Here is a 230,686-nt window from a genome sequence, read left to right as displayed (position 1 = left end):
AAAATCCCGCCAAACCCTTACTTTTCCGGCGCATCAGAGGGATTTTTTCGCTTCAGAAGCCATCCCCCTCATTGAACAGCTGGGTTCTGTTTCTATCGAACCCAAACTGGCGGAAAAATTTGTACGGGAAGAGCTGCAAGCCAGGATCTATTTCGATAGGATGGGTGAATACGGCATCCGGGCCCGCCTGGAATTCCATTACGGGGATTATCTCATCAATCCTTTCACCTCTCAAGGAGGGGCAAATCGCCAGGACCCGGCCGATTCGCAAATTCTTATCCGCAATATTGATAAAGAAAGAAGAATCCTTACGATCTTCGAGCAAGCTGAATTTATCGTTTCCCAAGGGACTATTAGCCTGGAAGATGATGAAAAGATCTTCGATTTTATTACGACCTGGCTTCCTCAGTTGCAAGAATATGCAGAAACCTTCTATTCCGACGACTTCAAACTGACAGTTCGCACCTCCACCAGTTTCTCCGGCCGGGTACGTTTGGATGAGTCCTTGGACCTGCTGGAAATATCCTTTCAGTATAGTGATATTGACCAGGATGAACTGGCCAATATCTTTCATTCCTTACAAGTGAAAAGAAAATATTATCGGCTGCGGGACGGCTCTTTTCTCGATCTGAAGCAGCCTGAACTGGAATCCATGGCTATTTTTCTTGAACATTTAAATCTTAAAGGGGAGGATTTGAGCAATCAGACTCTCCTGCTGCCCAAGTTCAGAGCCATGTATATTGACAGCTTTTTGCGTCAAGCCAACTTACCCGGAATTCAGCGCAATAAAGCCTTTAAACAATTAGTCCAAAGCATTCTTGAGCCCCAGGACGGAGAATATGATCCCCCTTCCTCTCTTAAGCATGTGCTCCGGGATTATCAGAAGACGGGGTTCCGCTGGCTCAAGACTCTGGCCGCTTATGGTCTCGGGGGCATTCTGGCCGATGATATGGGTCTGGGAAAAACCCTGCAGGCTCTGGCCTTTATCTTATCTGAAGAACTTGCCTCCCCTGCCCTGGTCATTGCCCCCACTTCTCTGATCTATAACTGGCAGGCGGAAGGGGAAAAATTCGCGCCGGACCTGAATATCCTGGTGGTCGATGGCACACCTCAGGAACGCCAGGAGCAATTAAAAGCCCTCAGCCAAGCGGATTTGGTCGTCACCTCTTATGCCTTGTTAAGACGGGATATTGAAACCTTTGCACAGGTTGATTTTTCCTACTGCTTCCTGGATGAGGCTCAGAACATTAAGAACCCACAGACCCTGAACGCCAAATCTGTCCAGAGAATTAAAGCGAAGAGTTATTTTGCCCTGACCGGTACACCGATTGAGAATTCCCTTTCCGAGCTCTGGTCCCTCTTTAACTTTTGTATACCAGGCTATTTGCTCTCTTTCCAGGAATTTCAGAAGAAATATTCCGCTCCTATTCTCAAAGGGGAGAATCCCCAGGCCCTTCTGGAGTTGAGCCGTCACATCAAACCTTTTATCCTGCGCAGGCTTAAAAAAGAGGTTCTGAAAGAACTTCCCCCCAAGATTGAGACGGAAATCAAAGCGACTTTGACCGAGGAACAGCGAAAAATCTATCTGGCCTACCTTCAGCAAACCAAGAGTCAGATCGCTCAGGACCTCGCCACCCATGGTTTCGCCAAAAGCCAGATCCAGATTCTCGCGGCTTTAACCAGACTACGGCAGATCTGTTCCCATCCAGGGATGTTTATCGACAATTATACGGGGGAAAGCGGGAAAATGCTCCTCTTCCAGGAGCTTCTTGGGGATATCCTGGACAGCGGCCACCGGGTACTGGTCTTTTCCCAGTTTACCTCCATGCTGGATATTATCCGGGATTATTTGCTCTCCGAAAACATTGATTATTTTTATCTCAGCGGGTCCACGAAAGCCTCGGAACGCTCTCAAATGGCTGCTTCTTTTAACAAAGGCCAAGGCCGGGTTTTTCTGATCTCCTTAAAAGCCGGTGGGACAGGATTAAACCTGATCGGTGCCGACACGGTGATCCATTTCGATCCCTGGTGGAATCCGGCAGTTGAGGATCAGGCCACCGACCGGGCCCATCGCATAGGACAAAAGAATTCCGTCCAAGTGATTAAGCTCCTCACTCAAGGAACCATTGAAGAAAAAGTCAACGCTCTCCAAGCTAAAAAGAAAAAACTCATTGATTCGGTCATCCAACCCGGTGAAACCATGCTCACTAAATTAACCGAGCAGGAGCTGAGAGAACTTTTCGAGTTGACCTAAATGAGCCGAAAAGGAAGCAGGGATTCGATTGGATTTAGTTCAAGTGAATATCAAGTCCGGCGGATACGAAAAGAAAGACCCCATCCTCAAAGATATTTCCTTCGGGGTAAAACCCGGTGAGCTTGTCGGATTAATTGGCCCCAACGGTGCCGGAAAAAGCACGATCCTCAAAGCCATGATGGGACAACTGCCGTATATGGATGGTAAGATTGATTTTCAGGATGCTCACACCCATTATGCCTACATTCCGGAACAACCTGTCCTCTATGATAACCTCACCTTGTGGGAGCATTTAGAATTCGCCGCAGCAGTGGGAAAAATGAAGGAAGACACCTTTTTACCTAGAGCCGAAGAACTGCTGAAGCTTTTTCGTCTCCATAAAGAGAAGCACAAACTCCCTGTCACTTTTTCTAAAGGGATGCAGCAAAAAGTTATGCTCATCCTCGGTTTTTTGATGCGCCCTGCTTTGTATATTATTGACGAGCCTTTCATTGGCCTGGACCCCCACGGAATGCGGGATCTTCTTCATCTTGTGGACCAAGCACGCAAGGATGGTGCCGGCATACTTATGTCCACTCACTCTCTGGATACCGCCGAGAAAATCTGCACTTCCTTTATCCTTATTCATGAAGGAACAGCCCTAAGTCAGGGAAATCTGGAGGATATTCGCCGACAAAGTCAGTTGCCGGAAGGCTCTCTCTTTGACTGCTTTATCAGCCTTTTGGAGATACAGCCATGAACAATGTACACCGTCTTTTCGGACATCGACTCCTCGCCGACTGGAAATTTCAATATTCCATTTGGAAGCTGGTGGTGGATTGGATCGTAGCCCTTTATATCGTCATCCCCGGATTGGCTCTCTTCCTTGATACCTATGTGGGCTGGTGGCAGGAACCACCTTCCCTCTTTTTCGTTTTGCCTTTAACACTCCTCTTACCTGTTGCTGTGATTTTTTCCTGGTCAGGCACTTTAAGGATCTTTGTGGAGGAAGCGGATCAAATCTTCCTCTTTCAACATCAGTCCTGGCTCAAGGGGATCGCGGCCTACAGTATCTTGTTGCAGATCTGTTTTAGTCTTTTCGCAACCGCCTTACTGGCCTTTCTAGCCGCTCCTTTTTTACTGATGATCCATCAGGTTGACCTGCCCGGCTTCCTCTGGTTCTTCCTCCTCGTCTTTATCTGCCGCGTCGATGCCGGTCTCTTAAAGCAATGCCTCCAGCACAGATTTGAAGGTTGGCGATATAGTCTGGCCCAGGTCCCCATTATAGGTTTTTTTGCTGCCATCCTCTGGGCTGCTGTCGGCTCTATAGGAAGCCGACAATTTTATCCCTGGCTTACTTTCATTCTCCTTCTTATGCTGATCCTGCTGTTTGTTTACAGATTATCTATGAAGGCTACGTTACTCAAAGATATTTCCTTAGCCCAAACTGAAAAAATGAAGTTCGCCAATGTGTTGTTGAAATATACAGGGACTTATACCAAAAAGCAAATACGCTTAAATAAGCATCCCTGGCTGTTCAGAAACTCGGGCCGGCTCTTTAAAACGCGAACCGCGGATAGAATCTTAACCGAAATTGGCCTTAAGGGATTTTTGCGGCATCGTTCCAATATGCTTTTTTATCTGCAGGTCGTGGGCATGTATGGAGCCTTTCTCACGATCTTACCTCCTCTTTGGCAGTGGATCTTTTGGGGTGGGGCCATCTTCTTTCTTGCTTCCCTTGGAAAATTGCATTGGCTTGAGTGGGTCAATTCCCCTTTCGTCTCCTTATTTGTCTTGGATGGGGAACTCAAACAGAAAGCCCGCGGGAGGTTTCTCTTTTTCTTCATTTGTCCCGGGCTTATCTTCCTGGGTCTGGTGGTCACCTTCCTGACGCAACAATGGCTTCTGGGAATAGTGTTACTGCCTGTGGGCATCTTTCTCAGTAAATTCACTGTGAATAGCTTGATTTTCAAAGTCAATAATTCAAAGCTTCATCCATAGTATAAATCTTATATTTTTCTGAAGATCCGGTTGCCTCAGGCAATGGGATCTTTTTTTGCAAAAAATGAAGAGAATAATCGACACGTCATTATGTAATATATAGTTGACATTTTAGTTATTTTGATTTACTATATGTACTGTAAGGAGGAGGAAAGACTATTGAAAAACCTTAGATTAAAGGCGGCACGGGCTGGCTTAGATATGTCCCAGGAGCAATTGGCCGAAACCGTGGGAGTAACACGCCAGACCATCGGTATGATCGAGGCCGGTAAATTCAACCCTTCTTTGCAGTTATGCATAGCCATTTGCAAAGCCCTTGGCAAAACTTTAAATGATCTTTTTTGGGAGGATGATAAGCATGAAAGATGAAAGAATTGAACAAGTCCAGCAGAAGGTTCGCAGTGAAATAGCCGTGATCATTCTTATTGGTGTAGCACTGTCCTTTATCGTCAAAACATTTATCTACAATATGGGACTTAAAGAGTGCATGACGGAATACCTGATCCTGATCTTCTTCCCCCTCTATCAGTTCATTCGCCTGCATACCTTAAAGGTTGGTATCTACAGTCAGCGGGGAAGCAAAGAATCACGTAATAACCTGGTTATGGTCTCGGCCATGCTTTTTGTTACTTTCGCCCTGTCCATCTACGGATTGTTCCAACGCTCCCCGATAGGTGACTGGCAAGGGCCCCTGACTTTCTTAGCTTTGTTTATGGTTTTATTCCTGGCTGTTTACTTTATCACCAACCGATACAATCAGCACAAGGCCCATAAATATGAAATGGAATTTGATGATGACCGTTAACTTTATGCAGCACCTCCCCAATCCGCTTTAGGCCGGGAGGTGCTTTTTTTATTGACTCCAATCCATAAAATTTGCTACTTTAATATAAGTGTTAAACAGAAGGAGCAATCGAGATGAATAAAAACGATGTAGCAAGCATACGCAAAGAATTTAAAATGGATAATACGAAACTAAAGCTTGCCGAGGTAGTAAGCATTTATGTCAAAGGAGATTTAAAACAAATCATCGGTACAGAAAAAGAGTATTTCGAAAGAATGGATGCCCAAAAGCAGGATCTCTATCTTAAGAATTTTAAAAAGCTGCTCACAGGGCCTCTCGATTCCAAAGTTTTTGAACTGGAGTTTTCGGATAATAAATTAGGGCAAAACCCCACCCAAAGAGCACTCATTGAAACATTACAACCTCATCATTTCGCTGAAGGAACTGAAAAGGTTGCTCATAGGGTCATTGAGAGTTGTCACTATGAAGGGGATTATATGATTACTTTTTTGCGGGGTGAGGTCTATAAGCCCTCAAAGAAGGACTATACCGAGGATGAATCAGGGCTGGATGACGTGGTATTTTCCTTTGAATTTTTAATGGGGAGTATTAATCCTGTCATGCTTCCCAAAACTGCTCTAAAATTCGATTTTGAGGATCGATTGTTCAAGGCCGATATACCTATAGATGTCACCATCAATCTGTCTGCTCCCTTAGATGGGTTTATGTTCCCTGCCTGGAGTGATGATTCAGCCGATGTGAATAAAGTAGTCTATTACTCTAATAAGGCCAATGTCCCCAACCCGGAGTTTTTAGCCAAGGTCTTGGGATGCGATTTTCAAAGGACGGCTCAAACCGAAAAGGAGCAATTTCTTGAAATCGTTCAAGAAGTCGCGGGAAAGGAAATCGAACCGGAGAAGATCGCCAGTATCTATGAAAGCCTAAACACGATGATCACGAGGAATGAAGAAGAAGAAAGCTCAGATATCCCCAGTGTTGGATTAAGGGATATGGAAAAAATTCTTCAGGTCAGCGGGGTTGAAAACACTCAGGGATTAGAAACCGCTTTCATGAAAGTCACGGGAACGGAGAACTATGAATTTAAGGCTTCCAACATCGTACCTAACTTTAAGGGAAAGTCTCTAAAAATCGAGAATAACACGGTGAGTATTTCCGTAAACCCTCAGGACTTACGGAATATCAAACAAGTCAAGAGAGACGGAAAACGGTATTTGCTTATTGAAATTGATGAGACTGTCAATCTTGAAGGCTTTGAGTTAAGCACCGAGGCTTTTTAAAAGCTTTCAGGTTGAATGCTATCACAACTAACCCAAGCTGCAAAAGAACTGAAATATCACAATCAACAAAACAAAACCCTTCCTCATATCTATTCAATAATAGAGCGAGGAGGGTTTTTATTTTTCATATAAAGCAACCATAATGGTTCAACCGTTTCATAAAGGTATTATGAAGAGCACGCAATGATCTACCTTGCACCAAGTGAGATAACTTATTACCTAGACATAATCTTGCGACTATGGCTAAGCAGAATCGCCACCTCAATTGATGGTTCGTTCGACCATACTGGATATCTACCCGACCTTGTTTAACCTTACGGCTAAACAAGACCGAAAAATTTATATATAGCTATGCACCTTTGGAGTGTATCTCTATATACAAAAAGTCTTCCAAAACCCAGCACAATCTTAGCTCGACCCTTGAAGATAAGTTGGAACCCTTAGATAATCAAGATTAGTCGACTAACTAAGAGCTTTTCCCTACCCACAAGAATCTTCTCTCCGACAATTTATAAACGGACGCCTATAAATCATCTTTGACCGACCTATATACACCCCTATTATGAAGCACATATAAATCTTGGCTCAACCATTACGTACCCTTCGACATTATCATGTGTTTTTGCCGGGTTAAATATTCATGGTCTCCGAAAAGATTAAATCCGATTAAAGTCGTTGCAGCATTGCCAGGTTCATCTTTAGTATTCCTAAATAGATATTATTCACTCCAGCAACCAAAAAAAACCATAATTAGCAAACCTTCCAATAACTTCTTGACTTTTAAAAAGATGACTATTAAGCTAAAAATACAACATAGTGAATTGAACTTGACACTCCAGATAAAGGGAACTTTGTATTGAAGGAGGGATAGAACGGGTGGATTATTTGGAACTAATTTTTAAGAAGTTAGAAGGCCTTGAAAAAGGCCAGGAGAGAATGGAATCTGATATCAAAGGGCTCAGGAACGGCCAAGTGAAGATGGAATCTGATATCAAAGGACTCAAGAACGGCCAAGTGAAGATGGAATCTGATATCAAAGGACTCAAGAACGGCCAGGAAAAAATGGAGTCGGATATCAAGGCTCTCAGAGCAGACAACAGAGAAATACACAGAAAACTGGATAACCTAAGTACAAAAGTAGATTTAACTTGGCAAGCTGTGGGAGAACTCAACGAAGACCATGCCAGGATCGACTTACTTGAGAAAAGAGTCGACGAGATTGAAAAGAAGCTCAAAATAATCTAAGCCCAAAATACGTTGCCTGCCGAGATTAAACAAAGAAACCTCCATGCCATTCATTAACATGGAGGTTCTTTTGTTAAATAGCTTTTTACTGAAAAAAGGCGCTAAATAAGCCTCACAGCGCGGCCAGCACTGCATCGCCCATTTCCACCGTTCCCACAAGTTTATCCCCTGCCTGAGCCAGGTCTCCGGTCCGATACCCTTGCTCCAAAACCTTCTCTACAGCCTTCTCGATGCGCAGGGCTTCGTCCTCCATACCAAAGGAATACCGAAGCATCAGGGCTACGGAAAGAATAGTAGCCAGTGGATTGGCCAGGTTCTTGCCGGCGATATCGGGCGCGGAACCATGAGCCGGTTCATACATCCCTTGGGTACCGCTCAAGCTTGCAGAAGAGAGCATACCGATGGAGCCCCCCAACATAGAAGCCAGGTCAGTGAGAATATCCCCGAACATGTTCTCCGTGACGATGACATCAAACTGCTTAGGGTTGCGGACCAATTGCATGGCTGCATTATCCACATACATATGAGTTAGTTCCACTTCCGGATAATCCTTAGAAAGTTCATTCGCCATCTCTCTCCAGAGGCGGGAGGTTTCCAGGACATTGGCTTTATCCACGGAGCAGAGCTTTTTATCGCGGAGCATGGCTGTCTCAAAGCCTTGGACCAGGATACGCCTTATCTCTTCCTCCGTATAGCTCATCCGATCATAAGCGGAGCGTGGATTCTCTGAGCGGCCTTTTTCTCCGAAATAAACCCCTCCGGTCAATTCCCGAATGACCACCATATCCACCCCATCCAGCACGTCCTCTTTAAGGGTAGAAGTGGCGAGCAAGCTTGGAATCATACGCACGGGACGGATATTGGCATAGAAGTTCAGTCCTTTGCGCAATCCTAAGAGAGCCGCTGTTTCCGGCCGTTTCGAGGCAGGGAGATGATCCCATTGGGGTCCCCCGACTGCACCTAAAAGAACCGCGTCGGCTTCCTGGCAAGCCTTTAAGGTCTCGTCAGGCAAGGCTTTACCCACCAATTCGATAGCCGCTCCCCCTACGGGATAGTCCTGGAACTCAAAGTCAGCCTCTTTTTCTGCTAGGACCGCTTTCAGTACCCGTACGGCCTGAGGAATAATCTCTTGTCCGATGCCATCTCCGGGCAATACCGCAATTTTAGGCATGTTCACGTCTCCCCTTCACATATGGAATAAGTCCCCCTGCTTTGATCAGATCCTGCATAAAGGGCGGGAAAGGCCGAGCTTCAAATTCAGTATTCCTGGTCAGATTCACAATCTTTCCGGTCTCCAAATCTACAGAGACCTCATCCCCTGCTTCAATCCCTCGAACAGCCTCCGGACATTCCAGAATAGGCATGCCGATGTTCAGAGCGTTCCGATAAAAAATCCGGGCATAGGAGTCGGCGATAACCGCTTTCACCCCTGCCGCCTTAATGGCCGCCGGAGCATGCTCCCGGGAAGAGCCGCAGCCAAAGTTTTTTCCGCCGATGATCACGTCTCCGGGTTTTACCTCTTGGGCAAAATTGGGATCAGCGTCTTCCATGCAATGAGCCGCTAAATGTTCCGGGGTGTTTTGATTCAAGTAACGTGCCGGTATAATGACATCGGTGTCGATATCATCTCCGAATTTCCAGGCCTTGGCCATTATAACACCTCCTCAGGATGTGAGATTTCTCCGGTTACTGCGGATGCTGCCGCTACAGCCGGTCCGGACAGGTAGACCTCACTTTCCGGGTGACCCATCCGTCCTACGAAGTTCCGGTTGGTGGTGGAGAGGGCTCTTTCTCCTTTGGCCAGAATTCCCATATATCCGCCTAAGCAAGGTCCGCAGGTGGGAGTGCTGACCACAGCTCCCGCATCGATAAAGATATCGAGGAGTCCTTCTTTCATGGCTTGCTTATAAATCTCCTGAGTCCCGGGTATGACAATCAAGCGCACATCTCCATGGACTTTTTGGCCCTTAAGGATGTGGGCAGCCACTTGCAGATCTTCCAGACGGCCATTGGTACAGGAACCAATGACCACTTGATCGATTTTAATCCCTTTCCCTTCCCCGACGGGTTTGGAATTCTCGGGCAGATGGGGGAAGGCCACTTGAAGGGGAATATCGGCCACATCCCATTCATAGACTTCCTCATACTGAGCATTTGGATCACTGTGATAGACTTTATAGGGACGTTTTGCCCGTTCATTCACATAGGCCAGGGTCTTTTCATCCGGGGCAATAATGCCATTCTTGGCTCCCGCTTCCACGGCCATATTGCACATAGTTAGGCGGCCGTCCATGGACAAGGCTGCGATACCCTCCCCAGTGAATTCCATGGCCCGATAGCGAGCGCCGTCCACCCCGATTTTGCCGATAGCGTAAAGAATCAAATCCTTACCGCTGACCCAAGGTTGGAAATGTGTTCCTTTGAATATGAACTTTATGGATTCAGGAACTCTGAACCAAGCCTCCCCTGTGGCCATGCCGGCGGCTAGATCCGTGCTTCCCACTCCAGTGGCAAAAGCCCCCAAAGCGCCGTAGGTACAGGTGTGAGAATCTGCCCCGATGATGACATCGCCGGGCAGAGTCACTCCTTGTTCGGGAAGAAGACAGTGTTCGACTCCCACCCGTCCTTGTTCCCAGTAATGAACAATCCCCTGTTTCTTGGCAAACTCTCTTAAGGTTTTGCTTAATTCTGCAGAGGCTATATCTTTGTTAGGGGTGAAATGATCGGGAACCAAGGCCACTTTGGTCTTGTCCCAGACGGTTTCCACGCCGAATTTTTCAAATTCCCGGATCGAGACCGGGCCGGTTATATCATTGGCCAAGGCCAGGTCCAGCTGGGCAGTAACCAATTGACCGGGTACCACCCTGTCCAGACCGGCATGCTCGGCAAGAATTTTCTCAGTGATGGTCATTCCCATACATCTCAATTCCTTTCCTCTTGATAGAACTATGCGCTTTGTTATTACGAACAAAGCGCATTTCATATCGAATCAACAAGTCTGATCTCATAAGCAAATAATTTTTCCAACGATCTCTTGGTTAGGTTGAACCATTTCCGGGAGAAGACTAAAAAGGTGGCAGGGTGGGGGATTTTCGATACTATATGAACTTAGGGGCAAGACTAATCGCGTTTTTTGATGAAGGGCATCATGCCGCGGAGCTCAGCTCCCACTTTTTCGATGGGATGTTCAGCATCTTTACGTTCGATGGCATTAAAGGTGGGACGGTTGATTTGGTTCTCTAAGAGCCAGTTCTTGGCAAAGGTTCCATCCTGGATTTCAGCAAGGACTTTTTTCATTTCCTTGCGGGTTTCATCAGTGATGATGCGTTTGCCGATCATCATATCCCCATATTCAGCGGTATCGGATATGGAATAACGCATCCGGCTTAGACCGCCTTCATAGATGAGGTCAACAATCAGCTTCATTTCATGTAAGCACTCAAAATAAGCGCTTTCCGGTTGGTAGCCGGCTTCCACTAAAGTATCAAAACCGGCTTTAATCAATTCGGATACCCCACCGCAGAGTACAGCTTGCTCTCCAAAGAGATCGGTTTCCGTTTCTTCTTTAAACGTGGTCTCCAGGACTCCTGCCCGGGTACAGCCGATTCCTTTGGCGTAAGCCAAAGCCAGATCATAAGCGCGGCCGCTGGCATCTTGATGAATGGCGATCAATCCAGGGACTCCGGCACCCTCTTCATAGGTTCTGCGCACCAGATGTCCTGGGCTTTTGGGAGCGACCATAAAGACATCCACATCGGCAGGAGGTACGATTTGACCAAAATGGATATTGAAGCCGTGGGAGAATACTAAGCATTTACCCGCTGTAAGATGGGGTTTGATTTCGTTTTCATAGACGGAGGCCTGACGCTCATCGGGGAGAAGGATTTGGATCACATCGGCCTGAGCCGCAGCTTCAGCTACGGTAGCAACTTTCAGGCCGGCTGCTTCCGCTTGTTTCCAGCGGCGGGAATCAGCACGAAGACCGACAACGACATTAAGACCGGAATCTTTTAAGTTCAGGGCTTGAGCATGACCTTGGCTTCCATAACCCATCACTGCAATGGTTTTGCCTTGGAGTAATTCTAAGGTTGCATCGGAATCATAATACATTTTTGCCATGATAAAACGCTCCTTTTTGAATCCCTAGAGGATTAACTTAATATAATTTTTGCCGGCTTGAGATGCATTTCTAAGAAATAGTGAAACGTAAGGATTAAATGTACTGTTTCATAATAGCATAAAGAGCCCTGTTGTACAACAGTAAACGACAATTTTAGTGCTTTTATAACAACTCTGTATATTAGAAATATTTTTACAAAACTGCCGGATCAACTGTCTAAACGGGTTATGGCAATCTTCCCTGTCCGTACCAGTTCCATTAACCCAAAGGGACGTATCGTTCTTACAAAGGCATCGATTTTCTCTTCGTCACCGGTGAGCTCCACGGTCAGGTTGCTTCGTCCCATATCCACCACTCTGCCCCGGAAGACATCCACGATTTGCAGGACTTCCAGACGGGTATCCGCTTTCACCTTGATGCGGATTAAAGCCAGCTCCCGATCCACCACTGTCTCGTTGGTCAAGTCCGTCACTTTATGGACCACCACCAGCTTATGAAGCTGCTTGGAAACCTGCTCAATGACCGTATCATCCCCATCAACCACGATGGTCATCCGGGAAATGGCGGGGTTTTCAGTCTGACACACGGTAAGACTGTTGATATTGTATGCCCGCCGGGCAAATAATCCGGCCACCCTGGTCAATACACCGGGATTATTCTCGACAAGAACTGCTAAAGTATGCAGCATTTCCCTCACCTCCCCAACATTTCTGTGAGTCCCTTCCCTGGGGGAACCATCGGGGAGACCACTTCATCTTCGGATATAACGAAATCCATGAGGACCGGACCGGGATGATTCATAGCTTCCAGGAGAGCGTTACGAACTTCGGAAATTTCAGTAACGCGAATCCCGTGAATGCCGTAGGCTTCGGCAATCTTTATAAAATCAGGATTGGCAGTAAGCTGAATCTGACTATAGCGTTCATCACAAAAGACCATTTGCAGCTGGCGAACCATGCCCAAGACGCCGTTATTCATGAGGATAATCTTCACAGGAAGTTGATATTGGACAGTGGATGCCAGTTCTTGAATGCTCATCTGGAAGGAACCATCCCCTGTAACCAGAAAGACCGTCCTATCGGGAGCAGCCACTTGAGCTCCAATGGCTGCAGGGAGTCCAAAGCCCATGGTGCCTAACCCGCCGCTGGTAATAAAATGCCGGGCGGCTTGAACCGGATAATTCTGAGCAGCCCACATCTGGTGCTGACCCACATCGGTAGTGACGATGGTATCTTCTCCGGCGATTTCACCCAGGGTCTCAATAATCACCTGGGGATTTAGATTGGGGTTATGGACCTTTGTTTTTTCTTCCTGCCACAAGCGGATTTGTTTCCACCAGGTGGCAATTTCCGGTTTGCTGAGCTTAGGCAAAAGCTCTTCCAAAACCAATTTGGCATTGCCCACGATGGGGACATTGGTTCTTACGACTTTACCAATCTCGGCGGGATCAATGTCGATATGAATGATTTTAGCCTTCGTGGCAAAACGGTGGCCCAAACCGCTGGTGACCCGGTCATCAAAACGGACCCCTACGGCAATCAGCAGATCACAATCATCCACGGCATAATTTGCCGTTACTGTTCCGTGCATTCCCACCATACCTAAGACATTGGGATGGCTTGTGGGCAGACTTCCTATCCCCATCAAGGTGGTAACCACCGGGAGATTGGCGGATTCTACGACTTGCTGAAGGACTTCCCCGGCTCCGGCGGTGATGACTCCTCCTCCGGCATAGAGGACCGGACGTTGGGATTGAGCAATGACCCGGGCTGCCTCTTCGATTTGTCCCGCATTCCCTTTGGTAAAGTACTTATAACTTTTTAGATTCAGTTCCGCCGGTGCCGGACGGACCTCTGTTGCTGCCAGAACATTTTTGGGCAAGTCGATTAAGACCGGACCGGGACGTCCTGTACTGGCAATATAAAAGGCTTCCTTAACAATCCGGGGGATCTGCCGCGGATCTTTGACAAGATAAGAATGTTTGGTGATGGGATGGGTAATCCCTGTAATATCCACCTCTTGGAAAGAATCCGTCCCCAAAAGACTGGTGGGAACTTGCCCTGTCAAGATCACAATGGGTATGGAATCCATATAGGCATTGGCAATCCCTGTGACTAAATTCGTTGCTCCCGGTCCGGAAGTGGCCAGGCATACCCCTACTCTGCCGCTGACCCGGGCAAAAGCATCGGCTGCATGAACCGCAGACTGCTCATGCCTAGGCAGAAGATGCCGTATCGGGCTGTTGATCAGAGCGTCATAGATGGGTAAAACGGCTCCGCCGGGATACCCGAAGATGACTTCTACTCCTTCCTGGACCAGGGAATCCAGCAAAAGCGCCGCCCCTGTGGCATAGGTGATACTCTCCTTCTCCTTCTCATTCCCCAAATGATATCACTCCTTTACTCGTCGTAAGGCCGCTCCCTGAGAAGCAGATTGTACGAAATAGGCATACCGTCCCAAGTAGCCTTTACGTAGTTCAGGCTTAAGATGATCGGGTCTGACTGCCATGGCTGCAAATTCTTGTCGGCGCTGTTCTCTTTCTTCTTCCGACACGACCCACTCAAGCCGGCCTTGACCTAAATCAATACGGATTTTATCTCCATCCTTTAAGAGAGCGATATCCCCTCCTAAGGCGGCTTCCGGTGATACATGACCGATGGAGAGACCACGGCTTGCTCCTGAGAACCGTCCGTCGGTGAGCAAGGCCACCTCGGAATCGAGACCCATACCCGCTAAAGTAGCTGTTGGTCCCAGCATTTCCCGCATACCCGGTCCGCCTTTCGGTCCCTCGTAACGAATGACCACCACATCCCCGGCTTTGATTTCAAGGTTGCGAATGGCTTCGGCGGCGAGAACTTCCCCATTGAAGACTTTGGCCGCCCCTTCAAAGATCAAATCCTGGTTGCTTAAAGCTCCTTGCTTAATGACCGCGCCTTCAGGAGCTAAGTTGCCAAAGAGGATGCGCAGTCCCCCTCTCTGCGAGAAAGGCTCAGATTGAGGGCGAATAATCTCCCTATCCACGACTTTGGCATTCTTTAAGCGTTCAGCCATGGTTACGACCGACACAGTCATGGTTGAGCCGTCGATCAGGCCGGCATCCAGGAGCTGTTTGAGAACCGCACTGACTCCGCCTGCCTCATGGAGGGCAGCTAAAGGAGTTTCCGAAGCAGGGGCAAGTTTACAGATTTGGGGGGTTTTTTCACTGACTTCATTTACCTTGCCCAGATCCCAAGGGATATCCCCTTCGTTGGCGATGGCGGGCAGGTGAAGGATGGTATTGGTAGAGCAGCCTAAGGCCATATCGACGGCCACTCCATTTTTCAAAGCACTTTGAGTTACAATATCCCTGGGTCTAAGGTCTTGACGATAAAGCTCCATGACCTGATAGCCGGTTTCTTTGGCAAGAACCAAACGTTCGGAATAAACTGCCGGAATCGTACCATTGCCCGGCAAGGCCATGCCGAGGGCCTCTGTCAGACAGTTCATGGAGTTGGCGGTAAACATGCCGGCACAAGAACCGCAGGTCGGGCAAGCTTTGGCTTCCAGTTCATGAAGCCAGGCTTCATCCTTTTTGCCGGCGTGCACTTGTCCCACCCCTTCGAAAAGTGTACTTAGGGTTACGGGACGGCCTTCGAATCGTCCAGGCAACATGGGACCGCCGCTGACCACAATCGCCGGGATATTTAAGCGCATAGCAGCCATTAACATCCCGGGAACCACCTTGTCACAGCTGGGGATCAAGACCAATGCATCCAATTGGTGTCCCTTGGCCATAACTTCGATGGCATCGGCCACAATTTCACGGCTGGCCAGTGAATAGTGCATCCCTTCATGTCCCATGGCAATTCCATCACAGACCGCTACCGTGGAAAATTCAAAAGGGGTTCCCCCATTTTCCCGGATACCTGCTTTCACGGCCTCCGTGACTTGCCTGAGATGCATATGACCGGGCACCAGCTCGGTAAAGGAATTGACCACACCGATAAAAGGTTTGCTGATCTCACGGTCCGTCAGTCCCAAGGCTTTTAAAAGGGAACGATGAGGTGCCCGGTCTATTCCTGTTTTTATGGTAGTGCTGTTCATAGTTTCGCCTCCGCTTTTGTCTCACAAATTTATCCATGAGTTATTTATTGGCTCTTTTTGAAAATTATCCTTCTTTTATAAGGACCCCGTCTACTAAGGTTAAGGCCCGGAAATCCTCCAGGAGATTCTTAAAAATTTCACCAGGTTGGCCCTCTCCGATCACCCGGCCATCCGCTTTAACCACAGGAATTAATTCGGCTGCTGTCCCTGTGAGGAAGCATTCGTCAGCATTATAGACATCATGGCGGTTAAACAATTCTTCCCGTACTTCAAGCCCTTTCTTTTTGGCCAGTTCAATGACGGCATTGCGGGTAACTCCCTCTAAACAGCCTGCCGATAGAGGCGGTGTAAGCAATGCTCCCCGGCGGAAGATAAAGATGTTATCGGCGGTGCCTTCCACAACATAGCCCTCTTGAGTTAGCATAATGGCCTCCACCACACCGGCTTGGATGGATTCGATTTTAGCCATAATATTATTGAGATAGTTTAGGGATTTGACCCGGGGGCTGAGAGAATCCGGGTTGGTCCGGCGCACGGCGACGGTTTTGACTTCCAGTCCATGTTCGTACATTTCCTGGGGGTAAATTTTAATTTGGTCGGCAATACAGATAATGCTGGCACCGGCGCAGTTATTGGGATCCAGCCCTAAGTCCCCTACCCCCCGGCTCACGACAAGACGGATATAGCCATTATCTAAGTCATTCTTGCGCAGGGTGCTGCACAGGACCTCTTCCATCTCAGCTTTGGAAATGCCGATATTCAGCATGATGGTCTTGGCAGATTCATATAACCGGTCAAGATGCTCCTTACATTTAAAGATCCGGCCATGATAAACCCGAATACCCTCAAAAATTCCATCCCCATATAAAAAACCATGATCAAATACTGAAATCTTGGCCTCCGCTTTGGTTACAAATTCGCCATTGAGATAAACTAGTTTTTCCATCCTAAACTCTCTCCTTTAAAATTAGTAATAAATTTATTTAAGCTGTTTATAATCCACTACTTACAGAATATTATAAGAAAACCGAGCGGTGTTCCTTACCCTCTCGAGGAACTTTCCGCTCGGGTATTTTCCGCCCACGGTGTAAATCCATTCTCTGGATCTTGTACCGCTCGGACCAGACGGAGTATCTCCCGGAACCCTAGGCACACTTCCTGCTGTTATAATACATTCTTTCATTTACAAATAAGTTTATAATACACAGTTGGCAGTGTCAACCCATTTTGAAAAAGTCTTGTCAAAGAAAAAAAACCATATTATAATGTCCACAATGTGGATACATTTGTTTTCATGAAATGGATTGGAGGAGCATTCATGCAGGTCGTTAAGATTGGACTGCTGGGTCTAGGAACCGTCGGCAGTGGCGTCATTCAGATCCTTGAGCAAAACGCTAATGATATACAGAACCGTTCCCAAAGCCAAATAAAGGTCTCCAAGGTCCTCGTGCGGAATCTCAACGCTCCTCGGGCTATCGCAGGCGATTTTACTCTGACTGATCAAGCAGACGATGTTCTTGCCGACCCAGACATCAGTGTCGTGGTCGAAGTGATGGGCGGCATTGAACCGGCGAGAACCTATATATTAGAAGCCTTTAAACATGGGAAGAATGTGGTGACCGCTAATAAGGACCTTTTAGCCCTTCATGGTCATGAACTTTTGGATGCTGCCAAAGAAGCGGGGAAGGACCTTTATTTTGAAGGCAGCGTAGCCGGTGGTATCCCCATTATCGCCGCCCTCAAACAGTCACTGACCGGAAACAAAATCTCCGAGGTGCTGGGAATTATTAATGGAACCACCAACTATATCCTGACCGCCATGACTGAGCAAGGCCGTGACTATCATGAAGTCCTGAAGGAAGCTCAGCAATTGGGTTATGCGGAAGCCGATCCGACCGCGGATGTGGATGGCTTAGATGCAGCCCGAAAACTGGCTATTCTTGCTTCTATCGCCTTCAACTCCCGTGTCACCGTGAATGATGTGTATGTGGAGGGGATCTCCAAAATCACCGCTGAAGATATCTCCTATGCCCGGGAGCTCAATTCCACTGTCAAGCTTCTGGCTGTGGCTAAATTCCAAACGGACGGCATCGAGGTTCGTGTCCATCCTGCTTTCGTCCCCAACAACCATCCCCTGGCTGCCGTCAGCGGAGTCTTTAACGCCATCTATGTAGTGGGAGATGCTGTAGGAGAAACCATGTTCTATGGCCGCGGCGCAGGCTCCCTTCCCACAGGAAGTGCAGTCGTTTCGGATATCATCCAAGTAGCTCGGAATATCAAGTCCAATTCCACCGCCAACATTAATTGTACCTGTTACAATGAGTTAGCCATCAAAAGCGAGCAGGATTTTAAAAGCGCTTTTTATATCCGGCTGCGGGTTAAGGATGAACCCCGGGTTCTTGCTACCTTAGCCTTGCTCTTCGCCGAGGCCGGCGTCAGCTTTGCCTCCATCATTCAAAAGCAGAAAAAACGCCAGGAAGCAGAGATCGTCCTTGTTACCCATCCCTGTGAAGAATCCCAGCTGCGTGAGGCCTTGGATTCAGTCCGCGCCTACAGCAAGGTGCTTTGCATCCACAATGTCATTCGTTTTGAATCCGGAGAGCATAACGACTAAATAGCAAGAAGGATTAAGGAGGATCACCATGGTTCGTGTCAGAATACCTGCCACCTCTGCGAATTTAGGGCCAGGCTTTGATTGTCTGGGTATGGCCCTTTCTTTATACAATGTTGTCCAGATCGAAAGCAGTGATGTTTTTCAGATCACCTTAAAAGGGGATTACACTGCCGGTATCACCGCGGATGAGACCAATCTCGTTTGGCAGAGCATGTGCACTTTATGGGAAACCATTGGGTTTGAGATACCAACGGTTTCCTTGGAATTGGAAAACAATGTCCCACCCACTCGCGGGATGGGAAGCAGCTCGGCTGCCATCGTCGGAGGGTTGGTGGCAGCCAATGAATGGGCTGGCGGGGTCTTAAGCAAGCCGGAGATTCTTCAGATTGCCAATCAGATCGAAGGCCATCCCGATAATGTGGCACCGGCCCTTTTAGGAGGAATTACCCTGGCGGTCACTGCGGAGACTTCCGTCATCGCCAGAACCTTACATTCCAATCCTCAATTCATGGCCTTAGCCATCGTTCCGGACTTCTACCTTTCCACGGAAAAAAGCCGCAATGTCCTGCCCACTTCCATTTCCCGGGCCGATGCAGTCTATAATCTTTCCCGGACAGCTCTGCTGGTGGAAGCTCTTATCCATGAAAATTACGAACTCCTTAAGGAAGGGATGCAGGACCGGCTGCACCAAAACCAGCGGGCAAGCCTTGTACCCGGTCTTGGGGAAACCTTGCAGGTGGCGCTGGATCACGGGGCCTACGGTTCCGCTCTCAGCGGCTCCGGACCTACCATCCTTGCTTTGGTCTCTCCCGATAAGGCTGAGAAAGTTTCCCAAGCCATGGTGGACTCCTTAGCCGGTCATGGCTTGAGTGCTAAGGCCTATCTCCTCTCCGTCGATTCGGAGGGGGCGTCGGTAATTTAAGAGGCTGACATCTTCATGGAACAGAGAACAAAGTGCGTCGTCATTTGATACGTCAAGTAAAAAGGCCGTTGCCAGATGAACTTTACAGTTCGCTGAGCAACGGCCTTTTCTTATCGTTCAAATTCCCAAGCGTTTGGGAATTTATCGTTTTTCGATAAATTAATATTGATTTGCAATATGGTCTTTGACATGCTATAAGCAAATACACATTGAAGGAGGATTAACTATGGGCCCTGCACAATCCATATCAAAGTTCCTCATCGTTCTTCTTAATTTAACTATTTTTTTCTTACTTTTAATAGCTCTCGCTCTTTCTATTTATTCTTTTCAGAATCATCTCTCTGTGGACTCAGATTTGGTGATCGGCACGCTCTTCAGACTCAGCTTTTTTGGTCTATTTATTTTTATGATTTACAAATTAAAAGGTATCATTATAACGGTTAAGACCGGGGAGCCCTTCTGTCCGAATAATATTAAACGGTTTTATAGCATCGCCACCAGCATCTTTGTCCTGGGAGTCATCGATCTGATAGGCAATCTGAATTCCCATCAAGGCTTTGTTCTCATCGATACACCTTATTTCGTGATCAAGGCGACTTCATTTATCTATATCCTATTAGGGTGTCTGGCCTTAGTTTTAGCTGAGGTATTTAAAATGGCGCTTACGATAAAAAACGATCATGATTTAACCATATAAAGAAGATAAAGGAGCAAACCATGCCTATTTTAGTCAATCTCGATGTCATGATGGCTAAACGTAAAATTTCCCTGGCTGAGTTGGCGGAGAGGGTGGATATCACTCAGGCCAATTTATCCATCCTAAAAAACAATAAAGCAAAAGCCATCCGTTTTTCAACTCTTGAGGCCATTTGCCGGGAGCTAAAATGCCAGCCTGCCGACTTACTGGAATACTGCGACGAAGATTAACAGGACAGTCAAATAGACATCCCTTCATTAGCCAGCTTCTCTCTGATTTCCCGGATCTCTTCTTCCAGATCCTCGAGTTGAATGATCAGGCTCGGTTTCAGAGAATGGGCAGGCCAACGGGCTCTTAAATCAGTGAGCTCTGTCTGCAGCTCCATGAGTCTCTGCTTTAATTCCTGCCTCGCCTTACCTGCCTGATCCTCCCCGCGAAATGTGATTGCTCCATGCATGCAGGACTCCATACATTCCTCACATTCTACACATTGATCAGGCTCCACAATCGCTACATGGGCAACCATCTTAATCGCTTCCCTCGGACAGGCACGAAGGCAACGCTGGCAGCCTCGGCAAAGCTTTTCCAATATATAGGCCGGCATTGGACTCCCCTCCTCAAGCCCTTCGGTTTTCATTCCCGGTTTACCGGGGGGGAATTCTATCTTTTTCCCGAAACCTTTTCAAAAGGCCAATGAATAATGCCCCCCATGTTTTTGACATTGGTATATCCTAATTTGAATAGAATTCTGGCCGCAGCGGCACTTCTATTCCCACTCCGGCAATAGACTAAGATCTGAGCATCCTTGTTTTTGATTTTCTGGGGTGCTTCCGTTTTTAAGACAGCTAAAGGAATAAGCTTGCTTTTAGGAATACGAATTTCTTGATACTCCTCTGGGGTGCGCACATCTAAAAGGATAACTCCTTTGGTGGAGTCTAAAAGTTCCTTCCCTTCTTGTGGGCTGATTTTAAATTTATTTTTGCGGATAGTCTGTACCAGTATCCAACCCAGGATTATGACCGCTAATATAATCCAAACTGTGTTTTGATTCACCGGGTCCCCTCCTTTTCATCATACCCCTATGGGGTATGATGAAATTATACGCTTTGAGGAGCAACCTGTCAATGATTCCTGAAGATTTTTCGATCCAGAATAAACCTCTCCATAGTGTAGTAGTCCAAAGCCTCTTGATCAATCGTGACTCCTAAGCCCGGCCCTTGGGGCACTTGGATGAGTCCTTTCCGCACAGCAATCTCCGGCTGAATCACATCTTTGCTGAAATAACGCCTTGTTGAGGATAAATCTCCAGGGATATAGTTATCCATTAAGCTTGCACAATGGACATGGAGGATTTTGGAGATCCCGCTTTCCAGCATGCTCCCTATCCAATACTTGACCTTATGCTTCCTGCAGGCTTTAATCATGTGTTCCATATAGGCCATGCCCCCTACCCGGCCTACCTTGAGATTGACCACCTGACAAGCTCCCAGGCTGATCGCCTCAGTTAAATCAGCCATGGTCTGGATGCTTTCATCCAGGCAGATGGGAGTTGACATCTGCTCCTGCAGGTCTTGATAAGCGGACAAATCTCCGGACTCCAAAGGTTCTTCAAGACAGGCCAGCCCCAACTCATCGATTCTTCTCAGTTGCGGGAGGTCTTCCTTCCTAAAGCTCCTATTGGCATCGGCCAGGAGCATTAGATCCGGGAAATGCTCCCGGATCGATTTCAGTTTGGCAAACCCGTCCTCAGGCTTGATTTTGATTTTAAAGCGTCTATATCCCTCTTGAAGATTCTCTTGAATTTTTTCCAAGAGGATGGGCAGCTCCAAATCCCCCAGCACCATGCCGCCATAGATTTCCTTCCTGGTCTCTTCATTAAACAGCAGCTTCATCATCGACTTATTCTGTCCTTTGGCGAAGCCATCCAAAAGAGCGTTTTCTATTCCGGCCATAGCCATGGGAGAGTTTCCCCGAAAGCCCAGGTGAATCTCAAAAGGATGGTCGATTTCCTTGTTTAGAAGCTGGGGAAGAAGTTCCTCAAGGAGGACTTTTTGGGCAGAGGACAGCGTCTCGGAACTATAAAAGGGCTCATTAAAGGCCACCACTTCGCCGTACCCCAAGTTCCCCAGTTCATCCGTCACTTTGATCACGAGAGTTTCCCGCTGACTGATCGTTCCTTGAGCCGTTCGAAAGGTGAATTTCATCGGCATATTTAAATGTAACACTTCGATTCTTTCAATCCTCATTAACCATCTCACCCAAAGCCTTTTTTAATAGTTTCCCTGTGGAATTTTTGGGGAGCTCCCTAAGGTGAAGGATTTTCTTGGGGTGTTTATACCTGGCGATTCTTGCGGAAAGATAATTCCTAATCTCCTCATCCTCCAACGCAGAGACGATAAATAGGGCCGGCACTTGTCCCCATTTCTTATCCTTCATCGCCACAATTGCACACTCTGATACAGCGGGATGAGCATAGAGGATATTCTCGATCTCCTGAGGGTAGATGTTTTCACCCCCGGAGATAATGATATTGTCACGCCGATCCAGAATGAAAAGATAGCCATCTTCATCCAGATAGCCAATGTCCTGGGTATGAAGAAACTCCTGAATCGGCTCTTCACTCAGATAGCCGTCCATGACCATCGGTCCCCGGAGGATTATTTCACCGACTTCCTCTCTATCGGGGTTATGAATATGGACTTTGATTCCTGGTAAAGGATAGCCTACAGACTTGAGCTTCATGGGGTGCTCAGAGACGCAAAAGGTTGTGGCCTGACTGGCCGTCTCGGTCATGCCATAGGATTTATAAATGGGTATCCCTTTCCTTAAGGATGCTGCCACCAAGGCCTCGGGAATGAATTCCCCACTAACCAGAACAGCTCGCAAGGAATGTCCGCGGATTCGATCCAGAATGCGGTGAAGCATTGTCGGGACAAGGGAAAGGAGATTGACCTTTTCTTCTTCGATCAATTTCAAGGTCTCTTCTTCATCAAACCCTGCCGTCAAAGTAACAGCGGTACCATTATAGAGGCTGCGCAACACGATGGCTAAACCGCCTATATGATAGAGAGGAAGTACCAGCAGCCAGTTATCTTCTTCCCGAACCCCCAAGACTTGCTGAGAAGCCCGGACATGTGCCTCCAAATTCCTCCAGCGCAGTGGAACCGATTTGGCTACACCATGGGTGGCACTGGTATCCATAATGACAGCAATCTGTTCCGGGGCATACCCTCCCCTTCCTTCATCTTGTCTCTCTAAGGGCTGGTTAAGAACATCCTGAAAGGAAATAAAGGTCTGATCCTCGGAAAAAACAACGCCTATCTTTAAGTTCGTTAGTTTTCTCCTGATTTCATCCTCAGTGAGGCGGATATTGATCATGAATACTTCCTTTTGCAATCCTTGCAAGGCCAGAAAAAACAAGACGGTCTCAACGGAGTTGCGGGCATAGAGAGCTACTCTGGTCTCATCCTTGACATAGGGGTACAAGCGGCCTGCCCGCTCTTGGACAAGGTTCTCCACTTCTGCAAAGGAGAGATGGTTTAAGAATCTTTGCTTTCCCTTTTTCCGGGCTTGTTTTGTGAGCCAGTTCACGAATCTCACCTGCTTCTGAGTTTTTACTTTTAGGGGAATTTCGGAAACTGCTGAAAATCAGGCTTGCGCTTTTCCTTGAAGGCATCCCGCCCTTCTTTCGCTTCATCGGTTGTATAGTAGAGCAGGGTCGCATCACCGGCTAATTGCTGTAGGCCGGCCAATCCGTCCGTATCGGCATTAAAGGCCGCTTTGAGAAAACGCAAAGCAGTTGGGGAATGCTGCAAAATTTCTTCGGCCCATCTTACCGTCTCTTCTTCCAGCTCCCCAAAGGGAACCACAGCATTCACCAGTCCCATCGCCAAAGCTTCCTGAGCTGTATATTGACGGCATAGATACCAAATCTCCCGGGCTTTTTTGTGCCCGATGATCCGGGCAAGATAACCGGCACCATACCCCCCGTCAAAGGAACCCACTTGAGGGCCTGTCTGACCAAACCGGGCATTTTCAGAAGCAATCGTTAAATCACAGACGATATGTAAAACATGCCCTCCCCCGATGGCAAAGCCATTGACCATGGCTATGACGGGCTTAGGAGTGACCCGGATCAGACGCTGAAGGTCCAATACATTAAGCCGGGGTATCTGATCCTCTCCTACATACCCCCCATGACCACGAACCCGCTGATCCCCTCCGGAACAAAAGGCTTCCTTCTCTTGACCTTGGCCATGGTTGGCTCCCGTTAGAATAATCACTCCGATGTGGCTGTCATCTCGAGCAGCCATAAAGGCATCCATTAACTCCATAATGGTTCTGGGCCGGAAAGCATTGCGGACTTCCGGCCTGTTGATGGTTATCTTGCCTATTCCCCCCCAGGTCTCGTAAATAATGTCCTCGTAGTTTCTCTTGGTTGGTTCCCAGCAAAATTTTTTCACTCTAACCCCTCCTATCATTCTTTTAGTCGATACAGGTGTACTTCTCATGCAATCTTTTGCTTCCTTGGGGATCGATTTTCACATTTAATACCTTGATCCCTTCTAAGGAAAGAGCCTTCTCAACATCTTCCTCGAAGCTCTTATAATCCAGCGGCTCAAAATAGGTCAGACCGTACAGGGTTTTTAGCCCACCGAAGTCCATGTCATGGGGGGTCTTGAAGAGAAATTCAAAATGTCTGCTCTTGCTGTGAGATAAGTAGTTGAAGATTCCTCCCCCATTATTGTTTAAGAGGATAATGATCAAATTCAATCGGTGGTTTTTCCCGATCTGCAGTCCATTCAAATCATGAAAGAAGGACAAATCACCGGTGAGGAGCACGGTGGGATAGTGATTAGTAGAAACCCCCAAAGCGGTGGATGTAATTCCATCTATGCCGTTGGCTCCTCGGTTGCACAGAATTTTAAGCTTTTGCGGTTGTGACCCCAGGAAATAGTCCACATCCCGAATGGCCATGCTGTTGGCGACAAATAAACGGCTTTCAGCCGGCAGGATATCTTGTAATCTCTGTATTAATCCCCCTTCAAATAGTTCTGTTTCATCATGGGCAAGCTGCAGTTTTTGACGAGCCCTTCCCTGATAATCCTGCCAGAGGTATAAGTAGTCATCATCTTCATTATGAACACTCAGTGCTTGGGCAAAAGCTTTGGGGGAAGCAAGGATATAGCGATTAATGGATAGTGAGGGATCCCGATACTGGAAGGTCTGATTGATCTGAAAATAAAGTCCATCTCTCTCCATGGCGAGAAATTCCTGCAGGTTCTTAGAGACCGGTGTCTGACCAAAGTGGAGAATGAACTCAGGCTTAAGCTCTTGTTTGACGGTGTCCTTTTTCAGGAAAACATCATAGCTGTCCATGATCTGGGGATGCCCATAATTGCGGAAGTTGGAAATGGGATCAGCTAATAGAGGTGCCTTTAAACGTTCTGCCAGCTTAAGGACTTCCTCATGATAGTCTGCATAAGCATCCCCTCCACAGACGATGATCCCCTTTTTCCCCTGAAAAATCTTGCTGTTAAGGGTTAAGCGGCTCTCTCCTCTCTGCCATTGAAAAGGATGTTCCAGGCGGCCCAGGGTGAAATCCAGTTTAGCCAGATCCGGGCTCAAAGGTTCACGCAAGGGGATGTTGATATGGGCTACCCCATAGCCATCGGTCATGGAACTCACGTAAGCCTTGCGCATAACCCCGCGGACATAGGGATACATCTCTTCCCGCTCTTCCGGCAGAGCCAGTTCTTCAAAATATTTCGTATAGTCATGGTAAAACTTAATCTGATCGATGGTTTGGGGGGCCCCTACTTGGCGTAATTCAGGAGGACGATCGGCTGTCAAAATAATTAAGGGAACATTGGAATGTTTGGCTTCAACAACCGCCGGGAAATAATGGGCGACAGCCGAACCTGAAGAGCAGACCAGAACAACGGGTCTTTCTTTTTCCTTGGCAATGCCTAAGGCAAAGAATCCCGCGGACCGTTCGTCAATGCTGACATAAACCTGGAAATCATGCTCACAAAATATGATGGATAATGGAGCTGAGCGTGAACCTGGGCTAATGACCACTTCCCGAACTCCCATCTGATACAGCTCATCAACTAAAGTTCCAATATAATTACTCATCCTCTTCACCTTCATTTTATAGACTCTCTAAGATTGTCCTTGCTTTATTAGCCGTCTCCAGATATTCCGCCTCACACTCCGAGTCGGCAACGATTCCACAGCCTGTATAAGCATAAAGCTTATTCCCTTCAATCAGAGCCGAGCGGATTCCCACCACAAAGATCCCATCTCCTTCTTCATTCATCACACCCAGGGGAGCTCCATATAATCCTCGTTCATGGTTTTCATAACGGGCAATGATCTCCAGCGCTTTTTCCGCGGGATATCCTCCCAAGGCCGGGGTAGGGTGCAAGCGGGACACCCAGTCCCTCAAGGAGCTGTTCTCCTTGACCTTGCCTTGGATAGGAGTTTTCAAATGAAAGAGATTCTTAAGGGCTAAGGTGGTCGTCTCTCCGATGACTACCTCATCACTATGGCTCTCCATAATCTCAGCGATATAATCAACCACCAGCTGATGTTCATGACGGTTCTTGGGATCATTGAGAAGGGCTGCCTGCTGAATGTCATCAGCTTCCTGTTGATTACGTGCTCCTGTCCCAGCTAAGGCATAGCTGCTGATCGTACCTTTATTTTTTTCTACCAGAACCTCCGGGCTTGCACCTAGGAATGTCTTGCCCTGCTTATACCAGGCAAACACAAAGGAGCCGGGGTTGTTCTCCATAAGGTTTTTCAACACACTTTCGATAGCAACTGCCGTCCGACACTGGATCTCCACTTGGCGTGAAATGACCACCTTGTCCACTTTCTTGCTCCGTATTTCTTCCTTAGCCTGATTAAATAGCCCCTGCCATTCCCCATAGTCCTTGGCGGTGAGTTTATAATCATGTCGTCGGGGGATACACTCCTGATCTTGAATCTCAATCTCTTGATCCCTGTAATAAAGCTTCTGTTCCCCCTCTTTTTCCACGAGATAAAACTCAAATGCCGTAGTTTCATCCTCAAAGCCATCCCACTGAGGGCCCTTGAGTGTAGGAAAGAAGGTTTTTCTAGAAAAAACATAAGGATACCCCCGGAAGTTTTCCTCCCCATAAAACTTTTTCAGGGGTATCGTGCCAATAATGAGCTCCTTTTTAAAGGGATGATAAAACAGCATTTTCTCTTCATCTTCAAAATTCCGCCAAAAGGCAAGGGGTTCTTTAAGATTAATTCTCTTCTCCTGATATCTCAAAACTCTTATCTCCCAGTTATTTTTTGAACTCAAGAAATGAACTTAGGTTCATTTTATTAAAATTTTACTTATTTTTATATTTAATGTCAATTCCTTTTTTCAGCCTTTCTTCCCCAGGGATTTTTTGAACAGCAAAAATGCCATGAATTCTGCAGATATTCAACAGAATTCATGGCATTTATTTACGGGAAGCTCCCTTTGAGTTTTGATCCCTACCTACTCTTTTTTCATCTCATCCAAATACTTAATCGCATTGAGAGCCGCTGTTCCTCCTTCCCCTACCGCTTTGTTCAATTGGTAGGGCTGTCCGGAGCAGTCCCCGGCGGCGAAGAGTCCTGGGACACTGGTCTCCAAATCCCGGTTTACCTTGATAGCGCCCTTTTCCATGTCCAAACCCGGAACAATCTGCTCTGCCGGCAGGCTTTCCCGCAGAACGAATACCCCGTCCACCGGGATTTCCTCACTATCCAAAACCAGCTTTTCTACCTGCTGAGTGCCGAAGATTTCTTTAATCCTGGCTTTCTTTTGGATGATTCTGGAGTCAAGCCGACCTACTTCCTTATAGAAGGGCAGGTAATAGACTTCAGAGCAGATCTCAGCCATGAAGTTGGCTTCGGCTTCTCCCTCATGACTATAAGAAATGATCGCTACTTTCTTCCCTTTGTACAAGGGGCCGTCGCAAGTGGCACAATAGCCCACTCCTCTCCCCAGTAGATCTGTTTCTCCGGGAAGAAGTTTGGTGGGGGATACCCCTGTGGCCAAAATCACGGCATCGGCTTCAAAGGATTCATTGTTCCCGACCAGGGTAAAAGGCGGTCCGGGATAAATATTGAGAACTTTCCAGGGAACAATCTCAATACCCATGGCTTTGACATGGTTTAAAAAATTCTGCCGTAAGTCCTCCCCTTTGATTTCATGAAAGCCGAGATAATTATCAATCTGGGGGGCTTTGGCCAATTTAGGACTGCAAAAGTCACTTCCTAAAAGGATAAAGTCTTTATTTCTAATTTTGGCATTTAAGGCAGCGGACATCCCGGCGGGACCGCACCCGACAATGGCCAATTGATAATGAGATTTTAGTTGAAATCCTTCACTCATACTCGATAAACCTCCTTTATGTACCTTTTATATTCTCCGAATAAACCATGAATTCCTTTTTCTTTACTCTTTATATCCACCGCCATGGGTCATTGGGTCGTACCCCTGCAAGATTTGACACTATTAAATCTTGCGAGTATTACATCATTCTTTCATGGTTATATTGTTGAATTTTCCAGTTACAACTCCAAACCATTTTAAACATTACTAAAGATAGTCCTGCGAGTAATACTGTAAATATCCCGAAAACATAAGAACCAATATTAATGGCTGCCATCAATTCTATAAAGAAACACATGACTTCTATAACCAGAACTACCTTGAAAAAATTCTTGATTCTACTGTAATGGGCGATTTTTGACTCTACGTCTGTATACATTTCAAAGGGTCCATCTGATGCTCTTTTTTGTAAGTATACCCATCTCCACCATTGAGCTATTACTTTTACCCCCGTATCCTCCATGAAAGCTGCATAATCATCTTTTTCTCCATTCCAACTATCAAGCAAGTCTATTTGATAATTGTATTCCCCAGGATCACACTTTTCAAAAGTATAAAAACCCAGAAAAAATTTTTTTAATGCCCATCCCTTTAAACACATTTTCTTTAACCAATCTTCTTCTGCATCTTTATCAAAATATAGTTTGAACTTTAACATAGAGTCACTCCCCCTAATTATCCATCTTTTTTGCATTTTTTATAAGCTCATTTAACCTTTTTATTTCATTTTGAAATATTTCTCTCCCTGTATCGGTAATCAGGTATTCCTTTTTCTTTCTGGATTCTTTATCCTCACTATATAAACGAATCCATCTTTTTGTAAGCATGGAATTTATAGCTCCATATAAAGTCCCTGGTCCTAATGTTACCCTTCCGTCCGTCATTTCACTTACATCCTGAATAATACCGTACCCATGGTTTGGTGTACGCACGGTCAATAAGATATAAAATAAAGCTTCTGTCAAAGGTCCATTGGTATCCAAATAGATCACTCTCCAATATATCGCGTGATGATATATTTAGTATACCATTATACGATATATCGGTCAACGATGTATTAATTGTAATGGAAGTATCTTTACGTGAAACAATAGTCTCAATTTCAAAAGCGTCTAAAAAACCACGCTTCATTTGAAGCGTGGTTTTTCACCATAGAGTTTCTGATAATTAGCATAGTTATCTTTAACCCGTTCTACATATTCCCTGGTCTCACGGAAGGGAATATCATCTGTATTTAAATCATCCACCTTTAACTGCTCTGTTCGAATCCATTCATTAACATGACCCCGTCCCCCATTGTAAGCCGCCAGGACGAGGGTGATATCCTCGAACTCCTTTTGCAGACTGGCTATGTACCAGGTGCCGTACTGAATGTTCTTTTCCGGCTCCCTCAGTTTACTTTGATCGAAACTTCTATCTCCTAATGTCTCCGCAATCCAGTCGGCCGTATCCGGCATCAGCTGCATGAGCCCCAAGGCCCCCTTGTGAGATTGGGAATAAGGCAAGAATTTACTCTCGGCGCGAATGACCGAGATAACCAGCAAAGGATCCACATGATATTGCTGTGCATACTCCTCGATAAGGGATTTATAGGGATAAGGATAGAGCACCTTCTTAATGGGCGGGGATTGGAACAAGAGTATCAAAGCAATCACACACAAGACCAGGGTAAAGAAAAAGCCTGATCTCTTTTTCTTGCGTCGCACTGTGAATCCTTTCTTTTTCATGGGTACTCCTTGATTTCATCAGTATTTAAGTCTTAAAGTATCTTAAGTACTCAAGGTTATTATTCTTTCCTCGGATTTTGTCATATAGGACATATTATACTGTGAGAGGCTCATGCTTCGGAATAGAACTAAAGACCCAAGGCAGACCTATGGCGAGGCCCATTCTGGCCTATTGCTTCATTCTATAGCCCCTGCTCCCTTTTTATTCTTTCCATTTCCTTCCTTAATTGTACTACAGTTTCGTCCCATGTTCCAGAATTATCGATAACCACATCCGCTTTTTTTCTCTTTTTCCCTAAAGAGTATTGGGCTTGAATGCGCAGTTCCACCTCTTCCGCACTTAAGGCGTCCCGCTGCATAACCCGTTGTTTTTGAATATATCCCGGGACCCAAACCACCCATAACTCGTCCATCTGGGACCCATACCCTGCTTCGAAAAGCAAAGGAACATCCCAGACACAGAGCCTCTCCCCCGCCCGTTCCAGAGTTTCTTGTTCTTTTACCATGGCCACTCTGACCCGGGGATGAAGAATTTTCTCCAATAGTTTACGGGCTTGGTCGTCGGCGAATACAATTCTGCCTAAAGCTTTGCGATCGATTTTTCCTGTATCCATCAGGATATCATGACCAAACCCAGCCGTAATGGCTGCAATCGTCTCAGGTTCATGATAAAGTTCGTGAACTGTACGATCCGCATCAATAATCGGAATACCTTGTTGGGAGAGCCACCGGGAGACTGTGGATTTTCCGCTCCCGATTCCCCCGGTTAACCCAATGACCCACATAGTATCACACCTCAAATTCATTCATTATAGTAATCAAATCAGTTTTCCCAGGGCGATGAGAATAAGCATGGTTCCCGGCAAAAGGCCCAGCTTCCCTAAATGCTCTTCGGGAAGTTTACCTGCTAAAGCCTGACCCAATTTGATCATAAAAATCTGCGCCAGGGCTACCCAGGCAATAATGGACAAAGAATTAAGAATTCCCACGGCAAGACCTAATACCAAACCGGAGGCAAAAGCATCCAAGGATAACGCCGTCCCCAGCAGCAGACTTTCTTTAACGCTGATAACCCCTGAGCCATCAAGATCAGCCTGTTCCGGAGTCTTGAGAACCTGTACCACAATGCCGAGTATTTTGAATTCCAGCTTAAGGATCGGCTCTCTGACAGCCAGGGTACTGGCAGGCACAGCCTTTGGAGCATCTCCTCGAATCAAATGCTGAATGGCCTTTATCAGTTGATAGCCTCCTAAGGTAAGTAAAATCCCAGCCCCCAAAAGATTCGGCGGGATAATTGTAACAACCCCCATGAGGATATCCCCAAAAAACACCGCTGTTCCCATGGCTACTACTGTACAAAGAGTTATGACCAACATCGAAAGAAGGGGAATTCGGATTCTCCGTATTCCATAAGATAACCCTACGCCAAATCCATCAAAACTTAAGGCTAAAGCGAAGAGTATTGTAGCTCCCATAATCATCCTCCTGTAAGTACTCTTTATCTTGCAGGATAATATATGGGTAAACTCTTCTTATGGTGCCCCTATTCCTCTGTTATTTCTAACCACTCTATCATAGTATTATCCAATAAAGCCTTTTTTTCCTCAAAAAGATGGTGAAGTTCCAGAGCTTTTTCATAATTGGAGGTTACCGCAGACATCTGTTCTTCTAAGGACTGTATTTCTTCTTCCAGTTCAGTAATCTGCGTCTCTAATTGTTGAGCTTTTCTCTGGCGCCGTCTTGCTTCGCGGTCCGCTTCTTTTGAGTTATCATAGGAACGGGTTCCTGCGGCCGTACCGGGGGAAGTGCTCCCACCTGAGGAAGCAGCCTCTTCTTCCTGGACTTGAGCCTTATACATACTATAGTCCCCTTCGTAGACTTTAAGTCCCTCAGGAGTCAAACGGGCGATTTTATTAACCACCCGGTCCAAAAAGTAGCGGTCATGGGAGACTATCAAGAGGGTTCCATCATAATCCTGGAGTGCTTCTTCCAGGACATCCCGCATACGGGTATCCAGGTGGTTGGTGGGCTCGTCCAGGAGGAGCAGGTTCCCTTGGGAGAGGAAGAGTTTGGACAAAGCCAGCCGGCTTTTTTCTCCCCCGCTTAATACGGAAACCGGCTTAAAAACCTCTTCTCCTACAAACCCGAATCGAGCCAGCAGACTGCGAATCTCCGGGTCAAGCAGATCGGTGTCCCCCCGGATTTCATCTATGATGCTGCCCTTGCCCTGCAATTCCTCATGTTCCTGGGAATAATAACCCAGCTTGACATTGGCCCCCAGGCGAATCTCACCTTTATAGGGCAGTGAACCTTTAATGGCTTTGAGCAAACTGGTCTTGCCAATCCCATTTTCTCCGAGAAGGGCCACCCGGTCTCCACGGCGCAGTTCCACATTAACCCCATGGAACAACTTCCGGCCGGGAAACTCGATGGATACCCCCTGGATCATGAGGGTCCGATCCCCGCTGCGCCGTCCCGTCGCCAGGGAAATATGCAAAGACTTAGGATTTTTATTCACCTCGACGGGCTTAATCTTTTGGAGCTGAGATTCCCGGCCACGGGCTTGCTTGGATTTTATTCCCGCTTTGTAACGCCGGATGTATTCCTCCAGGCGGGCAATCTTTTTGCTTACCCGTTCCGCTTCCCTGGCCAGGGTGGTCTCTTCCACCGCCCGTTGCAGCTCATACTCGGAATAGTTGCCGGGATAGCTCTTCAGAGAGCCATTTTCCAAATGAAGAACTTTCTGAACCACATGATCCAGGAAATAACGATCATGGGAAACCACTAAAATCGCACCGTCATAGCCTTTCAAAAATCCTTCAAGCCATTCCAAGGCATCCATGTCTAGGTGGTTGGTCGGCTCATCCAGGACCAGAAATTCCGGAGAACGCAGAAGGAGTTTGCTCAAAGCAAGCCTTGTTTTTTGTCCCCCGCTCAAGTGCTGAATGGGGCGCTCAGCTTCTTTCGAAAGTCCAAGACCGGAAAGGATCTTGCGCACCTGGGCTTCCAGCGCATACCCCCCCATGTTTTCAAAACGCTCAGTGAGGGCACTGTACTGATCAAAAACTTTCCCATCTGTTGCATGAGCCATCCTTTCTTCAAGGACATGAAGCTGTTCCTTCATTTCAATGAGATCAGCCCGTTCTGCCAACATGCTCTCCCAGACGGTTCCCTTATCTTCAACTAAAGGATTCTGAGGAAGGTATCCCCACGTTCCCGTAAGAAATACCTCTCCGCTTTCCAGAGGGTGCTCCCCTAGGCAGGCCCGCAGCAGGGTCGTCTTTCCCGCCCCGTTGGGTCCTACCAGCCCCACCTTCTCTCCCTTCTCTACAGCCAAGGTTACTTGCCGGAAAAGGGCTTCCCCGGAAACATCCACGCCGCAACTCCGACAGTAAAGAATACTCATAGCGATAACTCCTTTGTTACAACTCTATATCGTTTGCTTGGGTCGCCTAGCGTTGTGCATGACGAACCTTCGGGTCGCGTAGCTTTACGCACAACGATCTCTCCATAGCTCCAGGGCCGGTTCACTCGCTTTCTTAACAGCATCTGCGGCGGATAAGCATGCTTTGTGGAATGCCGCCTTGAGCGAAACTGTCCACTGGACACTTTCGTCGCCAAACCCCGCTGTTTTCTGCATGCTAACCGTGGCTCCGCTTCGTTAAGAAAGCCTCGTTAACCTGACCGCCCCTCCGCTTAAAGAAAGCTTGGCTTATGGTGAGTGAAGCGAAACAGAAGCCTTAGCTGCCTTATACACAGTGAAATCCGTTCCCTTTTGTTGCGTAAAGCTACGTCTTGCGGGTTTCTTTAAGTTCTTCTCTGGAGCCCCGAGGATCTGACGCTCTTTGCGAGACATTTCCGGGGTCAGCTCAGGCTTTCTTCAGAGCCTTGCTTAATCGCCGACCTTGCCGCCTCAAGCGGCGTCGGTAAAGACGGAAAAAGCGGCTTGGATAAGATAGCTTGCCCCACAGCTCCCACAACTCACACAACGCCCCGCCCACTCAGACCCGAAAGGCAGCCCAAGGATTTTGATTTACACAAGGGAAGTGAATTTAAGCGAGCGGAAACAAAACTTCGCGAGAAGCACGCAGCGGAGTCGGGTTGGAAACAGGACGTTTCCAACCGCCCATTGAGCAGGAGTGATTTGGGCGGGCACCCGACGGAGCGGTGGGCTTTTCGCGTTAGTTTTGTCCGCGCAGCTTATGGAGCGACCGGTGTAATCAAAATCCTGGAGACTCCGCTTTCAAGTCCTTCTCAGAGCAGCGGAATCAGCTTTACCTCTGACAGCGGGGGCAAAACACAGTTGACCTGCCGGCCAGACGAATTCTTTCCAGAGTATGGCCGCAACATTTACACGCTTCTCCCCCACGACCATAGACATTCAATTCCTTTTGAAAGTCGCCTTTTTCTCCATTAGCATCCTGATAATCCCGGAAAGAGGTGCCATTGGCGGCGATACCCTCCTCAAGAACTTGACAAATGGCAGTATAAAGCTTCTCTGTCTCCTCTTTCGTCAAAGAATTGGCACACCGCTCCGGGGCAATCCCCGCCCGAAATAAGGCCTCATCGGCATAGATATTGCCGACTCCCGCCAGAAGGTTCTGATCCAAGAGGGCTGCCTTAATAGCCAGCTTGCGGGGAGCCAGGCGCCGTGCCAATTCTTCCGCGCTAAAGCCGCCTTCTAAAGGCTCCGGACCCAACCGGGCTAAAGAGGGTTGTTTGAGGCGTTCCTCAGTTCTCACTAACTGCAGCCGGCCGAATTTGCGCGTATCGGTAAAATGAACCTCACCTGAAGATAGCTTAAGAACCACATGGGTATGCTTTTCCGGTTCTTGTCCTTGGGCGTGGTAAACCAAGCGTCCTGTCATGCGCATATGAGCGATGAAGGACCAGCCCTCTTCTAAGGTAAACAAAAGGTATTTCCCACGTCTTTCGATACTTTGAATCCTCAATCCCTTGACAGTATCTGCAAAGGTTTTCCCTTCATATCCCTCTACAGCACCTGGCCAACGAATCAGGATATCCTCAATCCTTAGATTAAGAATGCGCTGGCACAGGCTTCTGCGAATGGTTTCTACTTCTGGTAGTTCCGGCATAATTACACCTTCATGATTAAAAATTATTTGCTCTAGCTCAATCCATGATTAGAGCGTTTTTCACTCAAAAGAATAGGACTCCATATCATACCAGTTCGGACCGGTCTTACACTCTACGGTTAGAGGGACAGAGAGAGGAAAAGCGTTTTCCATCTCGTCACGGACCACTTTAGCCACTTCTTCAACATCCTCAGGAGCTACTTCAATCACCAACTCATCGTGGACCTGCAAGAGGAGATTGGCTCGATAAGGCTTCAAGGCCTCAGCTACGCCCAGCATAGCCAGTTTCATAACATCTGCGGCAGTTCCCTGGATAGGAGTATTCATGGCGATCCGCTCCCCGAATTGACGCTGCACCCGGTTGGGGTGCCGTAATTCAGGAATCCGGCGCAAACGATTGAGCAAGGTGCGAACCTGTGCTTCTTCCTTAGCCTTGACCACGATCTCTTCCAGATAGCGTTTGACTCCTTCATAGCGATGGAAGTATTTCTCGATATAGGTTTTGGCTTCTTTACGGGGTACACCCAAATCCCTGCCTAAGCCAAAATCTGTCAACCCATAGATCAACCCGAAGTTAACAGCCTTGGCTTTGCGGCGCATATCCTTCGTGACATCCTCCATAGGAACCCCGAACACCTCTGAAGCGGTACGGGTATGAACATCCTGATTCAGAGAGAAGGATTCGCAAAGGACTTGGTCTTGAGAATAATGGGCTAAAATCCGCAGCTCAATTTGGGAATAATCCGCTGATAAAAGCACCCAGCCTTCTTGAGTAGGGGTAAAGACCTTCCGCAATAATCGCCCAAGCTCAAGGCGTATCGGAATATTTTGCAGATTAGGCTCCGTACTGGATAAGCGGCCGGTAGCTGTTACCGTCTGCTGGAAGGTAGTATGGACTCTTTCTTCGTGAATCTGAGCCAGCAAGCCGTTGACATAAGTGGACATAAGCTTGCTTAACTGACGATAGTCCAATACCTTATCCACGATAGGATGTTGGGTCCTTAACTCTTCCAATGTATCTGCATCCGTGGAGTAACCGGTTTTGGTCTTTTTCATGGGGGGAAGCCCCAATTTTTCAAAGAGGATATGACCCAACTGCTGGGGAGAGTTAATATTAAAGGTTTCCCCCGCATCGGCATAGATCTCTTGCTCTAAACGCTGAAGCTCCACGGTCAACTCTTGACCGAATTCTTTCAGTCTTTGGACATCCACCGCAATCCCCTGCTTTTCCATCCGTGCCAAGATGGGGCTTAAGGGTTCCTCCATTTCATGAAGAAGAGCGCTCAGGCCAAGTTCCTCAAGGGTTTCCTTATAGGAATCTACCACTTGAGCTAAAGCGGAAGCTTCTTCAGCCAAATTCCCGAATTCCCCCACACCAGGGATATATTCCTTAACCAGTTCCAGGGACTCAAATTTGTTGCGGGTAGGGTTAATTAAGTAAGCCGCCAGACTGATATCTAAAGCTACTCCGCGCAAATTGATCTCTTCATTAAGGAGCAGACTATAAAGCAGTTTGCTGTCTCCTACTTGCTTGGAGACAGCAGGGTCTTCGAGCAAGTGAATGAAAGCCTGCCGAACCTCCGGATCTGCGTCGGTCCAGTTGAGGATAAAGGATTCTCCTTCTGCAGCCATTCCCCAGTCGGTGACCTTTCCCCAATGAGGATTTCCCCCTGTACTGCCATAAGTTAAAATAAGAGGTGTTGTATCAGCCTGCCATTTTGCAAGCTGCACCAGCCACTCTTCTGTACTCAGTTCACGAAGAGGCCAGGGCTTCAAAGCTTCTTCCTGAGCAGTGCCTCTCTCCTCTTCTCCTATCCCATGATGTTCATGCCAGATCCGGGCTACGCTTTTAAGGACATACTTGTCCAAAGCCCCTGCAAAGACTTTTTCATCCGGGCGGCGATAGGCCAATTTATCCAGGTCAATCTCCGTGGGTATGTCATAAAGCATAGTGGCCAGTTTCTTACTTAAGAGAGCCTTATCCGTGTTATTGCGCAAATTCTCCTGGAGCTTCTTTCCAGAGATATTGTCAATGTTCTCAAGAACATTCTCCACACTGCCGTATTCCCACAAAAGCTTCAGGGCTGTTTTTTCCCCTACTCCGGGCACACCGGGAATATTATCGGAAGCATCTCCCATCAGTCCTTTAAGATCGATGATCTGGGCTGGCCGGAGTTGATACTTTTCGTAGAGGGCCGCTTCGTCATAGGCATCCACCTCTGTAATCCCTTTGCGGGTCAGATAAACCGTGGTTCGGGGAGAAATAAGCTGCAGGGCATCCCTGTCCCCCGTATAAATCTGAGTTTCCCATTCCCTTTTCTCAGCCATAGAGGCTACCGTCGCGATGATATCATCGGCTTCATAGCCTGCGCACTCCAGAATAGGCATGGAAAAAGCAGTCAACAGCTCTTTGAGGAAATCAAATTGGGGTTTTAGAGCATCGGGAGTCTCTTTCCGCTGGGCCTTGTAATCCGCATATTGCTCTATTCTTACCGTAGCCTTGGTCTTATCAAAAGCCACAACCCAATAGTCCGGTTTTTGTTCGAGAAGCAATCTCAGCACCATGGTCATAAAGCCATGAAGCACATTGGTCGGCTTTCCATCGGCTGTGGTCATCATCGGTAAAGCATAAAAAGCCCGGTTGGCTAAACTATTTCCATCTAATATAAGGATTTTTGACATGTAAAAAACCCCTTTCTTTCCGACTTTACTATACCATACCGAAGGATACCCTGCCAAACCCTTTACCTCTTTTTCGTCCATGACGCCGGATGAGCAATATTATATAATTTAAAGTACATTGTAACAAAACCCTGTTCATTTGACACTAATTCTATGAAAGGGGGAAAAGTATGGCTGATTCAGTCATTCAAAGGGTCTATGAACAGCATAAAGATGCCGTCTATGCTTATCTATTAAGCCTTACTCATAACAAACCCCTTTCAGAGGATTTGACCTCGGAAGTTTTTCTTAGTGCCATTAAATCCCTGCCTGGGTTTAAGGGGAGATCCGATCTTAAAACCTGGCTGTTCTCTATAGCCCGCTACACATGGTATGGGCATTTAAGAAAAAGCAAAAAAGAGCTTACCTCGGAAGATTTAATGGGAGTCTATTTTTCCGATCCTGCCGGTCTGGAATCAACGATCCTCTCCAAGGAGCTGATGGACAGGATTTATGATTTGCTGAACCGGGAGCCTGACAAAAACAGAGATATTGTTTTGATGCGGATTGAAGGCTATTCCTTTTATGAGATAGCCCGGAAGCATCAGATTTCGGAAAGCTCGGCAAGAGTCCTTGATTTTCGCACCAAGAATAAAATCAGAACGATCCTGTTAAAGGAGGGATATACCTATGAATAAGATTTCCTGCCCTGTCTGCCTGGACTTAATACCTCTGGTCAAGGATGGTATCGCCAGTGAAGACAGCCGCCTACTGGTGCAGGAGCACCTTGCAGGCTGTGAGCACTGTTCGGATAGTTGGGGAGAAAAAACTGAGGCAGATATGGGGGCAGATACTGCTATGGATGACACAGTAGTGTTAGGCAAAATCAAAAAACAAATGATGTTATTTCTGCTTAGCATTATGTTGGCCGGAACGCTGCTGGGAATGGTCATCTCCAACGGTATGCATATGTTCTACAATGGGCTGATCATGCCTGCCATAGGCGGCTTTGGATATATGCTGTTCAAAAGGAAAGCCTATTTTGTTCCTCTGGGCCTGTTTGCCTTCTCCTTTATCTGGGTATTCGTTCGTGGACTCATCGACGGAATCCTGACCTACACCGGCATCATTGACTTAATTTCCATGTCCGCCTGGTGGTCCGCCATTTTTTCCGCTTTCAGTGCAGTTGGGGTTCTGATCGCTTGGCTCTTGCATTATGCATTTAAGAAAGAGGTGTAGAAAATTATGAACATCAAAAAAATACTGGCGGGAATCACCGGAATCGGCTTGATTGTCCTGCTGTTTCTATTTGTCAACGCCTGGGTGGGCAACCCCGTCTCCAATCTATTGGCCAAACAAGCCGCTCAGAAGTATATTGACGCCAACTACAGCGACCTGAATCTGGAAATCCAAAGCTCCGGTTATAACTTTAAGTTCGGTGCCTACCAGGTATTTGTGCAGTCAGCCTTAAGTGAGGATACCGCTTTCAGCATTGATACCGACAGTTTTGGCAAGGTTTTGCGTGATAACTATGAAAACGAAGTCGCCAGTAATTTTACCACCTTCAGGCGGCTGGATGCCCAGATGCGGGAGATCGCCAAAGAGCTAATCGGCAGCAGGCTGGACTATGATTTTGAATATATCTCCTTCCCGTTTACAAAGGATGACCATGATCTCATGAAGCTTGAGCGTGACATGAAGCTGGATATTCATCATCCTCCTCTGCCCCTTATAGCGGACGTTACCCTCTACAGCGATGACCTTTCCTACAATAAAATTGCCGAAGTAGCCAAAGCTTTGGAGATTGTTCTCAAAGAAGAGAATATTCCGGTCAGCCAGTACAGCGTTCGCCTCCTCCCCCTTGCCAATAAGCCCGAAAAGGAAGATCAAGCAACCTCTTGGGTAAACTCCCTTTCCCTTTCTGATTTCCCCGCAGAGCGCATGGATGAAAAAAATCTGCCCCAGGTGATGGAGCAGTTTGAAGCAGACCGGGTGGCGGAGCTCAACGCAATGGATAAAAAATAAAAAGTAGCCGGCCATGCGCAGGCGGCACCAAAAGATGAAAAAGCTACCCGAATCGGGTAGCTTTACTCACAACACATCCTTCTACACTGGGGCGGGTAAAATTCTAAAACCCATAAAACAATAGAGGAGAAGAGCTATCAGGACAATCATCAATAGAGTGCCCAAGACACCTTTCAATAAGGATGTGATCATTCCTTTCCTCCACCGATCCGATAGTTTTTTAACCGCTTCGGCTTCGTTTAAATTCTTCTCTCCATGGCTCATGAGCAGTTCATCATCCATCGTCTGCAATTCTGCTTTGCAGCTATCACAATAAGCAAGATGCTCTTCAACCAGGTTTTTGCTATCGTTACTGCAGACATTATCGTGGTACAAGGGCAGTAAATCCTTAATGATCTCACAAGATATTTTCATTTCATTGCCTCCTGTAATTGCTTTTTTGCTCTATAAAAGATCAGTCTTGCCCAGCTATCGGTTTTTCCGAACAACTCACCGATTTGAGAAAATGGCAGTTCCCCGAATACCCTTAAAGTAAAGACCTCTTTGTACGGATCGCTTAGATTATGAAGCAGACTATGTAATCGTCTGGCCTCATCTTTATCGAGAAAATCTCTTTCTAAATCTGCTGTTAAATCCGGTAAATCCATATCAAGACCCGGAGCCATCCGCCTTTGCTTATTGGAAAGCGAGAAATATGTATTTTTTGCAATCTGACAAAGCCATACATATAATCTGCAACTTCCATTGAACTGATTGATATGCCGCATCGCTTTGAAAAAAGTTTCCTGTGTAACCTCTTCGGCAATGGCCTCGTTCCGACATAGGGTCAGCACATATTTATATACATCAGAAAAGTATTCTGTATATATTTTCCCAAAGTCCGTCACGTTCTCACCTCCCATCTATAAGACTTAGCTTATGTAAAAGCGTTTCAAAGTTTTTTATTTTTGTCTAAGTTGCTGAATGAGGGGCTAACTATGATTTGCTGCATGAGCATCTTTTATTTACTCACAACAAATAGCAAATAAAGAAATACACTCGCATCCGTAAAAAAATGCTGGGCTTCCCTGTGGAGCCCGCGGGCTATCCATTATCGCGCCAATCAGGGATTTGAAGAAAGCGGAGTTGCCCTGGCGGTGATACTTCAGGAAATGGCACCTCACGAGGTATCCGGTGTAGCCTTTACAGTCAATCCTTTGACCGGAGAAGCCAATGAACTAATGATTAATGGAGCTCCTGGCTTAGGGGAGGCCATAGTCCAGGGTGAAATTATCCCCGACCAATGGTTGGCAAGAAAACCGGATGGAGCGGTGCTTCGGTTTACACCTGCACCTAAACCCGGACAAATACCAGCGGTTACTGCGGGGTATAAGCGACCACTGCGAGGGTGTCTAACCTCACTGCAGGTTCGTGAGCTTGCCGGTTATTGTCTTAGTATTGAAAAGCACTTTGGAGGGACACCTCAAGACATTGAATGGAGCTATGGTGATGGAGCCTTTTACTTTCTGCAAAGCCGACCTATCACCACCCTTCAATAGCAAAGAAGATAACCCAAAATAAAGAGAGACACTCTGCCAATCCGTCCTTGGAGAAAGCAAAGTGTCTTTTAACTTTAGAATCCTTATCCCTTTGCTATAGTCCCAACTCTTCCATGACCTGCTTCAGCCGGGCTACATGATAGGGTTTGTTGATTTCATCACCATGAAAATAACAGTCCAAAATATCCGCATCTTTCACGATTTCCTCTAAAGGGCTGCCCACCTTATCCTTTTCGGAGTGGCGGATTACCGCCTGGATGATCCCTTTTTTATTCTCATCCGTTAAAGAGGAACCAGCCAAAAAGCGCCGGACCGGCTCTTCTCCGTGGAGGGCGTGATCCCTCTGCAATCCGGTGTACCAGCGTCCAATATCATGAAGAGAACAGGCCAGCGCCGCCAGCTCCAGATCAACGCCGCGCTTTTGCGCCAGCAAGCGACCCATTTGAGCACAGCTCGTGGCATGGGTCCGCTCCCAGGCTATGGGATAGTCCCGATCCATTTCTTCTTGCTCTAAATTCCCCAGAAGCTCATTGATTTTCTCCATATGATTAATGAATCCCCATTTCATCTTCATCCCTCTTTTCCCTTGCCTGCCTTCTGTCTTCACTATACCATACCAGGAATAACCTGCCAAACCCAGGCCCAAAAAGAAAGATGTCTCAATGACGGATACATAATAACGGGGCCATTAGGTAAAATAAAATCAGAAACTCCCACTAAAAAGTTACAACAGGAGGTCAGGTATGTCTCTTAAAATTTTAAACACCGAGAAAGCCCCTGGGGCCATAGGACCCTACTCACAAGGAACACAAGCCGGTAATCTGGTCTTTACTTCAGGCCAATTGCCCTTGAACCCGGCTACAGGAGAATTAGAAAGCGACATCCGTACAGCAACCAAACAATCTCTGGAAAATATAAAAAACATCCTGGAAAGCGCCGGCTCTTCCATGGACAAGATTGTTAAGACCCTTATTTTCCTCCGGGATATGAATGATTTTGCAGCGATGAATGAAGTCTACGGCTCCTACTTCCCTTCGAACCCACCGGCCCGTTCAGCTGTACAAGTAGCGCGTCTTCCCAAGGATGCTATTATTGAAATCGAAGCGATTGCCTTAGTTTAAGGCTTATGTGGCGTGAAACTTATACAGTGAATACCCAAATAATAAACTCCGTATTGCAAATACGGAGTTTATTATTATTGGTAAGGTTTGCTTGATTTCTAAGGAACCATCGGACTGACATCTTCTCCCTTTTTAGGGTCGAGGCCAATGGGTTTGAGCTTGCAGAGAAAATGACGTAGGACCTTGGGTTCATAAACGAATTCCAGACCTTTAATCTGATCACGGCGTTCCGCGATTTTAGCCAATCCATCCACAATGACATCCATATGCCGATCCGTATACACCCGTCTTGGAATGGTCAGGCGCATGAATTCAGCTCCGGCAACCTTCTGTTTTCCTGTATCCGGATCCCGGCCCAAGAGAAGAGAACCTACTTCGACAGCACGGACACCGGTTTCGATGTACAATTCGTTGGTTAAAGCCTGTGCCGGAAATTGGTCACCCGGGATATGGGGTAAAAACCTCTTAGCATCCACGAATACTGCATGTCCGCCCACAGGCCATTGAATGGGGACACCACGTTTCCTTAGCTCATCGCCTAAATACTCTACTTGACCGATTCGGCTTTCCAGATATTCTTCATCTATACCTTCATAAAGACCAACGGCTAAAGCTTCCATGTCCCGGCCTGATAAGCCGCCATAGGTTACAAACCCTTCCATAGGTACACAAGTGGCACTTGCCGCTTGAAAGAGCTCGGTATTGTTTTTGATGCCAATAATACCGCCCATGTTGACAATGGCATCCTTCTTCGCACTCATCGTAAAGGAATCCCCGCAAGAATACATTTCAGTGACGATATCTTTAATAGTGGCACGCTCATAGCCTTTTTCACGCTGCTTGATGAAATAGGCGTTTTCAGCAAAGCGGGCCGAGTCTATATTAACAAAGATACCGTATTTATCCGCAATCTGCTTTACGGCACGAATATTCTCCATAGAAACCGGCTGCCCCCCGGCAGAGTTACAGGTAACGGTGATGATGATAAAAGCAATCTCTTCTTTGCCTTTTTCCTGAATGAACTTCTCGAGTTTTTCTAAATCAAAATTTCCTTTGAAAGGATGTTCTTTTTGGGTATCAAAGGCATCCTCAATGACTAAGTTTATGGGAACCGCACCGTTGAGTTCAATATGAGCCATAGTCGTATCGAAATGCATGTTTCCCAGTACATATTGTCCTTTATGTTTAATTAAGTGGGGAAAAAGAACTTTCTCAGCGCCACGGCCCTGGTGTGTCGGAATCGTATATTCGTATTTGAAGATATCTGCTACAGCATCTTTAACTTTGTAGAAGGACTTGCTTCCGGCGTAGGCCTCATCCCCAAGTAACATCGCCGACCATTGATGATCACTCATGGCTCCTGTCCCGCTGTCTGTAAGTAAATCAATATAGACATCTTCAGCCTTCAGGGCGAAGGGGTTATATCCCGCTTCCTGCAATGCCCTCTCACGCGCTTCCCTAGGTATTATGCGCATTGTTTCAACCATTTTTATACGATAAGGTTCTGCTTTTCTAACCATAGAAATCCTCCTTTGCTATTATAGGGAATTCAAGGTTATCTTCCCCTTTGAATTTTCTTTTATGACCGTTATATATTTCCACTGGCCAACCTGCCGACTATTCCCTATGGGTCGATTTTGTCTCGGGATTACGTCTTAAGAACTTATACCCGATATAGAGAATAATAATCCAGATGGGTCCAATATACAGGGAATAAACCATATCAGGAATATAAGCCATCAGCACTACGACCATAGCCAAAAACGCCAGGGCAATATAGTTGGAAATAGGAAATAGAGGCATCTTAAAATGTAATTCATCCTCTCTCCCCTTTTCTGCTTCCACTTTCCTGAACTTAAGCTGCGTTACCAAAATCATGGCCCAGTTAAAGATACCGGCAATGGTCGCAATGGAAATGAGATAGAGAAAAACCTTCCCTGGAACAAGGAAATTGAGGATAACCGCTATTAAGGTTACGGCAGAAGAAGCAAATACCCCATTAATCGGTATTCCATTACGGCTTACTTTGGTCAAAAACTTTGGAGCATTCCCTTGCAGGGCTAATCCATGAAGCATACGTCCATTACTGTAAATTCCGCTGTTATACACTGAAAGAGCCGCTGTTAAAACGACAAAGTTTAAGATATGAGCCGCTGCGGGTATTCCAATTGCGGAAAAGATTTCGACGAAGGGACTTCCTGCCGTTCCGATTTGATTCCATGGGTAAAGAATCATGAGGATGGTCAAGGCACCAATATAGAAAATCAGAATCCGCCATACGACCTGGTTGATAGCCTTAGGAATGGAGCGCTTAGGATCGTCTGCTTCTGCTGCCGTAATCCCGATCAGCTCAACCCCACCGAAGGAAAACATCACAATCACCAAGGATAGGAGCAATCCCCATATTCCGTTGGGCAAAAAGCCTCCGTGTGCCCAGAGATTGCTGAATCCTACAGCGCCGTGAGTCCCTATTCCAAAAAAAATCATAACCAAACCAAAGGCAATCATCGCCAGAATGGCTACAACCTTAATCAAAGCGAACCAGAATTCGAATTCCCCGAAAGCCTCAACATTGATGAGGTTGATTAAGGTAATGATCACCAAGAAAGCCAAGGCCGTTACCCACTGAGGAACATTAGGATACCAAAAGTTGATATACACTCCCACAACCGTTAATTCAGCCATACTGACGGCTATGTAGTTAAACCAATAGTTCCACCCTGAAAAAAATCCCGGGAAATCACCCAGATACTTATAAGCAAAGTAGGAAAAGGCTCCAGCTACAGGCTGATCGACACACATCTCTCCTAATGCCCTGACAATAAAAAAGATAGCCGTACCGCCCATGAGGTAGGAGACGATAATCGCCGGACCAACCAATTGAATCGTTGTCGCCGAACCATAAAACAACCCTGTTCCAATCGCGCCACCCAGAGCGATCATCTGAATATGTCTGTTCTTGAGACCGCGGTGCAGTTCTACTCGATCATGATGATCTTTTTCTGAACTCATTTTACATCCCCTTTCTGAGACAGATGGACTTAAATCCAAGCTTAGATTAACCTTAATAGGCCTTTTAAATACACCTAAAGAGATGTAAATTCGGAAAATCGGTGAGGTATAGCAAAGGATAAACTCAGTTTTATAGTTTTTTAAATGAAGGCTCACAATTAAAATAGGCGGGAAGCCGCTTCAGAGCTTTCCCGCCTTAATTACTATGTTTTTTTATCATTTTATCACAAGAGAGGATCATTCCGTATTCTTCAACTACAAATGTTTGTATCTTTTCAAAACCATGCGAGAGATAAAAGCGAATTGCTCGTTTATTAGAAGACAATACTTCAAGGACACATGACTGACACCCCTGTTTAATCATCTCTTTCTCTATATTTTGATAGAATAGATGTCCAATGCCCCTACCAACATATTGCGGAAGTAAATAGAAGGCATGCCATTCTGCACATTTTCCTTCTTCGGTATTAATCGTACCAAAAACTGAACTTCCGATAATTATTTTATTATACGTTGCAATAATGCAAGTATCTCCATTACAAATACTATTTTGCAAAATCGGTGACCAATGATGCTTTGTGATAGAATTCAAATAAGCTGAATCCATCAAACCTTTGTATGCTGATGTATAGCTTATTGTTATCTGCTCACTTACTCTGTCAACTTCTTCTAATGAAAACCTGTGATAGTGTATATCCATTTTTTCCTCCACAAACGATAGAGCGTTTTTGTTCCTGATGTAGGATACGGCTTGGCTGGTTATTATTGACATAAAAAGCACTCTATTCCGAGTGCTTGTGTGTTATACCTGATGATTTCATTCGCGACCTTGATCGTGTTAATACTTTCCTTCCAAAATAGGAAATAGACCGCCCAAGCACAAAGGTTCGGTCTATTCCGTACTTTTTAAGCCGACCGCTCTTCAAGCGGCTGTTGCCGGGAGTCATGCTGCGAACATGGCTCCTGTTTATTTTAGTATACCACATATCGTCTGTAAATTTACGCTTGCTGATTAATTATAGGCAATATTTTGATAAGGTAAGATAAATTGTAAGATGGCAAAAGTGGAAACCTATTTATATTGAATTTCATCGATCTTATGGCTCTGCCTCTTTAAGAATTTGATAAAAGAACTGGTCATTGCTGTGGGAGTACCATCTACTTTTCGCATACATAAATAGATTGGTCTTGTTAACTGAATATTTTTAATCGAAACGACAGCAATTTTTTTTTGATGGAGTAATTCTTCAATAGCAATAGAAGGTGCTAACATTGTACCAAATCCTGCTGCAACTGCTTTTAATGATTCATTTAACCCGCTTAATTGCAGACCGATTGGTGGAAAAGGGCAATCATAAATTTTACAAAAAGCTTCTAACAAAGATCTTGTCGAACTCCCCTTCTCGCGTAAAACTATAGGTTCTTGAACGAATTGATGAATTGTAATTTCTTGGTAGGCAAAAGGATGATTAATAGGTACTATAAAACAATAGGACATGTCTAAAAAATGCTCGTAATGGATGTCGGGATGCCGTTGGCCTTCACTGACGATCACACCTATATCCACTTCGTAGTCTAATATTTGAGAAATGACATATTGTGTATTTCCTGTTTCTAAAGATATCCTGGAGAGTGGGTATTGTATTTTGTATTGAGCTAATAGAGATGGTAATAAATAGTAACTAGGTACATATGTAGCAGCAATTTTAAAGGATTGCATTTTATTATTTTTATGTTCTTTGATCTTATTTTCAATCGATTGCTTAAGTAAAAAAATTCTTCTTCCTTCATTATAAATAAACTCCCCATCCGGTGTTAATTGTACACCACGACCACTTGGCTCCAGTAACTTTAAATCCAATTCTTTTTCTAAATTACGAATTTGTATCGTAACAGCAGGCTGACTGATACACAATTGTTCTGCTGCCTTAGTAACACTTTGCAATGTGGCTACTTTTATAAAGATATTGAGTGCGTGCAAATTCAAAAGATATCCTCCTTTATATAAAATTAATTTATGAGTATCGAATAATTATATATTATACTAATGATTAACCTCTGCCTATTATGTATAGTAAGGAAGAGGTGTCATATGAAAGCGAGTTTAGTTTATAGCATTTTTTCTGTCTTATCATTTATTCTCTTTTACTCGTATGAACCATCTCATGTAATGAGTTTATTATTTATCATCGGTTTTTTAGCTTCCATTGTAGGAACATTATACGGCGGAGGTGGATTGATTACATTACCTGCAATGATGTTGTTAGGAATTCCTGTACAAATGAGTGTTGCTACAAATAAATTTTCTTCAGGATTAGCGGCTTTTGTAAACGTTATGACGCTGCTTTACCAAAGAAAAATTACACTACAGAATATATGGTGGTTATTATGTACTGCGTTCTGTGGTGGAGTATTTGGTGCTTTTGTGACGGTTAAACTTTCAACAGAAGTCATGAATGTTGTAGCATGTATCTTTCTTTTGTTTACTCTAGTCATAACAGTGAAAAGAAAAAAATTAGTAGCGTCTAAAATGCAAAATTCTACTTCCAAACGACAACTAACTATACTGCCATTATTAATAGGCATGTATGATGGTGGATTTGGTCCAGGTTCCTCTACCATGAGTATTCTGTATTTCTTAAAACGAGGGTTTTCATATTTGAAAGCAGCGGAATATACGAGAGTCTTGATATTTTCAAGTTGTAGCGGTGCCTTTATTTGGTTTTATCTGACGGGATTTATTAATTGGGGCTATGTATGGCCAATTACAATCGGATCTATTATTGGTTCTCAGTTGGGATTGAATCTGCTCCCCTATATTTCAGCGAAATATCTTGAACGATTGTTACCTATTATATTAGTTTTATTAATATTTCAAGTTTTGTGGAATAATTGACTCCTTTCGGATTTTGCCTTCCGACAGGTTTTGAAGAGATCGTCAATTACGATCGGATGGAATTTAGGAAATACACCAGAAAATCAGAGATGGATAAGATACTCAATAACCTCATTGGTATCTTAAAAGGAATAACAATAGATGGCATTGTTACTAAAGACGAGTTTAATGAGCTTGTTCATTGGTGTAACTTTTACCGCCAGTACGGGAGATTTCATCCTTTTAATGAGTTATTGCCGATAATCGATTCAGCACTTAACGACGGCATTCTCACACAAGATGAAATAGATGATATTTTTTGGTTGGCTTCCAAGCTGCAATCTTCGAGTGAATACTACGATGATTTAACATGCTCGCTTCAAACACTACACGGTATTTTACACGGCCTCCTAGCCGATAACCAGATAACTGATGCCGAGATTAGAAATCTCCGTGGTTGGATAGATGACCACGATTTTCTAAGCAAGTGCTATCCTTACGACGAAATCGATAGCTTGCTTACTTCTATTCTAGAAGATGGCGTCATTACTGATAACGAAAAGGACATGTTTAAATCTTTCATAGGTAATTTTATAGATACTTTGGTTTCCCTGAACGTTTGCAAAAATGAACTCCAAGAGTTAAGGCAAAAATACGATGTAAAAGGAATATGTGCTGTTTGTCCTGAAATCGTTTTGCCGAACTCAACTTTTTGTTTTACCGGAGTTTCCACAACAGCTTCCCGCAAGGGTTTACAGTCCTTAATTGTACTTGCAGACGGTATTTTCTCCATGAATGTTACTAAGTCCACTGATTATTTGATTATTGGCGCTGAAGGAAATCCCTGTTGGGCCTTTTCCTGTTATGGGAGAAAGGTGGAAGCTGCTGTTAACTTAAGAAAAGAAGGAAGAAAAATTACTATACTTCATGAAAATGATTTTTGGGATGAGTGTTTTCCCTACGCAAAGAATAAAGGGATACACTATGAATTGTATTTAAAATAGACTGACAAGAGAAAAATATAAGGACCAATAAAAAGTAACCCCAGGGACCACATCTCGGGGCGATTTTCTTTTCAACAAAAAATCCCAAACATCATTCTATTAAATTAGGGAAATACTCTTAGTGCTGCTAACTTTATTTAAAGGAGGGGTTTCTTTTGAGCAAAGATAAAGCAAGAAGAGAAGAATTAGCAAATAAATTTCCCGAAATGGATCAGAGATTTCAAGAAATAAAATCGGAGATAAATGAGCCACAAATTGAACGATTAGGGGAAACCCTAGAGGAACAAAGAAAGCGAGCCAAAAATCCTACTTAATTTGCCCCATTAAAAAAGGAGAACTGTGAAGCTCTCCTTTTTTACATCTTATACAAACCATTTGCACGTTTGCAGCTCAAACTTTAGTTCATATCGTGTTATCTGACCTGCTATCTCACTCCGACAGCTGTAGATTTTCATCCTGTTCGCAGCGAGCTTTTCCTCACTCGTCGAAAGAATTTGCTCTACGTCGAAGACCTGGTCCTTACCTGAATCTTGATGGAGTAGGATTTCTGTCCTTAAATTTAGCTATCATTTCGACCGGGGCCATGATGACTTTCAATATAATCACCTAAGATATATGTTCGTACATAGAACCTACGTTCCATAGTACCCTATATGAAACATGTATGCACAGGGAAGTTTTGGAAGAGTAAGATATAGCTTAAAAATGACAGCAGGGTTATATTTTATTTAATGTCAATATCTTCTTGATTACACTAGTCTTATTTGGTACACTACAAATGTTCAAGGGGAGTAGTTTTAAAATAGTGTCAACATTCTGGCTTAAGGCCTGGCACTATTTCGCTAGAAAGCGTAACGAGACTTTTGACGTATTACAATACGTCGAAAGTCTCTATTTTTTTATAAGGAGCATTCCTGTAGTAGTCAAAAATGATCTTTGTCAAAAAGAAGACCTCACGTTACAATTTGAAAGGACTGTTGGCCAACAGAATCCAATCAAAATAACGGAGGTCATCCCAAATGAATTTTACACAAAACGAGAAGCTAAAGCAACTATCCGAAAGAAGTATTGTGATCGGAGTGGACATCGCCAGCGAGCTTCATTACGCCAGGGCTTTCGACTGGCGAGGAGTCGAGCTAGGCAAAGTATTCAAGTTTGAAAACAGTGCTGAAGGATTCAAGGATTTCTACGCATGGATTGAACATTTAAAAAGGCAAGCACAAAAGGACTGTACAGTGGTAGGCGCAGAGCCAACCGGCCATTACTGGTTTGGCCTGGCATCCTACCTAAAAGAGCAAAGCATAAAGTTAGTCCTCGTCAACCCATTCCATGTAAAGCGTAGTAAGGAGCTTGATGACAACCACCCCAGCAAAACGGATGCAAAGGACCCCAAAACCATCGCTAAGCTGGTCATTGAGGGTAGATACAATGAACCCTATATACCGGAAGGGATCTATGCAGAACTGCGAATAGCGATGGTTTGCAGAATGCGCATCCAAAAGGAATTGAACAGTATAAAAAATCGCATTCAGCGGTGGCTGAAGATCTACTTTCCCGAGCATGAAACGGTATTTGGAAAGTTTGATGCCACAAGTAGCATGCTGGTATTGCAAGTTGCTCCGCTACCTAAGGACATTGAAAGGCTGGGAGTAGAAGGAATAAACCGAATTTGGAGAGACAACAAGTTGAGAGCAGTGGGAATGAAAAGGGCTAAGAGCCTGTATGAAGCTGCTCAGAAGAGCATTGGTTGCACCGAAGGAGAGTCTTGTTCCCGAATGGAAATTCAGCTATTACTCCAAGACTATCACACTAAAACGGCACAATATCAGGCAGTCACTGAAACCATTGATGGGTTGTGTTGTCAAATCCCCGAAGTAGCCAAGTTACTTGAAATTAAAGGTGTTGGCCTTGTTACTGTGGCAGGTTTTCTCTCCGAAGTTGGGGATATCAAGCGTTTTAATTCTCCAAAGCAAATTCAAAAACTTGCGGGCTTAGCCTTGCGAGAGAGTAGCTCGGGTAAGCACAAAGGACAGACCACGATCAGCAAGCGCGGCCGCGCACGACTAAGGGCGATTCTATTTCAGGCAGTAATGCCACTCGTCGCAAAAAACGCAGAGTTTGCAGAGATACACAACTACTATACGACCAGGAGTAAGAACCCTCTGAAGAAGAAACAATCGTTAATTGCCTTAAGCTGTAAACTGATTCGGGTGTTCTACGCCATATTAACAAAGGGTACAGACTATGACCCGAAGAAGCTCATTACAGACATACATCGCCCAGCTGAGTATTTAGCTGCGTAAGAGGAATAGTAGCGAAACCATAAGAAACAAACGATCTTTGGGTTAAAGCGTCACCCCAGAAGCGAACAATCTAGGTAACCTAGCAAGACAAAAGAGCTGGTAGTCAGTCGCATAGTTCACCATTAGAGCAAAGACTCGGTTGAGGAGCATAACTGACACCCAATCATGGATAGGTGGAACGAAGGAATTTAGGGCAGGTTTTAACCTTGACCCTGTTAGACATGGGAGGTTTACCACCGTGAGAATAATGGGTTTACAACGGCCAACATATGCCAAAAAAGCAGACGTTTGCTTTGCTATACCCAAATTCTCTGAATTAGGCATTCTATGCGAATTCTATCCGTGGTGAGCTAGTTTGTTTGGTAAGGAATTCTATGAAAAAGCGAGATATTCAAAGAAAATCAAAAAATATTATAGGGAGGATAACAATGGCTTTAATGTTGGCAGCACTGGTGCTTTCAGCAATATTAATCTATTTTAGTTGTGAATTATTCGTAAATGGAATCGAATGGGTGGGGTTAAGATTTAATATCTCAAAAAATGCTGTCGGTACTGTTTTAGCCGCATTTAGTACTGCTCTCCCTGAAAGTGTCGTCACCTTTATTGCAGTAGTTTTTGGAGCTAATGCAAGCCAAAAAGATGTCATAGCCCTATTCAGTTTGACCCAACACCCACTACACTATATGGACATGCCCCAGAATGTGTGACAATTCTAAAACAAGAAACCAGGCTTCGGCACCCCACTATAATTATATGCTATGTCCGAGAAAGTGTTACAAGCACCTGGCGTGGTCGAAACGCTCTCCGGAACGTCGCTTGATCCCGCTTTGAGCTAGTCATGCATGGCCGGCCTTGGACATAGATTTGTTACGGCTATACAAAGGAAGAAATGGATAGCGGTGACAGTGACGATTCATAATTGATTTAGACGATACTAAAAAAACCTCCTCCCCTTTTGTCTCTCTATTTCGTCAAAAAGGAAGGATATTCCTTATACTCCAAATATATTCCCAGATTCTTCCGCATCATCCTATCAGCCCACCCATGCTTCTTCTGTTCACGCGCAAGCAGCTCCGCCTCATCCCTGCACTTCTTTCCCGTCCACCGACTACAGTTAGCGCAATTCCCTTTTGCGCCCACTTCTACAGGCACATATAATCTACATCTGCACATTGCATCACCGCCTTGCATATTCCCATATTGTGGCAATTCCTTTAGATAAATCATAAGCTGTAGTATCTTCGGGTAAAGGAGGAATTCAAATGGCACTTGGTTTTGACGGAGGCTGTGAACGTCGTGAAGAGAGATTCGAAGGTATTGCAATCGTCGTTGTAATCATTCTTTTGCTCATTGCGTTGGGCATCGTATTCTAAGCATAAATAAATAAAATAATTGGAAGGAGGTCATGTCATGTACGGAATGGGTTCTTTCGGAATGGGTGGCGTATGTTGCCCTGGTGGCGGTATGGGCAGTTTTGTCGGCGTTGGGATCATTGCTATTGCAATTCTTATCCTGATTGCGTTAGGCGTAATCTTCTAAATCGATAAAAGAAAGGCCAGGCGAATTGCCCTGGCCTTTTTGTTGTCATATGCGGCTAGTATATATTTCACCTAGCCGCTTTAAATGGAAAAGAGGGAACACTAATACGTTTAGGATTAAGGTTAGCTAAGCGGACCTGATATAATCTATGCATGTTACGAGGACAAGGTGACACTTTTCCATGAAGAGTCTCTCCAAATAGTCTCACGCTATCATGCCGTAATGTACCGCAAACTTTTTTATAATCACCGCTTTTTTCTGGTAATAGATTGGCCTACTCATAAGTAGCTCTAACACGTCGAACAATGCTAAAAAAGGCCAACCCCAAAGGGCTGACCTTTTCTTAAATCAGATGTTCCAGTTTTGTTCCACCTAATTTTTATCATTTCGGATTTTGATAAAATAAAAAATCCCCGCAATGCTTGCAGGGATTGGTTTTTAGGTTGGTGCGAGTGGTCGGAATCGAACCGACACATCCGTAAAGATAACGGTTTTTGAGACCGTCGCGTCTGCCTGTTCCGCCACACTCGCATACTGCTTGAGCAGGTCACCTAGGCAACAGGTGACTTAGATATAATAGCATAAAGATTAAAAATGTGTCAAGCCTTCTCTTCAAATTCTCCATATTTCATAAGTTTTTCGTAGCGCATGGTTCTCAGTTCATCCGGAGAGACTTTGCGAAGGTCCAGGAGGGCTTGGGCAATGACCTTCTTCATTTCCTCGGCGGTCCGCTCCACGCTCCGATGAGCTCCTCCTAAGGGCTCCTTAATAATGCCGTCGGCGATTCCCAACTCAAATAGGTCTTGGGCTGTGAATTTCAGAGCGGATGCCGCTTCCTTGGCTTTGCCCGGATCCTTCCAGAGAATCGAGGCACAGCTTTCCGGGGCGATGACCGAGTAGAAGGAATTCTCCAGCAGCAAGACCGTATTCCCCACCCCTAAAGCCAGGGCTCCGCCGCTGCCTCCCTCTCCGATCACGGTGCAAATAATCGGAACGCTATAACCCGCCATGGCCTGTAAGCAACGGGCAATAGCTTCCCCTTGTCCCCGTTCCTCTGCTTCAAGGTCACAGGCAGCACCGGGAGTATCGATAAAGGTGAGGATCGGTCTGCGAAATTTTTCCGCTTGATCCATCAAGCGGAGAGCCTTCCGATATCCTTCCGGATGGGGCATACCAAAGTTTCTTTGAATATTCTCCTTAGTGCCCCTCCCTTTGATATGGGAAACCACCGTTACGGGAGTCCCCTCAAAGGTAGCGATACCGCCCACGATGGCCTTGTCATCGGCAAAGAGACGATCTCCTTTAAATTCCATGAAATCTTCAAAAAGTAAGGGGGCATAATCGTAGAAATTTGGCCGTTCCATATGACGGGCAATCTGAACCTTTTGCCAAGGTTCCAGGTTGCCGTAAATTTCTTTTCTTAATCGTACCAGTCTGCGCATGAGCTTGGAGATTTCCGGTGAGAGATTAATATCCTTCTCTTTGGAAAATTCCTGAAGCTCAGCGATCTTGTGTTCAAGCTCAAGGATTGGCTTTTCAAAATCAAAGTGTTGAGCCATCAAACTGCCCCTTCCTGATGATAACGCAGCAAACGCCCCAGAACCTTTCTCATCTCTTCCCGTTTTACCACACAATCAATCTGTCCGTGCATCTGATTAAATTCGGCAGTCTGAGCACCTTCCGGAAGTTCCTTACGCATGGTTTGCTTAATGACGCGGGGACCGGTAAAACCAATCAAAGCCCCCGGTTCAGCGATATGAATATCTCCTAAAGAAGCATAACTGGCTGTGACTCCCCCGAAAGTGGGGTCTGTCAGTACGGAAATGTAGAGCAGCCGCTCCTCAGCCAAGCGCCCTAAGGCCGCGCTGGTTTTGGCCATTTGGTATAAGGAGAGGATTCCCTCCTGCATGCGCGCTCCGCCGGAAGTGGAAAAAATAACCACTGGGCAACGCAATGCGATAGCCCGCTCAACTGCACGGGCAATCTTTTCCCCGGTCACAGAGCCCATACTACCCATCATGAAATTCCCCTCATTGAAGGCCAGTACCACCGGGATTCCTTCAATACTGGCTTGGCCAGTGAGTACGGATTCTGAAACATCGGATTTCTTATAAGCTTCCTCCAGCTTATCCTGGTAATCGGGAAACTCCAGAGGATTCGTCGTGTGAAGCTCCTTATCCCATTCTTCAAAGGTCCCGGGATCCACTAAATGTTCAAGTCTCTCCCGCGCCGGGATACGAAAATGATAGCCGCAGGATGTGCAGACCCGTTGGTTCTCCACCAGGTCCTTATTAAACAATACTTCGCCGCATTTTGGACACTTCACCCAGAGACCGTCAGGGAGCTCTTTACGAGGGGATTCATGTTCTATGAGAGGCTCAGCTAAATAAGTCCGCTCCCCTTCCAGCGGATTTTTAGAAGGGAGCGAACCTAGGGTCGCGTATTTTCGTTTTTTACGGAATATATCTTTTAGCATATCTAGCTCCCCATATAGCTAGTAATAATTTCATGAGCTTCTTCCGCCTCTGACTCGGGGACCAGGATCTCTACAGATGCGTGATCTCCCAGATGAGCTGAACCGATCGGTCGAAGCTGCACCAGCATTCCTTCTTCAGAAAGGGCTTTTTTATATTTCTCGGCAATTGCTTTATTAGGTGCAATATAAATAACGGTCCACATGGCAAATCCTCCTTGTTCAAAAAGAGAAACATACCCCTCGTTCTGTATGTCAAATACCATTATTATAGTTTAAAGACCAGATACTATTTTTCATAATAACACAGGAAAAAGCATCTTGCAAGAAAGCCTGTCCGCCTACGTAAGTCCCCGTATTGACGAGCATTTTAATCTCTGGGCAAGATACTGTACTCCATACCTGACCTTCATCATCAAAATTAATTTCTACTCATTTATCTCCATGTGATATTTCTCGTAGATAGCCTGCTCCACATGGGCCGGAACAAATTCACTGATGTTCCCCTTTAAGCTGGCGGCCCATTTGATGGAGCTTGAACTGATAAAAGAGAATTCACTCTGAGTCATAAGAAAAATAGTTTCAATATCTGAGGCAAGCTTTTTATTCATCAGGGCTAATTGGAATTCGTACTCAAAATCCTGCATGGCTCTTAAGCCCCGAATGATGGCATTAGCCCCGCATTGTCTGGCGAACTCCACAGTCAGCCCTTCAAAACCTTTGACTTTGACCTGACACAGCTCTTGAGCAGCAGTCTCCAAAAGCTGAATACGTTCTTCCAGGGAAAAAAGTGTGGTTTTATTGCTGTTCACAGCTACGGCAACGATGACTTCATCGAAAAATTCCGTTGCCCTTTTAAGTATATCCAAATGCCCATTAGTCACAGGATCGAATGTTCCTGGATAAATTGCTACTCGCACTTCCCCTGCTCCTTTTTCTATGGATTTTTACATGGTATGGACTTTCCATACGACATTGCTTTCCCCTAGTATGTTTGACAAGGCCTGAACCAATTCCTCTAAATCATTCACCCAAAGTTCCCGGTTCCCTTGAACCAGCTTTTTATCCTGCTCAAAAAAGAAGAGCACCGGATGGGTTCCCGAATAATGACGTAGTATCGGCAGAGTCTCTTCAAGAAGGGGGGTCCCTTCACAGGGAAATCTTAAGTAAAGTTTCCGGGAAGGCACTCCCTTGGAGTTTAAAGGCTTTTTCCCATATTCCTTATGTCCTGTGGGTTGTGCCCTCTCTGCTGCATTCTCCAAGTCCGTGATCCGCTCCGCAAAAATCTTGCGTTCATCATCCCGGATAGTGTATCTTCCCTCAACCACCACGACCTGATCCTCCGTCAACCGGGCACTTTGAGCAAAAATCCGTGGGAACACCAAAACTTCTATGGTTCCGGTTAAATCCTCCAGTACAAAGCTGGCCATCATTTCCCCCCGTTTGGTCACTGTGGTACGGTAGCCGGTGACGATTCCACCCAGGATGACCTTCTTTTCCTCATCTCCTTCGAGACAGCTCAAAATATCCTCTGAAGTAGCATTTCTCAATTTGGGAAGAAGGCTATCGAGAGGGTGACCGCTGAGATAAAGACCAAGATATTCCTTTTCCATGGTGAGGAGTTCTCGCGGAGAATACTCTTCGACATCAGGGAGGTCAATCCCTTCATCCAGGTCATCCCCAAAATCAAACAGGGAAAACTGGCCGCTTTCCTTGTCCCTCTGGCGCTGTTGAGCCATTTCCAGGACAGAATCCAGGGCTAAAAGCCCTTGAGCTCTTTTACACAGTGAGTTAAAGGCCCCGGCTTTCAGCAAGCTTTCCAGGACCCGCTTATTCAGAACCTTAGCATCCACGCGAATGCAGAAATCATAGAGAGATTCAAAAGGACCCTCCTGGCGGGCCTCAATAATCTTCTCCACCACATTGACACCCACATTGCGGATAGCCCCTAAGCCAAAGCGAATGCCTCGGCCCTCGATGCTGAAGCCCACCAGACTATGCTGAACATCCGGAGGGAGGATCTTGATCCCGCTTTGCCGGGCTTCATGAATATAAAAGGACACCTTGTCCGCCGAATTCATGACGGTGCTGATTAAAGCCGCATTAAATTCCAGAGGATAGTTGGCTTTAAGATAGGCTGTCTGATAAGCAATCACCGCATAGGCCGTGGCATGACCTTTATTAAAGCCATATTCGGCAAACTTAGCCATCAAATCAAAGATCTCCTCGGCTTCCTTTTCCGTAAGACCGAGTTTTAAGGCGCCGGGGATAATCTCTTCCCCGGTGGGGCTTTGCAAACCATAGATAAAGCTTTGCCGCTCTTCTTCCATGATCTCTTTTTTCTTTTTCCCCATCGCCCGCCTGAGCAAATCCGCTCGTCCCAGAGAATAACCTGCTAAATCCCGGGCAATCTGCATAACCTGCTCCTGGTAAACGATAACCCCATAGGTGCTTCTCAGGATGGGCTCCAGCAGGGGATGCAGGAAAGAGACGGCCCCGCCGTGCTTGCGGCGGATAAATTCAGGAATCTGCTCCATGGGGCCGGGACGGAATAAAGCCACCACCGCGATGATATCTTCAAAACAGGAAGGCTTCAGTTCCTTAAGGACATTGCGCATTCCCCCGCTTTCCAGTTGGAAAACCCCGGTGCTGTTGCCCAGGGAAAGCATATCGAAGGTGGCTTTATCATCCAGGGGCAGACTCTGCAGATCCAGGACTTCCCCCCGATTCCCCTGAATTTGCTTCAAAGCCTCCTGGATAATGGTCAGGTTGCGCAGCCCCAGGAAGTCCATTTTGAGAAGGCCCACTTCTTCCACCGTCTTCATGGGGAATTGGGTCATGGTGAAGCCCCCGTCGGAAGTCCTTTGCAAGGGGATATAGGTGTCCAGGGAATCCTTGGCGATCACCACACCTGCCGCATGGGTGGAAGCATGGCGGGGCATTCCCTCGATAGAACGGGCGATTTCATAGAGTTTTTTAATCTCCCCATCCTCTTCGGTGAGCTTCACCAGATCGGGGGAGACGGTCAGGGCTTTTTCCAAGGTCATCCCTAAATCGCTGGGGATGGCTTTAGCCACTTTGTCCACCCGGGCAAGGGGAATTCCCAGCACCCGACCGACATCACGAATCGCCGCTTTGGCTCCCATGGTTCCAAAAGTGATGATCTGGCAGACTTTGTCCGAGCCGTATTTCTCCGTGACATAGCTGATCACCCGCTCCCGGCCTTCCGGGTCAAAGTCTATATCAATATCCGGCATGCTTACCCGCTCCGGATTCAAAAACCGCTCAAAAAGCAAATCATGCTGCATGGGCTCTACAGTGGTAATTTCCATCAGATAAGCGACCATACTGGCGGCCGCCGAACCCCGGCCCGGTCCTACAGCGATACCATTCCCCCGGGCATACTGACAAAAGTCCGCCACGATCAGGAAATAACCGGAGAATCCCGTTTGAGAGATCACGTCCAGCTCATAGTCCAGCCGTTCCTTCTCTTCGGCTTTTTGGTTAGGGTAGAAAAGCGGAAAAGCTTCATAGCATTTTTTCCTCAGATAAGTATCCAGGGTATACCCTTCCGGAACCTCAAAGACCGGCAAATAATGGTCACCAAATTTGAAATCCACCTGACAGCGTTCCGCGATCCGGACCGTGTTCTCCAGAATCTCCGGATGCTCTCCGAAAAGCAGGCTCATCTCCGCTTCCGATTTCAAGAAAAACTCCTCACTGGAAAAGCTCATACGGCTGGAATCGGTGAGGTTCTTCCCGGTCTGAATGCAGATGAGCACATCCTGGATAAAGGCATCCTCTTTCCTGACGTAATGCACGTCGTTGGTGGCAACCATAGGAATTCCTGTTCGCCGCTGAACCTCAAACATTCCCGTATTAACCCGCTGCTGCTCCTCCAGCCCATGGTTTTGAACTTCCAAGTAGAAGTTCCCCTTGCCGAAGATCTCTTCATACTCCAGGGCACTCTGCACCGCTGTTTCCAGCTGATTATTCATGAGATACTCCGAGACTTCCCCCGCTAAACAAGCGCTTAAGGCAATGAGTCCCCGGCTATGCTTTCTTAAGATATCCTTGTCCACCCGGGGCTTATAGTAAAAGCCGTCCACATGAGCCGTGGACACAAGCTTAATGAGGTTTTTGTACCCTTCTTCATTTTCAGCCAGCAGCACCAGATGGCGGTTGTTATCATCCCGGCCCGGCACTCTCTCCGTCCGCCGATGAGGGGCCACATAGACTTCACAGCCGATGATGGGTTTAATACCGGCCTTCTTGCAGGCTTTGTAAAAATCAATAATTCCATACATGACGCCGTGATCGGTAATAGCCACTGCCGGCATCCCCAGCTCGACGGCCTTATTAACCAGTCTTTCAATCCGGGCCGCCCCGTCAAGAAGGCTGTATTCCGTATGGACGTGGAGGTGAACAAATCCCATATTTCAGGCCTCCTTTTCGTACTAGTGTGGTGACACGTTCACTTTCAGTCAAATAACGCAGGATGAATTTTCAGTCTGCAAGGCGGAGGAATGAGGCGCAGTGGTGCTACGCCGATTGACGACAACGCAGCAGATGGAAATTCAGACAAGTTATTTGGCGAAATGTGAGCGGGTCACTACGCTATCCCCATTATGAAAGAAAGGCCTTGATAACTCAAGGCCTTTCCCCATTAAATTAAGAAACCTTTTTATCGCCCATTCTTGCGGTCATCAGTGCTTTAGCCAAGAGCTGGTTATTGGAGTAGAGATCAATCTCAATATTGCAGTGTTTTTTCGCCACCAGCAGTAATTTGACGGTAATGCGAACTTCCGTCCCTACAGGGATGGGCTGCAATTGATAGAAGGTAAAGTTCTCTGTGATCGCATCTAGTCGATATTGCTTTCGCAGAGCGATGTATCCGGCCATATTCATTAAAGTTACCAAAACTCCGGGACTGGCAGAGCCAAATTCGTTGACCATAAACCGGGTGATCTCACCTTCGATAGTCAGATACTCGGGATCCTCCACATAGCGGAAGCCGCTTAAAATCAAATTATCCACGGTTTCCCCGAACTGAGGCTGCTTCTGGATCTGCTGATAAGCTTCCAGAACATCCTGCAAGCTGATGATGCCGATCAGCGCCCCTTGGTCAACCACCGCGGCAATCTCCCACCCTTCCCAAAGCATAATCCGGGAAATATGGGTCACGGAGTCTTCCCTGCCCACCACGTAAGGATTAGGATTCATCACTTCCACCACGGAAGTATTCATCTCTGCCCCGGCTACATCGATGGCTGTAATCATGCCGACCACAATATTCTCCTCGTTGACAACGGGGAAGCGGCTATGGGTTGTTCTTTGGGAAAGATCATGCCAATCTCCCACTGTAGCAAGGGTGGTCAAATAATTAACATCCTTGACCATAATATCCTCAACCAAAATGAGCTCCTTTTCAATCAAACGATCGTAAAGGGCACGGTTGATCATGGTGGTCACAGCAAAGGTATCATAAGGGGACTGAATAATGGTGAGATGTTTTTCTTTGGCCAATTGAAGAATATCTTCTTGAGGTTCAAACCCTCCGGTGATCAAGAGAGGTGAGCCTTTCTCCAAGGCAAGCAATTGGGCATCGTGACGGTTTCCGACGATACACAAAGAGTTGTCTTCTAAGTACCTCTCCATGGCATCCAATTCCATAGCTGCAATCAAAAACTTATTGGGGGAATTGTCCAGACTTTCAAAGCCACAGAGTACAATCCCTTCCGCAATTTGCGAGACTTCACGCAAGGTTAAATCTTCAATACGCCGTTCCTTGGCTCCTTCGATGCGGATCGTCCCCACTTTGGGGATGGAACGAACATACCCTTTATTCTCTGCTTCTTTAATTGCCCGGTAAGCGGTTCCTTCACTGACGTCCAGCTCTTTGGCAATAAAGCGTACAGATACCTTGCTCCCTATAGTAAGGCCTTCAATAAAACTTAAAATTTGTTGATGTTTCGTCTGACTCAATCGTAACGCTCCCTACTTTATAAAGCGATTTTCAGACTCAATTATACCACATCTGGTGGTCTGAAAGGCATATTCCTCGTCATTTTGAAAAATATTTTGTCGAATCTGTTACTGTTATATAATTCAAAACCAGGCTAATCCTGAAGATTCCCGTTTTCCTGTTGACTCCTGCTTTTCATCCGCTGAGTCATTAAGCCGCCGATTTTTCCTGCGTCTTTGGCGGAAAGAGAATGCCATCCCTTGATACGAACCTGATCGATAAGGCCTAATTCCGCAGCAATCTCCATTTTCAACCCTTCCAGAGGATCCGTTCTTTTCAGCTTAACGTTTTTCCCTTTCATCACATCATCCCCCTGCTCATCCCTTGTTCATCAAAATACGGACAGAGATGCCTTTTTTCAATGGGTTGTTGTTTTAAGCGACAGCGACCCTCAACGTAGTAATAACAATTGGCAGTACAAGGTCTTCGTGTCATTGTGAATCAACTCCTTAAAGAGAGTTTCTCCGAAACACCAATAAAAAATACCCACCCTGTATGGTAGGTATTAAACAACAACTTTTTAAATTATAAGCGACTCACCTGGCGCTAAAATCTCCCCTTTGCTGGCAGGGAACTTTCGTTTCAGAAGTTCAATAAACTCTTGAGGGTCCTGTTGAATAAGGGGGAAAGTATTATAATGCATGGGAATCAAATATTTTGGCCTTAAAAGGGTAGCGGCATAGACTGCTTCCTCCTGGCCCATGGTGTAATTATCTCCGATAGGCAGTATGGCCGCTTCCAAGGGGTGTCGTCGTCCGATAAGCTCCATATCCCCAAAAAGCCCCGTATCCCCTGCATGGTAAATCCACTTACCATCCATTCGGATCAAAAATCCGCAGGCAACACCGGCATAAATGAAGGATTCTTCCTCCCCTTGCGGTTCAAACACAGATCCATGTAAAGCTTGAGTCAAACGTACCGTTCCAAAATTAAAGGTATGTTTACCGCCAATATGCATGGCATGGGTATTAGCCCCATACTTGGCGCATAGGCGGGCCAGCTCAAATACACAAATAATGGGAGCTCCAGTCTTTTGAGAAAGCTTGATAGCATCCCCCAAATGATCGGAATGCCCATGGGAAACCAAAATCGCATCAAGGTGAGTGAAATGTTCCGGCCCCACATCCGCTGTAGGGTTCCCGCTCAGGAAAGGATCGATCAGGATTCTTCCCTTCTCTCCAATCACTTCGAAGCAAGCATGGCCATGAAAGCGAATTTCCATTGTTACCACTCCTTAAGGTTAGCTCATCAACACTCATTATTCTATCATTTGCTATGTCTGCGGCTCATGGCAGTGAGTAATGTAGTACGACGCATCAAAATGATAATCAACAAAGCAAAATCGGCAGTCAATAAAGCAGCCGCCCAAATCCAGGATCCCAAGGCTCCTAAAACAGCCGCCATCCCAAAGCACCCGCTCATGGCATAGAGCAATAACACAGCCTGACGCTGACTGAGGCCCGCATCCAACAAGCGGTGATGAAGATGTCCCCGATCCGCCGTGGCGATGGAATGGCCTCGCAATTTTCTGCGGATAATGGCAAAGGTCATATCGGTCAAAGGCATGCCTAACACAAGGAGAGGAAAAACCAATCCCAGGACAGTGGCCGTTTTCAGCAATCCCATAATGGAGATTCCACCGATAATATATCCCAAAAACATACTCCCGGAATCACCCATAAACACCCGGGCAGGGTGAAAATTAAAAAATAAAAATCCTAAGGCCGCCCCCGCCAAAGCCAGGGTAAGATGTGCTTCTGCTACTTCATTGATGCGGATCGCAGACCAGCAAAGCAGAAGTGCTGCTTCAAAGCAAATCCCTGCGGCCAGACCGTCCAAACCATCGGAAATATTCACTGTATTAACCAGTCCCACAATCCAAAAGACCGCTAAGACCAGGCCCAGCCATCCTAAACCAATGGACGCAAAATCCAATTTCACCCCTATTATAGGAAGAGAAATCTGATTCATAGAAAAACCGAAGAAAATCAAAAGAGCTGCCGCAACAACCTGCCATACCAATTTAACCATGGGGCGCAGGTCAAATATATCGTCCACAACTCCTACGATGACAATGATGGTACTGCCAAAAAACAGTCCCCAAATCTGCCGATCCCAAATACCCATAAGAATAACGGCGATCCAGAAAGCCGCGTAGATGGCAATTCCGCCGATACGTGGAACAGGGGTTTTATGAACGCGGCGACCTCCAGGGTAATCGATGGCTCCCCAACGTCTTCCCAGTTTCATGGACAAAGGAGTGGCTATGATCGCGATGATTAAGGCGATAGCAAATGTTAAAGCAAACGTCATTTCTTTTCCTCCAGAGTAAGTCAATACTATACCCACGATTTGCTTATATTACTCTCCTTACGGCATGGGATCCTAGATGAGTTCCGGGTTCCCCCACTGACGCAAGGCTTCGTACACTACCACAGCTACTGAATTGGAAAGGTTTAAGGACCGGGCGCCGGCAATCATGGGAAGGCGAAGGGTCGACTCCGGATACCGTGCCAGAATTTCCGGAGAGAGTCCCTTGGTTTCTTTACCAAAGAGAAGATACCCTCCCTGCTGGTATTGAATATCCGTATGGAGGCGTTGTGCTTTTGTAGTCGCTAAGTACCGGGGACCCTCCGGATTTTTTTCTTCGAATTCGGCATAGTTCTCGTAGACTCTAATATCCAGCATATCCCAGTAATCTAATCCGGCTCGTTTTAAATGTTTATCACTTATTTCAAAACCTAAGGGTTTGACCAGATGCAAGGTAGCTCCCGTAGCGGCGCAAAGTCTTGCCACATTGCCTGTATTGGGCGGAATCTCTGGTTCGACTAGAACAATATTTAGCATGAATAGACATATCCTTTCACAATGCGAGATAAATCATCACTCTATTATACCCCAAATCTTAAAAATGCCCAAGATTGTCTCATGAATTTGTCCAAAAACCAGGCGGATTCTGCCCGAAGAACGTTAACAATAGAGTGCTTTCGTGATATTATATTTTTCAAGAGTCCTCTCCCCTTCTTCATTTCTTATCCTTTTATCCAAAGTGTATAGTCTTTGTTGTACACCAATGTGTCCTATAGTGTAATTCCTATTTTTTTCTTGTTGTATTACAGAATAGTGTGATATGATGTTTTAAAATTAGACGAAAGGAGTTTGTTCATGCTCACACATGATGAACGTAAGCTTCTCGAACTCATTGCCCAGGATTTCCGCTTGTCCACTAAAGAGCTTTCGATTCAGACCGGCTTGTCGGAAGAATTTATAGAAGAGCGCATTAAGCAATGGGAAGAAGAAAAGGTTATTGCTCAATACTCTCCACTGATCAATTGGGAGCGGACCGGTGAACCCATAGTGACAGCTTTAATCGATGTTAAAGTTCTTCCTCAGAGAGGTTATGGATTCGATAAAATAGCCCGCCGTCTTCAGAAATTCCCTGAGATCAAAGCAGTTTACCTGATGTCCGGAGGGTATGACCTTTCCCTTTTAATTGAGGGCAGAACCATGCAGGAAGTGGCCTTATTTGTGGCGGAAAAGCTTGCTCCCCTGGAGCATGTCACCGACACAACCACCCATTTTATCCTTAGGCGCTATAAAGAAAATGGAGTAGAGCTCCTTGGAGAGGACGATATTCCTGAAAGGCTGGTGATTTCACCGTGAATCAGTATCTTTCACCTATCGCGGCGAATTTGCCCCCCTCAGGAATTCGAAAATTCTTTGACCTGGTCTCAACTATGAAAAATGTTATTTCCCTCGGTGTCGGTGAACCGGATTTCGTAACTCCGTGGACAGTGAGAGAAAGCGGCATTTTCTCCCTTGAGCAAGGCCAAACCATGTATACCAGCAACTCCGGACTTCTGGAGTTACGTCAGGCCCTTTCTTGGAATATGGAGAAAAAGCTGGGCCTTGAATACAACCCCAATGATGAAATCCTGATTACCGTAGGCGCCAGCGAAGCCGTGGATCTGGCTATGCGCGCACTGCTCAGTCCAGGGGATGCCCTCCTGCTTACAGACCCTGCCTACGTCTCCTATGGTCCATGTGCTACCCTTGCCGGTGCCGAAGTTCATTATATCCCCACCCGGGAAGAGGAAGATTTCCGTCTGCGGGTAGAGGATCTGGAGCGGGTCTATACCCCCAACGCTAAGGTTTTGGTACTTTCCTATCCTAATAACCCTACCGGGGCTATTATGACCTGGGAAGATTACCAACCTATTGCTAAGTTTGTTCAGGATCATGATCTGATTGTCCTGTCCGATGAGATCTATTCGGATTTGAGTTACAGCGGCAGCCATACGGCCTTTGCCAGCTTGCCCAATATGAGAAACCGCACTTTACATATCAGTGGTTTTTCCAAATCCTATGCCATGACCGGCTGGAGAATCGGCTATGTGGCAGGACATCATGACTTTATTCAGGCCATGACCCGGATCCACCAGTACACTATGCTCTGTGCACCCATCACCGCTCAGTTGGCCGCTTTAGAAGCCGTCCGCTCCGCCGAACAGGCTATGCAGGATATGGTGGCGACCTATGACCGCCGCCGCCGTCTAATGGTTCATGGCTTCCGTAAAATGGGCCTTTCTTGTTTCGAGCCTCTTGGCGCTTTCTATACCTTCCCCAGCATTAAAGCTACCGGCATGACCTCGGAGGAATTTGCCAATGAGCTCCTGAAGGAAGAAAAGGTGGCCGTGGTTCCCGGCACAGCCTTCGGCCCCTCGGGAGAGGGACATATCCGCTGCTCCTATGCTTACTCCACGGAGCAGATTCAGGAAGCTTTAACGCGGATGGAGCGATTTGTCAGCAAACGAATCGGGTAGGAACTTTTACAGTAAACATCAAAATACGCTGGATAGTGCCTATTGAACATGCTGTTCTTGGCCTATTCCAGCGTATTTTACTTTTCCGGGCCGGCTGAAAGCCTTCTGGTGTTATTCCATACGCTCGTTAGGCAAGTACTATTTGGATCTGCTTGCCGCATTTCGATATATTTCATGAACCGGATTGCAGGAAGCTAAAACCGCTTTCTTGGTTTAAGAGAATCCATAACTTCCAATTCCACATTAAAGGTGATCGTCCCCTCCAAATACTCCGCCCAGATCTTTCCTTCATGCAGTTCTACTATTCTCTTGGCAATTGCGAGCCCAAGACCGGACCCTTCATTGTCTTTTCGTGATTGATCAATTCTATAAAATTTTTCAAATAGCTTATCAGGGTTTTCTGATATAATTTTCTCCGTTTTGTTAGAGATAGAAACAATAGCCCGATTATTTACGCAATGAAGCTTTACATTTATTTCAGACGGTTTTGAACTATATTTTTTTGCATTTTCCAAGATGTTATCAAATACGCGTACTAATTTTTCCACATCGGCATTAATATTGACGTCCTCTGACGGAATGTCCCTGTTGATCTCTAAGCCTTCCCGGTTAAATATAGGCACATACTCTCCAACCAACTGCTCCAATAAACCGCCAATCTCAACATTGACTTTGTTGAGCTTGGTTCCTGGAGTTGTAAGTTTTGTATACTCAAATAATTCATTGATTAGTGATTGAAGGTCTTGTGACTTGTGATAGATTGTAGTTATATATTCATTAAATTGTTCCTCATTTTCATATTCCTTTCGCCTCAGCAGATCAATATATCCGATGATTGAAGTAAGAGGAGTTCGCAGATCATGAGAGACATTTGATATAAGTTCGTCTTTTGCTGTCTCAATTTCTTTTTCCCTTTCTCTTCTGGCCCTTAACTCTCTTGACATAGAATTAATACTCTCACTAAGCTCAGCAAGCTCATCATTTCCACGAATTTCTATAGTAGAAGCCAGATCTTCATTTGATATTTTCTTAACTCGCTCTGCGATATACTTTATATATATCACTTTTCTATTTATTATTACTAAGAAACTCAATACAAATACTCCTAATACAAATAAGAAGATAGCAAAACTATCACTTATCCCTATAAAATCAAATATATAAGATGAAAGTACTGATATAGTAAAGCAAACTCCGATTGTAAGCAAAAGCTTTAAACTGATTTTTGAGGTGATAACATTTTTCTTCATATTTTATAACCTACTCCCCAGACTGTTTTTATATAAACAGGGTTTTTAGGGTTATCTTCTATCTTTTCTCGTATTTTAGTTATATGAACCATAACATTATTATCAGATTTTAAATAATCTTCTTTCCACACATTTTCATAAATTTTGCTCATACTTAGTACAATACCTTTATTACGGGCTAAAAGCTCCAATATATCAAATTCCTTCGGTGTAAGCCTTACATTCTTTGATCCCACATAAACTTGACGGTTATCAGTATTGATGGTTAAGTCTCCTATTTCAATTACACTGCTTTCTATAGTTGCATCCTTATTATACTTTTTATACCTTCTCAGCTGGGATTTTACTCTAGCTATCAGTTCCATAGGATTAAAAGGCTTGGATATATAGTCATCAGCCCCCGAAGAAAGTCCATATATTTTATCGAATTCCTCAGATTTTGCAGAGACCATTATGATAGGCATATTTTTTTCTTCCCTAATCTTCATACACGCCTCAATACCATCCATTTTAGGCATCATTATATCCAGTATTATTAAATCAAAATCATTTTCTTTTAAGTGGTTCAATGCTTCCATGGCATCGTTTGCCTTTATGGTTTTATAGCCTTCATTTTGTAGATAAATAGAAATCAAATTCTGAATCTTATCGTCATCGTCTACTATCAATATTTTTTCATTCATTCTTGCAACACTCTCCTATTTTATATATGGCGTCTGCAACAAAACACATATGCAGGTGGGATGTTTCTCAATTCCCAACTAACGGCTATTTTATTAAAGTATTGCTTTATAAATTTCTTCTTCAACAATGTATATTGAAAAGTAATGAATTTCCCATTATTTCCCAGGAGGTTTTGCGCCTCTGATAAAATCTTTGAGGATACATTGCTGGAGAGGCTGGCAAATGGAAGGCCGGAAACAATATAATCTACATATGGGATATTATATTCTGATAAATAATTACCCATGTATTCAGCAGAGTCATTTATAATATATAGATTGGGTTCATTTTTATATTTGTCTCTGAGTATTTTGCAGAAATTGTAATCATATTCAAACAACATGATTACAGTATCGGCTTTTCTATTTCTTACTATATTTTCGGTGAAAATACCTGTGCCAGGGCCTAACTCTACTATATATTTAGCATTTTCAAAATCCAAGCCTTCAATCATTTTATCTGCAAGATATTTTGAACTGGGTAGAATTGCTCCTACAGTTCTAGGTTTTTTAAAATATTGCTTTAAAAAAACCAACTTCTCCATAATAGTACTCCTTTATATAAGAATTTAATTATAGATTAAGTTCAAAATAGAAAGAAATACTTATGAAAAACCTTAAGAATTCTTAATTTAACTAGTTGTGAAGTAATAATCATGCATTTAAAAAAACAAGACAGGAACGGTATTGTACCATTCCTGCCCATGAAGCAATCCCTAGAATTTATTTTCATATGATTATACGGTATAATTTGTGTCAAATTGTACGAAACGGGGCGAAAAATATGGTACTGACAGATAAGGTAGCTCCTAAAGGTTGAAGCAAATTTTACTTTTAGGAGGATAATCATGAAATTTATTAAAATAAACATGGAACAGTGGGATCGCAGAGAGCATTTTGAACATTATTTAAACATGTAAAATGCGGATTTAGTATTACAGAAAATATTGATATCACGAAGCTTCTAGCCATGAGCAAGGCAAAGGAATTTGCTTTTTATCCTCTTGTTCTGTATATGGCCTCAGTTGGGGTAAATGCTCAAATGGAATTGCGAACTTATGTCAATGAGTCTGGAGTAGTTGGATACTGGGAACAAGTCCACCCATCGTATACGAATTTTCATAAGAACACTCATACCTTTTCGACTCTTTGGACGGAATATTCGAAAGAATTTAAGGTGTTTTATCATAATTATCAGGTGGATATGCACTTGTACGGAAATGATCATGGTTATTATAAACCATTTTATTGCATTGTAAATTTTGAATTTCATATAAAAAAGGAAGCATACATTCTGCTTCCTTTTTTATTTTCTCTGGTACATTTTCTCCTACTGTTTTAATCATATATAAACGCCCTCCGGATATTAATAACCGATTGGACCTTTAAATGTGGGAAATTTTATACCAATAATAACCTTATATGGCAGCAGTAGCATATTTTAAGGTTTTGGGAACCATATTATTAAATACATCGATTTAACCAGATAAGGGAGATTCTATATGGAATACGACATTCTCTTGCGGACAGTATTGGCATTCTTTGCTCTATTAATCCTGACCCGGCTTTTAGGAAAAAAACAACTCAGCCATCTTACTTTTTTTAATTATATTACAGGCATAACTTTTGGGAATATTGCCGCAGGACTTGCAAGTGACAAAACAGTAAAGACGATGGAAGGTTTAGTCAGTTTGATTCTTTGGACCGCATTAACCATTTTGGTTGAGTTTATCAGTTTAAAGTCAGTAAAGCTCAGAAAAATTTTAAGTGGGGAGCCGACTATTGTTATTAAAAAAGGAAAAATTCAACCAAAGGTTATGTCCAGGATGAGATTAAGTTTGGACCACTTAATGACAATGCTTAGAAATAACAATGTTTTTTCGCTCAAAGAAGTAGACTACGCGATAATTGAAACTGATGGTAAACTTAGCGTGTACAAAAAGCAGGCACACCAAACCGTTACTAAACAAGATATGAACATTCCGCAGACAAAGAGTTTACATATTCCAACCGAGATTATTATTGAAGGTAAAATAGTTAAAAAAACCCTTTTGGAGTATGACCTCAGTTACCAGTGGGTATATCAGGAACTAAGAAAAGCTGGGATCGATTCAGTCAGTGAAGTATTTTATGCTGAAATTCAGAGTGACGGCCAACTCTTTATTGACAAATATTATAAAGAAGGTACTTCCCCTTAATATATATTTATTTCTAGTGTGATGATTGAGTAGAAGAGGTGCCGATAGAGCTTTTCTACGATAGATGGCATCATTATTGGGATTTATTGACACGGAAGCTGCCATAGTATAAGATTTGTCTCAGAAGAAAAGCGAAGAACAGAAAGATTCCAGAATGGGGAAAAAGTAAGGGAACTTCATTTTGCATGAATGCAAAGGGGGGATGAAAATGGCCAAGCTGACAAAAGAGTTTTTCAGCGGCAACGAGGTATTAATCCTCGGTTATCCGCTCCAAAAAGATCCTTCGATGAAGATGATCCTATCGGCTTTTGTGAAAAACAACATACGGGTCTACGCCATGAATGCCGATACGACCGGTGATCTGGACATCAAAATCTATAAAAGTTTTGACGAGCTGTCCAGAGTACCAAAATGCGCGTACATTTACCTCGCGAAAGGCAAGATCGCGCCATGGATCACGGTCATGAAAGAAAACGGCGTCCAGAGAGTTCTGTTTCACAGTAAAAAGGACGTCGAGCCGGCAGATATTGAAACGTGCCGTAAGGCAGGTCTGGAACCTGCCGTGGCCTGCCCGATGATGCTGCTCGGCAACGGTATTCATAAGCTCCATAAATTCCTGGCCGGCGTTTAATCAGGAGTCAAAAAAGGACTGTGCTCTGCATAGTCCCTTTTTTCATATGGAATAATAGTAAAAAAAGACTTTTCGAGCAGGGAATGTCTTTCTTAAGTTTAAACTATAAACTGGAATTTGACTGCTTCATATTAAGCTTATACTATGTATTCAGAACTAAAATGAACGCGGAAAACTATATGAAACGCTGATTTATTTTAGCCGCTTCCTCATCACAAGTTTCTGTTCAGTTTCATACTTGTTATTCAATTTCTACCATGCAAATTAGTGGAACAGATAATGAGTCATCGACTTTGTGGTAGCAATGCCTATTCCTCGAACTATGCTATTTTTATGTGGTACAGATTAAAACCATATTGCTTTTACAATCAAATATAAAATGACTAACCAAAGAGCAACAATGGGTAGAGCATAATACCATTTTTTCGGCTTTCCGCCCTGCCATAGTCCTTCGGATTCATTTCGACATTGCTCAAAAACGTCATGGGGAATCAGCTTGATCGTCAACGCCACTAGCATGGGCAGGATAATTAAATCATCCAGATAACCGAGCACCGGAATAAAATCTGGAATAATGTCAATGGGCGATAAAGCGTAAACGATGGTAAACCCTGCGCATATTTTTGCAAGTACCGGCGTTTCCTTTTTCTTTAAAGAGAGAAACACTGCGGGAATATCCTTTTTTAACTTTTTTGCTCTTTCTTTTAAGGTCATGGATTTTCCCCTTTATTAAGCAATTTCATCATGAGTATTTGAAATTTCCAGCGCGAAAGCCTCATTCTTTTCGCACATGGGCAAAACCCATACCGACTGACCTAAAGTTCGCCGGCCCATTCGTAAATATCACCGAATATACTTATGAATCTTCTTAAATGAAACAGATCAAAATCGCCTTTAGAGTACATACTACTTATCTGCCCTGTCAAAATAAGGTTGGACTAGCTTAGGGATGTCCTGCTCAGCTCGTTCTTCCACCCAGCTTTGCAGACGAGGGTCCTGTAGATTCTTTAAGGCAATATAAGCATTCCTTTGGAGTATCCCCTTTCCCCTCCATCCAGCTGCTGTCCCTCTCCATTGTTGATTGAATTGACTTTTAGTTAGGTTCAGGGTTTCCCAGAGGTCCACTCCCCTCCGTCCTTCCTTCCTCAACTCTGCTTGACTATCACCCTTGACCTTATCCAGGTCGATGGGTTCCTCTTCCCCAGCCAATCTTAATCGGTTATGAGGACAGGCTTCCTGGCAGGTATCACACCCAAAGATCCGATTGCCTAAGGCCGCTCTTTGCTGCTCTGTTAAAGGCTCCTTGCTTTGGGTCAGGTAAGAAAGACATTGATTGGCTCGAAAATGCATTGCCCCTAAAATTTGTGCCGGGCAAACTGCAATGCATCGCGTACAATTTCCGCATTGACCATCAAGAGGTTCATCCGGCGGTAAAGCTCTATCTAAGAGCATTAACCCTAAGGCCACAAAAGAACCAACCCCGGGAACAATCAACTGCTGATTCTTCCCTATCCACCCCAGCCCAGCCCTGGCGGCTAAAGCCCGTTCATTAAGGGGGCCTGTATCCACCTGGGTTTGAGGGTTTTCTCCCCTCCACCCTGCTTCCCCAAGGGAATCGGCCAATCGGCACAAGGCTCTCCTAACCTGACTATGATAATCCTCTCCCACCGCCGATCTAGCCAGAACCCCTTCTCCCCTTTGGGGCGGACTCGAATAAGCCAGAGGATAGGCCAAAACCACCACGGTCTCACAGGCCGGCCAAATTGCTTTAGGATCCACTCTTTTTCGGAGTTCCTTCTCCTCAAAAGATGTATGATAACCTTGAGCACTGCGCTCCTCCAAAAATCCGTACAACCCTTCAATAGGTTCGGCATGGGTAAACCCTACAGCAGCAAAACCTGACTCTAAAGCCAAATGTCGTATACGCTCTTTCCATAGTGCCCCTTCTTTTTCCTCCACCGAAATCCCCCCTCTCTATAAATCCTTCGCTAACGGAACAAAGGACTCTGAATCCATCTATTCAAAGTCCTTACTTCTCTCTTGAATAATCTTATTTTATTTCATTTCATGATAAATCTCAAATCAATGGATTTAATACCATGTTTACTTAGTGGCTCTAAAATAGGCATAAGTCATGGGCTCGGCCTTTTGCCGAACTTCTGCATTTTTGACCTCTCCCAGGAACAGGGTATGGGTCCCGGCATCCAGTTGACCGATGACTTCTGCTTCCAAGGTCGCTACGGCATTGTCCAGCAGGAGAATTCCAGATGGACCCCGATGAACATCGGGAAAGTCCGCAAATTTACTCCCATCCCGTCCGGAGCGATAACCAAAACGCCGAACATAATCATGACCTTGCTGATTCAGGACAGACACCCCGAATTGACCGCTTGTGCTGATGAGCTCATGAGTATAGTTGTTCTTATTGATACCGATCGCTATCCGCGGGGGCTCAGCTGTGATTTGGAAACAGGTATTGGCGCATTGTCCATTATCCATACCATCGGCATGGGCCGTAATGATAAACAGTCCATAAGAAATACTGTAGAGGGCCTGAATAATGGCTTGTTCCCTCTCCAAAGCCGGTGCTGCCGCTGCAGGCTGGTTCGTGTTCTGCTTTGCTTGGACTTCAGGCTGTTCTGCTCCTTCGAGCTTTTCAAATTGATCCGGGCCTGCTCCACAAAGGGGACAACTTTCTGGAGGATTCTCTCCTTCATGAATATAACCGCAGATCACACATCTCCATTTTGTACTCATACCCTTCACTCTCTTTCTCTCTTCCATAATTTCATTAAGCATATTGCATTAACCATTAATTGGTCAATATCTTTTTTCTTTTCCTTTAAAATGTTTGTATTCCTTCTCCAGAAATTCCATGGTAAGGGGAATCCAATCGACGCTGACAACAAGCGCCCTTCTTAAGCTCTCTTTAAAGTCTCCCCATTCCCTTCCCTTGATCTTGTGCTCCTGGGCAAATTTCTCCAATTCATCCCACACCAGTTCCTGGTGACGTTTTTGTACTGCACAGCTTGTATCCTGAAGCTTTCCTAAGAGTTCGTTGAAGATTTTTTCCTCCCTGGGCTCCCGTTTCTTCCCTCCATAAAAATCAGCCCGCCATAGTTCCAAAAACTGACAAACTCTTTCCAAGCGATAGGATCGGCCGTCCCATCCTTTCTCCCAGACGAACCCTCTCATTTTATGGTTCAACAGCATGGTATTACCTTCGCCGCGAAGTTCCGATAAAAAATTCAAAGTCCCACTCATATGGTTTTCTACCAGCCATACCAGATCCTTTTCTCCGCCCTCACCTTCTTTTCCTAAAACCATAGAAAAGCGAAAACGGGATAAAATCCGGCGGGCAAGGCGTCCGCTTTCTTTCTCATGGCCAAGAAAATGGCGTTTTCCGTCCCGAACCCATTCAAATCCCCTTCGGCAAGAAGGGTCCCTGCGAATACGCTTTACTTGAATGATCTGAGGATAATGATCCAAGCGGGTTCCATGTACCTCTACATAGTCTCCGTGATAGCGATGCAGCTGACGCCCGAGAATCTGAAACTCTCCGATATAATATCCATGATCCTCTGCGCAGCATTTTCCCCAGACATAACATTCCCGGCTGGCCACTTCCCATTTTCCCAGATCATGAAAAAGTCCGGCCAAGCGCAGAATAAGCTGTGACGGAGTATTGGCCAGCACCTGTAAGGTGTGCTCCCAGGCATCCTTTGTATGATAACGGTTCTGGGCTAAACCCTGTAACCTGGCCAGCTCCGGCAAAAATAGTGTCAGGTACCCCAGCTCGTCCAGCAGACGAATACCCGCTGCCGGGTCATCCAGGGTTAAGATCCGGCTCAATTCTTCAGAAGTTCGCTCACTGGCCACATTTCTTAACCCAGCTAAAAGACTCTGAGCCGCCCTAAAGGTTTCCTCTTCGATTTCCATTCCATATTGAACACTGAAACGCACCAAGCGGAGAATCCGAACAGGATCCTCTATAAATCGCTCCCGAGGATTGCCACAAGCCCGCAGAAGTTTATTTTCCAGATCCTTTCTTCCCTGGAGAGGATCAATCAATTCTCCGGTTCGGGCGTCTTGAAATATCGCATTGATGGTAAAGTCCCTTCTTAAAGCATCCACCTTAAGGTCGCCGCCAAAAGAGTTAATATCAATACGCTCTCCTCGCCGAAACACACTAAGGGTTTGATGTTTTGCTCCTATTTTCAGGGGATGATACCCCCACTCCAGCAAGTATTTTTCCACTTCGTCCAAGTCCATGGGAATAATTCCATCCACATCCTTGCTGGAGCGATTGAGCAACTGATCCCGGACGGTTCCACCTACTATGTAAAAGGGGGCTATAGCGGATATCTTTTCAATTATTTCTTCCTGAAATGAGTCCATATCCATCCCCCCCCCTTTTGGCATGAAAATCATAGAGTGTAAAGAAAACTTGGCTGGCGCCAAGCCTCTGGTGAAGGCGGCTGCCTAGTTGCCCTTATGCTTAGAAAGTATATAGCGCAAGCTTATACTTTCTGACAGTGCAAAAAAGGGACCCGCAGGGGCCCCTTAACAAAGCACGGTAAGCTTGGGACCTATCTTAATCTCCCAAGGGCTGTCCGGTCCCCACTCCCCATCTAAATCTGAGAAAACAGGCCGCTCAGTAAACACTTTAAGCTCTGAAGTCTGGAATTGAACGATTTGATCGCTGCTCATTTTACCTCCGCCCACTAAGTGAAGAAGCATGCGCATGGTATCAGGCCAGCCGCTATGACGGACGATGACAAAATCCAGTTTTCCATCGATTAGGGAAGCTTTGGGGACCAATTGTCTAAACCCGCCTACAGAAATCCCATTGACCGCCAGAATGAGCATAGCTTCTTCGTTGATAGTGATTCCATTCAGCTCATACTCAACCTTGAAGGGGCGATAGGTGGGTAAGGTCTCGATGCCCTTTAAATAGTAGGCCAACTGACCTAAGCGGTTTTTGATATGCACATCCACCTTTGGAGAGACATCGGTCAGTAAACCGGCACTAAACACATTGACAAAATAACGTTCATTAACCTCTCCCAAATCCATCTCAAAAGGGGAGCCCTGAACAATAACCTTACAGGCCTCAGAAATTTTCTGCGGCAGACGAAGTCCGAAAGCCAAATCATTGGCTGTTCCTACAGGCAGGATGCCCAAAACCGGGCGCTGGGAGGAAGGTATCTTCATCAACCCATTGACCGCCTGATGAATACTGCCGTCTCCTCCAGCAATAACCAAGCATTCCACATCCGTGCTCAGGGAAGAAGTGTACTCAATATCAGTGGGAGATTCTGTCCTATGAACAGTGACTTCATATCCTCCTTCCTGAAACACGCGAATGGCCGTATCCATCTCCTGGATTAAGCGACGACGACCCGCATAGGGATTATAGATTAGGCGAAGCTTCTTCCTATTCATTGAACATATCTCCTTTGGTAACCAAAAACTCACATGAAACCCTTGCTCCATGGGAATAGGATTAACCCTATCTACTTGGGAGAGATACTTAAACTATAGTATTAGTATATCAACTATTCTCTCAATATAGCCCTATTTTAGGTTTTCCGGGTTGAGCCCCTGTAGTTCGGGAATCACGAAGCGTCCATCCTTGCGAATCAAAACATCGTCGAAGTACATTTCTCCGCCGCCGTACTCCGGGCGCTGAATGCATACCAAATCCCAATGGATGGCAGATTTATTGCCATTATAGCAATCATCGTAGCAGTTTCCCGGAGTGAAATGGAAGCTTCCGTCGATCTTCTCGTCGAAAAGAGTATCCTTCATAGGATGGAGGATGTAAGGATTGACCCCAATGGCAAACTCCCCGATATAACGGGCTCCTTCATCCGTATTGAAAATCTCCTCGATGCGTTCAGTGTCGTTGGCTGTGGCCTTAACTATCTTGCCATCCTTAAATTCCAGCACGATATTTTCATAGGTAAAACCTTGATACAAGGCTGCTATAGTGTAGGAAATCCGTCCATTAACGGATTCCCGGAGAGGTGCTGTATAGACTTCCCCATCGGGAATATTGATATGGCCATCGCATTTAATCCCTTTCATCCCTTTGATGGAGAAGGTCAAGTCCGTCCCAGGACCGGTAATCCGTACTTTGTCCGTCCGTTCTATAAGTTCTACCAAAGGGTCCATAGCCTTGGACATCTTTGCGTAATCCAAATTGCATACGTTAAAATAGAAATCTTCAAAGGCTTCTATACTGGTATTGGCTAATTGTGCCGTGGAGGCATTGGGATAACGCATCACCACCCATTTGGTATGCGATACCCGATGATCCGTTACCGTTCTTTGGTACTCTTTTTGATAGATGCTCATCTTGTCACCGGGGACATCAGAAAGCTCATTGGCGTTTTCCCCTGCTCTGATACCCACAAAGGCATCCATCTCTTTCATCCTGGCCAAATCCCAACGAGCCATGGCTTGGGCCTGCTCTTCGGTCATTCCTTTTAAAAGCTCACGCAATAGGGTATTATTATTAACATGTAAAAAAGGATGGCCTCCCGCCTCATAGGCATATTTCACCAAGGCCTGAGCCAGTGGAATCTCTAAACCATTGACCTCAATCAGGACTTTTTCCCCCGGCTTCAATTTAATGGCGTAGTTAATAATGGATTGTGCTAGTTTTTCCATCCGTGGATCTTTCAATGATATTGCCTTCTTTCTCTTGATCTTTTTTTATGTGCCTCGTTTATGATAACTTGGGCCATATCTCTGTAATCATTCTATAGTCCTTATGAAAATACCTTTCTCAAGGCTCAAACTACAGTATAGAGGAGCGGCATCCATGAACAATGAGCAAGACCTTTGGACCTATACTCTTCAGCCCCAGGATGATGGGCAGAAATACCAGGAAATCCTCTTTCGCAAATTCCATTTCTCCCGTAAGTTAATCCAGCATCTGAAGCAGGCGGAAGAGCGGGTCTGGGTTAACGGAGTATTCACTTTTCTGACAGCCCGGGGCAAAGCCGGTGAGATCCTGGCCGTTCAACTCCAAACCCCGGAGACCAACAGTATCCCCGGTGAGGACCTGCCCCTGGAGATTCTTTATGAAGATGATTATTTTCTGGCTGTCAATAAGCCCGCCGGGCAAGTCGTTCATCCCACTCCCCGCTATCCTACAGGAACCATAGGCAACGCCGTCGTAGGCTATTGGCTGGCCCAAGGAGAAGCGCGTCCCTTTCGCCCCATTCACCGCATTGATCGCAACACCTCGGGAGTAGTGGTGGTAGGGAAAAATCAATTCGCCCACCAACAAATGGCTTGGCAGCATACTCACCGACGCATTCATAAATGCTATTTGGGAATCGTCGAAGGACAGGTGAAAGAGGACCAGGGTGTCATCAATGCCCCCATTGCCCTCGCTCCCGGCAGCTTTATGCAAAGACAGATTTCCCTGGAGGGCTCACCCGCAGTCACTCACTATAGAGTTTTAGAGCGTTATCAAGACGCCTCTTTGCTGGAATTTATCCTGGAAACCGGCCGCACCCACCAGATTCGGGTCCATTGTCAACACTTGGGGCATTCCCTTTTAGGGGACGACCTCTATGGAGGCAGTTTGGCAAGGATCGATCGCCAAGCACTTCACTCCTCCATCTATGAGTTTAATCATCCCCTGACCGGTGAACTGACTTCCATCCAGGCTCCTCTTCCCGAGGATTTACTGCAGCTTCTGAGGGGACTACGTTCCTTCAATGCCTGATCGCTCCACACCTTCAAAATAGCCCACCACGCTGCTCAGACGGTACTAGCAGGGGGTGAAAAACGTGATCCGGGTCAGGTAGTAGCTTTACGCACAACGCACCTTCGGGCGTGAGCTCCTGAAACCCTCCACCGGAGGCTTTCTTCATCGGAGCTCACGTACTCAATAGCTCCAGGGTTGGTCAACTCGCTTTCTTAACAGCATCTGCGGCGGATAAGCGTTCTTTGGGGAATGCCGCCTTGAGCGAAACTGTCCACTGGACACTTTCGACGCCAAACCTCCGGGTAATACCTGATGTGAACCAGTGGCTCCGCTATGTTAAGAAAGCCTCGTTGACCCAACCACCCCTCCGCTTAAAGAAAGCTTGGCTTATGGTGAGTGAAGCGAAGCAGAAGCCTTAGCTGCCTTATACACAGTGAAAATCGTTCGCTCTTGTGCGCAAAGCTACGCTGGCGGGTCTTTTTTCGACTCTTTTTTAGGTCTTTTCGGGGGTTATTTTCAGAATAGCCAACCATGCCGCTGACATAGCACCAGCAGATGATGAAAAGATGGCTCAGGTTGTATAGCTTTATCCTACATCCACGCCTCCCTTGCCCGAAAGACAGCCCAAGGATTTTGCTTTAAGGCAGAGAACGGATTCTAAGCGAGCAGGTAAGCAATCTTCGCGAAAAGACTGCAGCGGAGTCGGGTTGGAAACAGGACGTTTCCAACCAGCCATTGAGAACAAGTGCGAAAGCAGTGCTTTCGAGGAGCCGATTTGGCCACGAAACCCGGGCGAGGGTTTCGCCCAAGCCGCCATGCCACAGAGACTGCTTAGCGGCGCAGGTGTACCCGACGCAGCGGAGGTCTTGAGCGATTAGATTGCTCCGCGCAGCTTATGGAGTGAACGCCGAAAGCAAAATCCTGGAGATAATCAATCCCCTAAGACCGAAGTGCAATGAGGGCACCGTGTAGCATCCTTATGTATTTCCACATAACAATACGGACAAGGCTTGGTGGTTGCTTCCTCCACCACCTCTTCTTTGACTTCTTTCCGTCTATTAAAGCGGTTTATCTGCTTAATCAAAATAAAAATAGTGAAAGCAATGATGAGAAAATCCACTATATTATTAATGAATAATCCGTAATTCAGAGTAGGGACACCGGCGGTCTGAGCATCTGCGACAGTGGCAAAATCCCCATCTCCCAGAGTAATAAAGGCATTGGAAAAATCCACTTGACCCAAGAGAAGACCCACTACAGGCATAATTACATCATTGACTAAAGAAGTCACGATTTTGCCAAAGGCACCTCCGATAATGACACCCACAGCCAGATCGATGACATTCCCCTTCATAGCAAACTCTTTAAATTCTTTCCACATTGTCTATTCCCCCTCTTTACTATCTCTTAATCCTAATTTCTTCATACATTGCCCGAGGACTTCCGGAAATGCCTGAATTTCCTCTGGTTCATACTCCCCCATTAAGCAGACTTGAATCCAATTACGCTGGCGAAGATAAGAGCTGCGATAGCTGAGAGCATAGCCCTCTTTTTCCAATTTGTCACCACATTCTATGGACCTGATTCCTTGAGGCAGTACCAGGGTAAGAACATTCGGGGCGGCCTCTTCAGCAGAGGCCAATACCTGAATTCCAAGTTCCTGCAGCTTAGCCCTGAGCCACTCCCCCAGTCTTTGATTAATGCTCATATCTCTATCCACTGCATACTCTAAGGCCTGTTGCAAAGCATAGACGAGATTGGAGGATTGGGTAAAAGGAACCCCCTCCGACTGTTGATATAACTCCAGATCCATATAACGGGGCAATGTTCCGCCTTTGAGCACCTGATTATAGCAGACAAAGCTCAGCCCAGGATAGGAGCAGAGCGCTTTGCCACTAACTCCTGAAGCCAGATAGACCCCGCTTAAGTCCATAGGTACAGCACCGATGGAACTCACGCAATCCACAGCCAGAGCGATTTGATGTTGGCAGCAAAGATCCTTCAGCCTTGGCAAATCATTGAGCACCCCTGTGGAGGTTTCCAGATGAACTGCCCAGAGCCACTGAAGCGGGTCATCCCTTTTATCCAGCCGCTTTTCGATTTCCTTATAATCGAACCCTTTCCCCCAGGGAATGGCGTGTTCTTCAAAATTGAGACCTGCCCGTCGTGCCTGATCCAGCAAGCGGTTCCCGAACTCTCCGTTGCTGAGAACCAGGCCTTTTTTCTTGCCCATCATGGCGAATAGATAAGCCCCCACCACATCATTGGCCAAAGTCCCTGATCCCAGCAGAATCTGGACGTGTCGAGCCTTCAGCCATTGGGTCAGATCCTTTTTGATCCCAGCCATAGCTGCCGAGAATTCCTCAGACCGATGGGAGCAAGGAGCTCTCTTAAAGGCCTCTTGCACCTCCTGACGAATCCTGACCGGCCCGGGAAGAAAATTCACACTTTCTCTCCAATCATCTTTGCTTCTGAAGGTATCGAGCAATTCTATAAGTTTTTGGCTTAGATGCTCTCGTGTAATGTACATGGGCTGATAAGAAGCCGCCGCTGTCCCTACCAGAGGGCCAAAGGGTTTAAATCCCAGGTGATTATATAACTTCAACTGCCGTACTGTACCAGAGATTACAGCCAAGTCGTAGCCCTGTTTTTGACAATGCTCAAAAAGCAGACTCATCAGACCCAGCAGCACTCGCGTTCCCCGCACATCCTTCTCCACGGCCAATAGACGAATTTCACAGATTGAGCTATGGAGAGGCAGATAAGAATCTAAATCCTCTAATTTCCGATCGATCGAAAAAGGACGTTTATCCCGGCAAGCCAACATCCCCACAAGCTTCCCCCGACGCAGACAGATGCAGTAGATATTTTCCGGGTGAAAGGGATCGATCAGCCTTTCCTGGCTATTCGCTTCATGTTGAGGAATTTCTTTGACAAAGGTTTTGTAGTTTAAGTGATGGATTTGCTCAAATTCCTCTTTACTAGTGGCAATTTTAAATCTCAAATCCGTTCTTGCCATTACCTTCTCCTTTGCAATGTTTTCTTCCCCATCTCCTGGATATTCTTCCGATGAGCAAAGAGAATGAGGATAGCCAGGACAGCCAGACCTGCAGACTGCTCAATAGGTCTCTCCATGATGAAGGATAGGACGGGAGCACCCAGAATCACTACTAAGCCGCTTAAGGTAAATTGGCGTGTCAAGACTAAGACAAACAGGAAGATCACCACAGCAGTCAAAGCCAGGATTGGATCGATAACCAGTATTCCTCCCAGCGCCGGAGCCACTCCCTTCCCCCCGCGCAAGCCCAGCTGCAGAGGCTAGATATGACCGGCAACTACTGCAATCAGGCAAAGAATAAGGGTAGTCAGGGATAGATTCAAGAGCATGGATAAGGCCGGTGGAAATGCTCCCTTGAGGGCATCACCCATTACGGTAAGAAAAAATCCTTTCTTCCCCAGAACTCTTCCCGCATTGGTTGCCCCCGTCGCACCGGACCCGTAGTTACGAACATCATCTTTTTGCCACAGTCTGACAAGGTAGTACCCGGTGCTCATCCCCCCCAGGAGATAGGCGCCACAAATCATGAACAGGTCGATCATCCCAGTCTCCCTCCATAGGGTTAAGCTTCATTTCTTCCCCTTCAGGAATATACTACCACATGCATGGAATATCTTGCCATATTCCTTACCGTTTATTACCTTCTGTTAAGAGAAAGGAAGGGTAGCATGGAAGCCATTCAACATGGATCGATAGAAAAAAACAAGTCCGTTGGAGACATGAATTACTTTGAGCTCTTAGCCTGGCTGGGCATTGGGAGCTCTCATCCAGGAGGATTTCCGGCCACCATCAAAAACCTGGAAGTTATGGATGTGAACTCCGAAGATTTCATTCTTGACGCAGGTTGCGGCAGCGGCCTTACAGTTTGTCAGTTGGCCAAAAGCAAGGGCTGCAAAATCATCGGAGTGGATATCAACTCCCAAATGATCGAAAAAGCCCGGCAGAGAGCCGAGCACGAAGAAGTCGCTCATCTGGCGGAATTCAGGGTAGCCGATGTCAACAGCCTCCCCTTTCCCGACAATCACTTTGATTGGGTCATGTGCGAATCCATTACTGTCTTCTTAGATAAAGAAAAAGTCTACAAAGAGTTCTTTCGTGTCTTAAAGCCCGAAGGCCGGATTGCCGATCTGGAGATGGCTTTACTCTATGAGCTGCCCCCCCAACTTCGCTCTCAGATGGAGTTCTGTTATGGCAAAGGCACCGCTCCCCTGTCTTTTGAGGAATGGAGCAAAACCCTGGCAGAAGCAGGGTTTGAGGATGTGGAAATCAAAAATCCCCAAGCTTTGCGAAACACCAACAGCAACCTCATCTTAAACGAGCTGAAAAAAGACTGGATGCTTGTCAAGGATCTGGTGCAAAAGGTCTCCAGTCACCCGGGCCTATACAGACGCTTGCAGCAGAATGCCAACTTTATGAAAAACTATAAAGGGTATTTCGGTTTTGGCTTGATCTGTGGCAGGAAACCCACACCCCCTGAACCGCCCAAAAAGCCCACCCTTAAAGAAAGGTTTCTTAATAACCTTAAAATCTTTAAGGATAAAATTCCTCACCGCAAATCATTTTCTGTGTAATAAACGATCCCAATGGCTCCGGGGCCAACATGGAGTCCGATCACCGGACCGATAGGCATTACCTTAATATTGGCAGTGACCGTATCTTTAATCTTTTTCACTAAAGCTTGAGCTTCATCGAGGCAATTGATATGGTGAACGGCAATCTCCCCCAACCCATATTTGCCAATGTCCTGAAGCATCTTATCAATCATAGCCAACACGGCTTTCTCCTTATGCCGCACCTTGGTCAGGACAAGGACCTTCCCCTCTTCCACCGTCAGGATAGGAATAATTTTAAACAGATTGCCGATTAAGGCACCAGCTCCGCCGATACGGCCACCCTTTTTCAAATAATCCAGATTATCCGGTATAAACAAAAAACGGCTACGTTTAATATTCTGCAGCACAATCTCTTTGACCTCAGCAAGACTCTTCTCCGCTTTGGCTGCACGAGCTCCCTGTATAACAGCAAATCCTAATTGCATGGAATTGGAGCGGGAATCAATGATTTCGATCTGGGCATCAGGATATTTTTCCAATATCATTTCTTTAACCAATTGAGCTGTAGAAAAAGTTCCACTCATATCCGAGGATAGGAAAATCCCGCACAGGCTTTCACCTGCCGAGACCACTTTTTCCATCTCCTGATAAAGTTCACCGACAGAAGGTTGTGAAGAGGTGGGTATCCCCTTGGCTTCCATCATCTCATAAAACTCTTCATTGGATAGATCGCTTTCCCGCAGTGATTGATCACCAAAAGAGACATTCAAAGACACCCGTCTTATGTCCAATTCTTCTCTCGCTTCATCGTCTATGTAGCATGTGCTATCGGTTAACACACGGACAGCCATTTGTTCATCTCCTCTATATTTAATCTATCGAATATAATATTACAATAAAATACGTTAAAAAGGAATTAAACCCGTCCCAAAGGCGGGTTTAATTTAGTCGAAAGCAAGCCCGAGGTAAGCTCTTTCTTCGAATATCTCATTCTGATGATGAACGGGTCCCAGCTCTCGTGAACTTATCCTTTTAAACATTCCAAAGGATCGGACTTGACCCCCCATAACCTGACCCCCATGGGCAGGGGTCCTGATAATGAACTCCTGAGCCTGGAGAGTATGGGCCAAGGCCTTCAATCCGTGACAAAAAAACTCCTCAGGAACCAGATACTCCTTAACCAAAACCTTATCTCCAGTCAAACGTTCAACAGCGGCACACCCCTGAACTTCCCCCACATTGAACTTGTAGAGATCTGCTCCAGAAAGCCGGGAGATCTTCTTTTGATACGCAACCTCCTCTTCCCTGTAGGCTAGATAGGTTGCTCCCCGGAGAAGCTGGTTGCGGATGCTGTTATAGGCTTGGGGAGCAGCCGCCGAAACCGCAAACCCGGATCTGTCCTCCCTATTAATGCCTGAGGATGCACACATTACCTCAATCTCATTGCGGTTCAATACCGCTTCACGGAGGGCAAATCCTGCCTGATACCCTCGCCTCTCATAAAAGTTAAATAACTCCGCTTCTGCGGGTACCAGTACACACAATTCCATCTGCCGCTTCCCCAGGTATGCTAAGGCCCAATCCATCAGCTCCGTGGCAATCCCCCGGTGCTGAAAATCCGGATGAGTCCCAATGGCATAAAGCATAGAACCCTGGATACTTTTCTGCCCCTCATGGGCCTCCAGCCATTGGACTGGAATCATGGTAAGCATAGCCGTAATGACATGGTCGACAAGATAAACTGCTACCTGCTCCGGCTGGAAGCGCTGGGTAAAATAAAAGTCAATAAAGGAGTCCGAATCCCCAAAGCAAAGCTTCCAGATACCTTTAAGGCGCTCTACATCGGACCAAAGGGCCAGCCGCATTTCCTTCATAGAAATCTCCTTATCGTGAAAAGTCAAACCGCTCCCCTTAAACGCAGTTTAAGCAGAGCGGAAAAATACAATGATATAATTACCTAAGCAAAATACCGAGCTAAGAATTTCTCTTCCATTTTATCTGGGTGATAGGATAGTTTTGCCTTGCGTAAGCCCTCATATCCCATGTCCTCTTCCCGATTCACATAGATAATATCCGGATAGGTTTCCCTGATCCATCTCACAAACTCCCGGTTAATGATTTGATAAGCTCCCTGAATCTCTCCGAAGGCTTTCTCTACATGTACCACATAAGTATCGGAATTGAGCCGCTCCCCCATGGTAAAGGCCACGATCTTGCCCTCTGCGCGGATTAATCCCCCTTCGAGTTCCAAATTCCTGAAGTGATCAAAATCCCGTTTTACAGCACAGTATTCAGCTCTCAGCTGTTCATCATCTTTACAATCGTTTTTCCGACACCATTCCAGGTTCATTTCCCAGCATTCAGCCAGATTTTCCGGAGTAATGAGTTCGAAGGACCAGGTAGTGTTGGCGATGAAACGATTGATATGGTTTCGTTTGGCTTGCAGCTTTCTTCCGGCCAGGGAAGCCAATTTTTCAGCCTGATAGACATAATCAAAGCTATCCCGCATTTCCTCATATTCAAAATGCTCAGGATACACTTCTTTTAAAGTCGCCATATTTTCCAGGGAAATTCCCAGCACAATAAATTCATGGTTATTTTCCTGGGCATCTTTTTTCATTTCTTCCAGGACCGGTTGAACATCACCGGTGCCTGCCGGATAAAAATAATAATAGGTTTCTTCGAGCCGTCCTTTGACAACGAGGTAATCATTCACTTTAGCCACCTGATAATGATAAGTCTCCGACCATGAGAATAAGTTCGTAAAATTTTGATGACAGCCGCTAAGATCCGAGGCTCTGAGCAGCGGTTTGACCCACTCTTTATCGCTTATCTCTACCTTTTTAAAGTCAATCATGTTTTATCCACCTTATGTACTGCTATTTTTGTAATTATCTTGAGCATGATATTATTATATTATAGGAACAACTTACCGATGTCTAGAATCTTAATCTATACTTTCCTTAGGACACTTCCATTATAATACCTTTCTATAATACCTCATTTCTTCTTCGAATCAAAGTGACAAATCTTTGGGATGCTATGCCTTGAAGCATCCGCTTAGGAAAGGGGTAAACCATTGATCAAGTTCATCATTCATCGCTTTATTCCTCAATATGACAACATCTCAGACAAGCGGGTTCGTGAGAGATATGGAGTCTTAGCGGGAGTATTAGGTATCATCTGCAACCTGATTTTATTTATACTTAAGCTTTTGCTGGGGATTTTTATGAACAGTATCGCCGTTATTTCCGACGCCTTTAATAACCTCTCCGATTGCGGCTCCTCCATCATCGCCATCATCGCAGCGAAAATGAGCAACCGACCACCGGATATAGAGCACCCCTTTGGCCACGGCAGAATAGAATACATCTCTTCCCTGGTTGTTGCTTTTATTATCTTTATGGTAGGCTTCGAACTTCTCAAAAACTCCTTCAATAAGATCCTTCATCCAGATGTGGTCATTTTCAGTTGGATTTCTTTGGTTATTCTCCTTTTTTCCGTAGCCTTAAAAATCTGGATGTTCTCCTATAACCGCACCATCGGGAATATCATTAATTCGGGAATAAATAGGGCCACTGCTTATGACAGTCTCAATGACGCCTTGGCCACCAGTGCTGTCATCCTCTCCACACTGATTGGTCATTATTTTGGCCTCGCCATTGACGGATACATGGGTCTTCTCATCTCCCTTTTCATCCTTTATTCAGGGTATACTATCGCCAAAGAAACGATCAATATCTTATTGGGCTCTTCCCCCAATACCGAACTGGCTAATCAAGTTAAGGATATGGTCAGTGAAGGAATGTACATTGTAGGGACCCATGATTTAAAAGTTCATGATTATGGCCCAGGCCGAACCATTGCCTCCATTCATGCGGAAATCCTGGACACTGTGAATAGTGTCGACGCCCACATGATTATTGACGACCTTGAAAAGCGCATCTCTGAGGAATTGAACATCACTATTGTCATTCATATCGATCCCATTACTACTGATGAAGAAAAAATTAATGCGATGAAGGAGATGGTTAAATCCGCTCTAAAGGAAGTAAATAGCTCCTTTGCCGCACATAATATCCGTATGACCATAGGCTATCGCTGTATGAACGTGATCTTTGAATTATCCGTTCCTTCTCCCCAGGTACCCGATGCCGATACTATCCGAAAGGATATTATTCATAAACTAAAAGAAAAAGACCCCCTGCTTAACGTTATTGTTAATTCAGTCACCGCTTTAGTTTAAGATTATACCAATAGAGATTGGAGCGTGATCAAACAATGTGGTTTGCCAAATCTCAAGAAGAAGTACTTCGAGAGCTCAACGTGAACCCTGCTACCGGACTTTCCAGCCAGGAAGTCCAAACCCGTTTGGAGAAGTACGGAGCCAATAAGCTTAAAGGAAAACCCAAGAAAAGCTTAATCGCTTTGTTCTTCGCCCAATTGAAAGATATGCTAATTTATGTTCTGATCGGCGCGGCATTGATCACCCTGTTTATCGGAGAATATGTGGACTCCATCATCATTCTTCTGGTGGTGGTCCTCAATGCAGTCATTGGGGTGTTCCAAGAATTCAAAGCGGAAAAAGCTATCGAAGCCTTGCAGCAAATGAGCACACCCAAGACACTGGTCCGACGGAATGGAGAAGTCGTGGAGATCTCATCTGAGGAACTGGTCCCGGGGGACATCATCCTCATCGACGCAGGCCGCTTTATCCCGGCAGACCTGCGCCTTATTGAGAGCGCCAATCTCCAGATTGAAGAGTCTGCTCTCACGGGTGAATCCGTTCCCACGGAAAAAATTGCCCAGGAAACTCTTAAGGACCCTAAAACTCCCCTTGGCGATCAGGTGAATATGGCCTTCATGTCCACCTTAGCCACTTATGGCCGGGGGGAAGGGGTAGTGGTGGGGACCGCCATGGAAACAGAGATCGGAAAAATCGCTAAGATTCTCGACGAAGAGATTGATGAGATGACCCCCCTGCAAAAAAGAATGGAAGAGTTAGGGAAGGTTTTGGGGTATCTGGCCATCGGCATCTGTGTCCTCATCTTTGTGATCTCCTTTTTCCAGAAACGGGATCTCTTTGAGATGTTCATGACCGCCATTAGCTTAGCTGTGGCCGCTATACCCGAGGGTCTTCCCGCCATTGTCGCCATTGTCCTGGCCCTGGGAGTTACCCGGATGTCCAAAATCAACGCCATTGTCAAAAAGCTGCCCGCCGTGGAAACCTTGGGCTCCGTAAACATTATTTGTTCAGATAAAACCGGGACCCTGACCCAAAACCAAATGACCGTGGTTAAGTATTACACACTGAACGATTTGCAGGAAGTTCCCCGGGAGGGCTCCGGTTTTAACGCAAGCCTTCAGGAAAAAGACCTGATGAAAACCTTGGTCCTTTGCTCGGACGCTACCTATGAACATGGCCAGGGCACAGGAGATCCTACGGAGATTGCCTTGGTGGTCTTAGGGGATCGCTTTAACCTGGGGAAAAAAACCTTGAATGCCGAACATAAGCGGGTGGGTGAACATCCCTTCGATTCCGACCGCAAGCTCATGTCCACCCTTAATGAAGAAGATAGAGGGTACCGGGTACATACCAAAGGAGCTATTGATAACCTTCTCAAAATCTCAACCACTGCTTTAGTCGAAGGAAAAGTAGTCCCCCTCACGGAAGAAATGAAGAAAGAGTACCTTCGTATGGCTGATGAAATGTCCGATGCTGCCCTGCGGGTACTGGGTGCCGCCTATAAAGATGTTGATACCATGATCAGCCCCAAGGAGATGGAGCAGGACCTTACCCTCCTCGGTATGGTCGGCATGATCGATCCTCCCCGTCTGGAAGTCAAGGATTCCATCCGGGATGCCAAGCTGGCAGGAATCACACCGATTATGATTACCGGAGACCATAAAAACACCGCCGTAGCTATCGCCAAAGAATTAGGGATCGCTGAGTCCATAGAGGAAAGCATGACCGGCGCTGAAATCGACGAATTGTCCGATGCAGAGTTTTCCGAACGCATCGGCAGCCTGCGGGTCTTTGCCCGGGTTTCCCCGGAGCACAAGGTTAAAATCGTCAAAGCCTTCAAATCCCATGGCAACATCGTCTCCATGACGGGAGATGGAGTCAACGATGCTCCTTCCTTGAAAAACGCCGACATCGGAGTAGCCATGGGGATAACCGGTACCGATGTCTCCAAAGGTGCCGCGGATATGATCTTAACCGATGATAATTTCACCACCATCGTCCATGCTATTGAGGAAGGCCGGAATATCTATAACAACATCAGGAAGTCGGTGATTTTCCTCCTCTCCTGTAACCTGGGAGAGATTATCGCTATCTTCTTCTCGGTTCTCTTTTTCTGGCCTGTTCCTCTTCTCGCCACTCAGCTTTTGTGGATTAACTTAATCACTGATACCCTGCCGGCCATTGCCCTGGGGGTCGATCCCGGGGATAAAGAAGTCATGCGCCAAAAACCCCGTGACCCCAAAGAAAGCTTCTTTGCCCACGGAGCAGGGGTCCGGGCCATCATCGGCGGTGTACTGATCGGCACGTTGACCCTGGTAGCCTTTTATGTGGGACTTCGTGAATACGGTTATTCCTTAGGCTCCATGGCGATCCCCGACGATGTCCTCACCTATGCCCGTACTATGGCCTTCGTCGTCCTGGCTGCTTCCCAGCTCTTCTACTCTCTGGCCATGAGAAGCGCCACTAAATCCATCTTCACCCTAGGTTTCTTCTCTAACAAATATCTGATCGGAGCAATTATCGTCGGCTTACTACTGCAGCTGACGGTCATCTCCGTCCCCTTCCTCTCCAGCGCCTTTAAACTGCAAATGCTGTCCTTAAGAGACTGGGGTATCGTCCTTAGCTTAGCTGTTATTCCCCTGATTCTTAAGGAGATTTATAAAACCTTCTTGCGACGATCTTAGATAAACAGCAAGGCTAATGTTCAACTGAACTCGTTGGACATTAGCCTTTTTAATACCCGGAGTTTTTACCGGAAGGCATTCTCCGTCAGTCATAGGAAGTGCATGAGAGAGGTAAGAAGTCTGCTCTACTTACATGGACTTGCCGTGGAACCCGATATCTTTTTCCAAAAACATCTGGACAAAACTTACCGCATCTATCTTGGACAAATAAAAACTGTTATTTAGAGCTGTCTTACTGCGACAAATCCATACTTTATTCCCAACCATAGTCCTTCTTGGCTTTATCAAGGGTAATGTATCCTTCCAGAATATCCTCGCGAACTCTTGACTTTTCTCTTTCCAGGGGACTGCCATAGCCGCCACCGCCACCGGCGATCTGATGCCACCGTGTTCCATTGGGAAGAAGCGGGATAAATTCCTTGGCCTTAGGGTAATAGACCTCCCCGTTGGGGTAGATGATTTTTGCGGTGTTTGATCGTCCGGGGTGACCGCCTAAGATACCCGGAGCACAGCTTTGGGGTACAAGACCTTCCCCGAAAATACTGCATTGAACATCTTCCAAAAATTCCACCTGTGTCTCTACTCCCAGACCCCCACGCCACTGTCCTGAGCCGCAGGAGTCCGGAGCATATTCGAATTTGTGAAAATGGACCGGAGCTTCCAGTTCAAACATCTCCGGATCCTGGGCGGCAATTCCCCCGCCTCCTCCAATGAAGCCGATATGGTTATAACCATCGGCACCGAAAGAAGCACCGCCGCCCCCTTTGCAGGCATTGATCAGCATATGGGCAAAAGGACTGTTTTTCCTCGAGTCATGGCCGGAAAGGAGGACACAGAGCATATGATTCCAACCGGCAGTGACCCTTTGCGGCAAGGCGGGGAAGAGGGCTTGCATAACAGCTTCGCCGATCTGATCCACTAAGTGATTGCCAAAACCCGTGGCAGCCGGAAATCTGGGGTTGAGCAGGCATCCTTCCGGAACGATCACCCGAACCGGCCGCAACATACCCTCATTGCGAGGTATATCTGCATACTCAAGACACATGAGCAAGGTGAGAAGAACACCGGACAGAGTCACAGGATATGGAGCATTGACATAACCTGCTGTCTGTTCCGCCGTGCCCGTAAAATCAAAAGTCATCTGATCATCCTGCACGGTGATCTTAACCTTAATGGGCATGGCCTTTTCCCCTTTGATTCCGTCATCATAAGCCATGCTTTCACCGTAGTACACCCCGTTATTGATCCGCAGGAATTCCTCGCGAACCATCTTTTCCGTTTGATCATAAAGCTTTTGCAGATTTTGCGAGAATCTTTCGTAACCCCACTTTTCAATCTGCTTGACCAATTCCCGTTCGCCGATGGTACATCCCCCGATCATGGCCAGGATGTCGTCTTCCACAATAGAGTAACGGATATTGCTGAAAATCAGCCGCCAAACATCCTTTCTTTTGACTCCCCCATCAAACAGCTTAACAGGAGGGATACGAAGAGCTTCCTGCCAGATTTCCGTAGCACAGGGGTTATAGCCGCCGGGAATGCACCCTCCCACATCGGCTTGATGAGCATTGATGGCAGCCCAGGCCACCAACCGACCTTCATGGAAGATGGGCTTGGCGATTTTGACATCGGTGGCTTGATTGCCCCCAGTAAAAGGATCATTGTGGATAAAAATATCCCCGGGCCGGATATCTTCCTCGAAAAAATCCACGATATTTTTGATGGATGTGGGTACCGTATAGGCTAAAAGGGGGATGAATTCTGTCTGCTCTATGATCTCGCCCCGGGAACCGTAAAGTCCGGTGCAAAAATCCCGGGCTTCGCTGAGATTGAGAGAACGAGCTGAATGCAAAAGGGCATGAGCCATTTGCTCCGTTATAGAGTGCAATGAACTTTGCACCAGGGTAACTTCAATGGTTTCAATGAGCAAGCCTTTTCCCTCCCCCGAACTTCTAAAAGAATAGATCAAATTCAAGTGTTATTGTTCTCATACATCAAAAGATTACCGAAGGAATCATATTGCCCCGAAAAATGTTGGGGAATGAACACCGTGGTATACCCCATTTCGATAATAGCCGGCCCCTCGATGACCTCCTGACTGGGCTGAGTACCATCCCAAACGGAGAGCTTTTGATATGTCCTGGCATGAGGATTATAGACTTCCCTATAACCCAATAGACGAGCAGAAAGGGATTGCTTTTCAAGAGGTTTGAGATCCGAGCCGATCTGTCGTTTGCCCGTATATAAAAGCCTCAGGCAAAGGACTTCCAAGGGCACCCGACTGTTCTCCAGGCTATATCCATATTGGCGGTTGTGCTCTTGGTGAAAAGAGCGCACGATGTTTTCCAGGTTATGACGCTCCAGATCTGCGCGGTCGATGGCTATGGTCAATTCATTGTGCTGACCCCGATAGCGAAGGTCGAGGCTATAGGTGACTCCAATACGATAGTTCAAGCTCTCTCCATAGGCGGACTCCTTTTTCCCCCGGACATGCATCTCATCGAATAAAGCCAGCATCTCCGGCACATTATCATGAGAAAAGGCTGCATAAAAGGTCCGCACATAATCTAATTTCAGATCCGCCAGCAACATACCAAAAGCACACATGACCGAAGATTCTGCAGGAATCATCATCATGGGGATTTCCAGCTCCCGGGATAAATAAGCACAATGGAGAGGTCCTGCTCCTCCTCCTACAACGAGAAGAAATTCCCTGGGGTCATACCCCTTCCTTACGGTGAGTTCCTTCAGGCTGTTAGCCATATTGGTTATAATCACCTGATACATTCCCCAGGCGGCTTCTTCCACAGAAATACCCAAGGGAGTGGCAATATATTTTTCGATGGCCTGGCTGGCTTTGTCCAGGGACAAAGGATAACGGCCACTCAGGAAGCGGTCAGGATCCAGTAACCCCATTACCAAAGCCGCATCCGTACAGGTAGGTACCGTACCGCCAAGATTATAGGCGGCCGGTCCGGGAATGGCCCCGGAACTCTGTGGCCCCATATGCAAAAAGTTACCGCTGTCCAGCCAGGCAATGCTCCCGCCACCGGCGCCGATGGTTTGAATCGCCATCATGGGTAAAGAGACAGCATTAAAATTCACCTCTGCCCGGCGGGAGGTTAAAGGCATCCCGTCCTTGATCAGGGAGGCCTCAAAACTTGTCCCTCCCATATCCATAGTGAGGCAGTTGGAATACCCGGCAGATTGGCAGAGGTGCAGTGCCGCAACCGGACCTGCCGCCGGTCCGGATAATAAGGTGGCGGCAGGGATTTTCTTGGCCAGCTCCGGTGAGGCAGCCCCGCCATTGGAAGTTACAATAAAGAAAGTGCCTGTAAAGTGAAGGTCCCGTAATTTCTCCAGCAGAGCATCGAGGTAATGATTGAGCAAGGGACCCACGTAAGAATTGATTGCCGTGGTACTAACCCGCTCATAGAGCCGAGGTTGGGGCAAAATTTCGCTGGAAACGGTGATATAGGCATGAGGGAGCAGTTCCTGTAGGATGTGGTTCGCCTGCTTTTCATGTTGAGGATTGAGATAGGAATGCATAAAGCAAACCGCAACAGCCTCCACCTGTTCAGCTTTAAGTTGATCACCGATCCTGTAAAGATCGTTTTTATTTAAAGGAATAAGTACCGCGCCTGTAGAGCTGATCCGCTCCTGGACACCAAAACGCAAATGTCTGGGGATAAGAGATTTAGGGGCAGTATATTTGTTATCAAAAAAGGTCGGACGGATTCCCCGGCGCATTTCCAGAATATCCCGAAACCCTTCCGTAGTAATCAGAGCAGTTTTAGCGCCTAGGGAAGTGAGCACGGCATTCGTGGTCACAGTAGTGCCATGAATAATAAGCTGAACACGGCTCATCAGAGACTTTATCTCTATGGACTTTGACTGGGCAATGAGCTGAAGCCCGGCAATAATTCCGTTGGAGGGATCTTCGGGGGTGCTGGCTACTTTATATTTTTCAACTGCATTGCCGCCTTCATCCAGCAACGCAAAATCAGTAAATGTCCCACCTGTATCAATGGCAAGGGTATAGCTTGTCAATGGATTCCCCACCTTTTCCGGATTATATACGAACACCTTTCGGAATCGTTTTAAAAAAGTCAATATGATCTACCATCAACTTTTCTGCACGTTCTTGGTCTTGGTCCAAAATCGCCTGGTAGATATTCTTAAGATTTCGAACCAGGCTTTGATGGACCTCTTTGCTGGCGCTGGCATTGAAGCCTATTACTTCCTGAACCTTAGTGAAAAGGCTCATATAGATGATCATGAGCTCATTATGGGTGGCCTGAGCCATGGCCTTATGAAAAATAATATCATTATGATGAAAATGATAAGGTGTCACCAGGTCATCTAAAGGGAGTAAGGCGGCGTACATGGCTTCAAGATCCTCGTCCGTTCTCCGGAGCGCTGCCAGACCGCATCCTTTGACCTCCACAATCATCCGCATCTCGTAGATGTTTTCAATAGAAATGGAATGGAGTCCCACAGAAAGGGCCAGATAGTTCATTAAATATTTCACCACATCTTCTGTGGTGCGCTTGGTGATAAAGCTCCCCCCCTGCTTTCCTTGTTTCCGATAAATGATCTGCTGCTCTTCCAAAAGATCCAAAGCCTCGCGAAGAGTTGAGCGGCTTACCCCTAATTGCTCGGCCAGCTCAATTTCCCCGGGGAGACGATCGCCTAACTTCAATTGACCTGTAATAATGTTGTCTTTGATGATTTCGGCAATCTGCTCTGGAATGCTCAATAAGGCTTTAGTTCTCAATATCATAATTCACAATACCCCCGAAGTCTAAAAATCAGCGCCATTATCATAGCACTTTCCTTTTGGCAAAACAGGACCCAATATGTCTGAATATAGTACATTTAAAATTCGCCCCCCCCGCCCAAATGCCATAAGTACTGAATTAAAGCCGCAAAACCTTGCTGTTCAAGCATGATTTTAAATGTCTGCACTTAATACATTTAAGAGGTCTTTTTGGTTTTAAGAAGAATTGTTCAAGGGAAGGTGAGCACATTCACCAATGTCATGGTTCTATTATATCAAATAAAGAAGATATGAGTAGGCCATGATGGAGTCAGTACCCTGTAAATATTTCGGAGGTGAAGGAAATGATTAAAGATGAGCAAAAACAGACTTCTAAGAAGGGCTTAACGCGAAGAGGATTCTTAAAAGCATCCGCTGCCCTTGGTGCAACCACTTTAGCCTTACCCGGGTGTACGAACGCATTTAAACCGGCATCAACCAATGAAGCCGTGGAAAAAACAGAAGACGGAGTTAAGGTAGTTCGTACTGTGTGTGCTCCGAACTGTGTGAACAGCTGCGCTCACAACGTTTTTGTTAAAGACGAAAAAATCATTAAGATCGAACCCGGTGAATACCCCGATCCCGAGTACAGAAGAATTTGTCTTAAGGGAATTGCCAATGCCATGCAGCGGGTCTACAGCCCGGACCGGGTCAAATACCCTATGAAGCGGGCGGGAGAACGTGGCGAAGACAAATGGGAGCAGATCTCCTGGGACCAAGCTTATAATGAGATCACTGAAAAACACAAGGAAATTGCCGATAAATACGGTATGGAAGCCAACTCCTGGATGGGCATGACCGGAAACTACGGAATCAACGCTCAGCTCATCTCGGCCAGAATTGCCAATACCGTAGGCGGAACCCAGATTGATAACCTGGGCATCATGGGCGACCTGGCCACCAACATTGCCTACCTCCCCATGCTCGGTGTTCTCCAGGAAGGACACGGCTGGAAAGATCTTCGGGGTTCCAAACTCCTGATCTTTTTTGGCTGCAACTATACAGAAGCATCCCTCAACGACAGCCACTTCCTCTCCGATGCTAAAGAAGCCGGCGCCAAGCTGGTGGTGGTAGATCCCCGCTTTACAAGAACCGCAGCAAAAGCCGATTGGTGGATTCCGATCCGTCCGGGTACCGATGCAGCTATGGCTTTAGGTATGATGCACGTGATTTTCAAGGAAAACCTGCAAAAAGATGATTATATTCGCCAATACACTACCGGTCCCTTCCTTGTCCGCCAAGACACCGGCAAACTAATCCTGGCAAAGGACCTGGGGGGAAGCGGCGATCGGTGTATGGTATGGGATACGGCGGCCGGGAAAGCCGTACCTGCCGATGAAACACCCCTGGCTGCCTTGACCGGAATTTATGAAGTCGCCATCGGTGGGCAAACCGTAAAATGTACTCCCTCCCACCAGCTCCTGCTCGACCTCATTGAAGAATATACTCCCGAAAAAGCCTCAGAAATCTGTGAAGTCCCTGCCGAAGATATTCGCAAGCTGGCACTTATGTACGGCCAAACCGACCCGGCCGCCATTCGCATGACCCAAGGCATTCAGCGCTATTATCAAGGCCATTTGTCCTGCAGGGCACTTATTACCCTGGGAGCAATCACCGGCAATATCGGTAAGCGCCATGCCGGAGTATCCTGGGCGGGCGGAACTCTCTTTAAGCTTATTGCCGGGGTCCCTGGCGACTGGGCAGCCCCCAATCCCAATGTTCAAGGAAAGAAGATCCCCGGAACCCAGCTCTATGATGTGATCCCCAGTGAAAAACCTTATCCTATCAAGAGTCTTTGGCTTTCCAGCTACGGAATGGGAACCCAGGCTCCCCTTAGAGACCGCTTGATCAACGAAGTCTTCCCGGCCCTGGATCTCATTGTCGTGTCTGAGCAAATTATGACCCCTATGACGAAGTATGCAGACTATGTCCTCCCTGTCACCTCTTATTATGAAGAAGAGTGTGATGTGGTTGGAGCTTGGTCCAACCTCTATATCCAGTTCCGTAAGCAGGCCATTAAACCTTTGTGGGAAGCCAAAGCCGACTGGGATTGCTTTGCTGAATATGCCAAACGGATGGGCTTTGGGGAATATTGGACCATGACCCAACAGGAAAGCGCCGAATTTATCGTGAAGAATTCTCCCGATCCGATCATCAGCGGCACCAACCTGGAAGAGCTTAAAAACAAGGGTGTGGCCTGGGCCAACCAGCCAGCGGATTTTGTTCCTTTTGAAGATAAAAAATTCAATACGGCTCACGGGAAGATTGAGATCTATCTGGATTTTCTCACTGAATTCGGGGAAGCTTTACCGGTCTATAAAGAACCTCTCGAAAGCAACCGCACACCCCTGGCCAGGAAATATCCCCTGACCTTCATGAATGCCAGAAGTGTCTTTACTACCCACTCCCAGCACGTGAACCTGCCCTGGATCAATGAAGTCTATCCTGAGCCCCGGCTGGAAATAAACCCTGTGGATGCCAAAGCGCGGAATCTCCGGGACGGGGATCTGGTGGAAGTAGCCAATGACCGGGGGAAATTCAAGGTCAAGATTCAAGTGACGGAAGGGATCAAACCGGGCTGCCTGAATATCTGCCAGGGCTGGTGGCCCAAGCATTTTCCCGAAGGTCATTATGCATCTCTGCTCCACATGGAGCTGAATCCTGCGCAAGATGCAGTGCTGGAGACCAACTTTGCTCCATATGACAATCTCGTCGAGATTAAGAAGGCTTAGGGGGAGATAACCATGGCAAAGAGAATGGGATTTGTGATTAATGTGAAACGGTGCGTAGGATGCAAGACCTGTACCGTATCCTGCAAAATGGAAAATACAGTAGCTGCCGGGCTGGCACGGATTCGCGTGCTGGATGATCATCAGGCGGAAGTCTTTGATAAACCTACCGGGACCTATCCGAACCCGGTAAGAAATTTCGTTCCGGTACCTTGTCAGCACTGTGACAACGCTCCCTGTGTTCCTGTCTGCCCCACCGGTGCTTCAAAGAAAAGAGAAGACGGCATTGTCTATGTGGTGAAGGAAGACTGCATCGGCTGTGGCGTATGCGTGGCTGCTTGTCCTTATGGCTCCAGACAAATGGATAAGGAGAGCAAAAAGGTTGATAAATGCACCCTATGCATGCATCGGCTGGAGGAGGGCAAAGACCCTATGTGTGTCTACTGTTGTCCGGGCCGGGCAATTACCTATGGCGATCTCAATGATGCCAATTCAGAAGCCGCCAAACTAGTCAGCAGTCAAACGGCAAAGACCATTAAATCAGAATTGGGTACCGGTCCCGCAGCCTACTATATCTTACCTTAAAAATAAAAAACCAGTTGAGCTCAAAGGTGGTGGCTATAATGAGCATTACAGAAGAAGCAAAACAAATAACCCAAGTGCGTGGAAACATCTACACGTTATTGTCTCAGTGCTTTGTGCAGCCATCGGAAGACCTGGTGGCAAGCCTTGTTCAAGGTTCATTGACCGAGGCATTGCAAAGGACCCTGGGTCTGGTGGAAGAGGGAAAAGTAGCCCGTGAATTAGCTAGAGTCAAAGATTTTGGCGTCCAATCCCAAGGGCGATCCCCTGCGGAAATCTTGCAGGACATGAAAGTGGAATACAGCCGCCTTTTCGTCGGCCCTGGGCATGTAGTAGCGCCGCCCTATGAATCCGTTTACAAAACAAGAGACGATGACAATGAGATCGGAGTCGTGATGGGAGATGCAGCTATTGCAGCAAAACGTTTCTATCGCTCCGCCGGGCTTGAGCTTTCCGATGATTTTACGGACTTACCGGACCATATTGCCTTAGAACTTTATTTCATGGCCTATCTATGTTCTCTGGAATTTGACATGGCCAATGAAGATAAGGAAAAAGATCCGATCTCCATCCGTAAGATGCAGACTGATTTTCTGAAAACGCATTTAGGCAGCTGGATTACAGATCTTTCTCAAGCTGTTGACCGAGGAACAAACTCAGAATTCTATCGTGGAGTCGCAGGCCTGACGGAGGTCTGGATCGGAATAGAGAGAGATGAGCTAGAGTAATCGGGCTGTTGCATCAACGGTTTTAAAGTTAAGCAAAAGACGGCAACCGGAAAAACATTCCAGAAGCCGTCTTTTAGCATAACATTATTTGTATCCATGGGGGGCAGCTAACATACGAATTAATGGAATACCCCGCAATGTGCAAGTTGGACTTTGACCGCAATTTTCCCTTTCCGTCGGTCTGTCTCAGTCCCGATGACAATCCTCTTGCCACCTTCAATTTTATAGTTTTTTAATTACCGCCATTTCTCATCCAGACATTTAAGCAGGAACTTTCTCAGATTTTTTTGGTACTCCCCATGTACACCCTTATCGATCTCAACCAGCAAGCCCAGCTCATACGTCAGTTCTTTGAATGCCCTTTCCAGGGCTTCAAATTTAAAGGCGACTTTATGGGTAGCGTTCTTGATTTGTGCGGCGGTAAGGTCACTCCTCAGCTTTTGATTGCTTTTGAAAAGCTCTTTTTCTTTGAGCTTACTGTTCTCAGCCTTCCTATTTGCAACCTCCTGCTCCAGAACCTGATTTTTCTTTTCCAATACCCCTGTCTTGACCTTCAGATCGTCACGCTCTTTTTTCAGCTCACTACTTTTCTCCTTTTCACCCTCCAGAGCTTTCTGCAGTTCCCCGTTCTTCAGCTCGGCCTCATCTTTTTCCTGCTTGGCCTGCTCCCGTTCCTTTACGGCCTTCTGGAGCTGGCGCACAGACATATTGTCGATATCCAACTCTGCGATAAACTCTGCCCGTTCTTCTTCCGGAACATCAAACAAAATTACCGCCTGAGTATAGCTCAAATTCTTCATCGATGAAGATTCTGCTTCCCCCTCCGGGGAGGCACTCATTGCCTGCCCGTACTCCCTGGCAACTTTCATATATCTTTCCGCCGTAAGCTGGGAATAATCCACATACTCCTGCAGCCATTTTCCCCATTCCCCATAAGGAACGAGAGACTTAGCCTCTATCAGCCGCCGACCTATCTCCACGGCACAGATTAAGTGGATTCTCCGGCTTGGTTCTTTATAGCTGTTTATCTCGGCCGCGATGATCTGCGGGGTGCGTTCGGTTACGAAATCGCTCATGCCAATCCCTTCCCGGGTTTTTAATATAGTATATGGGGTTGGCCCGATTGGTGTGACAACCTGTGTCACCCGGAGGAACACATTCATAGTATGTAGGGACAGCCTTAGCCTGTCAATCCATCAAGAAAGGCAGGTGATTAAGATGGCAGTGGAAGGAATTCCTTATTCCGCAGCTTTGGTGGTGGTCTATCAGACGGGTCTTTCCCCTCTCGGAGTCCCCATCACGAGACAAAAAACCTTCAATTCTATCCGCTTTGATGCATCCGAAGAAGCCGTTTATAACGCTGCACATGCGTTATTTGGCTTAACGAAGCATCCCGTCCTCGATGTGTTTTTTCGTAAAACCTGGGAACTGGCAGAGGATGAATAGCTAAAAAAACTGAATGAAAAGGAGGCTTCGGAATGGGGTTATCCACAAGAAAAGTGGCCCGATTGGTCTTCACCACCGCCGGTGGCGGAACGTTCACCATTACTCTTCCCGATCCAAGGGAAGATGTGCAGGTGACAGAAATCGTGGCCGCTATGGAATCACTCATAGCAAGTGACATCTATATGACAGCCGTCGGGGCATTAACCGGGATCAAGGATGCGAAGATTGTCGATACGACAATTAACGATCTCTTTGATCCGGCAGCCGGTTAATAAGCTCCCCTTTGGGGAAATAAAGAGCAGCCTTTGTTCCTCACTAAGGAACGAAGGCTGCCCTTCCTCTTCGTTTTACTCACTCTGTTTAAGAAAGTATCTCTTCTTCGGCCGCGGCGGATAAAAGAGAATTGAAGGTTTTGTTAAGCGGATATCTGTAAATCCTGGAATGACTTGCACCGTTTCAGGCAGCCGAGGATCATTAAGCTCTATGGTTGTCAATGCCCCCGTGGTGCAAGCCTCAACGCAGGCTGGGGGCAGCCCATGGTCCTGACGAGGATAGCACATCTGGCAGCGGGTCACCTTATTGGTATTGATGTTGTACTGGGGAGCATCATAAGGGCAGGCCTTCACACAGAGACGGCAGCCGTTGCAAAGGGAAGAATCAATCTCAACAATCCCGTCTTTTCTTTTGTTAAAGGCATGCTGGGGGCAGACACGGAAACATTCCGGGCTGTCACAATGGTTGCAGGCCATGGACAGATAGGTCCCCAGGTCTATTTCCTTGACATGCCGCCAGTGTATATTAGCCGGTGTATGATTTTCATTGCGGCAGGCCATCTCACAAGCCCGGCATCCTATGCAGAGATTGGCATTAAACAGAAAGCCCTTTCTCTTAAACATCCTTGCGCACCCTCCTGAGGTTGACTCGGCAATCAAAATAAGGGATACTTTCCCCTTCTTTCCCTTGACCGCTGATCAGATGATTGATCGGATAACGGTCACTTTGCTCCACCAGGATAATTTTCTCCGGAAGATAGGGATTGATTTTAGCCCGGCCACTTACAAAGCCATTCTCATTATAGATTTCAACCCAAGAATCTTCACGGATATTATGCTTGCAGGCGATTTCCTCCGCCAGTTCAATCATGGGTTCTTCCCTATTCTCTGAATTAAGCCAGGAAAGGGTCTCATACTGGGTATGGAATTTAAGCAGGGATTGGGGAGTAAGCAGGTGGTAAGGAAACAGTAGGGATGAATCCCTTTCTCTGACATCTTGAAAACGTTGAGGTTGAATTTCAGGAAAACGGTAGCTCCAATCCGGTGAGAGGGGTTCCTTGCTCCTTTTATAGGAGCACTTTTGGAGATCGGCGGGGTCCTCTAAAGCATAAAGTTCCCTAACCTCCGGAGACAACTCCCCTGCTATCCAATCCCAGGGTTCTTTTTCCGCGGGAAAATTAGAAAACCCAGGCCGGAGTTCATTGAGTTTACGGGTTAATTCCCGGGCAATCTGTAAATCGCTCTTTGATTCATAGAAAGCCGGCAGCACTTTTTGATTATAGGAAAGCCAGTGGTGCCAAAAGCTCACATGCAAATCTTCTTCCTCAAAGAAGGAAGCAGCCGGCAGGACAAGGTCGGACTGCCGGGCGGTGCTGTTCAGATAGAGATCTACAGTAATGACTAACTCCATGTGTTGAAACAAATCACGCCAAACCCGTAGATTATAATCCTGGGCCAAAGGATTGCCACAGGAAACCCAAAGCATTTTAAGAGGCGGCTCCTGAAGCTTCATCGCCCTGCGCGGAAAATCGTTGACCGGTACCTCCCGGGAAGAGGTGAGCAAAGGATGCTTTACTCCCTGATGCTTGGCTATATTCAGAGGAAATTCCTCCTGAGGCCGGTGGCGAAAATAGACCCCGCCCCCAACCGAAGCAAAACTCCCTGTCAGAGCTGCCAGAGCACCCACAGCCTTTACCGATTCTCCGCCACTGGGATAGCGCTGCATGCCGAAACCCAGCCAATTAGCGGCTGGGTAAAAGCGGGCATACAGAGCGGCTAATTCTTCAACAACGCTTAAATGGACTCCTGTTTGTGAACAGACTTCATCCAGAGTAATCTTCTTAAGTCCTAGCTTATATTGATCAAAGTCTCTGGTTTTTTCCTGAATGAACTTTTTATCGATCCTGCCACTTTCGATCAAGATTTTGGCAATACCCCAAGCCAGCCACCCATCGGTTCCCGGATTGATCTGAACATATAAATCGGCTCTATTGGCTGTATGAGTAAGGAGCGGATCGATAACCACCAATGGGACTCCCTTTTGGCGTGCTTCATAGATAAACTTCATTTGATTGATATTGGTATTGGCCGGGTTAGCTCCCCAGATCACGATCAAGCCGGCATCGCCCATCTCCTCCGGATCAGGACTTAGTTCACCTACGGTCTCCATAAGTGCGGCTTCCCCGGTAGCCGAACAAATATCCCCGGTCGGTCGGGTATGAGGGCCCAGACCCGCAAACATTCCTTCCACAGCCTGATGCAGCAAGCCGGCATTGCCATTGCCTTTATAATACCCTAAGCCCAGATTAGAACCATAGCGGGTATTCAGTTCGATCATTTTGGAGGCGATGATTTCATAGGCCTGGTCCCAGGAAATCCGCCGCCACTCCCCTGACCCCCGCCGCACTTGACGCAAAGGATATTTCAAACGATATTCGTCCAAGGCATATTGAATCAAGGAATACCCTTTGGCACAGAGTCTTCCCCGGGTATAGCCATGGGCGGAGTCTCCCACAACCCGGGTCAGCTTACCTCCGCTCATATGGGAAATCATACTGCAGGAACTATAACAATGCCGCGGACATGTATTGCGAAACGTTGGCATACCTAGCACCAGCCTTTTTATGATTCTTTGGTTCAATAATTCTTAGTTCAATAAGCCATGACTAAATACCGCTGAGATCGTCTGAAGCAAGCCTCTCTTTATGCAGCCGCCTGATCTTAAACGCCGCAGCCAGATCCAGGCGGGTATCAATATCGGTCAGGGAGCGGTCGAGAAGGGCTTCGATTTTGTTCAAGCGGTAACGAAGGGTGTTGCGGTGCAAAAAAGTAGCCTGAGCCGTCTTATTCATATCGAACTGGTTATCCACAAAGCTCTCCAGAAGAGAAAGCAGATTATCTTCCCCCTCATCCTCCGGTAAAGCTCCCAGAACATGATGATAGTATTCCTTCAGATCCTCCAAGTCATGTTTGTAAAGGATGCGCTCCAAGCCCATCTCGCTGAAAAAAGGCACGGCAACCTCCAGCAGACTTCCCATCTCGCAGGCGACTTTGGCCTCCTGGTAACTGCGAAAGAGGTCATTAGGGTGAGTATAGGCTTGCCCTACTCCGCAGGATATCCGGTACTGGGGTGCTGTTGCTTGGAATTGACCGGAAAGGTGTTCCATGATGGAGAGGATTTCCTGTTTTTGCTCTGCCCCCTTTTCTCTCGCCCCGGGTATGATGGCCACAACTTCGTTGCGGTTCACTGTGGTGGCAGGGTTTTTATAAAATTTATTGATCAAGGTGCGGTCCACAATCTTTTGCAGAACCTCCATAAGGTGCCAGTCGGGTGAGTGATGTTCCAGCTCCGTTGCCAGCAGCAGCACTCTGTGGGGCCGGCGGAAATCCCAGCCCCACACCTCACCCATGGTAATAATATCTTCATTGCGCTTAAGGTTCCCATAGAGCAAATCATAGAAGAAAGAATTCTTGGTCTTATGCTTTTCCTGCTTCAGCTCCAACTTGTTCTGAAGGTGGATGGCATATAAGGATAGAGCTGTTTCAATGATGGGTTGCAACCCCTCAAAATCCGGCTCGGTTTGTTCATACAGTACGAAGAGATAGCCCAACACCCGGCCATTGGGAGCAACAGCCCAACCTGCCCCTTGCAGACGCAAAGCTTCCGTAGATAGTGTACAGAAGAATATAGACTCATTATCCGCCCAATCCCCTTCTATCTCAACCCTGAAAGCATCCAGATCCGGATGGAGCAGTGTGGTGGAAATGGTTTCATAAGCGGGGGTAGCAACCAGGATGGGCTGATTCAACACTTCGGCAAGGGCGCAAGTGAGAGCATCCAGGCCCTTACCGGACATTTTCAACAGCTTCCGCATGGGGTTCGGCATTGAAGTGTTTTTTTCCATCATGCTTCATTTCCTCCATCTTCCCGTTCGAACTATCAGCATTTCAGTCACTCGTAGTTTAGCCTATAATGCTATAAAATTTCAACCTAAAGATCATTTGGTTATGATGCACAAAAACCCAGCAACTACTTTGTGCACGTGAACATTTGAGCTATTCAAATCAATTATATAATGAAGATGGACTTAAGAAAAGCCGTCGGGGCTTTGCAATCTTCACGATGTGCTTGCTGAGACTGCAGAAACTAATGGTTAATATTTGAACTTGAGGCACTGCGACGGCAAATGTTATGATTAGTACAAACAGTGTCTGTACAAACCGTGACTGCTTACAGCCTCTTTCCGGCCGGAATAAGTCCATCACCGAGTCACGCTCAGAGATATTTCGTAATTTCAGAAGGAGGTTAAGGTGTATGGTAAATCTTTTCAAAAAAATTACTGAGAAACAAATAAGCCGCAGAACATTCCTGGCTGCCACTGCAGCCGGAACGGCCAGCCTGGCCCTTGCCGGCTGCGGCACTGCCCTCGCTCCGGTGGGAGCGGAATATGACGCGGCCGCAATCAACGGGGAAGGTGAATGGATACCTGCCGCCTGTTGGTTTAACTGCGGCTATAAATGTTATAACGCCGCCCTTGTCGTGGACAATGTGGTGGTCCGCCAGAAAACCGATGATACCGAACCGGACAGCTTCAGCAAGCCCCAGCTGAGAGGCTGCCTGCGCGGACGGGCCCAGCAGCAGCAGGCCTTTGGCGCGGATCGTTTAAAATACCCGATGAAACGCAAACATTGGGAACCCCTCACCGGCGGCGACAAATCGTTGCGCGGCAAAGACGAATGGGTACGGATTTCCTGGGATGAAGCCCTGGATTATGTAGCTGCCGAGTTAAAACACGTCAAAGAGAAATATGGGAACAGCTCCATCCTGATGCCTACCTGGGGCAGCAATATGTGTGATTTTTATAATACAATCAGTGCCTTTGGCGGTTATGCCGACGTGGATGATACTTCATCCGTAGGCACCTACAAATATGGCGGTGGCATGGTGGGGATTCACAATGGTGGTTATGGTGATGCCAATGACCGTTTGGATCTGTTAAACTGCGACACAATTGTTCTGTATGGCTGCAACCCTGCCTGGGCTTCAGCTGGATTGCCCAGCCACAACTTAATCCATGCCAAAGAAGCCGGCGCCAAGTTCATTTATGTCGGGCCAAGTTATAACGAAAGCGCTAACCTCACGGATGCTAAATGGATACGCGTCCGCCCCGGTACAGATACGGCGTTCCTGCTTTCGGTAGCCTATGTCATGATCACAGAAGACGACCCCCTCACCAATCCTTTGCTTGATTGGGATTTTCTCAATCGCTGCACGGTGGGCTTTGACGCTAATCATATGCCGGCTGATGCCAAACTTGACGAAAACTTCAAAGACTATGTACTGGGCAAATACGACAATCATCCCAAAACCCCTGAATGGGCTTCGGAAATCAGCGGCACACCGGTGGAAGATATTATTTGGTTTGCCAAAGAAATGCATAAGGACAAGAAGGTCTCCATTTTGCACGCCAGTGCGCCGGCCCGCTGCAATAACGCCGATGATTTCCCTCAACTATTGATGACCATCGCCGCAATGGGGGGGCATTACGGTAAACCTGGTCACTCCTGTGGCTCTGGTCAATACTACTGCTCCACTAACGGCGGCCCTAACCTGATCCGGATGGGAGCTTCCGGCGCTCCAGTCATTCCCAATTCCTGCAAAGAAGTGATTACCGCTCCCGAGTTATGGGATGCCGTACTGAACGGAAAATACAACCGAACCGGGACTACGTGGGAAGATTTCTCAAGTCTATGGGATCCTACCTATATGGGAGAGCGGGATATTGATATCCGTGTCATCATCCATTCCTGGCGCAACACCCTGCAGACAACCCAAGGTGTCGGCAAAGGGATCGAGGCCCATCGCAAGGTAGACTTTGTTTTCAGCTGTGCTTATTCCTTAAACATCAGCGCCCAATACTCGGATATCGTACTCCCCATTGTTACTCAGTGGGAAAAACAGAGCACCTACACTTACCTTACGTCGTATAACCGGGACATGCAGTTCTTCCCATCAAGAGTCATGGAACCTCTTTTCGAGGCTAAAAGCGATCAATGGATTGCCGTAGAGCTTGGCAAGCGCTTAGGCATTGATGTGAATCAAGCCTATCCCCTGTCGGAAGAGCAGCAGTACTTCAATTGCATTGCCGGTACTACGGTGATTAACAAAGAAGGCACTGACTATGAAACCTTAGTAACCATTACTGCCGAGGATCTCGCCTGGTGGGAGCAAAAATATGGCAAAGTGGATGGGAAGCCACAGCAAGGCCACATCGGTCTGCGCGAGCTGATGGAGAAGGGCATCTACAAGGTTGAACGTCACGAGGGCGATAACTATGGAGCTATCACCTATGAAGCCTTTGTCAAAGATCCGGAGAAAAACCCCCTTACTACCAATAGCGGCAAGTTTGAAATCTATTGCCAAACCAAGGCCGACATCATCAACCGTATGGGACGCAGCACCCTCAAACCCTATCCCTCTTATGTACAGCCCCTCAACGGTTATGAACAGAGCTTTAAAGATTGGGATAAAAAGATCAAAGGCGATTATCCTTATCAAGTCACCAATCCTCACTATTTAAGGCGCGCCCATACCGGTTTTGACTACCTGCCCTGGCTCAGGGAAGCCATGCCCAATCCGGTATTTATCAGTGCCGTGGATGCAGAGGAAAAAGGCATCAAAGACGGCGATACCGTACTGCTCACCAATCCCCATGGCAAAGTCCTGCGTCAGGCCAGCGTCAGCCAGCGGCTGATGCCCGGCTATATCGAGCTGCCCCACGGTACCTGGCTGGAGCTGGATGAGAAAACTGGTATTGACAAATCCGGCTCTGATAATTATCTCTGCCATCCTCAAACCAGCGGCCAAGGTGTTTCCGGCTACAATACTACCCTAGCCAACCTGGAAAAATATGAGGGTGAGCCCCTTACCCCTGACCACTTATGGCCCATGAGAGTCGTTATACTTTAAACGAAGGAGGAGAAACTACAATGGCCTTAGGATTTTATTTTGATGTCAATAAATGCATTGGCTGCCGCACCTGCCAGGTAGCCTGCAAAGATAGAAACCGCCTGGATGTGGGCATTATTTTCCGCAAAGTCAAAAGCTATGAAACAGGCTCTTTTCCCGATGCCAGAGTCTACCACTACTCCGGCGCCTGCAACCATTGCGCCGAAGCCAAATGTGTTCAAGGCTGCCCCACCGGGGCCCTGCATTTCGCTGATGACGGCACTGTACAGCACGATCGCAAAAAATGCGTCGGCTGCAAGTACTGCACCTGGAATTGCCCCTATAGTGTCCCCCAATTCATTGAAGAAGCCGGCGTCATCGGCAAATGCGACAGCTGCAAAGACCTCCGCGATACCGGTGCCAATCCGGTTTGCGTCGATGCCTGCCTGATGCGCTGCCTGGAGTTCGGTGATCTGGACCAATTGGCGGCCAAACATAAGGCTGACCTGGTCAAAGATTTGCCTACCCTACCCTCCTCCCAGGTTACCAATCCCTCCTTATTGATCAACCCCAGGAAATTCTCCCTGGACCCCAAGTATAAAGAAGTGGAGGTGTAACTATGGAAGAGTTCGCCTTAATTATCTTTACCATTTGTGTGCAAGCGGCGGCTGGGTTAATGGTCTTTACGGCTGTTGCCAAACAACTGAACAAAACCGCTCTCTTTAAAACCGCTGTAACCATTTCCGCCGGGTTAGCCATTGTGGGCTTTCTCGCTTCCTTCCTCCATCTGGGCCATCCCTTGGCTGCGGTCAATGCCCTCACCCGCTTCGCCACCTCCTGGCTGAGCCGGGAGATTTGGCTGACCAGCGCCTTTACCGGCTTGACCGTCCTCGCCGCTTTGCTCATTTACTTGAAACCTGAGGCGAAAAAAGCCATCGATGCTTTAATTATTCTGGCTGCCGCCATCGGTCTGGTTGACGTCTTGGCCATGGCTTCGGTCTACACCTCCTCCAGCGTTGCCGCCTGGAAGTCCGGTTCAATTGTTGTGGAGTTCTATGCCGCCGCCATTTCCATGGGCGCGCTGCTGTTCCTCGCCTTGAGCATGAAGGAAGATACCGGCAAGATGAAAACCATCGTAGCCATAGCCGTAGCCGCAGCCTTCGTAATCCAAGCCATCGCCATGATTCCCTATTACAATAGTTTCGGAGCCAGCACCAATCATGCTCTGCAACAGAGCTATGCTATTCTCAGCGGCATGATGCCGGCCATGGTTCTGAAATGGGCCGCCATCCTGGTGGGGGCCGTGCTGCTCTTCCTCCCTGTCAAGGAAAAGAGCAAAGATGCCTCCTTCATCCTGGGGGCCGCTGCTCTGGTTGTAGTAGGCCAGCTCATTGGACGCTACCTCTTCTTTGCCATCAAAATTATCTCCTAGTCGAGACTTCTGCTTTCTGCTTCAAGTTCCTTTTCCCGCTTTTTAGGGGCGGGAAGAGGAACTTGCTGCTATAAGTTCTATATTTCATAATTTCTATAGTTCATAGAAGGGGTGAAACTATGGTTCAGAATGTTAAACTGGTGATCTTCTCCATAGGCCTTCAGGCGGCTATTGGCATCATGATTGCCATAATGGCTGCCGGAAAAACAAACGGCAGAACTGAAAACAAATATGCCTCCATCGCCTCTGCCTTATTGGGCGTGATCGGCTTTCTGGCTTTTGTTTTTTACTTGGGCCGACCGGCGTCTATTTTTAATGCCATCTCCCAATTCAGCCATTCCTGGCTGTCCCGGGCACTGGTCTTTTCCCTTTTATTCATTGGTCTTGCCATCATCCATGCCGTCGTGCAATATGTCAATCCCTCCGTCAAGCGTTTTGGCTGGGCGGCCAGTGCCGTAGGGGTGATTGATGTGGTTTTTATGGCCAATGTCTATATGAGCACCAGCCGCCCCGGCTGGCAAAGCATATCTCCTCTTATCGATTTTGCGACGGCGACAGCTATTCTGGGCCTTGCCCTCTTCTTGGCCATTCAATTCAGCGGGATAGGGATAAAAACCAAAAAACTATACAGCCTGATCGCCCTGGCCGGTGCCATCATTCTGGGGGCAGAAACATTTCTTAATTATAGCGGTCTCGGCGGGCAAACCCCAGGGCTGCTCCTCGAGGTTCACCTTCTCCTGCTCCTGGCCGGCGCTGCTTTATTGCTATTCGCCTCCTTGAAGCCAGCCAAGGAACAGGCGGGTTCCGGAAAAGCCGGCATGGCCTATCTGGGTGCCTTGGCTTTGAGCGGCGGAATCATGGTGAGCAGGTATTTGTTCTATGCCGTCCTTATGACCGCTAAGGGACTTTAAAGGACTGCCGGAATGAAGCAGACACATTTCTCCCCCCGGTCGCTCGCCCTTATCACCGCTTTTGTTCTGATCTTGGCCGCTCTGATCTTTCAGCAATCGGCAAACAAGCAGGAGACCTTTACTTCCCTGCAGCGGCTGGAACCTGCCGTCTCCAGATACGAGCCCATAGCCGGCGGATATCCGACCTACAGCTTATGGGATACGGACGACCATTTTCTTGGATATGCCGTGGAAGCCGATGCCTCCGGATATGGCGGGCCCCTCAGTGTCTTCGTCTCTCTCGGAAAAGATGGCATTCTTAAAAATGTGATCATCACCGAAAATTGTGAAACTCCCGCTTATCTGAGCAGAGTCCTGAGGGAAGGTTATTTGCACCAATTTACCGGCAAAGAAGCCCGTGATCCCTTTGAGCTGGGCCACGACCTTGACGGGATAAGCGGGGCCACCTATACTGTTAATGGAATCGCCCTGGCCGTCCGTAAGGGAGCCTGGCAGGCCGGCAAAAACGAATTAGGCCTTCAAGTCCCTGCCGGGAGCCAACTTGCTTTGGGGTGGCCGGAGTTGGGGCTGATTCTATTATATGGCCTGGTCTTCATCGCCGTATCCCGCCGCGGCCAAAAATTACGCCCTTGGCTCTTAGCGGGCTCCGTTCTTTTCCTGGGCTTTTTCCTCAACGCTTCCCTGAGTCTGGCTAACCTGACCAGTCTGCTCAGCGGCAATTGGCCCTCTCCCCTGGAACGCCCTTTCTGGTATATCCTGACTTTGGGCATTCCTATCCTCACTTTACTCTGGGGAAGAAATTTTTACTGCTCCTGGCTTTGCCCCTTCGGGGGGCTTCAGGAAGGACTTTACAAATTCCTGGGGTTCATAAAGTTCAATCCTGCGCCGCCTGTGCTTGCCCTGGCTCATAAAATCCGCTGGGGAGTCGTCTGGGCTGCCGTGATGGCGGCGCTTATTTTTAACAATCCCAGTATCGCCAATTATGAACCTTTTGCGGTAAGTTTTGGCGGTCAGGGCAATCTCGGCCACTGGCTTACTTTATGCCTGGTCCTGCTGACCGGGATTCTCTTCTATCGTGTTTGGTGCCGGTTGGCCTGTCCGGTGGGGGCTGTGCTTAATTTTCTTGCTTCAGTAAAGAGAAAGTTCAAGCGGTTCTTCCACCCCCATAGCTCCGCAGACCAGCACGCAGACCCCACTTTTGAACCCCCTTCAGCCCACACGAAAGCAGGCTGTTCTGAATGCACCGCCGGTCAAGACCCCATACGCTGGGCCGGTTTACCCGGCAAAGAAAAAGCATTCTTTGTCATGTTGCTGGTGTACGGCCTTTTGATTGCCATAACATTGTCTCTGAATATCCCTCAACTTTGGAAACTATGAGGAAGGTGAGCAAGCATGGCCTTAGGGTTTTATTTCGATATGAATAAATGCCTCGGCTGCCGGACTTGCCAGGTAGCCTGCAAGGATAGAAACCGCCTGGATGTGGGCATTAGCTTCCGTGACGTCCGCAGTTATGAAGTAGGCGTTTATCCCCATGCCAGGCTGTATCATTATTCCAGTGCCTGCCATCACTGTTCCCATGCCAAATGTGTCAAGGGGTGCCCCGCCAATGCGTTGTACTACGCCGATGACGGTACGGTTCAGCATGACAAAAATAAATGCATCGGCTGTAAGTACTGTACCTGGAACTGTCCCTATGGCGTTCCCCAGTTCATTGAAGAAACCGGCATCATCGGCAAATGCGACAGCTGCAAGGGCTTGCGTGACAAGAGCGTCAATCCGGTCTGTGTGGATTCCTGCCCGATGCGGTGCCTTGAATTTGGTGATTTAGATGAACTTGAAGCCAAACACGGTACGGATATTGTTCAGGATTTGCCCATTCTTCCTTCCTCAACCCTTACCAACCCATCCTTATTAATTAAACCAAGGAAATATGCTTTAGATCCCAATTATACCGAAAAAAAAGTCTAATTCAGGAATGAAATCCTAATCTCAAAAAACTTAAAGGCGGTGTCTGCTATGACTTCACAAGAAGACGGAATTGCCATCATTCTGGCCACCCGGCATTATCTCTATCAGTTGCTGCAACGTATTTTTGGCAATGAACCTAACCAGGAACTGCTGGATATCCTCACCAACGAATACACCCTGGAAGCCTTGGAGTTAATGCTCGACGAGGATAACAGTCACTTACAAGCCTGCCTGAGTTTACTCTCAGAATTAAGGCCGGCTCTGTCCACCGAGGCTGACAGCATCCTGGATAAGCTGACCAGCGAATATACCTATCTGATGATCGGCCCCCATAAGCTGCCCGCTCCCCCCTGGGAATCCGTCTATGTGACCAAAGAACGGGCTTTGTTCCAGGAAAGCACCTTAAAAGTGCGGCGCACCTACCTCAACTATCAATTCCTGCCAGCCAATTATCCTCATGAAGCCGATGATCATCTGGGCTTTGAGTTGGATTTTATGGCTCATCTGGCAAAACTGGCCTTGGAAAACTTTGATAAGCAGGCTATGGATGAGGTCAAACAACTGCTGGACGATCAAAAAGCCTTTTTGGGGGAGCATTTACTGGTTTGGATCGGGGATTTCGCCAAGGATATGCAAACCTCCAAAACTCATCATTTTTATCCCCAAATGGCTATTTTAACCCAACAGTTCCTGCAAACAGATCGTTTAGTTCTTGATGAAGTTTTGGCTTTATTATAAGATGAGTGTCTTCCCTAGACACAATTTAACAGGGACGCTTTCACTTATGTGATGCGTCCCTTTGCTTTCCCCATCATAATTCCTCATCCATCTTGTGCAATCGCTTGATTTTCAGTGCGGCCATAATATCAAAGCGGGTATTGTGATCGTTCAACGAACGCCCCAGAATAGTTTCGATCTTATTGAGGCGGTAACGGAGTGTATTGCGATGCAAAAAGAGAGCCTCCGCTGTTTTCGTCACTTCAAATTGATTCTCAGCAAAGCTTTCTAAAACGCTGATCAGTGAAAGCTCTTCATCATCTTGCTTGTGCAGTTCGCCAAGAACATGAGCATAATACTCCTTTAAATCCTCAAGATCATGCTTGTAGAAGATCCGCTCCACCCCTATGTCACTGAAGAAAGGAACGGCTATCCCCATCACTGTTCCCAGCTCAAGGGATACCTTAGCCTCTTGATAGCTCCGAAAAAGATTGGTAGCTTTAACATAGGTCTGACCCACGCCACAGATTACCCGATTCTTAAGTTCTGTAGCTGTTAATTGAGCTAAGAGGATGTCCATCAAGGCAAGAATTTCTTTCTTTTGGGCAGGCTGCTTCCACTCCTCAGAGGGCAAAAGCACAATGAGTTCGTTATGCCTTATCAGTGTAGGTAACTTCTTATAATACCTATCAATGAGAGCTTTCTCCGTAAAGTGGTTCAGAATATCCATCAAGTGTTTATCCGGGGAATGAATATCTAATTCAGGAATTGTCAGGATTATAGCGGTATGAGGTAGAGTGAAATTCCAACCCCAGGTGGCTCCGGATGCAACAATTTCTTCTTCTGTTTTAAGGTTCCCATACAGAAGATCGTATAAAAAGGATTCTTGATGTTTTTGTTGCTCCTTGAGCAACTCAACCCGGCTTTGGAGATGGACTGCACATAAGGATGCAGCTGCCTTGATAATGAGTTTATGGGCTTCCATTATCGCATTGCTATCGGCATCGTCGACAAAGATAAAAATATAACCAATAACACGCCCCGCAGGTGCAATCGCTCGTCCCCAAGCATTGGAATGAAAAGTGCCGGCAGACAATTTGCAAAAAAATGATGTTTCATTATCAATCCTGGCACTCACTATATCCGTGTGAAAAGAATCAAGATCAGGGCAACTAAGGGATGAGGAAATCAAATTATATCCGGATGTAGAAATAAGAATGGGAAGCCTTAATATCTTAGCCAGAGCATCTGTCAAAGCTTGCAAACCTTGTCCGGAAGCTATGAGCAGTTCTTCCATATAGTTAAGAATACTAACGTCTCCAGCCTTCTCCTCCATAATTCAGCTCCTTCTTCCTTTTAGCAAGTGCAATATAATATCCTATACGCCATAATCAATTCATGGATTATTATGTCTAAAGAATCGTAACGATAGTTTTTGTCACGGTGCTGTATTTTACCGGTGTCAATTCGTACACACAAACATATTAAACTATTCACAATAGCTATACAATGATTATAGGTTCGGGATCAGCTTTTAGCAAGCTTAATCTATCGTATCGGAATGCGTAATTATAGGCGTAATTATGCTTCTTGAAATCCCGTTCCGGCTTCAGCATTACAGACTTAAAAGGAGGTAGAAGGATTAATGTCAGATATTCTTAAAAAAATTACGGACAAAAAAATAAGCCGCCGAAATTTCCTGAAGGCCACCGCGGCCGGAACCGCCGGCCTGGCCCTTGCCGGCTGCGGCACTGCGCTGGCTCCGGTGGGAGCGGAACTTGATGCTGCCGCAGTGAACGGAGAAGGTGAATGGATCCCTGCCGCCTGCTGGCATAACTGCGGCTACAAATGTTATAACTCCGCCCTTGTGGTGGACAATGTGGTGGTCCGCCAGAAAACCGATGATACCGAACCGGACAGCTTCAACAAGCCACAACTCAGAGGCTGCCTGCGCGGGCGAGCCCAGCAGCAGCAGGTTTTCGGCGCGGATCGGATCAAATATCCCATGAAACGCAAGCACTGGGAACCCCTGACCGGCGGTGACAAATCGTTGCGCGGCAAAGATGAATGGGTGCGGATTTCCTGGGATGAAGCCCTGGATTATGTGGCTGCCGAGTTAAAGAACGCCAAAGAAAAGTATGGCAACCGTTCCATCCTGATGCCTAACTTTGCCGATGCCCTTTGTGATTTCAATAATTCAATTAATGCCTTTGGCGGTTATACCAATGTGCAGGATACAGGCTCCCTGGGCACCTACCTCTTCGTTTCCGGTGTCCTGGGTATTATCCCTTATGGTAATGATGATGCTAATGATCGCTTGGATCTATTAAAAAGCGAAACCATTGTTCTTTATGGTTGCAATCCCGCCTGGGCTGCTGCAGGATTGCCCAGTCACAACTTAATGCATGCCAAAGAAGCCGGCGCCAAGTTTATTTATGTCGGTCCCAGCTATAATGAAACGGCTAATTTGGTAGAAGCCAAATGGATTCGCGTCCGGCCCGGCACAGATATAGCTTTTCTGCTGGCAGTAGCCTATGTGATGATTACGGAAGACGACCCCCTAAGCAATCCCCTGATCGATTGGGACTTTCTCAATCGCTGCACTGTAGGCTTTGATGCCGGGCATATACCGGCTGATGCCACGATCAAGGAAAACTTTAAGGATTATGTGCTTGGCAACTATGATAACCAACCCAAAACCCCTGAATGGGCTTCGGAAATTTGCGGCACGCCTGTGGAAGATATCCTTTGGTATGCCAAGGAAATGCACAAAGATAAGAAAGTTTCCATTTTACACAGCAGCGCACCGGCCCGCTGCAATAATGCCGATGATTTTCCGCAAATCCTAATGACCATAGCGGCTATGGGCGGTCATTTCGGCAAACCCGGTCACTCCTGCGGCTCGTGCCAATACTATTTCGCTACCAACAGCGGGCCTAAATTAGTCCAATTAGGGGCTTCCGGCGCTCCAATCCTTCCCAATCCTTGCCCAGACTCAATTATGGCTCCTGAGCTATGGGACAATGTATTGAATGGAAAATACAATTACACCGCACCAGCCCTATGGGGAGATCTTGCCAGTATGGGAGAGAAGGATATTGATATCCATGTCATCATTCATTCCTACAGAAACACTCTGCAGACAAACCAAGGTGTCGCCAAAGGGATTGAAGCCCACCGGAAAGTAGATTTCGTGGTAAGTTGTGCTTATTCTTTAAACGCCAGTGCCCAATACGCCGATATCGTACTCCCCATTACCACTCAGTGGGAAAGACACAGTTCTTATCTTTATCTGGAGATATATTATAACCGAGAGGTTCAATTCTTCCCTTCCAAAGTCATCGAACCTCTTTACGAAGCGAAAAGCGATCTATGGATTGGCAGGGAGCTTGGCAAGCGCTTAGGCATTAATGTGAATCAAGTCTATCCCCTGTCTGAAGAGCAGCGGTATTTCAATGCGATTGCCGGTGCTACGGTGATTAACAAGGAAGGTACAGGCTATGAAACCTTAGTCACCATCACTGAAGCGGATCTCGCCTGGTGGAAACAAAAGCATGGCAAAGTCGATGGAAAACTGCAGCAAGGCCGCATCGGTCTCAAAGAGTTGATGGAAAAAGGGATCTATAAAGTCGAACGCCATGAAGGCGATAACTATGGCCATATCACTTACCAATCCTTTGTCGAAGACCCGGATAAGAATCCCGTTGGCTCCAAAAGCGGCAAGTTTGAAATCTACTGCCAAACCAAAGCCGACAGCATTAATGCCATGGGCCGCAGCACCCTCAAACCTTATCCGACTTATATCCAGCCCCTTAATGGTTACGAACAGAGTTTTAAGGATTGGGACAAAAAAATCAAAGGCGATTATCCTTACCAAGTAACCACCCCCCATTATTTAAGGCGTTCGCATACAATTTTGGACAATTTACCCTGGCTGCGGGAAGCTATGCGCAATCCGGTATTCATCAGTGCCGTGGACGCAGCGGAAAAAGGCATAAAGAACGGCGATGCCGTACTTCTCACCAATCCCTATGGCAAGGTATTGCGTCAAGCCAGTGTCAGCCAGCGGCTGATGCCCGGCTATATTGAGATGCCTCACGGCACCTGGCTGGAGTTGGATGAGAAAACCGGCATTGATAAGTCCGGCTCTGATAATTATCTTTCCGCCCCTATTACTACCGGTTGTGGTGTTTCCGGTTACAATACCCAATTGGTCAATATGGAGAAGTATGATGGAAAGCCCCTTACACCGGACTATCTATGGCCCCAAAGAATTATTAAAATCTGATAAGGAGGCGAATTTGAATGGCCTTAGGATTTTATTTTGATGTCACTAAATGCATCGGCTGCCGCACCTGTCAAGTAGCCTGCAAAGATAGAAACCGCTTGGATGTAGGCATTTTATTCCGCCAAGTCAAAAGCTATGAAACCGGGGTGTATCCCGACGCCAGGGTGTATCATTACTCCGGCGCCTGCAACCATTGTAAAGAAGCCAAATGTGTTAAAGGCTGCCCCACCGGAGCTCTTCACTTCGCTGATGATGGGACCGTGCAGCATAATAAAAACAAATGTATCGGCTGCAAATACTGTACCTGGAACTGCCCTTATGGTGTTCCCCAATTCATTGAAGAGACCGGGGTCATCAGCAAATGCGATAGCTGCAAAGATCTGCGGGATGCAGGCCAAAACCCTATGTGCGTAAATGCCTGCCTCATGCGCTGCCTGGAATTCGGCGATCTGAATGAACTGGCTGCTAAACATGGAACAAACCTCGTTAAAGAGTTACCAGTATTGCCTTCTGCCAATGTGACAAAACCCTCTATCCTGATCAATCCTAAAGAGTGCTCTTTAGATACCAACTATGTAGAGTTGGAGGTATAATCAATGAAAGAGTTAGCATTAATTCTGTTCACCATCAGTGTTCAAGTCGCCATCGGGATTATGGTTTTTGCCGCTATTGCCAAGCAATTGCATAAAGACGGTCTCTTTAAAACCGCCGTCTTGACCTCGGCAGTCCTAGCCATAGCCGGCCTTCTTGCCTCCTTCCTGCACTTGGGTCACCCCTTGTCGGCCATCAACGCCCTTACGAGATTCGCAACCTCCTGGCTGAGCCGTGAAATTTGGTTTACCAGCTTGTTTACCGGTCTAACCGTCCTGGCCGCTTTGTTCATTTATTTTAAGCCTGCAGCCAAAAGTGCTGTCAATCTTTTAGTTATACTAGCCGCTGTTATTGGTTTAATCGATGTTTATGCCATGGCTTCCGTCTATGCCTCCACCAGTATTGAAGCTTGGCAGCATGCAGCAACCTTTATCGAATTTTATGCTGCCGCCCTATCCATGGGGTCCCTGATTTTCTTCGCTTTGAGCGCTAAAGAAGCGCCTAACCTGCAAAAAGTTGTGTCCATTGCCGTTGCCGCAGCGATTGTGGTCCAGGCTGTCGGCAGTTTCACCGCTCCGCAAACCATGGGCGCAGCCATGATTATTAAATGGGCTGCCATCCTGGTGGGTGCCGGTTTACTCTTCCTCTCCGGCAAAAAGAAAGAACTTGGAGTTTCCATCGTCTTAGGTTCTACTGCTTTAGTGCTCCTCGGACAAATTGTCGGCCGCTATATCTTCTTCACTTTATAATCATTGCCAAAGCTAAAAGACTACATCTCTCTCCTCACCCCTCCTTACAGATCACTGTGGGGAGGGGTGAATTATTGAACTTCTTAAATTCCATCCTCCTTGCCAACCATTGTTATCTTGATGACAATTAAATAGGGAACCAAGGTAAATCTCCCCTGGTTCCCTGACATTTATTAACCTTAACTTAATCCAACAGTATTCACAACCATAATTGCATAAAAGAGATATCGGCCTAATATCTGGCCTACAACCACTAAGGCTGCTGCAAGATAGACTGCCGTATCAACAGCACCTTCAGTAGTTGCCGCTGCTTGAACGGCATCTTGACCGGCAGATACCTTCGTCCCTCCTTTACCCACGGGGAAGAACAGCAATCCTGCTCCAAAGAGAATCAACATCCATTTCATGGCCATGATTCCGCTCATGCTGTTCAAGAGAGCAAGGCTTTGCCCGGCTGCCCCATTCCCGCTGGTTCCCAGCTGGATATAGTAGAGCACCATAGCCGCTACCTGCACGATTACCACAGCGCCCACTGCCAGAGAGGCAGGTTTTTTCACTTTAACAGCTTCCTGTCCGCTTAACGCGAGAAACATGACGGCTCCCATGGAGATGGCGGCCGCATAGAACTCAATCGTTAGGGAACCGTGCTGCCAGGCCGGCACCGAGGCAAAGCCATAGATCGAAGCCATCATATAAACATCAACTAAACCCACCACTGCGACAAGGGGAGCCAAAGCATTGACCGCACCTTTGGCCGAAGGTCTGGCAATCACCAATAAGGCTATTAAAAGGGTTATCCCAGTAAAGGCACCGGTGAACCAGATTTCCCGGCTCAGCCAGGAGGTGCTGAAGTGGAGAAGGGAGTTCAGTGCGGCAAGGGGTTTACCCAAGTGCAGCAGAGAGGCGAGAAACCCGACAATAGCCAGGCCGGCGGCTGTGACTATCGCCGTTTTAAATTGTCCTTCCTTGTTGAAGGATTTGCCCAGAGCCACGAAGATCATAATGCCGATAGCCGCCTGAATGCAGATTGAGAATAGGATTAAGGATAGGTTTTCCACTGATTACACCTCTTTCTCACGAGAATTGGAGTCTAAAGCACAATCCTTGGGCTTAATCAGCACCGATGGATTTGTAAGCTTTGCAGAGGGCAGAATAGGCAACTCCTGAACAAAGCGGTCGCCATACTTTGCCTTAAGTTCATCTAAGTCCCCAAATTCCAGGCAGCGCATAATACATGCATCCACACAGGCAGGGTTTTCTCCGCTGTCACGAAGGCCCTTGCAGCTGTCGCATTTCCCCACGATGCCGCTTTCTTCAATGAATTGAGGTGCACCATAGGGACAGTTCCAGATGCAATATTTACAGCCGATGCATTTATCCTTATCGTGCTGCACAGTACCATCCTCTGCATAATGCATGGCACCGGTGGGGCACCCCTTGACACATTTGGCCTCGGCACAGTGGTTGCAGGAAGAGGAATAGTTGAAAGCATCAGGTCGTGGATAAACACCGGTCTCAAAATTCTTTACCCGACGGTATAACACGCCAATATCGTTATTATTTTTATCTTTGCAGGCAATCTGGCAAGTGCGACAGCCGATGCAGGCTTCCATATCAAAGTAAAAACCTTTTTTACCCATTTTTCCTTACACCCCTTCCTGGAATACGATTCTTGCTGCTTTTTCTACATCGGGAATGAGTTTGGATTGTGTGTATTTCTCAATCCGGGCAATCCCGGTATTAAACCCTGAAACTCCCTGCCCGGTCGGGATTTGGCCACTGAGGATATTATCCGCGCCACCCACATCGATTCCCGTTTTTTCATCCATATCCACCCAGGCGCCATGAGGCAGAGCAACGACTCCGGGTCTTACTCGTTCTGTAAGGCAGGCATTTCTTAAGATTTTTCCATAGGGACTGGTAATCAGAACCGTATCCCCATCGGCAAGGCCATTGTCCCTGGCATCGTTGGTATTCAAGAAAACAGGATTAGGCCAAGCTTCCTGAAGCCATTTCACATTATCGAAAACGGTGTGGGAACGGCGAAGGTAATGAGGATTGATCACCTGATAGGGATATTCTCCTTTGGCTTTACCCTCCCATTCCTGGAAGGTATCTTCAAATCCCCCGGCAGGTTTGATATAGGATGGAATCGGCTGAATTGTACTAAATCCCATGTCATTGATGGTTTTCGCCAACTTTCGGCTATAGATTTCCAACTTGCCGCTTTCTGAGCTTAAGGGATTATTCTCAGGATCCCGGACAAAATCTTCATAGGCAATATACCCATAATTATCCCCTGGATAGCGTTTAACTTGATATACTCCCTTTTCCTTGAGTTCACGATAAGTGATTTTCCCAGTTTGGGGCTTGCCGGTCACTCCTAACTCATCAATATCTTCCTGGGTTATGGTCACCAAGGGCCCGTAGGTCTTCCCATCTTCATTGACTACTGTAGTGCTGGCCAAGGCATTAAAGAACTGCTGCTTCTCATCAAAGGGGAAGGCTTCTTTTTCATCGATTCCCAACTTCTTGGCCAGTTCTATGGCGATCCATTGATCACTCCTGGCTTCGTAAAGGGGTTCCGAGATTTGGGAATACATAATAATCATTTCACGGTTGCCGCTGTGCACCAAGGTTCCTCCGGAGAAACCGCCGATTTTCTCCCACTCCGTTGTTACCGGGAGGACAATATCTGCATACTTGGAATTTGTGGTGACGAACTGAGAATGAGAGACAACCAAATCCACCTTGCGATGGGCTTCGATCCCTTTGGTCATCCCATCGTTGGTCTGCAACGTCGCACCGCCTGAATGATAAATGATCCGAATATCGATATCTCTTTCTTCACCAGGTTTGTATTGGTCGGCTGAAGTGAAGTCCCCGCTTCCGGTGAAGTTGTATTTGCCGTTTAGGATCGCGTCCCAGACCTGACCTGCATTAATACTGTCATCTACGGGATTAGGGATCCCCGGCAGGCCGTTGGAACCCGCACACACCAGAGCCGGGCCCCCATTGCCGGATGTGGCATGCATGGTACTGCCGGTCATATGTCCGGATTTGCCCATATGACCGGTCATGGCTCCGATGGTCATAATCAATTGCGGCAGATTATCCGAGTTTCTGGTTCTTCCGGAAGCCATCCCGCAGATGAAGGCTACCTTTTTATCTTTTCGGAACTCCAGCGCTAATTTCTCGATCTGGTCTTCAGACACTCCACAAATTTCACTGGCCCATTCCGGTGTTTTAGGAACACCGTCGTAAGTCCCGAGCACATGGTCTTTGAAATTGCCTTTAGGATCTTCACCTTCCGGCATATGCTCTGCATCAAAGCCAATAGCACACTTATTTAAAAACTCCCAATCAATCAAAGGATTAAGGGTCGGGTGATCTTTGGTAATGAGGACATAGGCAATGGCTAACAGCAAGGCTGCGTCCGTACTTGGTCGGACCGGTACCCACTGTGCACCCAACATAGAATAGGTAGCATTGAAAAAGGGGTCAATCCCGATAAATTTCGCTCCGGCTTTCTTGGCTTGCCTATAGTGCCAACTGGAACTTCCCATCGCACTCCAGGCCGGATTCATGCTGAGCATGATAATGGTCTCACAGTTCCGCAGATCAAAACGATCATTCACCGTCTGATCCCATACTCCTAATTGCATAAAACCAACGGTTTTAGGTGTCATGGCCCAACTGCCGAAAGAGTTGGTATTCCAGTATTCGCAATATCCCCCATACAATCCCAAGGTTCTTGAGATATCCGTAATTCGGCTGCTCCATCCTCCAATATGCAGAATCGAACGGTTGCCATAGTCTTTTTTCACCCGATTCAATTCATCGGCAATATAAGCCAAGGCTTCATCCCAGCTGATCCGCTCCCATTCATCCTGACCGCGCAGGGATTTATCCCCTCCGCCGGGCTGCCAATGTTTGCGTTTCATGGGGTATTTCAACCGATCCGCGCCAAAGACCTGCTGGCGTTGAGAGCGTCCTCTCAAACAACCTCTCTGTTGTGGGTAGTCTGGAGAATCTTCATGGGTATCATCTGTTTTCTGGCGAATGACTACTCCATCCACCACCAGTGCTTTGTTCAAACATCGTCCACCGCAGTTATGCCAGCAGGCTGCCGAGATCCATTCTCCTTGCTCCTCTCCCACCGCATTGATCTTTCCCCCCGCCGGTGCTAAGACACTCCCGCAACCGGTCAGTGCCAAGCCGGCAGTACCTGCCGCAGTTGCTTTTAAGAAACTCCTGCGGCTTATGGTTTTATCCGTTACTTTTTTAAGAAAACTTGACATAGTACCTTGAACCTCCCTTTTAAATCAGCGTTCCATCATGCCTGAGCGAAATTCTGTGCCTCTTCGCAATAAAAAAGGAACATACTTCCTCTTATTTGACGAGAGCCGCTCCCGAATCTATAATCAGTATAGCTTGCCGCCCATTTTGGTCATATGTTCACAAGTACAAAAAAGCCACGCTTTTTTTATTCCGGGATACAGATTAAAGGACTTTACAATCATCCCTTATAGAATCAAAATTAATCTATAACTATAAATACCATTCTACCCTAACTTTTAAGAGTCGCCTAGAATGAACCCCTGAGCTTTTCCTTGGTAAATCGTGAGAAAGGTGGTCTATATGAACAAGCAATTTTCCGTTCCGGATTATATGCAAGAATTGGTTATGGCTTCAGGACAGGGGTTAGATCTTCTGACCCATACTTTAGCTAAGGTCATTAATCGGCCTGTACTGGTTTCAACTTCTGCTTATAAACTGGTTGCCTCCTCTTCTCACTATGATTGTGAATTCTTTCAAGTTGAACTGGATGACCCTCGGATCCATGACGAAAGCCTTTTTCTCTGTCATATCTCTGCGGGTACTTTTAAGGTACGTGCCATAGGTCGTGCTATTGCTCCCCTTGGCCGTGTCATTGGGTATATTTTCATTCTTAGTGATGAAGATAATCCGGATCGAGAAGCCTTTCAACCCCTGTTGGATTATACATCATCACTCTATGCCGTCCACCTCCAGAGCCGGTTAGAGCTTAAGCAGGAGCAAAGCAAGTTTAAAAATGCCTTTCTCTATGATCTGCTTTACGGAAACCTTAAACGCAGTGAAGATATCATTGCTACCGGAGAAGTGTGGGGCTGGAATTTCAGTCGCCCCCATACGGTTATGGTTTTTCTCCTTCCTGATCCGGAGCATCATAATCCGGGGCATCATCTTATGGATTTTCTCTCCCGCATCATAGAAGAAATTTTCATCGATAACTATTATAAAAACCCGGCACTCATCCTCCGCCAAAATGAACTGGTGATCCTCGTTCCTCTTCAGGCGGATAAATCTGCTTTGCAAAAGGAAGAAATACTTGGTTTTGCTGAAAAAACTTTTTCTCAAATCAGAACCACGGAATTAAATAATCTGGTAACCTGTGGAGTAGGACAGGTTTATTCCGAATCCACCGAGCTTTTTCGCAGTTATCAGGAAGCTAAAGTGGCTTTTGAAATGGGAAAGCTATTAGAAATACCTGTTCCCTTCTTCAGTGAACTCGGCTTGGAACGAATCCTGTATAAACATGATCTCCAGGACTTAAAAGAATACTATGTCCATGTTCTGGGGGAATTGCACAAACAAGATGATCCGGAAAGTTCCCTTATAGCCCTCCTGGAGAGCTTTGCCGAGAACCAATTTGACGTGAACAAAACCGCCAAAGCGATCTTCATGCACCCTAATACCTTGCGCTACCGCTTGAATAAAATTGAAAACATCTTAGGTAAGTCCTTGACGGATAACCATACCCGCCTGGATATCATGGCAGCTCTTAAAATTAAACGGCTTCACACTATTGAAAAATTATTGGCTTGACAGGAAGCCGCCCTGCTGACCGTAAATCAGCAGGGCGGGCTCACTGTCCATCCTTTCCTGGCTCAAAATGGATGTTGACATTTGTATTCTTCAAGGCCAGTTCCAGCTCCCGTTCCATTTCATCGCTCATTTCATGGGTTTCGCGAATGGTCAGACCCTCACTAACCGTAAGATGGCAGTCAATATATTTGATGTTGCCGGATTTTCTGGTACGCAAGTTATGATAATCCAATATTTTGCCATGATAGCTATCCATAATAGTCTTGATCTTCATTTCGTCCTCATCCGACAATTTTGTGTCCAGAAGCGGTTCGAAGGCATTTTTGCAAAGCACAAAGGCTTCCTTTATGATCAGCAGTGCCACCAATATGGCCGCAATCGGGTCAAGTATGTTGATTTTCGTAATCCAGATCAACAGAAGGCCAACCGCGACGCCAAGAGAGGTATACACATCTGTTTTCAGGTGCAGGGCATCTGCCTCCAGCGCTATGGAATCCTCTTCTTTGGCCACCTTGTAGAGAATCCTGGAAACCAGGGTGTTCACAACACCGGAAAACAGCATGACCGCTATAGCCACCCATGTTTGAGAAATTTCCACGGGGTGTTGTATCTTTTTTATGGCCTCAGCTATGATAAGGCAGGCTGCCACAAAAATCAGCAGGCCCTCCAGAACACCTGAAACATTTTCAATTTTCCCGTGACCGTAGGGATGCTTCCGATCAGCAGGCTTTGACGACATCCTCACCGAGAAAAATGCGATGATGGAAGCGATGAGATCCATACCGGAATGTATGGCTTCGGAAATAATACTGATGGATCCGCTTAGCAAACCTGCTGTAACCTTGAGAATGATCAGCACCGAATTCGATACGATGGATAATGCGGCAACCTTTACCTTCCTATTTGCGGTATTCAAGATACCCCTCCTCTTTTTGGTAAAAAAATACCTGTGGCACAATAATTATTTCAATTATAGTCCCACAGGTATTCTTCCTGCTGCCGGTTTCCCAGCCCAGCCCCATCGGCTTTTATACCGATCGCCTGCTCTATTATATTTGTATTTAATTTAATATGTTACTAGTTTAAGGTCCGCCAGCGAATTTGTCAATACCCGGTAAGCATATCTGTAGCTCTTCTATCCTTTTTCTTATGTGGTTAAATGTACTTTATTTTTAGTATCACGTCTTCCGATTTTGCACCATAATTTCTATAGAGCCCACGCTTGCTTCAAAAGGCGGATTCCCTCTTGTATCTGCCCCTCATTCAGCAGGCTGTACCCTGCAAAAAGCATATTGGGGGGGCAGGCTTCCGAAACACTCCAGAACGGGGTTACCGGGTATACCCTGACTCCTGCTTTCTTTGCGGTCAGGATTAACCGGTCGGCATGCACTCCATCCGAAAACTCCAACAAAAAATGCAACCCTGCACCTTGCCCGTGCAGCACGATTTTTGGCCCGAATTGTTTCGACAGCTGCTGGACAAAAACGTCATGCCGTTTTCGATAGACTGCACACATCCGGCGCACATGCCGGGTATAATCGCCAGAGCGAAGAAATCTTGCCAGCACTTCCTGTGTCAGCCAAGTAACGGGGCTGCTGTAAGAAGAAAACATCTGATGGTAGGCCCCAAGTAAATGTTTAGGGAGTACCATGTAATTGATGCGCAATGATGGAGAAAGAGATTTGGAAAAGGTGCCGATATAAATAACACGGTCATTGCCATCGATGGACTGCAGGGACGGTACCGGATTTGCATCGTACCTGTATTCGCTGTCATAATCGTCTTCAATGATATAAGCATTTTCTTCCGCTGCCCATTCCAGCAATTCCCGTCGTTTGGAAATCGGCAGGACGGTTCCATAAGGAAACTGATGGGACGGTGTTACATAAACAGCAGGGACATCCAATGTTTTTAGCCCTGAGAAGTCAAGTCCGTCTTGTGTAGATGGAATATGGCGTATCAAAAACCCATTGTTTTGAAATACCTCTTTGGCTCCGTTATATCCCGGTTCCTCCATGGCAATCCTCTTATGGCTTGCAAACAGCTTACATAAAATATCCAGCGAATAATGCAGACCACAGCCGATGAGGATCTGGGCTTCTGTACAAACCACCCCGCGGGTCTGGTACAAATAGTTCCGAAGTTCACAGCGCAGGGAACGGTTCCCCTGTTTATCCTGATACTGCGTCATATAAGATGACGAATCGGGTGAGGATAGCACCTCCAGCATATACTTTTTCCATGCCGCTTTAGGAAAGCACTCGTCAGGAAAACTTCCATATTGAAAATCATAGGGAAGGTTTCTCTCTTCTGTCTCGTGACCTGAATCATCAGTCACCGCACAGGACAAATTTTGAATTTCACCGCTCCTTTTAGAATCTCTGATGCTTTCTATGGCAAAACCCGCACCTTTTCGAGGGCAAATATACCCCTCCACCGCTAGTTGTGTATAGGCCTTATCCACGGTATTACGCGCGACACCTAACGTCTTTGATAAAGTTCGGATTCCGGGCAGCAGCGTCCCCGGGGAAAGATTTCCGGAAATTATGTCCTCTTGTATTTGCCTGTAAATCTGTTCATATAAAGGTGTGTCCATTTCTTTGTCAATATAAATCATTGTTCATACATCCCTCATTCAGTGTACCCATAATTATATGCTAGAAGTGTACCTTTTGACAGGTACACTTCTAGCATATAATAAAAGCATATGGTTAGCAATCGGAAAAACCGGGGGCATCCTTATGTATAAAAATTAGGAGGAATGATGTATGCAAAACAGGATGAAACACTTTCAATTAACAAAAGAGGAGATTGACACACTCCTGCAAAGAGCGGATATTGGACGCTTCGGAACAGTTCGCGGAGACGGATATCCTTATGTCACTGCCATGCATTTTCTATACTATAACGGAACTATTTATATGCACGGACTGCCCAAGGGATTAAAGATTGACAATGTGAAGGATAATCCAAAGGTTTGCTTTGAAGTGGATGAGTTGTTGGGATTGCAGCCGGGTGAAGGGATGGCCTGCGATACAGAGGCCATTTACAACAGCGTGGTTGTAATAGGAACTGCACATATTCTGGAAGATATCCCCTATAAACGTGAGGTTCTAAACAGATTAGTTGAAAAATACACACCGCAGTTTGCTGGTAAGGAGCTTCCGGAAAATATGGTGAAAGGCACTGCGGTGATTGAACTACAGATTAAGGAATGTACCGGAAAATATCATAAATAAGTATTTCAAGAGTTCTTCCCCCAAGCCAGAGCCTTAGACTATTTAAATGGTATTATTCCCGGGCTTGACGATTATCGGATTGGTTACGCCGTTTTTCCGCAAATGTTTAGTTAAGTTCTCAAGTTGAAGCTTCAGGAGTTCCTCATCATTGCTGTAATGAATGATTTTCTCAGCCAGTCCGCTAATGGGTTTACCTGATACCGGCAGGGTGCAAAAGCTGCGAATGGAGGTAAAAAAGTTAGCCCCGTCTCCGGCCTGTTCATAAGTCAAAAGAACATAATTCCCCTTGCTGTCCTTTTTATAGGTGTGGGCAGAAGGAATCACACTGCCTCCTATTTCTCTAACGCCATCATTATAGATGGTATAAGTGGAACTATAGGTCGTCACAAAAACTTTAAGGAACTCCCCTTCCTCATAACTGCCGAAGATTTTCGGGGCAACCACCGTAAACCCTCGCTGAGGCTGGGAATTTCTTTCAGTTTCCGTTCTATAGACGAGCTTCTCCACCTCGTCCTCTCCCTCATGGGTATAATCTGGGAGCATAATCCTTTTCTGCTTGGATAAGGCCTCATACCATTCCTGAGGAGAAAGAGATTCATCAGTAATGCCATTGCGCTCTCTCAAGATATCCTTGCATAGTTCCATCATAATATGTCCTCTTAAGCCCTCCCCCTTCCCTTGCTCAAACTGGTTCAACATGTATTGCAAAGCCTCTTCACCCCCATATTTCAGGATCTTTTCATACTCATCCTGATGGGTACGGATGTAATCTTGTGGATTGGAGGAGCTTAGGGGAGAAGACATGATGATGTTAAGGCTTTTTTCCAGATCATAGGCGGCTCTTGCCTGGGACCTATCCCCAGCTTTTTTAAACAGGTCGATGATTGCCTGGGCCGTATCCGGGCTGATTTTATAGATGCGTTCATAGGGTTTTTCAATAGCGTAGTTCTTTCCATCCTCAGTGTAGAGGAAATAAGTATAGGCAGCATTCGGGCCTTCCAAAACGATTCGCATATAATCGGCCACATCCGGCGTATCATTCACACTGGAGTATCTTAAGAGAAAAGGAGAATTCTCTTCTTCCTGGGCCAGATGTACCACCATCTCCAAAATAGTGCTGTCTATGCTGGTCACGGAAGCGACCTCTTCTCCTTTTTCCCACTTTGACATGGTCAGGCTTTGGATCTTGGGATAGGCCAGCAGGGCTATTTGCTGAATAACTTGGAAATCTTGCTTGGGAATGGCATAGTAACGATAGTGATCACCGGATTGAATCATAGCTAGAGTCGGTTCTTCGTCAAAAAAGCGAATCTCGTTATCCGCATTCACATGAATAGTGATGGAGGGTGTAAGGTCAAAGGGTGTGGGGACCTCTTTTTTCTTCCAGTCATCCGCAGCCGAGGACAGCCATTTTCCCAACTCCGCACTGGACACTATGATGGGATAAGAATACCCCGCTTCGCTAATCTGTACTCCCTCCCCTTGCATAAGGAGGGATGCCAGATTATTCGGATTGAGGAAGGACAGATCCGGTTCCTGATCGGCAGGATCGGCTACCAAAGTGAATACCATAGCGCCCATGACAATGACCAAAGCGATCAGAACCCAAAACCTAGGCTTCTTATAATTAAGGATATTTTTAATCCTTGTTTTCACATGGAGTTCCCCAAAGGCCAGAGGGTTTATGGTGAAAAGTCCGTTTCTTTTTACGGAAAGAGCCAGCAAAGAGCTGGAGTAGCCCCTCTTCGCTTCCTCGCCCATCTTGCTGAGAACGCTTTCATCACAAGACATTTCCATGTCCCGGCTCATGAGGACAAAAGACAGCCAGATCAGGGGATTAAACCAATGAAGAATGAGGGCAAAAAAAGCAAGAGGCTTCAGGAGATAGTCCCTTCTTTTAATATGGGTTTCCTCATGAGCCAGGATATAATCCAGATCAGCCCCGGCTACACCCAGAGGCACATAAATCTTCGGACGGATAAACCCGCACACAAAGGCTGTCGTAAGCCGATCGGATTCGTAAATAGTGTCTTTAACCAGGGTAGCCGTTTGCAGCAGCCGTTTTGTCCTTATATAGGAAATGATACTGTAAGACATCAGTGCCGCAATACCTGCCAGCCAGAGCAAGCTCAAGATATCCATCCCGATTGGCATCGGGCTTGAACTTGTCATGGGTGTGATCTGGGGCAAGGAGGCATTGACCCCAGGCTCGAAACCGGCACTGCCGGACGGCATGGTGGGCCGCGGCGTCATCGCATTATGTTGAGGAACATAGTCCAACACGTCGGCACCACTTTGCAAATTCCTGTCGATTAGCCCTAAAAAGCTAAAGTCTGAAGTCAGGGATAAGGGACAAAGAAGCCGAAACAAAACAACCGACCACAAGACATAGGAGAAAATTTTAGGGGCCTTTCTTAAAAAGAAACGAATCAGTATGACGACAACGGCAACATAGGACGCCGTAATGCTCATGTTCAGAACGGTTGTCAATGCACCCTGCAAACTGCTCATTTCGTCGCCTCCTCGATCATCTTCTTCATTTCCTCGGCCTCCTGCCGGGAGAGTTTCCTATCCTTGAGGAAGGTGGCTAAAAAAGCGGGAAGGGAATTATCAAAGGACTTTTCCAAGAGCACCTCGCTTTCGTACTTTTGGACTTGTTCCCGCTTGACGATGGTGGTCACCGTAGCGTTTTCATTTTTTAATAATCCCCGCTCGGAAAGCTTACGCAGCATGGTGTAGGTGGTCGGCTTTTTCCAGCCCAGCTTATCCCGGCAGACTTTGGTCAGTTCCGTTGAGTTGATAGGCTCAAGGCCCCAAATAATATCGAGGAATTTATACTCCGCATCAAACAGCTTAAATTCTTCCACAGTTTACACCCTCCCTGTCCATGAGTTAAGTATATAGGTTTATCAAAATAAACCTATGATAAGTTTATCCCGATAAACCTATACTGTCAATACTTTCTATTCTGAAAAGGGCCGAAGGTAATTCTCCAGGATTTTGCTTTCGGCGTTCACTCCATTAGCTGCGCGGAGCAATCTAATCACTCAAGACCTACGCTGCGTCGGGTCCACCTGCGCCGCTAAGCAGTCTCTGTGGCATTGCGGCTTGGGCGAAACCCTCGCCCGGGTTTCGTGCCCAAATCGCTCCTCGAAAGCACTGCTTTCGCACTTGTTCTCAATGGGCGGTTGGAAACGTCCTGTTTCCAACCCGACTCCGCTGCAGTCTTTTCGCGAAGATTGCTTGCCTGCTCGCTTAGAATCCGTTCTCTGCCTTAAAGCAAAATCCTTGGGCTATCTTTCGGGCTTGAACGGTGTGGATGTAGGATAAAGCTATACGACCCGGACAATATTCTTCATCCTTTAACTTCCATAACTTATCCAAATAACCCATCTTATGTATGGACTTTATCTCTTGTCTTCTTATATACTATAAGTGAACAAGAGAACTACAAGTTACTTAATTATCACTGCCTCATTGGTAGTATCGGTACTATTTTTCCAAGCAGAAAAGGAAGAATAAACACCATTCGTATCAGAGGTGAAACGTATGTCTATTCTCCATCGATACAAACATCGACTATTGGTCGTCGATATTCAAAAGACCTACTCTCGCTTTTATAATCTTAATTATCTGCTTAAAGTAAAACGCTTTCTGGCTAATCATTCCTTTGAGGACATAAGGATGCTGATTGATGTATTTGAGGAAATTTACTCAGGGGAATTCATCCCCTCGTTCATCGACAAAAGCTTAACCGGTGAGCCGATTTTCAAACAGTATTGTACTGATTTTGCCATGAACCTCTTGGAAGAAGAGGGAATCGATGTGGCAGAGTTTAAGCAGGAATTACTCAATAATCACTGCATCCTGCCCTTTCATGATGGTTTAATGGCACTCATCGAACCCAGCTTTATACCCGATTATAAAGTCTGTCATTCGGACAATCTTCAAGAGTACTTACTGGAGTACCTCCCCCCAGCCTTCAAAGACTATCTTCATTCATGTCAGGGATCTAAAGTACATATCATCGGTGGAGGTTATGGGGAGTGTGTCTATATCACAAAGCAGATTCTCGATTTATTGAATATCCGCAACTGCATTCATTCAAACTATTGTTACGAAATGAATCCTTATAGTTCCTTATCCTATCCTCCGCTGGACAAGGGGACCAAAAAAGTCAATTGGTCCTTTAAACGAAATGATTTTCTTTTCTAGGACTAAAAATTGTTGGCCTATGGCATAAGTTAAGCCCTCGGATTTCCGAGGGCTTATTTGCCGGATTTATTTACACTCTCTCAAGGTAACGGATATAGGCTTGAATTCCTTGACTTATTCCCTGAGCAGCTTTTTGTCTAAAAGCATTATCACTGAGCTGTTTCTCCTCAGTCGGGTGAGAGATAAAAGCAACCTCCACCAGAACTGCGGGCATGGTAGTGTTCCTCAGCACATAAAGCCGGGAGTCCTTCACGCCAAGGTTTTTGGTGCCAATCTTCTGAGTTAATTCACTTTGGATATATTGGGCTAATTTATAGCTTGAAGTACCACTGGGGTTTTCTGATGAGTAAAAAGTCGTCGTCCCCTGAGCGGTTTTCCAAGAGTCATTGTGAATACTGATAAATAGGTCGGCATTGTTTTCGTTAGCTATATCCACCCGCTTTTGCAGGTCCCCCCTCTCAGTGTAGGTTGTCCCTGGAGAATAAGCCGGAGAATTATCGCCGCTACGGGTTAACACCACCTTGGCACCGGTAGCCTCCAGCTCCACGGCTAAATATTGAGCAATGGCCAAATTATTATTCTTCTCTTGCGATCCGCTGGGTCCGAGCGCCCCCGGATCCGGAGACCCATGACCGGGATCCACGACCACTGTTTTGCCAATCAGCAGATTCTTGGTAAAGTCCTTCCCTTCCAGTCCAGCCTGAATTTTCCCCGAAACCACACCGGTGCCCCCCAGAATAAAAATCTCCATAGCGGCAATCTTATCCGGGGCAAAAATCGGAGCTATTGACTCAGGTAAAGTATAACTTTTCGTGATGAGAAGGGCTGAATTGTTTTTCGCAGCCAGTACAGTTCCTACCATCGCGTCGGGATAGTGCTGACCGGAAGCCAGATAAAGCTGCTTTGAGCCATAGGAACCTTGAGCATACTCGTAAAGTTTAGCTGCTGATTCATAGCGGTCCTCCCCTCCCAAACGAAGGGTTATGGGAATGTTCTGTTTCTTCACCAGCTGCTCGGGAACCACTCCGTCTCCCCCCACCACAATGACTTGGGTGGGTTTATGCTTCTGATAATAGTCTGATACCGTTTGGGGAAACTCAGGGTTTGACATCAAGAGAATAGGAATCTGCTTGATTCCCGCATAAGATGCCGCCGAAAGGGCATCAGGGAAATCATCCCCATTGACCAGGATCATGGTATCGCTGGGAACCCTTTCCGCGATAAGAGCTGATGTCTCATAGCGATCCGCTCCGCCAATTCTTTCCCACTCATAATTGAGTTCAGTGAGTTCTTTTTCCATAGTAGTTGATAGCCGCCCATTTCCTCCCAGAAGAATCACCTTTTTGGCCTTCAGACGTTTTAATTCCTCTTTGACCCGGGGATCAAGATGAGCGCCATAGGTCAGAAGAACCGGCGCATCCAGTTGAACTGCCAAAGGGGTAGCGGCGATAGCATCGGCATAATTGTTTAATTCATTAAGAATTACCGTATCCGAGGCAGCCCAGCCTTGCTGAGAAACGGCAAGGGAAGTTGCTGTGCGGTCTTTACCATATAATCTTAAAGCAGCGGCTCCGGTTGCAGAAGATTCTGCAGTTGCTTCAGCACCAAAAACCGTGAAGGGAAAAAGATTCAAAAGAAGAACCACTGCTAAAGACAAAAAAGAAATCCGTTTCCAATGCATAATAGACCTCCTGCAATTCAATCATATCGACAAAAATTGACACTTTTTGATTATAACATGATGTGAATTGCGGAATCACTGGAATTATTAGGCTTACCAAAAACTACATAATGCGGCACAAAATATCGTGCAAATCAATTTCCCAAAAGGTAGAATTGAACAGGGAGTGGGAAAATGGATTGGGTTGATGTTGCTTTAAAGTATGGATATGAATCCCAGGATTCATTTTCACGTGCCTTTAAGAGCTTTCATGGGGTTTTACCTTCCGGTGTCAGAAACGAAACAGTTCAGCTAAAATCCTGCCCCAAGCTCTCCTTTCAAATTACAATTAAAGGAGAAAATCATATGAATTATCAAATTGAACAGTGGCCTGCCTTTAAAGTTATGGGTATATTACACAAAGTTAAAACATCGGCGGCATTTGAAATTATTCCAGGCCTATGGGAAAACGCCTGGCAAGACGGAACAATGAGAAGGTTTATAGAGAATTTTCCTGATTACAGGCCTGCAGGATTTTTAGGAATTGCAGCCGGTGGCCAATGGGGAGATTCCGAAGAAATGAATTATATAATAGCCGTAACAAACCATGTTGATGTATCTGAATGTAAACCTATCCCTGTACTTGAAGGAATGGAGGAATTTTCTTACCCTGCTGCGACCTGGGCAGTTTTTGAAGCGAACGGAGAACTGCCTGATGCGACGCAGAAAGTCTACAAGCAATTTTACACCGAATGGCTTCCTAACTCAGGATATGAGCTGGCAGACCTTCCGGTTATCGAATGCTACATGCAGGAAAACCGTCAAGAAGTATGGATTGCTGTGGTTAAGAAATAATGAAAAGTACAAAAAGGCAGGCAAGATTAGTAAAGTGCTTGAAACCCCTGACCATTTCAGTTTTTCGAAACCTTGGTCTTGCTTTTAGGCTCTCGTTCTTGTAAGGTGACCCTGATGGTATCCCCAGGCTGTTTGCCGATTTTGGCACGTATATCTTTGCGAATCCCCAGGATATGGCAGGGGGTTCCCATTCTGACCAAGCTTCCTTCATAGACTTCTCCATCAAAGGTAGCTGTCACCGGTACGCGGCCTTTCCCAAACTCCGCCTTAACGTCAAAGGGAATTTCTACATAAGCCCCATCGATATCCGGTACTTTCTTGATTTCAGCATCAAATTCATAAAATTTGCCCATGAAAATTCTCCTTAATGCATACTTCTTCTCTCTATGAACTGAGGTCAAATTCTTTATCCTGATAATCCTTTACATAATAATGTTTACCCTTTTGGATCACCGTATGCCCTTCCCTTTCCAGAAAGGTTTTATGCCCTTGGATTCCCTCCGGATATTTTTCGTTCAGCAGGCCATCCTTCTTTAAGGTCCGCCAATAAGGAGTCAAATCCTCTCCCCTTTCTGCAGAGGCATGGGCCGCGATGTTGACGAATATGCCGGCAGTGAGAGGACAAGTAAAATCTGCTCCATGCTTTTGAGCCAGATAGTTTCTAAGATCATCTGCGGTTATCACTTTACCCTCGGGGACTCTCCGCATCTGCTCATCATAAGCCGTGGGCGGTGCCACCAGCATTTTATCACCGCCATAACGCATAATCGTTTTAGGATCTGTCACCTGAACCACTTTGGGTAGATCCTTACTTTGTTTGAGCTTCTCATTAAAAGATTTCCTTGCCATTGTTACCCCCCTTTTTATTCCTAATCCTCTTGAGCATATCTTCAACAAACTCCCCTTGTTTTAGTGCTTTTTGAGTGACTCGGATTGAGATGACCCGGTCTTTACGAAGATAGGAATCAAGGATTTGGGCCTCATCCACTTCCGACTGTGTCAGCTGTCGAGAACAGCCTTGCTTATCGGCCAGTGCTTTGGGGATTTCCTTCAGAAATTGCTTCAATTCCTCATGAGGCTTTGCTTGGGTACTGTCCCCTTGAGGCAGGTCACGCAAAGGGATTATCCTACTCATCAATACTGTGTTCCCTTTGATTAGGAACATCTTTACAATCTTCTTCTCCTTATCTAAAAACTCGAAACAAGAAGGCTATTATGGCGAAGTGTTCTATTGAGTAATTTTTGCCTGCCTTGTATATAGCGTAACCCCAACAGATATTCACGATAGCGGGCAGCCTCTTCAAAATGAAGGTCCTCGGCTGCCCTTGCTAGCCGGCCGCTAATCTCCTTCATCATCTCTTTGTCCCTGGTTTCAATCACTTGGCAAACCGCTTTTAACCTATCCCTGTATTCTTCAGGGCTGACCTTCCCTGTGCATACCCCGACACAGGTGCCCAATTGCCGATACAAGCAGCCATCACCCCGCTTACCTCGGCCAGGGGTGGGGCATTTACGAATTAAGAAGGTATCATTAAGACACTCCACACCAGTTTCCACCCGATGACGGCTGTTAAAAGGGCCATAATATACCCCTCCATCCTCCTCCCTTACCTGAACAATCTCTATCTTGGGGAAGTTATCATCAGGTATCTTAATATAGACATAGTTCTGATCGTTTTTCATCTGTCTATTATAATGAGGCCTAATCTCCTTAATTATGCGGCACTCTTCCAAGAGAGCATCCAGTTCCGTGTCCACTATCCGATACTCTAAATCCGCAATACGAAGGATCATTTCTTCCACTTTGGGATCCCGGTGCTTATGCTTATAAAAATATTGGGATACTCTGTTCTTGAGGTTCTTGGCTTTACCCACATAGATAATATTGCCTAATGAATCCTGCATAAGATAAACCCCTGGTTTCTCCGGCAGGTCCTTTAATTTTTCCTTTAAACATTCCTTATGATCCATCACTTTTCAACATTCCTTATGATCCATCACTTTTCAACATCCCTACTCCAACTTAGAAGTCATAGCATCAAGTCTGCTGACCCCTTATTCCTTTGCTAATGACTTCCATTAAAGCTATAATCTATGTATAGAAATCCCAAAATACAGCAAGTTTGTACTTAATTATTATATCATTATTCTATCGAGCTTTTACTACTGGATTATGCATCCATTAATACTCTCTGAAGAAAGCAGGTTATTCTATGTTAGATTCGGCAAACTGGCAACCCCAATTCCTCGCCACAGGTGTAGGCAGCCTTCCCTATGCTCAAGCTGAAACAGCCTTAAAGCAAATATGGAAAACCCTCCCTAAAGCACCTCATTGGCCGCAACTCCCCCAACTAGGAGCAAAAAGTTCTTTTGTGGGACAGTATTTAAGAATTCTTGTCGAAACAGGGTGTATTGAAGGATTTGATCAGCCCCGTTTCCAGGCGGACACCCCGGATTGGACGGAACGGATGGCCCGTTTCTACGAATATTATCTCCATGCTGAAGCAGGCGATCAACATGCCTTAGAAGAATTCAGCTTCACCCCGGAGGGAGGAGTGGGATTCAATGAGTTTTGTAACGACCTTGACCACAAAGGCACTCAAGGAGCATTGCTGTTGAAAGGACAGTTAAGCGGCCCAGTAACTCTGGGGATGCAAATTACGGATCAAAACCGCAGAGCCGCCTATTATGATGAATATCAGCGGGATATCCTTGTTAAGTCCTTAAGATTGCACGCCCGTTGGCAGACGAGGCGTCTGGCTCAGTACGGACTACCCGTCCTGATGTCCATCGATGACCCCGGATTGTATGCTTATGGGGCCTCAACCCACCTGACTTTAGATCGCAATACTTTGATTGGCAACCTTAATGAAGTGGCTGAAGGAATTCTCGCCGAGGGTGGGATACCTGGAGTTCACGTCTGTGCCGGAATGGATTGGACTCTCATCTTCGACTCAAAGATTAAGATCGTCAATTTTGATGCTTATGAATACATGACAAGTATGGCCGTTCTGGCTGAACCTCTGGAAAAATTTCTCCAGAGAGGCGGCATTCTTTCCTGGGGCATCGTTCCGACTTCGATAAAAGCTTGGGGGGAAACTGCAGCCAGCCTGGGTAAGCGTCTGGAAGGAAATATTAAAGAGCTGACCAAAAGAGGAGTCAGCGAAGACAGGCTGCGGTCACAAAGTATGCTCACTCCAAGCTGCGGCACCGGAACCTTGGATATAGATCTGGCGGAAAGGATTTATGTTCTCTTGCAGGAGTTAAGTGCCTCCTCTACCCATTAAAAAAAATCTGGGATTGTCTCATTGAGACAATCCCTTTATTCTTTCAATGTCTATTTTTCTTGGTTCACTACATTATACTAAGCAAGACTGTGCTTTTTAAGTACCGAATAGGGGAGTACTATTTTAATCTTCAATAAGAATCTTAAGTTCCTTTAAGGATTCTGATAGCAGAATCAAATATCCTCTGAACAAATCGGTTTGCGCATATTCTTGTGCGTTATCAATAAATTTATCTACCCATGGCAAAATATACTTTTGTAGGAAATCGAGAATGTCTGTTTTAATCGCTTCCTCGACTGTGAAATTCCCCAATTCCGTTTCTTGAGCAGCTCTTTTTGCAAGGATACTGATAAAATCTAACAGAGTCCCCAGATAATCCATACGGTTATGATTGTCCTGCCGAATTCCTAGACCGTGTGATGAATAGAGCTGTGTTATCGCCATGATGGCATCTACTCCCACGCCGTCCACAGAGTTATAAACACCTGCATATGGAGGTTGGGGGCAGTAGACAGGACTTATACCCCGAAAAAGACGTGTCCATTCCACAGACAGCTCTTGAACTAATTCCGCAATAGACTTCTGATCACTGTCATTAAGATACCCGGCAATCAGTTGATACGAACCGCCTTGCCTTTGAAAGGGAGACTCTTCTTCATTAAATACTGTACGAAGTCTTTTGATCATTTCTTGATCAGGCTGATTATTTAATATTGAGGCAAGGAAAGCAAAGGCATTGCTGATAGTTTGCCAGTCAAATAATGATGAATGCAATTCTTGATCAGCTACAATACTATTTGGCATAATTTGCTCCTTTTCTCTTCGAATTATATAGCCTGCATGTTCTGATTTTTAGACGCAGTAGAAACTTTACCGTTAAAGAGCTTCATTAGAAGCACAAATAACAATACCCCGATAGCAGCAGCACCGATAACAGTAATATATTCTATCAGTGAGGGAAAATAAGCATTTAAAGATTCTTGCATCCAATGACTTGCTTGACCGGCAGCCAATACCCAAATTTTCTCAAAAACAACACCAATTGCTGCCAATAGAGCAACAGCGATAGGTTTATTACACTTAATCAATAAGTATAAGGGTACAAGCAGCCCAATAATCAGCTGAATCCAAAAGAAAGGGGCGGCCTTACCGCTAAGAACAAACATCATTTCAGACTTGGTTTCAGGGTTGCCAGTCAAGGCTCCGGTAAAAACTTCCGCAAGGGTTACAATAAGACTAAGTATGAGCACAGTCTGGAGGATTTTACGAATAGAGTCATTTTGGGGCATAATTAACATCGCCAGAGCACAACCCATAATTGCTGCACTAATCAAGAAGGATACAACGGTTATACCCGATCCCCACATACTGTGTGCTGCCATGCTTGAAAGCATAAAACCTTCAACAATAACTACAAGTAAAGCAGCAGCAATAGCAATCACACCAAAAGTTTTGCCTCCATTGCCACTCTTACGTACCTTTAATAAAAAGAAGAGAGCAGCTAAGAAGCACAAGGCTAGAAACCAAAAGTCCCAAACCATCATTGACTGGAATCTAAAGGAGGTAATCAATCTCAACATTTGAACGGGATTGCCGAGATCCATAGTAATTAAAATCCCGCCTATGATAAAGGCAGTCATTGCAAGTATCAATGTCTTGCTTTTGGCAACAGGGCTAAGAATATTTTTAAATTCCGAAATACCGACGATCGCTAATAAAGCAGCCCCGCCGCCAACAGCAGCAAAGAAGGCAGCGATATAGAGCCCCCATACTACACCTTGATCAAGTCCCGTTACCTGCATACCTGACACCAGTTGGAAAATCCAAGTGCAGATACCTACAATAGCAAGGATAACGGCAGGAACAAAAAAAGACTTAGGCAGATTAATATCTTCCGTTATATTCATAGTATTTCCTCCTATCTCGGTAAGTAATAAACCGATGGGTTAGTACCAACGTGGCTTTTTTCTTGATAGCCTCCGCGCTGAACAATGAGTTCTTTAAACTTGGGATCATCGAGATCACCAAAAGTACGGGCTTTCGAGGGGCAAACCTGAGCACATGCAGGTATGTCACCTTCTTCTATACGGTCAACACACAAAGTACACTTGCTAACCGTCCCTTTTTTTCGTTTTCCTGCCTGTTCCTCCTCATAAGGATTAGGATCCTTATCTGGGAAGTAGCTGCCTTCGGCACCGAAATCAAAATAGCGGGCATCATAAGGACAAGCAACCATGCAATAACGACAGCCAATACATTTATTTTGGTCAACAAGTACTATTCCATCTTCCCGCTTGTAGCTTGCTCCCGTGGGACAAGCGCTAACACATGGGGCATCGTCGCAATGCATACACATCGCAGGCTTATACTCTCGGCGGGCATGAGGATACTCTCCTGCTTCAGTAGCATAGACTTTACCCCAAAAGACACCTTTAGGAGTACCGTTTTTTTGTTTGCAAATCACCGTACAGGCATTACAACCAACACATCTTTTTAAATCGATGATCATCCCGTATCTCATACTACTTCACCTCCGCTTTACTGATTTTTACTCTAGACGAAACAGAAACCGATCCGTTTTCAGATAAGACATAGCCTTCTTTGTATGTTAATAGACGGTTATAGTTTGAACCTTTACGGGAAATAGGGTTCATAAATTGGGAAATACGCCCACCTTGGGCTGGGAAGCCCACAACTTCGGGATGGATCAAGTTGGTAACTTGTAAAATCCCCTCAACTTTGCCTCCATGCTGCGACTCAATAATTACTTTATCCCCAGTCTTTAAGCCCTTGGCTGCAGCTGTAACAGGGTTAATTTGTATATTTAACCCATCATATTCCCAAGTTTCTACAACCTCACGAAGCCAGACATTATCGTCCTGTCCACCAAGGCCTAAGCTCCGAGGTGAAATCTTCCAGTTAGCTACAGTCATATCAAATTCATCTGATTTGTTGGTTAGATGATTGTCGAACCACTTGGGTACCGGAGTATATTCCCTCATCGCTTCTTCCTGGTTATCCCAGGCAGGGACTTTTACGCCATATTTGTCAAGGCTGCGCTGCAATGCTCTGCCAGCAGAAAGATCACGCCAATTGTAGAGTGGCAGCCTGCCTTTGCCTTTAAAGAAGTAATATTCATAGCATTCCTTAAGAGGTATATTTTTCATTAGGAAGCCATGTTCACGGAAGTATTCCACGCCCTTTGAGGCACTGCCGCTAAAGCCCTTCAACCGAATATCAAGCATTTCAGGGTAGGTATACTTTTTACCGGGATCCAGACTGAATTCTCCCGACAATTTATAGAAGCCGTTGTAGATAGTGTTTAGCTTAGGAGTCAGCCCCAAACGGTCAGCAAGTTCGACGATAACATCATCGTATTGTCTTGTATTATAGACTAAATCAACCACAGGCTCTTTATAGTTCAGACCGTCCAAAGCAATGCTATCCAGGCCAACTGTCATGGTTTCATTAATGGGACGGTTTTGATATCGTTCCATATGGGAACATTCGGGGAGAATAATATCGCAGAACATTGACGTTTCGTCCAAATGATAGCCAACAGTAAAGATGAAAGGAACCTTTTGGAATGCCTTGGCCGTTGTTTCATAGTCTGCATCATTTTGGAAAGGATTCGCACCATGCGGGAAAAGAACTTCAAGTTCATAGTCAAGATAATATTTTTGGGGATCAAGAATGGCACCCATTGTTGCACCCAGGACTGGGAATCTTGACAAAGGATAGAATTGCTTCATTGTATAATCATTGTTAGGAATAGAAAATTTCTTTTCCCTATCGGTAGTGTAAAAAGCAATCGGGTTTTCACGCATCATGCCGTCTTCAAAAATAAATTTCGGGCCAGCGGCGTGAAGCAAGGAACCGGGTACACCAATGGCTCCTAATACCATATTGATAATGTCAGCAAGAATATAGAAATTCATTCCCATCATATTGTTGGCACTGCCACGTCCCACAGTTACTGCAACAGGACGGTAAGGGAATTCAAACCCGTCAATATTAATTGTAGAACCGATACAAGCGGCCTCTACCAAATTCTTGGTAATGCGTCGAATATCTGCAGCCGGTACACTGGAGATCTCCTCCGCCCATTCGGGAGTTGCAGTCGCTACGCTTTCTCGTATAGCAACGAAGGCGGGAAAGGCCGAAACACCGTTTACAGTGTATTCGCCTAAGATAGCGGGATTGGTTAAGGTTGGGTCGTCAAAGACTTTTGCTTTGCCGTCTGCCTCATCCCAAATCAGAGGCTTGTTACTTTCCGGGTGACGAACATAATCACCTTGTTTATCGATAAGGTAAGGACCATTGCAACGATTTTTCACTGCATCAACGTCAAATGTATTAAGCTCATATAAAATAACGTGAAGCATTGCCATACCCACAGCATTATCGGTACCAGGGCGAATAGGTACCCATTCACCTTTAGAAGCATCAGGAGTCGCATGGGGATCAAAGACCACCAGTTTCATTCCACGATCAACTGCGTCAGCCATTGCGCGTCCGGGCCCGCTCGCAAACATTGCCGAACCGCCTAAATTACGGCCAAAAGTAATCAAATAATTACACCGGCCGGCATCAATACGGTCAACAAAGGTTGCGTTAAACATGGCGGGAGCATGGTGCACTTCACATAAGGGTCCGCAGCTCATGGAATAATTCGGAGTACCAAAAATCGCTGTAAATAGTTTCACAAAAGGAGTCTCATGAAGATTGCCCGCAAAACCGTACATCATCATCAATTTTCTAGGGTCTTTAGCTTGTGCCGCACGAATTTTTTCAGTGACGGTATCCATTGCCTCTTCCCAACTAATTTCTACCCAACCGGGATCTACATCAAGCCCCTTCTCGGGATTGGTACGTTTTAAGGGGGCCTTGATACGGTAAGGATTATAAAGATTCATCAACTGGGCCGCTCCGCGTGGACATAACGTACCTTGATTAGACGGGTGTTCTTTATTCCCGCGAACCTCAACTGCAACTCCGTTAACGACCTTAACCTCAGTACCACAGTTTGGCCAAATACATGATCCACAATAATGTTTTACCCACTTAGCATTACCATTGGGCACAGGATTGCCAGAAGCAGCCAACGCGGTCCCAGCAAAGGCAGTTCCACCGCCCAAAGCCGCAGCCCCGGTAATAGCTAAACTTGACTTTAAAAAACTTCTTCTCGACATCTTTGGCAATGAATTGGCAAGACTTTTAGTATTCATAATAACCTCCTTCTACAATACCCTTAGTAATTTGTCTGATGCAAGCCGCATCACTCCTGACAGATTCTACTACTGCCTAAGTATCAAGTCTCAAAGTCACCACCTCTTAATAAATATGGAGTAATCCTGTTATCTGAAGAACGTTCACTATATGCAATTCATCTTATCATTATAAAAACTTTATGCTATCAATCAATTAGTTCAATCTCATCAAATAAAAGTTTATACTTATCTTAACTTTCACATATTGCTTTTAATTTAAATTGTAGTATAATAACCTTGTTCTAACACTATTTATGACATTGTCCATAAAAAATAGCTTATTTGCCATTATTTTATTTAATTTTTTAATTAAAAATAAAATTAATTATTATTTTATAAATATTCATCACTTATACTTATATTAAATAAGCAAATTTATACATTACCAAATCATTTAGATTTGGAATATTTAAACTAAGAGACTAAACGATATCAGTAGCGTTGCATAAAGCTGAGGACGTGGATGTCATCTTAGGAACAGGTTCTCGAAAAATGAAGCATACCCTTCGGGAAGTAACCCTAGATGACACGATCAATGAACCCTTCACCATCTTGACCAATGATTTTGATTTGAGTGCCGAAGAATTAGGTGAGATGTATCGCTACCGCTGGCAGATCGAGTTGTTCTTTAAATGGCTCAAGCAGCATGCTCAAATTAAACACTTTTACGGCACAAGCGAAAACATAGTAATCAACCAAGTACTCTTAGCCCTGATGACCTACTGTTCTTTAGTCCTGCTCAAGCTATGAAGAGATCTATAGAATGACGGAGCATAATATCTTGAAAGAAGAAGATACACAGTGGCTAGATGATTTAACCTATGACCCAGTAATACTGTAAAGAATATGTGTAAAATGTGGAATAGGGCTACCTCTTAGACAAACAATCCTTTGGGCAAAAGAGGAAAAAGGCAAATGGTTGTAAACACCATATAAGTAAATTATAAGGAATTAAAATAAAGACGATTTTGGTATTGACATAAGTTTTTTTATTTGGATGCAACGCTACTGAAACGATATATAAACCAGACTAGTGAAGAAAAGAACAGACTCTCTCATCATTTGGAAGCGTATGTCCGGATGAAGCCCATCATTGACAATTTGCGCTTAATGATCAAAACGCGAAAGAAGACTAATTAAAACTTTATTCATGTCTTGACTTAGGGGTCATTATTGAAAGGGGGCAACAGCAATGCAAATCGAGCATTTATACTATTTTCTTGATGTTGTAAGAACATTGTCTATATCACAATCGGCAAAAGACCTCTATATATCCCCACAAGGATTAAGTCAAGCAATAAAGTCTTTAGAGAAGGAATATAATATTGAGTTATTTGATCGCACCAAACATGGTTTTATATTAACCGGTGATGGTGAAAAATTTGCCGTCTGCACAAAGGAATTTCTCAAATGCTATGAAGATTTTAAAGAAAAGAGTCATAATATTAGTCCTATAAGCGGAGGGAAGATAAATGATACCTTTTCAATTTATACGACTGCCCTTTTTTCGGTAAGCGGTATCATTCTTGATATGGTAAATATTTTTTCCAAGAATTTAATAAACAGCAAGTATTTAATATTAGAACAGCTTCCGTTCGAAGTTATAAAGAGCTTAAAAAATCAAAACGTTAGCAGTATCGGATTGGTCAATATTCCCAGTTATGCATTAGAGGAATTAACGTTTCCTGAGGAGCTTACTTATGAATATTTACTTGAAATCGGTATGGTTGCTAATGTTAGTCCTAACTCTGTTTACGCAAAAAAGAAATTTTTTACGAAGCAGGAGCTCGTTGCTCTGCCGTTATGTTGCTTCAAAGAACCGCTATTAGAGGATTGTATTCGCTCTATGCTGGAAGAATACGGTGAACCAAATATTGTTACCCGTAGCAGCAATATTCGGCTTGCTCAAGGAATAGCTCTTAGCAATGATATCGTTAGTTTAAGCGTTAATTTAACAAGAAATTTAATCTCAAGCAACAAAATAACAATACCTATTCATGATACCCTTAAGCTATCTATAATTGTTTTGTATCATAATAGCCAAAAGGAAAATTCAGAGATAAAAACATTAGTATCCCTAATCAAATCATATTTATTAGAAAACTTCCAGGACTTCACAATAAAAGAAAAACCTAATAGTGTTAAGATTTAAAATCAGATAAAAACTAAGAATAATATTAATCCTACTATTTTTAACCAAAAAGTACTGTTAATGTTACCGTATGACGCTTTTTAAATTTTCCTGAAAATCCACGATGTCATCTACATTTTCACATAAAAATCAGCACACTCAGCGATTCTAAAAGAGCTATTTGATTAGGGTTGGGCGCCATAAGAGAGAAAGAATTTCTCCAAGTTGTCAACGTAAGACCCTGTCGCCCACTCTAAAGATTTTGCCGTGTCTGGAATATCCTGATCAATGGCACTGGTAGAAGCAATAAAACATAAGGCTCTGACAATTTGTCCATCCGATGTCAAAGGATAAGCTACGGCCATGACTTTTTGACTCCCTACTCATTCTCCCAGCTTGCCATACAGGGCATCCTGAATATCTTATAACTCTCTCTTTCCTGTAATGATTTTAAGAACTTATTAAACTTCGTGGATTTTTCACTATTGTGTTGCGTGCTCAGCCGCAACTCTTCCCAAGGTCAATCCCTGAAGCATTGCTGTTCCGCTGCCTTCATATTCGTGGGAAACAGTTTGCGCTCAAGCAGCGCTTCCGGCAGCATAAAGCCCATTGATCACATTTCCTTGGGAATCAACACTTGGGCATTTTCGTTGACTCTTAAGCACTAAAAAGAAAAAGCATTTTTATAGGATGCAGAACTAGCTAAATAATAGTGCTTGCTTGTTTTATGCCCCTGAAAGGTAGAAGCAAATGAACATTGCACTTACGTTGGAAGAACAATGTTGGTGTTTATGTTCATTATATTACAAATTTCTATGAACGTCCGCTAGGGCAAACAAAGAGGCTAATGCTTATGAACCTTGCCGTTCTTTCGCATCAGCCTCTTTAAATTCATAAAGTTAACTTCTTAAAAATTGATTCTTCAAAGCAGCCAGTCCATGGACCTCATTAATAAGGAGATTGTCTTTTATCCGACCCTTTTCCATGAAGAACATGGATATTGCCCCTAAGCCAACATGGGTTCCTACCGCCACTCCCATTTGCATGATATAGATTTCACCCATGTAAGGGGTATCTCTTTCGATTTTATGCTTTAAATTTTCGGCAAAGGTCAGATCTGAAGTATAGCCGATAATGATGAAATCAGTCAGCTCATAGTCAACCCGCCGGGAAAACTCGGAAACATAATGTTCAAGGACTTTCTTTCGTCCTCTCTCCTTGGCGACAATGGCCCCTTTCCCTTTCTTCATGGTCATAATCGGTTTCAGCTTCAACAATTTGCCCACAAAAGCACTAGCATTGGTCAATCTGCCGCTGCGAATTAAATGGTCTAAATCATCAACAGAAAGATAGTGCTTTACACTGGTCTTATAAGTCTCATTAAACTCCACAATCTCAGCAAAGTCGACACCTCTCTCCCGCATGCGGGCACTTTTTAAGATTAACCATCCGCTGCCATGGCTCATGCATTTAGAATCCAAGACATGAATCTTTTCGGTCATCTCAGGATGTTCCTCCAGGAAATAGTCCCGTGCTATAACTGCCGACTGATAAGAGCCGCTGGTGCCACTGGACATGCAAATACAGAGAATAGAGTGATGACCTTCCTGAATAGCTTTCTTAAAAATCTTTAAATACTCTGCGGGACTCGGCATCGATGTGGTAGGGGGAGTGTCCAGATCCTCAATAAAGCCATAGAATTCATCGGGTGTAATATCGATACGATCCCGATAATCCTTATCTTTGATACAAATTGTCAGTGGTGCAATACATATATTGTATTTCTCCAGTACCTCTTTCGACAAATCACATGTCGAGTCCGCTAAGATTTTTATCATTTCAATCCCCCAAAAAATTGATTAATGGATGCACCTATTAGCTTTTCGTCACATTATTCGAATTTCCTCCAAAAATAAAAATAATAATACAAAAAGCTACAGTTATAAGCTCTAAACGCCTATAACCGTAGCCTTTATTCTTAATATTCCGACAAAATAATCCTACAAGAGGTTTTTGTTTAACACTTTAATGATCTCTTCCTCCGGCAAGGGTTTGCTTGCCAAATATCCTTGGATTGCATCACAATCGTATTTTATCAAATACTCTCTTTGCTCCGGTTTCTCTACACCTTCCGCTACCACTTTTAAGCCCAATTGATGAGCCATCGTGACGATTAAACCGGTAATATTCTTGCTTTCCGGAGCGGATTGGATATCATCGATAAATGACTTATCCACTTTTAAAGTTGAAATAGGCAATTGTTTAATATAGTTAAGCGAGGAATACCCCAGTCCAAAATCATCCAAAGAGATTTTGATATTATTTTCGATAAGGCTGTCCAGGACATGGCTTATTTTAGCATCTAAAAATTCAATCAGCACTGTCTCCGTAATTTCCAGTTCAAGCTTGCCCGAATCAAGGTTGTTATCCCTGAGCACTTTTAAGACCTTATCCACGAATTGATCTTCTTGGAGTTGGAGTGCGGAGATATTGACGGACATTGTTAACTCTTGATAACCCAAATCATGCAGTTTTTTCAGAAATGCACATGCTGTCGTAATCACCCAGTCCCCAATGGGTACGATAAGCCCGGTTTCTTCGGCGATTCCGATAAACTTATTCGGAGGAACAAGTTTATTATCCTTTTCCCAGCGAATCAATGCCTCTAGGCCAAGTACTCTTCCCGTATGGGGTTCCACCTGGGGCTGATAATGAAGAACGAATTCATTAAATTCTATGGCTTTACGCAAATTGTTTTGAATTTCTGCTTTCTCCATCACAGCTTTTTTCATTTCTATATTGAATACTACATAGTTTCTCTTCCCCAATTCCTTGGCTTTATGCATTGCCGTATCTGCGTTGATCAGAAGACTTTCATAACTCTCTCCATCCTGGGGGTAGAAGGTGATACCGATACTGGCTGAAACATAGCAATATTGTTTATAAATGACGAGAGCCTTCTCGAATAGCTTCATAATCTTTTGTGCGTAGTTTAAAGCTTCCTCTCTTTCCTTAATATCTCGTATGAGAATAAGGAATTCATCCCCAGCCAAACGGGCTACCACATGGTTATCCAGGATTTGCGTCAGATGACGGCTGATTGTGATTAACAGCTGATCTCCTGTGGGATGGCCGAATGAATCGTTGATTGCCTTAAAATTATCAATATCCAGGAATAAAACAGCAAGAATGGTGCCCTGTTCCCCTGCTTTTGGGATTTCATTTTTAATAATTTCCTGGATCTGTGCTCTGTTCGGGAGCCCTGTAAGGAAGTCATGATAAGCCAAATACTCGATATGCATCTCTTTTTCTTTGATGTCTGTGATATCCCGATGGGAACCCAACATCCGGTATGGGTTGCCGTCTTGGTCATACAAAGCTTTGCCAAAGGCGCGGATCCATTTATACACTCCTTCTTTATCCTTAATCCGATAATCGCAGCTGTAGCGGGGAGTCTTCTGGGTCAAGTGCTCATTCAATTTCGCTTCAAATTCTGCTTTATCATCGGGATGCATAAGGGTATTCCAATACTCAACACTGCCGACTTCCTCTCCCCTATATCCCAAAACATGGGAGGTCTTGGAATGGTAAATACGAATATCCCGAAGCATATCCCAATCCCAGATGGTGTCTGTGGCCGCTTCCAGGACCAATTCCTGAAGTTGCTGAGTCTCCTTCAGTTGCTGTTGATGGTTCAGCAGTTCGTCAAATTGCTGCCTAAGTTCTTCCTCAGTGGCGGTAAGCTCCTCATGCATTGCCGCTATTTCTTCATTTTTGATTCTTAGATTATTCTCCACCTTCATTCGTCTTCTGATATTGATTAATAATCCTGCCACTAAAAGGAGGAGCAAGAGAAGAACCGTAACTGTGTTATAGACTAAGGACCGATAAGTATCCACAAAGGAAAAAGGTTTATTAATGATCATACTGCCCTGGGGGATTAAATTTTCCGGGATATGAAAACGCTCCAGTTCATTGTAATTAAAGCCTGTGACAAAGGTCTGATCTTTGATGATCGGTATTGTATTCACATCTTGACCTGCCAAGACCTTTAGAGCTTGTTCCCCGGCATATTCACCATGAACCTCACCGCTCAATAAACTACCGCCGGTAACCCCACTGTCCAGCAGAAATTCATAGAGGGAATATACGGGTACACTGCTGCTCTGGCTGACTTGGTTGGCTACGCCTTCCGTAGATAATATTAAGCCGGTACTATCCATATTGTAGGATCCAAGCAACACGATACTGTCTTTATCCAGTGTGGCCACCTTCTGAAGGATGTCACTGAGGCTCAAATAAGCAAGGCTGTGGGCAACCAGCCCAACATCCCCCGACCTGTTAATTCTTTGGACAGCGGCAAAAACATCTTCACCGCAGGCAAGACCACTTTCTAATAGATCATAGAGGACATAAATATTCTTAATTTGGGGATTGATTCCCATCGCCAGTTTTATAGTCCCTTCAGAATCAACAATCTCATAAGCACCGGTAACTCTATCATGACCTTGCAATAACTCTTCCGCACTTTTTTCTAAGATACCGCTGAACACGATAGGGGCACCGGAAAAAATCTCCTCGCGATGATCCAATGCGAATTTTAAGGCCGCATCATCCGTGGTTATAATGAGGTCCAGTCTCTGATCGATATATTTAGCCTGTAAATAGTCGAATTGGTTGTTCAGATTCTCCAGAGTAGGATACCTTTTCCAATCCAGATACTCCACATAAATCTGCTGTTCTCCAGGGCTCTGCAATTTACGCAGGATTCCTTCGGTCTGGTCATAGGTCCATTCCAGTCCTTGATGGTAGGAGTTTAGTATCAAGATATGGACCGGGTCCTGGGTGGCATAACCTAATTTAGGCATGATGGATCCACCGAGTAAAAACAGAATGAGAAGGATTGCCTTTGCCCAACGTCTTTGTGTCAATAATGAATTATACATCACTTCACCCCCAGCAACCGCTCTAAGATACCCCCTGCTCTTCGGTGCAGCTTAAACGGTCATATGCCGTTTTTTCTAACAAATCTAAATATTCTACTATATTCTTCATTAATGTCTTAGTTCCTTCTTCCCAGAAATCCTTCGAAAAGTATCAGAACGATGGATTCTGAATTAAAGATATCGGAATAAATAGAGAACCCGAAGAGATACGGTCTTCGGGTTCTACTCTCATTATGTATTACTTTCTGAAAATCTCATCTAAAACAACCCCAGTTCCCCCAAAGATCGTGGCCTTTTCCAGGCCAAGAGGGTTCAGATATTCTGTGACGGTATTTTTGACCTTATTTTTCCTTACCAAAATAAGAGGAGCATTGTGCTTAGCAGCCAGAACGGCCCCGGTCAAAGCATCGGGATAATTTTCTCCTGTAGCAACTGCTATAGCCGAATAAGGATTTTCTGTCCCAAACTGTTTTGCTATCTCTAAGGCTGTATCATAGCGGTCCTCTCCTCCCAGCCGGGTAATCGTCAGGCCGAGAGCATCCAGCTCAAGATCCACATCCAGAGAAACTACACCGGTACCGCCTATAATAATAGCATTCCTGATCTCCCACTCCGCCAAGGCTTTCTTGGTATCCGGCCTTAAGCGATCTTTTTCCGTGAACAGGATGGGAATCGTTTCTTTCGCCGAATAAGGGGCAATGGCCAGAGCATCGGGAAAATTGCTCTGAGTCGCAATAATAACCGTATCAAAGGGTTTTATCTTTTTGATTTCTTCCCCGAGTTTTACTGCAGTATCGTATATTTCTGCCCCACCGATCCGAGTCACTTGGTAGCGCTCTTTCAACTGATTCTCAATAGGTTGAGATACTGAAGAACTATTACCCAGGATAGCAATTGTTTTGGCTCCTAATCGTTGGATTTCTGCACTTACCCGGTTATCCAACTTATCAGAAGCTGTAATGAGGATAGGTGCATTTTTGAGATAGGCAAAACTTGAACCTACCAAAGCATCAGGGAAATTATTGCCGTTGACCAAAATTACATTCTCTGATTTTTCCCATCCCTTCTTGCTTATGGCAATGGCAGTTTCATAACGGTCATTGCCCGAAAGGCGCTCTGTCTCACTGACTTTTAACTGTGCCGTTGTATCTGCAGAATGGCTCCCTGTGTTGGGGGCCATAATCAGCTTATTGTTCGCTTCCTCAAAACGGCCTATGTATAACAGACCCTCTTCGCTTTTGCCTTGGATATACTTGGACCCTACAGCCACAAAGTGATCCCCTTTTGCCACAAGACTCAATAAATAACGACTGCGGCTTCCTTCATCTTCTTTATCCCAAAGCCGTACACCATGAGGGTCATAGCGCAGAGCGATTATCTTTTTTGCTTCCGGCATGTAGCTGTCCCCCACTACCATATAAGAGCCGGATTGATCTTGTGCGACACCGAAAAAGCGGGTATAGGCTTGGTTTATATACGTATCATGCCACTCTTCCTGACCCAGGGAATTAAATTTATAAATCCTGCCATCTTCATTCATATTGCTGTTACCATCGGCTTTTTGATCGATATAGGTCCCTTTGCCAACGACGATGAAGCCCTGATCATCTGTGACCTTTACATCCTGAAACCCATTTCCGGAAGAATAGACCAAGCGCTGATAGCTAGGATCGGCTAAATCCACAGAAGTCGCCCAAGGTATACTTAAATCTTTATTGATCTTGACGACTATTCCCTTGAGCATAGATGCTCCCGCGCCCTTCATATCTTTATCATTGCTGCTGCTGTATCCTACGGCCACTATGCTTCCGTCGGAGAGCAGGACAAGGTCATTAAAGCCATCGCCGAGAGAACCGCCATAGCTATGAGCACCCATAAAGGTTCCATCATGATTATAGCGAGCATAGATAGCATCACAGTTTCCCAGAGCAAGACCGGAGAGATCCCCATCCTTTGATTCAGACTCTCCTACCGCGATGAAATCACCTTCCGGGGTTTCCACCACCCCATTAAAACTATCGCGCTGGCTCCCGCCAAAATCCTTGAACCATTCTACTTCTCCAAGGGAGTTAAACTTGACGATAATGGCGTCATCATTAGAGCTGTCCTGTCCCGCTTCCCGTGCCTTTTTGCGGGAATTATTCATATCCATATCGACAGAAGAACTGGAGCCGACGGCTATATACCCGCCATCCTTGGTTTGCTTCACACTTTGAAAACTATCGATGAAACTGCCCCCGAAGGTCTTGACCCACTGAACCTCGGCGTCAGCAGAAAACTTCACAATCACTGCATCAGCGTATTTCTTATTCAATCCTTCCAAATTCCCGTTGTTTGAGCTACTGTGGCCTACTACCACATAACCTCCGTCGTGAGTGTTATCCACCCCATTGAATACTTCCCAGTTTGAACCACCGAAGTATTGAATGGTAGGACTGGATAATGCTAAAGCAGTTGAAGGAACCAATAATGCAATGGCTAATGCCAAAAAGACCATGGTTATGTAAGCTTTTGGACTCATCGACATCAATTTAAAATCATTCATCTCTTTGTTCCCTCTCTTCCCCTTGTCATATATAAAATTTACCATATTTTCAAGTTTATAATTATTAATTAAAAATAAACAAAAACTTACTCTTTTCTTAAGTAAAGAAGTAAGTCTTTGTTTTATAATGACGTTTTAGCTTCTTTAAATCTGACACTATCCTTTATGTTTTTCTTGCATGGGCTATCCTGAAAAAGAGCCGAAACGCTGGTTCTCCAGGATTAAAGCCTTGAATCCCGGCAGAGCTTTTTCAATGGTTTCATAAGCTACGCAATAGGCAATCCGGGCATACCCAGGGCAAGCAAAGGAAGTGCCCGGAACGATCAGGATATTTTTACTCTTGGCGAGATTGCAAAATTCAACATCATTCTCTATAGGAGTCTTGACGAATAAGTAAAAAGCTCCCTCGGGTTTAATGCATTGATAACCATAGGATACAAGCGCATTATAGAGAAGCTCTCGATTCCGGTTGTAGGTTTCAAGATCAACCTGGGCACTAAGACACTTGGCAATGACCTTCTGGAAAAGGGACGGAGCATTAACAAATCCCAGAATGCGATTGGCAATATTAGCAGCGGCGATTAGATTTTCATAATCCGCAGCCTCTTGCGGAATCACCAAATAGCCGATTCTCTCTCCCGGCAAAGAGAGGGATTTGCTGAAAGAGTATCCTACGATGGTATTTTCATAATACTTGGTCAGATAGGGTACTTCCACCTGGTCATAAGCAAGCTCCCGATAGGGCTCATCAGCTACCAGATAGATCACTGTGCCATACTCCTTTTGCTTGGCCCGAAGAATATTCGCCAGGGAAACGATGGTCTCTTCTGAATAGACCACCCCTGTGGGATTGTTGGGTGAATTAACCAGAACAGCTTTGGTCCTTGGACTGATTTTCTCTTTAAACTCTTCCAAATTAGGTTGAAAATCCCTCGTATCCGGAGAAACCACAATGAGTTGACCCTGATAGTTTTGAACATAGTTACGGTACTCTCCAAAAAAGGGAGCAAAGGTAAGAACCTCGTCCTCAGGATTAAGAAGGGTTTTGAATATGACATTTAAACCTCCGGCTGCCCCTACCGTCATGAGAATATTATCAGCCGAAAACTCGGTAGCGAATCGTTGATTAAGGGAATCGGCGATAGCTCCTCGAACGTCTTCAAAACCAGAATTATTCATATAGCCGTGAAGGGCTGTGGAATTTTCTTCATTTATAATGTCTATAATTGCTTTCTTGACTTCCTCAGGCGGCTCCACATTGGGATTACCTAAACTAAAATCATACACATTTTCAGCGCCGTATAGTGCTGCTAATCGTTTTCCTTCTTCAAACATAGCACGAATAATCGAGGAGTTCTTAACTTGTTGTTGCATGGTATTGGAAATCATGCCATCATCTCTTCTTTCATCTTTGTTTTCATGTTTATCATAGCATCAACTGCGAAGTCTCTGCAATGCTAACCCTTTCCTCTTCATTTTGTTCCCAGGTTTATTCTCAAGTGACAACTTGTGCATTCAATCGGATATGTCAGTATCATGAAGGATTTGTCCCGATCTGGAAGAATCCCCAGGCTTATGACCTCTGAGGTCGGCTCAGAAAGGATTATCCTCCCTGAACCTCTTTGACTCCTGATGGGAAAAGGGATAAAATAGCATGGTGACAACTCTGCAGTATCATACAAGTTGTCATTTGAGATAACTATTTTTTTCGAGAGGAGGTTAAACATGGGCATAAAAATCGAAGTGAATAACCTGATCAAAGTTTTTAGTCCTCAACCACAAAAAGCCTTAAATCTTTTGGAAAAGGGTTTGAGCAAAGATCAGATTCTAACCGAGACCGGCCTGAGCGTCGGTGTGAATAAAGTCAGCTTCACAGTCAACGAAGGAGAAATATTCGTGATCATGGGCCTTTCCGGCAGCGGTAAATCCACTATTCTCCGCTGTCTCAATCGCTTAATTGAACCGAGTGCCGGAGCCATCCTGATCGATGGGGTGGATATTACTAAGTTAAAACCTCAAGAACTGAGACAAATAAGACAAAAAAAATTAGGCATGGTCTTCCAACAGTTTGCCCTCCTTCCCCATCGCACGGTCCTTCAAAACACTGTATTCGGTTTAGAGATTCAAGGGATCGGCAAAGCCGCTCGTGAACAGAAGGCCCGAGATTGCCTGGCAATGGTAGGACTAGCGGGTTGGGAAAACTCCTACCCTGATGAATTAAGCGGCGGTATGAAACAGCGGGTGGGATTGGCCCGAGCCTTAACCAATGATCCTGATATCTTACTCATGGATGAAGCTTTCAGCGCTTTGGATCCCTTAATTCGGGAAGAAATGCAGGATGAGCTTCTTAACCTTCAGCAGAAGATGAATAAGACCATCGTATTCATTACCCATGACTTGAATGAAGCTCTGAAAATCGGCGACCGAATCGCCTTCATCAGGGATGGCTCTCTGGTCCAAGTGGGTACAGCTGAAGAAATTGTCGGCAACCCCGCTGATGATTATGTAGCCAAATTCGCCCGCGGTGTGGATCGCAGTAAGATTCTTACCTTAAAAGATATTATGAAACGCCCTCAGCCTGTGGTGCAGCTTAAGGATGGTCCCAATGTTGCTCTCCAGGTTATGAAGGAACATGGTCTGTCCAGCGTCTTCGTCGTGGATAGAAGCAGACATTTACACGGACTTATTAATGCCGATTTGGCTATCGAAGCTCGCCATAATGGTGTCCAAAGCCTTCAGGAAGTCAAGCTGATAAAGGTCCCCACCTGCCAGGGTAATGTTCTTGTTCAGGATATACTTCCCGTCATTGCCAACACAAAAGTTCCCCTTGCCGTAATTGATGATGAACAACATCTGATCGGAATCATTGTTCGTGGTGCAGTTCTTGCTGCCTTAGCTGAAACAGGAAATACGGCAACCCAAACAGGAGGTGAAAGCTATGATTCGAATTCCTTTGGGGCAGTGGGTTAATCATGGAGTCGATACCCTTCTCCTCTACTTTGGAAGTGCCTTTGATACCTTTACGGATTCTGTAACCTTAGTCACTGATAAGATGCGGGACGGCCTTGACCTGGTTCCCTGGTTTATCCTCATTCTTCTCTTTGCCACTTTAGCATGGCGGGCTAAAGGATGGCGCCTGGCTCTGGGAACTACCGTTGGCCTCTACCTGATTTATAATTTAGAGTTATGGCCGGCCTTTCTCGATACTCTCATCCTGGTCCTGATCGCTTCCCTTGTCTCCTTAATTATCGGAGTTCCTTTAGGAATACTGGGAGCGCGGCATGACGGTTTCCATAAAGTCCTCTCCCCTATTCTGGACTTCATGCAAACTATGCCTTCTTTCGTTTATCTCATTCCTGCTTTAATGTTCTTTAGTTTAGGAACAGTATCTGCAGTCTTTGCTACGGTTATCTTTGCTATGCCACCTGTCATCCGTTTAACAGATCTGGGCATTCGTCAGGTTCCCGTAGATCTGGTGGAAGTAGGAGAAGCCTTTGGCTCGAATTCCAGGCAGATGCTTTGGAAGATCCAATTGCCCCTGGCTTTGCCAACCATCATGGCTGGAATCAATCAAACCATGATGCTCTCCTTATCCATGGTCGTTATCTCCGCCATGATTGGAGCTCAAGGCTTGGGAGCCGGAGTATTGGCTGGAATTTCCCAAATGGATATTGGCAAAGGCTTTGAGTATGGTTTAGCCGTAGTTATCTTAGCCATGATTCTTGACCGTCTCAGTCAGGGAGCGCTGCGCAACTCCCGGGTGGTTAAAAAGGTATAAGCTTAAAAAAATATAAAGGATGGTTCAATGAAATTACAAAAATCTTGGAAAAAAATCCTCATATGGGCCATGGTAGGTCTGCTCACCATTGGACTCATAGGTTGTGGAACACCCTCTGGCAGCCCCTCCGGCGATCAAAGTGCCAAAGGCGGAGAGAAAACTGTAAGCATCGGTTATGTTAATTGGGCGGAAGCTATAGCTGTCAGCAACCTCTGGAAAGTCATCCTGGAAGAACAAGGTTATAAAGTAGAGATGAAAAGCCTTGATGCCGCTCCTCTCTTTGTTGGGCTTTCCGGAGGAAATTTAGACCTTTTTATGGACAGTTGGCTTCCTATTACTCATCAAACTTACTGGGATAAATACAAAGACAAGCTGGACGACTATGGTGTATGGTATACTGCCGAAGCAAAAATCGGCCTTGTCGTTCCTGAGTATGTGGACATTAATTCTATCGAAGAATTGAACGCTCATAAAGATAAGTTCAGCGGCAAAATTACGGGTATCGATCCTGGGGCAGGCATCATGAAAGCCACTGAAACTGCTATTGACAGCTATGAGCTGGATTTTCAATTGATTCAAAGTTCTGAGGCCGCTATGCTGGCTGCCTTAGAGAAGGCTTATCGCAGCAATGAATGGATTGCCATTACCGGTTGGAGCCCTCATTGGAAATTCGCCAAATACGATTTGAAATACCTTGAAGATCCCAAGAATTCCTATGGTGATTCCGAGGAGATTCATACTTTAGCCAACAAGAAATTTACCCAAACCCATCCCGAAGTGGGTGACATGATCAAGAAGTTTAAGCTCAACGATCAGCAGATCGGCACTTTGGAAAGTTATATCAACGATGGTATGAAGCCCGAAGAGGCGGCTAAAAAATGGATCTCTGAAAACCAGGACTTGGTGGACAGTTGGATTAAGTCCTGATTCACATCGAGTGTCTCCTCTCTGGAACGCTTGAGCGTAGCTTAGCAATGCTCGGGCGTTCTTTTTTATAGGGTAAGCTACCCTGCGGGTTTATTAGCCCTTCTATCGGGTCTTTTTCAGGGTAACCGGCCATGCTGCGGGTGGCATCAGCAGAGGATGAAAAAGACGCTCGGGTCGGGTAGCTTTACGCACAACGAACCTTCGGGCGTGAGCTCCTGAAACCCTCCACCGGAGGCTTTCTCCATCGGAGCTCACGTACTTCATAGCTCCAGGGCTGGTGAACTCGCTTTCTTAACAGTCGAGCCAAACCTCTGGGTAATACCTGATGTGAACCGGTGGCTCGTCTAAGTTAAGAAAGCCTCGTTGACCTGACCGCCCTTCCGCTTAAAGAAAGCTTGGCTTATGGTGAGTGAAGTGAAGCAGAAGCCTTAGCTGCCTTATACACAGTGAAATCCGTTCACTTTTGTGCGTAAAGCTACGCCAGCAGGTCTTTTCTGACTCTCTTCCGGGTCTTTTTTAGAGTAGTCCCCCATGCCACTGCCGCAACACCAGCAAAGGATGAAAAGTATTGTCCGGGTCGTATAGCTTTATCCCACACTCGCGCCCCTTTATCCTACATCCACGCCGCTCAAGCCTGAAAGGCAGCCCAAGGATTTTGCTTTCAGGCAGAGAACGGATTCTAAGCGAGCAGGTAAGCAATCTTCGCGAATAGACTGCAGCGGAGTCGGGTTGGAAACAGGACGTTTCCAACCGGCTATGAGGCAGGAGCCGATTTAGCCACGAAACCCGGGTGAGGGTTTCGCCCAAGCCGCCACGCCACAGAGATTACTTAGCGGCGCAGGTGCACCCGACGTAGCGGAGGTCTTGAGCGATTAGATTGCTCCGCGCAGCTTATGGAGTGAACGCCGAAAGCAAAATCCTAGAGAATTGACTTTCAGAGGTTTTACCGATCTGTCATCTACGGTTTTTCCCACCGCACTCTTAACCCTGACTATTTAGAATGCCCCGGCCTTTCGCCCGACTGAGGAGGCTGACCCATCATACCTCCCGGGTTGCCCCCTCTGCCCCCTCCCATGCCGCCGCCATTGGAAGTAGCAATTGAGGACAGAGTAACCGTTTCAGTAACGGTGCCGGCAGTCAAAGTATAGGTGCCACCCTGGACGAGGTCTGGCGAACTGAGTTGAACCGTATTAAACTCCTTATCCGCCGTCCATTTTAAGATGACTTTTCCATTGGCGTCGGTCAACGTGACCTCACTTCCTGCCGCCACAGATGTTGATAGAACATGGAGCAGGGAATATTGGCTGGAGTCCTCAGCAAAGCCTTGGGCCATACCGCTGCTCCCTGTAGCCATCAGCACTCCACCGGTAATCGTGGCTGTTCCGTCATAATCCAGGGCACCGTTACCATTATCAACAGGGCCGCTTACAGTAATCGTTCCCCCTTCGACGAACAGATTTCCGTTGGAATCCAGTCCGTCCCCGGCTGCATTGACCTTAATCTCACCGCCGCTAATCCGCAGATATTGGTCTGTATTTGCTTTAGTGAAGTTATTCTGCCCAGGTCGGCCAAAGGCAGAGCCGTCATTGCCCCCGGCTACGTTCAGTCCGTCATCAAGGGCAGTGACTTCGATGATACCGCCCGTGATCGTTATGGTATTTCCTTCAATACCCTCATAGCTTTTTTCCACTAAGAGGATTCCCCCGGTGATCTTCAAATCACCGTCAGCGTGAAGTCCATCATCTCCGGAGCTAATGGCATAAGTGCCCCCGGTAATGACCAGAGTTCCATTGCTGTGAAGGGCGTCGTCAGAAGAATCGATATTAAAGCTTCCTTCATTGAGAATGAGCTCACTACCAGCCTTAAACCCTTTGGCACTGGGAGTCGCATCTTCTTCAACTGCAGCTGTTGCTTCAGGTACAGCTCCATTGATGCTCTCCGGATTTCCTTGAGGTCTGCCCCACATCCCCCAGCCGTTCCGCTCATTGCCCTTGGCATCCGTGCTGGCGTTTTCACTGCCTCCACCGGTGACAACTTTAAAGGTACCCCCATCCGTTTGGAGGAGGGTTTCGGCTTGGAAGGCATCTCCTTGGGTTTCGATGGCAAAGGTACCGCCCGCGATATAGACAAACCCCCTGGTTCCATCCTCCGCGTTATCCGACTGAACGGCATCCCCTTGAGTATTTAAGACAAAGATTCCATCTTTGATTTTTACACAATCCTTACCGTGCAGCCCTTGACCCTGAGCGGTCACGGAGACTTTTCCGCCGGTAATGACCAGATCTTCCTTGGATACAATCCCATGTTTATAATTTCCGACGACATTTAGTAAGCCGCTACCATTAATGGTGAGATCGGCCTTACTGTAAATCACCCCATCCACATTGGCTTCATCTATTTGGACATACTTCGTTCCATCGGTCAGAGTATTTCTGCTATCTGCTGCGAGGGTTATGAAAACTTTATCTACTTCTTTAATATACAAAGCCGCATGATCCTCATTATGGATACTCACCCCATTCAGGACAAGCTGAACCTTGTCTGTATCCGGTGCATCAACGATGACTTGTCCATCGTTTAAAGCTCCGGACAAAATATACGTCCCTTCTTGTGAAACGGTTACCCTATCTTCCTCGGCCTTGGCACCTGAACCCGATACTTCAATGCCGCCATCGTTTAAAGTAATTTTGGTAGCTGTGGTTTCATCAAAGCCTATGTCCAAATCACGGGCTGAAAAACCAAGATCAAATTCAGCTGATGAAGCTGCCGGAGAGGAGATTGCCGCAGAGGTTTCACCCGCTTCCCGTTCACTTCCGGCCCTTCCGCAGCCTGTGACCAACAAGGTCAGGGCCAAGGAAAAAGAAACCAATTGGTATCTCTTGGACCATGTTCTCTTCATTAAAGTTCCTCCTTACGCACACTGACCCTGCCGCAGAGAATCTCTAAATTACCGTTGCGACAGCGAAGTTCATTAATAAGCTCTCGTTCATTTTTGCATCTTTTAATACTATTCGGTAATCTAATTTAAAGAGGCTCCCCATGTTGGTGGTTTTAACCCGGACTAAATCCCACTTGCTCAGATACCGGCCAAAGAGATCATCAAAAACTCCACTGTAATCCAGCCCCTCGGGAATTGTAATTCTCAGGGTTTTCTCGGCATTTTTCTGCTCCCCAAACCCAACCCAATCCAGCAGAAGGTTGGTCAAGCCAAGGATCAATGTGAAAATAACTGCAATCCCTAAGAAACCCATACCAGTGGCTAAGCCTATAGCCATAGCCAGAAAAATACTGCTGATTTCCTTTGCGGAACCAGGAATGGAACGGAAACGCACCAAGCTGAATGCACCCATAACGGCAAGACCGGCACCTAAGTTTCGGTTGACCAGCATGATAACAAGCTGAACAATTGCCGGTAATGAGGCTAAAGTAGCCACGAAGCTTTTACTATAGGAGTAGGAGTTACGAAACGCATAGAAAAAAGCAATAACAATTCCCAGCAATATGGAAATACCTGTACAAAGGAGAAAAGATTGCATAGAAAAGGCAGCTCCAGTAGTGTCTGTATTCAATATACTTTGAAAAATAGTGTTAGGCAATGGCTTTTCCTCCTTTATTCAATGTTTGACGTGCTAACAAGCTCATATAAGCCTTGCCGTATTTGGAAAAGGAGCTCGGGTAGATTTCCAGTTCGTCTAAAGTATGAGAAAGCCATAACGGCATCGCTCCGGCAATCTTTATCTCCATAAGGTGCTCTCCCGGAGCCAATAACAAATTTCCCCAAGGAGCTATGCTTAAATCAAGGTCTTATATTGCTGATAATGCTTTGCTTGAATTTATCCTCTTTCAGCTTTCCCTCCAGTTTTTTCATCAGATGGCTATAGTGTTCTTCATTCAACCTATATTTCTTTTCGTAGTGCTTGAAAACAGATTGGTATTTGCTCAATTGTTTGCCCTCCAGATTTCTTTTTCATCCTGTTTGTATTAAATACCCCTTTACATTGCTTTTAGATAAGATTTACAATGACTTAACAATCACCATGGTTAGAGTTTACATGCTGAACCTTAAATTCACTTTAAAAGAAAAAACCACGAGTCTGTCATCATAACAAACTCGTGGTTCTTAGTATCAATTTGTTTTAATAATCTTCCCTGACTCCAAACTCGGCATTTTCCACCCATTCTTCAGCGTGGCTAAGTAAAGAGATCAATCGATCCAGGACGGCATAGTGATCTTCTTCCTGGAGAATCAGGTATTCGAACAAGGCCTTTGTCTCCTCATCCGCTGCTTCAGAGGCGCATTTTTGATAGAGATGGATGCTTTCTCTTTCATTTTCCATGGCAGCCCGATAAACATCGATCTGACTGGGAATCTCTTTAATCTCGTTTTTAATCCTGTCTTTATTGCTGAAGACATGTTTGGCCGTGGCCAAGGTCTCGTTAGGTTCCAGTGAATAGTCCAATTTATTGGCTTTCTTCTCTAAGATTTGAGCATGCATTTTTTCATCATCTGCCAGCATTAAGAAAATTGATTTCAAGCTGTTTCCTTGATTAATTTCTGCTTGCTCCCGGTAATAGCGTTCCCCTTCCAGCTCCATTTTGATGGCGAATTCCAAAGCATTCATGACTATCCCTCCATTTTTATTGAGTTATCTATTCTTGCCCACCCAAATTGCATAGGACTCCATGAATTTTTGTAAAAATCCGCGGGTCCGGTCACTGGTAAGATTGCCGCTTTCATCAAAAGCAGTTGCAATATTGCCCAGGTAAGCTTCAGGAGCCTGCATAGTGGGCACATTTAAGCAGGACAGGATTTGCCGAAGGTGATGGTTCGCACCAAAGCCACCGATTGAACCCGGTGAGGCAGTCAGGACCGCTCCGGGTTTGCCTCCCCACACGCTCTTACTGGGCGGCCTGGATCCCACATCGAGAGCATTCTTAAGGACCGCAGGCACTGACCTGTTGTATTCGGGGCTCACAAAAATAAAGGCATCATAGCTTCTCATCTTTTCCCGGAAGACAGTCCAGGCTTCCGGAAGGTTGTCCGGCTCATCAAGATCCTGGTTGTAAAGAACCAGTTCTCCAATCTCCACTTCTTCCAGGTCGAAGGACTCAGGGGCTACTTCCTTAAGAGCCTTACTCAGCTTGCGGCAAAAGGAATCTTTGCGTAAACTTCCCACGAGGACTCCAATCTTTATTCGACTCATAAGTCATCACCTCAATCTTAAATTCTGTTTTTCATGCAAAAACGCTTATTTTTGGTTAATTATAACACATTATTCAATCTTTAGCTTTCCTAGCTTAAATATATTTACTCTCAAAGCAAAGCTGTTTAGACCAAGAGCAGTTCATCTAAATCAATAACCTCTATCTTCCTATGGGCCTTCTGTCTAATATATCCCGCGTCTTCAAATTCCGTTAATTTCCTACTGATTGTTTCCGGCGTTGTCCCTAGGAAGGAAGCCAGATCCCTTTTACTCATCGGAAGTACAAACTCCATCGACGCTTCTTCTTTATCGATACACTCAGCCAGGAAAAGAGCAAGCCGGGTTTCCACCTTCTCCGTTGAGACTCTTGTGGTTTGTTTCTCCGATTTTTCCAGCCTGCTCGAGAATTCCGTTAAGATTTTCAAAGAAATTGAGGGGTATTTCAAAAGGAACTTCTGTAAATCCGTGCGCGTTATCTGACAAACCTCCGTGTTTTCCACTGCTTCGGCATAGGACTCATGAACAGACTCACTGAACAAAGCATGTTCACCTGTGAAATCCCCTGGGCTCAAAAAACGCACCAACTGTTCCTTGCCAGATTCTGATAAACGATAAACTCTGATTTTCCCACTTCTGACAATATAGAGTGAATCGGATTGATCCCCGGCCCGATAAATGACCTCGCCCTTTTTGTAGGAATCTGATTGAACAGCTTCCGTGATTTCAGCCATTTGCTCAGCTTCGAGATGATTAAATATCGGTACCAATGAGACACATGATGTGTGTCCCTCACATTCACACCCGTGATTATGCCCATGACCGCACTCATGTTTGCTCATTTCAACTTTCCTCTCCTAGCATTATACCAATTCGCTTTCCTTCGTTATCTCATTTCGATTTCGACACTTTCGCTTCTATGATTGAAGCGCATCAGTCTCATGGCATTAAGGATCACGATTAAAATACTGGCTTCATGGATAAACATCCCCGATGCCAAATGAACATAGTCCGACAATACCCCAGCTAAGAGAATAAAGACAATGGCCACTGCAAAGAATGTGTTTTGCTTCATATTACGCACCGTCGCCTTGGCAAGTGCGTAGGCATGAGAGAACTGCATGAGCTTATCCGCCATCAGGACCACATCCGCTGTTTCCATGGATACATCGGTACCGCCTTCACCCATGGCTAAGCCTATATCGGCTGTCGCAATAGCCGGTGCATCATTAATTCCATCCCCTGCCATCGCCACGACATGTCCAGCCGCTTTCAACTTCTTAACAAATTCCACTTTGTTTTCCGGTAGTAGTTCTGCCTGAAATTCATCCAGCCCGAGTTCATCGGCAACTAACTCAGCGGTATGCTTATTGTCCCCGGTCAGCATCACCATTTTCTTGATACCATGCTTTCTCAGTTCCGCTAAAGCTTGATGGGCATCTTCACGGATCTGGTCGGCTATGGAGAAGATACCGGCAACCTGGCCATCTACCGCCGCGAATATTGCCGTGTTTCCTGCTTTTTCACGTTGAAGGGCATAAGCTGAAGCCTCATCACTAACCTGGATATTTCCCGCATCCATTAGCTTCCGATTACCAATCGCCAGCTCGTAACCGTCAACTTGTGCTCGAATGCCATTGCCTTTAATTACTTCACCGTTAAGCACTTCTCCTTCAAGGCTCAAATTCCTCTTATTCGCTTCTTTGACAATCGTTTGTCCTAGATGGTGCTCAGAAATAGTTTCTGCCTTCGCCACCAATCTGAGCAATTCTTTGGCTTCCAGATTAGAGAAGTTTTTCATATCTGTTACTGCCGGTTTTCCTTTCGTTAGGGTACCCGTTTTGTCAAAGACAATTGTATCAACCTTAGATAAGCGATCCATAACCTCTCCGCCTTTGACAAGGACACCGTTTCTAGCACCATTGCCAATTCCGGCAACAGTGGACACAGGTGCCCCGATGACCAAAGCACCAGGGCAAGCGACAACTAAGAAGGTAATTGCTAAATGGAGGTTACGGGTAAGCGCATAAACGATGATCGATAAGATGACTATAGCCGGTGTATAGTAGTTTGAAAACTTATCCAAGAACTTTTGGGTTTTTGATTTTGATTCTTGTGCTTCTTCCACAAGCTCGATTATTTTTGCAAAAGTAGTATCATCCCCAACTTTTTCAGCAATAATTTCTATATAGCCATTATCGACAATAGTACCACTATAAACCTTATCATCTATCTCTTTCGAGGCCGGCACAGATTCACCTGTAATAGCCGCTTCATTCAAGGTCGCTTTACCGGACACGATACTGCCATCAACAGGAACCTTGCCTCCAGAGCGGATAATAACCCGATCACCTTTGACGACTTCCTCCACAGGTATCGTCAAATTTCTCCCTTCACGAATGACATTTGCCTCCTGTGGCGCCATATCCACAAGTGCTTTTAAAGAAGAACGGGTTTTTTCCAGAGTACGTGCTTCCAAGTAGGCACCAAATAAAAACAAGAACGTAACAACTGAAGACTCGGTGTACTCATGAATATAAAGGGCACCCATGACGGCGATCGTCACCAAGAGTTCAATACTAAAGGCCTTCATGCGCAGCGCTTGGAAAGCCTTGAGGGCGATAGGAATAATGGCGATGAGGGTCGCCGTGATCAAAGCCAAATCCTTATAGCTTTCATATCCTGCTAATGAAAGCAGGAAACCAAGCACGATAAGGATACCGGAAATTGCTGTCATCTGGTTTTTATGCTTATTAATATGCTTCATCATTTTCATACCCCCTTTTGAGCTTTTTAAGCTCCACGGCGTGACCCCAGCTGCCGATCAGACCCTCTAAATGTGCCGCATTTGTCTTTGCCTCATCGAATTCTGTGCGGATCCTGCCAAGTCTCGGAAAGACCTTCACTATTATGACACCATCCTGTTCCATTAGCTTTTCATGGATTTGCTTGCCACAGCCGGGACAGCTCAGTGGTGTTATCTGAAATAGAACTTTGCTCATGTCTGTTCCTCCTTAAGAATTCTTTCTGATGAACCTAATCATAGTGCAAATCCGATCTATTCGCCTTGATTAAAATCAAGATTAGACTAAAAAAGACCCGTTAAGTGAGTCAGCGCGACTGCCTGTCGCACGCAGAAGAAGCGAGGCCCTGCCTCGCTTCTTTTTGTTATTTAGATCTGGAATTGAAATCCCACCCCAGCCTGCTGGATCAAGGCCATCGCAAAATAAATTATTTAAGAGACTTTCGAAGTTAATACTGTATAACCTAAGTTTTCAATCGTTAGCTTTAGTTTCTCGGCATTCGTTTGGGTATCATCGAATTCCGTTTTTACCTTGCTGGAGCTGAATAATACTTTTACCGAATCAACCCCTTTGGCCTTGGTCAGTGTGGATTCAATTTTCTTGACACAGGTCGGACAAGTTAAGGGCTCTAATTGAAATTCTGCTTTTGCCATAGTAGCATCACTCCTTCAGATTTAGTAACGCTTGAATAAAACGCTGTTTTCCTTGGCGATATGCAGGAAAATATCATCAACCAGCTCATGGAGTTTCTGATAAACTGCTTTCACTGTAGGACAGGCGTACTCCGGTGGTGTGAAATCGTTGGTTTCCTTGATTAAACGTTTAATAATCTTACCGGCACCATCGTGCTCACCTTCTAATTCGTCGATCAGTGCCCTTATGGCCGCACGATCTTCAGGTATCTTATTTTCTTTAAGCATCGCGGGGAAAAGTTCCTTCTCCTCTTTTGCGAAATGCTCCTCTAACTCCATCTTTAATTCGCTGAAGCTGCGGTGCACATTCAGCATCAAGTCCTTGCCATGCTCATAATGGACGAGCAAAATCAAATTAACTTGCTTATCCAGCTCCTTCCATAAAGCACGCTCGGTTAGATGATGTGTATCAAGGATGAGGTCAATGAGCTCTTCGTCAGAAAGCTCAGTTACCGGTAGTTCCTTGTCTGGTTTTGCTAAATAATTATTGTACGCGTTCTGTACTTCTGCGATGAAATCGATCGACAGACCTGCTTCTTTGATAGCTGATTCGAGGGAGCGATCCCCTTGACAACAGTAGTCAATATGCAGATCATTCAAGCGTGAAGTAATGGCAGGAAAAAAAGTTACAAGTTCGCCAAGCTCTGTTTGACCGTTGATTGTGATTGTTTGTTTCATAAGAAATATCCCCCTTCGTATCCGTTGTTCTTCTTTTAATGCTTTTATTCTAAATCATAACGAAGAAAGGAACCTTGATTAATATCAATTCCGGCTGAAAAAAGAGCAAATAAAATGATAACATCGTGCTTTTTATTATTGAAAAAACAGCATCGCTTTGAGTGATGCTGTTTTTTCTCAATTCTTTCAAGCTGGTCAGCGCAATACAATCTTCAATACTTCCGCTTTGAATTGCTCTGTGGAGATCAGCCGATTAGGACTGCTCATCATCATTTCCATCATCTGATATTCTTTGTTCCCTAACCGTAGGGAACCCTTCTCACTGGATAGTTCATAGTTTGTCCGATTCAACTGCAAATTGCCTACGGTCAGGAGATTGGGGGCAAATTCCGTCTTGCGCCGGGTGATGGCACGAATTCGTGCCAATAATTCCCCCATGGCAAAAGGCTTCGTGAGGTAATCATCTGCCCCATGATCCAAACCTTCGATCCGGTCCTCGATTTCCCCTTTTGCCGTAAGCATTAAGATCGGGGTAGAAATCCCCTTTTCCCGAAGCTTGGTGAGAACCTCAAGCCCATTTGGCATCATGATATCCATGAGGATTCCATCATAGTTTCCGGCCAAAGCCCAATCCAGAGCATCAGCCCCATTATATACCGCATCCACAGAATAATTGTTGTGCTTGAGAATCATGGTTAAAGCATTGGCGAGTTCCAGTTCATCCTCGGCTAATAATAATCGCATCATACCCCTCCCTTTTTCCATGGGATAGACCAGGGCCTTATTTCCAATTATTCTATCCTGTCTAGCTTAAATATACTTTAAAACGTGACTAGCCAAGGAAGCCCAGATGCTCTAAAAGGATCTTAACCCCCATCAAAATCAGAATCACCCCACCGGCCAACTCAGCCCTGGACTTATAGCACTCTCCAAAAACATTACCGATCTTAACCCCCAAGAAGGAAAAAACGAAGGTAGTTACACCAATCATGGATACGGCGGGTAGGATGTCCACATGCAAAAAGGCGAAGGTAACCCCAATAGCCAAGGCATCAATGCTTGTGGCTAAGGACAGAGTGACCATCTCTTTAAGATTAAACCGGTCTTCGATGATTTCACAGGGACCTCTGGACTCCTTAATCATATTCAAACCGATCAGAGAAAGGAGGATAAAAGCAATCCAATGGTCGATTGCCGTAATATAGGACTCGAACCGCGTTCCCAACACAAAGCCTATGAGAGGCATTAAAGCCTGAAATCCTCCGAAAAAAGCTCCCGTAATTAATGCTGTCTTATAGCTCATCCGCCGCATGGACAAACCTTTGCTGATAGCCACAGCAAAAGCGTCCATGGAAAGCCCTATGGCAATGATTAATAACGCCAGATTTCCCATGATCATACTCCTTGCTTTAACTTAATTTTATGGTTCCCCGGATGCCATGAATTTTACTTAATAAATCCATCGGAATCAAAATAAGACCCACGGGTAGCTTTAAGAACTACTCATGAGTCTTGTTTTTTAAGACAAGCCAGACCGAGTGGTCATTATGTTGACTTGCCACATAGCCACGGCTATGCTAACTACTCCCCCATGGAAACGCCATATTGTCAATATTATACCATCTTCCATTAATATTCAACCTGTTTCCCCCCACTGCTCCATAATATTCCCTTTTAAGTCAAAGTGACATCAGCCAAATAATACCCTATAATTATAATGATATTAAAATGTCATTAGAGGAGATTCTCATGCGGTATGGCAGACCCCCGGGGCGAAGCGCTCACTCCCCGCTGACTGAAGAAGAAAAACTCAATAGGCCTAAACTGACTAAAGCTTTTCTCAAACGAATTTTGAGCTATCTTCTGCCTTACTGGCCAAGGCTTGCCTTAGTGTTCTTCGCTATCATTACCTCATCCCTCCTTGGACTCCTTCCTCCTTTATTATCCGGACGTATTATTGACGAGGGGTTGATCGGTAAAGATTTTTCCCTCTTGGCCCAGTTGATCCTCCTTTCTTTTACCGTCTTGATCATCTCTAACTTAATTAATGTCCTCGAAAACTACCTGACTACCTGGGTCGCTCAACATATTATCTACGATATGAAAAATCAGATGTATAGCCATTTGCAGCAGATGTCCCACCGTTTCTTCACAAATAATAATCAAGGAGATATCATTACCCGTATGACCACGGATATCAATGGTGTTCAAAGCGTCATTGTGGGTACCTTGACCAGAATTGTCAGCAATACCATTATCCTCGTTACAACCCTGGCCGCCCTCTTCCAAAAGAATTGGGTCCTGGCTTTGATCAGTATTATCATCGTCCCTTTGTTCATCCTCCCCACCAATCAAGTGGGAAATCGCCGCTGGTCCCTCACCATGGCCAAGCAGGAGCAAACGGATGCCTCCAACCAATTGTTTAATGAAACCTTAAGTGTCAGTGGTCAACTCTTGGTTAAATTATTTACCCGTGAGGATAAGGAGTACACAAAATTTGAGAAAATCAATCGGGAGATCACCCGTTTAAGCATCCGGGAAATTCTCGTGGGCAGATGGTTCCGGGTCATTTTTGATACCTTCACCAATATGGGACCCATGATCATCTACTTAGCCGGTGGCTTCCTCATTATCAAAATGGGCTCAGACCTGACTGTAGGGGATATTACCGTTGTCGTAGCACTGCTGGGACGTCTGTATCTTCCTGTGAATGTCCTTCTAACCATTCAGGTGGATATCATCCGTTCCCTGGCCCTCTTCTCCAGAATCTTTGAGTATTTTGACATCCCCGTTGAAATTAAAAACTCCCCCCAGGTTATCGTCCCCAAGGAGTGTGCAGGAAAAATCATCTTTGACCATGTTTCTTTTCAGTATGAGGGAAAGCCCATCCTGAAGGATATCAATATAACCATAGAAAAAGGAAAGTCCGTGGCTATTGTGGGGCCCTCGGGAACAGGAAAATCCACCTTGGTCAACCTCATCCCTCGCTTATATGATGTGACCGAAGGTAAAGTTCTCCTGGATGGGCAGGATGTTCGGAACCTTGACCTGAACTTTCTGCGCCAGAACATTGGCATGGTTTCCCAGGACACCTATCTCTTCAACGGAACCATTCGTGAGAACCTCCACTATGCCAATGAGCAGGCCGAAGAAGCGGACTTGATCAGAGTCTGTCAGGAAGCCAATATCTATGATTTTATCCGCACTCTTCCTGAGGGCTTTGACACTTTAGTAGGCAACCGGGGATTGAAATTATCCGGCGGGGAGAAACAACGCCTCTCCATCGCCAGGGTTCTTTTGAAGAATCCCAAAGTCCTGATTATGGATGAAGCCACCTCTTCCCTGGATTCTATCAGCGAGTCCCTCATTCAGGAAGCCATTGAACCTATTATCAGAGGCAGAACCAGTGTTATTATCGCACACCGGCTTTCCACTATTATGGCCGTGGATGAAATCATCGTCTTACAGGATGGAGAAATCGTCCAAAGGGGGACCCATTGGGATCTGGTCGAGGAGGAGGGACTCTATAAACTCCTCTATGAGACCCAGTTTAAGATTATCCTGGAGGATCTGGAGCAACGCTAAAAAAATACCCTCAAGCTTTTGAAGTCTTGAGGGTATTGTCTTATCACATATTAAACTTGGGGAGTTAACGTCCGTTTTAAGAACTCCCGGGTCCGCTCTTGCTTCGGATTATTAAAAATCTCCTCCGGCGGCCCTTCTTCAGCGATAACCCCTTTATCCATAAAGACGACTCGATCGGAAACCTCTTTGGCAAAGCCCATTTCATGGGTAACCACCAACATGGTCAACCCCGATTCGGCCAATTCCTTCATAACTTTCAGAACTTCCCCTACCATCTCCGGATCCAAGGCGGAGGTGGGCTCGTCGAACAGCATCACATCCGGCTCCATGGAAAGAGCACGGGCAATGGCTACCCGCTGTTTTTGTCCTCCGGACAATTGCTTGGGTTTGGCATTAATGTATTGCTCCATTCCCACAACGTTCAGGTATTTCATGGCTACTTCCTCGGCCTCGGCCTTGGAACGCTTCAATAATTTGATCTGCCCTACCAGGCAATTGTTCAGGACATTATGGTTATTAAACAGGTTGAACTGCTGAAAGACCATCCCCAGTTTTTGGCGGTATTGATAGACATCGTGCTGATCATCCAGAATGTTTTCGCCTTTATAGATGATTTGGCCGCCGCTGGGTTTTTCTAAAAGGTTAATACAGCGCAGAAGCGTGGACTTCCCTGAGCCGGAGGAACCGATGATACAGACCACTTCTCCCTTGCGCACCGAAAAATCGATATCCTTCAAGACTTCATTGGCGCCGAAGGATTTGCTTAAATGGTGAACTTCAATGATTTTTTCCAAGGTTTTTCCTCCTTCCTCAATCAGGTCTTGGTTCTGCGCAGCATACTCTCAGCCGTTTGAACCTGCATTTGATTCATAGTATAGCTTTCCGGTCCGTCCATTCTTCTCTCGATATAACGAAGAATACGGGTGATCGTAAAGGTCATAATGAAATAGATGATACAGGCCACAGCGAAAGATTCAAAGTAGCGGAAGTTGTTCCCGGCAATGGACTTGGTTTGGAAATACAATTCCGTCACGGAGATCACATTGAGAACGGAAGTATCCTTAATATTGATTACAAATTCATTCCCCGTAGCCGGAAGAATATTACGGATAACCTGAGGCAAAACCACATTGGTCATGGTCTGGATATGATTCATACCGATAGCATGTGCCGCTTCAAATTGTCCTTTATCAATGGATATAATTCCCCCGCGAACGATCTCCGACATATAGGCTCCGGTATTAATAGACACAATAAAGACAGCCGCAAAGATGCGGTTCATATGGATATCAAAGGCTAACGCCGATCCGTAATAAATGACCATAGCCTGAACGATCATAGGGGTTCCCCGGAAGAACTCAATATAGCTTGCCAAAAGAGCATTGACCACTTTCAGAAAGATGCGTTTCATCCCCCGTTCCGGCATGGGGACGGTGCGTATAACACCGATAATAAGTCCGATGAGGGAGCCGATGATAGTACCAATGATAGAGATTAATAGGGTGAACCCCGCTCCACGCAGGAACATGGGCCAGTTTTCGGATACAATGCGTATGAACCAATCTAAGCTCATCATTCTCCTCCTTATAAATATATCAATAACCTTATAAGTAACAGGGCATTCGCAGAAAACATCACAAAACCGACTGCATTAAATGTAGCCGGTTTTATGAAACATTATTCGCAGCGGAATAAAAATGTCCTTTAAAGTGCCTTAGTTAGCTGCAGGTTGATTCTGAATTGCCTTATCCATGATTTGAAGGCGCTCTTGTTCAGAAATTCCTTTTAGGATCTCATTGATTTTGGCTGTAAGTTCGCTGCCCTTTTTCACTCCTACAGCAATGGCTGTATCTTCAGGGGATGTTTGGAATCCATCGGTGAATTCAACCATTTTGAAATCACTGTTGGCCGCTTGGGCACTGACCCCTTCCGGACGCTCGGAAACATAGCCGTCAATCATGCCTGATTGTATAGCTACCCGCATAGCCGGGAAGTTATCCATAGCGGTTTGTTTGGCAACCCCTTCGATCTGCTCAATGACATCATAGTGGAAGGTGTTTAACTGAGCCGTAATTTTAGCCCCATTAAAATCTTTCAGAGAGGTAGCGTTTTCATACTTGCTGCCGTTCTTTACCACCATAACCAGATCGGACTGGTAATAAATATCGGAGAAATCAATAGTTTCTTTCCGTTTTTCAGTCGGGGACATCCCGGCGATAATCGCATCGATTTTCCTGGAAGTTAAAGCAGGAACCAGACCATCCCATTCGGTTTTAACAATGACCAGTTCTTTTCCTAAACCTTCAGCAATCTTTTTGGCGATTTCCACATCGTAACCACCGGCATATTCAGCGCCGCCCTCAATTTTGACTCCGCCGTTGGCAGCATCCATCTGAGTCCAGTTAAAGGGGGCATAACCTGCCTCCAAGCCGACTTTGAATGTATTGCCTTCATTTCCCGCGGCCGGTGTTTGGGCATTTCCCTGACTACCTGAACTGCAGCCCGTGACCAACAGCATGGCCGCAAGTACCCCTGCCATGACTAATGATAATTTTCTCTTCATTGCTGAACCCTCTCCTTCTTCTCATTACCTGATTTTCATAAAATATTAAATAGTGTGAAAAATAAATGAGACCTGAGTTGGTACTCAGGTCGCAAAAGTCCTATTGCCCTTAAACCCCTCTTTTCCCCCGCCGAGATAGCACAACTCAATAAACCGGGACGTCTATTGAGACAGTTCTGCAGTTGTTCACTGCAGACCCAGCCCATAATACTGAGCGTATTAAAAGCTTCGGCGATATTTCCTTCTCCTTGTTCTCCTCGCTGCTCGTGCTCCAAAAAGGACTGTTAAATATCGCAACCTCTACCCCACCTGAAAAGTGAGGTTCACTATGAATTTATCTTCAGTCTACAATAACATAAGACAGCTTGTCAACCCGAACCGGTTTTGTATTATGTATGTATATCATCCGGTAATTTCTTTAGAGGAAATTTAATGAAACTGTAGAATCTAGTTTATACTAGAGGAACCCATCACTCTTTAGTTATATAAGGAATGGAGGATTAACAAATGAACCAACAAAGAACATTAAAACATCTTATGGATGCTTTTGCCGGTGAATCCCAAGCCAATAGAAAGTACCTTGCTTACGCAAAAAAGGCCGAAAAAGATGGTAACCTCAACGCCGCCAAACTCTTTCGGGCAGCGGCTGATGCTGAGACCCTGCATGCCCTCAGGGAATTGGAGCTCGCTGGTAAAGTAGGTTCCACCGTGGATAATCTGAAGGATGGAATCGCCGGTGAAACCTATGAGTTCGAAAGCATGTACCCTGATTTTATTAAAGTCGCTGAAGAAGAAGGCAATAAAGCAGCAGTGACCACCTTTACTTTTGCAATGAAAGCAGAAGAAGTCCATGCCAAGCTCTATAAAGATGCTTTAGAGAACTTAGACGCAAACGAAGAAGTCTTCTATTACCTCTGCCCTGTCTGTGGCAACATCGAGAAAATCGTCCCCGAAAAGTGTTTTATCTGTAATGTACCCGGGGATAAATTCATTAAGTACTAAAGTTAAGCATACTAAGGTTAATGGATCAGCAGGTCTATGAGTCCGACCTTGTCGGTAAGCACGGGTCGCCCTTAAAGGGCGATCCGTGCTTTTTTTCTTATCCATGTTTCAGGACTTGAAAAGTCTTGACCACCCCACCTATAATTAAAATAAGGCTTGAACTGTTTACTCTTAAAGGAGTTGTGTTTCATTGGAACCAAAAAAGACCTCAGCTATTTTCTTTGCCGTCCTCGCCGCCTTGCTTTTTGGCATTAGTTCTCCTGTCTCTAAATTGTTACTGGCGGAAATCTCCCCTACCATGATGGCTGCCCTCCTCTATCTGGGCGCGGGACTGGGGATGTGTGCTGTTCGCTTATTTAGCCGTACACAGGGATCGGAAGTTAAGGAAGCCCGAATCACCCAAAAGGATTTCCCCTATGTCTTGGCCATGATTGTCTTGGATATTGCCGCTCCCGTATTTTTAATGGTGGGCTTAGCTTTAAGCTCAGCAGCTCATGCTTCTCTTTTAGGAAATTTTGAAATTGTGGCAACCTCTCTCATTGCCTTACTTATCTTCAAAGAATCCATAGGCAAGCGCTTATGGGCCGCACTCGCCTTAATTACTTTGGCCAGCATTATTCTTTCTGTGGAAGATCTCAGCAACTTTACACTCTCCCTAGGATCAATCTTTGTTTTGCTGTCATGCATTTGCTGGGGATTTGAAAACAATTGCACGAGAAAGCTCTCCATAAAAGACCCCATGGATATCGTCATTATTAAAGGCTTAGGCTCGGGTATGGGGGCTTTAGCTTTAGCACTGCTCCTTAAAGAAGGGTTCAGCAGTATCGGGTATAGCTTATGTGCACTTTTGCTGGGTTTTGTCGCTTATGGATTGAGTATCTTCTTTTATGTGCGGGCACAACGTGAATTAGGCGCAGCGAGAACCAGTGCTTATTATGCACTGGCTCCTTTCATCGGAGTTGGTTTATCCTTTGGGATCTTCAGGGAAATACCCACTCCCTCTTTTCTCATCGCCTTAGGGGTTATGATTGCAGGAGCCTATTTAGCCTCCAGTGAAGATCATGAGCATCTTCATGAGCATCCTGCCCTCACTCATGAGCACCGCCATTCCCATAAAGATCACCATCATAATCATCCTCACCCGGATTCCTTTGATGGTGAGCACAGCCACATCCATACTCACAAACCACTGGCTCATTGCCATCATCACACCCCGGATATACATCACGGGCACATTCATTAGCATAAGGATGCCCGAGATTTTCTTAAATCATTGTTCGAATTAAATACTCCTGTAAATAGTGTGCTATAGGCACATCTGCCGGAAGCAGCTCATAATTCAGCAACTGATTAACACTAACCCATTCATATCGGTCGTGGACCCGCAGCTGGATATCCCCTTGGAGGATCTTGACTTGATAGGCTAATAAACGGATTGATCCTTGAGGATATTCATAGAGGCTTGATTGGATATACTCCTGCACCTCTGTTTCTATCCCAAACTCTTCAGAAAGCTCACGCCTTAAACAGGCCTCGGGAGTCTCCCCCGTTTCCACTTTCCCTCCGGGGAATTCCCAGCCTCCCGCATGCTTTTCACCGGGAGCTCTTCGGGCAATCAGGACTTTTTTACCTTTAACTATAATGGCAGCTGTGACATCTTTCATTGTCTAACCTCACTTGTATATGCAGATTGGGAAGATGATTGATGTTCTCTCTTGAGTTTACAACAGATACTTGGGTTTAGCCATGTTTGGCTGTGGGGAGTTGGGTTACGCTTGCGAGTCTTTTCCGGGAAGTTGGCTATGCTGTTGTCGTAGTACCTGCAGATGAATGAAAGGCGGGGTTAGGTTAGGTCGGGTCAGGTAGCTTTCCGCACAACGTTCACTCAATAGCTCCCTTTTGTGTGTAAAGCTACGCTGACGGGTCCTTTTTAGCACCGCTTTCCACATCGCTCTGCCCCCAAGCCCTGAAAAAGCATCCCAAGGATTTTGATTTCAGGCAGAGAACGGATTCAAGTGAGCAGGAAAGCAATCTTCGTGAAAAGACAGCAGCGGAGGTCTTGAGCGATTAGATTGCTCCGCGCAGCTTATGGAGTAAACGCCGAAAGCAAAATCCTGGAGACTTCTTTCGGATACTTAGGGAGCCTGCTTTCATATCCTTTCCCTAGATCGGCCAAAAGCCCCAGGACCCTTTGTATCAAAGGACTCTGGGGCTTAATGCGGTCTTGTTTGAGAACTTACAAAAATGCTTTCAACTCCTGCACATTATTTTCTTCGAAACGCAAGAGTCGTTCCATTAGGTTGAGGATATTCGGCTCAGCGTCCTGATATTTTTTGATATTCTTCACTGCATTGATTATACCCATATTGCTGCCGACAATCAGCATTTCGGCGATATGAGAAGGGCTTTTATCAGTCAAAGTCTCAAAGCCAATCATCAGGTAGGTACGTATTTTCTCCAAAGTACTGATACCCTTTTCATCAAAACCATTTTCATTCAACATGTCTTTAGCTGCCTTATGGATTTCCTGATATTCCTTATATTGAGATTTCAGATGGTTTTTGAACTTGTCATCTTCAACGATTTCTATCAATTGGTTAAGGGTTGACACACCCATCTGAGAGTTCTGGTAGATGAAATTTAAGAGCTCAGCATTTCCATTCATAGGAATCACACTCCTTTTCGCTAGTATTGCCGAAAAAAGTGTGCGTATCCAAGAATTACATCTTAAATCAAATGTAAAAAGTTCTTCTCATAGATTTTTTCTGCTTCTTCTGCTATTAAAGGTTTGCTGAACAAATACCCTTGAATGGTATTGCAGCCGCTTGCTTTTAATTGCTCATACTGCCATTGCTCTTCAATGCCTTCGGCGGTAATCACCAAGTTAAGGCTATGAGCCAGAGAGATAATGCTCTCGATAACTTTGATATTATCGGGGCTTAAGAACTTATCGCATAAACTCTTATCCAATTTCACCTTATTCACCGGTATGTAGGTCAGATAATTGAGTGAGGAGAAACCTGTGCCAAAGTCGTCCAAAGCTATTTTTATACCCAATTCTTTGATCCGCTCCAAGAGCTCCAGAGTAAGTTCGGTCTCCTCCAGTAAGATACTCTCCGTAATTTCAATCTCTAAATACTGAGGATCTAACTCATACTCCTCCAAGGTATTGATGAGGAACTGAAGATAATCCTTATCTCTAATCTGTTTGCTGGAGAAATTGATCGAGATGGGTTTGCGGGGATGGCCTTTATCCCGCCAATTTGCTGCCTGACGAATGGCCTCTTTAGTCACTGCTCTGCCGATCTGGCAGATCAGATCCGATTCCTCAGCGATACCAATAAATACATCAGGAGGAATAGCGTGGTGCTTTAAACGTACCAAGGCCTCAAAGCTCTCTATCTCACCCGTCTTTACATTGACTTGAGGCTGATAAACCAGGTAGAACCCGTCCTCCTGGACTGCCTTCTGAATAATTCCTTCCGTAACTGCTTTATTGCGGAGTTCCTGCTGCATTTCTTTATTGTAAAGAAGATGATGGTTTTTGCCGTTGCGTTTGACTTGATATAAAGCGGTATCTGCATTCATAATCAGCTGATCAATATTTGTGCTGTCCTCGGGATAACGGGTAATCCCCATGCTAAATTTAATCGTATACTCATTGCGATCAACAGGAATGGGCTGCTCGAATAGTGTACGAATATGTTTAATGCACTCCTCCATGCTACAACCATCCCGATTCGTAATCAGCACGAGGAATTCATCGCCACCGAATCGGGAGATAAACATATTAGGGCAGGCATTATCCGATAGCTTTTGAGCTACTGACCTTAAGACCTTATCTCCCCAAACATGACCTAAGGTATCGTTGATTTCCTTAAAATTATCAATATCCATCAGAATAATGTATAAAGGCTGACCCTTTTCCACCTCTTCTTGAAGTGTTTTCATAAAGGACATACGATTGGGCAGATTGGTCAGATAGTCATAATGGGCAAGGTGATCAATATGCTCCTGCTGCCGTTTCCCTTCCGTCACATCCGTTAGAATTCCGTAAAGGATGACCTCCTCTTCGCCACTTCCCTGGATGGATTTGCCATGGGCTTTTATCCACCGGGGCTGATTCGAGCTGGGCTTAACCGGAAACTCAACCATAATCTCGCTCTTTTTTCCATCCAGATAAGCTGCTATTTCGTCATTAATCAATTGGGCGGTCTTTTCATCAAGGTATTTTTTCATGAGCACATCAAAGGGCTCCATCCATGGAAAGGGATGGGAAAGCCAGTTTTGAAAGTTCTGGGAGAAATAGATATTCCGATTGCTCAGATTCAGTTCCCATACCACGCTATTGGTACTGTAAATGGCGTGCTCATACTTTTGATTAAAAAGCTCGATTCTCTGGACATTCTCTTCGATAAGCTTATATTGATGACGAAGTTCTTCTTCGGTAGCTGCCAGCTCCTCATAAGTAGCTGAGAGTTCCTCATTGCTCTCCCTCAATTTTCGCTGCATGGTACGATGTTTAAGGCTATCGATACCCATTAAAGTGCTAATGATCATCATAATGAACAAAGCGGCAAATACACCCATGAGCAGCTTCATGTTTTGCTCAAAATAGCTGACTTCTTTATTGAGCAAAAATGCATCTCCGGGAAGCAAGTTTTCCGGAAGATCAAATTGCTGCACCACTTGATAATCAAAGATGGCATGATAAGGACTCTTGTTCATCATCGGAATGTCCTGGACAGGAGTTCCGCTGAGTACCTGCACAGCCATTTCACCAGCACGCTTTCCCATCTCACGATAGGATATCTGCATTCCTCCCAGAAATCCCTGACCTACCCCGCCGATGGTCGGCCGATAGACAGGAACATGGGTGTTGGCGCTAATAAAGGCTGCCGCCTCATCAATGGATAGGTCGACACCTGCCTTGTCCCTGTACATACTGCCTATAAATAGGACAATGGTGTCATCCTTGATCTCTTGCAGGATACCCGCCATTTCCTCCTGGGTATGTTCGGAAATATTTACATCTTCAAAACGCAGGCTTGGATAAAATCCTACCGCACCATAAAACTGATCCTTCTCCCCCATCCCGGTGATGCTGCTTTCGACAAGACCCAGGACCCGATTGACATTCGAGTTAAATTTCAGGGCGAGTTCTATATTCTCTTTGATGGGAACACTTTCCACAATACCGGTTATGTATGAGCTGCGCGCTGCCTCTTCCGCCCGGTTGATATCATTTATCCCTAAAAATAGAATAGGGAGCTCGGCAAAAAGCTCCTTCTGATAAGTCATGGCAAAATCAAGAGCTCGATCATCCCCTACAATGATGGCATCATAGGGTTCGGTATGGTCCAGTTTGTATTGCAGGGAAGTGAAGAAATTATGGACATTTTCCTGAGTATCAAACCGCTTGGTATCCATATATTCAATATCCAGGAGAATATTCTGTGGATCCAAAGCTTCGTGAATCCCGGCAATTTGTTCCGGTACAGTCTCAAAGCTTTCCGAGTACGAACTGATAAACAATACCCGCTGATTGGTCTGAGCTTGAACCGATGGTTTTGGGCCGCTGAACAAACAGAAAAAGACAATCAGGATGATAATGAATTTTTTCATTAAGTTGTTGTTAATAATTGTCATCCGCATGCCTCCTCTTAGTTATTTATACACTATTTTCTGACTATACTCAATTAATTTTTTCGAACAAATTAAACAAAAAACTAAAAAACAATCGTATCCTGGGCTATGGTATAATAAATATGGGTGATAACGATGCAAATATTGAAAAATGATTGGCACGAATTATTAAAGGATGAATTTCAGCAGGAATATTATCAAAAGCTGAGAAAGTATTTGGTACAGGAGTACCGAACCCGAACTATATATCCCGATATGTACGACATTTTTAATGCCCTGCATTTTACCCCTTATAAAGGTGTAAAAGTGGTCATCCTGGGGCAAGACCCCTACCATGGTCCGAACCAAGCCCATGGATTAAGCTTTTCTGTTAAACCCGGTGTACCGGCTCCGCCCTCCCTGCAAAATATCTTTAAAGAATTGCAGGACGATCTTGGATGTAGGATTCCCAACCATGGTTACCTCAAACAATGGGCAGATCAGGGGGTTTTACTCCTGAACACTTCCCTGACCGTTCGCGCCAGTCAGGCCAATTCCCATGCTCAGATAGGATGGCATCAATTTACGGATAAAGTGATCTTCCTCTTGAATCAGCGCCAAGAGCCCGTGGTGTTTATCCTTTGGGGAAAAAATGCGCAGACCAAGCAAAGTATTATCACTAATCCTCAACATTTCATTATAAAATCCGTTCATCCCAGCCCACTCTCTGCTTATGGTGGATTTTTTGGCAGCAAGCCTTTTTCTAAGGCCAATAACTTTTTAGTATCCCAAGGTAAGGAATCCATTGATTGGCAGATTGAAGATCTCTGATCCGGATTAGTTTACTTACTTTTTATCTAGAAGCAACTTCCTCTTAATTAAGGGAAGTTGTTTTATATTTGGTCGTCAAGCCTATTGACACGTGCTGTCTATAAAAGAGAACAGGTACTCTAGTTTCATCGCAGCCTTCCTCAACCCTGGCCATTAATAAAAAAATGCCCTCCCCTGGGCCCTTTGGCCTTTGGAGAAAGCAATGTCTCTTCATGAATTAAGAGCAGAGCAGGAGTATTCCTGTGTAGGAACAAAGCCGATTGAGAATCCTACTATTAATGATGATTTTAGAAAGTACTATCTGGCTTGATTGTAGCCGAATCCGCCGCAGCCGCCTTGGCCACGACCAAACATACCTCCTCCATAACCGGATCCCATCATTCCGCGTCCTCTACCATAGCCATCGCCGTAGCAATAAGCCTGATTCTCTTCAACGGATGTAATCATTCGATCTGCTTGTTGCTGTGTCAAATCTCCGGATTCAACTCTTTGAGCCAAAGCATCTTTTTTCATTTCCAAAAGCTCTTTTTGGAATTCATCCAGTTTACCAACCTCATCGGCCATGGCTCCTAGGCTTTTACCTGTTTCATAGTGTTCAGTAAGTACCCCTTCTACTGTTTTTCCGGTGATTCCCGCTAATGCCTCTACGGGGTTCTTATAGGCAGAGGCAGCCAGGACCGTTGAGGAAGATACCCCTACTCCGAGCACGATGGCTCCAATCAGTATAGCCTTTTTGAACTTTGTCATATTCATACCTCCTAATTTTTTATACCCTAGGCTTAAAGAAAACCCGGCTTCGCCGTGCCTTTGACCCATATCCCCAGTGAGGCAAAGCCGTTGGTTGTCCTTATGCTTAGAAAGTATATAACGCAAGTTTATACTTTCTGATAGTGTCAAGAATTCTGTCTGAATCCTTGATTATAGAGTAATCAAAAATTATGACAGAACTATGTCTTTTCTAAGCCAAAACCATTGTATTTCTCAGTCCTTAATAAACGGATTAAGCAGTATAATAAGACGCCGGTCCAGAAGGATGACTTTTGTCACACAAGTTTTTAACAATACTATGGTAAAATGGGCTAAAGGCAATTAGGGAGAGATCGTTATGTTAACTTTATTAATTGCGGATGATAATAAACAAATTACATCGATATTAGAAGAATATGCGAAAAAAGAAGGCTATCAGCCTCATATTGCTTTGGATGGCTGCGAAACACTGGAGCTTTTTCATAAGCTTCAACCCGATCTGGTCTTATTGGATGTGATGATGCCTAAAGTAGACGGTTTTGAGGTTTGCCGGGAAATTCGTAAAACCTCAAATGTCCCTATCATCATGATTACCGCTCGGGGCGAGGATTTCGAAAGGATCATGGGGCTGGATATCGGGGCAGATGATTATATCGTCAAGCCCTTTTCCCCCGGTGAGGTGATGGCGAGAATCCGAGCTCTTCTGCGCAGAATCAGTCAAACCGACGAGCAGAAAAAGCAAGTTTTCTCCTTTGATAACCTTATGATCAATCTGGACGACTATCTTGTGACCATTGACCAACATCCTGTCTCCTTAACCAAGAAAGAAATCGAAATCCTCTGGACTTTGGCATCGAATCACAACAAAGTGTTCTCCCGGGATAATCTCCTCAATAGCGTTTGGGGCTATGATTACTTTGGAGATATCCGTACCGTGGATTCCCATATTAAACGCTTGCGCTCCAAATTGGATTCCTTCCCCCATGAAAATTGGGAGATTAAAACCATTTGGGGTGTGGGCTATAAATTCGGGGAGAAAACGAATGAAGAATAAAATCGCCCTTAAACTCACCCTTTATTTTTCCATGAGCCTGCTCTTGTTCTCACTCATTATCGGCAGTGTGTTTATGACGTTGTTCAAGAATCAGACGATTCATCTGCACAAAGTTGAAATGGAGAAACGCGCGGTCTCTATTGCCGGGACTCTTTCGACTTTAATAAGCAACTCCAATGCCGCCACTGATACCCGCGGCAACGCGGCCGGAAAAGGCGGCATGAGCGGTGCGGGCGGTATGGGTGGCATGATGCACGGCATGGGTATGGGCATGGGCGGCATGATGCAGGGTATGGGAGGATATAGCTCTTACCTCCAATTCCTTGATAAGATCGCTATGGCAGATGTCTGGATCGTGGATGAATCCCTGCAGCTTATGACCATTGGCCATATGACCAACCGGCAGATTAACTATGCCGATTTACCAGCAGACGCTGATCAGGTTGTCAAAGAAGTGTTTCAGGGTAGAACCACCTTTAGCGAAGGCTTCAGTTCCCTTCTCAATACCCCTACCTTAACTGTGGGAGCCCCCATCAAAGCTGGAGATAACGTGGTCGGTGCCTTGCTTCTTCATTCTCCCATTCAGGGAACCAAGGAAGCTCTTCGGCAGGGAGCAGGGATTCTAGCCATGAGCATCGGAACAGCTCTCCTCTTATCCCTTCTCCTTTCCATTCTCTTGGCGTATACATTTACCAAACCTTTAAACCGTATGAAAAACTCCACTCTTCAACTGGCTAAGGGTGACTATCTGGCCAAGACCGGAGTTCAGCAAAAAGATGACATCGGGGAACTAGCCTCAGCTATTGATATTCTCAGTGAGCGTTTGGAGCTGGCCAGCCACGAAAGCGAACGTCTGGAACAACAGCGTCGCGACTTCATCGCCAATATCTCCCACGAGCTTAGAACCCCTGTAACGGTCATCCGGGGTTCTTTGGAAGCTCTCTGTGATGAAGTCATTGCTGATCCGGATCAGATCAAGGACTACCATAGGCAAATGCTTAATGAAAGCATCTTTTTACAGCGCCTGGTGAATGACCTTTTGGATTTAACCCGTTTACAAAATCCCGACTTTAAGATGGAGATGGAGGAAATCAACCTTGGGGATCTGCTCCGTGATGTGATCCGAAGTGCTCAAAATATCGCCCGCAGTAAAGATATCGTATTAAAAACAGAATTAGATCAGGACGCTCCTCTTTGTTCTATCCTGGGAGATTATGTGCGTCTCCGTCAAATGTTCCTGATTATTTTGGATAACGCCATAAAGTTCTCCCCACTTAAAGAGGAGGTATGGATCACTTTTGCGAATAATACCGTAACCATCCGGGATAAAGGAATAGGTATCGCCCTTGAAGATTTGCCTCATATCTTTGACCGCTTTTATAAATCAAAAGCCGTGGAGAATAAAACCGGAACCGGCTTGGGACTGGCTATTGCCAAGCAGATTGCCGATCGGCACACCATTCGCGTCTCTGTAGAGAGCCAACCCAACCTAGGAACTCAATTCAGTTTTCACTTCAAATGTATTTCACCGAAAGGATGATCCTGTGGAGTATCTACTTTTATTTTTGGAAGGAATTATTACCTTTATCTCTCCTTGCCTGCTTCCCATGCTGCCTATTTACATTTCCTATTTTGCAGGACAAGGATCCGATGACAAAACAATGAGAACCCTGACCAATGCTCTTGGCTTTGTTCTGGGCTTCACTCTGGTCTTCGTTACTCTGGGAGCTTTTGCCGGCACTTTGGGCGGCTTTTTCCGGGAATATAATCAGGGGATCAATCTTGTAACAGGGCTTATCGTGATTGTATTTGGGCTCAATTTTATGGGTGTGATCCGGATTCCCTTTCTCAATATCAATCGGCAGATTAATATGAAGATCGTGAACTTAGGATTTTTCTCCTCTTTGCTTTTCGGCATCATTTTCTCCATCGGCTGGACTCCTTGTGTGGGAGCATTTTTAGGTTCCGCCTTGATGTTCGCCGCTACCGAAGGGGAAAGTCTCAAGGGAATACTCATGCTTTTGTGCTTTTCCTTAGGACTGGGAATTCCCTTTGTGGCCAGCGCTCTGCTTATTGAACGCCTGAAATCCACTTTGGGCTTTATTAAGAGAAATTATCGAATTATTAACTTTTTGTCCGGAGGACTTCTCGTTCTGGTGGGAGTATTAATGGCTACAGGGATGATGGGATATTTCCTGACTCTGCTTACCTTTTAGTCATCACACATCCACATTATAAAAGATAAAAAACACTATCCTTGAGGAGGTAATTATGAATAATAATACCAAGTTGATTCTGGGCATTGTCGTCTTTGTCCTGTTTCTAGGGGGAGCTTATGGGGTCTATTCTTCTTTATCGGCAAAGTATGGGTCTACTCAGGAATCCGTCACCCTGGAACAAGAAAAGCCCAGTTCCCAAGAAGGAGATCCTGCTGCAGCCCAGGAAGAAAAGAAAACTATGGCCCCTGATATCACAATCTATGGGACTGACGGCGCTGAGTATAAATTATCGGATTTTCAAGGGAAGCCTGTGGTACTAAATTTCTGGGCGTCCTGGTGCCCTCCCTGCCGTGAGGAAATGCCCCATTTTAACGAGGCTTACGCTCAATATAAAAACGAGGTGGCTTTTCTTATGGTGGATCTGGTGGATGGCCAGCGGGAAACCGAGGAATCCGGCCAGGCTTTTGTGAAAAAGGAAGGGTATGCATTCCCTATTTATCTGGATAAGAACACCCAAGCTGCCTCTGTCTATGGCGTTTCCACCATTCCCACCACCCTATTCATTGATGAGGAAGGATATATCGTAACCGGGTACCGGGGACCTTTAAAGAAAAGCACTTTAGAGACCGTGCTGAAAGGTATGGTTAAGCAATAAACCAGCTGGGACTGCACCGGCAGAAGATGAAAAGACGGCTCGGGTCGTGTAGCTTATCCTATATCCAGGCCACTCAAACCCGAAAGACAAGCCCAAGGATTTTGCTTTAAGGCAGAGAACGGATTCTAAGCGAGCAGGTAAGCAATCTTCGCGAAAAGACTGCAGCGGAGTCGGGTTGGAAACAGGACGTTTCCAACCGGCTATGAGGCAGGAGCCGATTTAGCCGGGAACCCGACGCAGCGGAGGTCTTGAGCGATTAGATTGCTCCGCGCAACTTATAGAGTGAACGCCGAAAGCAAAATCCTGGAGACAGCTTTCAATGCTTTCCAAATCACCATCACCCTACGGAATCAAAGCCTGATAAGATCACGAAAGAAGCCGCGACAACAGTTGTCGTGGCTCCTTTTTTATGCCTGGAGCAATATTCAAAGCAGTTCAATCATCGCTTAGCCCAGAGGATACTCCGAGATCTTTGTATAAATTCTCTTGAACTGGATTTGCTCACTTTTAAAGAGGTGAATCCTCTCCACATGGGTAGGGCTGAACTCAAAGCCTTCGACCTTTGCATTGATTTCCTCAAATCCGCCTTCAAACACGATATCCTGTCCCAGGGTGATATGGGGACTAAAGCGCCTTCTCTCGGGAGGAAAGCCTAGAAGGACCAAGGCCTGGCTCACCTTTTGATGGAGGGACTCCATCTCCTGGATATCACCGGCTAATCCCAGCCATAATACCCGAATGGATTCTTTGCCGGTGAATACTCCCAGGCCCTTTAACTCTAAATTAAAAGGACTTTCTCTTTGGCATAGTCTCAGCAGGGCTTCATCAATATCTGTCTTCTGAGCGGGAGAAATTTCATCTAAGAACTTTAACGTAAGATGAAAATTATCCCGATGTTTCCATCTTCCTCTCTGGGCATAACCTTTCAGCTTCTGTTGAAACCCATAGATTTCATCCTTAATTTCTTCAGTAAAATCAATTCCCACAAAGGCTCTCATGTTTTTGCCTCCATAAGTTCTCTAAATTGGCGATGCTTTATAATTACTGACTGTCTTTTACCCCGGCACAAGGAATGCTGGACTTCATAAAGGCGTACCAGGCAAGTATGGAAATCCCTGATCCTATGGCGATTAAGGCACCCAGGCCGACGACGATGTTTCCCCAGGAGATGGAGGCGATGGCCATACCTAAACTGCCGAATAGTGTAAAGGACATATTGATAATGGAAGACATGGATCCCGCATCCCCTTTTTGCTGTTCCATGAGAATATTCGTACTGAAGGGACGCATAACCGTTCCTGTAAGGGACATGAGGATAATCCCCACCAAAAAGATAAAGGGAGACAATTGTCCTAAGGTCATAATAAGAACTCCGCTTAAAGCAGCCACACCAAAGCACAACACGGCTAAAGCCCTCTTATTGAAATTAATAAAGTAGCGGATATAGATAGCCGGCCCTAAGATCGAGATTAAGGCATTGGCAGCAAAAAAGTAGCTATACATCTGCTCACTGAGACCAAAATAATCGATATAGACATAGGAAGAGACCGCGATATAGCCCATAAAATGGATGGAGCCAAAAGCAAAAATGAGGGCTGGGATAATAAAGCTTTTGTTCCTGGCCACCACCACCAAGCGGCTCCAGGAGCCTAAGAGACTACCCCGGTAGCGCTCTTCTTCTCTCAATGTTTCTTTATATAGGATAGTTAATACTAAATTAATTATGCTAATGAGAGCTAATAACCAAAAAGATCCTCGCCAATCAGTGAAATACAAAATCCATGCGCCGACGATGGGGGCAAGCATAGGGGCCAATCCGGAAATCGATTGAGTGATGGCCAGAATCGTTTCCCTATTCTTCCCTGTGAAGCAATCTTTAACTATAGCCATGGAGGCGGAGGTAATCCCTCCTGAGCCAATTCCTTGGCAGGCGCGGGAAATAATTAAGAATGTAATACTGGGGGATAGGGCACACGCAATACTGCTGGCAATATAAATAGCGCTCCCCATCATGATGATGACCTTCCGGCCATAACGATCGCTTAAAGGTCCCCAAACCAGAATACCTGCTGCGTAAAATAGGAAAAACAGGCTCAGGGTTAAATTCGTTATGGCGGCACTACTGCCGAAATATTCGTTCATGGTCGGCAATGCCGGCAGATACAGGTCCATCGATAAAGGAATAAACATATTCATTAATACGATAAAGGCGATAAGGCCCTTTCTTCCCAGGTGCTTTTGACCCATTCCTTCTTGCTGTCTTTCAATAATTCCTTGCATAGTTTCTCTGACCCCTCTTCATCCTGATGTATAGTTGTATATATATTTCCTATTTTATATTTTCTTCTGACAAATTACCATTAAAAAAAATAAAGCTCCCTCACATGGGGGAGCCCTACCTTTCTAATCAAAAAACTAAAATCAGCCAAGATTTTAAAAATTAAACCCAGTACTGGATGCGCCGAAGGCTTTGACCTCAGCTTCTACCTCCACTTCGATTTCTGCATCCTTAAAATACTTCCGCCAATCCGGGGCAATTTTCTCCCAATCCCTGGGATGATAGCGATGAAGATGTTCATTAAAGCCGAAAATATCTGCATCATATTCTTTTGCCTTGGCGACAGCTTTACATACCAAGTCGATAATCTTTTCCTCAATGTCCTTTTCCAACGCCGGTCGATCCTTCTCTGTCAGTATTGGAGTACTTGCTTCGTGCACTACACCTTTGGTTTGAATATGTAGGGTAAATTTGGGCTTTCCCTCCACCAGCCCTGAGGAAATCCGCCCCTTGGCGCTGGTAATAAAGTAACTGAATATGATATCTTCCCGCTCCACTGGAAGAGGGATCTCAGGACTTGTTGGATTTCCGACACTGAGGATATACCCTAAAGTTTCTTCGTCCCCCAGCCACCCCACCAACTTTGTATCACGAACCACTCCAAACCCCTGAATTACTACTGATTGCTCCGCTGTCTCTTCTCCTTCCTGCTGGTTGTAGACCTTGATCTGGGGTAATACGGCATCCCGGTCCTTGCGAATAATCTGCTTACTGAAATCTAAAGCGGTCATTTTGAGGGATGCTCCACTTTCCTCCGCGGTTTTGTCCGCAATTTTGCGCACCTCTTTGGATAGAGTGAAACTCAATTCAGGCTCTGTCTGCAGAATCCTAAAGGCTTCTCCCTCACAAGTAAAAACATCAACACTAATACGAGAGCGGGGAAAACGCAGGTCCGCGCCCATGATGTTGGGGAGTTCTTCACGGGCCACTCTTTCCCCTATAATAATGCCTACATTATGCTCAATAAAATTCATAGCCGGCAGGCGCATGACCAGTTGGTTAAAGGCATCCTGGATAGTAATTCCTGTTCCTTTAAGCAGAATTTCATGAGCATAGGATTTTCCTTTTCCCCCACCGGTTTGATCTGTCGTCAAATCCAGGATGCGGGTAGAAATCTGCCATAGATCCTTCCCATCGACGGTGACCCTATCCCAGGCAATAAGGGTTGAGACAGCTAAGTCCTCCACTTCCTTACTATCCCAGCATCCGCTCAATAGGAGTAAACTTGCTATAAGACCGAAAAATAGCAATCCGCGAATCTTCTTCTTCACCGGGTTTTTCTTCCTTTCTTAAATAGGTAAGCCGCTCCCAATAAAAGGCCTGGTATCACCAATTGGAAGACATACGCAAAAGGCGGCCAATATTTGCTCAAAACCAGGTTTAATTCCACAGCATTGTTCAGAAAAAAAGTTGAGGCCGCAAATAGAGCCGACCCAAAAAGAATTACAATCCATTGACGGGATCTCCAGCCAAACACTTCGGCGACCACAGTACATCCCAAATAATAGGCTAAGGTAAGCTTCACAATGGCCCCTGCAATCCAGAGGAAGATGATGAAGGTCTCGATACGCAAAAAAGTGCGCCCCACCTCGATAAAGCGGATCATCAGCCAAAAAGGCAAGTCGTAGCTGGCTGATAGTTCCGGGCCTAAAATAAGCAATGTTAAAAGAATGTTCCCAGTAAAGAAGATGGCGGCAGCTATAATCGCCCAGGAGCCCTTGCGAAAAATCTCTTTGCGCTTATTGATATACGGTAATAAAAAAGCCAGAATAATGCATTCACCAAACCAGGAACCCGGGACAAAGGATGCCTTAACCACCGCGCCCAGTCCCCCTTCGAATAGGGGGAGTAATTCTTCCAGGTGCATATCCCGAAAAGAAAAAAAAGCAATGCTCATCAGACTAACCACAAACAGCGGAAGCACAAATTGAGCGGAGCGAGCGATCACTTCGATACCCAGCAAAACACCATAACTGCAGACCAATAGAAAACAAAGGCCGACAAACCATGTGGGGGTATTCCCCAAAAAGAAGAGAAAGAGAATCTCGGTAAACTGCTGTATAATCAAGAAACCGGAAACAAAGAAATAGAAAATATAGCCTATCCCAATGATTTTGCCAATAATTTTCCCCGCAATAACCGTACTGTATTGGATTAAATCCTTCTCTGGAAAACGGCGGCCAAGCTTTACAATTAACCATAGGGAAAAAAATCCGGGGCCTGATGCCAGAAGGGGAACTATCCAAGCCGACTGCTTGGCATCCTGGACTGTAATACTGGTCACATAGAGAACAGCCGTTGTCATCATCGTTAAAAACAAAAGCACAGTGAACTGTGAATCGGATATTCGTTCTTTATTGATGGGAGCCCCCTCCCCCTTGATCAGGCTTTTGAGGTCCCTGATTCCGGGCTTGGCGCTCCGGTTCCTTACCTTCATACAACCGGGGGCGGGTGATCATGGCCCACCAGGGTACACGAATGATGCTGTCTTTAAAATCTCTGGGACTGTAGGGAGCAAATGGGCTGAGATAAGGTACGCCAAATGATCTCAGACTAGTGAGGTGAAAGAGAATGAGCATAAGAGCAAACATAATTCCCACGATTCCTAAAATAGCTGAACACACGAGAAGGAAGAAGCGCAAAATACGGATAGATGTCCCTGCCGGATAGTTAGGAATCGTGAAAGAGGAAATGGCCGTCAAAGCCACTACAATCACAGATAACGGAGACACAAAACCGGCATTTACTGCAGCCTGGCCAATGACTATACCCCCTACGGTACTGATCGCCTGGCCTATGGTTTTGGGAAGACGGACTCCCGCTTCCCGAAGCAACTCAAAGGTTATCTCCATGGCAAGAATTTCCATGAAAATGGGAAGGGGTAATTCTTGCCGAGCGCCTGCCACAGTGGCGAGAAGCGGCAGAGGGATCAACTCTTGATGAAAGGAAAAGACAGCTACTGTTAAAGCCGGGAGCATCAGAGAAAAATTCAGGCCGATAAAGCGCAGAATTCGGACAAAAGTAGAAAATTCGGCAGAAATATAGTAATCCTCGGAAGCCTGAAGCATTGTCGAGAAGGTGCAGGGTACCACAAGACTCACAGGAGTATTGTCCACTAAAATCGCCACTCTTCCCTCCAGCAAACAGCCGGCAACACGGTCAGGACGCTCCGTAGTAAAGATCAAAGGGAAATTTGATATAGGTTCATCCTGAATCATTTCTTCGATATAGCCACTGGCCAGGATTCCATCTATTTTAATCCTTTTCAGGCGGGTCTTTACTTCTTCAACGATTTTATCATTGGCAATTCCTTGAACATAGCATACCGCGATTTGAGTGCGGCTTAAATCCCCTATCTCAAGTGTCTCCATTTTTAAAAGGCTGGTACGTATGCGGCGGCGCAGGAGCATGATATTGGTGGACAAACTTTCTACAAAGCCGTCTTTAGGTCCCCGGACAACGGGCTCTGAGTCAGGTTCGGCTAAAGTTCTTGTTTTCCCCCCGGGAGCATCCATCAGCAAAGCACTGGAAACTCCATCCATCAGTAAGGCCACCTTAGAATCCAAGATCCCTTTTGTTACTTCACCTATGTCCTGGGTTGTTTCAACACTAGCTGCCGTGCTTAAGCGATTCTGGACATAGTGAATGGCTTTGTTATCTATTGACTGATCATCATCTCTTAATTCGGGAGCTACATACATGATCGGTTCCAGCATCTGCTCGGAGATTCGTTTAGCATCGGTAATTCCCTTAAAATAAATCAGTGCGGCACGGATAGGTTTACCGGCATTAATTTCGAATTCCCGGAAAGAAATGTCTGCACATAGATCAAAGGTCTGTTTTAAGCTTTGCAGGTTTTCCTGGAGAGAATTGTCCAAAGGCCCAGATTGGATTCCCCATTGACCATCTTTTTCATTTCTATTTTTTTTAGTTCCTAAAGAAAGGGCTTTTTGAGTTAATTCCTTAAACAATGTGCTTCCCTAGCCTTCCTGAACAGCAATTTTACAGAGGACCACCATTGGGTATGGTTAGTGTGTCAAATAAAGGTAATTTTCATGCTAAATCAACCAGGATTGTCCTCAAAATGAAAAAGAATCCTTGAACATCAGTCCAAAGATTCTACTCTTCACAGCATGTTTTAAAACTCTTTTCTATTATAGATACCGATGGAGGCTTTCATCGAAAGGAGAAGCATACCTATAACAATCAAAGGAGATGCATACCCTAATAGTTTTATGGTTTCAAGACTGGGGGGTTCAATCCCTAGCCGAGGAAGCATCATTGCGACCATAGAGGGGATAAAGAACACCAGCAGTACAATAAATCTGGCCTTTTCTATACCAAATTTAAAGAGTATAGGCAGGATTACGGCGAGCAAGAACAAACCAACTCCACCCAGTGCCAGAGTCATGATGAGCAGTTCCCTGATTTCCATTTCACCCGTAAAAAAGACAATGACTCCACCGAGAACTCCCACAATAACGACTCCTAAAAGCTCAGCAATGATCGCAAAACAATATTTGCTTAAGACAATGGTTCTTCTTTGGATGGGCATAGATAGAGCATATTTATCCCATTTGCTTTTTTCATCATAAGCCATTGTGGTCATCGGTAACATAATACATAAAAGGATAATCATAGCGGCCAACATACTGGGATTTTGAAATACAATCGAATACACGGCATAGAATACCAACAAGGCCAAAAGTATCTTGCCTTGAGTCTTTAGCGCAAAGATATCCTTAATCATCAATCCTTTCATTTTCCTGCCCCCCTGCTATAAAACAGCATTATATCCTCTATTCCTGCTGAATCCACCAGGAATTTCCCTTTGAGTTTTTTTCTTTTAACCAAGGCTTCAATGCCGAACTGATTTTTCCGATAGCCTATGATCAACTCTTTATCCAATTGGTCCAATTCTGTATGGCTGCATTTTAAGATCCCATAATCCTCCAGGAGCTGATCCTTTGCTTCGCTGAATAACACCTCTCCACTATGAATAAACGTAATATAGTCGGCGATTTTCTCAAGATCACTGATGATATGTGAAGAAATAAGAATGGAGTGTTCTTCGTTTTGTATAAATTCCAGGAAAATATCCAGAATCTCTTCCCGCACCATAGGGTCTAATCCACTGGTGGGTTCATCGAGAATCAAGAACCTAGGGTGATGAGAGAGTGCTACGGCAATGGACAGCTTCATTTTCATGCCCCTGGAATAATCTTTGACTTTTTTCTTTGGTACTAAGGCAAACCTCCGGAGATAACCCTCAAAGATCTCCTGATCCCAATTCTTATAGACATTTTTCATCATTAAAGAGATATCTATGGCATTCATATTATCCGGAAAGTTACTCTCGTCAAATACCACTCCTAAATCTTCCTTGATCTCTCTCTCATGGGTTAAATTATCCTTGCCGAAGATCTCTACTTCTCCCCCGTCACGTCGAATCAAATTGAGCAACAGCTTTATTGTTGTACTTTTTCCTGCTCCGTTCTCCCCTACCAGACCCATAATGCAGCCCTGGGGCAAGGAAAACTTGACATTCTTTAATTGAAACTCATTATATTTTTTAGATAGATTTTTAACTTCAAGGACATTCACCATTTATTCCTCCCCTTCCTTATAAAGCATAGTCGTTATCTCCAGAAGCTCTTCCAGGGATATATCTGAGAGCTTTGCTGTCTCAATAGCTTTTTGGAGGTATTCCTCTATCTTCCGCAAATGCTCTTCCCGTATTAACTCTGTATTTTGCGAAGTCACAAAACTTCCTTTTCCCATGATGGACTGGATAAATCCATCCCGTTCTAAATCTTCATAAGCTCTTTTCGTTGTAATCACACTAATGCGCAATTCTTTAGCCAGGAGGCGCATGGATGGCAGGGCATCCCCAGGCCTGAGTTCCCCTGTTATAATTAAGTTCTTTATTTGAGAAGTGATCTGCTCATAAATAGGCTTCCCGCTGGAGTTGCTGATAATAATATCCAAAAGATCACCTCCTGCCGCGTAAAATAGTGTATATATACATTATATACACTATGATCACTTAGTCAATACGTTTATACTTTCCACAATAAAAAAACAGCTGGGTATTCCCTCAGCTGTTTGAACGATGACCGATTTACAAGTATAGGCAATTTTGTCAGGAGATTTATTGAGGCATCCTGATTCTTGTTCTGACCAATCCGGCGAACTCTCCGTCAATTGTATAACTGCTATAAGTAATGATCATTCCTATGGCAGTTTTCGTAAACTCTTTCATTTCACCAGTCTTAAACCTTCCGATAAATTCACGTATCTTCTCTCTGTTCTCAGACTTATGGCAATCTACCACATCCAGCCCAATAACCGGCTTATTATAAAACTCTTCTTCGAAACGATTAGCCCAAATTACTTTAAAGTCTGCATCAGTAACCAATAATCCTGCGGAGCTTTCGTAGTAAGCCTTCTCTAAATTCATGATTCATCCCCCTAAATTCATTTGCTTTTGTCTTTTGTACTTTTCTCTGCTCATCATTCTTTGTGATTTTCTAATTTCTCTTCACTTAATATTTCAAATTTTCATTTTATATCTATTCTTTATAATTTACTTATTTCCTCTTAATCTTCGACTTTTTTCTTTCTTCTTCCTCAGGGTCAAAATAAAAAAGAGAGTGATTTACGACGAGGTAATTCACTCTCTTTTAAGATAACCTTTTAAATTCTAAGAAAAATCTAGTTAGGTATGACCAATTTTTGTCCTTCAAAGATCAGGTTGGGATTCTTTAGTCTTTCTTTATTGGCTTCATAAATTTTTGTATAGAGGGAACCGTCGCCGTACATCTGTTTAGCTATCGTTCCCAAGGTATCTCCAGATTTAACGGTATAAACTTGTTTTATGTTCTCTGTGGACAAGGGAGCCAGTAATCCTTTGGCAGGAAGAGTTAAGACCATTCCTGCATCCACCCGATTATTACTCTTCTTGAAAGCTGCTGCATTGGCTTGGTAGATGTCGGCATGATGTTCATAGCTTCCATAATGATTAAGCGCGATGGTGGACAAGGTATCTCCCGGCTGTACCGTATATTGGGTAGACGCGGGTGTCGGTGCAGCGGGTTCTTCAGAAGACTCGGACACCGATGGAACCGGCTCCGGAGCAGAAGGTTGTTCCGAAGTAGCTTGTTCCGGAGTAGGCTCCGTAACCTGCTCTAATGAAGAGAGAGATGCTTCGATAAATTCAAAGTAATCGAAAGAATTCTCCGGGCTTAATTCAGGAATCCGGATGTCAATGGGTTGATTGATGTTTGAAGTCTCTGAATCAAAGTTTAGGACAAGATTCAAGACGCCACTGATTTCCGTTGCTTCTTCACCGGGAATATTCATCAAGCCGGCAATTTGAGACAAGTCGATCTGCAGATCGATGCTGCCGCTATTCTGGGTAATGTAACCGTCTGTGATGGTGTAGTTCAATTGAATACCGCTCTCACCAATCAGGGTAACATCTTTTAGGGATTCTAAGACCGCGTTGATTTCTGTCAAAACCGCAGCGGATTCTTCCGGTCCCAGAAAACTCTCATCAAAATCCATCGAATCTTCTAAAGAGGCCGGTCCTCCTGTCAGCTCGAAAATCGTTTGGAAATACTCTTGAATAAAACCCTGAGCTTCTTCATCTTGGGCAAAATGGTTGACGCTGTAGCTTAACAACTCTTTAAATGCCTTGTCATTAAGATGAATGGTGTATTTCTGTGTGGAAGGATCATTGACAGGTACACTGACGACCTCAATACCAGGGTTGAAACGGGCAGCATAACCCATCAAAAAGTCCGTCCATTTTGTTTGAAAGTTCACACTGAAATCCATCAACTTGGTCATATCCAGGGTACTTAATTCCGATGAGCTTGTATCGGAGAGATTCATGACCATATACTCTTTGTTCATGAACTCTGCCGGCAAGGAAGCTTTAGCCATAGATGGCATTTGGAATATCTCCAGGAGCTTAGGCTGATCTCCCGCCATATCCATATCGATCCAGTAAGGCATCTTCATTTCCAGTCCCGGCATACTCATCGTCATATCTGCCTGGGCGCGAAGGACGGTTTTCTCTTTATTGCTGTTGGTCTTCATATCGAGCTCAATTTTCGCCCCATTGAGCATCGCCGCCATTTGATCCACTTGCTCCTGAAGCATGGGATCCAATCCTGAACCCTTTAGGTCCATGGACATTGTCATATGCTGTTGTACAGAATTGACGTTTTGCATCTTCATCGACGCATCCAAAATTGCCTTTTGGTTAGCCGTACATCCTGTCAATACAAGGATTGCCGCTAAAAATAAGGACATGGTGAAAAGTCTTTTTTTAGTTCTCATTCAATTCCTCCCTTTCAAACGCTGATAATTCCAGTATAATTTATAATTCTAGTTCAATTTTGTTTCTCCTTCTGAAATATTAATTTAATATTGTAATTGGCTTAATATTGGAATTAGCGCTGAGGAAGATCGATTCGGATTGGCTCTTCCAGGATGAGCAGAGGGGTTAATGTTCTTTGCAAAATAATTTTGCCGCTCTCCGGATATTCTACCGTGATCCGTGTTTCCATCCAGGAATCTTGAGGTGACAAGGTTCCTAAACCATTCAGGGTATAGGTCTTTCCTTCTTCATCCCTATATTCGAAACCAAAGGCACCGAAGCTACCCTCTTCCATGACTTTTGTATCAAAAACCAGGTTGGCTTTTCCTTCTCCTTTGATAACTTCTTTTAACTCCGTTCCCTCAATAGCCGGGGTTATGGTCTTTTTCTCCAGATCCACAGTAATAAATTCCTCTTCCTTATCCAGTAAGCGCAGCCCCTGAATCAGAAGCTCCTGTTTCTTAGGTTTTTCAAAATAATCCGACTCGATAAAGACACTCATTCCGCTGTAATCCTCTTTATTCATGGCGCTAATCCCTTGACTGCCTTTGAGCACGATGTTCCCGTCTTCCTCAACAGCTAAATTCAATCCCTTGACCCATGCTGTATTGTCATCGGCAAAAGTAAAGGACACTTCCGTTCCCGTGGGATAGACTCTCATCTCTTCCAGAGTGATCTTCTGCCCATGGATGCTGAAGGTCTTATGAAATGCATAAACAATAGGCTCAGCAAATTCTTCAAATTGAACTTCAAAGGTGAAGATCCCTACTTCTTTCATATTGGGTTTATAAACATGGTCTTCGAATTCCCCTACGGGAACGGCTCGTTCCTCCTGGGGAAGGATTTCCAGCTCCAAAAGCACATCAAAGGAGATGGACTCCGGCAATTCACCTTCAGAAAAATAATAGCGCTGCATGATAAAACCATGATTTTTTTCCAGTTCATCTGGAGACAAGTTAGAGGAAGAATAGGCAAAGCCTTCGATTTTTTCTCCTGTCCCTCCATCCCTCATCTCCTTGAGGCTGATATTGGCCCACTCATGGGCTGCCAATTCGAAGTCATCCGGAAGTTGAAAAAAGAGCACCAAATTTTTTTCATCGGCAAGGACGTAAGGCAGAGATAATTGTTTTTCTCCATCCCAGGCAGTCAGAGCTACTTCCTGAATATATTCATTCTCTATGGCCCCGCTCAGGCTTTTATCAAACTGTATATACTCAATCAAGTGGCCGATAACCGGGATACGGGACATGGTATGAGCAAAAGCAGAATTGCTATTGACCAAGAAGATCAATAATAGTGCGGCAGCAACTGTCGAGAGAGAACTATAGAAGGCTCTCTTTCTCCTCTTGCCCTGACCAATTCTTTTCTCCAACGTATCTTCCACTGATCCTAAGCGATTAGGCTCTGCATAAGCCTCAGCTATAAAAGCCTGCCACTCCTGCCCCGCATCATGCCTGCTCTTTGTTAAATTCTCTTGGTTGCCTTCAGTCATAACAGTCTCCCCCTTCCTCCTCACTCAGTTCCACTCTCAGGATCTTCAAAGCCTTGCGGCTACGGGTGGCTACCGTCCCCTCCGGAATTCCCAGTATAAGGGCAGTATCCGCAATGGTATAGCCGCCGAAATAGCGCAGAACAATCACCTTTCTAAGGTCTTCAGGCAGAGCTTGTACGGCCAGCTTGATGGATAATGTGCCCTCAGGAAAAGACTGCCCTTGTTCCGGCAGGACTTCCATGATCACTTCCCGCTTGCCCATTCTCAAGATTCGGTAACATTCATTGATCAGGATTCGAGTCAGCCATGTCTTGAAAAAACTGGGTTCCCGCAGTTCTTTCCTATGAACATATCCTAAATATACAGCTTCATCCACCGCCTCCAAGGCCTTGGCTTCATCGCCGAGATAGCCAAATGCAATGCGGTACATCATGCTTTTATAGTCTGTGATGAAAGCCACATAGGTCTTTTTATCGACTCCTTTTCCTCCAAATACACCCATGTCCGCCCCCCTTCCTATCTATTAGAGAAACTTACCCTTGATTTTCATTTCAAGGATGCAAAAACTTTTATCTTTTTTTAGAGTAACCTGCCATGCCGCTGCCGCAGCACCAGCAGAGGATGAAAAGCGTTGTCCAAGTGTCCGGGTCGAGTAGCTTTACGCACAGGTCACTTTTTGCACTTCTTACCCGCCGCTCAAGCCCGAAAGACGGCCCAAGGATTTTGCTATAAGGCAGAGAACGGATTCTAAGCGAGCAGGGTAGCAATCTTCGCGAAAAGACTGCAGTGGAGTCGGGTTGGAAACAGGACGTTTCCAACCGCCCATTGAGAACAAGTGCGAAAGCAGTGCTTTCGAGGAGCCGATTTGGGCACGAAACCCGGGCGAGGGTTTCGCCCAAGCCGCCATGCCACAGAGACTGCTTAGCGGCGAAGGTGGACCCGACGCAGCGGAGGTCTTGAGCGATTAGATTGCTCCGCGCAGCTTATGGAGTGAACGCCGAAAGCAAAATCCTGGAGAATCAGCTTACAGGTCTTTTTTAAGGAAGTTTTAATCATGCAAAAAAGCAGAACCCCGAAGAGGAGTTCTGCTTTTACTACGGAATTTCCTTGTTGATAGGAATGCCCTTCTATGCCTTAGCGGATTTCCCGGCGGTGAAAACCATAGTTAAAACTAAGGTGAGTACAGCGGGAATTAACCATCCCAGACCCAGGTGATAGAAAGGCAGAAAATCCATGACCTTCCGAATAAGGCCGAGATTAATCCCCAGTGATGTCCCTAAATCATAAAGGGTGTCCAGGGTGACATAGAAGACGATGATTCCCACTGTCCACACATAAACTGCTCTCTTACCTTTATAGAGATTGTGAAGCAGTGCGAGCATAATCAGGACAATAATGATCGGATAGACGAATTCCAACAAGGGTACGGAAACCCTTAAAATATTAGCTAAGCCCATGTTCGCTAAAATAAAGCTGATAAAAGTAGTAATAATCGCTACCGTATTATAGCTCACCCGGTTATGGGTTAAACGGCTGAAATACTCTCCGCAGCTGGCCACCAGCCCAATAGCTGTGGTGAGACAGGCTAAAGCCATAACGACACCAATAATAGTCCGGCCTGGGACTCCTAATAAGGATTCGCTGATGAATATAAGCATCTGCCCATGATTAGTCCCGGTAAATAAGGTTCCAGTCGTGGCTCCAATATATCCCAATCCAACATAGATGAAACATAAACCTGCTGCTGCAATCATTCCTGCTGTGATGGTGATTCTTGCTATTTGGTTGTTATCGTTTACACCTTTCTCCTTGATGCCTTTAACGATAATCATACCAAAAATCACCGAGGCGATAGCATCCATGGTATTGTAGCCTTCTAAAAACCCTTGAGAAAATGGATTCATATAGCTGCTTTGAGCCATCGTGCCTAAAGGATGAGTTACTCCGACATAAATGATAATAGCTAAAAAAATCAGCATGAAAGGGGTAAGGATTTTCCCCACGCTATCAAGGATTTGGGTCGGCCTTAAGACAAAAAATAAGGTAATGGCGAAAAAAGCAACAGATGTCAGCAATAACGCTAACTGAGGATGAATGAATTGGGTCACAGGAGCGATAGCTACTTCATAGGTTGTAGCAGCGGTTCTTGGAATAGCCAAAAGGGGACCAATACAGAGAACTGAAATAGTCGTGATAATTTTACTGAAAGCAGGATGAACCCGGTTAGCGAGCAATTCCAAATCCCCACCGGCTTTAGCCACCGCGGTCACTCCTAAAAAGGGAAGCCCGACTCCCGTTACAATAAAGCCCAACAGGGCCCAGGAAAGCTGATCTCCACTTTGCAAACCAAGCATAGGCGGAAAAATAAGGTTACCTGCCCCGAAAAACATAGCTAAGAGTGCGAATCCTGTAATCAAAATGTCCTTGTTTGAAAGCTTCATCTCTTGACTCCTTATCGTAGTATTGATGAATTCTAATATTTATATTTTTTCAACAAACTATTATAGAATAGCATTCCTCTCAAAGAGCTGTCAACACATAACTTAAGACATTAAATTGACCCGGATCAGCATATAAATTCTTGCTCATACTCGGCGCAAAAAAAAGAGCCCAGTATCCCCCATTAATTGGGATACTGGGCTTGTCATTACCGACCCGTATTTAATTGTCTTATTCTTTGTTTAATCTCTCTTCCCATTCAGATTCCTTAAAACCTGTCAGAACAAAATCCTGCCCCAGTAAAAGAGGGCGCTTCACCAGCATTCCATCTGTCGCCAGAAGTTTTAACTGCTCCTCTTCAGTCATCATGGGAAGCTTATCCTTAAGATTTAAGCTCTTATACTGTTGACCGCTGGTGTTAAAGAAACGCTTTAGAGGTAACCCGCTAAGTTCATACCATTTTTGCAGCTCTTCAAAGGTAGGATTCTCTCCTTTGATATCGCGGACTTCAAAGGAAAGGCCTTTTTCCTCTAACCATTTCCGTGCTTTTTGACAAGTCGTACATCTGGAATAACATATAAACTGCATAATTTTCCCTCCTTACTTCAGGATATATCGAAATACCCTTCGGTATTGGTTACAAATTCGGTATGGCTTTTTCGCCATGAAATTCACTCTTAATTATACAGTGAATCGCGTTCTAATGTATATCCTTTTTCTTAAACCGTCCGCCCTTGACTTCTCCAACATCTGAGATAATCAGAAAGGCAGAAGGATCGATTTCTCTGACAATATCTTTCATTTTAGCTTCTTCCAGCCGGGTAAAAACACAAAAAACAATATTCTTCTCGTCTCCGGAGAAGGATCCCTCTCCTTTTAAATAAGTCACCCCACGGCCTAATCTCTGCATAATGGTTTCTGCAATGACTTGATTACATTGACTAATGATATAAATGGACTTCATGTCATCAAAGCCCTTAACCACGATATCAATGGTCTTAAAGGCAATATAGTAGGTTAACATAGAATACAGGGCATTATCTAAGCCATAAATAAAGGCAGCTACGGAGAAAATAATGACATTAATGATCATGATAATCTCGCCTACGGAGAAGGGAGCTTTTTTCTCTATAAGGATAGCCAAAGTCTCCGTCCCATCCAGAACTCCGCCGTTACGGATGACCAAGCCGACCCCGAAGCCTAGCATAAGGCCGCCAAAAACCACAGCCAGAAGCTCATCATGTACTACGGGGGTCAAATCGTGCATGAGGACTGTTGAAAGAGACAAAATAAAAATCCCATAAAGCATACTCACGGCAAAGGTCTTCCCGATTTGCTTATACCCTAAGAAAAAAAAGGGTAAATTGAGGAGAAACAAAAACACCCCGAGCTTGATGGGGGTTAAATGAGACAGCATCATGGAGACCCCTGTAACACCGCCATCTATAATATGATTGGGAATCAATATCCCCTCTAGGCCAAAGGCCATAGTAACCGCTCCAAGGCTTATAAAAAATGCCCTCTTAACGAGGCTTCTTATTTTCATCTTTTGATGACTTCTTGGCACACAGACTTGCCCTACAGCTTCTTGTTCAATCAATATGCATTCCCCCATTTTCTAGTTTTATACATTTTTTACCATTAGGTGTTAACAATTAATTTTATCTTATCTGAATATAAATAGGCAAGATTTTTATAAAAAAAAACCACCCTTGATTCTGGATGGTTTATTGGACTCATATTAAAGGGCTCTATAAAAGTTGCTCAATAAGGCATTTATCGGATCATCCAGATAGGTTATAGCCTCTTTTTTAATCTCATAAGGAACATGACCATAATAAGCTTCTGCTAAGGCTCCTGTTATGCAAGCGATGGTATCACTGTCCCCACCGATGGATATGGCATTCCTTATGGCATCTTCAAAGTTCTCAGACTCCAGGAAGGCCCGAATTGCCTGGGGTACACTGCCCTGGCAAGAGACATCAAAGGTATACCCATTCCTAATCTTCTCTAGAGGTTCATTCAGGTTATAGCTAAATTCCCGTTCAATAGTCTCTTTCAGCTCACTCTTTGTTTTTCTACGCTTAGCGAGAAATACAGCCGCTGCCGTGGCCTGAGCTCCTTTGATTCCTTCGGGATGATTATGGGTGACTTCCGCACTCTTCTTTGCCCTCTCCAGCACTTCATCCAGCGTTTTATAGTAAAAGCCTATGGGGCTGACTCTCATGGCGGAACCATTGCCCCAGCTGTAGTAGGGTTCATTCCGACCGGACTCCGCCCATTCTTTAAAACTCCGCCCATATCCTGCCTGGGGGTATCGCTTAAACCATGCTCGATAAGCTTCCGCAAAAGGCATCCCATGGATAAGCGAATCGATCGTGGCCATGGTCAATACGGTATCATCCGTAAATCTAGAATGGGAAGAAAACAAGGGGAAGTCCTTGCTTTTTATAGTGTTAAACTCATAGACAGAGCCAATAATATCGCCAACGACAGCTCCGAGCATTATCCTCACACCTAGTTAAGTTTTCATAGTATTTTAGATAGCTTTTTTTCCCAGAACTTTCTCAACGAAAACCTTCACAATCTCCGGATCAAACTGGGTTCCTGCATTCTTCATCAATTCTGCTACGGCTACCTCTTCAGGTAAAGCCTTGCGGTAACTTCTCTCACTGATCATAGCATCGTAGGAATCCGCAATGGAAATAATTCTGGCCTGGAGGGGGATTTCTTTCCCCTTTAGGGCCTTAGGATACCCTGTTCCATCCCATCTTTCATGATGAGCCAGGACGTACTCAGCCATCTCAGACATTTCCTTAATGGTACAAAGCAAGCGGTAACCGATCTCCGGATGACGCTTAATCTCTTCCCATTCTTCATCCCGGAGCTTATCCGGTTTGTTCAGGATTGTTTCGCTGATGACGATTTTTCCAATGTCGTGAAGGAGACCCACCGTCTTAAGTTCTTCAATTTCATCATTGGAACAATCCAGTTCGATGGCAGTCCTTTTGCATAATTCAGAGACCCGGTGGGAATGCTGCTCTTCCCGTTTGTTCTTTTCATGCAAGGTCTTAATGATAGTATCAATCGTTTTGCTTCTGACACTGGGGCTTTCCGACAGCTTATTTTTATACATATAATCTTCGGCTTTTTTTAATATTTCATTAATCTTTATTTCGGGATTTTCCATGGTTTCATACCCGAAGGAGACGGACAATTCCAAGCCGCCGATCTTTTCCTGCAAAGCCTTAGCTTTAATACCCTTAATCACTCTTCTTGCCTCAAACTCATTCGTTCTGGGCATAAGAATAATGAACTCATCCCCACCAATTCTGGCCACCAAATCCTCCTGACGGCAGCCCTCTTGGATGACCTCAGCCACTTTACGAATCAATCGGTCACCGTAAGCGTGTCCAAAGGAATCATTGACGAGCTTTAACCCGTTGACATCCGCCATGGTAATGGTCAAGGGCAAGTCTTGCGTAAAATCAATCCGGCTAAGCTCCTCTTCCAGAAATCTCCGATTATACAGACCTGTAAGTTGATCATGGTAACTTAAATATTCAATCTTCTCTTGCTTTTCCTTCACAGATTGTAAGCTTAATTTATACCTTTCTTTCTCCCTGAAGAGCTCCTCATTCTTTCGCTTAAGTTCGTAAACGAGGCGATTATCTTGAACGATAAATACAAAGCCCAGGACATCATGAAGTTTTCTATCTTTAATCCGCTTGCACACTACATTGACGGGCAGAGTACTTTTGTCCTTCTTGATTATTTCTATATCCGTATACTTAAGATCCCTGTTTTTCATTTGGCTCAAGTCAAATTTACCTTGATCTGCCTTCCGAAAAAGAAATTCCAGGGTATGGTCCATAACCTCATCTTCATCATAACCAAGCAAGGCTCTCATCTGGCTGGAAACCTTCCGTATCCGGCCTTCCTGGTCCGCTACAATCACCGTATCCAGGGTTTCATTCATAATCTCCTGCATAATAACGCTCTCAGGAAGTTTAAAAAAGTGATAACGTGTTACCACAATAAAAACCCCAAAAATCATAATGAGTGAGTAGAGTTGTCCCATCGTGGGAAGGTGTATTTGGATCAGGGCAGGTAAAATGGTTTGGGTCGTCAGGTTTAATAAAAATGGGATCAGGCTGGTAATGACGAGGATCCGGGATTGTTTCTTAATCCGGATATGAGGTGATGCATATCCCCACTTAAACAAGAGGACAATGGCGATGAGCAAATAGGAGAAATTATACAAAAAGTCACCGGCATAGAAAAAATTGGCCACTTGGACAGGTGTCTCCAGATTCGGGCCAAAGCAGAAGACGGCAAGCACATAGAAAACAAGCCCAGGTAAAAAGATCACGAATTTAACCCCATTGTGTTTCACAAGGGAGTTTTCTGTAATGAGCAGGACAAGGTAGAGAATCAAGGCGCTAAAACTGCACCAGCCTAGAGCGGCCAGCTTATTCCAAAAGGAAAAGGTCCAGGCATCCTGGGCTATATAAGCAAAAGCATAAGCAAAAGACCAAACAGAATAGCTCAGACATAAAAGGAGAAAGGATTGATGAATACGGGATTGAGGACTTTGTCTGTAGGTATAAATACCAAAGGACATATAAACAAGTACAGCAAATAAAGACAATACTGAAAGCAAACTATGGTTGGTCATTGGTTTCTCCTTCAATTTATTGCTTCTCGCTCTTTCTGCCCCCCTCTTCACGGGGTTCCGAATCTTGCGATATCCTAAACAATTTGTCTAAATTATATTGCCATTTATAATTATTTTCAATATAAAAAAAGCCCTGTTCATTTAAAATGAACCAGGGCCGAAATACTTACATGAATTACATCCTAAACTGTACGGAAATTAAGTTCCACATCCCCAATCGAGGTCTTAACTTTGGTTCGATAAATAGGACACCCTTCTTTCGTGGGAAGGGCCCCTCCTTCAAGAATTTTCGGAGGACGGATATCGCATATAACTTGAGATTGGGACAATCCGGTCATGGCATTGCCGCTGATAATATTCGCAATTTCACCTAGAGCGGATTTTACAAATTCGTCGATTTCATTAAACTCCATCCCGCTCATCATTTTGACCATTTCCAGGGTGGTATCCTTAGGAAAACTGTACATCACTTCTCCGGCAAGGTCCCCTGTAATCTCAATCACAATATCAACTTTTTCTTTAGCTTCCTCGCTGCTTTCTATGGGCTGACTTACATCAGTAGATACATCCAGATCCAGTAAGAGCTTAAAGGTTTGACTGGCAGCATTAGAAAAGGGGGTCAGAAGGTCTTTCGCGCTCATTGTTTACCCTCCTTGCTTCTTGCATATTCGGCTATTTTCTGATCATAAGCTACCACATGGTTGATCAGCCATGCCAAAAGTTTTCCCCCAAATTGCTGCATAAGCTCTTCTTTAAAGCCTTCCTTTTCGTACTCCTGGGATACAGCAACCACATAAGCAACCATATTTTTATGTATTATCTGATGTTCTTCAAAATGAGGATATCCGATCTCCAATTGATAAGCCTCTTCATCGGCAAAATGAGTAACCACATAGCTTTTCATAAATTCGAGGGTTTCATTGACCTTTTCAACCTTTTGTTCCCATGGCTTGTCGGAACGCAGCGTTTCCACGAAGCTAGCTACCCGTGAAAACAACTCCTCATGTTGACTGTCGATAACAGGAACACCGACCTTGTATTTTTCCTTCCAGATCATAGATTGACTCCTTTCACTCTCTCCTCAAACACTTCCTGTAGTTCTTCCTATTATATCATAAGTGAAAATCCTACCAAAGAATAATTATTCTTTATATTAGCGTTGAATGGGGGTAACCGTAGCGGCATAATAAAATATCACAAAAATAATAACCAAAATAATGGTCCAAAGAATGATCTTTTGCCAATGCAAATTCCACTGTTCACTGATGAATTGAGTTCGATTCCTGTGCTCGACAAACTCCCGTAACCACCCTCGCTTCCACCATGCTAAGACAAAGATAATAATTAATGCCGCAATCGTAACCACTACAGGGTTCAGATTCTCCAAGGCCAATCCATTGCCCATAAAGGCTAAGACGGCATAGCCCGGCAGCCGGCCTGCCACAGAGATCAGAACCAGGGTCCGGATGGGAATCGTCGTTAGTCCGGCAATAAATGCAATAAGATCATCTGGAAAAGCGGGCAGGAGAAAAATAAAAAAGAACACCCAGGCTCCTTTTTCCTCTGAAAGATGGTCAAAGCGCTCCATATTCTTCCTATCCACAAACCGTTCCACAAAGGGACGTCCTAATTTCCGGGAGAGAATAAAAACTAAGGTAAATCCAATGGTGGCACCCAGCATTGTGTAAAGCAAACCCAGAAAGGGACCAAATAAAAATCCGCCAATGACCCCAATAACCTGACCGGGTATGGGGGCAATCAAGACCTGCACAATCTGTAAGAAAATAAACACCAGCGGCCCCCAGGTCCCTGATCGAATAATGATCTCGCGGACTTGATCCGGGTCGCTTAAAAGGGTTAAGTAGGGCCAGCTCCAATAGAGCAGAGGACCAATAACCAGGACAAATAGCAGCAAAGTTATTAAAAACGAAGACTTTCGATTCAGCTTCTGCTTCATAGTTCCTAATTCCTTTGAATGTAATTTTTAGTCTAATGATAACATAATAGGTTAAAAAGTGTCTGCAGGAAACATCAAATTTTGACATTATATTTTACCCGGAAACTATTTTGTAAATTAAAAGTAATTTATCCTCTATTAATTATTAAATATCGCGATTGTTTGGGTATGGGGCAAGAATCTGCTATACTATGGTCAATAATAAAACAAAAAAGAAGGAGAATGACTTATGCTCGACCGTGAAGTAGCTTTATTGCTCAACGAACAAATCAACAAGGAACTTTATTCGGCTTATCTCTATTTGGATATGGCCAATTATTATTCTGACAATGGTTTAGATGGCTTTGAAAATTGGTTTTATATCCAAGCCCAGGAAGAAAGAGACCATGCCATGCTCCTCCGGACCTATCTTCTCAACAATGATGAAAAAGTTACCCTTGATGCCATAGCTGCTCCCGACCTTACTTATGAAGATTTTAAAGCTCCCCTTCTTGCCGCCTTGAAGCACGAGCAAATGGTGACGGCTTCCATAAACACTATTTACGCTGCAGCATATGAGAAAAAAGACTTCCGCACCATGCAATTTTTAGATTGGTTCGTCAAGGAGCAAGGTGAAGAAGAGAAAACCTCCACCGATCTTATCAGCAAGTTCGAACTTTTTGGTCAAGATCCAAAAAGTCTCTATATGCTGAACCAGGAGCTGGGAGCCCGGGTCTATTCAGCACCTTCTCTGGTACTTTAATCTTCAATTAAGTGAGATTGGTTAAACCATCATCTTTTTAAACCATACGTAATGCAGTTCAAACTGCTGAAAAGTCTGCACCCTAAAGAAGGCTGGAGGTATCCATGGCGATACCTCCGCCTTCTTTCTTTTCTTTTGTATTTCTTCTTTTAAACATTTAATAATACAAATTCTCCTTGATAAGAAATTTATATAGAACTTTCCAAAATTGAATAGTTGTAAATTTTTATGAGGATGTTAAAATACATTTGGGATACAAAATACACCGAAATCCCTAAGAAGAAAAAGGAATAAAAAAGGAGAAGAGAAGATGAAAAAAATCACATCCGTTCTATTGGCACTCTTATTGGTGGCCCTTTTGGCTACAGGATGCGGCAGCACTCCATCCGCCAATAATGCAGGCAATAGCGGCACCCCAAGCGGTGGAGGTTTTGAGATCGCTCTCATTACCGACAAAGGCAATATTGATGACAAGTCCTTTAACCAGGGATCTTGGGAAGGCGTTGTCGAATTTGCTGAAGCCAACAACATTACCCACAAATACTACAAACCTGAAGAAGCTTCCGACGCAGGTTATCTGGCAGCCATTGATTTAGCTGTTACCGGCGGGGCTAAAGTAATTGTCACCCCCGGCTTCTTGTTTGAGGTACCTATTTTTGAAGCTCAAACCATATATCCTGATGTGAAATTCATCCTCTTGGATGGAGCGCCTCACACTGCCGACTACAAAACCTTTGATACCAAAGGAAATGTCGCCAGCATTATGTATTCTGAAGAAGAATCCGGTTATCTGGCCGGTTATGCCGCTGTTATGGATGGTATGACAAAGCTTGGCTTCATGGGCGGTATGGCTGTTCCAGCAGTACAATCCTTCGGCTACGGCTACTTACAAGGTGCTGAGGCTGCTGCTGCAGAACTCGGTCTGGCTGATGGTGCAATCTCGGCAATCTACCATTACACCGGCGACTTCAATGAGACCGATAACAATAAAGCCACCGCTAAAACTATGTATCAAGGTGGTACAGAAGTGATCTTTGCTTGCGGCGGTGCCGTAGGCAAGAGCGTTATGTCTGCAGCTGCCGAAGCAGGAAAAAAAGTTATCGGCGTTGACGTTGACCAACGCTATGACAGCGAAACTGTTATTACTTCCGCAACCAAAGGTTTGCGGGCTTCTGTAGTCCAAGTTCTCGAGTCCATCTACAAAACCGACAGCTGGAGCACTTTTGCCGGACAAACCACCTATTTCGCAGCAGCTAACGATGGAATCGGACTCCCCACTGCTGTCATCGGGGATGCTAAGGCCAACGCATTTGACCGGTTCGGAAAATTCACTGTAGAGCAATATGAAAAAGTATTTAAGTCTTTAGTGGATGGTTCTGTGGATCCTATCCGAACCATCGAAGTAAAAGATGCCAACGGTTATGCTACTGCGGATGAGCTTGTATCCGGACTTAAACTCAGCAAAGTTACCGTTGAAGTTCGATAATACGATTATCCCTATCAATTAGAGCGAAGACTAGGGGAAAGGGAATACCCTTTCCCCTTTCCCCTATTTACATGGAGAATATATGAAGAGGGGTTATTATGAACGATTATATTATTGAAATGCTCAATATCACTAAAGAGTTCCCCGGTATCGTCGCCAACGACACTATAACTTTGCGTCTGAAAAAAGGCGAGATTCACGCTCTGTTAGGAGAAAACGGTGCCGGAAAGTCCACCCTTATGAGCGTTTTATTCGGTTTATACCAACCGGAGAAAGGCGAAATCCGTAAAAATGGAAAAACCGTAAAAATCAATAATCCCAATGACGCTAACGCTTTAGGTATTGGCATGGTTCATCAGCATTTTAAACTGGTGGAAATCTTTACTGTTCTCGAAAATATTATGCTAGGAGTCGAACCCCATACCCTGGGTTTTTTGCAAAAGAAAAAGGCCAAGGAAAAAATCGTTGAACTAAGCAGGCAATATGGCCTGGAAGTGAATCCCGACGCCATCATCGAAAAAATATCCGTGGGCATGCAGCAAAGGGTTGAGATTCTCAAAATGCTCTATCGGGATAACGAAATTCTGATCTTTGATGAACCCACAGCCGTTTTAACCCCTCAAGAAATCGATGAACTTATGGAAATCATGCGCCGCTTTGCCCAAGAAGGCAAATCGATCTTATTTATAACTCATAAATTAAACGAGATAATGGCAGTTGCCGATCGCTGCACCGTACTGCGCAAAGGACAATATGTGGGCACTGTTGAAATAAAAGATACCACAAAAGAAGAACTCTCCCGTATGATGGTGGGCCGGGATGTAAGCTTCAGGGTTCAAAAGGAAGCGAGTAAACCTGAGCGAGTAGTCTTATCCGTAAGGAATGTCTCTGTTCCCTCCAAAACCAGTAAGAAAAACGCCGTAAACAATGTCTCTTTAGACGTTCGCGCCGGCGAAATAGTCTGCCTGGCCGGTATTGACGGCAATGGACAAACCGAATTTGTCTCTGCCCTGACCGGGCTGGAAAGACACACAAGCGGTACCATTACCCTTTGTGATCAAGATATAAGCAAAGCTTCCATCCGTACCCGGTCCAAATCCGGTATGAGCCATATTCCCGAGGACCGGCACAAGTACGGCCTGGTCCTGGATTATACTTTAGAAGATAATCTGGTTATACAGCGTTACTGGCAGCCACAGTTTCAACGGTTTGGATTTATCAGGCGCAAGGCCGTGCGGGCCTATGCTGAAGGAATAATCAAACAGTACGATGTGCGAAGCGGACAAGGGCCGATTACCATCGCCCGCAGCATGTCCGGAGGAAACCAGCAAAAGGCCATTATTGGCAGGGAAATAGACAAAGATCACGAACTGTTGGTGGCGGTACAGCCCACCCGGGGCCTGGATGTCGGTGCTATCGAATATATCCATAAGCAGCTGGTGGCCCGTCGCAACGCCGGAAAAGCGGTCTTATTGGTCTCCCTGGAACTTGACGAAGTTATGAACGTCAGCGATCGAATCCTGGTTATGTATGAAGGGGAAATCGTCGGCGAACTGGACCCCAAGACCACCACTGTTCAGGAACTGGGTCTTTACATGTCCGGAGCAAAACGCAACCAAAAGGAGGGCTCCCATGCAGAATAAGACAATACCCCCTTCCAAACCCTCTCTTTTCCATCGATTGATTCACAGTAAAGGGTTTTCAGCATTTACTGCCGCCCTTATGTCCATTTTTCTGGGCTTTGTCTTTGCTTTTCTGATCATGGCTTTTGCCAGTCCCGACAACGCCTTATCCGGGTTGCAAATGATGCTCATCGGCGGCTTCAAGCGCCTGGCCGATGTCTTCTATTTTGCCACACCGATCCTTATGACCGGTTTAGCCGTTGGCTTTGCTTTTAAAATGGGGCTCTTTAACATCGGAGCGTCCGGTCAATATACCATGGGCATGTTCTTCGCCCTGTATGTAGGATTTATGTGGGACCTTCCCGCTGGAATCCATTGGGTGGCCTGTGTCATAGCGGGTATGATCGGCGGACTTCTTTGGGGTTTAATACCGGGTATCTTTAAATCCCTGCTCAACGTCCATGAGGTCATTACCTCCATCATGTTCAACTATATCGGGATGTATTTAGTGGACATGCTTATTCAAGGCAATGGGGTCATGTACGTTTCCTCTAAGACCCGTACAGCCTATCTCCCCGCTTCCGCTCAATTGCCTACCTTAGGTATAGAACATTCCAATGCCAATATCTCCATCATCCTGGCTATTATTATCGCTATTCTTCTTTATATCGTCTTAAATAAGACAACCTTTGGCTATGAACTCAGAGCCACAGGGTTTAATAAAAATGCCAGCACTTACGCCGGTATGAACGGTAAACGCAATATTATACTCACCATGGGTATCGCCGGAGCCATGGCGGGATTAGGCGGCGCCTTTGCCATCTTAGCTCCCTCTACCATCATGGGCAGCAGTATGACCTATGAGCCCATTAATGTCATCGCTGCCAATGGTTTTAACGGGATCGCCGTAGCCCTCCTGGGCAGCAATAATCCTCTGGGAATTATCTTCTCTGCCGTATTCATTTCCCATATCCAGCGGGGGGGAACCCTGGCCAGCCTATACGGTTATAAGCCGGAGATTATTGATATCGTTATCGCCGTCATCATCTATTTCTCAGCCTTTGCGATGCTGATGAATACTACTGTGGTTGCTTTTTTCAAAAAACTTTTTATGAGAAAACAACCTCTTTCTTCAGGAGAGACTTCCAAAGAGATTTTGGCTGAGAAGATTCTCCCTAAGGATCAGGACACTTCCGGAACAACTAAGGAGGAGGCGTAACTATGGATACCGTATATTATTTGGTTCAAAATACGCTTCCTGTAGCGATACCCTTGCTCTTAGTGGCCCTGGGCGGGATGTTCAGTGAGCGTAGCGGCATCATCAATATCGCCTTAGAAGGGATCATGCTCTTCGGTGCCTTCTTTGGCTGCCTCTTTGTCTACTTTGTTCAGGGTTCCTCCCTGAACCCACAGTATATCCTCTTGCTGGGCATGGTGGTTTCTGCTCTGGCAGGCATCACTTTTTCCTTATTGCTTTCTCTGGCTACTGTCACGATGAAAGCGGACCAAACTATATCGGGAACGGCTTTAAACATGCTGGTTCCCGGAATGATCCTCCTTTATGCGAAAATGTCCTTTAACAGCGACGGCATTACCACCAATGTGAACTTTTATCTGCGGAAAATCCCTGTTCTGGGGGATTTGCCCGTCATCGGCAAGTTATTTTTCCAGAACACCTATATCACCGTCTATATCGGTTTCCTTTTCCTGATCATTGCAGCGATCATCTTCTATAAGACACGCTTCGGCTTGCGCCTGAGGGCTTGCGGTGAGCATCCTCATGCTGCGGATTCGGTGGGCATCAATGTTTATGTTATGCGTTACGCAGGGGTTAGTATGTCCGGTTTCCTGGGCGGAATGGGCGGATTTTTCTATGCTGTCGGAGTCATGAACAGCAACATCAACGGTCACACCGGAGTAGCAGGGTTCGGCTTCTTAGCCCTGGCCGTCATGATCTTTGGACAGTGGAAACCCTTTCAGATTCTGCTGGCGGCCTTATTCTTTGCCTTCCTGCGCACCTTGGCCTATTCCATTGCCCTCATCCCCTTCCTGCATGCTCTGAACATCAACCAAACCTTCTACAAAATGCTGCCCTATCTGGCTACAATGGTCGTTCTGGCCTTCACCTCTCAGAAATCCAGAGCACCAAAAGCTGAAGGGATACCTTACGACAAGAGTCAGCGCTGATGACCCATGAGTTACCACCAGGGAGCTGTCCTGCAATCCAGGATAGCTCCTTTTTCTGTCCAGCTCCTAACCTTCGGCAGGGATAGTATTTATCTGCTCAACTCGTAAATACTAAGGAAGAGAAGTTTTATTCTTAAAAAGACCCGAAAGCTGATTCTCCAGGATTTAGCTTTTGGCGTTCACTCCATAAGCTGCGCGGAGCAATCTAATCGCTCAAGACCTCCGCTCTATCGGGTATCCGCCCAAATCGCTCCTGCTTAATGGGCGGTTGGAAACGTCCTGTTTCCAACCCGACTCCGCTGCAGTCTTTTCGCGAAGATTGCTACCTGCTCGCTTAAATCCGTTCTCTGCCTAAAAGCAAAATCCTTGGGCTGCCTTTCGGGTCTGAGCAGTACAGCTTTTCTGATTAGTACAGCTTTTTCATCCTCTGCTGGTGCCCCCGCGGCATGGTTGGCTACCCTTAAAAAGACCTGAAAGGGAGTCGCAAAAATCCCAGAAAAGTGCTGAATAGGGACCCTCAAGCGTAGCTTTACGCACAGGAGCGAACGGATTTCACTGTGTATAAGGCAGCTAAGGCTTCTGCTTCGCTTCACTAACCATAAGCCAAGCTTTCTTTAAGCGCAGGGGCGGTCAGGTCAGCGAAGCTTTCTTAACGAAGCGGAGCCATGGTTCACATCAGGTATTACCCAGAGGTTGGTGTAGCTGTTAAGAAAGCGAGTTGACCAGCCCCGGAGCTATAGCGTGAGTGATGTGCGTAAAGCTACGCGACCCGGACAACATTTAGTGCCCCGTAAACCTACTGCTTCAATTGCAAGAATGGATGATACACTTTGAAACTCAGAACCTTTATTCTCATTTCTATATCTTCCTTTGCCCTATTTGCTTTGACCGTTAAATTCTCCTGGGCACTGGACTATCCCATGAGCGAGGAAGCGGTCGCCGGTAAAGAAGTCTGGCAGCGCTATAATTGCGTCAGCTGCCATACTTTATTCGGCAATGGCGGGTATGTGGGAGGAGATTTAACCCATATCACGGCTGAACGAACCCCTGACTATCTAATGACTTTGTTTAACAATCCGCCGGTGCTTCCGCCCCATCAAAAAGAGACCCATACTTCTTTGACTGAAAAGGAAACCCTGGCTATGATCGCTTATTTCGAGTACCTAAATACCATTCCTACCTTAGGCTGGCCTCCTCAACCAAAAGAATTAAAAGGTGGGGATGTCCGTTGAAGGGTTTCTTAGGAAAACAAATCGCCCGCCGGTATGTCCTCTACGCCGTGTTCCTCTTTGGTATTCAGGGCCTGGTCGCCTTGCTTGGAGCAACTTCATTGATAGTTCCCGATTTCCCTTCCCCTATTTCCTACGAATATGGACGGGCCGTGCACCTTGCCCTGGCCACTTTTTGGCCGGTCATCGGTATGATGGGGATGGTGTACTATTTTACTGTGGATCAACTCAAGGCAGATATCTATTCACCACGGCTGGCCAGATGGCAGTTTGTCATATTACTAATAGCTTCAGGCGGACTTCTGGGTACTTTAGCCCTGGGAATCGGTAACGGGCGGGAATATCTGGACGGACTGCCTGTCTTTTATATGGGAATTTCACTAGGTCTCCTTCTCGGAACATACAACTTAATAAGAACGCTTTGGAAAAACAGACGGAAAATAACCCCTGCTGCAGGAATTATGACAGTAGGGGTGGTGTTTCTCAGTGTGTTGCTCATACCCAATGTTTTGAGATTCAATAATCCCGTAGCTGACGAAGCGGTAAAGTTTTGGGTGGTCCATCTTTGGGAAGAGATGGCTTTTGAACTCACCACAAGCGGCTTCATCGCTTCCTTTTTTGTTACAGCCGGTATTGCTGCCAAAAAGGATATAGAAAAGTGGCTCTACTTGGAAGCCACTCTTTCAGTGATCGGGGGATTATTCGGCACGGGGCATCATTACTTTTGGATCGGCTTTCCTCCGATTTGGCTCTTCCTGGGCCCGGTTTTCAGCTTCATTCAAGTCCTGCCTGTCTTTCTCCTTGCCTATTTGATCTATAAAGGGTTTAAGAAACACAAACCTTTCAGCCTTAGAGAAAAGCTTGCCGTCTGGCTGATTTTAAGCAGTATATTCCACCATCTTACCGGAGCAACCTTACTGGGTATATTGATCACAATTCCCTGGATCAATTTATATACCCATGGTACCTATATAACCTCAGGACATGCGCATTTAGCTTTATTTGGCACCATAGGTTTTCTGATTTTAGCCGGTGCTTATGCCATTTTAATTGAGGAAGATGCCCTGAACAAAAAAACCTACGGATATGGCGTATCTGGAATCATCCTCCTCAACCTTGGCCTCATCGGCATGAGTCTTTGTCTGATCCTGGCCGGATTTCTTCAGACTTATCTGTGGCGAGTCATGGGGATTGATTTCATGGTAGTGAGCTCAGTCATCAATCCTTATTTAATCCTACGCGCTCTCTTGGGCTCTCTGTTCACTCTGGGAGCAGCTATCTTATCCTTTTTAATTATCAAGACTTGGTGGAAGACCCGGAAAGCTTAAATGCGTTCGGCTATCTCCAGCCATGTTTCCTTGGTCAGAAAGCTTTCCTCTACCTGTTCTTCCAATTCCAGAAAACGTTTGTAGGTCATGCTGAAAGAAAGAATATCCTTATCGATGAATTTCCGGGCAGAAGGATCCGTGAGGCCAATAAAGCACTGATCCTTGTCCTTATCGACTTGATCCAAGGTAAAGAGCACAGTCTGATGACAGCCCGCTCCAAAGTTAACTTTGACATTATCCTGAGTCGGTCGATCATAATTGGCCAGCACAGTCAAGGCCGAGATCTGATCCGCATTAACTAAAAAGATGATCCCCTCCGGAGTTTCGCCTTCTTTTGCTTCGGACAGGGGCTTAAAGATAATATATTCTTTTGCTGTCACTTTAGGCAGTCCAAGAGCGAATTTACCAGCGAGTTCAGGGTTCTTTTTATAAAACTCCCCTTCTCGTCCACCTACACCACCCGTAGATAAGAAATACTCAATAAAACCCAACTCAAATTGCCTGAATCCCAGTCCCACCTTACCACCGTTACAAGTAGTCGTAGAGTTAGCAAATACCGCAACATGTCCTTTGGCAGCCATGTTGAGCAGAGAGATGGCACAACCCCATTTTCCTTCTTTAAATTGCATTGCCTTTTCGGGCTTGGAATTGGAGCGCAATACCGCTACAGGCTGGTTTCTTAATTTAATAGCTTGGGCAATTTTGCTTTGCATAAGAATACTCCTCACTTTTAAATTTCTAGAGATATTCAACTATCATATTACATGTTTTCGCTTGCACAATTCCGAAATCCTCTTTTAAGTTGGGTAGAAAACTAACCATTCGTAATTGGAAAAAGGTAGCTATTCTAAATATATTTTCGCCATTTCGAGTAGCGGGATGTTTGAGCGAGACTCACTCAGAGGGGGATTCCCCCCCTCTGCGCTATTCCAGCTCAAAGGCTCCCGTATAAAGCTGATAATACTTCCCTTTTTCGGCAATCAGCTTCTCATGGGTGCCTCGTTCAATAACCCTTCCCTTTTCGAGAACCATGATCACATCGGAGTTCTTAACTGTGGAAAGTCTATGGGCAATGACAAAGACCGTTCTCCCTTCCATCAAGGAATCCATCCCCCGCTGGACGATGGCCTCGGTGCGGGTGTCGATGGAGGAGGTGGCTTCATCCAGAATCATCACCGGCGGGTCCCCTACCGCGGCACGGGCAATCGATATCAGCTGCCGTTGGCCTTGAGATAATCCGCTGCCGTCCCCGGAAAGAACCGTCTGATAGCCTTGGGGAAGCATACGGATAAAGCCATCTGCATTGGCCAGCTTAGCGGCGGCAATGCATTCCTCATCACCAGCATCAAGACGGCCATAACGGATATTGTCCATCACTGTTCCTGTAAACAGATTGACATCCTGCAGTACGATACCCAGGGAACGGCGCAGATCCCCTTTTTTGATTTTATTGATGTTGATTCCGTCGTAGCGGATCTTTCCATCGGCAAGATCATAGAAACGGTTGATCAGATTGGTAATGGTAGTCTTACCGGCTCCCGTAGCCCCGACAAAGGCCACCTTCTGCCCGGGTTCAGCATATAAGGTGATGTTGTGCAGAACCATCTTATTCTCTTCATAGCCAAAGTCTACATCGAAGAAACGGACTTCTCCTTTAAGCTCTCTATACTCCACCGTTCCATCTTCCTGAGGAATTTTCCAGGCCCACATATCTGTGTGCTCTGCACTTTCAATCATGCGGCCTTTTTCTTTTTTGACATGGACTAAGCTCACATGCCCTTCATCCCTTTCCGGCTCTTCATCAAGGAGTTTGAAGATCCGTTCAGCCCCAGCTAAAGCCATGATGATGGCATTTAACTGCTGAGACACCTGAGCAATGGGCATGATGAAGCTGCGGGACAACTGCAGGAAAGAGGCAATCGTTCCCAAGGTAAGTACATTAGTCCCGATGATGGTCAGATTGGGAACTCCCCTAATAGCCATGAAGCCGCCGACAATGGCTAAAGCTACATAAAGGATATAGCCAAAATTGTTCATCATAGGCATGATGATATTGACATAGGAATTGGCTGCCGTGGCATGGGCACAAAGCTCCTCATTTTTGCGGTTAAAGGTCTCTTTGGCTTTTTCTTCATAGTTAAAGACCTTAACGACCCGCTGACCGTTGATCATCTCTTCGATATAGCCATTAAGAGCTCCCAAGGATTGCTGCTGCCGGATAAAATAGGTACCACTCTTGCCTGCAATGCTGCCGATAAGCCTTAAGATAAGGAAAATACACAAGACTACAAACAAGGTCAGCCAAAGGCTGAGGTATAGCATGGCAAAGAAAACTGCAACAATCGTAACGAAGGAGGAAAAGGTGTGCGGAATACCTTGGGAGATCATCTGTCTTAAGGTATCCGTATCATTGGTGTAATGACTCATCACATCGCCGTGGGTATGGGAGTCAAAATACTTAATGGGCAACTTCTGCATGTGGGAAAACATCTCATCCCGGATTTTCTTTAATATCCCCTGGGAGATGGACACCATAATCCGGTTATAAATTAAGGTGGATAGAACCCCAACCAGATAAATGCCCGCCATCACCATCATAATCCGCAGCAAACCGGCATAGTTGGGGACGGCTTCCAGAAGAAGGGGAGCAATATAGTTATCAATCAGGATCTTCAAGAATACGGAGGACAGAACTCCGACAAGAGCACTGATCAGAATGCAAACCATAACGAAGAGGGTTTCTACCTTGTAACCTCGCAAATAAGACAAAAGCCGTTTTGCCGTTTGAGGATTGAACTTGGCTTTAGGCGGTTTCCCGCCGGGAAGTCCCCTGCCATGAATTGAACCCTTTCCCGGCCCACCCCTAAATCCCATCATCATTCTTCCCCCCTTTAGCTTGCGACTCATAGACTTCCCTGTAAATATCACAGCTCTGCAGCAATTCTTCATGGGAACCCACAGCGCTTATTTTTCCATCATCCATGACCACGATCTTGTCCGCATCCTGCACTGATGAAACCCGCTGAGCGATGATCAGCTTCGTCGTATTCGGTATCTCTTCGCCCAACACCCTGCGGATCTGGGCATCAGTCTCCATATCCACGGCACTAGTTGAATCATCAAGAATCAGGATTTTAGGATTCTTCAGCAAAGCCCGGGCTATACATAGCCGCTGTTTTTGCCCTCCCGAGAGATTTACTCCTCCCTGTTCAAGAAGGGTATCGTATTTTTCCGGGAATCCTTCAATGAAGTCATGGGCATGGGCCAGCTTGCAGGCATGGATGAGCTCTTCCCCCGTGGCGTTCTCATTTCCCCAGCGCAGGTTTTCTTTGATCGTTCCTGAGAAAAGCACATTCTTCTGCAGAACCATGGCCACCTCATTCCGTAAGGTCTCAAGGTCATACTCTCTGACGTCGACACCGCCTACCTTGACCTGGCCCTGGGTCACGTCGTACAGACGGGGAATCAATTGGACTAAAGTAGATTTAGAGGATCCTGTTCCCCCTAAAATGCCAATGGTTTCACCGGCTTTAATCTTCAGGTTGATATTAGCCAAGACTGATTTCTCCGTGTTATTACCGTAGCTGAAGCTGACATTTTCAAAGGAAATATCTCCATTGCGGACTTGATAGACCGGATAGTCATTGTTTCGCAGATTGCTCTCTTCCCCGAGAAGTTCAACGATCCTTTCGGCGGAAGCCCGGGAAATAGTCAGCATAACAAAGACCATGGAAAGCATCATAAGGCTCATGAGAATCAGGATGGCATAAGTAATCAAGCTTAAAAGTTCTCCTGTGGAAAGCCCAAGTACGGGATCCCCACCGGAAGCCACAATGGCACGGGCTCCAAACCAGGATACTAAAAGAATACAGGCATACATGCAAAATTGCATCAGAGGCATATTAAAGACCAGCAATCGTTCCGCTTTGGTAAAGTCCTTGTAGATTGAGCCGGAAATAGCCGTGAATTTTTCCGTTTCAAAGTCTTCACGGACAAAGGACTTCACCACCCTAATTCCCCGGAGATTTTCCTGAACCACGCTATTCAACTTATCATAGGTGCGAAAGACTCTGGCGAAAATGGGATGAGCATTGCTCATAATGAGCCATAGCCCCACACCGAGAATCGGAATGCTTCCCAGGAAAATAAGGGACAGTTTTTGATCGATACGGAAGGAGACTAAGAGAGCAAACACAAGCATGATCGGACTGCGTATAGCCATGCGGGTAAGCATTTGGAAGGAGTTCTGCACGTTAGTAACGTCTGTGGTCAGTCGGGTCACTATGCTTGCTGTGGAGAACTTATCGATATTGGAGAAGGAAAAGCCCTGAACTCTATAAAACATGTCCTTGCGCAGATTCTGGGCAAAGCCTGCCGAGGCAACCGCGGCAGTTCTTCCAGCTAATAGTCCGAAAGCCAAACTTATAAATGCCGCGACAAGAAGAGCGCCTCCCATTTTAGCTATATAATTCATATCTCCCGCATCAATGCCATAGTCGATAAGATTGGCCATCAATAAAGGAATCATAACTTCCATGGTCACTTCCAGGGCCACAAAAAGCGGGGTCAATAGAGTTGCTTTCTTGTACTCCCGAATACTTTCAGCTAGTTTTCTAATCATTCACTGAACTCCTCCAATAACTGCTTCCTCTGACACTCCATGTCTCCCTTACCAAGGTCCCTCTTACTACCTAAGTCCTTCTCATCAAGACTGCTTTGGGAGAAAGGGCTCTCTGTTAAATTATTCTTCATTCTTTGGATATAAGAATAAAACTGAACGATTTCTTCTTCTGTAAAACCACGAATCAACATTGCTTCCAGGTTGTCAATATCTTCAACAATACTTTCGTGAAGTGCCAAGGCCTTAGGCGTAAGGACCAGCTTCTTGAGGCGTGCATCATAGGGCACGCTCTGGCGATCGATAAGCTCTTTTTGTTCCATAAGCTTAAGAACTTTGGAAGCCGTCGATCGATTGACCGTAAACATCTCTTCAATATCTTTCTGAAAGATATCCTTATCCTTATTCTCCGCAAGATAAGCAATAATCCAACTGTTGGTTCCGGTGATCCTCTTAGCGTATTGAAAATTAACAGAGTTCTTTACATGCCGTTTAATCAGATGACTGAGAGAACGGATTTGAAACCCTATGGCTTTCTTGTCCAGATCGATTGATTTCATGCTATATTCCTTCCTTAACTAAGTAAAAACACCAATAATGTTGCATGACGAATTGTTCGCCATGCAACATTATACTTTATTATCCATACTCTTTCAATCATAAGTTAAATAACTAAAATCCGCCATTCGTGTATATTCTTTGAAATATTACGTTCAGCTAATTTTGGTCTTTCTAATAAAAATAATATAAATTCCAGACCAGATATGCTAGAGTTTATATCAGAATATTCGGACATCCCTAAGCGTTTTAGATTTTTATGAAAGAAACGGGAGGTAAGACAATGAATTCACCTAAGGCACTGATGGATGACTTCATCAAAAAAACGGAGGAAAAAGCGGAACTAACATCGAGCATCAACGGAGTCTATCAATATGATTTTTCAGCCAGCGATCACGGAGTATGGAGCGTTACTTTCGAAAACGGCAAAGCAGTCTATAAAGAAGGTGAAGTTCAAGACCCCGTAGTTACCATAAAAGCTAAATTTGATACCTTCGTTGATTTTTACCAAGGAAAACTTAACGCGATGTCTGCCGTTATGACAGGCAAGATCAAAATCAAGGGCAATATGTCCGCCGCCATGAAGATGCAGCAATTCCTATAACCCTACTTGTACCCCAAAAAAGATTGCCCTGAATCAGATCACTGATTCAGGGCAATTCCTTTTCATCATGACTTATGTTTATTTTACTTCTTTTCTTACTTCATAAGCTTTTACTAAAGCATCAATGAAGCGGGAGTGTGGATCTTGAAGTGACATAGTAGCACCGGTTGTAACGTCTACGAGCATTTTCTTTTCAGCTTCTGTGAAGGTTGCAACTTTAGCTTTATCAGCGTCAGTTAACTTCTCAGGATAAGCCATTTTATAAGGTCTTCCGTTGGCATCGCAATACTTAGCAAACCAAGCTTGAACTTCGGCAACAGTCTTTCCTTTGAAGTACTCTTCATAGAAGTTCATTTGCTCCCACCATTCTTTACCGGAAACGGCGCTGGCTTTCATAGCGTAAGCATCGCCTTCTTCTTTCTTAGTTTCCCAGTTAAAGCCATTGGTTTGAGCATTTTTGTAGAGTGATTTGTCTGCCGCTTCAGGATCCATCCAACCTGGGAACATATCAGGAAGGACTTCTAAAACGTCAAACTGTAATTTTACAATCTTGCCGGCATCATCAAAAAGTGCGGCAACAGTAGTAACGTTTAAGTTGTCATGATTTTTTTGTCTGGCAGTGTTATCACGATAGTTGGCTACCATACCAATTCCTTGGTAAAGTTTCTTTGCTGCCGGGGCAACAGTAGTACTGGGAGCAGTAGCCGTTGCTTCAGCTTCAGCCTTAACAAGAATTTTTTGACCAGGGAAAATCAAATTGATGTTCTTAATTTGTGGATTTAATTTTGCTAAAGCGTCAATTGTCAGACCATTTTTTGCAGCAATCATCCAGAAAGCGTCACCACTTACTACGGTGTAGTAGGATCCTGCTGCCACTTTAGAGGTGTCGACACTAGTTGTTGCAGCTGGCGCTGTTGCCGCAGGTTTTGCCGGCGTTGCGGGCGCAGCTGGGGTTTGTGCCTCCACTGTTGCTGAAGTTGTGGTGTCAACTGCAGCAAAAATCGGGAGTGCCAATACGGAAAAAGCGACTGAAATTGATAGAATAATACCCAGGGTTTTTTTCATGTTACTCCTCCTTAAATTTTTTATTCTAGGATTCATAAACCTAAGTAAAATGAAACTTAAATTCATGAATCCCAAATCTAACCCCTCATTGTTTTTTTATTCATCCATCTCATTCATCTGGTAAGTATCACTTTGTGAGAATCGTGGTAAATGAGACCTGAGCTTATGTAGTTGAAGCATATGTAGCTGAAACGGATATAGTTTTAGTTCTAACTTTCATAAATCCTTCAATTATTGTAGGTACAATTATTATCACATCAAGTATTAGTCAGACAAGTATTGCAATAACAAGTATCCCGCATGTAAAAATTACCACAGCTTAATGACTTAGTCAATAGCTATTTTTATTAAAGTATAAAAAATCTAAATAGTCCTTAAACGAAAAATCCTGCCCCCTAAATTCTACTAGGAAGCAGGATGTGTTCTGCCTTGTACCACTTCACACACTGTAAGCACCTTATCCAGAACTGTAAACTTTATATCGAATCCAGCAAATTCGAGACCGTAAATACGTTCAGGGTCATTTTGATAAGAAGGCCTGGGGTCATGGGCCAGTACACTGAAAAGGGCCTCCCGCCGTTCCGGCGGAATACGGCTTAGCCATGGCTCAGGGAAGTCCACCTCCAATTTATGATCTGTGAGTGGTTCGATGAATCCCCCCACAGCCTCCGGGTGGCAGTCTGTATAAGGAAGATATGGCTTAATATCGAAAATGGGAGTATGATCCATAAGATCGGCCCCCGATACATGGAGAATCGGGCCGAACTCCGGATGAACTTCTACCCTCTCAATCCTTACAGATGAGAGCCCCAGCGGGTTAGGCCGAAAGGGAGAGCGCGTTGCGAAAAGCCCCATTCGTTTGTTGCCGCCCAGCCGCGGCGGGCGCACAGTCGGAGACCACGTGTCGCGGACAGCTTCAGAAAACTCCCAAATAAGCCAGATATGAGAAAACCCTTCTAAACCGCGTATTGCATCAGGATTGCGGTATTCCGGCTCGAACACTATGACCGCTTTAAGTTCATCTATGAGGCCACTTTGACGGGGAATTCCGAACTTTGTCGGGAAATCAGTGCGAATACGGGCGATGATTTTTAGTTCTCTGGTCATTGTCATTCTGCACTCCTATACTAAAACTCGGAAACTTTTTGCATTCATTCCGTTTATTCAATTATACTTTTTCACGGTGCTTTTTCAAAGTAATGATCTAGGTACATAGGTTAAAATAGCAGTACCATAAAAATTATCATTAGAGGAAAACAAATGCAGGGTTTTTGCCGTTTTTGTATAAAGCATTAATATCAATTAATTTGTCTAAGCGGAGGAATTAAAATAAAAATCTAATTCCCCTTCTTAAGCGGATAATGACTTACTAGAAACCATTGACTTAATCTAAAATTTGTATATTATGTCTTTATTACGTGTATATTGTTTGTATATTACGCACTGAAAGTCGGGGCTTTTCATTGTTTTTTAATGTAATTTTAATTTTAAGCCAATAGTCCTTAAAGTTTTTTGGGTTAGAATTCAGACATAGCCAAGTTGAAAGCCAAAAAACAAGGAGGAAGGATCTATGACACCCCTGGAAAAAGTAGAAAAACTATGTTCAATGGGAAATATCACCTTTGAGGAGGCTAAAGCTGCTCTGGATGCTGCTAACGGGGATCTGCTGGACGCCATCATCTATCTCGAAAAACAAGATAAAATCCACGCCCCTTCCAGCGGCGGTTATTACAGCAGTGAAAAAGCCGTCGATGCCCATGTCGTCTCCTATCAGGCCAAGGATTGGAAAAAGGAGCATCATAGCGGCGATAAGGAGAATCCATTCCTTTCTCTCTTCAAGGATGCCTGGGACTTTTTCTTAAAACTTCTGCGCAAGGGCAACGAAAATTCCTTTGAAGTGCTTAAAGGGACGGAAGTAAAGGGCTCATTCCCCATTACCGCCCTCGTCTTGCTTATGATCTTCGCCTTTTGGGTTACCATTCCTCTAATGGTTATCGGACTGTTTTTCGGCTTCCGTTATCGTTTTGTGGGGGCTGATATCAAAGCCACTACAATCAATGACGCTATGGATAGCGCCGCCGACGCCGCTGAAAACCTCAAAAAGTCCATGGACAAATAATTTATTCGGAAATGGTGGGAGTTTCCATGAGCCCAAACATCCTGATTATTGAGGATGAAGAAAAAATTGCTCGCTTTATGGAGCTTGAGCTTAATTATGAAGGGTACACTGTCACGAAGGCCTTTGATGGACGAACGGGGCTCGAACTTGCGGAGACCGGACGGTTCGACTTGATCCTGCTTGATATCATGCTGCCTAAATTAAACGGTACAGAGGTTCTGCGGAGAATCCGCCGAACCTCTTCCGTCCCCATTATCATGCTCACAGCCCGGGACAGCGTCATGGATAAGGTTTCCGGTCTCGACAGCGGAGCAAACGATTATATCACCAAGCCTTTCGCCATCGAGGAGCTTCTCGCCCGTATCCGCAACGCCCTGAGGAACACTGTATCCTTATCCTCTACGGAGGTATTGTCCGCTTCCGGCCTGCAGCTGGATAGCGACCGCCGCACCGTGACCATGATGGGGGAACCCGTTGATTTAACCAAACGGGAATTTGACCTGCTCCATTTCCTCCTTAAAAACAAAGGCATCGTCCTCTCACGGGAAGCTCTGCTGGAAAATGTCTGGGGCTTTGATTTTGCGGGAGACACCAACGCTGTGGATGTCTACATACGCTTTCTCCGCGGAAAAATTGACGAAGTATTCAATATTAAATTCATTCACACCGTCAGAGGAGTAGGATATGTGATTAAAGATGACCAATAAATCCTCAACTCGTTCTCCCGGCCGTATTCGCAATAAAGTGCGGTTTTCCATCGTATGGAAATTGAACACCAAGCTGTTCTTCCGGCTGTTCGGGATATTTTTAAATCTGAACATCTGTTTATTAGTCCTGTCCGCTGCAGGACTATTTGTGTATGCTGAACAAACAGTGGGGGCAACTGCCGAAAAGCTGACTCAGGCAGGAACGCCGCCCCCTCCGGAGATGGAGAATTGGCTTGACCTTACCCCCATCCGTATCGATCCTATAGCCGGAGAACCTGAAGGATTTCATATCCCTCCTGGTTTACAAGCCTACCTTTCCCCTTTGACCGCAAACCAGGTCAGAAGTATTGATCTGCCCCATGGGGCGGGTCAGGGAATTTGGGAACGCATTCAGAAGGCAAGCTATAATGTGACCTTTCAAACGGACAACGGTTCCTACCTTCTCTCCTTCCGCCCTGAGAGTACGATCAGAATTTTGGTCGCTCTGTTCGGGATCATGTTCTTAATCGAAGGGATCATCTTGCTTAGCAGTATTTCTTCCGGTGCCCGAGTCATCCGCCATACTCTTCAGCCCATCGAGCAATTGGCCGAAACAGCCCGGAGTTTAAGTCATGAAGGGATTTTTTCACCTGAGCAGCTCAAGGATTTGGCAGGGAAATTGGATCATATCAATGCTACCCGTTTGGATACGCGAATTTCCATGGACGAAACTCAGAGCGAGCTGCAAAGCCTGGCCCAGGCCATCAATAGTATGCTGGACCGCATTAATGAATCCTACCGCTCCCAGGTGCGTTTTGTCTCTGATGCCTCCCATGAACTCAGGACCCCTATCTCGGTGATTCAAGGCTATGCCAACCTGCTGGACCGCTGGGGTAAAAAGGATGAAAAAACACTTCAGGAATCCATTGATGCCATCAAGAATGAAACCGCCCATATGAAGGCCTTGGTGGAACAGCTCTTGTTTCTCGCCCGGGGGGACAATAACACCATGGCCCTGCAGGCAGAGTCCTTTGAATTATCCTCCCTTGCCCATGAGATTCTGCGGGAAACACAAATGATTGATGGGGGGCACGAATACTCCTCCGCACTTACTCCCGTTTACATCAAGGGGGATAAAGGCCTGATTAAACAAGCCACCCGGATCCTCATGGACAATGCCATGAAATATACCCCTGCTGGAAAGCAGATCACTCTATCTGTTTCCAGCAAGGGAAACTTTGCCCGCCTCACTGTTCAAGATGAAGGAATCGGTATTGAACCGGAAGCCGTTCCTTTGATCTTTGATCGGTTCTTCCGCACCGATGAGTCCCGCACCCGGACCACCGGTGGCTCGGGCCTGGGCCTTTCCATTGCCAAGTGGATTACGGAGCGGCATGGCGGACATCTGGAAGTTCTCAGCCGGCAGGATATCGGCACTCGGATCTCCCTGGTTCTTCCCCTTGTCCCGGAAGGAGAAGCTCAAAAAGATTAATCATTAAGCGGCCTTATTCCACTTTATTAGTGAACTATAAGGCCGCTTCTTTTTATCTGCAGAGTTCAGTTTCAGGGTGTTTCGGAGGCGGGAGCTTCGGGAGTTTCGACAACCGCCGGTTCAGAGGGTGCCTTTTTCTCCAGACGCTTTAACTTCCGCATGGTCTTGCCCATGAATTCATTGATTTGAATTAAAAACAGTCGGAAAGCCTTGGGGTCGGCCTGGGCCATGGACTGGTTGATTTTGGCCACATCCCGCTCACGTTCCAGTCTTAAAGAAATCTTGGGCTACTGAGATAAAGGCACTCATCTGCGGTGTAATCCATTTGTTTTTATGATAAAACAGTTGGCTCCACATATAAATTGCCGGGATATCTGTCTGAATTTGAGAGAGCTTTCCCTTCTCAATTGAGGTCTGTGCCGAAAACAGAGGTAAAAAGGAAATCCCCATTCCTTTTTCAACAAGATGGATGATGGTTTCCGTATTACTAATTTCCAGTATAGGTTTCATCTCTATATCCTTATCGGATAATAACCTTTCCAGTTCATAGCGATAGCTTTCTCCCTGCTCTGTTAACAGGAAAGGCATATTAACTATATCCTCTAATTTGACTTTCTCTTTATAAGGAATAGCATAGTGTGTTGGCGCGACAAATATAATTTTTTCTTCTCTAAGGATAGTTCGTTTCAACCCGGGAACGTTTATTTTCTTTTCCAGGGTAAAAAACAAATCAATCGTGTTGTTTCTTACCAGATCAATAAGAGCATCTCTTCCTGTGGTATTCACGACAATTTCGACTTTGGGATGAGCATGATGAAATTGTAACAGAATATCCGGCAATATAGCAGTGGAAACAGATTCTACACTTCCGATCCGAAGCGTACCTGCAATAACATCAGTGTCTTTGGTTGAGTCATTAGCTTTAGTGGATACAATCGCTTTATTAGTAACTCGAATAATTTCATTAGCATGAAAAATAAAAGCCTTGCCCTGTTCCGTGAGGGTCACTCCTTTGCCAATCCTCTCAAAAAGCTGCGTTCCTAGTTCCTTTTCCAACTGTTGAATTTGAATAGTTATGGTGGATTGAGAATAACCAAGCTTCTCTGCCGCTTTTGAAAAATTCCGCATTTCTGCTACTTTTAGAAAAGTTACAATATTTCTTAATTCCATAGTCATCACCTATTACTTTTTTTAAACGTTATATTGAAATTATGAATTTCACCAATATCTATTCACATGCTATTATAATAGCAAATAAAGTTAAAGTACAATAACTAGTTAAATTTGAGGGTGATGACTATGCATGAAAAAATTACAACAAGCAAACAAATAGAGAATGCCGCTGAAGAATTTATTAGAAATTTCTTTTCTTATTATCGCAAATTACCCAATGACAAAATAATTAACGAAATAGATAATGATAAAATAGAAAACTTGAGGAAAATTGGTATTCCTATTCAAGGGCGCGCTATAGACACTGTGGTCAATGAAATGGTAGAAGATATTTACCAATATGGAAATAATGTCAATCATCCTCGGTATCTAGGTTTTATTCCCGGACCTGCTTCCATGCTTTCTTGGCTCGGTGATGTTATGACTTCAGCGTTCAATCGTCATGCCGGAAGTTGGGTATCCTGCCCTGCCGCAAGCTGTATTGAACAGGAATTAATAGGATGGCTATGTGATCAGGCTGGTTTCACTGAAAAGTCAGGCGGACTGTTTGTATCCGGAGGTTCTATGGCCAACCTGACTGCAATGACTGTTGCCAGAGATAAAATTCTCTCAGAGGAAACTCAGCATTTGGGAGTTGCCTATGTTTCAGAGCAAACCCACAGTTCTGTGGCAAAAGGACTACGTATTATTGGAATCCCTGATAGCAGAATACGGAGAATACCTGTAGATTCATATTTTAAAATGGATACGGACCATTTAACATGTTCCATTCAGAAAGATATAGATGAGGGGCTTGCTCCTTTTATTGTTATCGCAAGTGCAGGGACAACAAATACTGGCAGTATTGATCCATTCGAAAAAATCTCTTCTATATGCCAGCGTTACGGTATGTGGATGCATGTGGATGGAGCATTTGGCGCTTCCGTCCTGTTGACAAAGACTCATAAGAACCTGCTTAAAGGAATAGAACTTTCTGATAGTATTAGTTGGGATGCACACAAGTGGCTGTTCCAGACCTATGCATGCGGTATGATTTTAGTGAAAAACAGAGAAAACCTGATGAATAGTTTTCATGTGCAGCCTGAATATTTAAAAGATTTAGGGGCAGTACAGGATTCCTTTAACCCATGGGAAATGGGTATAGAGTTGACAAGACCAGCTCGTGGACTCAAGTTATGGTTTACTTTGCAGGTTATGGGCAGTGATGCGATTGGGGCTGCCATCGAGCATGGATTTCAACTTGCGGAATGGGCAGAGGATGAATTGAAAAAAAATAAGGAGATAGAAATAGTTTCCCCGGCACAAATGGCTATTGTCAATTTCCGGTACAGTCCTCGTAATATGACTGAACATCAAAAGGACGAGCTGAATCAGCAGATTTCGAAAAAAATGCTTGATAGTGGTTATGCTGGTATCTTTACTACCGAGATAAACGGGAAAAAAGTTTTGCGCATTTGTGCAATTCATCCGGATACAACAGAGGTCGATATACGCAACACTGTTAGGCTTTTGAATCGATATTTTGAAGAACTTGTCAGTTTCCAAAGGACTGAATGAGTTACCTAAAAGCACTGCCGTGGGGTAAATAAGCGAGATAGGTACCATAAATTGCGCAAATTAAAAAAGGACATATTGAGGACGTGATCCACAATATGTCCTTTTTTCTCCAGACTCTAAAGATGATGAGCCGGTTAATGTCGGTTGCATTTCCAACGGATTTATTCTTTCTCTTCTTTAAGGAGTTCCTTTATCTGCTGTTCTGTTTTAGCAGATAATGCATCCTTGAGATAATTACGGGTTTCCGTTTGTTTTGCCTGATAAGCCTGCCTGACACTTTCATTGGCCATTTCGATTTCTTCTTTCAGATCCTTGGCGGATAATAAGGCACATCCCGCTCCCCTGATAATGATCTGTTGTAAACCGTCCGACGTAGCAACGGCTATATTGAATTTTTTCTGATGATCATAGGCAAATCTTTCAATATATTGATCCGCCGTTTGAGCTTCCTTGGTATAGACGATGCGAATAGTATCATAGTCGACTACTTCCTCAGGATGCCCCTGAACACGGTAAGCATCAAAAACAACCATAATCCGGCACTTGCGAATCCCCTGATAATTGCTTAAGGTATCAAGAAGCCGCATTCTTGCACCATCCATATTATCTTTGACAAGCTCTTTCAGTTCAGGCCAGGCAAAGATAATATTATAGCCGTCAACAAGAAGATAGTCCTCCTTAAGTTCTTTGAACTTATGTAAGTCGGCAGTGGGTCTATAATAACTTTCTGCGGCTGTTTTCCGTTTCTGCCAGACCGATTTTTTGCCCTGGTTAGCATAATAGGTCTGGTTAAGGATCCTGTCGATCTCTTCCGGATCGATCCACCTTTCCTCAGAATAGGATGCCTGAACATAAGGACCTTCCTCGAATAATTCATGCTCTTTTTGGAAGTAGCTTTCCACATGCATATAGTCCTTTACTTCATCCCATGGAACCAAAAATCCGGAACCATGGGCACAGAATACCGAACCTGTTGGATTATCCACATCCCTTTCCGAGTCATATCCGGCCTTTTCTATGACCTCTTCAGGATTATGACAGGGTTCATAACCCTTCAGACTGCAAAAAAGCCTGCCAAGACCTTTAGTGTAGGCCATGACCTCTTTGTGATAGTTCCTCATGGTAAGCACTGGAGCACTTCCTGTAAGAACTGCTATATTCCCCTCTATATGAGTAATCTGACAGGTACCATGCATTTTCTCAAGGTCGGTCATGGCACGCCCCACCATTTTTTCAGGCAACTCCAGATGAAACGAATAATAGGGTTCCAACAGGATGGATTCTGCCGATTTTAATCCCTGACGTACCGCACGATAGGTAGCCTCTCTGAAGTCGCCCCCATCGGTATGCTTAGTGTGGGCCCGGCCTGACACTAAAGTAATTTTCATATCGGTAATCGGAGCCCCGGTGAGAACCCCCTTATGAACTTTTTCTTCCAGGTGGGATAAGATGAGTCTTTGCCAGCTTTTTCCCAGTACATCCTCACTGCATTCTACCCCAAACTGCAGACCGCTTCCCCGTTCCCCCGGTTCCATTAATAAGTGAACCTCCGCATAATGCCGCAAAGGTTCAAAGTGCCCTACTCCTTCAACCACACCCCCAATGGTTTCTTTATAAACAATCCTCCCTGAGCCGAAGGACACCTCGATGCCAAATCTGCTTTGGATCAGGCTTTGCAGGA

The 230,686-nt window shown here is 45.4% G+C and carries 207 protein-coding genes, 1 tRNA gene, 6 pseudogenes and 2 riboswitches (2 of these 216 cut by a window edge); of the genes and pseudogenes, 79 read left to right on the top strand and 135 right to left on the bottom strand.

All coding sequences use genetic code 11. The annotated features are described in order from the left end of the window. The 7 genes from DESDE_RS09685 to DESDE_RS20800 all read left to right on the top strand — a co-directional run. Positions 1-2,254, top strand: the 3' portion of a protein-coding gene (locus DESDE_RS09685; protein ID WP_014793861.1) for a DEAD/DEAH box helicase. Its footprint begins 1,007 nt before the window's first position; only the last 2,254 of its 3,261 coding nucleotides appear in the window; the start codon falls outside the window, past its left edge; the stop codon is at positions 2,252-2,254. A gap of 28 nt (positions 2,255-2,282) precedes the next feature. Next, on the top strand, positions 2,283-2,993 hold the full coding sequence (locus tag DESDE_RS09680; RefSeq protein ID WP_014793860.1) for an ABC transporter ATP-binding protein: 711 nt from the start codon (positions 2,283-2,285) through the stop codon (positions 2,991-2,993). Continuing rightward, the gene (locus DESDE_RS09675; protein ID WP_014793859.1) at positions 2,990-4,234 is read left to right on the top strand and encodes an ABC transporter permease; all 1,245 of its coding nucleotides are present in this window, start codon (positions 2,990-2,992) and stop codon (positions 4,232-4,234) included. The genes DESDE_RS09680 and DESDE_RS09675 overlap by 4 nt, the downstream gene beginning before the upstream one ends. Positions 4,235-4,393: 159 nt before the next feature. Then, positions 4,394-4,603, top strand: a complete 210-nt coding sequence (locus tag DESDE_RS09670) for a helix-turn-helix transcriptional regulator (RefSeq protein ID WP_014793858.1) — start codon at positions 4,394-4,396, stop codon at positions 4,601-4,603. Then, positions 4,593-5,039: a DUF6773 family protein gene (locus DESDE_RS09665; protein ID WP_014793857.1), complete on the top strand. Its 447-nt coding sequence runs from the start codon at positions 4,593-4,595 to the stop codon at positions 5,037-5,039. The genes DESDE_RS09670 and DESDE_RS09665 overlap by 11 nt, the downstream gene beginning before the upstream one ends. A gap of 113 nt (positions 5,040-5,152) precedes the next feature. Next, positions 5,153-6,316: a DUF4317 domain-containing protein gene (locus DESDE_RS09660; RefSeq protein ID WP_014793856.1), complete on the top strand. Its 1,164-nt coding sequence runs from the start codon at positions 5,153-5,155 to the stop codon at positions 6,314-6,316. Between the two features lie 876 nt (positions 6,317-7,192). Further along, positions 7,193-7,561, top strand: coding sequence for a hypothetical protein (locus DESDE_RS20800; protein ID WP_014793855.1), 369 nt, complete (start codon positions 7,193-7,195; stop codon positions 7,559-7,561). Positions 7,562-7,673: 112 nt separating this feature from the next. Here DESDE_RS20800 and leuB read toward each other — a convergent pair whose 3' ends face one another. The 8 genes from leuB to ilvE all read right to left on the bottom strand — a co-directional run bounded on the left by leuB (position 7,674) and on the right by ilvE (position 16,710). Continuing rightward, positions 7,674-8,732 carry a 3-isopropylmalate dehydrogenase gene (gene leuB, locus DESDE_RS09650; RefSeq protein ID WP_014793853.1) on the bottom strand — a complete coding sequence of 353 codons (1,059 nt, stop codon included), beginning with the start codon at positions 8,730-8,732 and terminating at the stop codon, positions 7,674-7,676. Then, complete coding sequence (locus DESDE_RS09645) at positions 8,725-9,213, bottom strand: 3-isopropylmalate dehydratase small subunit (RefSeq protein ID WP_014793852.1); 489 nt, start codon at positions 9,211-9,213, stop codon at positions 8,725-8,727. Before DESDE_RS09645 ends, leuB begins: the two co-directional genes overlap by 8 nt. Beyond that, positions 9,213-10,478: a 3-isopropylmalate dehydratase large subunit gene (leuC, locus tag DESDE_RS09640; protein ID WP_014793851.1), complete on the bottom strand. Its 1,266-nt coding sequence runs from the start codon at positions 10,476-10,478 to the stop codon at positions 9,213-9,215. Before leuC ends, DESDE_RS09645 begins: the two co-directional genes overlap by 1 nt. A gap of 203 nt (positions 10,479-10,681) precedes the next feature. Next, positions 10,682-11,680, bottom strand: a complete 999-nt coding sequence (gene ilvC / locus DESDE_RS09635) for a ketol-acid reductoisomerase (protein ID WP_014793850.1) — start codon at positions 11,678-11,680, stop codon at positions 10,682-10,684. 209 nt (positions 11,681-11,889) lie between these two features. Further along, entirely contained in the window at positions 11,890-12,369 is a 480-nt protein-coding gene (ilvN, locus tag DESDE_RS09630; RefSeq protein WP_014793849.1) for an acetolactate synthase small subunit, read from the bottom strand. Between the two features lie 5 nt (positions 12,370-12,374). Then, complete coding sequence (gene ilvB / locus DESDE_RS09625) at positions 12,375-14,066, bottom strand: biosynthetic-type acetolactate synthase large subunit (protein ID WP_014793848.1); 1,692 nt, start codon at positions 14,064-14,066, stop codon at positions 12,375-12,377. 6 nt (positions 14,067-14,072) lie between these two features. After that, a complete protein-coding gene (gene ilvD, locus DESDE_RS09620) occupies positions 14,073-15,764 on the bottom strand; it encodes a dihydroxy-acid dehydratase (protein ID WP_014793847.1) in 1,692 nt (563 codons plus the stop codon). 64 nt (positions 15,765-15,828) lie between these two features. Then, on the bottom strand, positions 15,829-16,710 hold the full coding sequence (gene ilvE, locus DESDE_RS09615; RefSeq protein ID WP_014793846.1) for a branched-chain-amino-acid transaminase: 882 nt from the start codon (positions 16,708-16,710) through the stop codon (positions 15,829-15,831). 372 nt (positions 16,711-17,082) lie between these two features. Between ilvE and DESDE_RS09610 the strand changes: the two genes are divergently transcribed. The 4 genes from DESDE_RS09610 (at position 17,083) to DESDE_RS09595 (ending at position 20,227) form a co-directional block, all read left to right on the top strand. Continuing rightward, positions 17,083-18,378 (top strand): homoserine dehydrogenase, encoded by a 1,296-nt coding sequence (locus DESDE_RS09610; RefSeq protein WP_014793845.1) that lies wholly within the window; start codon positions 17,083-17,085, stop codon positions 18,376-18,378. A gap of 28 nt (positions 18,379-18,406) precedes the next feature. Beyond that, the gene (gene thrB / locus DESDE_RS09605) at positions 18,407-19,300 is read left to right on the top strand and encodes a homoserine kinase (RefSeq protein ID WP_014793844.1); all 894 of its coding nucleotides are present in this window, start codon (positions 18,407-18,409) and stop codon (positions 19,298-19,300) included. A 226-nt stretch (positions 19,301-19,526) separates the two neighbouring features. Beyond that, positions 19,527-19,997, top strand: coding sequence for a DUF2975 domain-containing protein (locus DESDE_RS09600; protein WP_014793843.1), 471 nt, complete (start codon positions 19,527-19,529; stop codon positions 19,995-19,997). A 20-nt stretch (positions 19,998-20,017) separates the two neighbouring features. Beyond that, positions 20,018-20,227, top strand: a complete 210-nt coding sequence (locus tag DESDE_RS09595) for a helix-turn-helix domain-containing protein (protein ID WP_014793842.1) — start codon at positions 20,018-20,020, stop codon at positions 20,225-20,227. An 8-nt stretch (positions 20,228-20,235) separates the two neighbouring features. Here the strand turns inward: DESDE_RS09595 and DESDE_RS09590 are convergent, their stop codons facing one another. The 16 genes from DESDE_RS09590 to polA all read right to left on the bottom strand — a co-directional run bounded on the left by DESDE_RS09590 (position 20,236) and on the right by polA (position 37,906). Further along, positions 20,236-20,601 carry a DUF362 domain-containing protein gene (locus DESDE_RS09590; RefSeq protein ID WP_014793841.1) on the bottom strand — a complete coding sequence of 122 codons (366 nt, stop codon included), beginning with the start codon at positions 20,599-20,601 and terminating at the stop codon, positions 20,236-20,238. Positions 20,602-20,657: 56 nt separating this feature from the next. Further along, a complete protein-coding gene (locus tag DESDE_RS09585; RefSeq protein ID WP_014793840.1) occupies positions 20,658-21,050 on the bottom strand; it encodes a rhodanese-like domain-containing protein in 393 nt (130 codons plus the stop codon). A 68-nt stretch (positions 21,051-21,118) separates the two neighbouring features. Further along, complete coding sequence (menC, locus tag DESDE_RS09580) at positions 21,119-22,243, bottom strand: o-succinylbenzoate synthase (protein WP_014793839.1); 1,125 nt, start codon at positions 22,241-22,243, stop codon at positions 21,119-21,121. Further along, positions 22,233-23,588, bottom strand: coding sequence for an o-succinylbenzoate--CoA ligase (menE, locus tag DESDE_RS09575; protein ID WP_014793838.1), 1,356 nt, complete (start codon positions 23,586-23,588; stop codon positions 22,233-22,235). Before menE ends, menC begins: the two co-directional genes overlap by 11 nt. 29 nt (positions 23,589-23,617) lie before the next feature. Beyond that, positions 23,618-24,460, bottom strand: a complete 843-nt coding sequence (menB, locus tag DESDE_RS09570) for a 1,4-dihydroxy-2-naphthoyl-CoA synthase (RefSeq protein WP_014793837.1) — start codon at positions 24,458-24,460, stop codon at positions 23,618-23,620. Positions 24,461-24,482: 22 nt separating this feature from the next. Next, entirely contained in the window at positions 24,483-26,135 is a 1,653-nt protein-coding gene (gene menD, locus DESDE_RS09565; RefSeq protein WP_014793836.1) for a 2-succinyl-5-enolpyruvyl-6-hydroxy-3-cyclohexene-1-carboxylic-acid synthase, read from the bottom strand. Positions 26,136-26,151: 16 nt separating this feature from the next. Beyond that, the gene (locus tag DESDE_RS09560; protein WP_014793835.1) at positions 26,152-27,303 is read right to left on the bottom strand and encodes an isochorismate synthase; all 1,152 of its coding nucleotides are present in this window, start codon (positions 27,301-27,303) and stop codon (positions 26,152-26,154) included. 216 nt (positions 27,304-27,519) lie between these two features. Continuing rightward, complete coding sequence (locus DESDE_RS09555) at positions 27,520-28,401, bottom strand: NAD(P)/FAD-dependent oxidoreductase (RefSeq protein ID WP_014793834.1); 882 nt, start codon at positions 28,399-28,401, stop codon at positions 27,520-27,522. A 139-nt stretch (positions 28,402-28,540) separates the two neighbouring features. Further along, positions 28,541-29,059: a DUF2812 domain-containing protein gene (locus DESDE_RS09550; protein WP_014793833.1), complete on the bottom strand. Its 519-nt coding sequence runs from the start codon at positions 29,057-29,059 to the stop codon at positions 28,541-28,543. 13 nt (positions 29,060-29,072) lie between these two features. After that, complete coding sequence (locus DESDE_RS09545) at positions 29,073-29,384, bottom strand: PadR family transcriptional regulator (RefSeq protein ID WP_014793832.1); 312 nt, start codon at positions 29,382-29,384, stop codon at positions 29,073-29,075. Between the two features lie 144 nt (positions 29,385-29,528). Beyond that, positions 29,529-30,128, bottom strand: a complete 600-nt coding sequence (locus DESDE_RS09540; RefSeq protein WP_014793831.1) for a lytic transglycosylase domain-containing protein — start codon at positions 30,126-30,128, stop codon at positions 29,529-29,531. A gap of 182 nt (positions 30,129-30,310) precedes the next feature. After that, complete coding sequence (gene coaE / locus DESDE_RS09535; RefSeq protein ID WP_014793830.1) at positions 30,311-30,913, bottom strand: dephospho-CoA kinase; 603 nt, start codon at positions 30,911-30,913, stop codon at positions 30,311-30,313. A 33-nt stretch (positions 30,914-30,946) separates the two neighbouring features. Continuing rightward, positions 30,947-31,603, bottom strand: coding sequence for a sporulation membrane protein YtaF (gene ytaF / locus DESDE_RS09530; protein ID WP_014793829.1), 657 nt, complete (start codon positions 31,601-31,603; stop codon positions 30,947-30,949). A gap of 68 nt (positions 31,604-31,671) precedes the next feature. Then, positions 31,672-33,534 (bottom strand): ABC-F family ATP-binding cassette domain-containing protein, encoded by a 1,863-nt coding sequence (locus tag DESDE_RS09525; protein WP_014793828.1) that lies wholly within the window; start codon positions 33,532-33,534, stop codon positions 31,672-31,674. 868 nt (positions 33,535-34,402) lie between these two features. Continuing rightward, positions 34,403-35,224, bottom strand: coding sequence for a bifunctional DNA-formamidopyrimidine glycosylase/DNA-(apurinic or apyrimidinic site) lyase (gene mutM, locus DESDE_RS09520; RefSeq protein WP_014793827.1), 822 nt, complete (start codon positions 35,222-35,224; stop codon positions 34,403-34,405). A gap of 60 nt (positions 35,225-35,284) precedes the next feature. Next, on the bottom strand, positions 35,285-37,906 hold the full coding sequence (polA, locus tag DESDE_RS09515; protein WP_028305527.1) for a DNA polymerase I: 2,622 nt from the start codon (positions 37,904-37,906) through the stop codon (positions 35,285-35,287). 170 nt (positions 37,907-38,076) lie between these two features. On the opposite strand from polA, the gene DESDE_RS09510 reads away from it, so the two are divergent. Genes DESDE_RS09510 through DESDE_RS09500 form a run of 3 tightly spaced genes read left to right on the top strand, consistent with a single transcriptional unit; the run spans position 38,077 to position 39,910 of the window. Further along, positions 38,077-38,583, top strand: a complete 507-nt coding sequence (locus tag DESDE_RS09510; RefSeq protein ID WP_014793825.1) for an RNA polymerase sigma factor — start codon at positions 38,077-38,079, stop codon at positions 38,581-38,583. Then, positions 38,576-39,124 (top strand): zf-HC2 domain-containing protein, encoded by a 549-nt coding sequence (locus DESDE_RS09505; RefSeq protein WP_014793824.1) that lies wholly within the window; start codon positions 38,576-38,578, stop codon positions 39,122-39,124. Before DESDE_RS09510 ends, DESDE_RS09505 begins: the two co-directional genes overlap by 8 nt. A gap of 6 nt (positions 39,125-39,130) precedes the next feature. Then, positions 39,131-39,910 (top strand): YfjL-like protein, encoded by a 780-nt coding sequence (locus DESDE_RS09500; RefSeq protein ID WP_014793823.1) that lies wholly within the window; start codon positions 39,131-39,133, stop codon positions 39,908-39,910. Positions 39,911-39,991: 81 nt separating this feature from the next. Here the strand turns inward: DESDE_RS09500 and DESDE_RS09495 are convergent, their stop codons facing one another. Continuing rightward, positions 39,992-40,324, bottom strand: coding sequence for a zf-HC2 domain-containing protein (locus DESDE_RS09495; RefSeq protein WP_014793822.1), 333 nt, complete (start codon positions 40,322-40,324; stop codon positions 39,992-39,994). After that, positions 40,321-40,797, bottom strand: a complete 477-nt coding sequence (locus tag DESDE_RS09490; RefSeq protein WP_014793821.1) for an RNA polymerase sigma factor — start codon at positions 40,795-40,797, stop codon at positions 40,321-40,323. Before DESDE_RS09490 ends, DESDE_RS09495 begins: the two co-directional genes overlap by 4 nt. A 156-nt stretch (positions 40,798-40,953) precedes the next feature. On the opposite strand from DESDE_RS09490, the pseudogene DESDE_RS09485 reads away from it, so the two are divergent. Continuing rightward, a pseudogene (locus DESDE_RS09485) lies at positions 40,954-41,448 on the top strand (PEP/pyruvate-binding domain-containing protein); the annotation flags it as partial. Between the two features lie 94 nt (positions 41,449-41,542). Here DESDE_RS09485 and DESDE_RS09480 read toward each other — a convergent pair. Further along, positions 41,543-42,016 (bottom strand): HD domain-containing protein, encoded by a 474-nt coding sequence (locus DESDE_RS09480; protein ID WP_014793820.1) that lies wholly within the window; start codon positions 42,014-42,016, stop codon positions 41,543-41,545. Between the two features lie 175 nt (positions 42,017-42,191). Here DESDE_RS09480 and DESDE_RS09475 point away from each other — a divergent pair, with 175 nt between their 5' ends. Next, positions 42,192-42,569 carry a RidA family protein gene (locus tag DESDE_RS09475; RefSeq protein ID WP_014793819.1) on the top strand — a complete coding sequence of 126 codons (378 nt, stop codon included), beginning with the start codon at positions 42,192-42,194 and terminating at the stop codon, positions 42,567-42,569. A 98-nt stretch (positions 42,570-42,667) separates the two neighbouring features. Here the strand turns inward: DESDE_RS09475 and DESDE_RS09470 are convergent, their stop codons facing one another. The 4 genes from DESDE_RS09470 to DESDE_RS09455 all read right to left on the bottom strand — a co-directional run bounded on the left by DESDE_RS09470 (position 42,668) and on the right by DESDE_RS09455 (position 47,568). Then, complete coding sequence (locus tag DESDE_RS09470) at positions 42,668-44,089, bottom strand: tryptophanase (RefSeq protein ID WP_014793818.1); 1,422 nt, start codon at positions 44,087-44,089, stop codon at positions 42,668-42,670. Positions 44,090-44,186: 97 nt separating this feature from the next. Beyond that, complete coding sequence (locus DESDE_RS09465; protein WP_014793817.1) at positions 44,187-45,581, bottom strand: amino acid permease; 1,395 nt, start codon at positions 45,579-45,581, stop codon at positions 44,187-44,189. 196 nt (positions 45,582-45,777) lie between these two features. Continuing rightward, positions 45,778-46,293, bottom strand: coding sequence for a GNAT family N-acetyltransferase (locus tag DESDE_RS09460; RefSeq protein WP_242831378.1), 516 nt, complete (start codon positions 46,291-46,293; stop codon positions 45,778-45,780). 360 nt (positions 46,294-46,653) lie between these two features. After that, positions 46,654-47,568 carry a LysR family transcriptional regulator gene (locus DESDE_RS09455; protein ID WP_014793815.1) on the bottom strand — a complete coding sequence of 305 codons (915 nt, stop codon included), beginning with the start codon at positions 47,566-47,568 and terminating at the stop codon, positions 46,654-46,656. A 105-nt stretch (positions 47,569-47,673) separates the two neighbouring features. Here DESDE_RS09455 and DESDE_RS09450 point away from each other — a divergent pair, with 105 nt between their 5' ends. The 6 genes from DESDE_RS09450 to DESDE_RS22750 all read left to right on the top strand — a co-directional run bounded on the left by DESDE_RS09450 (position 47,674) and on the right by DESDE_RS22750 (position 53,302). Further along, positions 47,674-48,477, top strand: coding sequence for a sulfite exporter TauE/SafE family protein (locus DESDE_RS09450; protein WP_014793814.1), 804 nt, complete (start codon positions 47,674-47,676; stop codon positions 48,475-48,477). Between the two features lie 89 nt (positions 48,478-48,566). Then, on the top strand, positions 48,567-49,460 hold the full coding sequence (locus tag DESDE_RS09445; RefSeq protein ID WP_242831377.1) for a BRCT domain-containing protein: 894 nt from the start codon (positions 48,567-48,569) through the stop codon (positions 49,458-49,460). Positions 49,461-49,615: 155 nt separating this feature from the next. Beyond that, positions 49,616-49,774: a hypothetical protein gene (locus DESDE_RS22040; protein ID WP_014793812.1), complete on the top strand. Its 159-nt coding sequence runs from the start codon at positions 49,616-49,618 to the stop codon at positions 49,772-49,774. Positions 49,775-50,479: 705 nt separating this feature from the next. Then, the gene (locus DESDE_RS09440; RefSeq protein ID WP_014793811.1) at positions 50,480-51,763 is read left to right on the top strand and encodes an IS110 family RNA-guided transposase; all 1,284 of its coding nucleotides are present in this window, start codon (positions 50,480-50,482) and stop codon (positions 51,761-51,763) included. Positions 51,764-52,191: 428 nt separating this feature from the next. Beyond that, a complete protein-coding gene (locus DESDE_RS09435; RefSeq protein ID WP_014793810.1) occupies positions 52,192-52,470 on the top strand; it encodes a hypothetical protein in 279 nt (92 codons plus the stop codon). Between the two features lie 703 nt (positions 52,471-53,173). Further along, entirely contained in the window at positions 53,174-53,302 is a 129-nt protein-coding gene (locus DESDE_RS22750; RefSeq protein ID WP_014793807.1) for a hypothetical protein, read from the top strand. Between the two features lie 444 nt (positions 53,303-53,746). Here the strand turns inward: DESDE_RS22750 and DESDE_RS09425 are convergent. From DESDE_RS09425 to DESDE_RS09375, 11 genes are all read right to left on the bottom strand, one after another. After that, positions 53,747-53,833: transfer RNA gene (locus DESDE_RS09425), tRNA-Leu, on the bottom strand. Positions 53,834-53,901: 68 nt separating this feature from the next. Then, a complete protein-coding gene (locus DESDE_RS09420; RefSeq protein WP_014793806.1) occupies positions 53,902-54,861 on the bottom strand; it encodes an acetyl-CoA carboxylase carboxyltransferase subunit alpha in 960 nt (319 codons plus the stop codon). Beyond that, positions 54,861-55,778: an acetyl-CoA carboxylase, carboxyltransferase subunit beta gene (gene accD / locus DESDE_RS09415; RefSeq protein ID WP_014793805.1), complete on the bottom strand. Its 918-nt coding sequence runs from the start codon at positions 55,776-55,778 to the stop codon at positions 54,861-54,863. Before accD ends, DESDE_RS09420 begins: the two co-directional genes overlap by 1 nt. Positions 55,779-55,780: 2 nt before the next feature. After that, the gene (locus DESDE_RS09410; RefSeq protein ID WP_011459626.1) at positions 55,781-55,981 is read right to left on the bottom strand and encodes a putative signal transducing protein; all 201 of its coding nucleotides are present in this window, start codon (positions 55,979-55,981) and stop codon (positions 55,781-55,783) included. A 222-nt stretch (positions 55,982-56,203) separates the two neighbouring features. Beyond that, a complete protein-coding gene (gene coaD, locus DESDE_RS09405; protein WP_014793804.1) occupies positions 56,204-56,695 on the bottom strand; it encodes a pantetheine-phosphate adenylyltransferase in 492 nt (163 codons plus the stop codon). Positions 56,696-56,722: 27 nt separating this feature from the next. Then, on the bottom strand, positions 56,723-60,211 hold the full coding sequence (locus DESDE_RS09400) for a DNA polymerase III subunit alpha (RefSeq protein WP_014793803.1): 3,489 nt from the start codon (positions 60,209-60,211) through the stop codon (positions 56,723-56,725). Between the two features lie 235 nt (positions 60,212-60,446). Beyond that, complete coding sequence (locus tag DESDE_RS09395) at positions 60,447-61,760, bottom strand: DRTGG domain-containing protein (RefSeq protein ID WP_014793802.1); 1,314 nt, start codon at positions 61,758-61,760, stop codon at positions 60,447-60,449. A gap of 134 nt (positions 61,761-61,894) precedes the next feature. Next, positions 61,895-62,101: an alpha/beta-type small acid-soluble spore protein gene (locus tag DESDE_RS09390; protein WP_014793801.1), complete on the bottom strand. Its 207-nt coding sequence runs from the start codon at positions 62,099-62,101 to the stop codon at positions 61,895-61,897. A 219-nt stretch (positions 62,102-62,320) separates the two neighbouring features. Beyond that, positions 62,321-63,022, bottom strand: a complete 702-nt coding sequence (locus DESDE_RS09385) for a metal-dependent hydrolase (RefSeq protein WP_014793799.1) — start codon at positions 63,020-63,022, stop codon at positions 62,321-62,323. Positions 63,023-63,066: 44 nt separating this feature from the next. After that, the gene (locus tag DESDE_RS09380) at positions 63,067-64,113 is read right to left on the bottom strand and encodes an MraY family glycosyltransferase (RefSeq protein ID WP_014793798.1); all 1,047 of its coding nucleotides are present in this window, start codon (positions 64,111-64,113) and stop codon (positions 63,067-63,069) included. A 72-nt stretch (positions 64,114-64,185) separates the two neighbouring features. Next, a complete protein-coding gene (locus DESDE_RS09375; protein ID WP_014793797.1) occupies positions 64,186-64,647 on the bottom strand; it encodes a tRNA (cytidine(34)-2'-O)-methyltransferase in 462 nt (153 codons plus the stop codon). 318 nt (positions 64,648-64,965) lie between these two features. Between DESDE_RS09375 and DESDE_RS09370 the strand changes: the two genes are divergently transcribed. Both DESDE_RS09370 and DESDE_RS09365 read left to right on the top strand, forming a co-directional pair. Continuing rightward, positions 64,966-65,463, top strand: a complete 498-nt coding sequence (locus DESDE_RS09370; RefSeq protein WP_014793796.1) for an Lrp/AsnC family transcriptional regulator — start codon at positions 64,966-64,968, stop codon at positions 65,461-65,463. Then, positions 65,460-66,623: an aminotransferase class I/II-fold pyridoxal phosphate-dependent enzyme gene (locus tag DESDE_RS09365; RefSeq protein ID WP_014793795.1), complete on the top strand. Its 1,164-nt coding sequence runs from the start codon at positions 65,460-65,462 to the stop codon at positions 66,621-66,623. The genes DESDE_RS09370 and DESDE_RS09365 overlap by 4 nt, the downstream gene beginning before the upstream one ends. Before the next feature lie 194 nt (positions 66,624-66,817). On the opposite strand, the gene DESDE_RS09360 is transcribed toward DESDE_RS09365, so the two are convergent. From DESDE_RS09360 to DESDE_RS09350, 3 genes are read right to left on the bottom strand one after another with little or no spacing between them, the layout of a single operon-like run. Beyond that, the gene (locus DESDE_RS09360; protein ID WP_014793794.1) at positions 66,818-67,873 is read right to left on the bottom strand and encodes a HAMP domain-containing sensor histidine kinase; all 1,056 of its coding nucleotides are present in this window, start codon (positions 67,871-67,873) and stop codon (positions 66,818-66,820) included. After that, complete coding sequence (locus tag DESDE_RS09355; RefSeq protein ID WP_014793793.1) at positions 67,870-68,556, bottom strand: response regulator transcription factor; 687 nt, start codon at positions 68,554-68,556, stop codon at positions 67,870-67,872. The genes DESDE_RS09360 and DESDE_RS09355 overlap by 4 nt, the downstream gene beginning before the upstream one ends. A 20-nt stretch (positions 68,557-68,576) precedes the next feature. Next, positions 68,577-69,140, bottom strand: coding sequence for a class I SAM-dependent methyltransferase (locus DESDE_RS09350; protein WP_014793792.1), 564 nt, complete (start codon positions 69,138-69,140; stop codon positions 68,577-68,579). Positions 69,141-69,565: 425 nt separating this feature from the next. Between DESDE_RS09350 and DESDE_RS22990 the strand changes: the two genes are divergently transcribed. The 3 genes from DESDE_RS22990 to DESDE_RS09335 all read left to right on the top strand — a co-directional run bounded on the left by DESDE_RS22990 (position 69,566) and on the right by DESDE_RS09335 (position 71,424). Next, the gene (locus DESDE_RS22990) at positions 69,566-69,937 is read left to right on the top strand and encodes a CatA-like O-acetyltransferase (RefSeq protein ID WP_050981827.1); all 372 of its coding nucleotides are present in this window, start codon (positions 69,566-69,568) and stop codon (positions 69,935-69,937) included. A gap of 160 nt (positions 69,938-70,097) precedes the next feature. Then, positions 70,098-70,793 (top strand): DUF421 domain-containing protein, encoded by a 696-nt coding sequence (locus DESDE_RS09340; RefSeq protein ID WP_014793791.1) that lies wholly within the window; start codon positions 70,098-70,100, stop codon positions 70,791-70,793. 208 nt (positions 70,794-71,001) lie between these two features. Next, entirely contained in the window at positions 71,002-71,424 is a 423-nt protein-coding gene (locus DESDE_RS09335) for a hypothetical protein (RefSeq protein ID WP_014793790.1), read from the top strand. 345 nt (positions 71,425-71,769) lie between these two features. Here the strand turns inward: DESDE_RS09335 and DESDE_RS09330 are convergent, their stop codons facing one another. From DESDE_RS09330 to DESDE_RS09305, 6 genes are all read right to left on the bottom strand, one after another. Further along, a complete protein-coding gene (locus DESDE_RS09330) occupies positions 71,770-72,138 on the bottom strand; it encodes a YkvA family protein (protein ID WP_014793789.1) in 369 nt (122 codons plus the stop codon). 192 nt (positions 72,139-72,330) lie between these two features. After that, the gene (gene queG / locus DESDE_RS09325) at positions 72,331-73,383 is read right to left on the bottom strand and encodes a tRNA epoxyqueuosine(34) reductase QueG (protein ID WP_014793788.1); all 1,053 of its coding nucleotides are present in this window, start codon (positions 73,381-73,383) and stop codon (positions 72,331-72,333) included. Positions 73,384-73,527: 144 nt separating this feature from the next. After that, positions 73,528-74,181 carry a flavin reductase gene (locus tag DESDE_RS09320; RefSeq protein ID WP_041917248.1) on the bottom strand — a complete coding sequence of 218 codons (654 nt, stop codon included), beginning with the start codon at positions 74,179-74,181 and terminating at the stop codon, positions 73,528-73,530. Positions 74,182-74,244: 63 nt separating this feature from the next. Next, a complete protein-coding gene (locus DESDE_RS09315) occupies positions 74,245-75,828 on the bottom strand; it encodes a tRNA nucleotidyltransferase/poly(A) polymerase-related protein (protein WP_174270164.1) in 1,584 nt (527 codons plus the stop codon). A gap of 159 nt (positions 75,829-75,987) precedes the next feature. Next, entirely contained in the window at positions 75,988-76,869 is an 882-nt protein-coding gene (locus DESDE_RS09310; RefSeq protein ID WP_014793785.1) for a diacylglycerol/lipid kinase family protein, read from the bottom strand. A gap of 132 nt (positions 76,870-77,001) precedes the next feature. Next, positions 77,002-78,114, bottom strand: a complete 1,113-nt coding sequence (locus DESDE_RS09305) for an aminopeptidase (protein ID WP_014793784.1) — start codon at positions 78,112-78,114, stop codon at positions 77,002-77,004. Positions 78,115-78,253: 139 nt separating this feature from the next. Here DESDE_RS09305 and DESDE_RS09300 point away from each other — a divergent pair, with 139 nt between their 5' ends. Continuing rightward, positions 78,254-79,168 carry an RluA family pseudouridine synthase gene (locus DESDE_RS09300; RefSeq protein WP_014793783.1) on the top strand — a complete coding sequence of 305 codons (915 nt, stop codon included), beginning with the start codon at positions 78,254-78,256 and terminating at the stop codon, positions 79,166-79,168. Between the two features lie 590 nt (positions 79,169-79,758). After that, positions 79,759-80,028 carry a hypothetical protein gene (locus DESDE_RS21910; RefSeq protein ID WP_162470824.1) on the top strand — a complete coding sequence of 90 codons (270 nt, stop codon included), beginning with the start codon at positions 79,759-79,761 and terminating at the stop codon, positions 80,026-80,028. Between the two features lie 53 nt (positions 80,029-80,081). Here DESDE_RS21910 and mscL read toward each other — a convergent pair whose 3' ends face one another. The 3 genes and pseudogenes from mscL to plsY all read right to left on the bottom strand — a co-directional run bounded on the left by mscL (position 80,082) and on the right by plsY (position 82,750). After that, the gene (gene mscL / locus DESDE_RS09295) at positions 80,082-80,531 is read right to left on the bottom strand and encodes a large conductance mechanosensitive channel protein MscL (RefSeq protein WP_014793782.1); all 450 of its coding nucleotides are present in this window, start codon (positions 80,529-80,531) and stop codon (positions 80,082-80,084) included. A gap of 3 nt (positions 80,532-80,534) precedes the next feature. After that, entirely contained in the window at positions 80,535-82,169 is a 1,635-nt protein-coding gene (locus tag DESDE_RS09290; protein WP_014793781.1) for an aminotransferase class V-fold PLP-dependent enzyme, read from the bottom strand. After that, a pseudogene (plsY, locus tag DESDE_RS09285) lies at positions 82,169-82,750 on the bottom strand (glycerol-3-phosphate 1-O-acyltransferase PlsY). The gene DESDE_RS09290 and the pseudogene plsY overlap by 1 nt, the downstream one beginning before the upstream one ends. A 126-nt stretch (positions 82,751-82,876) precedes the next feature. On the opposite strand from plsY, the gene DESDE_RS09280 reads away from it, so the two are divergent. Next, on the top strand, positions 82,877-83,779 hold the full coding sequence (locus DESDE_RS09280; RefSeq protein WP_014793780.1) for a class I SAM-dependent methyltransferase: 903 nt from the start codon (positions 82,877-82,879) through the stop codon (positions 83,777-83,779). Here the strand turns inward: DESDE_RS09280 and DESDE_RS09275 are convergent. The 3 genes from DESDE_RS09275 to DESDE_RS09265 all read right to left on the bottom strand — a co-directional run bounded on the left by DESDE_RS09275 (position 83,755) and on the right by DESDE_RS09265 (position 86,618). Beyond that, entirely contained in the window at positions 83,755-84,612 is an 858-nt protein-coding gene (locus DESDE_RS09275) for a DegV family protein (RefSeq protein ID WP_014793779.1), read from the bottom strand. The two genes, DESDE_RS09280 and DESDE_RS09275, sit on opposite strands and share 25 nt — an antisense overlap. 93 nt (positions 84,613-84,705) lie before the next feature. Next, complete coding sequence (locus tag DESDE_RS09270; protein ID WP_014793778.1) at positions 84,706-85,635, bottom strand: GNAT family N-acetyltransferase; 930 nt, start codon at positions 85,633-85,635, stop codon at positions 84,706-84,708. A gap of 83 nt (positions 85,636-85,718) precedes the next feature. Continuing rightward, a complete protein-coding gene (locus tag DESDE_RS09265; RefSeq protein WP_014793777.1) occupies positions 85,719-86,618 on the bottom strand; it encodes a DUF2156 domain-containing protein in 900 nt (299 codons plus the stop codon). Between the two features lie 222 nt (positions 86,619-86,840). On the opposite strand from DESDE_RS09265, the gene DESDE_RS09260 reads away from it, so the two are divergent. The 3 genes from DESDE_RS09260 (at position 86,841) to DESDE_RS22745 (ending at position 90,916) form a co-directional block, all read left to right on the top strand. After that, the gene (locus tag DESDE_RS09260; protein ID WP_014793776.1) at positions 86,841-88,007 is read left to right on the top strand and encodes a cation diffusion facilitator family transporter; all 1,167 of its coding nucleotides are present in this window, start codon (positions 86,841-86,843) and stop codon (positions 88,005-88,007) included. 35 nt (positions 88,008-88,042) lie between these two features. Continuing rightward, the gene (locus DESDE_RS09255; protein ID WP_014793775.1) at positions 88,043-90,691 is read left to right on the top strand and encodes a cation-translocating P-type ATPase; all 2,649 of its coding nucleotides are present in this window, start codon (positions 88,043-88,045) and stop codon (positions 90,689-90,691) included. Positions 90,692-90,793: 102 nt separating this feature from the next. Next, positions 90,794-90,916, top strand: a complete 123-nt coding sequence (locus DESDE_RS22745; RefSeq protein WP_282433511.1) for a hypothetical protein — start codon at positions 90,794-90,796, stop codon at positions 90,914-90,916. Positions 90,917-90,944: 28 nt separating this feature from the next. On the opposite strand, the gene DESDE_RS09250 is transcribed toward DESDE_RS22745, so the two are convergent. Genes DESDE_RS09250 through DESDE_RS09240 form a run of 3 tightly spaced genes read right to left on the bottom strand, consistent with a single transcriptional unit; the run spans position 90,945 to position 95,474 of the window. After that, positions 90,945-92,621, bottom strand: a complete 1,677-nt coding sequence (locus DESDE_RS09250) for a hydantoinase B/oxoprolinase family protein (protein ID WP_014793774.1) — start codon at positions 92,619-92,621, stop codon at positions 90,945-90,947. Between the two features lie 41 nt (positions 92,622-92,662). Then, complete coding sequence (locus DESDE_RS09245) at positions 92,663-94,741, bottom strand: hydantoinase/oxoprolinase family protein (protein WP_014793773.1); 2,079 nt, start codon at positions 94,739-94,741, stop codon at positions 92,663-92,665. Between the two features lie 22 nt (positions 94,742-94,763). Continuing rightward, positions 94,764-95,474, bottom strand: a complete 711-nt coding sequence (locus DESDE_RS09240; protein WP_014793772.1) for a FadR/GntR family transcriptional regulator — start codon at positions 95,472-95,474, stop codon at positions 94,764-94,766. Between the two features lie 341 nt (positions 95,475-95,815). Here DESDE_RS09240 and DESDE_RS09235 point away from each other — a divergent pair, with 341 nt between their 5' ends. From DESDE_RS09235 to DESDE_RS09225, 3 genes are read left to right on the top strand one after another with little or no spacing between them, the layout of a single operon-like run. Next, complete coding sequence (locus tag DESDE_RS09235; RefSeq protein ID WP_014793771.1) at positions 95,816-98,242, top strand: molybdopterin-dependent oxidoreductase; 2,427 nt, start codon at positions 95,816-95,818, stop codon at positions 98,240-98,242. Between the two features lie 12 nt (positions 98,243-98,254). Further along, on the top strand, positions 98,255-98,824 hold the full coding sequence (locus DESDE_RS09230) for a 4Fe-4S dicluster domain-containing protein (RefSeq protein ID WP_014793770.1): 570 nt from the start codon (positions 98,255-98,257) through the stop codon (positions 98,822-98,824). A 38-nt stretch (positions 98,825-98,862) separates the two neighbouring features. Then, positions 98,863-99,549, top strand: coding sequence for a TorD/DmsD family molecular chaperone (locus tag DESDE_RS09225; RefSeq protein ID WP_014793769.1), 687 nt, complete (start codon positions 98,863-98,865; stop codon positions 99,547-99,549). A gap of 236 nt (positions 99,550-99,785) precedes the next feature. On the opposite strand, the gene DESDE_RS09220 is transcribed toward DESDE_RS09225, so the two are convergent. Beyond that, a complete protein-coding gene (locus DESDE_RS09220) occupies positions 99,786-100,625 on the bottom strand; it encodes a DUF3102 domain-containing protein (RefSeq protein WP_014793768.1) in 840 nt (279 codons plus the stop codon). Between the two features lie 142 nt (positions 100,626-100,767). On the opposite strand from DESDE_RS09220, the gene DESDE_RS09215 reads away from it, so the two are divergent. Together DESDE_RS09215 and DESDE_RS09210 are read left to right on the top strand one after the other, a co-directional pair. Further along, positions 100,768-100,995, top strand: a complete 228-nt coding sequence (locus DESDE_RS09215) for a DUF1659 domain-containing protein (protein ID WP_014793767.1) — start codon at positions 100,768-100,770, stop codon at positions 100,993-100,995. A gap of 32 nt (positions 100,996-101,027) precedes the next feature. Next, positions 101,028-101,267 (top strand): DUF2922 domain-containing protein, encoded by a 240-nt coding sequence (locus tag DESDE_RS09210; protein WP_014793766.1) that lies wholly within the window; start codon positions 101,028-101,030, stop codon positions 101,265-101,267. A gap of 75 nt (positions 101,268-101,342) precedes the next feature. Here DESDE_RS09210 and DESDE_RS09205 read toward each other — a convergent pair whose 3' ends face one another. The 3 genes from DESDE_RS09205 to DESDE_RS09195 all read right to left on the bottom strand — a co-directional run bounded on the left by DESDE_RS09205 (position 101,343) and on the right by DESDE_RS09195 (position 105,172). After that, the gene (locus tag DESDE_RS09205) at positions 101,343-101,891 is read right to left on the bottom strand and encodes a 4Fe-4S dicluster domain-containing protein (RefSeq protein ID WP_014793765.1); all 549 of its coding nucleotides are present in this window, start codon (positions 101,889-101,891) and stop codon (positions 101,343-101,345) included. Beyond that, positions 101,884-103,872, bottom strand: coding sequence for a molybdopterin-dependent oxidoreductase (locus tag DESDE_RS09200; RefSeq protein WP_014793764.1), 1,989 nt, complete (start codon positions 103,870-103,872; stop codon positions 101,884-101,886). Before DESDE_RS09200 ends, DESDE_RS09205 begins: the two co-directional genes overlap by 8 nt. A 61-nt stretch (positions 103,873-103,933) precedes the next feature. After that, a complete protein-coding gene (locus DESDE_RS09195; protein ID WP_028305523.1) occupies positions 103,934-105,172 on the bottom strand; it encodes a PucR family transcriptional regulator in 1,239 nt (412 codons plus the stop codon). 410 nt (positions 105,173-105,582) lie between these two features. Here DESDE_RS09195 and DESDE_RS09190 point away from each other — a divergent pair, with 410 nt between their 5' ends. The 7 genes from DESDE_RS09190 to DESDE_RS09160 all read left to right on the top strand — a co-directional run bounded on the left by DESDE_RS09190 (position 105,583) and on the right by DESDE_RS09160 (position 113,265). Next, positions 105,583-108,237 carry a molybdopterin-dependent oxidoreductase gene (locus DESDE_RS09190; protein ID WP_014793762.1) on the top strand — a complete coding sequence of 885 codons (2,655 nt, stop codon included), beginning with the start codon at positions 105,583-105,585 and terminating at the stop codon, positions 108,235-108,237. Between the two features lie 20 nt (positions 108,238-108,257). Then, positions 108,258-108,833 (top strand): 4Fe-4S dicluster domain-containing protein, encoded by a 576-nt coding sequence (locus DESDE_RS09185; protein ID WP_014793761.1) that lies wholly within the window; start codon positions 108,258-108,260, stop codon positions 108,831-108,833. 2 nt (positions 108,834-108,835) lie between these two features. After that, on the top strand, positions 108,836-109,648 hold the full coding sequence (locus tag DESDE_RS09180; protein WP_014793760.1) for a dimethyl sulfoxide reductase anchor subunit family protein: 813 nt from the start codon (positions 108,836-108,838) through the stop codon (positions 109,646-109,648). Between the two features lie 119 nt (positions 109,649-109,767). Beyond that, a complete protein-coding gene (locus tag DESDE_RS09175) occupies positions 109,768-110,559 on the top strand; it encodes a dimethyl sulfoxide reductase anchor subunit family protein (RefSeq protein WP_014793759.1) in 792 nt (263 codons plus the stop codon). A gap of 12 nt (positions 110,560-110,571) precedes the next feature. Beyond that, positions 110,572-111,936: a 4Fe-4S binding protein gene (locus DESDE_RS09170; protein ID WP_014793758.1), complete on the top strand. Its 1,365-nt coding sequence runs from the start codon at positions 110,572-110,574 to the stop codon at positions 111,934-111,936. 15 nt (positions 111,937-111,951) lie between these two features. Then, complete coding sequence (locus tag DESDE_RS09165) at positions 111,952-112,527, top strand: 4Fe-4S dicluster domain-containing protein (RefSeq protein WP_014793757.1); 576 nt, start codon at positions 111,952-111,954, stop codon at positions 112,525-112,527. 48 nt (positions 112,528-112,575) lie between these two features. Further along, complete coding sequence (locus tag DESDE_RS09160; protein WP_014793756.1) at positions 112,576-113,265, top strand: TorD/DmsD family molecular chaperone; 690 nt, start codon at positions 112,576-112,578, stop codon at positions 113,263-113,265. Positions 113,266-113,338: 73 nt separating this feature from the next. On the opposite strand, the gene DESDE_RS09155 is transcribed toward DESDE_RS09160, so the two are convergent. Next, positions 113,339-114,580: a PucR family transcriptional regulator gene (locus tag DESDE_RS09155; RefSeq protein ID WP_014793755.1), complete on the bottom strand. Its 1,242-nt coding sequence runs from the start codon at positions 114,578-114,580 to the stop codon at positions 113,339-113,341. 309 nt (positions 114,581-114,889) lie between these two features. Here DESDE_RS09155 and DESDE_RS09150 point away from each other — a divergent pair, with 309 nt between their 5' ends. Genes DESDE_RS09150 through DESDE_RS09140 form a run of 3 tightly spaced genes read left to right on the top strand, consistent with a single transcriptional unit; the run spans position 114,890 to position 118,872 of the window. Further along, entirely contained in the window at positions 114,890-117,532 is a 2,643-nt protein-coding gene (locus DESDE_RS09150; protein WP_014793754.1) for a molybdopterin-dependent oxidoreductase, read from the top strand. A gap of 17 nt (positions 117,533-117,549) precedes the next feature. After that, positions 117,550-118,125, top strand: coding sequence for a 4Fe-4S dicluster domain-containing protein (locus DESDE_RS09145; RefSeq protein WP_014793753.1), 576 nt, complete (start codon positions 117,550-117,552; stop codon positions 118,123-118,125). A 3-nt stretch (positions 118,126-118,128) separates the two neighbouring features. Further along, entirely contained in the window at positions 118,129-118,872 is a 744-nt protein-coding gene (locus DESDE_RS09140; RefSeq protein ID WP_014793752.1) for a dimethyl sulfoxide reductase anchor subunit family protein, read from the top strand. Positions 118,873-119,051: 179 nt separating this feature from the next. Here the strand turns inward: DESDE_RS09140 and DESDE_RS09135 are convergent, their stop codons facing one another. From DESDE_RS09135 to DESDE_RS09125, 3 genes are read right to left on the bottom strand one after another with little or no spacing between them, the layout of a single operon-like run. Beyond that, positions 119,052-119,930 (bottom strand): dimethyl sulfoxide reductase anchor subunit family protein, encoded by an 879-nt coding sequence (locus tag DESDE_RS09135; RefSeq protein WP_014793751.1) that lies wholly within the window; start codon positions 119,928-119,930, stop codon positions 119,052-119,054. A gap of 3 nt (positions 119,931-119,933) precedes the next feature. Beyond that, positions 119,934-120,512: a 4Fe-4S dicluster domain-containing protein gene (locus DESDE_RS09130; protein ID WP_014793750.1), complete on the bottom strand. Its 579-nt coding sequence runs from the start codon at positions 120,510-120,512 to the stop codon at positions 119,934-119,936. A gap of 6 nt (positions 120,513-120,518) precedes the next feature. Further along, complete coding sequence (locus DESDE_RS09125) at positions 120,519-123,173, bottom strand: molybdopterin-dependent oxidoreductase (RefSeq protein WP_014793749.1); 2,655 nt, start codon at positions 123,171-123,173, stop codon at positions 120,519-120,521. Positions 123,174-123,513: 340 nt separating this feature from the next. Between DESDE_RS09125 and DESDE_RS09120 the strand changes: the two genes are divergently transcribed. Continuing rightward, complete coding sequence (locus DESDE_RS09120; protein WP_014793748.1) at positions 123,514-124,740, top strand: PucR family transcriptional regulator; 1,227 nt, start codon at positions 123,514-123,516, stop codon at positions 124,738-124,740. A 40-nt stretch (positions 124,741-124,780) separates the two neighbouring features. Here the strand turns inward: DESDE_RS09120 and DESDE_RS09115 are convergent, their stop codons facing one another. Beyond that, on the bottom strand, positions 124,781-125,656 hold the full coding sequence (locus DESDE_RS09115) for a cation diffusion facilitator family transporter (RefSeq protein ID WP_014793747.1): 876 nt from the start codon (positions 125,654-125,656) through the stop codon (positions 124,781-124,783). A 55-nt stretch (positions 125,657-125,711) separates the two neighbouring features. Then, positions 125,712-125,799, bottom strand: a riboswitch (NiCo riboswitch). 148 nt (positions 125,800-125,947) lie between these two features. Further along, on the bottom strand, positions 125,948-127,357 hold the full coding sequence (pdxR, locus tag DESDE_RS09110) for a MocR-like pyridoxine biosynthesis transcription factor PdxR (RefSeq protein ID WP_014793746.1): 1,410 nt from the start codon (positions 127,355-127,357) through the stop codon (positions 125,948-125,950). Positions 127,358-127,508: 151 nt separating this feature from the next. Between pdxR and DESDE_RS09105 the strand changes: the two genes are divergently transcribed. Continuing rightward, positions 127,509-127,979, top strand: a complete 471-nt coding sequence (locus tag DESDE_RS09105; RefSeq protein ID WP_014793745.1) for a pyridoxamine 5'-phosphate oxidase family protein — start codon at positions 127,509-127,511, stop codon at positions 127,977-127,979. 42 nt (positions 127,980-128,021) lie between these two features. On the opposite strand, the gene DESDE_RS09100 is transcribed toward DESDE_RS09105, so the two are convergent. Then, positions 128,022-130,490 (bottom strand): DUF5301 domain-containing protein, encoded by a 2,469-nt coding sequence (locus DESDE_RS09100; protein WP_014793744.1) that lies wholly within the window; start codon positions 130,488-130,490, stop codon positions 128,022-128,024. Beyond that, positions 130,487-130,846, bottom strand: coding sequence for a BlaI/MecI/CopY family transcriptional regulator (locus DESDE_RS09095; RefSeq protein ID WP_014793743.1), 360 nt, complete (start codon positions 130,844-130,846; stop codon positions 130,487-130,489). The genes DESDE_RS09100 and DESDE_RS09095 overlap by 4 nt, the downstream gene beginning before the upstream one ends. A 313-nt stretch (positions 130,847-131,159) precedes the next feature. Here DESDE_RS09095 and DESDE_RS21845 point away from each other — a divergent pair, with 313 nt between their 5' ends. Further along, entirely contained in the window at positions 131,160-131,309 is a 150-nt protein-coding gene (locus tag DESDE_RS21845; protein WP_158309865.1) for a hypothetical protein, read from the top strand. 219 nt (positions 131,310-131,528) lie between these two features. Next, positions 131,529-132,194 (top strand): hypothetical protein, encoded by a 666-nt coding sequence (locus tag DESDE_RS09090; protein WP_014793742.1) that lies wholly within the window; start codon positions 131,529-131,531, stop codon positions 132,192-132,194. 70 nt (positions 132,195-132,264) lie between these two features. Here DESDE_RS09090 and DESDE_RS09085 read toward each other — a convergent pair whose 3' ends face one another. Further along, entirely contained in the window at positions 132,265-133,875 is a 1,611-nt protein-coding gene (locus DESDE_RS09085; protein ID WP_014793741.1) for an N-acetylmuramoyl-L-alanine amidase, read from the bottom strand. A 183-nt stretch (positions 133,876-134,058) separates the two neighbouring features. Between DESDE_RS09085 and DESDE_RS09080 the strand changes: the two are divergent. Next, positions 134,059-134,709, top strand: a pseudogene (locus tag DESDE_RS09080) (GyrI-like domain-containing protein); the annotation flags it as partial. A gap of 56 nt (positions 134,710-134,765) precedes the next feature. Here DESDE_RS09080 and DESDE_RS09075 read toward each other — a convergent pair. Genes DESDE_RS09075 through DESDE_RS09065 form a run of 4 tightly spaced genes read right to left on the bottom strand, consistent with a single transcriptional unit; the run spans position 134,766 to position 136,680 of the window. Further along, positions 134,766-135,062 (bottom strand): DUF1905 domain-containing protein, encoded by a 297-nt coding sequence (locus tag DESDE_RS09075; RefSeq protein WP_014793739.1) that lies wholly within the window; start codon positions 135,060-135,062, stop codon positions 134,766-134,768. A 31-nt stretch (positions 135,063-135,093) separates the two neighbouring features. Further along, positions 135,094-135,558, bottom strand: a complete 465-nt coding sequence (locus DESDE_RS09070; RefSeq protein ID WP_014793738.1) for an MGMT family protein — start codon at positions 135,556-135,558, stop codon at positions 135,094-135,096. Continuing rightward, entirely contained in the window at positions 135,539-135,844 is a 306-nt protein-coding gene (locus tag DESDE_RS22530) for a hypothetical protein (RefSeq protein ID WP_242831375.1), read from the bottom strand. Before DESDE_RS22530 ends, DESDE_RS09070 begins: the two co-directional genes overlap by 20 nt. Positions 135,845-135,897: 53 nt before the next feature. Further along, a complete protein-coding gene (locus DESDE_RS09065) occupies positions 135,898-136,680 on the bottom strand; it encodes a GIY-YIG nuclease family protein (RefSeq protein WP_242831374.1) in 783 nt (260 codons plus the stop codon). A 242-nt stretch (positions 136,681-136,922) separates the two neighbouring features. Between DESDE_RS09065 and DESDE_RS09060 the strand changes: the two genes are divergently transcribed. Beyond that, positions 136,923-137,996: a methionine synthase gene (locus tag DESDE_RS09060; protein WP_014793737.1), complete on the top strand. Its 1,074-nt coding sequence runs from the start codon at positions 136,923-136,925 to the stop codon at positions 137,994-137,996. A 123-nt stretch (positions 137,997-138,119) separates the two neighbouring features. Here the strand turns inward: DESDE_RS09060 and DESDE_RS09055 are convergent, their stop codons facing one another. From DESDE_RS09055 to DESDE_RS09040, 4 genes are read right to left on the bottom strand one after another with little or no spacing between them, the layout of a single operon-like run. Beyond that, positions 138,120-138,800, bottom strand: a complete 681-nt coding sequence (locus DESDE_RS09055) for a TorD/DmsD family molecular chaperone (RefSeq protein WP_014793736.1) — start codon at positions 138,798-138,800, stop codon at positions 138,120-138,122. Positions 138,801-138,823: 23 nt separating this feature from the next. Next, positions 138,824-139,903 carry an NrfD/PsrC family molybdoenzyme membrane anchor subunit gene (gene nrfD / locus DESDE_RS09050; RefSeq protein WP_014793735.1) on the bottom strand — a complete coding sequence of 360 codons (1,080 nt, stop codon included), beginning with the start codon at positions 139,901-139,903 and terminating at the stop codon, positions 138,824-138,826. A gap of 11 nt (positions 139,904-139,914) precedes the next feature. Further along, positions 139,915-140,517, bottom strand: a complete 603-nt coding sequence (locus DESDE_RS09045; protein ID WP_014793734.1) for a 4Fe-4S dicluster domain-containing protein — start codon at positions 140,515-140,517, stop codon at positions 139,915-139,917. A gap of 1 nt (position 140,518) precedes the next feature. Further along, a complete protein-coding gene (locus DESDE_RS09040; RefSeq protein ID WP_014793733.1) occupies positions 140,519-143,224 on the bottom strand; it encodes a molybdopterin-dependent oxidoreductase in 2,706 nt (901 codons plus the stop codon). A 495-nt stretch (positions 143,225-143,719) separates the two neighbouring features. On the opposite strand from DESDE_RS09040, the pseudogene DESDE_RS09035 reads away from it, so the two are divergent. Together DESDE_RS09035 and DESDE_RS09030 are read left to right on the top strand one after the other, a co-directional pair. After that, positions 143,720-144,107: pseudogene (locus DESDE_RS09035) on the top strand (transposase); the annotation flags it as partial. Between the two features lie 351 nt (positions 144,108-144,458). Beyond that, positions 144,459-145,418: a LysR family transcriptional regulator gene (locus DESDE_RS09030; protein ID WP_014793732.1), complete on the top strand. Its 960-nt coding sequence runs from the start codon at positions 144,459-144,461 to the stop codon at positions 145,416-145,418. Positions 145,419-145,582: 164 nt separating this feature from the next. On the opposite strand, the gene DESDE_RS22210 is transcribed toward DESDE_RS09030, so the two are convergent. The 5 genes from DESDE_RS22210 to DESDE_RS09005 form a co-directional block, all read right to left on the bottom strand. Next, complete coding sequence (locus DESDE_RS22210) at positions 145,583-145,762, bottom strand: hypothetical protein (protein ID WP_014793731.1); 180 nt, start codon at positions 145,760-145,762, stop codon at positions 145,583-145,585. 534 nt (positions 145,763-146,296) lie between these two features. Beyond that, on the bottom strand, positions 146,297-147,235 hold the full coding sequence (locus DESDE_RS09020; protein ID WP_014793730.1) for a DegV family protein: 939 nt from the start codon (positions 147,233-147,235) through the stop codon (positions 146,297-146,299). Positions 147,236-147,397: 162 nt separating this feature from the next. Continuing rightward, positions 147,398-150,343 carry an EAL domain-containing protein gene (locus tag DESDE_RS09015; protein WP_014793729.1) on the bottom strand — a complete coding sequence of 982 codons (2,946 nt, stop codon included), beginning with the start codon at positions 150,341-150,343 and terminating at the stop codon, positions 147,398-147,400. 238 nt (positions 150,344-150,581) lie between these two features. Further along, a complete protein-coding gene (locus DESDE_RS09010; RefSeq protein WP_014793728.1) occupies positions 150,582-152,888 on the bottom strand; it encodes a cell wall-binding repeat-containing protein in 2,307 nt (768 codons plus the stop codon). A gap of 183 nt (positions 152,889-153,071) precedes the next feature. Beyond that, on the bottom strand, positions 153,072-154,277 hold the full coding sequence (locus DESDE_RS09005; protein ID WP_014793727.1) for a pyridoxal phosphate-dependent aminotransferase: 1,206 nt from the start codon (positions 154,275-154,277) through the stop codon (positions 153,072-153,074). 336 nt (positions 154,278-154,613) lie between these two features. Here DESDE_RS09005 and DESDE_RS09000 point away from each other — a divergent pair, with 336 nt between their 5' ends. From DESDE_RS09000 to DESDE_RS08990, 3 genes are read left to right on the top strand one after another with little or no spacing between them, the layout of a single operon-like run. Continuing rightward, on the top strand, positions 154,614-155,858 hold the full coding sequence (locus tag DESDE_RS09000) for a quaternary amine ABC transporter ATP-binding protein (RefSeq protein WP_014793726.1): 1,245 nt from the start codon (positions 154,614-154,616) through the stop codon (positions 155,856-155,858). Then, positions 155,827-156,666 (top strand): ABC transporter permease, encoded by an 840-nt coding sequence (locus tag DESDE_RS08995; RefSeq protein ID WP_014793725.1) that lies wholly within the window; start codon positions 155,827-155,829, stop codon positions 156,664-156,666. The genes DESDE_RS09000 and DESDE_RS08995 overlap by 32 nt, the downstream gene beginning before the upstream one ends. Positions 156,667-156,693: 27 nt before the next feature. Then, on the top strand, positions 156,694-157,593 hold the full coding sequence (locus DESDE_RS08990) for a glycine betaine ABC transporter substrate-binding protein (RefSeq protein ID WP_014793724.1): 900 nt from the start codon (positions 156,694-156,696) through the stop codon (positions 157,591-157,593). 991 nt (positions 157,594-158,584) lie between these two features. On the opposite strand, the gene DESDE_RS08985 is transcribed toward DESDE_RS08990, so the two are convergent. The 13 genes and pseudogenes from DESDE_RS08985 to DESDE_RS08935 form a co-directional block, all read right to left on the bottom strand. After that, positions 158,585-160,492: a carbohydrate-binding domain-containing protein gene (locus DESDE_RS08985; RefSeq protein WP_014793723.1), complete on the bottom strand. Its 1,908-nt coding sequence runs from the start codon at positions 160,490-160,492 to the stop codon at positions 158,585-158,587. Further along, positions 160,492-161,189: pseudogene (locus tag DESDE_RS08980) on the bottom strand (DUF4956 domain-containing protein). Before DESDE_RS08980 ends, DESDE_RS08985 begins: the two are co-directional and overlap by 1 nt. Next, a complete protein-coding gene (locus tag DESDE_RS22520) occupies positions 161,182-161,337 on the bottom strand; it encodes a hypothetical protein (RefSeq protein WP_019850264.1) in 156 nt (51 codons plus the stop codon). The pseudogene DESDE_RS08980 and the gene DESDE_RS22520 overlap by 8 nt, the downstream one beginning before the upstream one ends. Before the next feature lie 52 nt (positions 161,338-161,389). Next, on the bottom strand, positions 161,390-161,536 hold the full coding sequence (locus DESDE_RS22515; RefSeq protein WP_019850263.1) for a hypothetical protein: 147 nt from the start codon (positions 161,534-161,536) through the stop codon (positions 161,390-161,392). A 193-nt stretch (positions 161,537-161,729) separates the two neighbouring features. Beyond that, the gene (locus DESDE_RS08975) at positions 161,730-162,215 is read right to left on the bottom strand and encodes a ferritin-like domain-containing protein (protein ID WP_014793721.1); all 486 of its coding nucleotides are present in this window, start codon (positions 162,213-162,215) and stop codon (positions 161,730-161,732) included. 24 nt (positions 162,216-162,239) lie between these two features. Next, on the bottom strand, positions 162,240-162,797 hold the full coding sequence (locus tag DESDE_RS08970; RefSeq protein ID WP_014793720.1) for an NADPH-dependent FMN reductase: 558 nt from the start codon (positions 162,795-162,797) through the stop codon (positions 162,240-162,242). 125 nt (positions 162,798-162,922) lie between these two features. Next, positions 162,923-163,636: a Crp/Fnr family transcriptional regulator gene (locus tag DESDE_RS08965; RefSeq protein ID WP_014793719.1), complete on the bottom strand. Its 714-nt coding sequence runs from the start codon at positions 163,634-163,636 to the stop codon at positions 162,923-162,925. Between the two features lie 44 nt (positions 163,637-163,680). After that, complete coding sequence (locus tag DESDE_RS08960; RefSeq protein WP_014793718.1) at positions 163,681-165,564, bottom strand: heavy metal translocating P-type ATPase; 1,884 nt, start codon at positions 165,562-165,564, stop codon at positions 163,681-163,683. Continuing rightward, positions 165,548-165,796 carry a heavy-metal-associated domain-containing protein gene (locus DESDE_RS08955; protein ID WP_014793717.1) on the bottom strand — a complete coding sequence of 83 codons (249 nt, stop codon included), beginning with the start codon at positions 165,794-165,796 and terminating at the stop codon, positions 165,548-165,550. Before DESDE_RS08955 ends, DESDE_RS08960 begins: the two co-directional genes overlap by 17 nt. Before the next feature lie 233 nt (positions 165,797-166,029). Next, the gene (locus DESDE_RS08950) at positions 166,030-166,251 is read right to left on the bottom strand and encodes a heavy-metal-associated domain-containing protein (protein ID WP_014793716.1); all 222 of its coding nucleotides are present in this window, start codon (positions 166,249-166,251) and stop codon (positions 166,030-166,032) included. A gap of 21 nt (positions 166,252-166,272) precedes the next feature. Continuing rightward, the gene (locus DESDE_RS08945; protein WP_014793715.1) at positions 166,273-166,968 is read right to left on the bottom strand and encodes a DUF542 domain-containing protein; all 696 of its coding nucleotides are present in this window, start codon (positions 166,966-166,968) and stop codon (positions 166,273-166,275) included. A 216-nt stretch (positions 166,969-167,184) separates the two neighbouring features. Then, a pseudogene (locus DESDE_RS08940) lies at positions 167,185-167,712 on the bottom strand (response regulator transcription factor); the annotation flags it as partial. A gap of 88 nt (positions 167,713-167,800) precedes the next feature. Continuing rightward, a complete protein-coding gene (locus DESDE_RS08935) occupies positions 167,801-168,367 on the bottom strand; it encodes a manganese efflux pump MntP (protein ID WP_172637603.1) in 567 nt (188 codons plus the stop codon). A 350-nt stretch (positions 168,368-168,717) separates the two neighbouring features. Here DESDE_RS08935 and DESDE_RS08930 point away from each other — a divergent pair, with 350 nt between their 5' ends. Next, a complete protein-coding gene (locus DESDE_RS08930) occupies positions 168,718-170,553 on the top strand; it encodes an ABC transporter ATP-binding protein (protein ID WP_014793712.1) in 1,836 nt (611 codons plus the stop codon). A gap of 50 nt (positions 170,554-170,603) precedes the next feature. Here the strand turns inward: DESDE_RS08930 and DESDE_RS08925 are convergent, their stop codons facing one another. From DESDE_RS08925 to DESDE_RS08915, 3 genes are all read right to left on the bottom strand, one after another. After that, positions 170,604-171,347: an amino acid ABC transporter ATP-binding protein gene (locus DESDE_RS08925; protein WP_014793711.1), complete on the bottom strand. Its 744-nt coding sequence runs from the start codon at positions 171,345-171,347 to the stop codon at positions 170,604-170,606. Between the two features lie 20 nt (positions 171,348-171,367). After that, the gene (locus DESDE_RS08920) at positions 171,368-172,129 is read right to left on the bottom strand and encodes an amino acid ABC transporter permease (protein WP_345787841.1); all 762 of its coding nucleotides are present in this window, start codon (positions 172,127-172,129) and stop codon (positions 171,368-171,370) included. 138 nt (positions 172,130-172,267) lie between these two features. Continuing rightward, entirely contained in the window at positions 172,268-173,116 is an 849-nt protein-coding gene (locus tag DESDE_RS08915) for a transporter substrate-binding domain-containing protein (protein ID WP_014793709.1), read from the bottom strand. 128 nt (positions 173,117-173,244) lie between these two features. Continuing rightward, positions 173,245-173,427, bottom strand: a riboswitch (Lysine riboswitch). Positions 173,428-173,623: 196 nt separating this feature from the next. Between DESDE_RS08915 and DESDE_RS08910 the strand changes: the two genes are divergently transcribed. Both DESDE_RS08910 and DESDE_RS08905 read left to right on the top strand, forming a co-directional pair. Next, positions 173,624-174,118 (top strand): rubrerythrin family protein, encoded by a 495-nt coding sequence (locus tag DESDE_RS08910; protein ID WP_014793708.1) that lies wholly within the window; start codon positions 173,624-173,626, stop codon positions 174,116-174,118. A gap of 190 nt (positions 174,119-174,308) precedes the next feature. Continuing rightward, complete coding sequence (locus DESDE_RS08905) at positions 174,309-175,361, top strand: DMT family transporter (protein ID WP_014793707.1); 1,053 nt, start codon at positions 174,309-174,311, stop codon at positions 175,359-175,361. A gap of 22 nt (positions 175,362-175,383) precedes the next feature. Here the strand turns inward: DESDE_RS08905 and mutT are convergent, their stop codons facing one another. From mutT to DESDE_RS08890, 3 genes are all read right to left on the bottom strand, one after another. Continuing rightward, positions 175,384-175,782, bottom strand: coding sequence for an 8-oxo-dGTP diphosphatase MutT (gene mutT / locus DESDE_RS08900; protein ID WP_014793706.1), 399 nt, complete (start codon positions 175,780-175,782; stop codon positions 175,384-175,386). 572 nt (positions 175,783-176,354) lie between these two features. Continuing rightward, entirely contained in the window at positions 176,355-176,783 is a 429-nt protein-coding gene (locus DESDE_RS08895; RefSeq protein WP_014793705.1) for a hypothetical protein, read from the bottom strand. A gap of 62 nt (positions 176,784-176,845) precedes the next feature. Beyond that, on the bottom strand, positions 176,846-179,773 hold the full coding sequence (locus tag DESDE_RS08890; RefSeq protein ID WP_174270145.1) for an ABC transporter substrate binding protein: 2,928 nt from the start codon (positions 179,771-179,773) through the stop codon (positions 176,846-176,848). A 126-nt stretch (positions 179,774-179,899) separates the two neighbouring features. Here DESDE_RS08890 and DESDE_RS08885 point away from each other — a divergent pair, with 126 nt between their 5' ends. Continuing rightward, complete coding sequence (locus DESDE_RS08885) at positions 179,900-180,574, top strand: uracil-DNA glycosylase (RefSeq protein ID WP_014793703.1); 675 nt, start codon at positions 179,900-179,902, stop codon at positions 180,572-180,574. A 297-nt stretch (positions 180,575-180,871) separates the two neighbouring features. Here the strand turns inward: DESDE_RS08885 and DESDE_RS08880 are convergent, their stop codons facing one another. Next, a complete protein-coding gene (locus tag DESDE_RS08880; protein ID WP_172637601.1) occupies positions 180,872-181,327 on the bottom strand; it encodes a DUF2680 domain-containing protein in 456 nt (151 codons plus the stop codon). Positions 181,328-181,679: 352 nt separating this feature from the next. Between DESDE_RS08880 and DESDE_RS08875 the strand changes: the two genes are divergently transcribed. From DESDE_RS08875 to DESDE_RS08860, 4 genes are read left to right on the top strand one after another with little or no spacing between them, the layout of a single operon-like run. Then, positions 181,680-182,375: a response regulator transcription factor gene (locus tag DESDE_RS08875; RefSeq protein ID WP_014793701.1), complete on the top strand. Its 696-nt coding sequence runs from the start codon at positions 181,680-181,682 to the stop codon at positions 182,373-182,375. Continuing rightward, on the top strand, positions 182,365-183,915 hold the full coding sequence (locus DESDE_RS08870) for a HAMP domain-containing sensor histidine kinase (protein WP_014793700.1): 1,551 nt from the start codon (positions 182,365-182,367) through the stop codon (positions 183,913-183,915). Before DESDE_RS08875 ends, DESDE_RS08870 begins: the two co-directional genes overlap by 11 nt. 4 nt (positions 183,916-183,919) lie before the next feature. Beyond that, positions 183,920-184,591, top strand: coding sequence for a cytochrome c biogenesis CcdA family protein (locus DESDE_RS08865; RefSeq protein ID WP_014793699.1), 672 nt, complete (start codon positions 183,920-183,922; stop codon positions 184,589-184,591). A gap of 55 nt (positions 184,592-184,646) precedes the next feature. Beyond that, positions 184,647-185,249, top strand: coding sequence for a TlpA family protein disulfide reductase (locus DESDE_RS08860; protein WP_014793698.1), 603 nt, complete (start codon positions 184,647-184,649; stop codon positions 185,247-185,249). Positions 185,250-185,695: 446 nt separating this feature from the next. Here the strand turns inward: DESDE_RS08860 and thpR are convergent, their stop codons facing one another. From thpR to DESDE_RS08760, 20 genes are all read right to left on the bottom strand, one after another. Next, positions 185,696-186,247 carry an RNA 2',3'-cyclic phosphodiesterase gene (gene thpR / locus DESDE_RS08855; protein ID WP_014793697.1) on the bottom strand — a complete coding sequence of 184 codons (552 nt, stop codon included), beginning with the start codon at positions 186,245-186,247 and terminating at the stop codon, positions 185,696-185,698. A 43-nt stretch (positions 186,248-186,290) separates the two neighbouring features. Further along, positions 186,291-187,529, bottom strand: a complete 1,239-nt coding sequence (locus DESDE_RS08850) for a multidrug effflux MFS transporter (RefSeq protein ID WP_014793696.1) — start codon at positions 187,527-187,529, stop codon at positions 186,291-186,293. 153 nt (positions 187,530-187,682) lie between these two features. After that, entirely contained in the window at positions 187,683-188,858 is a 1,176-nt protein-coding gene (locus DESDE_RS08845; protein ID WP_014793695.1) for a Ger(x)C family spore germination protein, read from the bottom strand. Beyond that, the gene (locus DESDE_RS08840; RefSeq protein ID WP_256379868.1) at positions 188,855-189,934 is read right to left on the bottom strand and encodes a GerAB/ArcD/ProY family transporter; all 1,080 of its coding nucleotides are present in this window, start codon (positions 189,932-189,934) and stop codon (positions 188,855-188,857) included. The genes DESDE_RS08845 and DESDE_RS08840 overlap by 4 nt, the downstream gene beginning before the upstream one ends. Before the next feature lie 7 nt (positions 189,935-189,941). Then, on the bottom strand, positions 189,942-191,558 hold the full coding sequence (locus tag DESDE_RS08835) for a spore germination protein (protein ID WP_014793693.1): 1,617 nt from the start codon (positions 191,556-191,558) through the stop codon (positions 189,942-189,944). A gap of 167 nt (positions 191,559-191,725) precedes the next feature. Next, a complete protein-coding gene (locus DESDE_RS08830; RefSeq protein WP_014793692.1) occupies positions 191,726-192,349 on the bottom strand; it encodes an ABC-2 transporter permease in 624 nt (207 codons plus the stop codon). Next, positions 192,346-193,194 carry an ABC transporter ATP-binding protein gene (locus DESDE_RS08825; RefSeq protein ID WP_014793691.1) on the bottom strand — a complete coding sequence of 283 codons (849 nt, stop codon included), beginning with the start codon at positions 193,192-193,194 and terminating at the stop codon, positions 192,346-192,348. Before DESDE_RS08825 ends, DESDE_RS08830 begins: the two co-directional genes overlap by 4 nt. Beyond that, a complete protein-coding gene (locus DESDE_RS08820; RefSeq protein WP_014793690.1) occupies positions 193,195-193,575 on the bottom strand; it encodes a GntR family transcriptional regulator in 381 nt (126 codons plus the stop codon). It lies immediately after the preceding gene. Between the two features lie 163 nt (positions 193,576-193,738). Further along, positions 193,739-194,047, bottom strand: a complete 309-nt coding sequence (locus DESDE_RS08815) for a hypothetical protein (RefSeq protein ID WP_014793689.1) — start codon at positions 194,045-194,047, stop codon at positions 193,739-193,741. A 254-nt stretch (positions 194,048-194,301) separates the two neighbouring features. Next, positions 194,302-195,933 (bottom strand): LysM peptidoglycan-binding domain-containing protein, encoded by a 1,632-nt coding sequence (locus DESDE_RS22740; RefSeq protein ID WP_014793688.1) that lies wholly within the window; start codon positions 195,931-195,933, stop codon positions 194,302-194,304. 113 nt (positions 195,934-196,046) lie between these two features. Next, positions 196,047-197,465, bottom strand: coding sequence for a DUF4179 domain-containing protein (locus DESDE_RS08805; protein ID WP_014793687.1), 1,419 nt, complete (start codon positions 197,463-197,465; stop codon positions 196,047-196,049). Further along, complete coding sequence (locus DESDE_RS08800; RefSeq protein WP_014793686.1) at positions 197,458-197,967, bottom strand: sigma-70 family RNA polymerase sigma factor; 510 nt, start codon at positions 197,965-197,967, stop codon at positions 197,458-197,460. Before DESDE_RS08800 ends, DESDE_RS08805 begins: the two co-directional genes overlap by 8 nt. A gap of 625 nt (positions 197,968-198,592) precedes the next feature. Next, a complete protein-coding gene (gene brnQ / locus DESDE_RS08795) occupies positions 198,593-199,906 on the bottom strand; it encodes a branched-chain amino acid transport system II carrier protein (protein ID WP_014793685.1) in 1,314 nt (437 codons plus the stop codon). 229 nt (positions 199,907-200,135) lie between these two features. Next, positions 200,136-200,492, bottom strand: a complete 357-nt coding sequence (locus DESDE_RS08790; protein ID WP_014793684.1) for an arsenate reductase family protein — start codon at positions 200,490-200,492, stop codon at positions 200,136-200,138. Positions 200,493-200,604: 112 nt separating this feature from the next. Next, a complete protein-coding gene (locus DESDE_RS08785) occupies positions 200,605-201,504 on the bottom strand; it encodes a YitT family protein (RefSeq protein ID WP_014793683.1) in 900 nt (299 codons plus the stop codon). A gap of 141 nt (positions 201,505-201,645) precedes the next feature. Beyond that, on the bottom strand, positions 201,646-202,410 hold the full coding sequence (locus tag DESDE_RS08780) for an ADP-ribosylglycohydrolase family protein (protein WP_014793682.1): 765 nt from the start codon (positions 202,408-202,410) through the stop codon (positions 201,646-201,648). A gap of 33 nt (positions 202,411-202,443) precedes the next feature. Then, positions 202,444-204,582, bottom strand: coding sequence for an HD domain-containing phosphohydrolase (locus DESDE_RS08775; protein ID WP_014793681.1), 2,139 nt, complete (start codon positions 204,580-204,582; stop codon positions 202,444-202,446). 182 nt (positions 204,583-204,764) lie between these two features. Then, positions 204,765-205,223 (bottom strand): chemotaxis protein CheX, encoded by a 459-nt coding sequence (locus DESDE_RS08770; RefSeq protein WP_014793680.1) that lies wholly within the window; start codon positions 205,221-205,223, stop codon positions 204,765-204,767. Next, positions 205,220-205,639: a bacteriohemerythrin gene (locus DESDE_RS08765; RefSeq protein ID WP_014793679.1), complete on the bottom strand. Its 420-nt coding sequence runs from the start codon at positions 205,637-205,639 to the stop codon at positions 205,220-205,222. Before DESDE_RS08765 ends, DESDE_RS08770 begins: the two co-directional genes overlap by 4 nt. A 96-nt stretch (positions 205,640-205,735) precedes the next feature. Next, the gene (locus DESDE_RS08760) at positions 205,736-206,539 is read right to left on the bottom strand and encodes a TVP38/TMEM64 family protein (RefSeq protein WP_014793678.1); all 804 of its coding nucleotides are present in this window, start codon (positions 206,537-206,539) and stop codon (positions 205,736-205,738) included. A gap of 229 nt (positions 206,540-206,768) precedes the next feature. On the opposite strand from DESDE_RS08760, the gene DESDE_RS08755 reads away from it, so the two are divergent. The 7 genes from DESDE_RS08755 to DESDE_RS08725 all read left to right on the top strand — a co-directional run bounded on the left by DESDE_RS08755 (position 206,769) and on the right by DESDE_RS08725 (position 215,133). Then, a complete protein-coding gene (locus DESDE_RS08755; protein ID WP_014793677.1) occupies positions 206,769-207,281 on the top strand; it encodes a ferritin in 513 nt (170 codons plus the stop codon). 310 nt (positions 207,282-207,591) lie between these two features. Further along, positions 207,592-208,767, top strand: a complete 1,176-nt coding sequence (locus DESDE_RS08750) for a BMP family lipoprotein (protein WP_014793676.1) — start codon at positions 207,592-207,594, stop codon at positions 208,765-208,767. Positions 208,768-208,865: 98 nt separating this feature from the next. After that, the gene (locus tag DESDE_RS08745) at positions 208,866-210,410 is read left to right on the top strand and encodes an ABC transporter ATP-binding protein (protein WP_014793675.1); all 1,545 of its coding nucleotides are present in this window, start codon (positions 208,866-208,868) and stop codon (positions 210,408-210,410) included. Next, on the top strand, positions 210,400-211,608 hold the full coding sequence (locus DESDE_RS08740) for an ABC transporter permease (RefSeq protein ID WP_014793674.1): 1,209 nt from the start codon (positions 210,400-210,402) through the stop codon (positions 211,606-211,608). The genes DESDE_RS08745 and DESDE_RS08740 overlap by 11 nt, the downstream gene beginning before the upstream one ends. A 2-nt stretch (positions 211,609-211,610) precedes the next feature. After that, positions 211,611-212,576 carry an ABC transporter permease gene (locus tag DESDE_RS08735; RefSeq protein ID WP_014793673.1) on the top strand — a complete coding sequence of 322 codons (966 nt, stop codon included), beginning with the start codon at positions 211,611-211,613 and terminating at the stop codon, positions 212,574-212,576. An 830-nt stretch (positions 212,577-213,406) separates the two neighbouring features. Next, complete coding sequence (locus tag DESDE_RS08730) at positions 213,407-213,808, top strand: c-type cytochrome (RefSeq protein WP_014793672.1); 402 nt, start codon at positions 213,407-213,409, stop codon at positions 213,806-213,808. Beyond that, complete coding sequence (locus DESDE_RS08725) at positions 213,805-215,133, top strand: cbb3-type cytochrome c oxidase subunit I (RefSeq protein WP_014793671.1); 1,329 nt, start codon at positions 213,805-213,807, stop codon at positions 215,131-215,133. The genes DESDE_RS08730 and DESDE_RS08725 overlap by 4 nt, the downstream gene beginning before the upstream one ends. Here DESDE_RS08725 and DESDE_RS08720 read toward each other — a convergent pair. The 4 genes from DESDE_RS08720 to DESDE_RS08705 all read right to left on the bottom strand — a co-directional run bounded on the left by DESDE_RS08720 (position 215,130) and on the right by DESDE_RS08705 (position 220,311). Next, positions 215,130-215,846: a DUF169 domain-containing protein gene (locus DESDE_RS08720; RefSeq protein ID WP_014793670.1), complete on the bottom strand. Its 717-nt coding sequence runs from the start codon at positions 215,844-215,846 to the stop codon at positions 215,130-215,132. The genes DESDE_RS08725 and DESDE_RS08720 overlap by 4 nt on opposite strands. Positions 215,847-216,057: 211 nt before the next feature. After that, the gene (locus DESDE_RS08715; RefSeq protein ID WP_014793669.1) at positions 216,058-218,010 is read right to left on the bottom strand and encodes an ABC transporter ATP-binding protein; all 1,953 of its coding nucleotides are present in this window, start codon (positions 218,008-218,010) and stop codon (positions 216,058-216,060) included. Beyond that, on the bottom strand, positions 217,997-219,754 hold the full coding sequence (locus DESDE_RS08710) for an ABC transporter ATP-binding protein (protein WP_014793668.1): 1,758 nt from the start codon (positions 219,752-219,754) through the stop codon (positions 217,997-217,999). Before DESDE_RS08710 ends, DESDE_RS08715 begins: the two co-directional genes overlap by 14 nt. Then, the gene (locus DESDE_RS08705) at positions 219,751-220,311 is read right to left on the bottom strand and encodes a MarR family winged helix-turn-helix transcriptional regulator (RefSeq protein WP_014793667.1); all 561 of its coding nucleotides are present in this window, start codon (positions 220,309-220,311) and stop codon (positions 219,751-219,753) included. Before DESDE_RS08705 ends, DESDE_RS08710 begins: the two co-directional genes overlap by 4 nt. Positions 220,312-220,592: 281 nt before the next feature. Here DESDE_RS08705 and DESDE_RS08700 point away from each other — a divergent pair, with 281 nt between their 5' ends. Next, positions 220,593-220,913, top strand: coding sequence for an SCP2 sterol-binding domain-containing protein (locus DESDE_RS08700; protein WP_014793666.1), 321 nt, complete (start codon positions 220,593-220,595; stop codon positions 220,911-220,913). Between the two features lie 78 nt (positions 220,914-220,991). Here the strand turns inward: DESDE_RS08700 and DESDE_RS08695 are convergent, their stop codons facing one another. Both DESDE_RS08695 and tsaA read right to left on the bottom strand, forming a co-directional pair. Continuing rightward, positions 220,992-221,978 carry a chlorophenol reductase gene (locus DESDE_RS08695; protein WP_014793665.1) on the bottom strand — a complete coding sequence of 329 codons (987 nt, stop codon included), beginning with the start codon at positions 221,976-221,978 and terminating at the stop codon, positions 220,992-220,994. Positions 221,979-222,383: 405 nt separating this feature from the next. Further along, a complete protein-coding gene (tsaA, locus tag DESDE_RS08690) occupies positions 222,384-223,085 on the bottom strand; it encodes a tRNA (N6-threonylcarbamoyladenosine(37)-N6)-methyltransferase TrmO (RefSeq protein ID WP_041917247.1) in 702 nt (233 codons plus the stop codon). Positions 223,086-223,548: 463 nt separating this feature from the next. Here tsaA and DESDE_RS08685 point away from each other — a divergent pair, with 463 nt between their 5' ends. From DESDE_RS08685 to DESDE_RS08675, 3 genes are read left to right on the top strand one after another with little or no spacing between them, the layout of a single operon-like run. Further along, on the top strand, positions 223,549-224,097 hold the full coding sequence (locus DESDE_RS08685; protein ID WP_014793663.1) for a UBA domain-containing protein: 549 nt from the start codon (positions 223,549-223,551) through the stop codon (positions 224,095-224,097). Positions 224,098-224,123: 26 nt separating this feature from the next. Next, entirely contained in the window at positions 224,124-224,804 is a 681-nt protein-coding gene (locus DESDE_RS08680; RefSeq protein WP_014793662.1) for a response regulator transcription factor, read from the top strand. Continuing rightward, positions 224,794-226,275: a sensor histidine kinase gene (locus DESDE_RS08675; protein WP_014793661.1), complete on the top strand. Its 1,482-nt coding sequence runs from the start codon at positions 224,794-224,796 to the stop codon at positions 226,273-226,275. Before DESDE_RS08680 ends, DESDE_RS08675 begins: the two co-directional genes overlap by 11 nt. Before the next feature lie 71 nt (positions 226,276-226,346). Here DESDE_RS08675 and DESDE_RS08670 read toward each other — a convergent pair whose 3' ends face one another. Then, positions 226,347-226,526 (bottom strand): hypothetical protein, encoded by a 180-nt coding sequence (locus DESDE_RS08670; protein ID WP_014793660.1) that lies wholly within the window; start codon positions 226,524-226,526, stop codon positions 226,347-226,349. Between the two features lie 7 nt (positions 226,527-226,533). Beyond that, complete coding sequence (locus DESDE_RS08665; protein WP_014793659.1) at positions 226,534-227,445, bottom strand: LysR family transcriptional regulator; 912 nt, start codon at positions 227,443-227,445, stop codon at positions 226,534-226,536. Positions 227,446-227,574: 129 nt separating this feature from the next. Here DESDE_RS08665 and DESDE_RS08660 point away from each other — a divergent pair, with 129 nt between their 5' ends. Continuing rightward, entirely contained in the window at positions 227,575-229,005 is a 1,431-nt protein-coding gene (locus tag DESDE_RS08660) for a pyridoxal phosphate-dependent decarboxylase family protein (RefSeq protein ID WP_014793658.1), read from the top strand. 161 nt (positions 229,006-229,166) lie between these two features. Here DESDE_RS08660 and DESDE_RS08655 read toward each other — a convergent pair whose 3' ends face one another. Then, on the bottom strand, positions 229,167-230,686 hold the 3' portion of the coding sequence (locus tag DESDE_RS08655; protein ID WP_014793657.1) for a translation factor GTPase family protein. The gene runs 1,129 nt beyond the window's last position; the window shows 1,520 of its 2,649 coding nt (coding positions 1,130-2,649); the start codon falls outside the window, past its right edge; its stop codon occupies positions 229,167-229,169.

Origin of the sequence: Desulfitobacterium dehalogenans ATCC 51507 (assembly GCF_000243155.2) — a bacterium.
Lineage (GTDB): Bacteria > Bacillota > Desulfitobacteriia > Desulfitobacteriales > Desulfitobacteriaceae > Desulfitobacterium > Desulfitobacterium dehalogenans.
The sequence above is the reverse complement of the archived record's forward strand: the minus strand, read 5'-3'. Positions and strand labels throughout refer to the sequence as shown.

Excerpts from the sequence above, each read along its gene's own strand:
- DESDE_RS08745 (WP_014793675.1), top strand. The coding sequence starts at position 208,866 with ATGAACGATTATATTATTGAAATGCTCAATATCACTAAAGAGTTCCCC.
- DESDE_RS09335 (WP_014793790.1), top strand. The coding sequence starts at position 71,002 with ATGGCCAAGCTGACAAAAGAGTTTTTCAGCGGCAACGAGGTATTAATC.
- DESDE_RS09410 (WP_011459626.1), bottom strand. The coding sequence starts at position 55,981 with ATGTGGACCGTTATTTATATTGCACCTAATAAAGCAATTGCCGAGAAA.
- DESDE_RS22750 (WP_014793807.1), top strand. The coding sequence starts at position 53,174 with ATGTACGGAATGGGTTCTTTCGGAATGGGTGGCGTATGTTGCCCTGGT.
- DESDE_RS08960 (WP_014793718.1), bottom strand. The coding sequence starts at position 165,564 with ATGATGAAGCATATTAATAAGCATAAAAACCAGATGACAGCAATTTCC.
- DESDE_RS09045 (WP_014793734.1), bottom strand. The coding sequence starts at position 140,517 with ATGAGATACGGGATGATCATCGATTTAAAAAGATGTGTTGGTTGTAAT.
- accD (WP_014793805.1), bottom strand. The coding sequence starts at position 55,778 with ATGCTAAAAGATATATTCCGTAAAAAACGAAAATACGCGACCCTAGGT.
- ytaF (WP_014793829.1), bottom strand. The coding sequence starts at position 31,603 with ATGGGAGCTACAATACTCTTCGCTTTAGCCTTAAGTTTTGATGGATTT.
- DESDE_RS08815 (WP_014793689.1), bottom strand. The coding sequence starts at position 194,047 with ATGAATTTAGAGAAGGCTTACTACGAAAGCTCCGCAGGATTATTGGTT.
- DESDE_RS09225 (WP_014793769.1), top strand. The coding sequence starts at position 98,863 with ATGAGCATTACAGAAGAAGCAAAACAAATAACCCAAGTGCGTGGAAAC.
- DESDE_RS09495 (WP_014793822.1), bottom strand. The coding sequence starts at position 40,324 with ATGAAAATATCTTGTGAGATCATTAAGGATTTACTGCCCTTGTACCAC.
- DESDE_RS08700 (WP_014793666.1), top strand. The coding sequence starts at position 220,593 with ATGAATTCACCTAAGGCACTGATGGATGACTTCATCAAAAAAACGGAG.
- DESDE_RS08710 (WP_014793668.1), bottom strand. The coding sequence starts at position 219,754 with ATGATTAGAAAACTAGCTGAAAGTATTCGGGAGTACAAGAAAGCAACT.
- mutT (WP_014793706.1), bottom strand. The coding sequence starts at position 175,782 with ATGAAAGATGTCACAGCTGCCATTATAGTTAAAGGTAAAAAAGTCCTG.
- DESDE_RS08895 (WP_014793705.1), bottom strand. The coding sequence starts at position 176,783 with ATGAATGGAAATGCTGAGCTCTTAAATTTCATCTACCAGAACTCTCAG.
- ilvN (WP_014793849.1), bottom strand. The coding sequence starts at position 12,369 with ATGCTGCATACTTTAGCAGTTCTTGTCGAGAATAATCCCGGTGTATTG.
- DESDE_RS09660 (WP_014793856.1), top strand. The coding sequence starts at position 5,153 with ATGAATAAAAACGATGTAGCAAGCATACGCAAAGAATTTAAAATGGAT.
- DESDE_RS09610 (WP_014793845.1), top strand. The coding sequence starts at position 17,083 with ATGCAGGTCGTTAAGATTGGACTGCTGGGTCTAGGAACCGTCGGCAGT.
- DESDE_RS09060 (WP_014793737.1), top strand. The coding sequence starts at position 136,923 with ATGTTAGATTCGGCAAACTGGCAACCCCAATTCCTCGCCACAGGTGTA.
- DESDE_RS09280 (WP_014793780.1), top strand. The coding sequence starts at position 82,877 with ATGGAAGCCATTCAACATGGATCGATAGAAAAAAACAAGTCCGTTGGA.
- DESDE_RS08890 (WP_174270145.1), bottom strand. The coding sequence starts at position 179,773 with ATGCGGATGACAATTATTAACAACAACTTAATGAAAAAATTCATTATC.
- DESDE_RS08695 (WP_014793665.1), bottom strand. The coding sequence starts at position 221,978 with ATGAAAAAAACCCTGGGTATTATTCTATCAATTTCAGTCGCTTTTTCC.
- DESDE_RS09185 (WP_014793761.1), top strand. The coding sequence starts at position 108,258 with ATGGCCTTAGGATTTTATTTTGATGTCAATAAATGCATTGGCTGCCGC.
- DESDE_RS08770 (WP_014793680.1), bottom strand. The coding sequence starts at position 205,223 with ATGAGCGCGAAAGACCTTCTGACCCCCTTTTCTAATGCTGCCAGTCAA.
- DESDE_RS08985 (WP_014793723.1), bottom strand. The coding sequence starts at position 160,492 with ATGAAGAGAACATGGTCCAAGAGATACCAATTGGTTTCTTTTTCCTTG.
- DESDE_RS09300 (WP_014793783.1), top strand. The coding sequence starts at position 78,254 with ATGAACAATGAGCAAGACCTTTGGACCTATACTCTTCAGCCCCAGGAT.
- DESDE_RS09370 (WP_014793796.1), top strand. The coding sequence starts at position 64,966 with ATGCTCACACATGATGAACGTAAGCTTCTCGAACTCATTGCCCAGGAT.
- DESDE_RS09150 (WP_014793754.1), top strand. The coding sequence starts at position 114,890 with ATGTCAGATATTCTTAAAAAAATTACGGACAAAAAAATAAGCCGCCGA.
- DESDE_RS09100 (WP_014793744.1), bottom strand. The coding sequence starts at position 130,490 with ATGAGCAGTTTGCAGGGTGCATTGACAACCGTTCTGAACATGAGCATT.
- DESDE_RS08665 (WP_014793659.1), bottom strand. The coding sequence starts at position 227,445 with ATGGAATTAAGAAATATTGTAACTTTTCTAAAAGTAGCAGAAATGCGG.
- DESDE_RS09210 (WP_014793766.1), top strand. The coding sequence starts at position 101,028 with ATGGGGTTATCCACAAGAAAAGTGGCCCGATTGGTCTTCACCACCGCC.
- thpR (WP_014793697.1), bottom strand. The coding sequence starts at position 186,247 with ATGAGAGCCTTTGTGGGAATTGATTTTACTGAAGAAATTAAGGATGAA.
- DESDE_RS08970 (WP_014793720.1), bottom strand. The coding sequence starts at position 162,797 with ATGAGTCGAATAAAGATTGGAGTCCTCGTGGGAAGTTTACGCAAAGAT.
- DESDE_RS08875 (WP_014793701.1), top strand. The coding sequence starts at position 181,680 with ATGTTAACTTTATTAATTGCGGATGATAATAAACAAATTACATCGATA.
- DESDE_RS09000 (WP_014793726.1), top strand. The coding sequence starts at position 154,614 with ATGGGCATAAAAATCGAAGTGAATAACCTGATCAAAGTTTTTAGTCCT.
- DESDE_RS09475 (WP_014793819.1), top strand. The coding sequence starts at position 42,192 with ATGTCTCTTAAAATTTTAAACACCGAGAAAGCCCCTGGGGCCATAGGA.
- DESDE_RS08885 (WP_014793703.1), top strand. The coding sequence starts at position 179,900 with ATGCAAATATTGAAAAATGATTGGCACGAATTATTAAAGGATGAATTT.
- pdxR (WP_014793746.1), bottom strand. The coding sequence starts at position 127,357 with ATGATTTATATTGACAAAGAAATGGACACACCTTTATATGAACAGATT.
- DESDE_RS09350 (WP_014793792.1), bottom strand. The coding sequence starts at position 69,140 with ATGGAGAAGTTGGTTTTTTTAAAGCAATATTTTAAAAAACCTAGAACT.
- DESDE_RS22530 (WP_242831375.1), bottom strand. The coding sequence starts at position 135,844 with ATGAGTAGGATAATCCCTTTGCGTGACCTGCCTCAAGGGGACAGTACC.
- DESDE_RS09055 (WP_014793736.1), bottom strand. The coding sequence starts at position 138,800 with ATGCCAAATAGTATTGTAGCTGATCAAGAATTGCATTCATCATTATTT.
- ilvD (WP_014793847.1), bottom strand. The coding sequence starts at position 15,764 with ATGAACAGCACTACCATAAAAACAGGAATAGACCGGGCACCTCATCGT.
- DESDE_RS08705 (WP_014793667.1), bottom strand. The coding sequence starts at position 220,311 with ATGAAATCAATCGATCTGGACAAGAAAGCCATAGGGTTTCAAATCCGT.
- DESDE_RS09165 (WP_014793757.1), top strand. The coding sequence starts at position 111,952 with ATGGCCTTAGGGTTTTATTTCGATATGAATAAATGCCTCGGCTGCCGG.
- DESDE_RS09190 (WP_014793762.1), top strand. The coding sequence starts at position 105,583 with ATGGTAAATCTTTTCAAAAAAATTACTGAGAAACAAATAAGCCGCAGA.
- DESDE_RS09340 (WP_014793791.1), top strand. The coding sequence starts at position 70,098 with ATGGAATACGACATTCTCTTGCGGACAGTATTGGCATTCTTTGCTCTA.
- mscL (WP_014793782.1), bottom strand. The coding sequence starts at position 80,531 with ATGTGGAAAGAATTTAAAGAGTTTGCTATGAAGGGGAATGTCATCGAT.
- DESDE_RS09470 (WP_014793818.1), bottom strand. The coding sequence starts at position 44,089 with ATGGTTAGAAAAGCAGAACCTTATCGTATAAAAATGGTTGAAACAATG.
- DESDE_RS09675 (WP_014793859.1), top strand. The coding sequence starts at position 2,990 with ATGAACAATGTACACCGTCTTTTCGGACATCGACTCCTCGCCGACTGG.
- tsaA (WP_041917247.1), bottom strand. The coding sequence starts at position 223,085 with ATGACCAGAGAACTAAAAATCATCGCCCGTATTCGCACTGATTTCCCG.
- DESDE_RS09005 (WP_014793727.1), bottom strand. The coding sequence starts at position 154,277 with ATGATTTCCAATACCATGCAACAACAAGTTAAGAACTCCTCGATTATT.
- DESDE_RS09480 (WP_014793820.1), bottom strand. The coding sequence starts at position 42,016 with ATGAAATGGGGATTCATTAATCATATGGAGAAAATCAATGAGCTTCTG.
- DESDE_RS09015 (WP_014793729.1), bottom strand. The coding sequence starts at position 150,343 with ATGTATAATTCATTATTGACACAAAGACGTTGGGCAAAGGCAATCCTT.
- DESDE_RS08780 (WP_014793682.1), bottom strand. The coding sequence starts at position 202,410 with ATGCTCGGAGCTGTCGTTGGCGATATTATTGGCTCTGTCTATGAGTTT.
- DESDE_RS08975 (WP_014793721.1), bottom strand. The coding sequence starts at position 162,215 with ATGAATGCTTTGGAATTCGCCATCAAAATGGAGCTGGAAGGGGAACGC.
- DESDE_RS08685 (WP_014793663.1), top strand. The coding sequence starts at position 223,549 with ATGACACCCCTGGAAAAAGTAGAAAAACTATGTTCAATGGGAAATATC.
- DESDE_RS08880 (WP_172637601.1), bottom strand. The coding sequence starts at position 181,327 with ATGAATATGACAAAGTTCAAAAAGGCTATACTGATTGGAGCCATCGTG.
- DESDE_RS08680 (WP_014793662.1), top strand. The coding sequence starts at position 224,124 with ATGAGCCCAAACATCCTGATTATTGAGGATGAAGAAAAAATTGCTCGC.
- DESDE_RS09270 (WP_014793778.1), bottom strand. The coding sequence starts at position 85,635 with ATGAAGGAAATGCGGCTGGCCCTTTGGTCCGATGTAGAGCGCCTTAAA.
- DESDE_RS08870 (WP_014793700.1), top strand. The coding sequence starts at position 182,365 with ATGAAGAATAAAATCGCCCTTAAACTCACCCTTTATTTTTCCATGAGC.
- DESDE_RS08910 (WP_014793708.1), top strand. The coding sequence starts at position 173,624 with ATGAACCAACAAAGAACATTAAAACATCTTATGGATGCTTTTGCCGGT.
- DESDE_RS09130 (WP_014793750.1), bottom strand. The coding sequence starts at position 120,512 with ATGGGTAAAAAAGGTTTTTACTTTGATATGGAAGCCTGCATCGGCTGT.
- DESDE_RS08930 (WP_014793712.1), top strand. The coding sequence starts at position 168,718 with ATGCGGTATGGCAGACCCCCGGGGCGAAGCGCTCACTCCCCGCTGACT.
- DESDE_RS09230 (WP_014793770.1), top strand. The coding sequence starts at position 98,255 with ATGGCAAAGAGAATGGGATTTGTGATTAATGTGAAACGGTGCGTAGGA.
- DESDE_RS09445 (WP_242831377.1), top strand. The coding sequence starts at position 48,567 with ATGGATAAGATACTCAATAACCTCATTGGTATCTTAAAAGGAATAACA.
- DESDE_RS08805 (WP_014793687.1), bottom strand. The coding sequence starts at position 197,465 with ATGACTGAAGGCAACCAAGAGAATTTAACAAAGAGCAGGCATGATGCG.
- menD (WP_014793836.1), bottom strand. The coding sequence starts at position 26,135 with ATGAGTAATTATATTGGAACTTTAGTTGATGAGCTGTATCAGATGGGA.
- DESDE_RS22210 (WP_014793731.1), bottom strand. The coding sequence starts at position 145,762 with ATGGCCGTAGCTTATCCTTTGACATCGGATGGACAAATTGTCAGAGCC.
- DESDE_RS09380 (WP_014793798.1), bottom strand. The coding sequence starts at position 64,113 with ATGACGTTTGCTTTAACATTTGCTATCGCCTTAATCATCGCGATCATA.
- DESDE_RS09200 (WP_014793764.1), bottom strand. The coding sequence starts at position 103,872 with ATGCCAACGTTTCGCAATACATGTCCGCGGCATTGTTATAGTTCCTGC.
- DESDE_RS09255 (WP_014793775.1), top strand. The coding sequence starts at position 88,043 with ATGTGGTTTGCCAAATCTCAAGAAGAAGTACTTCGAGAGCTCAACGTG.
- DESDE_RS09315 (WP_174270164.1), bottom strand. The coding sequence starts at position 75,828 with ATGGATATGGACTCATTTCAGGAAGAAATAATTGAAAAGATATCCGCT.
- DESDE_RS09065 (WP_242831374.1), bottom strand. The coding sequence starts at position 136,680 with ATGGATCATAAGGAATGTTTAAAGGAAAAATTAAAGGACCTGCCGGAG.
- DESDE_RS09600 (WP_014793843.1), top strand. The coding sequence starts at position 19,527 with ATGGGCCCTGCACAATCCATATCAAAGTTCCTCATCGTTCTTCTTAAT.
- DESDE_RS09390 (WP_014793801.1), bottom strand. The coding sequence starts at position 62,101 with ATGAAAGGGAAAAACGTTAAGCTGAAAAGAACGGATCCTCTGGAAGGG.
- menC (WP_014793839.1), bottom strand. The coding sequence starts at position 22,243 with ATGAGGATTGAAAGAATCGAAGTGTTACATTTAAATATGCCGATGAAA.
- DESDE_RS08735 (WP_014793673.1), top strand. The coding sequence starts at position 211,611 with ATGGATACCGTATATTATTTGGTTCAAAATACGCTTCCTGTAGCGATA.
- DESDE_RS08775 (WP_014793681.1), bottom strand. The coding sequence starts at position 204,582 with ATGACCAACCATAGTTTGCTTTCAGTATTGTCTTTATTTGCTGTACTT.
- DESDE_RS09085 (WP_014793741.1), bottom strand. The coding sequence starts at position 133,875 with ATGCATTGGAAACGGATTTCTTTTTTGTCTTTAGCAGTGGTTCTTCTT.
- DESDE_RS08675 (WP_014793661.1), top strand. The coding sequence starts at position 224,794 with ATGACCAATAAATCCTCAACTCGTTCTCCCGGCCGTATTCGCAATAAA.
- DESDE_RS08990 (WP_014793724.1), top strand. The coding sequence starts at position 156,694 with ATGAAATTACAAAAATCTTGGAAAAAAATCCTCATATGGGCCATGGTA.
- DESDE_RS09040 (WP_014793733.1), bottom strand. The coding sequence starts at position 143,224 with ATGAATACTAAAAGTCTTGCCAATTCATTGCCAAAGATGTCGAGAAGA.
- DESDE_RS09075 (WP_014793739.1), bottom strand. The coding sequence starts at position 135,062 with ATGGGCAAATTTTATGAATTTGATGCTGAAATCAAGAAAGTACCGGAT.
- DESDE_RS09275 (WP_014793779.1), bottom strand. The coding sequence starts at position 84,612 with ATGGCTGTCCGTGTGTTAACCGATAGCACATGCTACATAGACGATGAA.
- DESDE_RS22990 (WP_050981827.1), top strand. The coding sequence starts at position 69,566 with ATGAGCAAGGCAAAGGAATTTGCTTTTTATCCTCTTGTTCTGTATATG.
- DESDE_RS09105 (WP_014793745.1), top strand. The coding sequence starts at position 127,509 with ATGCAAAACAGGATGAAACACTTTCAATTAACAAAAGAGGAGATTGAC.
- DESDE_RS09140 (WP_014793752.1), top strand. The coding sequence starts at position 118,129 with ATGAAAGAGTTAGCATTAATTCTGTTCACCATCAGTGTTCAAGTCGCC.
- DESDE_RS09435 (WP_014793810.1), top strand. The coding sequence starts at position 52,192 with ATGGCTTTAATGTTGGCAGCACTGGTGCTTTCAGCAATATTAATCTAT.
- DESDE_RS08720 (WP_014793670.1), bottom strand. The coding sequence starts at position 215,846 with ATGCAAAGCAAAATTGCCCAAGCTATTAAATTAAGAAACCAGCCTGTA.
- ilvC (WP_014793850.1), bottom strand. The coding sequence starts at position 11,680 with ATGGCAAAAATGTATTATGATTCCGATGCAACCTTAGAATTACTCCAA.
- DESDE_RS08920 (WP_345787841.1), bottom strand. The coding sequence starts at position 172,129 with ATGATGAGCTTAGATTGGTTCATACGCATTGTATCCGAAAACTGGCCC.
- DESDE_RS09020 (WP_014793730.1), bottom strand. The coding sequence starts at position 147,235 with ATGATAAAAATCTTAGCGGACTCGACATGTGATTTGTCGAAAGAGGTA.
- DESDE_RS09310 (WP_014793785.1), bottom strand. The coding sequence starts at position 76,869 with ATGAATAGGAAGAAGCTTCGCCTAATCTATAATCCCTATGCGGGTCGT.
- DESDE_RS09265 (WP_014793777.1), bottom strand. The coding sequence starts at position 86,618 with ATGATTGACTTTAAAAAGGTAGAGATAAGCGATAAAGAGTGGGTCAAA.
- DESDE_RS09030 (WP_014793732.1), top strand. The coding sequence starts at position 144,459 with ATGCAAATCGAGCATTTATACTATTTTCTTGATGTTGTAAGAACATTG.
- DESDE_RS08850 (WP_014793696.1), bottom strand. The coding sequence starts at position 187,529 with ATGCAAGGAATTATTGAAAGACAGCAAGAAGGAATGGGTCAAAAGCAC.
- DESDE_RS08790 (WP_014793684.1), bottom strand. The coding sequence starts at position 200,492 with ATGCAGTTTATATGTTATTCCAGATGTACGACTTGTCAAAAAGCACGG.
- DESDE_RS09450 (WP_014793814.1), top strand. The coding sequence starts at position 47,674 with ATGAAAGCGAGTTTAGTTTATAGCATTTTTTCTGTCTTATCATTTATT.
- DESDE_RS09645 (WP_014793852.1), bottom strand. The coding sequence starts at position 9,213 with ATGGCCAAGGCCTGGAAATTCGGAGATGATATCGACACCGATGTCATT.
- DESDE_RS08935 (WP_172637603.1), bottom strand. The coding sequence starts at position 168,367 with ATGATCATGGGAAATCTGGCGTTATTAATCATTGCCATAGGGCTTTCC.
- DESDE_RS08760 (WP_014793678.1), bottom strand. The coding sequence starts at position 206,539 with ATGAAGCAGAAGCTGAATCGAAAGTCTTCGTTTTTAATAACTTTGCTG.
- DESDE_RS08995 (WP_014793725.1), top strand. The coding sequence starts at position 155,827 with ATGATTCGAATTCCTTTGGGGCAGTGGGTTAATCATGGAGTCGATACC.
- DESDE_RS09590 (WP_014793841.1), bottom strand. The coding sequence starts at position 20,601 with ATGCCGGCCTATATATTGGAAAAGCTTTGCCGAGGCTGCCAGCGTTGC.
- DESDE_RS08955 (WP_014793717.1), bottom strand. The coding sequence starts at position 165,796 with ATGAGCAAAGTTCTATTTCAGATAACACCACTGAGCTGTCCCGGCTGT.
- nrfD (WP_014793735.1), bottom strand. The coding sequence starts at position 139,903 with ATGAATATAACGGAAGATATTAATCTGCCTAAGTCTTTTTTTGTTCCT.
- coaE (WP_014793830.1), bottom strand. The coding sequence starts at position 30,913 with ATGTGGGTCATTGGGTTAACCGGGGGAATCGGGAGCGGAAAATCCACA.
- DESDE_RS09145 (WP_014793753.1), top strand. The coding sequence starts at position 117,550 with ATGGCCTTAGGATTTTATTTTGATGTCACTAAATGCATCGGCTGCCGC.
- DESDE_RS09205 (WP_014793765.1), bottom strand. The coding sequence starts at position 101,891 with ATGTTTAAGAGAAAGGGCTTTCTGTTTAATGCCAATCTCTGCATAGGA.
- DESDE_RS09160 (WP_014793756.1), top strand. The coding sequence starts at position 112,576 with ATGACTTCACAAGAAGACGGAATTGCCATCATTCTGGCCACCCGGCAT.
- DESDE_RS09180 (WP_014793760.1), top strand. The coding sequence starts at position 108,836 with ATGGAAGAGTTCGCCTTAATTATCTTTACCATTTGTGTGCAAGCGGCG.
- DESDE_RS08765 (WP_014793679.1), bottom strand. The coding sequence starts at position 205,639 with ATGATCTGGAAGGAAAAATACAAGGTCGGTGTTCCTGTTATCGACAGT.
- leuB (WP_014793853.1), bottom strand. The coding sequence starts at position 8,732 with ATGCCTAAAATTGCGGTATTGCCCGGAGATGGCATCGGACAAGAGATT.
- DESDE_RS08750 (WP_014793676.1), top strand. The coding sequence starts at position 207,592 with ATGAAAAAAATCACATCCGTTCTATTGGCACTCTTATTGGTGGCCCTT.
- DESDE_RS09290 (WP_014793781.1), bottom strand. The coding sequence starts at position 82,169 with ATGGCAAGAACGGATTTGAGATTTAAAATTGCCACTAGTAAAGAGGAA.
- polA (WP_028305527.1), bottom strand. The coding sequence starts at position 37,906 with ATGTCAAAAATCCTTATATTAGATGGAAATAGTTTAGCCAACCGGGCT.
- DESDE_RS08950 (WP_014793716.1), bottom strand. The coding sequence starts at position 166,251 with ATGGCAAAAGCAGAATTTCAATTAGAGCCCTTAACTTGTCCGACCTGT.
- brnQ (WP_014793685.1), bottom strand. The coding sequence starts at position 199,906 with ATGAAGCTTTCAAACAAGGACATTTTGATTACAGGATTCGCACTCTTA.
- DESDE_RS09010 (WP_014793728.1), bottom strand. The coding sequence starts at position 152,888 with ATGAATGATTTTAAATTGATGTCGATGAGTCCAAAAGCTTACATAACC.
- DESDE_RS09170 (WP_014793758.1), top strand. The coding sequence starts at position 110,572 with ATGAAGCAGACACATTTCTCCCCCCGGTCGCTCGCCCTTATCACCGCT.
- DESDE_RS09555 (WP_014793834.1), bottom strand. The coding sequence starts at position 28,401 with ATGAGTGAAGGATTTCAACTAAAATCTCATTATCAATTGGCCATTGTC.
- DESDE_RS22520 (WP_019850264.1), bottom strand. The coding sequence starts at position 161,337 with ATGGAGATAAAGATTGCCGGAGCGATGCCGTTATGGCTTTCTCATACT.
- DESDE_RS09355 (WP_014793793.1), bottom strand. The coding sequence starts at position 68,556 with ATGAATGAAAAAATATTGATAGTAGACGATGACGATAAGATTCAGAAT.
- DESDE_RS08825 (WP_014793691.1), bottom strand. The coding sequence starts at position 193,194 with ATGGTGAATGTCCTTGAAGTTAAAAATCTATCTAAAAAATATAATGAG.
- DESDE_RS08860 (WP_014793698.1), top strand. The coding sequence starts at position 184,647 with ATGAATAATAATACCAAGTTGATTCTGGGCATTGTCGTCTTTGTCCTG.
- DESDE_RS21845 (WP_158309865.1), top strand. The coding sequence starts at position 131,160 with ATGGGCGGTTGGAAACGTCCTGTTTCCAACCCGACTCCGCTGCAGTCT.
- DESDE_RS09175 (WP_014793759.1), top strand. The coding sequence starts at position 109,768 with ATGGTTCAGAATGTTAAACTGGTGATCTTCTCCATAGGCCTTCAGGCG.
- DESDE_RS09505 (WP_014793824.1), top strand. The coding sequence starts at position 38,576 with ATGAATAAGATTTCCTGCCCTGTCTGCCTGGACTTAATACCTCTGGTC.
- DESDE_RS22740 (WP_014793688.1), bottom strand. The coding sequence starts at position 195,933 with ATGAGAACTAAAAAAAGACTTTTCACCATGTCCTTATTTTTAGCGGCA.
- DESDE_RS09440 (WP_014793811.1), top strand. The coding sequence starts at position 50,480 with ATGAATTTTACACAAAACGAGAAGCTAAAGCAACTATCCGAAAGAAGT.
- DESDE_RS09550 (WP_014793833.1), bottom strand. The coding sequence starts at position 29,059 with ATGTTAAAGTTCAAACTATATTTTGATAAAGATGCAGAAGAAGATTGG.
- DESDE_RS09465 (WP_014793817.1), bottom strand. The coding sequence starts at position 45,581 with ATGAGTTCAGAAAAAGATCATCATGATCGAGTAGAACTGCACCGCGGT.
- DESDE_RS08965 (WP_014793719.1), bottom strand. The coding sequence starts at position 163,636 with ATGAGCAAACATGAGTGCGGTCATGGGCATAATCACGGGTGTGAATGT.
- DESDE_RS09525 (WP_014793828.1), bottom strand. The coding sequence starts at position 33,534 with ATGAGTATTCTTTACTGTCGGAGTTGCGGCGTGGATGTTTCCGGGGAA.
- DESDE_RS09120 (WP_014793748.1), top strand. The coding sequence starts at position 123,514 with ATGAACAAGCAATTTTCCGTTCCGGATTATATGCAAGAATTGGTTATG.
- DESDE_RS09090 (WP_014793742.1), top strand. The coding sequence starts at position 131,529 with ATGTCTATTCTCCATCGATACAAACATCGACTATTGGTCGTCGATATT.
- DESDE_RS09540 (WP_014793831.1), bottom strand. The coding sequence starts at position 30,128 with ATGAAAAAGAAAGGATTCACAGTGCGACGCAAGAAAAAGAGATCAGGC.
- DESDE_RS09500 (WP_014793823.1), top strand. The coding sequence starts at position 39,131 with ATGAACATCAAAAAAATACTGGCGGGAATCACCGGAATCGGCTTGATT.
- DESDE_RS08830 (WP_014793692.1), bottom strand. The coding sequence starts at position 192,349 with ATGAAAGGATTGATGATTAAGGATATCTTTGCGCTAAAGACTCAAGGC.
- mutM (WP_014793827.1), bottom strand. The coding sequence starts at position 35,224 with ATGCCGGAACTACCAGAAGTAGAAACCATTCGCAGAAGCCTGTGCCAG.
- DESDE_RS09155 (WP_014793755.1), bottom strand. The coding sequence starts at position 114,580 with ATGGAGGAGAAGGCTGGAGACGTTAGTATTCTTAACTATATGGAAGAA.
- DESDE_RS09595 (WP_014793842.1), top strand. The coding sequence starts at position 20,018 with ATGCCTATTTTAGTCAATCTCGATGTCATGATGGCTAAACGTAAAATT.
- DESDE_RS08915 (WP_014793709.1), bottom strand. The coding sequence starts at position 173,116 with ATGAAGAGAAAATTATCATTAGTCATGGCAGGGGTACTTGCGGCCATG.
- DESDE_RS22745 (WP_282433511.1), top strand. The coding sequence starts at position 90,794 with ATGAGAGAGGTAAGAAGTCTGCTCTACTTACATGGACTTGCCGTGGAA.
- ilvE (WP_014793846.1), bottom strand. The coding sequence starts at position 16,710 with ATGGAAAAACTAGTTTATCTCAATGGCGAATTTGTAACCAAAGCGGAG.
- DESDE_RS08800 (WP_014793686.1), bottom strand. The coding sequence starts at position 197,967 with ATGGGTGTATTTGGAGGAAAAGGAGTCGATAAAAAGACCTATGTGGCT.
- DESDE_RS09375 (WP_014793797.1), bottom strand. The coding sequence starts at position 64,647 with ATGCTAAATATTGTTCTAGTCGAACCAGAGATTCCGCCCAATACAGGC.
- DESDE_RS09195 (WP_028305523.1), bottom strand. The coding sequence starts at position 105,172 with ATGGAAAAAAACACTTCAATGCCGAACCCCATGCGGAAGCTGTTGAAA.
- DESDE_RS09400 (WP_014793803.1), bottom strand. The coding sequence starts at position 60,211 with ATGGGATTTGTTCACCTCCACGTCCATACGGAATACAGCCTTCTTGAC.
- leuC (WP_014793851.1), bottom strand. The coding sequence starts at position 10,478 with ATGGGAATGACCATCACTGAGAAAATTCTTGCCGAGCATGCCGGTCTG.
- thrB (WP_014793844.1), top strand. The coding sequence starts at position 18,407 with ATGGTTCGTGTCAGAATACCTGCCACCTCTGCGAATTTAGGGCCAGGC.
- DESDE_RS08715 (WP_014793669.1), bottom strand. The coding sequence starts at position 218,010 with ATGATGGGATTTAGGGGTGGGCCGGGAAAGGGTTCAATTCATGGCAGG.
- DESDE_RS09125 (WP_014793749.1), bottom strand. The coding sequence starts at position 123,173 with ATGTCAAGTTTTCTTAAAAAAGTAACGGATAAAACCATAAGCCGCAGG.
- DESDE_RS09070 (WP_014793738.1), bottom strand. The coding sequence starts at position 135,558 with ATGGCAAGGAAATCTTTTAATGAGAAGCTCAAACAAAGTAAGGATCTA.
- DESDE_RS09240 (WP_014793772.1), bottom strand. The coding sequence starts at position 95,474 with ATGATATTGAGAACTAAAGCCTTATTGAGCATTCCAGAGCAGATTGCC.
- DESDE_RS09235 (WP_014793771.1), top strand. The coding sequence starts at position 95,816 with ATGATTAAAGATGAGCAAAAACAGACTTCTAAGAAGGGCTTAACGCGA.
- DESDE_RS08660 (WP_014793658.1), top strand. The coding sequence starts at position 227,575 with ATGCATGAAAAAATTACAACAAGCAAACAAATAGAGAATGCCGCTGAA.
- DESDE_RS09510 (WP_014793825.1), top strand. The coding sequence starts at position 38,077 with ATGGCTGATTCAGTCATTCAAAGGGTCTATGAACAGCATAAAGATGCC.
- DESDE_RS09360 (WP_014793794.1), bottom strand. The coding sequence starts at position 67,873 with ATGAAGAAAAATGTTATCACCTCAAAAATCAGTTTAAAGCTTTTGCTT.
- DESDE_RS08945 (WP_014793715.1), bottom strand. The coding sequence starts at position 166,968 with ATGAAACAAACAATCACAATCAACGGTCAAACAGAGCTTGGCGAACTT.
- DESDE_RS09215 (WP_014793767.1), top strand. The coding sequence starts at position 100,768 with ATGGCAGTGGAAGGAATTCCTTATTCCGCAGCTTTGGTGGTGGTCTAT.
- DESDE_RS08755 (WP_014793677.1), top strand. The coding sequence starts at position 206,769 with ATGCTCGACCGTGAAGTAGCTTTATTGCTCAACGAACAAATCAACAAG.
- DESDE_RS09330 (WP_014793789.1), bottom strand. The coding sequence starts at position 72,138 with ATGACCTTAAAAGAAAGAGCAAAAAAGTTAAAAAAGGATATTCCCGCA.
- DESDE_RS09385 (WP_014793799.1), bottom strand. The coding sequence starts at position 63,022 with ATGGAAATTCGCTTTCATGGCCATGCTTGCTTCGAAGTGATTGGAGAG.
- DESDE_RS09220 (WP_014793768.1), bottom strand. The coding sequence starts at position 100,625 with ATGAGCGATTTCGTAACCGAACGCACCCCGCAGATCATCGCGGCCGAG.
- DESDE_RS09665 (WP_014793857.1), top strand. The coding sequence starts at position 4,593 with ATGAAAGATGAAAGAATTGAACAAGTCCAGCAGAAGGTTCGCAGTGAA.
- DESDE_RS09420 (WP_014793806.1), bottom strand. The coding sequence starts at position 54,861 with ATGGCTCAACACTTTGATTTTGAAAAGCCAATCCTTGAGCTTGAACAC.
- DESDE_RS08740 (WP_014793674.1), top strand. The coding sequence starts at position 210,400 with ATGCAGAATAAGACAATACCCCCTTCCAAACCCTCTCTTTTCCATCGA.
- DESDE_RS09320 (WP_041917248.1), bottom strand. The coding sequence starts at position 74,181 with ATGAGTACAAAATGGAGATGTGTGATCTGCGGTTATATTCATGAAGGA.